We start from the raw sequence: 230686 nt of genomic DNA, 5'->3' as shown, positions 1-230686 counted from the left end.
TTTGGAATAACTCGGACCGGTAATTCTCCCGCATTAAGTCGATAATACTATAATAGAATATGACACATGTAACTTGATTCATCTCGGAGCAATTACCCCGACCTGAACACCACAGACTGACACTGAAAACCAGTTTTCAGATGCCATAAACAGCCACCCCACGGAGAAGAGGTTTCCCGTGGATTCCCCACGGGGACGCATCCTTTTCTCGTGTTTTTTCCACACACGGAAGGAGTTTATTATGGCTACTTGTGTTTCAGAGACCGTCCGCGATATTGTTCTATGCGGTCACGGTTCGACCGGGAAGACGAGCCTGATTGACCGCCTCCTCGAGACCACGCACGCGGTGGATGGATTCCACAGTGTGGACGACGGAACAAGTGTTTGTGATTTCGAGCCCGAGGAAAAGGCTCATCACCTTTCTATTGAGGCGACGCTCGCCCATTTTCAACATGAGGGGCTGCGATTCAATGTAATCGACGCCCCTGGCTATCCCGACTTCATCGGCCAAACGATCTCGGCCATGCGGGGTGCTGATACGGCCATGATTGTGATTGATGCCCATGCCGGTATCGCCGTGAACACGAGACGTGTGTTTGCGGAAGCCGAGAAAGCAGGGATTGGTCGCATGATCGTGCTCAACAAGATCGATGCCGATCATCTCGACTTCGCGGCGTTGATGCAATCGATCCGTGATACGTTTGGCCAGGCCTGTGTGCCGATCAATTTTCCGGAACTGCTGCACGGCAGTATCGAAGGTGTGCTGAGCATCTTTGATGAACGTGCCGACACTCGAAACGCCCCGATCGACCCAGCCATTTACAAAGAGTCGCTCGTCGAAGCTTCGATCGAAGCGGACGAAGCGTGGATGGAACGCTACTTCGAAGGCGAAGTGCCATCCAACGAAGATTTGAAACGGCTCATCCCCCAAGCGGTCGCGAAAGGAACGTTGATTCCGATCGTCTGCTGCAGCATCAAGAAGGGTGTGGGCATTGCCGAACTGCTCGATGCGATGGCACTCTGTTCGTTGCCGCCATCGATGGTGCATCGCACCGCGCGGAGGATGGACGGCAGCGAGATCGAACTATCGGGCGATCCTGACGGCCCTCTCGCCGCCCAGGTCATCCAGACCCGGATCGATCCGTTCGTGCAGAAGCTTAGTTACATTCGCGTGTTCAACGGCACGCTGCGAAAGGATATGACCTTGCCCGGCAGCAACGGCCGCAAGGGTCTGCGAATTGGTCAACTGCTGGACGTGCAAGCGAATCACCTGGTTCCGGTCGACCATGCCGGCCCTGGCGATATCGTGGCGGTGGCCAAGATGGATCAACTGCATACCGGGACGAATGAAGGGGAGTGGGAGCTTCCCGAAATCGAGTTTCCACAACCGATGGTCGGTGTGGCGATCCGTCCCAAGAGCCGGAACGATGAAGCGAAGCTCAGCGCCGCCCTTCATAAGCTGGTTGAAGAGGATCCGACGATCCGCGTCGAGCATGATGAAGAGACGCACGAACTGGTGCTGCGAGGCATGAGCGAGCTGCATCTGTCGCTGATCCAGGAGCGCCTGGCTCGACGCGACCATCTTGAGATCGAAACGTATGAACCTCGGATTCCGTTCCGCGAATCGATCACCTATCCGGCGCATGGCTCGTATCGCCACAAAAAGCAGTCGGGTGGGCGAGGTCAGTTTGGCGAAGTGCACATCCGCGTGCAGCCACTGCCTCAGGGAACTGATATCGCCGCGTTCGCGACGAAGGCAAACTTCCCCAGCATGAAGCATGTCCACTACTTCGATTCGATGAACTTCCTGTGGATCGATTCGATCGTGGGGGCTTCGATCCCCGGCAACTTCATGCCGGCGGTCGAAAAAGGTTTGCTCGATCGCGTTCGCAAAGGCGTTCTGGCTGGCTATCCGATGCAGGACGTCTGCGTGGAAGTCCATTACGGAAAGCATCATCCGGTCGACAGTTCGGAAACAGCGTTCCGAATTGCGGCATCGGCAGCGATGCGAGAGGTGTGCAAGCTGGCTGGGCCGCAATTGATGGAACCGATGGTCGAGATGCATGTGACCGTTCCAGTGGAATGTGTGGGGGATGTTTACAGCGACATGGCGACTCGGCGTGGCCAGATTTCGGGAACCGAAGATGCAGGCCCGAACATGCAAACGGTCGTTTGTGTCGCTCCTTTGGCAGAGACCGGCTCGTACGCACGTAGCCTGTCGAGTCTGACCGGCGGCCAGGGAAGTTATAGCATGAACTTCTCGCACTACGCCCCGATGCCGACACATCTGCAAGAGAAGCATCGCTACCATATGCAAGAAGAAGAGGAGATGGCAACCTAAGGCGATCCCCGATTCTGCTTCCTCTCCCCGCAGAGGGAGAGGGAGTCGGTGGTTCATCGCACCAAGGAAATATGCCCCGTACCTTCTGTGTGCTTGCCCTTGCTTTCAAGTTTGCGAAAATACGAAAGCGAGGGCTTTTTTATTGATTGCCCCGTTAGGGTTCATTTTTAACGTCTCTGACGACGAAAACATTGGTGACCATTTGTCAGGCCGGGCATCCAACCCCTGAATGAACCCTGTGGAAAAGTCCATGCAACCGGCAAACTTGAACCGAACCATGCAACGGCTGGCTACCTGCTACTGTCGAACCTGCCTCTGTTGTTGCTCCTAGAAGCAACTCAGGCCTGCTGCTAGCTCGGGCCTGCGATCGACCCTGGTACCCACGGCCCACCTCTCTCAACGGTTCAAAATCAAAGGACACACGCGATGGCTTCCGATGCACGCTTGAAAGAAGATCTTCCTACGCTGACCGACCGCATCGTCAGCACCTACCAGCAGATCGGTAAGATCAACCATCTGGGGCACTGCCCACTGCCCAACTACGAAGTGGTGATTTCGATCCTGGAAGACGTCAAGGAAATCCTCTATCCCGGTTACCAGCGCCGTGAAGGCCTGCACATGGGGAACATCACCTATCACGTCGGCGACATCATCGATGGTCTGCACGACAAGCTGACCGTCCAGATCGCTCGGGCTTTGCGCCACGACGAACGCGTCAACGGCAAGCCAGACACCTGCGATCCGCAGCAAGAGACCGACTTCGAGGCCAAAGGTCAGGCCATGGCGATCGAGTTTCTCAATCGCATCCCGAACCTTCGCGAGATCCTCGCCACCGACGTGCAAGCCGCCTACGATGGCGACCCTGCGTGCACCAACCTTGATGAAGTCATCTTCTGCTATCCCGGCCTGGAAGCGATCACCGTTTACCGCGTAGCGAATACGCTGTACCGGCTCGGCGTGCCGTTCATCCCGCGGATGATGACCGAATGGGCCCACAAGCAAACCGGGATCGATATTCATCCTGGGGCAACGATCGGCAGTTACTTCTTTATCGACCACGGCACCGGTGTGGTGATTGGTCAGACCTGCGAGATCGGCAAGCACGTGAAGCTGTATCAGGGCGTGACGCTGGGTGCCTTGTCGTTCGATACCGACAATGAGGGTAACCTCGTTCGCGGAATCAAACGTCATCCCACGATTGAAGACAGCGTGGTGATCTATGCGAATGCCACGGTCCTGGGTGGGCGAACGGTGGTGGGCAATCACAGCGTGATTGGTTCCAGTGTCTGGCTGACCCGTAGCGTCGATCCGAACACGACGGTACTGCTGGAAAAGCCTCGTCTTCGACTTCGGTCGGAAGCGGTGGGGCAGCTCGAAGAAGAACTCAACTTCCAGATCTAAGAAGTGCGAAACGTTGGTCCGTTGGTCCTCCGTGGAGGAAGGGCCTGCCATATCGCGAAGCCGGTCAGCACGAGCAGTAACAGCACACTGCCGGCCGTGATCCAGGCACCGACAACGAACGACGTCGGCCAATAGGTCAACCGCACGAGCTTATCCCCTTGCTGCACCGGGACCGCCATCATGACGCGGTTTGCCCGGTAAATCGGGACATCTGCGCGCGTGTCGCCGTTGGCATCGATAATCTCGCACTGCCAACCGTCGTCGTAATAGTCTTGCAACATGACCCAGCCTGGCTGGCAGTTCACCAGTTCGACCTCGAACTGTCCGCCACGAATACGATTCGGTTTCGAGAAGACATAAACGCTGGCAGGAAGCGTCGGAAAGCTCAGTCGATTGGTCGCATCTGCTTCAAGCACGGTGGGCTGCCAGATGGTCGCGCTATTCGCCCCATGGAAGCGGGAAGGGCGGATGTTTGATCGCGGATAGATCGGATCAGGCAACGTCGTATTCTTCACCACGTCCAGGATCTCATGCGTTCCCTGGGTGACGGCCGATGGCGAACTCTCATCGATCGGATCGTGCCACTGCACGTTCGCTTGCCACCACGCCACCGGCCAACGCTTCGCGCGTTCGTGATAGGCTCCTAGCATCGTGACGACCAGCGGCTTGTCTGGGTAGCTCCAGACGGTTTCCATATCGCGAGGGCGAATGCTGACGACAGAAGGTATGCCCCGCATTAATTTCAACAGTGGGTAGCGTGGGAAGTTGGTCTTCTGGTCGATCTTCAAACCTTCGACCATCCGCTCGTCCGAGCCGGTTGTCGCGAATGAATCTGGGTAATGGTTCTTCGAGCGATCGAAGTAAACCGTTTTGAAGAACCGCTTGTTTTCGAACTGTACGCTCGTTTGATCGGAGGCAATCGGATTCCATAGCTGCTGCGGCGCGGAGGGGGCGACCCAGTGGTTGGCCAACATCAGTTCTACCGTCCCGATGCTCACGATCACCGCGACGGCGATCGGCCGAGGTGCGAACCGCAGCGCCGCGATTGACGCGGCAATCGCCAGCGATCCGCAGAGTAAGCCGGTTGCCAGTTGGATTAATCCGGCGGTGCCGTCGAGCGGGCCGAACAACGTATCGTCAGGCGAGATGGGCATCATCGCTCCGAGCGTGGCGGAAGCGAGCCATACGATTACAGCAGCCAAAGCAAACGTGCCTGACAAGCCAACGGCAACCAGTCCGAAACGCCGGGAAAGCTTGACCTGGTCAAGGCCTCGGCCGGCGAGAACAGCAACGGCGAACACGACGAAGATCCACCACTTCGCCGGATAGCGGAAGCCGGCGTACTTCGGCAGGGTCATATTCAGCAGCCAATAGAGACCACCAAACGGCGAACCGATCGGCAGCGATTCGTCGTCCCAGCCCAAACCATAACCGACTTCGTGCAACAGCCAGCCGAGGCCATACCAGCCAAGACTGGCGATCACGCCAAATAGACCGATGGCGACCAGCCAGCGATCGACGCGCCGGTTCGGGCAATGCCACACCGCGATTCCGGCCAGCAAACAGGCCAACGTTCCCATGAACAAGGTTTGAAGCCAGATGCGACCTTCGGCAGGGATGGCTCGCGTCCAGCGTTGATTGCGAGGATACATCTGGCCGCTAAAGTTGGCGACGAATGCCTCGGGCCAGTGCCACGGAGGGATGCTGAAGTCGTAACTATGCCGGGCATGCGAGTCGGGGTGAGGCTTTCCCTGCAGCGTGTCGAGGTCGACCTCTTTTCCGGCGGCGACCAGTTGGGCCGCTTCGTAGAGGCTGCGAGGCTCTTCGCTGGTGGCTCGTAAACTTCGGCTTACCCATTGGCTCGTGGGCAAGATTTGAATCGCGGATAGCCCGACCGCCAGGCCAGCGGCCGCGACCAGTGTGCCAACACGCAAGGTGCGTCCACCTAGCCAGATCTTCCAGTTGGGAAGTCTTCGCCACGGCAGGACGAAAAAGATCGCGGCCAGCGTCAGCATCATCATCGTGTGATACGCAAGTTGGGCGTCTCCGCCGAGGACCATCATGGTCAGGGCGAACGCGAGGCCTAACGCCGAGGGAAGGGCAGGGCGGCGAGCCAAGCTCCAGCCACATGTCAATGCGATCGGAAGCCACGCGGCACCGACCAGGAAGATGATGTTTGCATGATAGCCCAGCACCGGTCCGCTGAAGGCATAAGTGACGGCAGCCATCACGGCAGCGGGAAGCGAACAATGCCAGGTTCTCGCGGCCCAGAACATACCGAAGTAAGCCAACGCGAAATGGACGAGGGCATAAAGCCGCATGCCAAAGCCAAAGCCGAGCGGCGTGATCAGCAGTAGTTTACCGGGATAGAACACGCTGGAAGTCGCGTCAGCGGCCAGTGGCACGCCGATGCCATCCATCGGAGACCACAGCGGAACTTCGCCACTCTTCCATTGTCGAGCGACTTCATGGAACAACGGGTAATAGAAGTGGGCCGCGTCGCGGAACAGGAATTGTTCCTGGTAGACGAAACACTTGCCAAAGAAAAACACGGCAAGCACAAGAAACGGCAACGCAACTGCACAACACGTCAGAATACGTCGCAGAGGATAGAGATGACTGACAATGGGCAGAGCGTTATCGTTCACGCTCTCGATCGTAGTTGAACCCTATTGCGCAGGCAACTTGCCGGCCACGTTTAGTTAGTGGCCAGCAGTTGTTCGTAAAGTTCGCGCAGTTCATCCTTCAGCAGATCGCAACGGGCCGAGATGACGACCGTTGGCTGCTCGTCCAGTTGGATGGCCGTGCGAGCCTGGCGTAGCGACTCGAGGACATCGTCATCGTACGGTAATAGCGACAATGGCTCGTTACCGAGGATTGGGGCAATCGGTTGCATCAAACCTACTCTTCCGAAATTCGGGGTTATGCCGAGTCATGCCGACCGGCGGTGCGATTGAGTGGATTGGCCGATACCATCGATTCGCAAACGAATGTCGCGGATCAGCCGGTGCGAGGCCGCGATGCCGTCCTGGGTCTGGCCATCCGTCGCGATCCAAGGCATCGCCGCGGATGAAAGTTTGGTCGAGCTGCCGTCCGCCGGACGCGATGGCGAGGCGGCAAGCTGGTGAAATCGAAATTCATACGGACCGCAACGGATTCGATCGCCTTCTTCCAATCGGGTAGCGATCGCGTCTTCGGCATTGACCGTCAGAACCGGTTCCGGAGCAAGGCAACGGATTCGGTAGCCGTCTTGGGTACGCAGCACGTAGGCGAACAGTTCGGGAAACTGGTCGTCTCCCAGCACCAGGTCGCAGTCGGATCCCGATCCAATGGTGAACATGGCCGAATCGATTCGGCGTTCACGTTGGTTGGCTTGTCCGCGCGAAATGAACAACGCCGCCTGTTTGCCAGAGCGGTCATGGGATTGCTGGACATTGGCCGGGGCGTTTGGGAGATCTCGTTCCATTCCGACTTTACCTTCACCTACGATGCCATGGCGGGGAACTGCCTGCCTGTACTCCTTCCCCACTTGTTTTGATTGATCGACAGAGTGGGGGAAGGTTTTCGCGAGGAAATGCCAGCAAGCGTTCGGAATTCGGACGCAGATTACCAGCCGTGGCGTTTCGGTAAGATAGACAACTTCGATTGTCAGCCGGACGCATCAAGAAAGATAGCACCGACCTAGGGGGCCGGTGCTATCAATGGAATCATTCAGTGCGAAGCGATGCTTACTTGCCGGCTCGCTTGGCGGCCCGGATCTGGTTGCGGGCTTGTTCGATGTTGCGCGTTTTGATCGCTGCCAGCTCATCGGTTGGGGCAGCCGCTTTCGAGGCTTCCGCCAACTGGACTTCGGCCTGGGCAACATCGATCTGAGCGGAAGGGATGGCCTTGCCGGTCAGGATATTGACTTCATTGTTCGCGATCTGAACGAATCCGCCGTCGACATACAGACGCTGGGTCTGGCTGCCAGAGACGATTCGCATTTCGCCGTAACCGAGTCGACCGATCACTGGGGCGTGGTTTTCACCGACACCCATCTCGCCGTCCGCAAGGGGGAGGGCGATGAAGTCAGCAGTCGTTTCGAGTGCGGTCTTTTCCGGCGTGACCACAATGCATTGGATGGAAGGCACAGATTAACCCTTCTCTTTGGCCATCTTCTTGGCTTGTTCTTCCGCCTGTTCGATCGAACCAACATACATGAAGGCCGATTCTGGCAGGTGGTCCCACTTGCCATCGCAGATTTCTTCGAAGCTGCGGATGGTGTCGGCCAACGGCGTGATTTCACCCGGCTTGCCGATGAACTTTTCAGCCACGAGGAAAGGCTGCGACAGGAAACGTTCGATACGACGAGCACGATGCACGATCGTCTTGTCCGTTTCGCTCAATTCGTCGATACCGAGAATCGCGATAATATCCTGCAGTTCGCGGTAACGCTGCAAAGTGGTCTGCACCCGGCGAGCGATCGCGTAGTGGCGTTCACCCACGTACTGTGGATCGAGAATACGGCTGGACGATGCCAGCGGATCCACGGCAGGGTAAATACCCTTTTCCGAAATCGATCGTTCGAGGTAGATGAACGCGTCGAGCTGACCGAACGCCGTTGCAGGAGCCGGGTCAGTCGGATCGTCCGCAGGAACGTAAACGGCCTGCACCGAAGTAATAGCACCCTTCTTAGTCGAAGCGATACGTTCCTGCAGGGCACCCATTTCGGTTGCCAGAGTTGGCTGGTAACCCACGGCCGATGGCATACGACCCAGCAGAGCGGACACTTCCGAACCCGCTTGCGAGAAGCGGAAGATGTTGTCGACGAACAACAGGGTGTCGGTACCGGTCGCATCGCGGAAATGTTCGGCCATCGTCAGGGCGCTCATGGCGACACGCAGACGAGCACCTGGTGGTTCGTTCATCTGACCGAACACCATGCAGGTTTGTTCGATAACGTAACGGCCGGTCGTACCGATTTCCGTTTCCTGCATTTCGAGCCAGAGGTCGGTACCTTCACGGGTACGTTCACCCACACCGGCGAACACCGAGAAACCACCGTGAGCCGAAGCGATACGAGCAATGAGCTCGGTGAGAATAACGGTCTTACCCAGACCGGCACCACCGAACAGACCCGCTTTACCACCACGCACAAACGGCGTCAGAAGGTCGATCACCTTAATACCGGTCTCGAACACTTCGGTGCTGGTCGACAGTTCGTCAACCGCCGGAGCCGAGCGGTGAATTGGCATGTAGGTTTCGGCGTCAACCGGACCGCGGCCGTCGATCGGATCGCCGGTCACGTTGAACACGCGGCCCAGGGTCGCCTTACCGACAGGAACCGAAATCGGCACACCTTGATCGACGCAGTCCAGGCCGCGGATCAGACCGTCGGTGCTACCCAGGGCAATACAGCGAACGCGGTTACCGCCCAGGTGCTGTTGAACTTCGCCGGTCAGTTTGATCGAGACGCCCTTGTAGTCGCCTTGAACCTTCACAGCGTTATAGATCGCCGGCAATTCGCCTTCGCCGAACTCGGCATCGAAGGTCGAACCGATGACCTGGGTGATCTTTCCGATTTTCTGGTCGGTCGCAGTCGCCATATTTCTTTTCTCGATGGAAATTCAGACCAAAAGGTTTTGGGATCGGGGCTACGCGGATGCTCGTTAGGAACTTGCCAGAGCTTCGACGCCGCCGATGATCTCCATAATTTCGTTGGTAATACGTCCCTGACGAGCGCGGTTGTATTCGCGCGACAGGAACTTGATCAAATCGTTGGCGTTCTCGGTCGCAGCCTTCATTGCCACCATACGGGCAATCTGTTCGCACACGGCGGCGTCGAGGAAGCACTTGAACAGTTTCACCTTGAAGCTGGTCGGGACGACCTCTTCCAGGATGCTTTCGGCCGAAGGGATGAACTCGTACATCGAGCCCTTCGACTCGCTAGGAGCCGAACCTTCCGCGTCGGCCCCTTCGAGGGAACCGAGTGGAAGCAGCGTTTCCAGGCATGGCTCTTGCCGCGAGCTGGAAACAAACTTCATGTAGGCAACGTCGAGGCGGTCGATCTCGTGGGACTGAAACGCGTCGAGCAATTCGACAGCGATCGGTTCCACTTCTTCGTACTTCGGCTTGTCTTCAAACTGGAGGTACGAGACGTCGGCGGTACGCTTCCGCTGGATGCGGAAGATGGCGATCCCCTTCTTACCGGAGATTCGCAGCTCGACTTCGTCGTACTCGGCTTGCAGTTCTGCCAGGCGAGGGAAGGCCGCTCGGCAGATGTTACCGTTGAAACCACCGCACAGACCGCGATTCGAGGTCAGCACCAGCAACACAGCCTTCTTCTTCGTATCCCGCTTTTCCAGCAATGGATGCTCGAACTGCAGGTCGGCCGCGGTCAGGTCTTTCACCAACTGCGTGATCCGCGAGGTGAACGCCGTGGCAGCCGAAGCTCGATCCATGGCCTGCTTGAAGCGGGCCGTGGCGATAAGCTCCATCGTTCGCGTAATCTTCTTGATGTTGCGAACCGACTTGCGGCGTTTGTCGAGGGTTCTGGGATTGGCCATGGTACTTACTGGCTAATAGGATCGCGGCGGAGCGATAGGACTTAGGCGGACTGCGACTCAACGAAGGTCTTTTGGAATTCGGCAATTGCCTTTTCCATCAGATCGCGGACTTCGTCGGTCAGGTCCTTGGTCGCTTCCAGTTGTTCTCGAATCTGCGGGTACTTGGCCTTCGCGAACTCGAGGTATTCAGCTTCCCAACGCAGCACGTCAACCACTGGAACTTCGTCCAAGTGACCACGGGTACCAGCGTAGATGCTGAGAATTTGATCGTAGACGTCCAGCGGCTTGTACTGGCCCTGCTTCAGCAGTTCGACCATGCGGTAACCGCGATCGAGACGACGCTGGGTCGCTTCGTCGAGTTCGGTACCGAGCTGAGCAAACGCTTCCAATTCGCGGAAGGCTGCCAGGTCGAGACGCAGACCACCGGCGACCTTCTTCATCGCCTTGATCTGGGCGTTACCACCCACGCGGGAGACCGAGATACCGACGTTCATAGCTGGACGAATACCAGCGAAGAACAAGTCGGGCTGGAGATAAATCTGACCGTCGGTAATCGAAATCACGTTGGTCGGAATGTATGCGGAAACTTCGCCTTCGAGCGTTTCGATGATCGGCAGCGAGGTCAGCGAGCCAGCACCCAGTTCGTCGCTCAGCTTGGCCGAACGTTCCAACAGGCGGCTATGGCAATAGAACACGTCACCAGGGTAGGCTTCACGACCTGGCGGACGTCGCATCAACAGCGAAAGTTCGCGGTAGGCGGAGGCTTGCTTCGACAAGTCGTCGTAGACGATCAAAGCGGCCTGGCCGTTGAACATGAAGTACTCGGCCATTGCGGTACCGGCGTAAGGAGCCACGTACTGCAGAGGAGCAGGAGTACTTGCACCAGCGACGATCACCGTGGTGTAATCCATGGCACCGTTGCGGCGAAGCACTTCGACCACACCAGCGACCGACGAGTCCTTCTGACCGACAGCGACGTAGAAGCACTTCACGCCGGTGTTCTTCTGGTTCAGGATGGCATCGAGGGCGATAGCCGTTTTGCCCGTCTTACGGTCACCAATGATCAACTGACGCTGACCACGACCAACCGGGGTCATGGCGTCGACAGCCTTGATACCGGTCTGCATTGGTTCGTGAACCGGCTTACGTTCCGACACGCCAGGAGCGAGGAATTCGACCGGGCGAGTTTCGGTGGCCTGGATCGGACCCATGCCGTCGAGCGGGTTGCCGAGCGGATCGACCACGCGACCCAGCACTGCGTCACCGACGGGAACCGAGAGCAGGGTACCGAGGGCTTTGACTTCGTCACCTTCTTTGATGGTGAGGTAGTCGCCCAGAATGATCACACCGACGCTGTTTTCTTCGAGATTGAAGGCCAGGCCGATCGTGCCGTTAGGGAACTCGACCATTTCACCGGCCATGATGCCGGAAAGGCCGTAGACCCGAGCGATACCGTCACCCACTTCCAGGACACGTCCAACTTCTCGCACATCGACTTGCGTGTCGAACTGCTGGATTTCCTGTTTGATGACAGAAGCGATTTCGTCCGCGTTGAATTTCATGGAACTTACCGTCTACTGCTTTAACTCTGCGTTGAATTGGTGAATCGCTCGAGCGACGCTTTCGCCTCTTGAGCCGTGGTTTCGAGGGCCTTCTGTCGCAGCTGCTTCAGTCGGTTGGCGACGCTGCCATCGAAGACGGTGTCTCCGACATGCAGGATCAAACCGCCGATAACGTCTGGATCGACTTCCGATTTAAGAACAACCTCGCGTCCCAGCTTCGACTGCAAGGTAGCCGTCAGGTTGGCGGCCATCTCTTGAGGAAGCTCGGTGGCGGTTGTCGCGGTGATTTCAACAATGCCGCGTCGCTCGTTGTTCAGCTTCACGGTGGCGTTGTAAATCTCGCGAAGACAATCTTGTCGCTCGTGCTGGGTGACCACCTTCAAGAAGGTGAGCAGCACAGGGCTCATCTTGTCGCCGAACGCCTTGTCCAGCACCTCGATACGCTGCTCTTCCGACAGGATACCACCACAGATCGCGTGACGAAGATCTTCACGCTGGTTGATCACGTCGTGGATCAGCGAGCCGAACTCTTCCAGCACAGCATCCGTTTGGCCTGCCTCATCAGCGGCCGCCAGCAGCGCCTTGGCATACACGGTGCCGATACGCTGCCGGCCAAGATCGAATGTCTGTTTGTCGGAAGATGTTCCAGCCATGGTGCTGAAGGATATCCTGACGAAGGGGAAGTCGTGCGTGGTTACCGATTTCGGGAAGCGTGCTTAGTTGTTGCTAGGCAGCTTGGAAATCGAGTCCTGGATCAGGTTGGCGTGGTCTTCGGCCTTGAGTTCCTTGCGGGTGATTTGTCCCGCGAGGTCGACAGCCAGGTTGACCGATGCCTGGGCCAGTTCGTTGATGGCGGCACCCTTGGCAGCATCGATTTCGCGAGTCGCTCGATCGAGAGTCGCGGAGGCGGACTTTTCGGCCGCTTCCACGATCTGCTTTGCCTTTTCGTCGGCCGCCTTGACCATATCGTCCCGCATCTGCTTGATCTCTTGCTGAGATTCGGAGAGCTTTCGGGTGTACTCAGCCAACTTGGCGTTGGCCTGTTCGTACATCTCTTCGGCCTTCTTCATCTTGCCTTCCATCGAACTCTCGCGGGCTTTGAGGCCTGCGAGGATCGGTGTCCAGGCGAAGAGTCCCAGCACCACCACCAACACAATGAACACGATCAGCGTGAAGGCAGCCAGATCGAGGTTGGCTTCATGAGGAGCCGCGATCATAGCCGAGCCGTCGTTGTGCGAAAGATCGTGCGGGTTGTGCTCCATATCTTCTGGAGCATGAGCTCCGTCGGATGGAAGCTCAGGATCCGCTTTCGCGTGCTGACGCTCCATTTCCTCTTCGGTAATTTCCGGGGCCTTTTCGTCGGCAGCAGCCATGGGAGCCGCCTCGTCGTGCGCGGCATCTCCTTCCTTCTTATCTTCCTGTGCCCAACTTGGGGCAGCCAGCAAGGCAAACAGAAGGAGAGCAGCCAAAGGGCTCCACATGTTACGGGTTAGCAGTGCGCTGCGCATCGTCAATCAATCCCAGGAAACGAACCGAATGCGGATTGGGGGTGGGAACCAGCAGTTACGTGCCAGAACGATTTAGCCGAACCAGCAAATAACCAGGGCGAAGAAGGTAAAACCTTCGATCAGAGCCGCAGCGATAATCATCGCGGTCTGGATGTTACCAGCGACTTCTGGCTGGCGAGCCATGCTTTCCAGAGCACTGCTGGCCAACTTACCGATACCGTAAGCAGCACCGATAACGACCAGGCCGATACCGAAGTAGTTGGTCATGACGAACGAATCGGTGTCAGCAGCCATCGCAGGCATGGCACAAGCCAACAGGGCAACAACACTCAAGATGCTCAATTTGGCGAACTTGATCACGGAACAGGTCTCCTCAACCGTAGCGAAAGGCGTTTACGCGTATCTCGATGAAACAAAAGTTAACGTCGAAAGGAAGCAAACCGAAGTCTGGCTTGATCGCTCCCGCAGCAGCTTAGTGGCTGTGCGTTTCGGAGTTGATGAACAAGGCGGACAACAGTGCAAAGATGTATGCCTGCAGGAATGCCACGAACAATTCGAGGCAGCTAAGCATCACACATCCAATCAGAATCACAAGTCCTACCGGCCATGCAATGACACCCGACAGGGACTGAATTTCAATAGCCAGGCCCATGATCGCCAGCAACACCACGTGACCGGCAACCATGTTCGCCAGAAGACGAACGCCGAGCACCGCGTGTTTGATCAAAAGCCCCAACAACTCGATGACGAACATCATCGGCTTAATCACGATCGAAATGGCCGTCGGCAGTTCCATGCCAGGGACCAGATTCATCCACACACCAAGCGCACCAAATTCCTTGGCACCTGCCCCCATGCCTATAAATAACACGGCGACAGCTAAGGTAACGGTGACACTGATCGAACCGGTTGGCGATCCCATCCAGGGAATGAGACCAAACAGGTTGCAACCGAGGATGAAAAAGAACAGGGTCCACAAGATCGGAACGAACTTGTCGGCACCGTGATGGATATTGGCTTTGGCGACGTCCTGGCGGAGATAGACGATGAATACGTCGATCAGGTTCCAGAACCAGCCCTTAGGAATCTGACCCTTCGAGACGCGGCGAGCGTAGGCGATGAAGATAATTGCCATGATGATGGCGACGAATACTTCAATCACCATGAACTTCGAGATCGCGAAGCCTGATTCCTTTTGGTAAAGGTTTCGGAGCTTGGTGCCTGGAAGTTGTGGGATCAGGATCTTACCACTCAAGGCGTTGTTATAGCCTTGGATCTTGGCCGGCGTCCATTCAATGTCTTTGGCGGCGCGGTATTCGGCGACACTATGCAGCGTCGTCATTTCTTCGCCAGCCTTGGCCCAGGCGAGGTTGCCTTCAGGGGCAGCTTCAACCAGGTGAGCGAAGTAGCGTTTGACAGGCTTGCCATGATTGCCTGGCAGGTGGGTCCAATGTTCGTAGTCGTGCAGAAAGTCATGCTCGCTCGGCATGCCGGTTTCGCCACTGGTTTCCAGTTCGTGATAAACCTGTTTGGCTTGCCACATCTGGAAGTCAGGGTCGAGTCGGACCCAGACATCAGGGAAGTCGGCATGTGTCTTATGATCATGTCTCCACAACCACCCCGGAACCTCGAAGTAGTAACTGTCTTTGATGTGGAGCAGGATCTCGTCGGCGGCCATCGGCTAAACGGCTTTCTTATAAGTGGACGTCTGAGATACGAGCTGAACTGCCAATATAGTTTCGACCGCGAGGGTCAAAAGATAGTAGACCAATATCATGCCAAACAATCCTGCCTCAGCAAGCGGGCCACCAGCTTTGTGCATCAACATTCCGAAAACTAGCGGAATTCCGGCTCGGAAAAACATGCCCAAAAGGACCGACTGGATCTTCATTTCTGAAGAGCGAAACAGGATCGTCAGCAACAGTGCGGCTTCCATCGCCAGCAGTACAACCGATGCGGCCGTGACCGCGGCGAAGACGCCGTCGAGTTGGTATTTGGTGTAGCCGTAAGCAGCGAAGAGTGGAAAGACTCCGACGACTCCGAGCAGCATCCATAAACATGGCAGAAAGTCTTGCCATGCCAGCTTCGGCGCGGGCTGCGGAACAGAAGTGTTGGCTTCGGGGGTCTTCATCGCTTCGTCGTGCGGGGCGTTGGGGTTTGCGGAAGAATCAATCGAGATCGTCTCGTTGGTGCTCTGGATGAGCTTCTTCCACACGTCCGCTGTTTTGCAGCGAGGTTGCCATGAGCACCAGGTGCGTCATGCCAAACACAAGTCCAAACAGGAAACCCAAGAGGGCGAACAGAGAGAACTGGAAGCCGAGGTATTGGTCGAGCCAATAACCTAATACGCCTGGCAGGATCATTTCACCGCAGATCGTGAAGATCCGGCTCACCCAGAGGTAAGCTCTCGCAATCGGATTCATCTCCGGTTGGAGCGGCGGTGCCAAGGCATTTGCCTTTGCGAAAAAGGTGACTTCCGGCTTGCTCTATATTACTGGTCTTGGAAAAGACCTGCCGGGAACTCATGGCGGTCAATCTATGTCATCCCCAAAGCATGGTCAATCAGGTGAAACCGCCGTACGGAGGGAATTCGTGGAATTTTTCACAAAGTCCCCACTCAGAGCCCTCTGATATCGAAAATTACCGATCCAATGGCTAGGGCTAGCTTGCCCCGAAAGAGCAGGGAAGGAAAACCGAAGGGGTTGTGCTCGCGGCATGGGCAGGAAACTGGGGTGAAATTCCTCCCAAACGGCATAACTTCTGGAAAACAGCAAAACTGGTTTCACTTTCTAGCCGTAACACTGGGGGGCGGTGCGTTGCATTTCCACCTCGGATTAGCTACAATCAGGACCAGTCAGCGTCCTAAGAATGCCACCCTGCAGGACTGTTTCGGGTTTCCTCGAAGGTAGTGTAAGGGTTCCTGCCATTAAAGTCGTTATCAGCGAGTTAGTGGTTGAGATTTGGCGACTGACGGACCTTCCGCTTACCGCCTGACGGTTGGCAGAAAGCACCCACCCACGAATCAATCCCAATGGCCGTCCGACGATTGGGCTTTTCGGTTACGCAATTCACTTCCCTTATCACTTGCGTTCCAGGTGAAGCTTCTGCTCAAGGATCGAGCGGGGCAGTCGAGTGACACTGGTCATGGACGACGACCCCTTACCAGTTTGCCTCGGGGTGAATTCCAGCGTTCCCCCAAGTCGACGTAGACGCCCACATCCTTTGAGCCAGGAGGACTTGTCTTGATCACCGCCGCTTCTCTCAAAGAGTACACAGCAAAGGATTTAGCTCAGATGGCGAAGCGTCGCGGCGTGACCGGATGGCATGCGATGCGCAAGGACGAGCTCGTGAAAGCCCTCATTAAAGCCGCGAAAGCCAGCACGCCAGCCGCCAAGAGCAAATCGACTGTGGCCAAATCAACTGCGGCCAAGCCGAAAAAAGCCAAGCCAGCTCCGGCTGTTGCCAAGGCCAGGAAGGCTCCGGTCGAAAAACCAAAACCAGCCGCCCCGGTCGCTAAGAAGCGAGCCACCAAGGCGAAGCCGGTTAAGAAGTCCGATCCCAAGGTTGTGGAATCAATCCGCAACTTGCACGAACAGCGTCAGGCTGCCAAAAATCTGGCGACCAGCTCGCCTGAGCAGACCGGGCCAGATCGATTGGTTCTGATGGTCCGCGACTCGTACTGGCTGCATGTCAGCTGGGACGTTTCGAGAAAAGCGATCGAACGTGCCAAAGCCGCTTTGGCTCAAGACTGGCATACTTCGATCCCGGTCATTCGTCTGACGGAAGTCGACGGTGAAGTGATGACCAGCGGATCGGAACGTCTGGTCAAGCAAATCGAAATCCACGGTGGCGTTAAGAACTGGTATATCGACGTCGTCGATCCACCCAAGAGCTATCGTTGCCACCTCGGTTATCTCGCCACGAATGGTCGCTTCCACACGATCTCGCGAAGCAACGTGGTCACCACGCCTCGCCCGGGTTCGTGCGAAGAAATCGACGGAAACTGGGATGACGTCGCCGAGAACGTCGAAAAGATCTACGCCTTGAGTGGCGGTGCCGACGAAGAACGTGCCGATGGTGAACTGCGTGAAATGCTTGAACAGCGTTTCCGTCGTCCTGTGGGCGTCCCAATGGCCGCTCGCTTGGGCCTGGTGGGCGATCAGTTCTGTAATGGCAAGCCAAACCAAGACTTCGATCTCAACATTGAAGTCGAAATGATTGTCTATGGTTCCACCAAGGCAGGTTCGTTTGTGACTCTTTCGGGCGAGCCTGTGAAAGTGCGGGAAGACGGCACTTTCCTGGTAAAGATGGATTTCCCAGACAAGCGTCAGATCTTCCCGATCGTTTCACGATCGAAGGATGGTTTGGAGCAGCGCACGATTGCCTTGGCAGTCGAACGGAATACCAAAGCGATGGATCCGATCTCGCACGATCCACGCGAGTCGAGCAACGGCTAGTTGGCCTGGGGAGAGCAGGGGAGACGTTGGTAGGAATTTGCTAAGATTTCCTTCTTAATTCTCCTGGTCTTCATTGCTTATTGAATCAGAAGGGTTGGTACGATAGTTTCGTATCAACCCTTTTTCCATTCTTGTCCCGCCATCCGAGGCTCCCGCCATGAACTCCTCCCGCCGCCTGTTTCTCGCTAATTGCTCCGCCGCTGCTGCGTGCGGTCTCTCGATGGCCTCGCCGGCTTCGCTGTTGGCCGCAGACAACACCACCGCCAGCGGTGAAAAACGAATCAAAAAAGCAGTGAAAGTCGGCATGGTCGGCGTGCCCGGTTCGCTGGCCGACAAGATGACCGTCCTTAAAGAGTTGGGCTTCGATGGCATCGAGCTCAACTCCCCAGGCGGCCCCGACGCCGAAGAAGTGAAGAAGGCAATCGAAGTCTCTGGTTTACCAGTGCATGGCGTTGTCGACTCAATTCACTGGAACATTCGTTTGTCCGATCCCGACGAAGAAGTGCGTCAAAAGGGGCTCGAAGGTTTGATCACCGCCATTCACGCCAGCAAGTCGTACGGCGGAACGAGCGTGCTGTTGGTTCCTGGCGTCGTCAACAACGAAGTGACCTATGAGCAGTGCTGGGAGCGTTCGATCGAGCAGATCAAGAAGGCGATTCCAATCGCCAAGGAAGCGAACATTCAGATCTTGATGGAAAACGTTTGGAACGGGTTCCTCACCGATCCCAAGGAAACGGCTCGCTTCATCGACGAGCTCGATAGCGACATGGTGGGTGCCTATTTCGACGTCGGCAACACGGTGAAGTTCTCGCCACCGCACGAATGGGTTCCGATTCTCGGCAAGCGAATCAAGAAGCTCGACATCAAAGACTACGGCAAAGGCAAGGGCTTCGGAGCAAAGCTACTGGAAGGAGATGTCGATTGGCCAAAGGTGATGGCCGAACTTCGCGAGATTGATTACCAAGGCTGGGCGACTGCGGAAATCTCCGGTGGCCCGCGCGATCGCCTGACGGAAATCGCCGATCGGATGGATCGCATCTTCGCCAGCTAACGCCTGCGAATCACGAGCACTGAAAAACCAACAGCCACGTTCGATATCGAGCGTGGCTGTTTTATTAGAGGCATTGGACGAAGGCGTGGACGCGTCTTAACCACCACTCAGGGTCAACTGAATCAGTTGATTCAAACTGCCGGACTTGATGCCACCCAGATCGAGCGCGACGAACTTGAAGCCGATCTCGCGAAATGCTTCTTCGAGTGGCTCGCGGACGTTCGGTTCCGCCAGTTGTGAAATCGATTCGACAGGCACTTCCAAGCGGGCCAAATCTCCTTCGTGATAACGCACACGCATATCGTTCAAGCCGAGTCCGCGCAGATAAGCCTCTCCTTCTTCCACCATCTTCAGGCGTTCCGGCGTGACTTCGACGCCATAGGCGATGCGGCTTGCCAGGCAGGGGGAAGCAGGGCGATCCCACACCGGGATGTCCCACAGCCGAGCAATGCCACGCAGCGTAGCCTTGTCGATCTCGCATTCCAGAAGGGGTGAGCGAACGCCGGCGTTCGACGCCGCGACCATGCCAGGGCGGTGGTCGCCGCGATCGTCGAGGTTCGCACCATTGACGATTGCTTCGGTCGCGAACTGGGCTCGAATAGCGGTAAGGTGATCGTACAGTTCCGACTTACAGTGGAAGCAGCGGTCCGGGGCGTTGGCCACGTAGCCAGGACGGCTTAATTCCGAAGTCTCGATCACTTCATGCCGGATACCAATCGCCGTCGCAACTTCTTTCGCGATCTGTAAGTCTCGCGCGGCAACGCTCGGGCTCTTGGCGGTCACGGCGAAGGCGTTTTCACCCAATGCCAACACGGCTGCTTTCGCCACGACGCTGCTGTCAACGCCGCCTGAGAAGGCCACCAGGCAGGTATCCAGATCGCGAAACCAAGCCACAAGGCGTTCGCTGGCCGCAAGATGATCGTTGGCAGTCATGAATCGGGAAGTTGCCGCTATGTATATGGAGGGTGAAGTTTGGGAGGGATTCCTCTAATTTTAAAGCGGAAGCCCTTCAACGACAACGATCCCAAACGCATACCGGTTGGCTGAGCAACACCGTCAAGGTGGCGTCAGTTGATGCTCCGGCGACGCGCCATCGTTCCACAGGTACTCGAAGTTCGTGATGTATTTCTTCCCATGCGGTCCTGTTTCCGCCAATCGGTGCCAGTACCATTCGAGCCGGCTCCAACTGTTGGGGGCATCTTGGCGATCTTGCATGTCTTGAAGCAGGCGATCCATTTCGGCCTGGGTTACGAGATTGTTCGAGAAGCAGACATTGGCCGTGGCCGTGCTCGTAGCGTCCCAACAATTCTCCCATTCCTCTGGATCGGCTCCGGGAGGTGGCGTTTCCCAAGAATCGAGAATCGCAATGATCTCGTCGTAACGTTGTTTGAACTGAATTTGACCGAAGAGCTTCATCGCGGAGGGCGTCAAGCCGGCGACCAAGACCACTAAGATCAATAGGCCAAGAATTGTTCCGAGGCTTTGTTTGGTTTTCCGTGGTTGATCCGTCGCTTCAGTCATCAGAAGACTCTTCAGGAAAGGATCGAGCTAAGGGCTGCTTCCAGCATTTCCGGCCTGGCCAGCCTGGTTCGCCAGGAATCCGGAATCCCACTTTCCCCCCAGAACGCGCCGGCGAACTGACCGCAGATCGCTCCGGTTGTATCGGAGTCGTTGCCAAGGTTCACCGCCTTGAGCACTGCCTCGCGGAAATCACCTGCATCGTGGAAGGCCCACAGTGCTGCTTCGAGACTCTTCACCACGTAACCGCTGCCGACAATCAGGGGAGGGCTAAGCTGGCGAAAGCTTCCCTCGGCGATCTCGGCAATTTCTGGAGCCAACTCTTGCTGAGAGCGAAGCTCGGCCAGTGGCTTCCAGTCTGGCGACAAGACAACGCCGCGATCAATTCCTTGCATCAGTCCAGCAAGAACCAAAGCCATATAGCGACATGCGTCGAGGCACAAAGGACTGCCATGCGTTGGCAAGCTCGATTCGGCAGCACGATCGGCGAGCTTGGCGATATTGTCTGGGTAGAGGTTTAAGAAATGAATCGGCACCGGGGCCAACCGCATGATCGAACCGTTGCCGCTGGAACGAATCTCGCGGCTACCACTCGATTGGGCATCGTGGCTGCGTTCGAAGCGTGAGAGTGCTTCACGTGTTGCGATGCCGATGTCGAAGCAACTTCCAGTGACCGAATACTTCCCCTTTCGGAACCATTGCAGGTAACGCGAAGCCTGATCGTTCAGATCCCAGCCGGCCTTGCCGATGCTATCCGCCAAAGCCAACGCCATGCTGGTATCATCGGTCCATTCGCCTGGGGCCAGCCGATGCGGGCCACCATCGCGATAGTCTTCGACCAACTTAAACGACCCGGGCGGCTGGAACTCGACAGCCGCACCCAGGGCATCCCCAACCGCCAAGCCTATGAGGCAGCCTCGTTGACGATCGAGTGTCGTGAGAGACATCTTCCATTAACTTTCTAGCAGACAAGAGCAAGCTGACAGACGATTCCCTGAGAGGGATTCGCTTCGCCCCATTTGTATCGACTGCGAAAGAGGGGATCTAGCAGAAAGGCAAAAAACAAAGCCGCACCAAGCGGCTGATCTCTGGCGACTTTCGCGATGCGTTGAATAAAGCGACCATAAGAGGCGGCTTCATTCGTATTCGCTTGCGATCCAATGTTCGCGTCGACGATTAGAACGCGAGATTGAAGACGCCTACTTCCCCTTGATACGACCAGTACTGATGACGCAGGGCATGACGCAAACCACGAAGTTGCCACAAAAGGACCACGTCAACGCAGCGGACTTAGGTAAACGCCACTGAGATGGACACATGTGATTGGCGGAGGCGACCACACTCATGAACGAGCGTTTCAAGAAGGTGCTGGCAACAAGCAACCGCGAATGTCCGCCAGAAAATAAGATTGTCGAATCGACCAACTTTCCAAGTGTTGATGGATGCGGTACTTACGACATCGGTTGGCCGGTTGTGACCATGAGTGGCCAAGCACGCCCAGGAGGACTCGAACCTCCGACCTGCGGTTTAGAAGACCGCTGCTCTATCCAGCTGAGCTATGGGCGCAAGGGCTTGTGGGGGCACAAGTTTTATTGATTCTAGCCGATGGTGGCCGATCGCCAAGGCAGTTGGGCCAGGGAAACGAGGGAATTTGCCAATCGTTCGGGGGCCGTGTGCTCGTACGACACGGCCTAGGCCGGGAAGGATCGCGGCGGGATGCGGAATTGTTCGGTTTGCTGGAATCAGGCAACAGCATTCGACGATCGGTCGTATTCACCCAGAAAGGAACGACCGATCGCCGTGTTGTGCCGATGACGGCGGTTTAGAGGTCGTTTTTCAGGACGATGCGGTAGCGAGCTTTGCCTGATTTCAGGTGCTCGAGGGCATCGTTGACTTTCGACATCGGCATCTCTTCGATGATCGGGGCGATGGCATGTCGTCCGCTGAAGTCGAGCATCTGGCCGGCGAGGGCAGGGCTACCGATCGGAGAGCCGCCGATCGTTCGTTCGCCCGCGATGACTGGGAACCAGGTTGCTTCGATCTTAGGAATTGCTCCGACGATGTGGAGGCGTCCGCCTGGTTTCAGCAGATTGACGTAGGCGTCCCAGTCGAGCATGACGTTGACGGTGACCAGCACCATGTCAAACTTGCCGGCTGCGGCGGACAAGGCATCATCGTCCTTCGAGTTCAGAAAATGATGGGCGCCCATTTCCTTCGCTTCCGCTTCCTTGTCTGGCGAAGTCGAGAACGCGGTCACCTCGCAGCCCCAAGCTTTGGCAAACTGCAGGGCCATGTGGCCGAGCCCGCCGATGCCGACGACCGCGACATGATCCATTGGGCTGGTGTTGCTGACGATCAAGGGATTGAAGACCGTCACGCCGCCGCAGAACATTGGTCCGACTTTGGCGGCATCGAGCGTCTCTGGAATCGGAATCGCCCAGGCTCCCTGGCAGCGGACCTTATTGGCGAAACCGCCGTTACGACCAACGATCGTATCGGTGCTGTTGGGGCACCGATGGTGGTTGCCGGTCATGCACTGCGGGCAGACCATGCACGAACGAGCCTTCCAACCGAGGCCGACCTTCTGACCAACTTTCAAATGCTTGACCTGATCGCCGCAGGCCGCAACGCGCCCGACAACTTCGTGACCGGGCACGAAAGGGTAGCTGCTGATGCCCCATTCGTTGTCGGCCATACTCAAGTCGCTATGGCAGAGGCCGCAATAGTCGACATCGATTTCGACTTCGTCCGGCAAGAGGTCGCCAGGATCGTATTCAAAAGATTCCAGGGGTTTGCCAGGGGCGGTTGCAGCGAAGCCTCGAAAGCTCATGGAATCTTCCTTCCTGCGATAGCGTAAGGCTGCCTCGCTGTAGAAACAAGGCAGCAGGGTTGAATCTCTTACGGCTTATTATCGCGTGGAATCGGGGCAGGGCAAACGTGCCTGGCCGGCGTTATTCGGAATCCGCTTTTTCTTCGGTTCCTTCCGCTTCTGTCGATTCCTTCTCCGTCGCAGCTTCCGGATCGGCCGGTTTGTCTTCGCTCTCTTTCGCCATTGGTTCAGACTTCGTCGGAGCCTCTTCCTTCGGTTCTTCCGCTGGCTTTTCGTCAGCCGGCTTCTCGGTCGAAGGTTCTTCCTTGGCTGGCTCTTCAGTTGCCGGGTTCGTTTCCATCGGCTTCGCGGTGGAAGCTGGCGGAGTCGCTGGCTGGGCCGATGGCCGCATCATCCCGTTGCCGGACATGATGCCAGGAAACTCTCGACCAGGCGTGCCACTTGGCTGCGTGGTTGCTTGAACCAGTGGAACACTCAGTTGATCGCGTTTGAGAAGGATCTTATCGACATCTTCGGCCTTCACCACGTAGTACCAATCGGCGAAGCGGGCATTAAGCTCGAAGATCTTTCGCATCGCTTCGTTCTTTTGTTCGCGATATGCGGTCATCAACGCTTCATTTTCTTGCAGGATCTTTTCGCGAGCCACGGCCTGGGCTTCGACGTCTTGGTCTTCCCCTTCTTTGATTTCGGGAACTTCCTGCAGGTTGGGTGGGGGCAGCATCTCGTCGATGAACTCGGTCTGAACGAACAAGTATTGCTGTTTCTGGTCTTTGTTATCACCTCCCAGTTTGTCGATACCAAATAGCAATCGATAACGAATCGCATCGACCGTTTCGATCACCAATTCACCATTGACGCCGACCATGGCTGCCTTGGTTTCGCCAGGCAGGGTGAACGGGAAGAAGCCGTTGGCGATCAGCGTACGCAGGTCGTCTTGCGGAACTTGTTCCAGTGGCAAGTTATTCTTCAAAGCATCGGCCAGGGCATCTGGCTTTCGGAAAACGTCGACGATCGTGATGTCGTTCAACGCGTTACGAATTTCGTCGAGTTTCTCGCGATTCAACTTCTGATCGGCCGGCAATTGCACGCCAACGAGTTTGGAGGGATCGTCGGGCGAGGCGTCTTGCAGACGGAATAACTGCCAGGCGTTGGCATCCTGGTTGAAGCCAACTGTTGCATCCATCTGGGGCAGCACGCTAATGCCAGTGGGGTTGGCCTGCATGGTGTAGTTGCGGAAGCGAAGCGAACCGACGTCGAACGGGTTGAGCTTCAGCAGATCTTTGTCGATCCAGTCCGAGAACTCGGTCGAGAAGACCGATGGATCGAGGCGGACGAGGTAAATGCGATCGCGGCCAGGAATGCGAACGTAACGCAGCTTCGGATCTTCTTTGTCGGCGGCACCCACGATCAGGTTGGCCAGCGTCTTGTCGGACTTGCCTTTGATGGTGATCAATTCCCCCACCCCTTCCGAGTCGGCAGACAAGGAATTGGCATTCGGTTCAATCACACCAAATTCCGCATGCTGGCCGGGCAGGTCGCCGACGACTCGCAGCACGTTCAAGTCGACCAGGCTGTTCGCTGCCAACGACATGTGCTCGGTCGCGTTGGCAGGGTAGCCGCTCTTGGTCGCGATCTGCCAACCGTCTCGGGTATCGGTGACTTCGAATTGACGAAGCTGCCCGCGGTCGGAGTCGAAGCGTGTGATCTTCATCGACTCGGCCTGCAACGGATCGGTGAACTCAGGGAAGAGGGCCTGATTGACTTCTTCTTCCGGAGTACTGGTTACAGGAGCCGGACGCGAAACGTAGGCGACGCCCCCAATGATTGCGGCGATGGCCACAAAGATAATGGTCTTCAGCGATTCACTCATGACGATATTGCTTTGCAACAAGTGCGTTAGGTTTCGGATGAAACGATTTCAGGACCTTGCCTACTTGATAATGCGGTCCTTCGAGAGACCTTCGCGTTCTTTCAAACGGCGGAGGACGAACACCACGATCCCGATCACAATCGGAGGAATCGGCGGCAATGCCACCGCCAGCGTCTTGACCTGGTTTTGATAGGCCAACACTTCGCGGTTTAGCTCACGCGTGATGCGTTGCTGTTCGCGTTCCTGGTTGGCTTGAATCTTCTGATCTGCCGCCCGCTGCTTGTTCTGGACGTCCTGGGTACGCTGCGACAGTTCCAACTGGAGGGCCTGCACTTCGCGAAGATCTTCAGCACGAATCTCGCCACCCTGGTTGGCCCGGGCATTGAGCGTGTTGATCTTCATGTTCAACTCTTCCAGCGGTTGCTGCAGTTCTTTCTGGAGCGCCTCGCGTTGGGCTTCCGCACTCAAAGCGGCTTCACGCAGTGCGTTGTCGCTTTGTTCGCGAGCCGTCTTCGTCAAACCTTCCATCAGGCTAAGACGAGCAATCGGAGGCTTACGGCTGCGGATCGGAATGTAGACATCTTCACCGGCCAGCTTGTCGATCAAGTTCAACAGGAAGTTGGTGTTGTCGACTTGCAGCTCGGACGTGTCAGCACTTTGAGCACGCAGTTGCACGAAGACCGTGCTCAGCAAGTCGATATCGCTGACCATCGCTACGTGGATGTTGCCATCCGACTTGGGCTCTTCAGGCTTGGCTTCTTCTTCGGTCTGCTCTTCGGCTGGCTTCTCTGCAGCCGCGGCATTTTGGCCAACGGTCGGAGGCTTCCCTTCGATCATCGCAGCCAACACAAACGGATCGGGCGCACCACCGGTCGGTCCGATGGCTGGCTGACGCTTAGCTTCCACGCGACGTGGATCTTGTCGCGATGCCATCAGGTCCTGGAAGGTGACGGTACCGATCTTGGTTCCGGTGCTCACCAGCGGAGTGAAGGTCATCGACTTCGGGAAGCCAGGCTGCTTTTTGATGGCCCCTGGGTAGAGGAACAGAAGCTGACGCAAGTCACTCGTGACGTCGATGGTATTGTTGAGCGCGCCGTACTCTGGGGCACCTGGCGTGGCCTGGTCGGCGAAGACGAATTCCTTCGTAATCGCGCCGAGCTTGCTCAAACGAACTTCCGGGTTGTAATCTTGCCAGATCACAAAAGGCTGATAGTAACGGTCGGTCTGAAGCTGCTTGCCAGGCATGACAATGTGCAGCATGTCCCACAGCTTGCGAATGTCTCCCTTGGCAGCCGGTGGACGACGACCAGGGAACGGATTGCGTTTTTCCTGACCGATCGCTGTGGCCTGACCAATCAGGACTGGCGTCGGATCGTCGAAGATCGCCGTTGGTACGCCCGCTTGGATGGCGTCCATCAGGTTCTGAAGTTCGGTGGGGGCCAAGGCGGATGGTTGAACGGCCATCAGCACGTCGATCGAACTTGGATCGATGGTGACGCTCGGGTCGATCTCGACCACTTCGTACTGCTTTTCCAATTCGCCGATGATTGCCTGAGGTGGAATATTCTGGAAGCCGCCCAGCGGGTTCTGCTGAATGCCACCGAACAGTTGGGCATCGGTCGACAGAATCCCTAATCGCTTACGCTGCTTTTCGGAAACCGTTCCCATCGAGCGAACCAGTTCGTATTCAACCGGAACACCGTTGTCGAAAAAGGGGATCACCACCTTTTCGAGACCACGCTGAACGGCCGCACCGAGAATGACTTCTTCTTGAGCCAATGCGCCACGTTCTTCCGAGACGAGTGCTCGCGGTTCAATGCCGTACGTTTCACGAGCGATATCGGCCGTTTCGCTGAAGGGTTCCAGCCCATCGTGGATAACGACGTTCACGTTCGAGCCGCCGAGTGCCCGAAACTCGCTCAGGTAGTTCAACAAATCGAGCTTGGTTTGGGCGTAGGTCTTCGGAACGCTCGCACTGATGAAGGCCTCGATTCGCACCGGCTGGTCGGTCGATAAGTTGCGGACCAGTTCCTTGGTCTGCGGCAGCAGGCTGCTGGTGCCGTTTTCGGTATAGTCCCAACGAGCGTCATTCATCACGAAGACCAGCGTTCCGGCGAAGGCGATCACCAGCAAACAGGTCGCGCGAACGATGTAATGCACCAGCAGCGACTCGCCATCTTTACCACCCAGCCAGTGACGTCGGCCAATCAAAACCATCGCCAGGTAGATACCAACGATCGTCATCAGCAGGAAGTAAGAGAGCGAACTGACCGAGATCACCCCGCGACCGAAGTCGGCGAACTGTTTGCCGATACTCGCTTCGCTGAGGAAGCCAACCCATTCATTTTGCGTGACGAAGGCATCGGAGTACTGCAGCAGGACGAATGGTGCGTTCACCATGATCCCCAGCACGAAGCCAAGGGTCAGGTTATTGGTCATGAACGAAGCCACCATGCCAAGGGCAATCATCGTTAACCCGATGAACCAATAGCCAAGGTAAGTGGTGATGAACAAACCAGAGTCGAGCGAGCCGAGCGAAAGGGCGTCGAGCACCAGGAAGTTGCAGATTTGCGAGAACATCAACGAAACACTGAACACGCTCACCGCGGCCAGGTACTTACCGATCACGATATCGAAGTCGGTCGCCGGTAGGGTCAGCAGCAGTTCGTCGGTCCCCAAACGCTTTTCGTCCGCCCACAAGCTCATGGTGATCGTCGGAATGAAGACCAACATGATCAACGTGATCTGTGAGTTGAGCTGGTTTAGGTTCGCCAGGTTCGCATTGAAGAATTCATGCGGCCAGAATGCGGCCATCGAGGTCAACAACACAAAGATTGCGAGGAAGACGTACCCGGTCGGATTGCTGAAGTACGACTTGAAGTTTCGCTTCATCACCGCGTACGAGGCCTTCTTCACCACCGATAGCGGAATCAGCAAAATGAAGAACGCCAAGGCGAACATCAAGTCGAACAAAGTCAGCGACAGGAGTTTGAAATAGAACTCGGCGGACATGTCGTGTTACCGTGTTATCTGCGAAGGTAGTTGTATTGGTTGGAAAGGAAAGAACCGGCAGCCAGGACTAGCTTGCCTCGGCAGGCTCTTCGCCTTCCGATTGGGTCAACGCATTCACGCCCTTCGTCATGCGATAGAACGCATCGTCGAGCGATTCGCCAGGCTGCTTCATGCCATCGATACTGCCGTCGTATATCAGACGGCCTTCGTTGATCACGATGGCACGGGTCGCCAGGGCGTCGACCTCTTGGAAGATATGGGTGGAAAGAAGGATCGTCTTTTCCTGACCGAGGCGGCGGATCATGTCGCGCACACCACGGATCTGGTTGGGATCGAGCCCCGAAGTTGGTTCGTCGAGGATCAACACTTCAGGTTCGTGCAGAATGGCCTGGGCCATGCCGACGCGCTGCTTGTAACCCTTCGAGAGTTTCGAGATCGGCTTGTGCAGCACGGTATGCAGATTGCAAAGATCGACGACCGCCTTGATTCGTTCGGTACGTTCGGCCGGACTCATTCCGCGGGCTTCCCCCATGAACCACAGCAAACTGTGCGGGGTCGAGTCGGGGTAAAGCGGTCCATTTTCAGGCAAGTAGCCCAGCAGCGATGATCCCTGAATTCGCTGCGTCGCCATATTATACCCGGCGATCCGAGCGACCCCTTCGCTGGGGGAAAGATAGCCAGTCAGTAGCTTCATCGTGGTGCTTTTGCCGGCGCCATTGGGGCCAAGGAAGGCAACCACCTCGCCACGATAGATTTTGAAACTAATCTCGCGCGATGCCGCAAAGATTCCATAAAACTTGGAAAGCCGGTCGGCCTCGATCATCGGCAGATCGGAATTCTGATCAACCATAGCAGTTCGTTTTCTTGGGCGATCTGATTAGAGCAGGGCAGGGGGCGCATAGCGGATGAGCCGCCCCACTAACCAAGGGTAAAACACGTAGTGTAACCAAATGCCCCGGCGACACAAACACTGGACTGATTAAGACTTGCCGAAATCAAGCGATGGTTTGACGGCTTGTTAAGGCAAGTCTGAAAGCCGCATCGGAAGATGATGATTCCAATGGGCATCGTCGGTTTGTGGGAAATCCATTCGCAGGTGAACGCCACGCGATTCTTTTCGCAGGTAAGCGGCACGAGCCATTACCTGAGCGACAAGCAGCATGTTTTGCAGTTCCCAGCCGCGGGGATGGTCGAATTGATGAGGGAGGACGTAGCGGCACCACGCTTCGATCGTGTCGACTGCGTCTTCGAGCCCATGCGAATCACGCCGAACCCCGACGTTTCGCCACATCAGGCTTTTCAAAGAATTGCGGATGTCATCCAGGTCGAGCGGTTCGGAAGGCTCGGCCATTGGATGCTGCAGATTGATCGCTTCGAAGCGGTCCGGCATCGCCAGCGCCTTCTCCGACGCATTTCGACCGGTCCTCTTACCGTATACGAGTCCTTCCAGCAAACTGTTCGATGCTAATCGGTTGGCACCATGCAGCCCCGTACTGGTAACCTCGCCAGCGGCCCAAAGGTGCGGGATCGAGGTCTGCCCGTCGGTATCGACCGAGATGCCACCAATCATGTAGTGAGCCCCCGGCCGGACCGGAATGCGGTCGATGGTGATGTCGATGCCAAACTTCATGCAACTAGCGTAGATGCCCGGGAAGCGGCGTTTGACGAAGTCGGCGTCGAGATGCTTGAGCGTCAGATAAACGTTTGGATGACGCGTCTTTTCCATCTGCGAGACGATCGCCTGCGAGACGATGTCACGCGGTGCCAATTCACCCCGAGGGTCGTAGTCGGTCATGAACCGGTAGCCGTTGCGGTCGACGAGGTGACCTCCTTCGCCACGGACCGCTTCAGAAATCAGGCTTCGGCTACTACCCGCGATATACAGCACGGTGGGGTGGAACTGCATGAATTCCATGTCGCGCGTCTCGGCACCGGCTCGAAGCGCCATGGCGATCCCGTCACCGGTGGCAACACCTGGGTTGGTCGACTCGCGGTAGATTTGCCCGACGCCACCCGAAGCGAGGATCGTTTGCTTGGCCCAGATCAGCGTGCGGCCATGCTTCTCGTCGGAAGCGAGCGCTCCGCGGCAGACGCCATCGTGCGTGATCAAGTCTTGGGTGAATTCGTTCTGCCAGATCTGAATGTTCGGCAGCGAGCGGACCATCTCGACGACCGAGCGAATCACTTCTTTGCCGGTCGAGTCGCCGAGGGCATGCACGATTCGATCGCGGCCATGACCACCTTCCCGCGTGAGTGCGAGTCGACCGTCGATGCGATCGAAATTGGTACCCCACTCAATCAGTTCACGAATGCACTGCGGACCTTCATGTACCACCAGGTCGACCACTTCACGGTCGCATAGGCTTCCGCCCGCGATGATGGTGTCGGAGACATGATCTTCGTAGCGATCGTCCTCGTCCAGCACACCGGCGATACCCCCTTGGGCATAGTTGCTGTTCGATTCCTGGATCTGCTCTTTCGAGAGGATCAATGCCGAAAGTTTCGGATCCACTTCCAAAGCGGCACGCAGACCTGCGATACCACCACCGATAATCAGCACATCGGTGAAGTAGTGAGAGACGCTTTTAGGATGGAAGGGAACAAGGTATCGGGGAACGTGGGGTGCCATGCGTCCAACGATCGTTGCATCGTGCATGTCAGGAATGGCGTTGTGCAACCAAGAGAGTCGCAGGCGGCGTTTTCCTGGGGATTATGCCCGGCTAGGTGAATTTTCAGGGAATTCCCTATTTTGCCTTAACCAAGGCTTTATTGAGAAGCCCCCTTGAGATAGGCCCGGTATTGCTCCATGAACGCAGCCGGCGGAGCACTTCGCTGCGTGTCGCCGGAACCACCGGAGGTTGCCTGACGGGCTTCGACCCGACGGGTAGCGTCTTGGCCACGCGAAAGTCCGAGGCTGCGAAGCGCGTCGTTCAATTCACGTTTGGCCTGAACGTCTTCGCTGTTGGCAGCTTGTTTCATTTGTTGCCAACGCTGCACGAACCGCTGGAATTCGTCTTTATTCCAGCCCAGCTTCTTCAGCAGTTCTGGGTCTGGATTGTCTTGATGCTGCAGTTCATCCAGCACCATGTTGGTGGCTTTCTCGGCGTATTCTACGTTTGCGGCATCTTCACCGGGCTCGACCAGCGGACCATCGTAGGGCTCTGGTTCGTTGTTGCCGGTGCGGCTGCCACCCTGAGGCACCGACGTGTTGCCGGGGCCCTGGCCATTGTTTTGTGGATCGTTCTTCTGCGAAGGAGATTGCTGAGGACTACCATCTTCCGAAGGAGAACCTTGAGCACCTGACTGCTGACCTTCCGGAGAGTTGGTCATGTTCGAGCCTTCTCCCTTTTCGTTGCTTTGCGAACCGGTCTGCTTGTTGGCTTTGGGGCCTTCGCCACCTTCGTTGCCCACTTCCCCTTCGCCTTGCTGATTGGAAGTGCCGGCCCCTTCGTCGGCCGAACTAGTGCTGCCGGGGCTGTCGTTGCCGGCCTGCTTGGCTGCCTGACCGCCGCCAGCGCCGCCACCGCCACTTTGATCGCCCGCGTTGTCCCCTTTGCTGTTGGACTGCTTGTCGCTGTTTGATGGGCTCTTGGGCTGATCGCCTTGCTGGTCGGACGCTTGATCGTCCGGCTTCATCTTGTTTTCGCTTTGCTTGTTGGCTTTCTCGCCAGACTGAGGGCTACCGGTGTTCTCTTCGCCAGCTTCTTTGCCGGCGCCTGAGTTGGTGGTGTCGCCCTGGCCGTTGTCGTTGGCCCGTTCCGAGTCTTCCGAAGGATTACCTTCCGCGTCTTTCTGTTTGGCGCCACCCTTGTTCTCGGAGCCACCTTGCTCGTTGTTCTGGGTATCACGCTCCATTCCTTCGCCCTGGTTATTGTCTTGCGAACCAGGTTGCCTCTTCTGCTCTTGGCCGGCAGCATCTTCGCCAGCGGCCGAGTTCTCGGGCTGGGTGCCGTTGTCGACACCGTTTTCACCGGGCTGCTGCTCAGGCTTTTCACCTTCGCCGGGCTTCTCGCTATTCTTCGATCCTTGGCCCTGATTCTGAGCGTTGTTCGGATCGCCTGCTTCAGGCTTCTGCGAATTGCCGCCGACGCCGTTCTGGTTTTCGCCCGGAGCGGTTTGCGGTTCGCCGGACGACTCACCTTGGCCTTGTTGTTGAGGGTTCTTTTGGTTCTGGCCATCCGGCTGAGGCTGATCGCCCTTGGCTTGTTGCTCTTGCTTCTTCTTCAGGTAGTCTTGAATCGCATCGAAGGCGTCGCCGTCCTGAGTTCCATCAGAAGCGATCGGCTCGTCACGCTTTTCAACGGTCGAACTTTCGTTCGGCTGCGTCGAAGCATCCCCATTTTGAAGCTCGCCACCTTTGTTCGGATCGCCAGCCTTGCCGGTTCCTTTACCGTTAGGCGATCCTTGTTGATCGGCCTTGTTTTGTTGACGCTGCTGCTGATCAGATCCAGTCGAAGCTTCGCCGCCGGTTCCGCCTGATTGCTTCGATTCGGATTGCTCGTCGCCACCCTTTTCGTTGCGTTGGCCTTGGCCACCTTGCTCTGGCTGGGCGTCTCCCTTTTGCGGATCGCCTTGCTCGTTGCCATCTTCCGATTGGTTGCCTTTGCCTTGCTGCTGCTGATCTTGTTGTTCTTGATCGCCTGAAGGATCGCCGGAGCCGCCTCCTTGGCCTTGCTGTTTGTCGTCCGATTCGCCGGAGTTTTCACCTTCTTGCGGACTGTCGGAAGGGCCACGCATGCCGTTCTCGCCGGACCCGTCTTCCGAGCCCTTCTTCCCTTCGTCGCCGCTTTCGCCCTTGTTTTCTTCGGACTGCTCGCCGTTCTCACCTTCCTTCGAGCCACCTGCCGACTTTTCGCCGTTCTCGCCTTCTTCGCCTGATTCACCCTTCTGGTTTTCTTCGGGCGAGTCGCCGGCCTGGTTCTCGTCGCCGGGCTTCTCTTGCTTCGGTTGATTCTCGTCCTTATTGCCAGGCTGCTGGTTTTCGCCAGGCGGACGGGTAACCGGATCGGTAATCAAGATGATTCGCGACTGCGTTTGCGAGATGTTCGGTTTCAAGTTGCCGGAGTAGTCGGTCCGGTTATCTTCGGCGATGCCGGTCAAGCGAACGATGTCGCCTGACTTCAGGCCATGCTCTTTCGGCGTGAGCTGCCAGTTGGCGAGCACTTGCCCTGACTTCGGTTGCTGCAGCAGCGAAGCGTTGATCAGAGGTTGAGCTGGCTGACCAGGCCCCTTGGTCACCGCACCGGTCACGCGCAGCTGACGAATACCATAGTCCGGGTCGAGTGCTCTCAAGCGAACGTCCAGCGGCATGTTCACCGGAAGTTCTAACTCGTTGGCGGTCGGTTCCAGGAACTCGACTTCCGGTGGCAAATCGCGAGTCACTTCGATGTCGTAAAGAACCGGGTGAGGGTTCAGCACGCCATCTTCGGTTCGGAAACGAATCTGGTACGAACGAAACTTGCCTGCCGAACCGGCGTCGTTCATCTCGAGCGGGAAGCGAACTGAGGCACGCGTTGGTTCTTCCGAAGCGACCTGCATCGGAAGCGTGTTGAGCGAAACGATCGGCGAGTTCGCGACTGGATCGAATTCGACATACGCCTTTTGAATCGGTCGGTTGCTCACCGCGCGGATGGTGACCATAGTACCTTCCAGTGCGCGGATGTGGCCATCTCCTTCTTGATCCCAGCCAGACTCGCCCGTGTAGCCAGGCAGGTCGTAGCGAACCGATGCGACGTCGATCGATGGTGCTTCGAGCGTGCTGACCTCGAAGTCGCGCGAGACAGCGTCGCCAGCTTCAATGCGATAGGTCAGATCGTCCTGGATCCCCATATCGGTCGGGTTGATGATTGCCTGAAAGCTGAAGCCATCTTCGCTCACTTCCAGCGGAATTAATTTGTCGACGAGCTGACCATCTTTCGTGGAGTAAATCAGTTCGAGGCGGTCACCGGTGCCGACGTCGTGCAGTTTCACCGAGACCGGCAACTGTTCGCCTTGATAGACGGTCGTGTCGCCGGGTTGAACATCGATGATCTTCACCCGCGATGGACGAGCAATGTCGTTCCAGGGCATCGCCACGCGCGCGGCGGTTTGCAGGGGATCTTTGGGCGAAAGAACTTTGTACAAACCAAACAGCACCGCCAGGGCCGCCAGAACGTAGCCGACCCGGATCGCTTTCGAGTAATCGACCAGGTGTTCCAGAGACAGCGACGAAATATCTGTCGCGGCCTGCGATTCGACGGCGTCGAGAACTGCCTTCCGCGTGCCTTGTTGGTTTTGCGTCAGGAACAGAAAGTTCAGCAAACTGTTCTTCAGCGTCGGCTGACCTTGCTCGATCATCTTTGCCGCGTAGAGCGGATTGATGGAGTGAAAGAGCAGGGGAGAGACATAAACCCACAGGAACCCAGCGGCGGCAAGGATGTAAACCAGGAACGCGACCAGTCGCGCCGTGAAGTTCAGGCCAACAATCCAGTGGTCGATGATGGCCAGCGTCAGCATGAACAGCAGCGAGCCGGCAACGAACAAAAGCAGACCGGCAGCCAACTCCGCCAACTTCACACTGCGTCGCGTGCTGTTGATCTTGCGACGGATGAAATCGTGCGACGTGGTTTTCGACCCGATTGATTCCGCGTTGTTCAAACTCGTTTGAGCGTCGGTCGACATTGGCTTCTCTCGGCGATTGCCGGTCGCGCTGGCGCGCAGGGGGGATAAGTAGAGACTTCCTATTATAAGAGACGATTCATTGCCCGTCGGGGTTTTGGTGCGAAAACCAAACCGCGTCTTTCCCCATATTGGGGGTGCTGGGCGACAGGATCACTGGAAAAAGCCTGTCACCCGTTGGAATCGGTTATGCCGGCAACGGTTCGACTAGCGAGGCGTGAATCGCGACGACTTGGCCGTTGCGTAGAACTCGCGCAGTTGTTGCTGTTCGGCCAGCGTCAGTTGGCTTCCATCGACGTAGACCTCGTCGACGTGCGAAAGCTTTCGCAGGTAAGGCAGATCGGCCGAGCTGATTGGGGTGTTGAACAAAGCCACCCCCCGCAGATTTGGGAGGGTTGCCAGTTGCGACAGTTTCTCGCCGCTGACATTGGTATTGCTCAGATCGATCCACTCCAGCGATTTGACCTGGGCCAGATGCTCGATCGCGTCGCCAGTCAGCTTGGTGCCATGCAGATGGATCTCTCGCAGACCAGGAAGTTCGGAGATCGAGGCGAGCCCTTCGCTGGTGACCTTGGTGTTGTTCAACCGCAAGGTATGCAGCGACGAAAGGCTCTTTAGTTGGGCAATCCCTGAATCGGTGACTGGCGAGTCCGACAGGTCGAGCTCTTCCAGGCCAGGGAACAAGTTGACGGTCGAAAGAAACTGATCGCCGGCGCCGGTGTTACTCAGGTCGAGCAGCAACAGCTTCGTGGCTGGCCGAGTCAGCGAGCACGGGGCGTCTTTCAGGGAAGACTTCGCACACGACAGTTGCTCGACATTCGGCAGACCGGCCAAAGTGGTCAGGCCCGTCATCGTTAGTTTGGTTCGCTCGAAGCGGACTTCAACGAGGCTTTTCAATTGACAAACCTGGGTGGCGACCGCGTCATCGACCTTCTCGCCTTGCAGCGAAAGTTTGCCGAGAGCTGGGAAATCGCCTTTCTGCAGATACCATGGCCCAGTCAGGTCGGCATCGGCAACGGTCAGCGTGTTGAGCCGCGGCAGTCGCTTCAAGTAGTGGAAGCTTTGATTGCTGACCGGCAGTTCTTCCAATTCGATGTGCTTCAGGTTCTGAAGTTCTTCCAGGTACCAGATGCCATGATCCGAGACCTTGGTTTCGGCGATGCGAATCGCCTGGAGGCCGGGCAGTTCGGCGACGGTCGACATACCGCTGTCGTCCAAGCTATTGTCGAGCTGCAGTTCGGCCAGTTGCGACATCTGACGGAGACAGTTGCGGACTTTGCCTTCTGACGGCGTGTTGTGCAGCGAAAGAAGCTTGATCGAAGGAAGCTGCAGCAGCAGATCCCAGTGCGAGTCCTTCATTTTGGCGCCGTCGATGCGGATGCATCCATATTCGGGCCAGTTGACGATTTCGTCAGAGAGCGAGGCGCCATAGCCAAACAGGCAGCCGCTTTGTTCCAGCGTGGCAACAATGCGTTCGAGTTCCGGATCCATCGGACCACCGACGTCGATCGGAACCGGAGGAAACCCGACCGGAGCTTGAGCCGGAGCGAAATTCAACGCCGTCAGTAATATCGCTAGCGCGATAATAAATGTTGCCCCATGTCGCATTGAATACCCTCCTGACAGCCGGGAAATACCGCGAAGGCGTCTCCCGATTAATCCGTCCGTGTCCTTGCCCCCGACATTCTGCTCATTGAACGCCACTTGCCTGCAAGTTTCAATATCGGAAGCCGTTTAATCGGCAGAATTCGCAGAAGCCGCACGCACCACTACGTCTTGATACGCTGGTTACGGTTCTCGAACTCGGCTGTCGACAGAATAATCGCTCAGTTGTTGAGCGGGGCAATCACGCGCAGGCTTGGCAGCTCTTTGGCCAACCAGTCGACCCCGTCTTGGGTCACGTCCGTGCTGCGGAGATGAAGTGTTTCGAGTCCCTGGGCACCGCGGAGGTTTTTTAAGCCAGCATCGGTGATTGGTGTCAGGTTCAGATACAGATAATTGAGCGATGGCAATTTACCGAGCGTCGTCATTGCATCGTCGATCAGGTTCGAGTGCGAAATGGTCATGTGCTGCACCTTTTCGAGACCTTCCAGCGTGTCGAAGTTGTCGGAAGGAAATTCGCAGTTGTGCAGGTTCAAGTGCTCTAGCCCGTTGAGCTTACGAAAAACTTCCATGTCGCCCGAAGTGAACGAGACATTCGTGATGGTGAGGGCTTTCAGGTTCGGCAAACCAGAAAGTGTTTGCAGCGACGACCCGGAAACGTGGCCGAAGTTGATCGACAGCGTTCGCAGGCTCTGGAAGTTCTCGATCCCTTTCAGCGAGACCTGTTTGGCACTTGGATCGTAGACCGAAAGCTGATTCAGCTTCGGCAGACGTGACAGGTATGTGAAATAGGGCTCGCAGTTGCCGTCGATCTTCAGCGAGAGTTGTTCGAGTTGCGTCAGCTCTTCCAGGTACCAAAGGCCACCTGGGGTGAAGTTATTTCCGTTGAGGTGCAGGGAAATCAGGTTCGAGAACTGAGCGATCTGCATCAGGTCGGCATCCGTGGGATTGCCGAAAAGGTGCAAGTGCTGAAGCTCGCCCATTTGGGTCAACGTCGCCCAGGTCGCGGGCGAAAGATCAAAGTTCGCTCCCAGCCAAAGGCGTTCGACCTTCGGCAGTACCAGCAGGGCCTGCAGGTTGTCGGCGTTGGCTTTGGTGGCGTAAAGGTTGACGTAGTAAGAGGTTTGCTCGTCGTAGTTCTGATAGAAATCGACGTGAGCACCATTCTTCTGCAACGTTTGAATCGCTTTGCGGATCTCCACCGATTCGTATTCGCGATCGTCTGCACGGGAGGTCGACGTGACCAAACCGAGAACCATCAGCGACATACCCAGGACGAAGCATCGGGCAGCAATCGACGGTGAACGCATCGAGGGTTCCTTAACGACGTAAGCGGAATGGCATGCGGCGGATTCTCGTCACGTGCCGAATCCGGTACGATTCGTGTGTTAGTGAGAAACTTAGGAAACACAGCGAAATCTGGTCGCGAGTACGAAATCTCGCAACTCGGATCTCAATTATAGGGCACTTGGAATGCTTGACGAGAATTTTTCCTCGCAACTCGTCAGACTGGACAATTTCGACAACGTTGCCGTCGCCAGGACCGTTATTCCTGCCAAATCAGTGCTCCATGGCCTGGAGGGGGAGGTCGTAGCCCTCAATGCGATTCCTGCCGGGCATAAGGTGGCCATTCAGGCGATTGCCCAGGGAGAGACCGTCGTGAAGTACGGCCAGATCATTGGTCAGGCGACCTGCGACATTGCCGCCGGCGAACATGTCCACTCGCATAATCTGGCAATGATCGATGTCCACGCCGAATATGCGCCAAGCTCGGCCGTGCCTCCGGCACCTCAGCCAATCGAAGGTCGGACGTTCGAGGGCTATGTCCGAACCAACGGAAAAGTTGGCACGCGAAACTATCTGGCGGTGATCAGCACGGTGAACTGCTCGGCCAGCGTGGCTCGGTTCATTGCCGAACGCTTTCCGCAAGAAGAACTGGCCAAATATCCCAACGTCGACGGGATCATCGCCATGAAACATGGTGCCGGCTGCGGTATGCAATTTGGTGGCGAAGCGCACCAGACACTGAATCGCCTGATGGCCGGCATGGCTCAGCATCCCAACGTCGGCGGCTTCCTGTTGGTGGGCCTCGGCTGCGAAACCGGAGCGATGGGCTATTTGCTGCAGCAGCATAATCTGGTGCAAATCGATGGCGTGGGTGGTGCCGATCGCCCTGGTCCGTTGGTGCTTTCGATGCAAGACATGGGGGGGACCATGCAGACGGTCGAAGCTGGAATCGCCCAGATCCGTACGATGCTGCCCCAGGTCAACGACATCCAGCGACAGACCGTTTCGGCAAGCCATCTGTGCGTCGGTCTTGAATGTGGCGGCAGCGACGGAAACTCTGGCGTCACAGCGAACCCTGCCTTAGGAATCGCCAGCGATCGAATTGTGGCTTGTGGCGGAACGGCCATCCTCAGCGAGACCTCCGAAGTTTATGGAGCAGAGCATCTGCTCACGCGTCGCGCGGTCACGCCTGAAATCGCTGACAAGCTGATCGAACGGATCGAATGGTGGAAAAAGTACGTCGCGATGTTCGGTGTCGAATTGGACAACAATCCTTCGCCGGGCAACAAAGCGGGTGGGCTCACGACAATCGCCGAGAAATCGCTGGGAGCCGTCGCCAAGGCAGGCAGTACGGCTCTGGTCGATGTTTATCACTACGCTGAACCAGTCGAGGCCAAGGGCCTGGTATTGATGGACACCCCAGGCTACGACCCGGCCAGTGTCACCGGCATGGTGGCCGGCGGAGCGAATGTCATTTGCTTCACGACCGGACGGGGAAGCTGCTTCGGCTGCAAGCCGACCCCTTCGATCAAGATCGCGACGAACACGCCGATGTACGACCGGATGATTTCCGACATGGACATCAACGCCGGGACCGTCCTGGAAGGGGAGTCGATCACCGAAGCAGGCGAGCGGATCTTCGAAGAGATCTTGGCGGTTGCCAGTGGAAAGAAAACGAAAAGCGAGCAACAAGGTATTGGAGACGAAGAGTTCGTTCCCTGGCTGGTTGGTCCGACTTTGTAATCGTTTGCCTGCAAAGCGATCGGTCGAACTTTTTTGCAATCGACCGATGCGTCATCTACGATGCGTTGAGACTGCTCTCGATTATCTCACCTTGGAATCCCCTTCATTGCTTCTGGGAGTGTCGATCTGTGCGTACCCACCTCTTGTCCTGCCTGGTCGTTTTCGCGTTACTTGCCTTCGTTTCCCCTGCTTCGGCGGCAGAGTTTCTGCATGGCGAAACCGTTACCATCGCAGCGGATGATACCTGGGAAGGTGACCTCTATGTTCTGGCACAATCGGTCGTGGTCGAAGGAACTATCACCGGCGACCTGGTCGTGTACGCTCAGCGGGTGAAAGCGGATGGCGACATTCAAGGTGGGCTGATCGTCGCCGGGCAAGAGATCCTGGTGAAAGGGAAGGTCGGACGAACGAGCCGCCTTGCTGGCCAGGCCATCCTGATCGACGAAGGAGCAACCTTGAAGGGAGACCTGGTGGCGGCTGGCTATTCGCTGGAGGTGGCCGAAGGTGCCACGGTCGACGGCGATGTGGTCTTCGCAGGGTTTCAAGCGGCACTAGGGGGTGAGATTGAAGACGATGTCTGGGCAGCGGTCAGCCGAGCCGAAGTGAGTGGCTCGATCGGTCGCGAACTGAGCATCACGACGGGGCTTCGTAACGGGAAGAAGATGCCACCGCCAGCGACAATGTGGCAGCAACTGCGGACGATCGATCTGCCGCTGGTCGATCCTGGTTTAACGATCCGCGATGGGGCTTCGATCGGTGGAAAGCTGACGTATCGGTCGCCGAACGAAGCCGATATCGAAGGGGGAGCGAAAGTCACCGGGCCGATCGAATGGATGAAGCCACAGAGTCCGACGGCGCCGGCGGCCAGCGACAATACGAACTATTTCTGGGATCAAATCAAACGCTACATCACGATGCTGCTGATGGGCATCTTGATGATTGTCTGTTGTCCGAAAACGACCGGCCAGACGGTCGATCAAATCGTGCAGCGACCGATCATCAGCTTTCTGGCGGGCTTCCTGGCGGTGCCGTTGTCGGTGATTGGCTTGGGCCTGGTAGCGGCGTTGATTGTGGCGGTGCCGATGCTATTCGGTTGGCTGACGCTCGATGGTCTGGCTGGGGCAGGGGCCGCGATCGCTGCGTTCGGCATGGTGCTGTATGTGGGAAGCCTGCTGTACTTCTTCGTCTTTGGTGCCGCGACGCTGACCTGCATCACCATCGGGCGGATTGTCTTCTCCGATCATCCGATCGCCTCGCGAAGCCGCCTGACGCTGGCCTTGGCGTTCGGCATGGTCTTCTACGTGGTGCTGACCTGCGTGCCGTACCTCAGCGTGGGCGTTTTTGTTGCCGCCTTGCTGTTTGGTTTCGGCGGCATGCTGATGTGGCTGCTTCGCGGGATGTTCTCGGGCGGATCGTCGAAAAACGAACCGATCTTGAAGACCGACTCGTAGTCGCGAACTACTTCGCTTCGAGAAACGTCCAGTGATCGAACGTCGCCGCTTGCCCGACATGGTTGCCGGCCGCGTCGGTTAGATTCCAGACGATGGCCTGTTCGATTTGAAAGCGACGGCCCGTCGTAGAGATGCGAATCCCTTGGTAGTCATCGACGTACCCATCCCGCGTAGTTCGCTCGAGAAGGCGAGCTCGTTCGTCGCGATGCATCGGCTCGGCCGTGTGGCGAGAAGGCGTTTTCAGCAGCGTCTCAACATCGATTTCCCACAGTTCCAGCACCTTGCGGTTACCGAAGTTCAAGATCGGATCTTCCGCCGCTGTATGCGAAACGATCACGCGAGGAGCGTCGTAAACACGCCGCGCATCTTCGTTGGGATCGCCACTTCGCGGAACGAGATCTTCGCCGAGTAGCTTGCGGTACGAATCGAGCAAAATCTGCAGGTGGGCCGGCCAGCCATGTTCCAGCCATGGTGTATCGAGAGAGGGATTCACGCGAAAGAGAACTCACTGCTTGATCGGAGCGATCACGTGCGTGGTGGGGCGTTCCTTCTGCAAGGCAGCGACTCCTTCCGCCGTGATCTCGGTGGTGCTTAATTGAACGGTTCGCAGGGAAGGGGCCTTGTACAGATACTTGAGCCCTTCGTCCGTGATGGGACTGTTGCGAATGTAAAGATAGTGCAGACGCGGCAGTTGCCCCAGGGCCTTCAGGATCTCGTCGCTGAATTCATTGTTGGAGAATTGGACCCGTTCCAGGGCTTCCATCTCGCCGAAGACATCCACCGGCATCCCTTTCAGATTACAGCTATGAAGTTGCAGGTAGCTGACCTGATCGAGCTCGCGAAACAGTTCGAGTTCTTCTGCTTTGAACTTTGCACGTAAGATACTCAGCGACTTCAGCTCCTTGAGTTTGCCGATCGCCTGCATGTTCGATTCTTCCGACTCTTGGGTATCGACCGTCAGCGTTTGAAGTTGCGACAGCTTCTCGATGCCATCGAGCGACACCGGCTGCTTTCCTTGCAGGTATAAGCTGAGGTTATCGAGGTTTGGCAAGCGCGCAAGGTAGTCGAAGTAGGGCTCGCAGTCGCCGGGAACGAGCAGCCACAGATGCTTCAGCTCGGTCAGCTCTTCCAGGTACCAGAGGTCGGCGACTTTGATGTTGCTCGAACGGATCGTCAGATTGCGAAGGTTGGTGAAGTGGGCGAGGTTTTCGAGGTCGTATTGCTGCAGGTCGCCAGTGATCGTCAGCGATTCGAGCTCGCTCATTTGAATCAGCGTTTCCCAGACGGACTGGTCTCGCTCGAAACCGGTGCTGAGCGTCAGGCGATCGACGCGCGGAATGACCAGCAGTGCCGAAAGGTTCTCAGGGGTTGGCTTCATTGAGTGGATGCTGATGTTGTAGGTGACCGGCCGAGGCTTGGTTGCCTGATTCATCAGCATGAAGATCTGGCCGGAATAGAAATTGACGTGAGCTCCATTCTTGCGAAGGTGCTCGATCGCCTCGCCGATTTCGCGAGACTCGTACTTCGGACCGTCCGCGCGAACCAGATCGGCGGAATAGATGGCGATAACCAGCAAGCTAAGAAAAGCGGTGCGAAGACCAATCATCTCCGAATCCTCGAAGGTTCCAAGTTCAAACCGGGGCGAGGTAAAGATGATCTATCGTACGAAATTCCGCGACGCCGTGCGAGAAATCCTGCCGGCAATTACATCTTTTTCGGGATTGGGGCCGAGACGCGCATGTCGGGGCGGTTCTCCGATAGCCATTTGACCCCTTCTTCGGTGATGTCGGTGCTGTAGAGGTAAACTCGCTCTAACTTGGGGATTTTCGCGAGATGTTTCAGGCCTTCGTCCGTGATCGCGGCACCACGAATGTAGAGATAGTTGAGCTTGGGAAGACCGCTCAGCCCTGCCAGCGACTGGTCTGTAACGGGTGAGTTATAGATCTGCAGTCGTTCCAGGTTATTCAGATCTTCCAGCGACGAAAGGTCGTCCGAGGCGAGTTTGCAGTTCGTCAGGTTCAGCGACTGAAGGTCTTTCAGTTCGCGGAACATTTCCAGTTCGCCTTCCTGAAAGTTGGCGTTGGAAATGGTCATCACTTGAAGATGCGGAATCTTGGCGATCCCTTGCAGTTCGGAGCCTTTCACTTCGCGAGCACTAACCGTCAGCGTCCGAAGCTGCGTGAGAGTTTCGATGCCGGCCAGTTTGACCTCCTTCTTGCCACGCAGGTTCAGAATCAGCTGCGAGAGCTTCGGCATGTTCGGAAATGACTCGAACGAGATTTCGTCCTCGCCATCGACATGCACTGCCAGGCGTTCCAGGTTGACCAGCGTTTCCAGGTACCAAAGGTACTCGGCATCGACCGAGCCCAGCCGCACTTCCAGTGACTGAAGGTTGGAAAACTCAGCGATGTATTCCATGTCCTCATTCTTGAGGTTATCCATGATGTACAGATGCTGAAGCTCGCCAAACTGCGACAGTGTTTTCCAAGACTTCTCGTTTCGCTCGAACTGGTTGGCCAGGTAAAGGCGTTCGACCTGAGGCAAAACCATCAGTGCCGAAAGGTTCTCGTCGGTCGCCTTCATGGCGAAAAGATTCACCGTATAGGGAATCGGTTTTGGGGTATCGTCCTCCTGGCCGCGAATAGGCTGACGGGCGATGTTGAAATGAACCCGGGCGCCGTTCTGCTGCAAATGAAGAATCGCTGCCCGAATCTCTGGAGACTCGTAGCGACGATCGTCCGCAGTGGCATTCATCGTAGGGATGAGAAGGCAAAGCAGCCCAATACCAACAATGCTGCGGCGAAGTGCGGGCAGACAGAATTTCATGGCGAAGCCTTGGGATCGACCGGAATGGGATAAGAGCCTGGCTCAGATCATCCTATAGAATCCGGTCCAACGATGCGACAAGATCCGCCAGCTTTTCGAATCCAGGGCCGATTTGCCGGCCCTTTTCGCCGTGCTATCGCGTCTCACCATAGCTGAAACTAAGATCGGGTCGGGCTTCTTGGAGCCACTGTGCCCCTTCTGGGGAAACGCTTGTGGCGTGCAGCCGGACCGACTGCAAATGCGGAGAAGCGGCGATTGCCCGCAGGCAACCATCGGTGATCGGAGCGTTCCGAATCGACAGATGGGTCAGCTTCGGGAGCATCGCCAGCCGGCGAATGGCGTCGTCGGTCAAGCGAGTACGGGTCGCGTCGAATCGCTGCAACTCATGCAGACGGGCCAGGTCGGCCCCATCGATGTCGGGGAGATCGCACGAATACAGCACCATGTGTTCAAGGTGGTTCAGTTCGTGCAGCAGCGAAAGATCTTCCGGCTCGAAACGAACGTGCGCCAACTGAAGCCTCTGGAGATTCGGCAACTGGCCGATCGAACGCAGCTCGCTGGCGGGCTGATTCTTGGCGTTGATTTCCAGCGACTTCAAACTGCGGAGATGCTCGACGCCTTGAAACGAAATCGGCGAATCGTTCAGGATGGTGACTTCCAGGTGGTTCAGATTCGGGATCTCTGGCAGGCCACTCAGGTAATTGCGAAAGAGCTTGCGATCGACCGTCAGCGACAAGGTTTCCAATTGCGAAAGGGTTTCGAGGTACCACATCTGATCCGGGGCAAAGCCACCCAGACGCAACGAGAGGACGTCGAGGTTTTCAAACTGAGCCAGCCGAGGAAAGTCGGCATCGCACAGATCGTCGATCAGATAAAGATGCTTCAGCTCTCCCAGTTGCGTCAACGCATCCCACGCCTCGGCGGTCCGTTCAAATTCGGAACCGACATACAGACTTTCGACCTGAGGAAGCACCAGGATGGCATCGAGCGTTTCTGGAGTCGAAGGGGTCTCCATCAGGTTCAGCGAATAGCTGGCCGGGATCTCGTCTTGGACTTCTTCGTTGCCGGCGACCATGATCGTCACGCGGTACGATCCGTTGCGATGAACGCGGGCACCTGACTGCTGCAGGTGGTCGATCGCAGCATCTAGCTCGTGCGAATCTTCCGAAACAACTTCCGCGTGCAGTGGCGCAATGAGAGTGGTCGACACCACAAGGAAAAAGACCCAGCGAATCAGCATTCAATCTCTCTCTGTCAGCAAGCTCGAAGGCGACACTTAACAACCGCGGAGGGCAAAGATCAACGCGATGAATAAGAGCAAACCTCCGATGTAGAGCCACATCGGAGGTGGGTCGCCCGAGTTGTATCCCGCGTCTGGCATCTCTCTAGTGTGCTTCGAGCGGAAGCGATGCTCAAGGCACAAATTGAGGGGTATGCCCGCGGAATCCCGTTAGTCACGCCGGTTCGAGGCCAGCATGATGTAATACAGCAGCGTCAAAACCGACTGCAGCGTGGCGGCCACATAGGTCAACGCGGCGGCATTCAAAACGCTGCGAACTGCCGGCATTTCTTCGCGTGGAACGATATTCATCTCGATCAAAATCCCACGAGCCCGGCTACTGGCATCGAACTCGACTGGCAAGTTGATCAACTGAAAGAACACCACGCAAGCGAACAGACCAATCCCAGCCCAAAGCAGGTATTGGTTCGTCATTACAAACCCTGCAATCAGCAGAATCCAACTAAAGCTGGAACCGAAGTTGGCGGCCGGCACGGCCAGGTTGCGAATGATCAGCGGCGCGTAGTTCCGGGCGTCCTGAATGGCGTGACCTGCTTCGTGAGCCGCGATACCAACAGCGGCCGCGGTTCGCGACGAATAAACATCGGTACTTAAACGCAGCACCTTGTCACGTGGGTCGTAGTGGTCGGACAGTTGCCCGCCAATTTGTTGGACTTCCACGTTGTACAAACCCGCCGAATCGAGGATATGTCGAGCGGCGGCAGCCCCCGAAAGGGGAGCGGCCTGTTTCATCGCCTTGGCATAAGCACTTCGCAGCCAAGCCTGGGCGATCATCGCCAGGATTAAGGCAGGCGCGATGAACAGGAAGTAGCGAAAATCAAACATTAACACGGTTTATGTCTCCAAAAGCTTGGATCAAATTCTGTAGGTTGAATCTGGCAGTTTCCTGCAGAAATGGCAGGAATCGCAAATGCATCCTGTAAGGATGCAAACTGCGGGCCATCTCGTAATTATAGCGCCCTTCCGGTGCGCGGCTATTTCTGCGGTTGCCGGGGCGAGTTTCTTGCTCAAACGGGGCAAAACCAAGTTCATCCCAGCACGTTCTGAGTTAAAGTAGTGGGAGTTGATCGATTTTGACTGTTATTCGGTATCCCACTCTCTGTCTTGCCAGACTTGCTTCCATGACGTCCGTTGCTTCCCGTTTGTTCGTTCTGCTTTGCTTGATTTCATTGGCCAGTTGCCGGCCGATGCCTCCTGAGTTGTCGCAAAATGCGCTTCCCATCTCAGCCGGAGACAAAATCGAGCCGGAACAACTTCGCGACCGTATCGATCAAGTGCTCGACTTCACGTTGCAGCATCGGCACCTCAACACGCAGGACCATGCTGCCTGGCAGATATTGCACGGTAGCCTGGCTTACGGTCGGGTCTTTCCGGTCACGCACGACGGGGAATCGATCTCGGTGGTCGACTACCTTTGCAAGGGCGGGGTGATGAATGGCTGGACGATCGAACGTGGCAACAAGCTTCTGACCCAAGACGAATCGGAAGAGGTCTATGGCATGCGTGCCGTGACCGAGCCTGGAACACGCTCCGGTCAGGGGCACTACGACCAGTGGCTGGCCATTCTTTCCCAGTGCGACTTGCCGGCCGACACCAAGTTTGTGGTCGGCCCCGACACGTTTACGATGACCAACTTTGTTCAGCAGGTTCAGTTAGATTCTTCACGCAATCACTTGCGAGAGTTCAGTTGGACGTTGATCGGGCTGACCAAGTATTTTCCGACCGACCACTCGTGGACTGACTCGTCCGGCAAAGAGTGGAGCATCACCGATCTGGTTCAAACCGAAGTCGAGCAAGGGCTCGAGAATGGTGCTTGTGGCGGGACGCATCGTTTGATTGGCTTGTCGATGGCCCTCAAACGCCGGAAGCAGGCCGGCTTGCCGATTGAAGGCCCTTGGGCTGATGCCGAGCAGCTGATTCAGCAGAGTATTGTGAATGCCCGGCAGTATCAGAACCCCAATGGTGCGTTGAGCGTGAATTACTTCCAGCGTCCTGGTAGCTCACCCGATCTGGCCGAGAACCTGGGGACGACCGGGCACACGCTTGAGTTTCTGTCGATCGCGCTGACCGACGAAGAACTGCAAGAAGAATGGGTTCGTCGAGCCGCATCGTATCAGTGCGAAGTGTTCGAGCGTACCGAAGGGGTTTCGCTCGAATGTGGTGCCCTGTATCACGCGGCCCACGGGCTGGTTCTCTATCGCGAACGTGTCTACGGTTCGCGTGAGTATTCGGTCGAGTAATTTCTACGACTACGACTTGGCAGGCCGGTCACGCTTCAGTTTGACCGGCTGAAGACGCGGGTCGGCATCGATCTGGTGCAACGTAATCGTATCGGGACCGGTGCGACGTAGTTGCAATTCGTACCAGCTATCTTTGCGCTGCAGCCGAATCACGGTAAGGTCGGAAATCACTTCAACGATCTCGTACTCAACCGTTTCTTGCGTGGGGACGCGGATGCTTTCCAAACCGCTCGGTTCGATGGCGAACTGCAGTTGGTGGTTGCCCTGAAACTCGATTGTTAGCGTCCCAATTTTGCTGGGCTGAGCATCTTTGGCATTTTGAATGACTGGCTGGCCCGAGTCTGATTCGGATTGCAAAACAGGCCCCGAAATCAGAAGAGGACCGCTCCATTTCCCCTCGAGATCGCCGTCTGCGGAAAAACAGCCCGTTATGGTGACGATACCGGCAATCAAGATGCCTATTGAAAAATAACTAGCCATGGGTGTTGCCTATTGTTTGAGGATGAGGATAATAAGGTCCAAGTTACCCGATGTTGCTGCGAAGGGATGGAGCGTAGTCAGCGTCGATCTCCCACACAGACTACGGATTTGATCGGTCGTCAACGGCCCCTTGCGACGCTGTGGCGAACGTGTCACCATGAACCACGGTCCCGATCAAATCCGGTTCTCCAGCTACCAACAATTTAGCAGTACCCAACACCAGGGAGAGTTTGATGAGCGTTTTAGTTACCCAGCCAGCTCCGGATTTTGCCGCGGAAGCGGTAATGGAAGATGGTTCGTTCAAGAAGGTTAACCTGACGGACTACCGCGGTCAGTATGTCCTGCTGTTTTTCTACCCGCTGGACTTCACTTTCGTCTGCCCAACCGAGATCATTGCCTTCTCGGAAGCGATCGAAAGCTTCAAGCAATTGAACGTCCAGGTCCTGGGCTGCTCGATCGACAGCCACTTCTCGCATCTGGCATGGCGTCAAACGCCTCGTAGCCAAGGTGGTATCGGCGAAATCAAGTATCCTCTGCTCGCCGACCTCGACAAGAGCATTGCCAAGAATTACGACGTGCTGCTGCCAGGCGGTATCGCTTTGCGTGGCTTGTTCCTGATCGACAAGGACGGCGTCGTTCGTCACCAGGTCGTCAACGATCTGCCACTGGGCCGTAGCGTTGAGGAAGCCCTCCGCATGGTTCAGGCTCTGCAGTTCTTTGAAGCCAATGGCGAAGTTTGCCCAGCCAACTGGAAGGAAGGCGCCCGCAGCATCAAGGCCTCGCCAGATGCCTCGAAGGAATTCTTCGAAGCGGAATACTCCAGCTAAGCGAACGATTGCGATTCACTCGCCGAAAGCCCTGGGCATCGTCTCGGGGCTTTTTTCATGCGCGAAGGGTAGGGGGGAGAGGCCTCGGAAATTGAGACCCAGACTCAATCAATCAAACGGTCGCGGCCCCTCGTAGGTGCTGCCTGGAATAGCAGGTTTCCCCGAAAATCAGGCGAAAATCACGGATCCGATTTCGCTTCGCAAATCGTTTCTGCCATAATAACCGTATGCGTTGATTCGCCTCCCACACATCGGCCAAAGTCAGCGACGCACCCACCTAACCACATCTCCTGGAATCGATTCCGGGGATCTTCAGGTTCGCCAAGCAATTCCCACGCAAAGTCACCATGGCCTTGGCGGTCTGCCTGTAAGAGTCGAGGAGAAACACACACTATGAAATCCATGTGCCTGGCAATGGCGATTGCCGCCGCTTCGCTTACCCTGGCTAGTGGCATCCATGCCGCCGAAAGCTCGGACACGGTTGTTCTGGGCGATCCTGCCCTGACCGCCGGCATCCCGGGCGAAGGTCCTTTGAAGTTGGAAGAACTCAACAAGTGGCTGGCCGATCCGGCGAATCACAAAGCGTTGAAGGTCGAACTTCCTTATGGCCTCAATGCGGCCGCTGGCCAGATCACCGGGCTCGACGCGAATCCGATGACGCGTGCCAAGATCGAACTGGGACGCCAGCTCTACTTCGATCCACGTCTTTCGTCCGACGGTACCATCAGTTGTGCCAGCTGCCATGCGCCTGAATTCGGTTGGGCGTTTCAGTCGCAGTTCGGTATTGGTGTCGATGGCCAACAGGGCAATCGCAACTCGCCTGTTTCGTTCAATCGAATTTTAAGTGGTGCTCAGTTCTGGGATGGTCGCGCGGCAACGCTGGAAGAGCAAGCGGTCGGTCCGATCGCCAACCCGATCGAAATGGCCAATTCGCACGAGTTCTGCGTCGAGACCTTGAAGAAGATTCCCGGCTACAAGGTTCAGTTTGAAAAGATCTTTGGCGACGGTGTGAACATCGACAACGTTGGTAAAGCGATCGCGACCTTCGAACGCGCCATCGTCACCGGTCCGGCACCTTACGACTATTACGAAGTGGTTCGTAGCTTCGAGCAGCAGTTCCCTGCTGACGAGCTCGAATTCCTGGAGGAAGACGATCCCGAGCTCTACAAGAAGTATGCCGACGCTCAGGAGAAGGCGAAGGGGATGTCGGAAAGTGCCCGTCGTGGTCGCGAGATATTCTTCAGCGAGAAGGGGAACTGCACCGCTTGCCATGCCGGCGCCAACTTCAGTGACGAACTCTATCACAACCTGGGCATCGGGATGGATGTCGAGAAGCCAGATTTCGGTCGCTTCGAGGTGACCAAAGAAGAGAAGGATCGCGGCGCGTTCAAGACCCCAACCGTCCGTAACGTGACCCAGACGGCACCTTACATGCATGACGGTAGCCTGAAGACCCTGGAAGAAGTGGTCGAATGGTACGACAAAGGTGGTCACCCGAATCCGTACCTGAGCGACAAGATGAAGAAGCTGAATCTGACCGAGCAAGAAAAGACCGATCTGGTCAACTTCATGAAGGCCTGTACCGGTGAATTCCCGGTCATCGAATCAGGTCGTCTGCCTCAGTAAGCTTTCTGCATCCAGCTAGAAACAACGAAGCCTCAAGCACCCAGCATGTTCGAGGCTTTTTTCATGCGCCAACGGTAGCAGGGTAGGGGGCCGCTAGCTGCCGGCATGCCAGCAGATGCTTCGTGAAAGGCTCTCAGACCGGCCGATCGTGGCGGAAATCCGAGGAAAGTTCTCATCGATTCAAGAACATAATCGTCAAACTTTCACCAGCTTGCCGATAAGGAAGATACGTGCAAGTTTCGCATGCGCCGACCGCGCCGCGAGCAGGGATGAAGAAGAGGAGCCCTGGAAACAATCCAAGGATGGACCGACGTATGACTACCGGTGGTGAGTTAACGCGATCGCAGGCTGAATCGAAAACGCCTTCTGGCAATTGGCAGCAGATTGGCGAGTTTTTCAATGTCTCGAGTACCTGTCGGTTCTCGATCTTTGGTTTGTTGCTGCTGGTTACCATCGTCCCAGTCTCCCGCTTTGCGCTTCCACTTTTGATGGAAAACGCATTGCTGCTCGATAACTTCTCGCAGGCGATTCTGGCCTCGTTCTCGTGGTACGTGACCGCCGCACTGTTGCTGCTGCAAATCCGTGCCGCTTGGGTGCATGGTGCCGAACGCTTCGCGCATTGGAACGAACTGACCGGCAAGGTTTCGCATCGCGAGGCGCGTGATCTGGCCGCGATGATGGAAGATTCGCATCGACGCGGGATGGGCTGGCCGGCGTGGCTTTATATGGCCTGGGTCTTGTTGCCGATGCCTGGTTTAACACTGGTCGCAGACTTGAACCTGCGCGTCAATCGCGAGTTCATCACCGTCGAAACCTTGTATGGCGGATTTCTGCTGGGCGGTTTGCTGGCGACATTGTCGCTGGTGATGCTGAGCTTCCTCCGAAAATACTTCCTGCCCGGCGTGATTCCCCTGCGCGGGATCTTTCCGTTTGAATCGCTGCATCATCAGCACGACCATCTTCTCGATCGCCCGGAAGAAGTCGCCAAACTGCCGCGCGGCGTCGCGGTGATGTTGGCTCGAATCGGTTTGGTCCGTGGGCCTGGCTATTCGATGAAGGACACCGACGGCATCGAACGTCCATTGGCAGGGCACTTGGAATTGGCCTTGTTATTGGGGCTGTTACTATCGACCACATTTGTGCTGGGCATCGCCGAGCATATTCTTTTTCCTGGTAGCAACCTGACCAAGGTCATTCCGACGATTGGCCACTTCGCGTTGGTGGTCGCCATCCTGACGACCATTGCTTCCGGCATGGCATTCTGGCTCGATCGATTCCGTGTCTCAACATTGCTGACCGCCTCGATCCTGGGGCTCGCCTTGTTCTTCGTACGCGACTACGACTTCAAGGTCGAACGAAGCGAGATTGCTTCCACCAGCCTGGTCGAAGCGATCGAGGCCCGCGACATTCCTCGCAGCGGCTCGCGCGATCCTCGCCAGAGCAACCAGCGAACGTTGATCGTGGTAACTGCCCCAGGGGGCGGGATCCATGCGGCAGCCTGGTCGGCGGAAGTGCTGACGCGGCTCGACGAACGCTGGCCTGGCACTTTCCGCAACTCGCTCGGCATGATCAGTGCTGTCTCAGGTGGCAGTGTCGGCTCGATGTACTATGTCGATGCGATCAGCGACGCCAATGACCCGGTTCCGCTGGAAGAAGTTCGCAAGCGTGCCCAGCAATCGAATCTCGAACCGATCTTCTTTGCCGCGACCTTCCACGATGTGTTACCGCTCACGCCTTTCGATCGTGGTACGGCTGCCGAACACTTTTGGGACTTCACCATGCGAAGTTCCGGCCGGCCTTCACCCAAGCTCGGTGCCTGGGGCGACTTGTCGAAGCAAGGCCAACTGCCAGTGGTGGTCTTCAACGCGACCGATGTGAAATCGGGCCGACGTGTGATCCTTGGTTCGGCGGCACTGCATGAACATCAGCACAACTCGGAAGAAGCAGGACACGACATCGATCCGCACTGTTCTGCTTTCGATCTGCGGAGCAACGATCTCGATATGAAGGTCGCCACGGCGGTCCGTTTGTCCGCTTCGTTCCCGTACGTCACGCCGATCAGCAAGCCAGCCGCCGACGAAAACGGCGAGGCGGTCATGCCTGCGGTTCGTATGGGGGACGGTGCCTACGCCGACAACGACGGCATCATGACGGCGCTGGAAAGTGTGAGCCAGTTGATCGACAAGTTCTGCAAGAAGACTCCGGAAGAACGTCCGTTCGACCGAATCTTGCTGATCAATATCAACAACTATGGCGACAGTTCGCCGCACGCCAGCTTCGACGAATCAGGCGGACAGTTCGAGGCGTTGAGCTACGCGACGATTGGTCCGCTGTTAGGTCTGAGTAACGTTCGCGGCGCATCGCAGGCCGAACGCGGTCAGTTGGAAGTTGGTTTCCTGGAAGATCGTACTGTCACCGAACAAGAGGTGATGTGGGTGCTGCATCATTTGTCGCGCCGCCCAGATCGCAGCTCGCCCGAAGATGGCCCGTCTGATGCCCAGTACGCAGGCGATTCGCAGTTCAGCCTGCAGGCTCAGCGGAAGGCAAGAAACCGTTTGGAACGTTTTGGAATCTCTTCCTCGGAAGTCTCTTCCGACAAAGCGACGCCATCCCGAGGCATTCCCGCTCGGCAGGTTTCACAAGGTCGCCCTTCGTTCGGACAGAACCGCACGGCCGGCCCAGGGCTCTACCCGATCCAGTTCAAAGTCGTTTCGATTCCTTACTTCGGCAGCAGCGATCCTCCGTTGTCGTGGAAGTTAAGCAGCGAGCAGATGAAGACCTACGAACGGGCCTGGAATCAGCTTGACCAGGAAGCGGAAGAATGGGTCACCAGCTCGCAGCAAGATATCGAGGAACAGCACGGCGTTCCGCCACTGCGTGTGATCGAAGACTGGCTCGGTCCGCCGGCCGGCAAGCAGCGACAATGGTCGATGGCCAATCGTAGCCGTCGTAGCGATTCGACCCGTAGCGAGTAAGCCGTGATGGCTTGCCTAGGCTAAATGCCGTCGTTCTGGGGATAATGATTCGGCGAGTGGGAACTAAAATGAAAAGGATTCCACTCTCCCCGTTTCTCCCCTGGACAAGCTATGGCCTGCCCCCGAATGTTCGGTCCGTTTCTATTGTTGATGGTCTTGTGGTTCACCGCGCTGACAGCCGCCCCGACATTTGGAGCGGAAGCGACAGCGACGACCGAGGCCAAGCCAATTCGCGTTGGTGTCTTGAGTTCGGCCACCGAGCCCGGCAGCAACACCAGCCAAGGTCTCTACATTCGTATTCTTCGCGAAGCCGGGATGGAAGCCAAAGCGGTTTCTGGCGAACAGGTCCGCAGCGGTGCGCTCGACGACCTCGACATCTTCATCATCGGCGGCGGCAGCGGGACGAAGTTCAACAAGTCGCTTGGCGAAGAAGGTGGCAAGCTGGTCGAAGCATTCGTCCGTCGTGGCGGCGGCGTGATGGCCAGCTGTGCAGGTGGCTACTCGTTTGTGCGTGGTCACAACGATGCCTTGAAATACGTGGAAGTCGCCAACGCTCGCTGCATCGACTACCAAGATGGTCGCTGGGCACGCGGCAAAGGTGTGGTCGAGCTGGAAACAGGCGACAGTGCGAAGCCGAAGCTCGAGATGTATTACGCTAATGGTCCGCTGTGGGAGATCACCGACGAACCTGGTTTCGGCGTGACCAAGGCCCTGGCCACCTATCGTACCGACATCAAAAAAGGGGACGATAAGGGAGGCGTGATGCCAGGGACGCCCGCGATCCTGGGCGGATCGTACGGGGAAGGGCGGTTCGTCTTGTTTAGTGCCCATCCTGAGTTCAAATGGAAACTTGGCAATCCACCGCTGATTGTCGATGCGGCCAAGTGGGTCGTCCGAGGACCACTCAAGCCGGGTGAAGAGGTCGATTGGAAGTCAGTCTTTCCGAACGCGGCGAAGTAACCAATCGACATTGGTTGACGCAAGAAAAGAAAAAGGCCTGGACGGTAAGATAACGTCCAGGCCTTTTCGCACTCAGGGGGTAAGCGGTTACGGATCGACCGTGATTCGTGGAAGGTCGAGCGTGAAGCCCTCGAAACCATTCAGCATGCCCATCACCAGTACGACGACCAGGGCAAGCAGCAGCAAGCTGGCCAGACCACCTAGTGGCGCCATGTAGACTGGATAAGGTCCATCGACAGGACGGGAAGCGTAGCCGTAGCTTGCTCCGCTCAGGGCCAAAAACATCACCACGACCAGAATGATTACCATCAGGGTCATCTCGAATCTCCTGTTTACGAATGAAGCGGCGCCTGGCAGCACCAGCGAGTTTGTTTGAATCCGAGGAGAGCAAACAGTGTGCCAGATGGTTCTTTCGTGGTATCTGACTAAGTGAGCCAGGGCGATTGATGGCCATTGTGACTTTTCCGTGATTCTTTTCCCCCTTTCTTGAGAATTCGGAAGCCAATCCGCCTGATCATTGGTAACACGAAGCGAAGACGGTACCATTGGTGCGTTGTTGTCTTGGATGGACCAGGCACGCACCGACGCTTTTCTCATCTCTGAATCGGGCTCATGGCGGAAGCAATTATCGACGTGCAAGACCTGCACAAGTCGTATCGTGAGGGGCTTTTCACGTCGAAGCAGGTCAATGCGCTACGTGGAGTCTCGTTGACGGTTCCGCGCGGAACGATCTTCGGTTTGCTTGGTCCCAATGGAGCCGGCAAGACGACCCTCATCAAGATTCTGTTGGGGCTCGTTAAGCGATCTTCCGGCAATGGAGCCTTGCTGGGACGACCGCTGGGCGATCGACTGGGTCGCAAGATGGTTGGGTATCTGCCAGAGCACCATCGCTTTCCGCGGCATCTGACCGGCAACGCCGCGATGATTTATTACGGCGGGCTAAGTGGATTGAGTCGCTCGGAAGTGTTGGCGAAACGGCCCGCGTTGCTGGAGCGGGTCGGACTTTCCAAGTGGGGCAACACACCGGTTCATAAATACTCGAAGGGGATGCAACAGCGTTTGGGGATCGCCCAGTCGCTTCTGCACAATCCCGAGCTGGTGATCCTCGACGAACCGACCGACGGCGTCGATCCCGTTGGCCGAGCCGATATTCGTCGCTTGCTGAAAGAACTGCAGCAGGAAGGAACGACCATCTTTTTGAATAGTCACCAGCTGCAAGAGATCGAAATGGTCTGCGACCAGGCTGCCATCTTGCTGGGGGGACGTGTCCAAAAGGTGGGCACGATTGAAGAGATCACCACGCACCCCAATGCTCGGGTCGAATTCGTCATGCGAGGTTCGATCGACCAGATGCAGTACGCCCTGTCAGCAGTCGAAACGGAACCTTGGCAAACCGACGGCGACCATCTGGCTCGCGTTGTCGTCTCGGCCGAAGACCAGGCCATGCTCAATCAATGCATCGATCAACTGCGGCAGCATCAGATCGACATCGTTGAAATCCGTCGGCTCCGAACGAGCCTGGAAGAAGCCTTCCTCAATATCGTGACCAGCGAAACGCCGCAGTAGCCACCCGCGCAACTCCTAGAACAAGCACCGATTGATGCGACCCTATTTGACCGTCATCTACGACTCGTTCCACGAAGCGATCGTCTCGCGCGTCCTCTACATTTTGCTGTTGGCGTTGACCCTGGTGCTGATCGCGTTGGCACCACTGAGTTACGACGTGAAGCGGATGGTGAACTTCAACCGGATGAGCATTCGCGACGTGCCGGCATTTGTGCAAGACCTGCGCGAAGCGGCCAACGCCGACGAAGCCAGTCCGGGTAAACGCCTGGTTGCGATGGGCAACGATCCGCTCAAGCAGTTAGTGCAAAGCGACCCGGGCAAGTTCACCGCGGCCCAGGTCAACGATGTGATCGATAGCTTGAATGCCGTCTTACCCAAGAATGATTTTTACGACGAAGCAACCTGGAAAGACGTCACGCTCGGTCAGGAAACGAAAGTTCTGCTCGACAAAGGAACCGAGGGACTTTCCGGAGATGACCTGGCGTATGTGAATCGCCTTCTTCTTCGCGATGCATTTCCGGTTCACCTCGGCAATGTACCGGCAGAAGAACTCTACTTAACCTATCCGCTGATGTGGGCACCGGTCCCGCTACCGATCACGCGCGAGCTTCTGCCGATCACGGTGAAGTATGTGCTGACAGGATTCATCGACGTGTTTGTCGGGATGTTTGCGATCTTTGTCGCAATCCTGGTGACGGCGCCGATCATGCCGCGTACGTTCGAGCCGGGGGCAATCGATCTTCTGCTGAGTAAACCAATCTCGCGATCGCTATTGGTGATCGCCAAGTACATTGGCGGGTGCGCGTTTGTCTTTCTTAGTGTGACGTACTTCCTGGTTGGCTTATGGCTGATTATGGGGATCCAGTTCGATGTCTGGAGCCCGGCCCTTCTGTACTGTATTCCCGTTTTTCTGTTCCAGTTCGCGATCTATTACTCGGTCTCGTCACTCGCAGGGGTGCTGTGGCGAAATTCGATTGTCTCGATCGTGATCACCGTCTTGTTCTTTTACGCCTGCTTTGGAATCGGCCTGGTGAAGACCTCGATCTTCGAGCCGTTCATCATCAATCCGACCAAGCTGGTCCGTCTGGTCGATACCGATGAAGGCCTGGTCGGGGTGACGCAGATTGGACAGTTCGTGCAGTGGAATCCGAATCTCCGTTCGTGGGAAGTGGTTCTGCAGTCGGATCGTCGCGGTCCGGAGAACATCGCCATGCAGTCGATCATGGTCGGACCGATTTACCATGCACCAACGAAAACGATGATGTACCTGCAGCAGGGCGGGGGAATGGGGCCACGCCGCATGGGATTGAGCGGTGGTAAGTTCATGACGGCGAAGTGGTCTGGAAACTGGGTTGCCGAGACAGGGGCTAGTCCGCCGACTGGTGGTTCGTGGATCTTGCAAGACTCGGAAGACAACGTCCTGGTGGTCGGCTCGGCCGGCGTCTTCCTGTATCAAGGCAAAGGGGAAGAAAAGAAGACCAAGATCCTCGGCTTCGATATCCAATTGGGTGGAGCCAAATCATTTGAACGGATTGGTCCGGACGGAGGCGTTCCGTACTTTCCACCTTTTGCCGCCGCGATCGATCCCGCCTCGAATCGCCTGCTGATCGATAACCAGGGGAGCCTGGTTATCCTGAATCGGGACGGCGGCAAGGGCTACAAAGTCACGAAGCAGATCAGCCGCGAGGAAGAGGTGGATGTCGTGGTCGGGCTGACAAGCAAAGTGGCGATTGTTGCCGACGAGAATGGACGCATCGAGTTCCGCGAAGCCGATACCTTGGAACTGCAGCAAACCTTACGGCCCGCCGGCGATACGCCACCTTCCGCGATTGAAACGAGTTCCGACGGAAAGCATGTGGCAGTGTTGTTCCACAACGGCACGCTTTGGCTGTACGACATCGAGGCAGGGGAGGGGACCACCATCGACAATGACGCCTCGGCGATTACCTTCCATGAAGATCAAATGCTCGTGGCAGACAATAAGAACCGGGTACGAGCCTATGACCTGGCCAGCGGCGAGATTGTTGAAACATGCTGGCCAGATTCCGACTGGTATCGATTCACGTACGACTGGATCGTGCAGCCGATCTACTATGTCTTTCCGAAGCCAGGCGAGCTGAACAATTTGCTGAAGTACCTGGTGACGGAGGAATCGACCACCTCATTCCAGGGCCCGCAATCGACGGGCGACCTTCGCGAAGTCCGCCAGGCCGACAATATCGTGATGCCGGTCGTGCACAATTTTATCTTCATCTGCGTGATGTTGGGCCTGACCTGCATCTATGTCAGTCGGCTCGATTTATAGTTCGTTTCGAGGAGACCCTACGCCCCTTGATTGCTTTGGAAGAGGGGCTTTGTCACTCCGGTACGTTTTCAAAGAGCCACCGGCATAAAGGCCACGCTTTCCAAAAAGATGTTTGCGCTCTCGCGGTAGATGGTCTATAACGAGAGTCATTGGACCGATTTCGCCCGATGATTCTCGTTGCCGCCACAACTCTGGAGAGCGTGCATGATTCTTATTCACGGGGTTTGTGATTGTGGGGCTCGCACTCGGCGGGTCCGTTCCGGATACCATCAGCAGCAATGGTGGTTTCCTCTCTTGTCGTCAGAGCAAGCGATTTTGAGCGACGTCGTTGTGAAGTTCTCGGCAGACGATCGAGAGCTTTACAATCAGCTTTCATCGGAAGTAGCACAGCAAAGCGACGAGAAACCGCTCGATCGAACTGCCGCACGAGAGGCCCTGGAGGAACAGCAGGAGGCGTTCGAGGAGGCATTCATCCGCGTAGAACGAGCCATTTTGCAGGAACGTTGGGAGACATCCGGCGAGTATTTGTTTGATCTGCGGGTGAGTGAGGTGTTGGATTGCTCACGCTGCCTGAACCATTCGTTGGCCATTCACCAGGTGAGAGTGCGAGCTATCTGTGGTCCGGACTGTGGCAACAAATACGACTGGAACGACTCCGAGCATTCCAGTTGTCCTCACTGCCAGCAACGACCTCGTCAATTCGTGCTGGGGGATCTGCGAAGTGCTTCCAGCCCAGGGGCCGTTGTCGGGCAATGCCAATGCGGTAGCGAGATCGTCACCGATGCGATCGAAGATGGTTATTGTCCGTTGTGCGGCGCCTTGCCTACCGCGTACCTGACGCGTGGTCGAGAGTTCTGCGGCCGCCATCACGAACGGATGCTGCCATATCGCTCGCCGCAAGATATCTTCTTTATCGATGCCCCGGCACGGTGGTCATCGGAATTGTTTCCCAACGCCAAGCTATGGGGCGATGTCGCCAAGACAGAGCAGGGGGTTGCCGCGCTGTTCTGTCCCTCGTGCGAAGCCGATCACCAGCGATGGCTTCGCGAAAACGTTCCTGCCGAGGATTAGATTCGCCAGGAAGCCGCGGCCGAGCTTATCGCACGCGGCACTGGAAGCGGATGATACCACCTTGGCCAGCTTCCAGTGGGTTGGTGATTTCCCAACGGAGAAGCTGCGAGCCTGCTTCGTTTGGCTGCGTCAGGAAGGTTGCTTCCAGATCGCACTGAGCCGAACCTTCGACATACTCGAGACGTGGCGTCAGATTGTCGAGCAGCGTCACGTTGCCCATGACCTGGGTACCGACGTTGTCGAAGCGAAGCGTGAACTCAACGATGTCACCTGGTTCGGCAGCACCCTTGTCGGCCAGCTTCACGACACGCAGACGAGGTTCGCCGGCCAATTCCGACCAGACGAATTCCTGCGGAGTTTTGCCGGAAGCGACTTCGGAAGCCTTGCGACCTTCGACCGTGACTTGAACCTGCTGGTTCTGCGTCCAGGTAACCGCATTGAGCAGACTGGAAGCGAGGCGAGCCTTCTCGCCCTGATCGAAGACGCCGTAGCGGATGATGCTTAGGTTTTCGTAAGCCTTGAACTCTTCGACAAACTGGGCCAGTCGAACACCGTTCTGGATCTGAACGCCAGGCAGGTCTTCGGTAAGAGCGTTGGCCATCTTGCCGCCGATTTGACCTCGCAGAGCCAGCGGCTGAACGACACCGGCTGGGGTGCCATTGTGCTGTTGGTTGTTGAGTTGGAGGTTGGCGTCCAAGCCTGAGATCTGCGTGCCGAGGATTTCCTGGTTCAAGCCAGTCACCTTACGGACGGCAGCGAAGCGAGGAGCATAGACGCAAACGCGATTACTCGGCGTGACAATGCGCTGACCTTCCAGCGTGTCGTAATGGCCGACGGTGTCTTCAATATCAAGACCATGCACACCGAACTCGCCGTCGATTTCGGTGCGGACCAAACGGTCTCCACCGTCGTACAAGTATTCGTCTTCAGGCCAGCACGGACCAGCTTGGTAAGGAATGCCGGCGGCCTGACAAGCCTGGCAGGAACCAGCCGTCGAACCATGATGGCAGATCGAGCTAGGGTGACTGCAGCCAGGGCCACAAGGTGGCATGACCTGGCCGCGAGGGAAGGCATAGCTCACGGGGCGGACCGGAACTTGAGCCGACACTGGTTGCCCTTGGATTGGCATTTCCGCCGAAGTCCGCTGGATGGCACCGGCCGGTTGCGAATACTGCGGTGCGGTGGCGGTGTTGGTCGGAGCCTGGAATGTCTGTCCTTGGAAGCGTGGCTGATAGGCTGGTACACCATTCAAGCCGGTGTCATTGGCCGACTGAACTTGGGCAGGGGAGGGGGCCGCCGCGTAGTCGTAGGCTGGGTAGCGTTCGTTGAACGTCATGCCTGCTTCCGGCTTAAGCGGAGCCGCTTCTTCCTTCTTTGCCTGCCGATTGAGCGAGCAGGCCGTGAACGTGGAACCGCATCCCACCACCAGGGCGAGCGTGACGAACTTTCGCAGTGCAATCATCGTTTTCATCGGTTGTGGTTTCCGTCGGTCTATCGCTGCGAAGGGTACCATGGCTGTTGCGGTGCGCCCTGATAAGGCTGAGCCATTTGAGGTGGCACGCCGTAAGGCGGCATCATCGGACGCTGGGCCTGCATGGGGACTGCCGTCGCGGGCACCGGTTGCTCCATCGGAACTTCAACACCGTTGGCCGGGGCAGGGGGGGGATTGCCGAACAACTGAATCGGAGGCGACTGGTAAGTGAACTCGCCAGGCATGTCTTCTTGAGTCGGGCGACGTGAACCAAGTCGTAGGATAGCGACAGGTCGGCCCAACAAGTCGGCGGTCACCACAGGATCCTGACCCGCTTCGACCTCGAACCAAGGCTGGAAGCTTGGTTCGTAAGTGTTGGGGACGGCCGTCCGTGGGTTCTCGAGATAGATCACCCGAGTGACAAACTTGCCTTCCAAGGCGTATTGCAGTTCGTCTTGGGTGATTTGAATTGGAATCGGGAACTGAAGTTCCATGCCGGCTGGTGGGTAAGTGCGGTCGATCACTTCGACGGTCGGAAACAACTCGGCACCTGGGTGCAAAGGAATCTCGGACAACCGGAAGCGATAAACGGCTCCGATCACGCAGCCAAACGTTTGCGGCGAAGGAAGATCGTCGGCGAAGCTGCCTTCAATAACCGGGGCGATCTTGGTGCCAGCGGGTGGAATCAGTTTGACGGGCTGAATGTGGCCCGGGATACCGCGTCCCTTCATCAGTTGCATCTGACCGATGGCACCTGGCATGAGTCGTTCGGTATATAGAGGGACCGAACCTGATTGAGCCTTCGCCATGTTCGAGGCGACCAGGACCAGGATGACAGTCAGCAGCCAGAGGCTGGGCAGTGTTTCTCGTTTCACGGCGATCTTCTTCCCTGAAGCTCTGCGTGATGCGGGGGACGGAAAACTTTTGGGGACCAGGAAGGAAGGCCTTCAGGCTACTTCCAGATCAGGTTGAAAGGGACTGAGCCAAGTCTCTTCCGGCATGGAAGTAGGGTCGCGGAAGTTTCTCCGCGACCCTGTTCCATTGCCATGGAGTTTGGGCAGTTGTCAGCCTACGGAGTGGGGCACCACTGACCGGCGGCGTCGTAGTATCCACCGGCTGGTGGAACCTGCTGATGCATGTCGCCATAAGGCTGAGCCAGGTTCGGCGAAGGATGAATATTCTCTTCGGTGATCCAGGCACGGTTTGGCGGCTGTGGGTAGCTGATACCCGGACGCTGCTTGACATGCAGGGCGACCTTGTCGGTCGGACCTGGAATGTGCGTGTGCGTGTGATTCTTGATCACATGCTTCTGCAGGCCGGCTGGTCCACCCAGCGGAATGTGTGGCGGGCCAGGCAGTCCGATTGGCGTACCGGTGATCGGCATACCATAGTTCGGGACCGTCACGCCAGCGACGTAAGGAACGGCGTAAGGATTCGGCATGGCAGCCGACATTCCTGGAGGTGGAGGCGAGCCTGCACCTGGGCCACAGTAAGCGGCACCAGCAGCCGGCATACCCATAGGCATACCACCAGCCATCATGCCTTCCAGCTCTTCGCCAGGAACTTCGAGGTCCTTGTTACCAAGGCGAACGATGGCCATGATCGTACCGCGACGATCAGCTTCGACGATCGGATCGACACCTGGGTCGAGGCGAGTCGAGACCAACGTTTCGACGTTGGCCAGGGCCAGCTCTTGGTAGTTCGGATCTGGCAGGTAAATGACCTTGGTCACGTAAGTGCCGCTACGAACTTGAGCGAAGTCGTCTTCGGTGAACTGAACTGGAACAGCATTGTGTGCCAGGAAGGCTTCGGTTCGCGGTGTGGCGAAACCAACTTCCAGGGTCGGATAAAGCTCGACGCCTGGTTGGCCTTCGATGTTCGTGATCTTCAGGCGATAGATACCGCCCTGTGGGAAGTTCTTCGAGAACGGCACGATTCGTGGTTCCGAATCGTAAGCGCCGATTCCGCCGATGTCCCAGCTAACTTGCATGCCGTCTGGCGAGACGAACAGCACCTGGCTGGTGAAGCTTGGAGCCGGCATTGGTGGAATACCACCAGGACCGATCGGCATCATGGCCGACACAGGTTGAATTGGCGGAGGTGCAAGTACACCCGGGCCAGGACCGCCGACGCCAGGGCCGGGGTGAGCCAGCTGCTGTGCCGGAGGCAAGTTGTAGCCACCTGTCGCTTGCTGCCCTACGTGCTGACAACCAGCACCGGCCGCAGCCGTCAGGAGCATCAAGGTCCACATCCACAAAGTTTGTTTCATGATTTCCCCCTCACTAAACCCTTGCTGCCACTCCATAGCGGCATTCTCCATGGCAAGAGCGGAGATCCTCTCAGGTATTCATACGAATGGTTGCGAGCGGTTTAGGACTACGTCTGCATGAGGTTCCAAAGAACTGCACGACTGACGTGGACCCGGCCTCAGGGAAATCCGTACAATCGCCGAGTTGAAATTGACATCCGTGCCAATAACGCCAGCAGCGCAAGACTATCCCTGTTGCCATTAATGTTCGGCGTGGCAGGACAGGATTCTTTGGGAAAACCGGCAAATCCCAGCCATGAAAGATAATCGTTTCAAATTAACAGCCTTCCTGGCGGTAGCACTGCTAGCCGCCGGAGTCGCTGTCGGAGCCGCTTCACAAAGCTTGAAGCAAAGCAATCGAGATGTCTCGAGGGCAGGGCGGACGCTGCGCACCAGCCGCCTGGAAGGCGATATTGAATCGCTACTGCAGAACGTGGTCGACCGGTGGTATCGAACCGACGGGATCACCGCGGATGTCAATTGGCAGGTGAAGCTGTTTGGGCAGTCTTGGGGAGGAAACGGTCAATACACACAAACCGGTGTTGGCGCTATGCAGCGTCACGGAATCATTTTGCAGGGGACCGATCCCGTCGCACCGATTTACTTTCAGCAAGCAATCCTCGCCAGCGAACCGTTGTTGTGGACGCAGTGGCGAACCAAGATCGACGAGTCCGCCTCGATGGTCCGGCTCAACCAGGTCGTTTCATCGGGACAGACCATGCCTCGAGCCGGGATCGCCCACCTGATGTGGCGGATGACCCAGTGCTATCACTTCGACACCGTTGACCGAGTCGTTCAAGGCGATCGCCAGTTTCTCTTAATCCGCGGAACGAAGCAGGGGGGCGAAACGCACGAAGCCTGTGCGTTGCCGTTCCTCGATCGCGGTGCCAATGGTGCCACTTTGTTGTTGGATGCTGCATCTGGTTTTCCACATCGCATTCAATGGGAAGCAGTCACCAGCAAAGGCCGAGAGATTTTGGTGAATGTCGAACTGGTGAATGTCCGTGCTGGCGTTTCCAGCAACGAAGAACTTCTCGCTCCGAAGACAATTGTTCCGGACGCGGTTGACCAGACCGAATCGTATCGTATGGCTGTGCTGTCCGGGGCAGGGGGGCACTACTGATGCGCGGGGTCGTTCAACGAGTTTCCGAAGCCCATGTCAAAGTCGATGGCAACATCGTCGGTCAGATTGAACGTGGTTTGATGGTGCTGCTGGGAGTCGCCGAAGGTGACACCGAAGCCGACCTGAAGTATCTGGTCGAAAAGACGATTCATCTTCGTATCTTTGAAGATGACGAAGGCAAAATGAATCGGAGTGTGGTCGACATCGGCGGAAGCATTCTGGCCATCAGCCAGTTCACGCTGCTGGGGGATGCTCGCAAAGGACGTCGCCCAAGCTTTATCACCGCGGCCCGGCCGGAAGAGGCCAATCAAATGTACCAAGAGTACGTCCGGCGGATCCGCGATGAGGGCGTACTGGTTGAAACCGGAATCTTTCAGGCCGACATGAAAGTGAGCCTGGTGAATGATGGCCCGGTCACGCTGCTGTTGGATAGCAGCAAGATTCTTTAGTCGCTCATGTCGATTGGTAATCTCAAGCCAACGTTGACTTGCGATCGACTCTACTCGAATCGCGATACTAGATCTCTAAGAGAGATATCTCTGAGTCTTAACGTTCGACGTTCTGATAAGGTTGCGTAGCGATGTGGGGTGGCTGTTCGCCAGGAATGCGAATCGGCTGATTGTCGTAAGGTGAAGGCTGACCTGGCTGCGTCACATATTGAGCTGGCACCTGAAGCGGATCGGTAGCCAATTGCTGTGCTTCATGATTGTGCGAGGGATGGAATCGGTAGTGCTGCATCATCAGTGGATCGCCAACAGCGGCGACGACCAGCACGATCAATTTGCCGTAAGTCGAAATGTTCGACCACAGACTTTTTCCATACCAGAATTTGATCGCGGTTCCGAAGGAGCTTTTGAAGTGAAGCCGAGCCCCCTTCCATTGCACGCTCCAGATTTCATCCAGAATCAAGTGCACCATGAATCCTATGAAGACGCACGCACTTTTGAAAATGCGGACTTCGATGTTCTCGCCCGAGACCACCAGGAACGCTAGCAGCGCACACGAGACCGCCGCAGGGATACTGTGCCACATGCCGCGATGGACCGTGTAGCGTTTGAAGACTTCAGCCACGCCGAAACGGATGACGATGTAAACCAGAGCGCCCGCAAGCGCGATGGATTCGGCATCCATCTTCATGTGTTGGAAACGATCGACCATCAACATCGGGACGACGGCGGCCAGCAAGCTGCTCGTCTCACGAAGAGGGCGGCCAGAACCGGAGTCGAGATCGGGCAAGATGCCGGCCATGCTGCACAGGCCCGCACCCAGCATGCAACTGGTCATGGGCAAATCGAGAAATACAGATCCAGCAACACCAACACCTACGCCAACGACGGTGCTTGTCGAAATATGGGTATTGAAGTCGGCCATGGATCCCCTGCCTCAAAAATGTTCCGGTGCGCCCCCCTGCCAGTGTGCATTCGAAATGGCATCAGGGTCTTGGTACGCATGATTGCGTTTGGTGAGTTCAGGACCTTGTACTCAATTGTGGCGTTTCGTATCCAGATCAGGTTTCTGGCTGCCCGCTAGCAGACGAAAAACTGACCTTCGGGTTTCCGTCTTCGGTCCGTATACTCGTGCGACTTCTGGGGCGAAGTTTTATTCAGGGACGGACGAAGAAAAATGGTTGCTTACGATTTCCTCATGCTCGCGGTCCTGGCAGGTGCGATCCTGTGGGGTTTGTACAAAGGCATGGCATGGCAAGTCGCTTCATTTGCTTCGTTGGTCGCCAGCTATTTCGTCTCGGTTCAGCTTCGTGAACCAGTCGCCAATGCCTTGGGGCTTCAGTCGCCTTGGGGAAACACCGCGGCGATGCTGGGCCTGTACATGACCAGCTCGCTGATCATCTGGGTTGTCTTCTCGATGATCAACAAGACGCTCCATAGCTTCGCGCTGAAGGACTGGGATCGCCAGGTCGGCGCCGGTCTTGGTTTCGTCAAAGGTGTGCTTCTGTGTGTGATTGTGACCATGTTCGCTGTCGCATTGACCAAGGATGAAAGCCGCCAGCAAATCGTTCAGTCAAAGTCTGGTTTCTACATCACCAAGCTGATCCATAATCTGGACGGCGTGATGCCAGCGGAAGTGAATGAAGTCGTTGGGCCGTTCATCGATCGATACAACCAGCGAATCAATGGTGAGAACCCGGATTGGTTTGCCGAGACCGGAAATGGTGTCTCGGGAGGCAATTCGACGACGCCATTTGATCCTGCCAATTTCAATCTCCAGCAAGGCCTGAAGGACTTCCAAAATAACGTTCAGCAGCAGGTTCAGAATCGCGTTCAAAACGAAGTTCAGAATCAGGCAGGTCAGTTCCAGAATTTCGTGAATCAGACGATCGAGAATCCGCAAAACATGCAGCAGAACTGGCAGCAATATTCGGGTCAGTATCAGCAGCAGCCGCAGCCAGCTTATTATCCGCCACAGATGAACATTCCATCGCCACAGCAGCAGGGCGGAAGTTACATCCCGCAGTTCAATCAGCAGCAGCCGGCGACGCCGTATCCGATGCAGAACGGCCAGCCGTACTACCCACAGCAGCCGCGGTATTGAGTGCGTCCTGGCAACGTCAGGGTAGAAGTGCCCGGAAATCGGGAAATGGCTATTTCCCGGTAAAAACAGGCCTCGAACCGCACATAACAAACATTATCGGACGTTGCGGCGTCTAGATAAAACAGGTAACATTCGAGAAACAACGATGTCGTACACGTCTCCGCTGGCGGGTTTGCGGCCCTTTCATTAGGTGTTCAGCGGAGACGCGGCCAACCCCAATTGCTACTTGGGGTTGGCCACCAAAACAGTCGTGGGTATAACTACCCCACGAACGCGAAACGGTCGGAACTCAAAAGCTACGAGCCTTTAAGTTATTCGGTCGGATCGTTTCTAAAATCGAGCCGGGTTTCCCTCAGGAAGCCCGGCTCGTGTGCGTTACGGCCCATTCTTACCGAAAGTCGGTTCGATGGTCTAGATTGATCGTCCGGCCCAATGCAAAACGAACAAGCACCTTTCGGGGCTTGTCAATCTTTACGTGGCCGTCGGCTACTTGCTCGATAAGCTCATTCAAAACGGCTTGGATCGGCACGCGTGCTTTATGGCAACGCTTCTTGAACTTCTCCCAGATAGCATCGGGAACATGCAGCGCACGTTGCCGACGCTTTGACGGATCGTATGGCATTCTTCAACCTCATGAACTTCGAAACCAACGGACAACAACCCTAGGCCGCGTTTCGGATGGCGTCTAAGTGAAATCTTTGTGAAGCCTCTTCTGTCTCGTCGAGCTGTCGAAACTGCGCCTCTTCCAAGCGGGCGACGCGTTCGTCTAAATCTTCGACAAGGCACCGCGTGCAAAGTATGGACTCGGAGCCCATCTCTTCTTGCTTCGCCCGCTACCGCATAACGAACCGACTCGTAAATAGTCGCACCGACGAACGCCGCAAAGATCGCAGTGAGAGGATGCACCCGCGTGACAAGAAGCAACGCCGCCGCGATCACGATCCCGGAAACCGCAAACACGCAATTACACAACCGACGAACCGGGCCATCTTCCCAAAGCAGCTCGGCAACACGATTGCAACGTTTGACGATCGCTTGCCATTCTTCACCCTTGAACCGTTTCATCTTCCTTGACCTTTCTTAAAACGAGCTTCCAAAAGTCGGCGGAGGCAACACGCCCAACGACGTAGTAAACTGCCACAGCCGACGCGAACGCAAAGTAACCTTGAGCCGTTGGCCCCTGGTTGATTCCGACCAAACAGCACGACCCCGCGAGGAGCCACGCGAACCCGAGGGCCGCGAAATGGAACACGACAAACGCACGCCGAATCATCACTTGTCCTTTCGTTGGTTTTCCTGCCTGACTCGCTGCCAATGCCGTTCTTCTTCCTCGTGAAGGCCAGCAATGACACACCCGAAGCACTTACAAGTGGTCCCGTCCTTGTAGACAAACCACCCGTGACGCTCGACGATCGCCACCGATTCAACTTGTATTTCGGTGTTGCAGAAGTGACATTTAAGGTTGACCATTGGGCAGAATCTCTTGAGTTTGGTTGCTGATCTCGTTAGGAATCGCGAATAAATCGTTGTGTAATTCCTCAGTAAAAAACCCCGTATTTTCTAGGCTGAACGCTTCCAGCTCGGCAATGCCTGGTTGTGCCGCGGCTTCCACCTGGTCACAAATCGGCATTGAGTTTTCTTGCGATCTATCAACCCGAACGACACGCGCCCAAAGTTGAAGAATCTCGCCTTGCTCATTGTCACGCCAACCAGAGTGGAGCCATGAACGACGGCCCTTGAGTTGTCGTTGTTGTTCCACCTGGGCAATCAGGTACACGCCGCCAGATCGGCAAATAGCTTCCCCCTCGTATCGTCGCCGGTCAGCTGTTGGCGTTCCATCGGAGCTAATGCTTCGAAGCTCGGAGAGTTCCACCGAAACCGTCATACGAGCGGAGCCATTAGAATTCTCGCGTAAAGTCACGTCGTATATCACGCCCGTATCATATGGGCGAAAACCCGTCGTGGTAACAGTTCCTTGATCGGAAACCGTGCGTTCTGGTAACAGTATCTCCGTTGTTTGACGGTATGTGCTCCGTCTTCCATCTAATAAGTAAAACATGGGAGACGCTGTAACATCCATCGAGGAGCGTTCCTGAACCGCTTCTAACAGAGCATTAAGACCGACCTGCACAGCCCCGGACGTGTCCGTGAGACTTCCAACACCGTAAGCCAAGCTCACATCAAGAGCCGGTGTAACATCTAACCCGAAATCGTGTAGATCGGAACGCGACATCGACACCAGATAGAGTTGAGCAACCCACGACGCAGGCAACGACGCTTCGACACCGTCGAGCACTTGCACGACGCGTTCAAGGACTGCCGGTGTATCAGCCACGACGATAAGACCATCCGCAAACACCGTAACACCAGCGGAGCCCACGACGGTTTTAATGGCGTCTTGGATTTCACCAGCGGAGAGCCCGCCAACACGACGCACCAACACGCTTTTATCCTCCGGCCTGAGGTCGCCGAGATAGTACAGAGTTGCCGTTGCTCGGTGCACCCGCACGTCTAACTGGCGTGACAAGGCGTCCAGGACTTGTTCTAGCGGCTGCTCCTTCATCACCATAGTTACCGACCGTTGCTGGAGTTGGCTGGCCATTACGATACTGATGTCCGCTTGTCGGGCTATCTCCGACACGAACTGGACCATCGGCATTTCCAGAGCGGAGAACGACAACGTCGCCTGATGGACTTGAAGTTGTGGCGGACTTCCATCCTTGGTCGTTTGAAGCAGTTCCCGATAGTGATCTTGAAACGTCGGCCTGTTGGGTTCCATCGTCGGCAACGGGCTCCGGCAGCTGCTGCAAACGGAGACGAGTGCCATCACTAAGAACGGCTTGACTGTCCCGAAATTGGACCGTTTGAAGAACTCGACCGCTAAAAGCCCCGCTTGGGATAGTTTCGCCAACATTTACCCGTTCCCCACTACGCAAAATGATTCCACTGTCATCAATCATGACCATCTGAGACGCACGCTCAACGATCCCGGCCAGGTGCTTTCTGTCCTCTGCCAACACGTCGAGCAGCTTTGAAAGTTCAATCACTCGATTCGCCAATTCGAGGTTTGATTCCCGCAGCTGGTTAAGTCCTGCTTCAGGATCGGCCGCGACTTCCCGAGGCGTCAGGGCCTCTCCCTTTTCCTTCTTCTTCTCAATGGTCGATTTCTTCAACGCTTCGTCATACGCGGCCGAAAACTCATGACGCAGCCCATGGAACGCGTCCATCGCTAATGTGCCGGGATAAAAGCAGACGAGCACCGCGACAACGCCCGCCGTCACCGAGGTCATGCCCCACCAGTTACGACGCCAAAACCATGCGGCAAACTGCTTCCAGTTCAAACGCTTGAACGCCGGAAGATCGGGAGCCCCCTTCCCCTTCCCTTCGATGTTGTGAGATTCATAGAACGGAAAAAACCGTTTGTGAATAAAGAAGCGTTCGCCGCTTCCCATCTTCTGAAACGCTTCCTGGTAACGGATGAGAGTTTCACGCGTCGTCCATTGCAAATAGACGCCGGTGAACTTGGCGAACAACTGGGCGAAGTCATCCACCGCAATATTGAAGTACGGCACCGGCTGCGTTCCCAACTTCGTCAGCACAACGCGAAATTCCGCGAGGTCTCGAAACGCGGGCTCGATGTCCTCAAGCCGTTGGAAGACATAAAGAACGCGTGCCCCAAAATGGCGGACTTTGCGAACACGTTTTTTTACATAGTCAATTTGCGTTCCGATGGGCTTGGTCAACTCTGGAGCTGGCTTCTTTGGGAAAAAATCCGCCGCTTCATCGACAACGACCATGGAACGGGACAAAGGGTGGACAAGACCGGGCGGAAATTTGTCCTCATCCAACAAATCGGGATCATGGCCGTACTGTTCGCAACGTCTTTCAAACACGCCATCCATGAACGCGAACACGTTGCTCTTTCCTTCGACCCACAACAAAACCTCCTCGTCTGGAATACGACGAAGGCGGGCTTTCACATGGTCGCGGTCCATCTTGTAACGCTGGGCGCAGTAGTCCGCGATTGCGTCGTCATTGAGTGGGATATTTGTCCAGAATTCGCCCGTGTAATACGGGATGAATTCTTCAACCAGCATTTTCGCAATGCTGAAGCTTTTCCCGCTGCCCATGGTGCCAATGAGCAACCCTAGCGTGGAGTTCTCGTTGATATGCAAGGTCATTTCCTTTCCAAATGGAGACCGTAAGAGAAGGAGCGGGGACACCCCGCACCCCTAGACCCTACCGACGTGCGTAAAACTAAAACGTCGGCCTCGTTGCGGGCTCTCGCTTTCACCGCGAAGACGCTGAGAAAGCAAGAGCCCTCCACTACTAACGCGGCCCTAGCCACCTTGTTGTGATGGTTGAGGCTCTGAATCAGAACCGGGGGAAGACTCAGGGGGCAAAGCCCCTTCGGACGCAAGCGAGGGACACACCGAACGCCGCGAAGGCCTCCCTCCGTGTCATCAACGAGCACGCGCAAAGCAAGCTTTGTCATGCTCGTTGAGTCCACTACGGGAGGCCTGCCTAATTGCAAGGCGGCTTCGCCCTCTGGTGGTTGTGTTGGTCGCTGGGCCGGTGGAATGGAGAAATCGTTTGCTGCTTTTGCGACAAATCGATTCCTCCACTCCCCCGGCCCGTTGGCCCTTTGAATGTGTGGCCTGCCGGGTGGGCGGCGTGCGGTCGTGCTGTTGCGGAGGCCTGGAACGGGCCGCGTGATGGCAAAACGCATCGGCCACCGCTGGCCGTGCGGTCTATGGGAGCGAGGGAGGTATGTTGCGGAGGGCTGGCTACCGCCAGCAGGTGGAAACCGGGTTGCCCACCGCTTGGAATGCGTAAGCAATTGGGGAACGAGATGAAAGAGAAGCCGTACAGAATTTTCGTTGGGGGACAGTGGATAGCGTCTTGCCGCTATGCCATCGACGCGGCGGCATTGTTGAGAAAGGGTGCCGAGATCAGAAGAGGGAACGCCGCTGTGTGGGTAGAAGGCAATGAAGAGTTTGTGGGAGCGAAGCACCAGAAAGAAGCCGCCGAGGTAATGCGAAATCGGTGGATAGCCCGAGGGATTGTTTGAGAACTTAAGGAACTGCGAACTATGGAAGATGACTTGCAGGTAATCAACGTGACCTTCTTCGTGCTGGACCGAGAAACGACCGAGACGTTTTTTGTGTCGGCCCATCCAGACCGAGACGGGGACGCCTGGCAATACTCCGTAAAGCCGGGGCACGATGAAGGCACCGAACGCATGCACACCTTCGAACCGACCCAGCAGGCACCACGCCTGATGATCGCTCTCGAATATGTTGCACGATACGTTGGGGGGGACTTTTGACATGGACGAATTCTTGCTAATTGGGTTAGCCATTGGCCTATGCTTGTCAGCCGTTTGCATCGTCGGATGCATCAGCCAAAACCGTCTGTTATCCGAACGACTCAAGCGAGCCGAAAAGGAGCGGGACACACTCCGATACCTTCTGGAAAACCCACTAGGAAAATGAACGACACGACATAAGAGCCGGGGACAACCTCGGCTCTTTTCATTTCATCAAAACGGCCTGAACTTGGCGGCAAAGTGGAACGCAGTGACCACCGTTTGCCAAAGGGTGTAAGCCCTCAAGAGAGTGAAAATCTCATGCATCGGCAGGAACGTATCCAGCCAGTTGAAGACGTCATTAAACGCCGAGAAATCTAGATCGACCTGGATACCAAGTTGATCCATGAGGTAAATCAACGTCAGCTGACCGATGGACAAGAGCGTATTCCAAATCAGTTCGATGATCGCTTCGAACGCTATCCACAAGCCTTTCAGCAACCACGAAAACAAACCAGCCGCCTCTTCAATCATCGCATTGGTACATGCGAAAATGGCATCGAGAATCCAGCCGAAAAAATCACTCATAGCTACCGCCCTTGCACGTCACGCCAAACCCACATCACGACGAAGATCGTAACCACGATCAAGACGCCATTACGGACCATCGGCAACCACTCTTCGTACTTCTCAAACCACTCAAAGCCGTTGTCAGATGACCATTCAATTTGGTCAGGAGACCAAAGCTCGGTTTCCGTATCTGGAAAGACGATCGTCAACGGTTCCGCTTCGATCTCGTTAGGCAACTGGCGCATGGTCAAATTGTCAAACTTCGGATGGCTGGGCATCCCTTCCCAAGGAAGCTCGATCAATCGCGGTTCCGCTGTTGGCTGCCCCGGGGTTATCTCATGCTCGGGCAGTTCCGCTTCCTGGGCGTCATTCTTGAACCAGCTGAGTGTGTTCAAGATCGCTTCCAAATGCTCATTGGCCGTTGTGCCTTGATCAACAACCGCGTCGCGAACGCCTTGGATAGAGACATTCGCCCGGTCGATTGCGTCAACGACTTTGTCGAGGCAATCACAAATATCCTTAGGGCCGGTGCATTCGCACTCGCCATCGCGATCAGGGACCGGCACCAAGTAGCGTTGTGCCGACTCGTCGGACGGATCGCCATAAATGTCGTACCATTGCCCATTACAGCAGACCGAGGAAACAACGTCGTAATTTGACGGGTTCAACCCGTCAGGAAGCCAAGGGGCATCAGGCAAGCCGCAATCAGGAGACACACAATCTTGATCCTTTTCACGGTTGCGGACACGCTTCAAAGTGCCGTTCGTGTTGTGCTCGTAAATGTCGTAGGCACCACCACCGCAGCACGCGAGCCGCACAAAGGTATATTCAGCCAAAAACGCAGAATCGGCTTCTGGTTGAATGTCCAAATCGCAATCCTCAACCGGTGGTTCGGTGTCGATCGGCGTTAACGACTCGTCGCCCTGCTGATAGATAATGAGATCATCGAAGTAATGAGGCCTGCCAGTCACCCGAATTTCAACCTGGGAGCCACCACTAACGATGTAATCAGCCCCAGCCGAGTACGTGTAACCAACCGATTCGCCGTTGACCAAAAAAAAGACGTTCGCGGTGTCATCGTAGTCAGCACCAACCACCACCGAACGAATCAAACGCTGAACACCACCAACGAAAAGTTGAAATGTAATCGCGTCAGTTGTCCCGTATCGCTTGGCACGAACCGCGAACCGGTACTCGCCATCCGGGAGACCGACAAACCGTTGAACGACTCCGTCGTCGTCCCCTTCCGTTGTCAGCTTCCAGCGGTCGCCGTCGACCTCGTTTCCACCGGTGTTGGTTTCCTTAACGACGGTGCCGCCATAGCGGATATAGTCGGCGGTTGGGGTACGGTAGACATCGGCTAACCCGATCGACGGTACAACACCAACACAGAATGCCAGAGCAGCAAGAAACCGAGAAAGCCGAGGACAGCCCATGTCCCGGCTGCGTTCAACTCGCTGAACGCGTGCACCTCCCCTGCCCTGGCCGATAGTTCCGCAAGCCGTTGCAGAATTTCTTCCTTCTCCGCTTCCGTCCACATCTCGCATCCTTCGACAGGGCAAAAAAAAGAGGGTGCTGAGGAGGCCCCAGCCCCAGCACCCCCGGTTGGCGTGCGCAAACAACGAGTTTGCACACTTGCTAAGCGGTTGGGATTACTTCCCGCGTTTCATGAACGCGACGATCGCCAGCACGACGCCGAAGCCGATCACAAAGAAGATCCACTTGTTCAGGAATTCGCCGATTCGGTACGCGATGGCATCGACGACAACCGTGAAATCAACGCCGACGCTGTAAAGTTCGCTCGTCGGTGCTTCCGTCGGCTGAGGATCAGCGGCGAGAACTTCCCCCGCGCCGCCCAGAACGGCGACTGCCACGGCTGCGACCATAAGAAGGCCGAACAGGTTGACCTTCGGAATCTTGGCGGCGGCGGAACGGCAATTCCCCATGAAGGTGGACCCGTAAGCCCGTAGACGCCCACTGAAGGAGACCGGCACCGATCGGGACGATTGCTCGTAAGATTGGAGCGAGCATTGAGCGAATCCTTTCGCATTGCGAACCATAAAACTAACCTCTGTTAAGGCCCTTCTTGACAACATGAAGAAGCACGGCAACCGGAAAAAAAATACAAAGCTCAAGGATCAGGCCCAACTCAAAGCCCGCTAGGACATAGTCCATCATCAGCACAGCCGGAGTTCGCAAACCTGATCCCATGAGCTAAATTCCCCCCCCGAGGAAAAGCAGAGCGGCCCACGTGAAAGCAGACCGCCCCGAGTCGTCTAAATAACGCCGGACGAAGTCGGCTTCGCCTTGCTAACGGGTCCATCCGAAAGCAAAGTGATCTCGTCCACTTCCAGCAACTTGTAAGCGTTGCCGTATTGGCCTGGGCGGGCCTGCGTCTTGAAAACGACACGGCAATCCTTGCCGTTGTAAGGTGCGAACTCATCGTAAAAGTTTTGCAGTTCGTCCTTCGTGTGCTTGTCGTTGGCCAAACGCAGTTTGTCGGCACCACCTCGCCACGCAAACTGTACCTCGACAAAATCGACAACAGGGGCAGTACCCCACGAACCGCGTGACACTACGACGGTCACGTCTTCAAACAACATGCGACATGGAGCAAGAACCATGTCAACTTTGTCAGTACTCTGACTCACAGCGAAACTCCTCAATAACGCCAACTAAGTTTAGGACAAAGACCTATCGACTTGTGATGAAATAGTTCTGAACTACTTCCTGAGGTTTTTGAAAAAAGATTCCGATACCATTGGGAACCGGATCGCATCATCGACAAGCACACGCAACACGTCGACCGGCGATACCTCAAACTGTCCGGCTGTTTTGGTGAGGAAGTTCATCTGCTCCTTAGTGAACGCAATGTTCAAGCTGCGAGCCGTTGACGGGGCACGATGAAGCCCGCCAGGGTTCGCAGTTTTCGGAGCCTTGTTTTGACTAGTTCTCGCTACCATCTGGGCCATCCTTTTCAAATCGGAGCCATTCACGATCCAGAACCCGCAGTTGAGCGGGAGACAACGAAAGCTTCCTCAAATCGACATCTCGAAACCCGAGGATTTCAAGACAACGGGCGAAGCTAAACCCGATGTTCATTACATGACGCGTCCCGTCGAAAACGCGACCGTCGGGGTAATTCGTGCGTACCTTCAAAATGACGGTTGCACCTTGTTTGCATTCGGCCAAGCGTTGCCGGATCGTCGTGCGTTCCGCCTCTTGCTGGGCTTCTTCTTCCTCAGGACTTTGCGTGTCCCCTGCCCTTTGACCTGGTTGCAACACGTCGTCCGCGTCGGTGCCGTTCGGCTCATCCTTAGCGGGCCAGAAGTAACGCGACGTTTGGTAACGCCGCATATACGTTTGAGAGTCGAGCACCCAAGACGGAAACCCGTGTTCGGGCGTTTTTGTTAGATACTTGGTCGCATAGTTTGCGGCGTGTTCCATGCTCACGAAAGGTTTCGTTTTCGTAAATCGCACCGTACCGAACGCGGGGCGATTCGGTTCCTGAGGCCCTGCCCAGTCTGGCCGGAACTTCGACCACTCATAACGCACACGCTCAATCGGAATGTGGCGAGCTTCAACAAGAACGTGGAAATGCACCATCTCGGTTTCCTTCTGCCACTCGACAACGTAGAAATACCGATCGGAGAGCAGATAACCGCCATTACGGAGAGATCGCATCAAGCGGGAGATACACCGCTTTTCCTTGAGATAGTCCCACGCCTGACGAGGGCTTGAGAACAAAAGCGGATCAACCGTGAACGTCCACATCTGGACCGCTTCAAAGGTCTGCAAGACCGCCTTCAAACGGCGCCGCAAATCCATCCCGTTGACCCAGCAACAGTCGGGGCAATACCACGACTTACAACGGCAAGGCCGCAACTCGTAAGAGTAGTCAGTCTGGACTTCGTCCCGACTTTGGACAGGTCCACACGTGGTGTCACACTGTTTCTGAGAGGATTCAAGCAAAGGGGAGGCCCCTCCCCCGCTTCCTCCTCCGTCGCTCGACTCCTCCCCCGTACGCTCCTCCGGGGCCTCTTGATCCCTGGTGGCGGCCCACAGCTCACGCATCGAGACGCCATCATGGCGGGTGCGTTCGGCTTCCGCTTCCCTGCCCTCTGCCTGGGCACGCGTCAAATAAGCGTCCAGGCCCCGTTGATAGCGTTGCTCTTGAAAGAACGCGTCCCACTGCGAGGACGTGAAATTGTCGAAGTCTGGCCGACCCTTAGAACGTGGGCTAGAATACGCGGGCAGATCGTTTAGCGCGTGGCACATTGTTCAAAATGCGCAAACCCGCTGCATAACGACATCGCCATACCCTGACAGGGGTATGATAACTCGCGTCAGACTTGACGTAAGTTGTTGCGTCTCAACAAGTTACAAACATTATCGGACGTTGCAGTGGGGGTTCTTTCTGGTCGAGGGTTTTCGGCCTGAATCTCGTTTCTCGGTCCCCTGGCCCATGGTTGGCTGTCGGTTGTCGGGCTTCTTGAGGCGACGTTCGTTGCTCGCTGTTCGTGATGGAGTTGCGTGAACTTCGAAGCCAATGCAGCGCGAGATCTGTGGCCGCTCGTAAGCTGATTTCGTGTTCGCTGCGAGCTCGTTTGTTGGCTGGCTTCCGTTGATGAAGTTCATGAATTCCGAGGGTTCGCTGATGTCCTCGATTGGGTTCAAAATGAACTTCATTGCCAGTCGCATTTCGGCATCGATTTGGGTCCGTTCGGCGCACAAAAAAACAGAACGGAATTTGGTCGATTCCGCTCTGCTTTTTTCGGTTGGCTTGTCCTTTGGCGGGACTGGTTAGGCGCTCAGGGTTGGCTCTTGGCCTGGACCTCCGGAAAGCTGGAATCGACTCAGGGTCGATTGCAGTCCGTCTGCTCGCACATGAAGCGAGTTGCCTGCCGCCTTGGTTTTCTCGGCGTGGGTCTTTGACTCGTTGGCGGAGTTGTTGACCTGCGAGATGTTCTTCGAGATCTCGTGGCTCGCCGTGGCTGATTCGTGGATGCCGGTGCTAACGGTCCGGGCTGCCGTGGCGGCCTGGGCGACGTTGCCGGCGATTTCCTTGGCGGTGATACCTTGTTCTTCCACTGATGAAGCAATTGTGTGAGCGATCTCGTTCACGTCTTTGATTTCCGTCGTAATCCGCGCGATCGATTCGACGGCATCGTAAGACGACGTTTGGATCGCATCGACACGCTTGCGGATGTCTTCCGTGGCGGTTGCTGTCTGGCGTGCGAGTTCCTTCACTTCGGTTGCCACGACCGAGAAACCCTTGCCGGCCTCGCCAGCTCGCGCCGCTTCGATGGTGGCGTTCAGGGCAAGAAGGTTAGTCTGCTCGGCGATCTCTTGGATTGTCTGGATGACCGCTCCGATCTCGGCGGCGGCTGTGCCCAGTGAAGCAATTCGTTCATTGCTGGTCTCCGAGAGGTTCGAGACCGACGAAACGGAGGCAGCGGCGCGTTCCGCGTTGCGGGCGATTTCGTTGATCGTGGTCGACATCTCTTCCATGGCGGTGGCGACGCTTCCGATGTTGGTTGACATCTGCTCGGTGGCCGCGGCCATGCCGTTCATGTTGGTCGACATCTGATCCGCTGCAGCGGCAACAGTTGCGGCACGTTCGGTTGTCTCGTAAGCACCTTGCGAGAGATGTTCTGCGGTGCCGGTCAGTTCGGTTGACGATCCTTGCAGGATATCGGAGGTCGAAATCACTTCGCCCAGCAGTCCGGATAAATTATCCCGCATTGTGTTCATGGCCTGGATTAAATATCCGACCTCGGCGGTCGCCTCGGTTTCACAGCGAGTTCGCAGGTCACCCGCCGCAATTCGTTGAGCGAACTGGGCAGCATCCTGGATGGGTGAAGCGATCTTTCGCGAAAGGACAAAGGCAAAGATCGCCAGAGCGGCAGCCGATGCGAGGCCGATTCCCATCGACCAGGTCAGCAGCGAGCCTTTCACGTTTTCGACGGTCCCGGCCATCTTGTCGCTGGCGGCGAACGCTTCGGAAGCGTCCATCTTGGCGACCAGGCAATAGGTCAAGCCGTTTAATTCAATCGGGCAATAAGCGTTCAGCGAGTCGTTTTCGCGGTAGTCGGCGGCACGCAGCGTTCCTGTTTCTCCCTTTTCAAAAACGGCTCGCGTTACGTCGATATCAACCTTGCCTTTCTCCGGATACTTCCACGAAGCGAGCAGGCTATGGCCTTCGGGGTCGAGGTGCGAGTTCGACCGCATCAGGTAATCAGGGCCAACCAGAATCGTCTCGCCTGTTTCTCCCATGCCATCACGGACTGCTAATATATTGAGAATGCGATCTACTGGCATCTGAAACATAGCGATGCCTATGCGCTTATCGCCATCATAAATAGGAGATGCAATAAAGCTTGCAGGGGCCTCGTAGGATGGGGTATAGCGAGCAAAATCGACCAGCACGGTCGAATCCTTTTCGGTGACCTGAGCTGCCTGGCGAAATGCATCAGCGAAGTTGCTGTTGGCATACGGTCCATTTTTCAGCGAGGTGCCGAAGTCAAGTTCCTTGAAGACCGAGTAGATGATCTTTCCTGAATCCGGGTCGACCAGAAAGATGTCGTAGTACCCGAACTCCTCCAGATAGTTGCGGACGACTGGATGCAGCTTTTTGTGAAGCTGCGTGTATTTCGAGTTGTCGGCCGCCGCTTCGAGGCGATGCTTTTCCCCAAGAGGGTTTTCATTTTCTAAAATGTACGCGTGCTGCAAAGCGACGGTCGTGTCGTCGAGTTGCTTCAAGTAGTTCATCGCATCGGGCGTACGATTGTCGTTCCGGCGAGCATACTCTGGCGCGAACGTTTCGGCGTAATAGCCGCTCAGGTCAGTCCGCATTTCGGCGACCTGCTCATCGGTCAGTTGGTTGGCGGTATTGAATTCCTGGAAGGCCTGCCCCATGTCGCGCATGGCATCGACCACCATCTGATTTTCCGAGAACGTTTTAATCTGGCTATCGATCGTTCCGAAATAGTCCTTCAACTGCTTCTTCTTCAGCTCGCGCTGGGCGATTAGCGAGTTGGTGGCATTCTGCTCGAAGACTTCGTTGGCGTGCTGGTTCACCGTGGCGAAGCCACTCTCTGCCCGGAAGTAACTGATTGTCGACATCACGACCAGCGGCAGCAGGCCGCAAGCAAGAAAGGCGATCGTCAGTTGCGATCGCAGATTCAGGGAAGACTTCATTCAGGACTCCAGTCTCGTCAACGATGGGTTTTGATTTATCAGCCGTTCTCACCGCATAGGCGGCTGCCATCGTGAGGGTGGCAATTCAAAAGTTATTTCCAGTAGCAATCACGGAAGAATAGATTGCGGTTGCCTGACGCTTCTGAGAGGGGCGGATCATTCCTGGAAAGTTAATGTCCACTTCTGCGCCATCTGTAAAGTTTGTGCAGCTTGCGTGTGGCTATTTTGTGATCCCCCCCCCACCAGCTTACGGTGAAAGGTGCATTTCAGCCTTATTTTGCCGAGAAAAATCAATCCCATAGAGGGGATTTGGCTTAGTTCTAGAAACGAAAAAAGGGCACTGCGAAATCACTCGCAGTGCCCTTTTTGGGCAATTGTCATTCGTTTGGAGGGTTGGGGTTAGCTCGCTGGCTGCCCTTCCGAGGCTTCCATTTCGCGTTCCAGGAAGACGCCCATCTGACGGAACTTGTCGTATCGCCCCTCCACCAGTTGGTCGGTGCTCTGTGCCGAGAGTTCGTTGACCGTCTTGGTCAGGTACATCTTCAAGCGAGCGGCCATTTGGTGATGATCGCGATGGGCACCACCCAGCGGCTCTTCGATCACGTCGTCGACGATGCCGAACTTTGGCAGGTACTTCGAGGTGAACTTCAGGGCTTCGGCCGCCTTGGCTTTGAACTCGTGGCTCTTCCACAGAATACCGGCACAGCCTTCAGGGCTGATCACCGAGTAATAGGCGTGCTGCAGCATGGCGGTGCGGTTCGCGACACCAATGCCCAAAGCCCCGCCGGACCCCCCTTCCCCGATCACAACCGAAATAATTGGCGTCTTGAGACGGGCCATTACGAACATGGCGTCTGCGATTGCCATCGCCTGGCCACGTTCTTCGGCGCCCACACCTGGGTAAGCACCGGGCGTGTCGATGAAGGTGATCACCGGCAAGTTGTACTTTTCAGCCAACTGCATCTTTTCGATCGCCTTGCGGTAGCCTTCTGGATGAGCACAGCCGAAGAAGCACTCGCTACGTTCTTTGAGGTCGCGGCCTTTGAAGTGACCGATGAACATGACCTTGTGCTTGTCGAGCTTGGCGAAGCCAGTTCGCAGAGCGCGGTCGTCGCCGAACTTGCGATCGCCGTGCAGTTCCACGAACTCGTCGAAGACCAGGTTCAAATAGTCCGCCGACTGGGGACGCTTCTGGTGACGAGCGACTTCCACGGTTTGCCATGGCGAAAGATCGCTGTAGATCTCGCGGATCGTGTCGGTCAGCTGTTTGCGGACGTTTCGGATCTCGTCGTGATGTTCAGGCGAGTCGTTTTTGACCGACTCCAGTTCCTTCAGTTTGTTCTCGAGCGTTTCAATCGGTTGTTCGAAGTCGAGATAAATCGAAGTGCTCATGAAAGCTTTCAGTGCTCCAGGCAATGGGTGGGGAGTTCGACGCCGGGCGAAAATCAATTTCCGCCAGAGGTCGAGCTGGAATCGTCTCCGCTTGCCGCCGCGGCTTCTTCGCGATCGACCAACGAGGCCGGCCTGCGCGGTGGAATGCGATAGATCTTGGTGTTCTTCAGTAAACGAATCACATCGTCCATCGTGTCTGGACGCTGCTTGGGGTCTTTGGCCATCATTCGTTCGACAAGGCCAGAGAACTCTGGGGTAACATTGTTGTTGGCAGCCTGCAGCGACGGAACCGCCGCACGCAAATGCTTGTCCAACAGGTGATCGGGACTGGTGGCTGTGTAGGGTAGCTTACCGCTGATCAATTCGAAGATGGTGCAGCCATAGCAATAAACGTCGGCTCGGTCGTCGAGTGCCACGCCGCGGATCTGTTCCGGCGACATGTAGCTGCGCGTTCCTTGGACACTGCCATTCACCTTCGATCCGCCACCAAACAGTTTCGACAGACCTGACTTCTTTTTCTGGGCGATCGAGAAGTCGATCAGCTTGACGTTGCCTTCGTTGTCCAGCAGGAAGTTGTCTGGCTTCACGTCGCAATGAATCCAGCCATGGCCGTGCATATAGCCGAGACCCTTGGCCCCTGCTTCGACAATCTTGGGAGCCCAGTAGGCGAGTTCTTCGACGCCATCGCGGATGGCCATCTTCATATTTCGCGAGTAGCAGAACTCGAGAACCAGGTAAGCGAGACCGCGGAAGCTGTCGAATTCGTAAACGTGAATTACGAACGGATTGTCGAACTTCGCCGCGACGGTATGCTCGTGCCGGAGCGCGGCAATTTCGCTTTTGTCTTTGATGTAGTTTTCGCGAAGCGTCTTGATCACCACCTTGCGATTATCAAGGTCGTGAATCGCTTCCCATACCTGGCAAGTCTGGCTCGTGCGTAGCATGCGAACCAGGCGGTATGGACCGATATAGTTTCTTCCTGCGGTAGACACCGATGAGATTATCCGTGACGAGGATTTGCCCCTACTGTTCCGGCGCCGGTCGAATCGACAGGCTTCTTAATCTTACCCTAATCGATCGATCTTCAAAAGAGTGAACCAGGCCCCCAGGCGTCGTAACCGTCGCCAGCTCCCAGGTTTAGGCGATTTCGTGCCCATTTCTGAGAAGCACTTCAGTGTAGATTTCACGCAATCGACGGGTCATTACCTGGTGCGGAAAGACCTGACTACAACGCCGCTGCCCTTCTTTTCCCAGCTTCTCGCGCAGCTCGGGATCGCTGCAAAGCTGCACCAGGGCCGACTTCAACTGAGGAACATTGTCCGGCGGAATCAAGAAACCGGTTTCCATAGTGGACACCACCTCGCGGGCTCCGTCGATATCGAAACTGACCGCTGGCTTGCCCGAAAGCAATGCCTGAGGGAGTGCCCGGGCCAGGCCTTCGCGAAGGCTGGAATGCACGAGCACATCCATCGCCGAGATGTACTTTGGTATCTCTTTCGGTGGAACGAGGCCTACCAGGATGAAGTGATCAGTCAGCCCTGCCTCGCGAATGCTCTCTTCGTACTTATCGCGCAGGATGCCATCTCCCACGAAGAGGAACTTCGCCTGAGGGCATTGGGCGACCACATCGCGGGCCGCTTCGATGACGTACTCGTGCCCTTTCAAATGAAACAGCCGCGCGATTTTGCCGATCACGACGTCATCGGGCCGAATGCCAAGTTCAGCCCGAGCGGCCTCGCGGAGCATTCCACTTTCCAGGAAGGGTTCAACCTCCATGCCGCTGTAAACGGTCAGGAACTTTTCGCGAGGGGCGACCTTGGCTTCGACCAGCAAGTCGGTCATCGCGTCGGCCACGCTGACCAGTTGATGGCACTGGCTCGAGGCGTACCGTTCACACGCGATGAAGAAGCGACGAGCCACGCTGGACTGATAAGGATGAAACGGTGCCCCGTGCACGGTATGGATCACAGCGGGAACCTTGAGGGCCATCGCCCCCCTTCTCCCCAGCATGCCCGCTTTGGCGCTATGTGTATGAACGACGTCAGGTTGAAAGTCGCGGATCGCCTGCTTCACCTCGTGGTACCCTTTCCAGTCGGTCCACGGATGGATGTTGCGGCGAAGATTGGGCAAGGTCTGCACCGGCAAGCCTTGCGCATGCGCTTGCTCTAAGAGGTTGCCTTCGGGGCCTTCGCTCGGGCCGGTGATCAGCAAGACGTCGTCGCCAAAGTCGCGAATCAGATCGAGGCAGTTATAGAGCGTGTTCTCTTGCGCGCCGCCGATAATCATTCGGGTAATCACATGAGCAACACGCATGTTGGTTTCTGGCCTTGCGAAAAGTTCGTGAATCTTAGGAAGCGATCGGATCGCGCTCCCCTGCTCTGCCCTGCCCGATCTCAGCCGATGTGCGGTGGGTAATGCACTTTCAGCAAGTATAGTCCATGCGCCGGCGCGGTCATGCCAGCCTTCAATCGATCGCACGAAGCGACGATCTCAGCCATACTTTCGGCGGGGCGTTTCCCCTGCCCGATCTCGACCAACGTGCCGGCGATGATCCGGACCATGTTGTACAGAAAGCCGGTCGCCTCGACTTCGATGAAGATCTTCATTCGTTCGTCGGCGTCGTGCATGGTGACGGTCGCATCCAGCATGTTGCGAATGGTCGACTGGCGCGGCGAACCGGTTGCCTGGAACGCGGCGAAATCATGTTCGCCAATGAGAGCCTTCGCGGCTGACTGCATCGAGGCAACGTCCAGCACTCGCTTGACGAACCAGGCATGCTTCAGCGCGAAAGGATCGTTGATACGACCTGGCTGCAGCACATAGCGGTAACGCTTCGAGACGGCATCGTTGATCGGCCGAAAGCTGGTCGGAACATCGCACGCGTGACGAACGACAATGTCTTCCGGCAGTTTCGCATTCAATGCTTTACGAAAGACATCGGCCGGCAGATTCGAGTGCGTATGAAAGCTGGCGACTTGTCCCCAGGCATGCACGCCGGCATCGGTGCGACCACTTCCGACGATATGAACTTGTTCGCCGGAGATGCTGTTGATGGCGGCTTCAAGTGCCGCTTGGATCGTGGGACCGGTCGGTTGACGTTGCCATCCGTGATAGTGGGTCCCGTCGTAAGCGACCGTCAGCTTGATGCAGCGGCCAGTCGCGTGGGCCGCTGCATGATCCGACTGTTCCATGGCTCGCCCTGACTAGACGGCGGCCGAACTGCGAACCAGAAGTTCCGCAATTTGAACAGCGTTGGTGGCGGCACCCTTTCGCAGGTTGTCGCTCACGCACCAGAAGGTCAAACCGTTCTCGCACGAGATGTCTTTACGGATACGACCGATGAAGACTTCGTTCTTGCCGGTGCAGGTCTTAGGCATTGGGTACTCCCCTGCCCCGAGGTCGTCGACCACGGTGATGCCATCGGCCTTCTCGAACAGCTCACGAGCTTCTTCTGCAGAGATCGGACGTTCGGTTTCGACCAGGATGCTTTCGCTGTGGCAATTGGTCACGGGAACGCGAACGCACGTTGGGCAGACCTGGATCGATTCGTCGCCGAAGATCTTGCGGGTCTCGTACACCATCTTCATTTCTTCCGAGGTGTAACCTTCGTACTTTGGTCCGCCGATCTGAGGAATCAGATTGAAGGCGATCTGGTGCTTGAAGGCTTTGTATTGGTAGTCGCTGCCGTTCAGAACCGCCTTGGCACCTTCGACCAGGTCTTCTTCACCGACGACACCGGCGCCGCTGGTGGCCTGATAGGTCGAAACAACGACGCGCTTGATCTTGGCGGCGTCGTGCAGCGGCTTCATGGCGACGACCATCTGCGTGGTCGAGCAGTTCGGGCTGCTAATGATGCCTTTGTGGTTCTGGATCGCTTCCGGATTCACTTCCGGCACGACCAGCGGCACGTCTTCCTTCATGCGCCAGTAACCACTTTCGTCGACGACGATACAGCCAGCGGCGACCGCCCATGGGGCGAACTCGGCGGCGGCTTCGTCGGGGGTGCTACCGATCGCGATATCGATACCCTTGAACGACTCGGGAGTCATTTCTTCGACGATGTGCGTTTCACCGTTGAACGTGATTTCTGTGCCGGCAGAGCGTTTCGTGGCCAGGAATTTGATCGTTTTGTAGGGGAACTTGCGTTCTTCCAACAGTTGACGGATCAGTCGTCCTACGGCTCCGGTGGCTCCAACAATGGCCAGATTCTCGTACACGGGAAAGTACCTATGGGGTTAGACAAACTACATGTGGGGATGCGGGCATCCACGGTAAACCCGCATTATAGATTCTCGCCCCAGGACACATCAACGCGTAATGGGGTTCGTTCGGGCGGTAGGCTGGCAATGGTGCCCTACCCGCTGCGGGGCAAATCGGTGTAAAGGCCGACGCCTGATAGTATTAGCTTCGAGGCTGGTCGAGAAGAATTCTTTCAGAATTTCAAGTGATTTCACCTGGAAACCGGACCGTTACCATCCATCGGGTGATCTTAAGCCGCAGCCGCTTGTTCCTCGGTTGGCTTGGCCAGACGTTTCCGGATGCCGGCCTCAACTTCCCGAATCACCCACGGGCTGACAAACGCCAGGTTGCCAATCAGCATGGCGAGACCAAACGTAATCATCCCCATGCAGACAGCGATTCCCAAGTGCAACGGGATTGCCATCGCAACGACCAGGGGGCGAGTTAATCGTGGCCACACCAATGCGCAATAGCTCAGTTCCCAAGCCAACGAGACCTGCGTCAGAACGGCGATGAAAAGTGGGTAATGCGCCAGCCAGGTCATGTCGAGCGATTGGTACTCGCTGTTGGCGACCGCTCCCCAGATGGCCGTTCCTTCCCACCACGTTTCCCCCAGCAGCTTTCCGGTGCCGGCGAATAAGTAGATCACGCACATGTGCAGTTGGATCAAGCGAATCGAAACGTTCGCGGCCGTGCTGGTCGTGGGAAGTTTGCGATTCGGAAAGCGTCTCTTCAATAGCAGCCGGTCGAGACTGAAGGCCTCCCCTGCCCCGCCCAGCATCAGGTACATCGCCAGCATGACGTTTACCTGATCGAGGCCAAACAACGCCCCCGGGGCGCGATGGGCATAACTGACCGTAATGATGAAGGCCAGCACCGACGTGACGCGGGTATACCAACCGAGCGTGAACATCAGCAGTACAATCAACGCCACGATGTGGACCAGCCACAGCATGCCGGGGTTGCCATCGAACAGCGGCAGGTAGCTCCACGCGAACGAACTTCCCTGATGCATGCGGCTGACCAGTTCGTTCGAGAAACGACCGCTCTCGCCCATGAACCCGTTCAAGTCGATCGACCAGACGAGGTGGGTATACAGAATCATGCTGCCGCCAAAGATCCGCACCAGGCCTAACGTGGCCGGATCGGTCGGCGTGAACCAGAAGCGATTCCAGCCATCTCGGACGCCGGCATACAGTTCGCGGAGGTAAGCAGTAATCATTCGTGATCCTCCGGCTGCACGGTGTAGACACCTAGCACCACTTCTTCGTACAGACCTGGATCGTTCAGCGGACGACCATTAGCAACGTCGATCGGCAGCGGGATGGCATGTTGCACCATCACGATCCGAATCTTGGCGGCCTCGGGATGCTGCCGGGCAATGTATTTGGCGATCGAATCGAGGTACGCGTTTCGCAGCCCGATCGCGGTTTGGAATTCAGCGTGGACGAACGGCGGCGCGTCTTCAGGTGGGGCCTGGTCCGGAACGTTCGACGTGTTGTACATCGATTCGCTGATCATGAAGTGGCGATGGTACAGCAGACGTGGCCAATGCTCCTCGAGGTTTGGGAAGGTTCCCTCGCTGATCTCCTGGTCGTTCTCGTCCAGCAGTTCGTAACGAACCAGGTGACTTGGTCCTGGGTTGGGGGCAAAGAAGCGATAGCCATGTCCACGCAAGAAGGTCGCGTGCAGGTACGGAGCCATGAAGCCTTCGGCTTGTTGAGCCCAGACACTGCTTGGGGGGGGCGAAGAACATGGCCCCACGAACAGGGCCACCAGGTGCAGCAGCAACAGCAGGCTGACAAACTGGCGAAAGCCAACGCTCCAGGTGATTTTCGGAGGCGCGGCTTGGGTGGAAGGATCTGGTGTTGTAGGGCGATCGTTCATGATACTCATCGTATCGGCCAAATCGCCCGACAGGTTCGTGGAAAAAGAAGCTGTGCGGATCAGCGGAAATGCAAAGAAAAAACCCTCGCCTGGAGTTTATCCAATGCGAGGGCTTTTCGGTTTAGTCAATTTATCCGGAGACCGGAAACCTTACAGCGAGGCAACCGATTCGGCGTTGAAATCGAAGCTGATTTCGCGGACGTCGCCGCCGGTCAGGTCGATCGTCTTACGCTGGGTAACTGGCTTGCCGTTACGCAGGATGGTCACGACGATGTCGTAATCCTTCCAGGTTTCGCCTTCAGCCAGAGCAACGGTGCTGAACACTCGCTGAGGGCCGAGGGTACGCATTTCGTTGCCGGCCAGGGTAACCGAAGCGTTGGTTGGAACGTTCAGGGTGACCTTGGTTTCAACCGGAGCACCGACGACCTGCGTTTCTGGCATGGCCGATGGATCGAGGTTGAATTCGACTTCCTGGCTGTCGCCAGCGGTCATTTCGATGGTCTTCACTTCGCGAACCAAGCGACCGTCGACACGCATTTCAGCGCGGACTTCGTACTCGAACTTGAAACCTGGTTCCAGGTCACGCGAGACGAAACGACGGACAGTACCGGTGCTGGAAGTGACCTTGTCGTTGACGTAGATCTTGGCACCAGCTGGAACGGTGACGTTGATGACAGCGTCATTACCGCGGTAACCGGTTGGCTGAGCTGGAATCATCGGAGCCGATGGCTGAGCTTCGGATGGAATCGAAGGAGCATCCATCGATGGAGCGACTTCGACTGGAGCCGAGTAGTAAGTGCCGCTGCTACCACCACTCGAACCGCCGCTGCTGCCGTAGCTATAGCTGGAGCTGCTGCTACCGCCGCTCGAACTCCAACTGCTGCTGCTCGAGCCGCCGCTGGAACCCCACGAACGCTTCACCTTGTGGTGACCAAACAGACCGCCACCGCTCGAGCCGCCGCTGGAACCCCAGCTGCTGCTGCTCGAACCGCCCGAGCTGCCGTAAACTTTGTCAGCACGGTGGCTAACCCACCAACGCTGAATTGGTCCAACGGACCAGTAACCACTGCTGGAGCCGCTCGAACCACTGGAACCGCTGCTGCCGCTCCAATACGAGCTGCTGGAGCCACCGCTGGATCCACCGCTCGAGCCCCCGCTGGAACCGCCACTCGATCCCCACGAACCCCAACCGGCCTGAGCCTGGCTCGTTCCCGCTACCATCACGGCACATGCCAATGCTCCGGCCAATGCGAATTTTCGGCCAATGCTGCTTTTCATATCCGGATTCACTCCAACTACCGTTTTCCAAACACGTGATTTGCAATCGTTGCGAGGCTAGCACCATCGCTACCCAACTAGAACTTAGCAAGTGTAGGTTTCAATTCAAGGAGAATGGGCAAAATTTGCCGAATAGATAGAATTGCGTACCCAGCGTCCCGGGGGTAGACAAGTCAAGTCCCTGACTCGACTTGCGTAAAGCCACCCGGCGAAAGAAGTTCGGGGATGTTGCGTTCCCCCTGATTTAGCGGACGGCCTCGACGCTGAGATTATCGACGTACATCGTTCCGACCGCGCCAAACGTACTCACGCGGAAGAGTGCTTCCCGGGTCGCGGCCGGCACATTCACCACTTTTTCCACTTCGTGCCAGTCGATAGACCCCACAAATGGGCCGATGGCCGCTTTGCCCAGGTCACGTCGCTGCTCGTCGTAAAACGAGATTAAAATCATCGGTGCCAAGGTGCGGTCGGGGCCAAGGCCCATCCCCTCCGTCTTCACCCAGGCCTTCATCCGCAGGCGATGCACTTCGCGACCGTCCAAGCCCATGCCTTGCAGGGCCAGTGCAACGCGACCTGGATCTTCATTGAAAAGTTTCAGCGATTTCGATCCGCCAGGGGCACTACTGTCTTCCACCAGTTCCAACTGACGCTGGTAATACCAACCAGGGACCGAGCCATCTTCAGCCAAGGGCTTCTCGAAGTCGCCATTTTCGAGGCGAGGATTCGCCGGATCGGGCTTCACCTGGCGGCGATCTTCCGCTTCGCCCGTCATTGGAACGAACAGGGTCGGACGCAGCGGCTGGGCTTCGAGCTGGCCATCTTTCTTGGTGAACAGCACGAGCGTTTGCTGATAACGTTCACCAACCGGAATCACCATCAGGCCCCCTTCTTTCAATTGGTCGACCAGTGGCTTGGGGACGTTTTCAGGCGAGCAGGTCACGATGATCTTGTCGAACGGTGCATACTGCGGCCAACCCAGGTAGCCATCGCCGACCTTGGTGTGAACGTTGTCGTAGCCCAGCTTTTGCAGCACTCGGGCCGCTTTTCGGCCGAGCGGTTCTTTGATTTCGATACTGTAGACATCTTGGACCAGCGGAGCGAGCACGGCGGCCTGGTAACCACTGCCGGTGCCAATTTCCAGCACCTTGTCGGTAGGCTGTGGATTGAGCGACTCGGTCATGTACGCCACGATGAACGGCGACGAAATGGTCTGGTCTTCGCCGATCGGCAAGGCCATGTCGTAATAGGCCTGGTTGCGCTGATTGTTGGAAACGAACTCGTGCCGCATCGTGTTTCGCATTGCGGCGATCACGCGTGGATTCTTCACACCGTTCGCCACGATCGCCGTGTCCACCAGGTGATTGCGAGCCGCTTCATAAGGATCGCGCGCCATCGCCATCGAGGTGAGGCTGGTCGAAAGGAAGAAAGCAGTCAGCAATACGGCAAGTGGGGACGACAGTCGTTTCATCGCGCTTTGAGGGGGTTCGATGCAGGAGGCTGTGGTGGTTCCAACGTTTCCTCATTATAGATCCTCTCCCCTTCGGAACCGATGTTTTCCGCAGTTTTTTACCAATCGGACTGCGCAGGGCCTCGCAGGCAAATTCTGCCTAACTAGTACATCCCTTCCGATCGCGCCAGTCCGCCTGGCTTAAAACGGCGGGCAAGAACGAACAAAGGCACGGCCTCACCATTGGGAAAGCCGTGCCTCTGTTCATTTGCGTTGGAGGCGTCCTGCTTAGCCTACGTCTTTTTTCGGTTCGGTCGCGATCTGCTGTCCCATCCCCTTGGTCAGTGCCATGAAGGCCGACTCGAGGTTGATTTCTTCTTCACGGAACATCGTGATCTTGTATCCCTGCTGGACCAGCATCGTCGGAAGATCGCTGTAGTCTTCCTCGTCCTTCTTGAGTGTGACCAACAGATGGTCGACGCGTGATTCGATCGACTCGACGATCTCGGCTTGTTCTAGCACTTTGCCGGCGGCGTCGTTATCGCCACGGACCGAAACCAGCAAGGTCGTCTTCTGCTTCACCCGCGTCATCACCTCGGCGACCGAAGCATTCACTTCCAGCACGCCACGATCGATGATACCGATCTTGTTACACACGTCAGCCAGTTCCGGCAGAATGTGGCTGGAAACGATGATCGTCTTGCCCATGTCGCGAAGCCGCTTCAGCAGGTTTCGCATCTGAATACGAGCTCGCGGATCGAGACCACTCGCAGGTTCGTCCAGCAGTAGAACTTGTGGGTTGTGAAGCATCACACGGGCCAGGCCCAGACGTTGCGTTTGCCCGCGCGAGAGCGTGTTGGCGAAAGCGTTGCGTTTGAATTCGAGATCGACCAGTTCGAGCATCTCGTTGCAGACCTTCGTCCGTTCGGCCCCGTTAATACGATAGGCGGCGGCGAAGAACTCGAGGTACTCGATCACCTTCATGTCGTCGTACACACCGAAGAAGTCAGGCATGTAACCGACTAGCCGGCGAATTTCTTTCGGCTTGGTATAGATCGAATTGCCACAAACGTAGGCTTCACCCCAGGTCGGATTGAGCAGCGTGGCGATAATTCGCATGGTGGTTGTCTTACCGGCACCGTTAGGACCGATGAAGCCAAACACGTCTCCCTGGGCGAGATCGAGCTCGATTCCCTTGATCGCGAAGAAATCGCCGTACTTCTTAGTCAGATCGACGGTCTTGATCATTGCTGCGCTATCTTTTCACTCGAACTACGTTTTTGAACGGGGACGACGATCCGGACGTACGACCACGATTGCGACTCGCTCGGGTCGATAGTCTGGCCATCGATCTGAACGTCGATTGGCGGATGCTCGACTTTGCCCACCAGCACGGCCCGGTCTCCTTCTATGTGCGACGACAGGTCGACATAGCCTTGGACCCGGTTGCTGAGGTTGGTGTAGCTGCGACCGCCGGCAGCACTGTGGAACATGATCAGCTCCACGATGCGAGGCACATCGGTGCTTTGCCGGTCCCAGTTCTCGCCGCCATCGGTCGATTCCTGAACGCGACGACGCTTCAGGACCTTCTCGGTATTTTGCGCGGCCTGACCAGGGACAATCCGAGCCGTTCCGCCGGCCGGCAGACGAGCAATAAAGAATGCCCAGCGACCATGAAACAAGTAGCAGTCGGTCAGGTCCATATCGGTCGGATTGGTGATTACCCCTTCGACCAACTGGCTCTCGCGTTCCTGCAATGGTTCGTATTCAACCGGATTCAATTTGCCCCAGCCGCGTGCGGCCAACGTCTTGGAGGACCAGACCTGAATCGGAAGACCTTCCAGCGAGACCTGCGTGCTGCCGGCGTCGGTTTGGAAGTCGATGTCGTACGGAGTTGGTACCGTGGAAATCGACTGACGGGCACTCATGCCGCCGAGACCCGAGCCGGCCAGGCCTTGCCAACTCACCAGTTGATTCCAGTCGTCGGAAGGAACTGAAGTTGGCGTCAGGCTCAGTTCATAACGCTTCGATACCGGGCTGAACAAATGGAACCAGGTCGTCGAGCGGACGAGCTTGCTTTCCAGGTCGATGTCCAGAATATTGACCTGGTTCAGCTTCAAGCTGGTCCCTTTCGACCAGGTCGCCATGCTCCAGATGCCAACGCAGGCCAGCAGAATCAATGCCGGGAACGTGACCCAGGTCCACTCCATCCGCAGGCCGAAACGACGCAGGAAGAAGTAGTCGCCAGGACCGATCAAGGCGAGGTAGACCACGATGATCGCCCCGACCAGGAAGAACGAAACGTTGCGGACGCCAGGGAACTGATCGAGTGCCAGCCGGAGTTGCCCGGCGATATCGGTGTAGCCATAGTGGGCCACGCTGGTGCCGCCCTGCATGTTGACCTTCGACTCTTCCAGGCGATCGCTGACGCTATCGAGCAGTAGCTTCAGCAGCGGATCGCGGCCTGGCCACTTGGCCATCGGCTCGGCAGACAGATCAAACGCAAAGAAGTTAACCATGCCAAAGCCATTGGCGTTCTGGATCCACAGCGGATAGCTCAACTGACGCGAGCCTTCCTGAATGCGAACCTTGCCGCGTGGGTTTTCGATGATTGAAATCGGCAGCGGTTTTTCAACCGGACGATCGACACGCGAAACGCCGTTGACCATCGCTTCCATTTCGGTCGAGCTGCGAAGGTCGTACCGGCTGCGGAACGTACCAGGGACAAATGCTGCCAGGGGCTTATCGGCGGCGATCAGCTCTTCGGCACCGGTGCCAACGGACAGGGTCATGTTTCCCCCCTGCTTCAGCCACATATCGATCGCCGCAAACTGACTTGGGCTGATGGCGGTCGTAATGTTCGGATCGTTGGCGATCCAGAAAATCTGGTCGATCCCTTCCAGCATGTACCACTGATCTGGCAGCTCTTCAAACCGAGTCACCGGGACGATGGTGGTCGCTCCCGAAAGTTGCGAGGCGTAACGCTGGACCGCATCGCGCAGTCCAAAGTCGGGGCCGAACTGCAGAAAGATACTGTCGGACGCCAGGATCGGGGTCGCCAACTGCGAAATGGGAACTTCGCGGATCGTTGTCTTTTGACTGCTTCCTTCGCCGGAGACAAACTCGATTTGCAAGTTCGAGCTGCGTCGACCGATCTTCACGGGAATCCGGTAATTCAACTGATCGCCGGTTCGCTGGGGAGCCGGGGCGATCACTTCGGTCGGAACGCCATCGCTATCGAGGGCGATAATCGCCAGCGTTGGATCTTCGGCGAATGGCTCTGCGGCAACCGAAAGTCGGACTTCGGTCCAGCTACCAAGCTTGAAGTAGCCGGCGATGCCGAGCTCGACGTTCAGGTCGGCCAGTTCATGTTCGTTGGCGACCCAGTAGCCCGTTTCAACCGGAGCTGCGGATGCAGGCTTTTCTGCGTCGTCGGCTTGGGCTGGCGAATAGGCCACCAACAGACAACACAGCGCCAAAGCGGCGACTTGCCAGATAGGAGAATAGTTTGGAGAGGAACTCCGCATCTTGATTCCCAAACAAGCCTGAGGCTGTTTTCTACGCGGTGCGAAAATAAGGGTCAGGCTTGTCAGGCCCCAGTGTGTCTGCCGGCGGTGGATCGAGCTAATCGATCGAAAAGTTGCCAGAGACTCGGCTTCCTGTTGGCGTATCCGTCCCGCAGGAAACCTTTTAGGATAATCGGCACCCGAGCCCAGGGGGAGTCAAACGGGGCGACGGATGGCCGAATTTTGCCGGAAGTTAATACCTGAAGTTACGGTTTTTCCGCGTCATCGCAGGTACATACGAATTTTCCGCAGCCAGGACAACCGCTGCCATATTTTTCGTTCAAAGCTTCGGCCAGGTCGATTCCGGCGACATTGGCGATGGTTGCCAGCCAGGCAATCACGTCGGCGAACTCTTCTTTTCGCTCCTGCTGGGTTCCCCCACGAAGTGCGGACGAGAGTTCCCCCACCTCTTCCATCAGCCACATGAAGGTCCCTTCAATGCCACGAGCTTCGTCCTTCTCGTAGTACATGTCGTGGATCAGCTTCTGAAGCTGGCGGAAGCCGACGTCCCCTTCTATCTTCTGGGACGATGCTTCCTGCGAGTTCTCTTCCGACGAGGTCATAGCGTTTCTCGATTAGTCGTTGAGGATGGCCTGGGCGGCCTGGTTTTCGGGGTGAAGTTCCAGGATCTTTTTGGCCACCGCTTGGGCTTTCTCCTGGTCTCCGGCCTTGGCATAAAGCTCGGCCGCTTCGACCGACCACGATACCGTTTTTGGTCGGAGCTGACCAGCAACCTCGAACTCGCGAGCCGCCAGGTCCCACTTCTTCTGACCGCGATAGGCCTGGGCCAATAACGCATGGGCATCGGCATCGGTGACACGAATCCCGATCGCTTCGTACGCCCAGCGGATCGCTTCTTCCCACGACTCGCGTTGGATCATGATCTCGGCCATCTTCTTCCGCAGCAGCGGGTCGTGATGCTTTTGGAGAGCGATCTTCGGAATCAACTCGATCAAGGCGTCGTTGTCTTTCTGGATCAAGCGAATCCGCAAGATCGATTCCTGCCAATCGAGATCGCCAGGCTCTTCCGCCACGCCGCGCTCGTACAGCTTCAAGGCATCGTCAAAACGTTTCTGCTTTAAGCGAAGGCCGGCCAGAAGTGCCACCGAGTTGCGTTCGAACTGGGGACTGCCGGCAGCGAGTTCAAACTTCTCGATCGCTTTCTCCGTATCGCCGATCGTCAGAAACAATCGTCCTTCGACGTAGTGGGCTAGAGGATTGTCGGGATCGGCTTCCAGCGCGGTACGGGCAAACTTGCGGGCATCGGGGAGTGCCTTCCGCTTCAGATAGATGTGGGCCAGTTCGGCTTGGGTTTGAGCATCTTCCGGATGATCCTGCGCCGCCTGATAGAGTTCGGCGAAGGTTTTCTCGGCACTGACATTCAGTTTGACCCCTTCGACTTCCTGTTTCAAAAAATCGAGATACTGCTGCTCGAACTCCGCTTTATCGACCTTGAACAGATCGCTGAGGATCACATCGGTGGTCTGGTAGTTACGGTAAGCGGCCAGCATCCGGGCTAAGGCGTCGTCGCCGAATTGCTGCTGGATAAATCGCGAGTAGTAATAGGCCTGGCAGTACGCCATGGTCCAGTCATCCTGATCGCTGGGACGGATGAAGCCATAGTTGATCGTATCGAGGTTGAAGGTGCGGTCCTCGGCCAGTCGCCGCGCGAGCAAGGTCTTCCATTCCGGCGGTCGCTGTTCGCTCTCGTAGCTGACGGCGAGGGCCTCGGTGAACCAGTGCGGAATGTTAAAGTCGGTTTGCTGAAGATTCACCACGTGGACGAACTCGTGGCGAATGACATGGGCCCAGTTGTAAGGTTCCGGCACCGAGTCAGGCGAAGCCATCGCGATCATCTTGCCGGCACATGCCCCCACCGTCCCAATATACGGCAGGCCAACCATGCGAGCGCTGAACCAGCCATGCCCACTGGTGTTCTTGGCCTGGTTGAATAGTTCAATCAAAGACTTGCCTTTCGGTGTGTAGCCCAGTCCCTGGCAAACCTTCGGGAAGACGTTCTCTTCCAGGAACCGCGACATGTAGACCGCCAGCAATCGATCTTTGGAAGGATCGAAGCGGATGATGAAGTGATCGGTCTCGATCGTTTCGTAACTGGCCAGCACATCGAGCACTTCCAAGGTATTCTTCACGCGAACATTGAAGGGATCGGCAGCGAACGCTTCGTCCAGCACTTGCTTCGCGGTCGCTTCTTCTCCCATCCGCATCAGCACCATGCCGAGGTCGCCGTGAACGCCAATCAACTGCGGCATCGCTTCCCGGGCCTTCTGCATGTAACGAGCCGCGTCGGGATATTTGCGGACGATATCGCAGCCTTCCCCGAGGGCGGCATAAAACTCGCCCAGGTTCTTGTGCTGTGCTTCGACCTCGTTCAGCAGCTTGCCGAACCGTGTTGGATCGCCGGAGTCGGCATCGATCAGCTCACTTCCATCGGCGGCCAACATGGCCGCGGCGAGGTAGCCTTGCGACTTCTGATTGGTCGGATTCCGCTTGACGACTTCATCGAGCAAGAGGATCGCTTCCTCCGGGCGAAAGTCGGTCAGCTTTGCTTTGCCTTCAATCTGCATCGCCCGGGTATGCTGCGGCTGAAGTTCTAGCGCCAAATTGGCAGTCCGCAGTGCGGCGTCGACCTGGTAGCCTTCCAGTTCGATGGCACCTTTGTGGGCTAGTATGTCGGCGCTGGTCGCGTTGATGGCGATTGCTTTGTTCAAGTGCTTGGCCGCTTCACCTCGGTTGTACTTCTCGGCGAAGAGCTGCGACATGGCCAACTCGGCTTGCCAGTAGTTCGGATCTTTGGCCAGCACCTCGGGATAAAGATCGTTTACCAGAAACTGGAACTGCCCGCTGTTCCGTGTCCAGCGGGCATACTGAGCCGCGGCCTGACCGATGTAGAAGAGGTCTTCGGCGGAATCGAACTTGTTGGTGTCGTTGTAATAGTCGATGAACCACTCGTACCCGCTTTGGGCCGTATCGAGGTCGCCACGCGTTCTGGCTAACTCGGCCAGCAGCCAGCGGGCGAGTGTTTGCTGCTCGTCGAGGGCGATGGCTTTCTTGGTGGCGGCTTCCGCCATGTCAAGTTCGCCTCGCTCGAAATGCAAACGCGCTTCTTCTGCCAGAAGGTGAGCATCTTCAGGGGAGAAGGCTTGGATGGTGGCAAGGGCTTCGTCTCGTTTGCCTAACGCATCGAGGCCGCGGGCAAGCAGGATAGCTTCTTGGGCCGACGCCGGCTTCTCGCCGATTTGTTCGACCAGTTCGGCATAGCGGCCGCGCTGAAGGTTGGTTTTCAGTTCGCTGATGTCAGCGGCGAACGACGCCCATGCAGGCAGAACCAGGCAGAACGTCAGCAGCGGGATGGTGATTTGGCGAATCGTCAAGCGAAGGGCTCCTCCCCTGCTCTGCCCTGTCCGGCCGAGAGGGAAAAATCTAGAATGCAGTGCAGTCCCTATTCTAGCTATACGGAGCCATCAGAGCGAAGGTTTTCGCCCGGCTCAAGAGGTCGATCGCATGTCCGAGTTCCATACCGTCGCCAAAGTTGGAGATATCCCCGAGGGAGAAGGTCAGGCCTTTAACGTCGGAGGACGCACGGTTGCCGTCTTTAACACAGGCGAGGGGTACCAGGCCATCGACGATTTTTGCCCGCATATGGGGGCTTCGCTCGCTTCTGGCCCGCTGGAAGATGGCGTGGTGGTATGCCCCTGGCATGCTTGGGGCTTCCAACTGTGCGATGGTGCCTGGCTCGATAACCCGAAGATCAAAGTCGATTGCTTCGAGGTTCGCGTCGTCGAAGACGAGATCCAGGTCCGCGTCAACGAGAAGACCAACTAGCCATCGATCTCGGCCATCTCGGCATCAGGAATACTGAAATTTGCCGAGACATCTTGGACGTCGTCATGGTCGTCGAGGGTACTGAGCAGATGCATCAGTTTGCGGGCATCGTCGCCGGTGACTTCGATCACATCTTTCGGCACCCGGGAAACGCTCGAATTTTCGCCTTCGATTCCGGCCGCTTCTAATGCTTCTTGCACGTCGGAATAGACTTCCGGTTCACACGTCACACGGAAGCTTTCTTCTTCGCGCTGGATATCTTCAGCGCCAGCTTCGAGGGCGACTTCCAGCAGCTGCTCTTCGGTGGTCTTGTCGGCCGGAAGATGAAAGACCCCTTTGCGATCGAAGTTCCAGGCTACGCAGCCGGCGGCACCGAGGTTACCGCCATGGGTATCGAAAAGCTTGCGTAGCTCGGGAGCGGTTCGATTGCGGTTGTCGGTCAGTACATCCACCATCACCGCAACGCCGGCCGGACCATAGCCTTCGTAGACGATCTCTTCGAAGGCATCCCCCTTCCCTTCTCCGGTACCCTTCTTGATCGCGCGATCGATGGTGTCGTTCGGCATCCGGGCACTCTTTGCGTCGGTAATCGCCAACCGCAAGCGAGGATTTGCCGCAGGATCGCCGCCGCCTAGCTGAGCTGCCACGGTGATCGCTTTCGAGCACTTGGTCCAGATCTTGCCTCGCTTGGCGTCGACCGCTTCTTTTTTGCGTTTGATATTCGCCCAGTGGGAATGTCCGGCCATCGTCTCGATCTCTCGTCAATCGCTGAGGTGCCCTGGGTTGGGCAACGGGGTGAATCCAAAGTGGGAAAGCTCGCTGGCAAGGCGAACGGCGAATCGCTGGTGTGTTACTGATGTTCTTTCAGCTTGGCTTCCACCGCTGTCAGCGTGGCGGTGTCTTCTTCTTCCGCTTCCTTCAAGGAAGTGACCGCCTTTTGCCACTGCTCGATTGCCTTGCCCTTCTGGCCGGCAGCCAGGTAGACATCGCCGAGATGATCGAGCACGGTGCCATCTTCCCCTTCGGAGAGTTCGGCGGCCTTTTGGAGTTGAGCGATCGCAGGCTCGAAGCGGCCCAAACGATAGTAAGCCCAGCCAAGGCTGTCGAGGTAGGCGTAGTTGTCTGGCTCCTCGGCGACTGCCTTCTGAATCATATCGAAGCCCCGGCCCAGGTTTATATCGTTGTCGATCCAGAGATAACCGAGATCGTTCATCGCTCCGGTATCGCCGGGGAACTCGTCGAGCACTTCTTCCAGCCAGGTCGTTGCTTCGGGGATCTCTTTCTTCTGGCTGGCAATGCTGGAAAGCAATCGCTTGGCGTCTCGAATCACTTGACGAGTCTGGCGGTTCTCGTAGTCGTCGGAGAACTTGCTGAGCAGCGTGCGATACTCTTCGACCGCTTCCTCGGTACGGCCGGCGTGATTCAGCGTCCAAGGAATGCGGCTGCGTAGCAAGGCCGACTGTTCGTCAAGCAGCGCGGCACGCTTCGCCGTCCGCAAGGCATCGCTCGTCTTGCCTTGCAGTTCCAGCGTCGTTGCCAGGTAGAAGTAGAAGAGCGACGTCTGCGACTTCGGCAGGCCGAGTTTGATCGCCGCGCGGAACGCCTTCTCGGCGACCGGTTCCTGATCGTCGCGGAAGGCCTGTAAGCCGAACTGCATCAGCAGGCGAGCCTTCTCTTGCGAGTCGAGTTCGGGCAGCGCCGCTTCAATCCAGGGCCATGCCGTTTCCCCTTGGCCATCCAGTTGATACAGCCGAGCCACGCCAATTCGCTCGTTCAGCGAGAGCTTGGCTGGATCGAGTTTTTCGATTGCTTCCTGCAACTGCGACCATTGGGCTTCGCTTTTTAGAAGCTTATCAAGTGGCTCTTGAACGACGTCGAGTTCGTAGGTCTGATCGAGCGAAGTGGCCAGCAGCGTTACGAACGCCGACCAGTCGGTCTTCTCGATGTAGGCCTGGCAGAGAGCCGGCAGTATGCTGGCATCGGGTTCGTCTTCAACGAGCGGGCTCGCAGTTTCGATGACTTGATCCCAGGCCTGCTTTTCGGCATAGAGGCTGGCCAGGTTATAGGCCAGCGGCGCGAAGTCTGGCGAAGCTTCGTGAAGCTTCTGAAGACGCTCGATCACCTGATCGCGGGCCGCTTCGGGCGACTCGGCCTGATTCTCTGCGATCTTTCGCAGAAGTTCATAGGGCTGAGAGTCGGTTTGATCGTCATCTTCCAGGAACTTGTCGATCGCCTTCTGGGCACCCTTCCAGTCTTTGCGAGCTACGTCGACCGCTGCGGTGTGAATCAGGTGGCGTGCTGGATTCGATTCCATCTTTTCCGCTGCAGCGAACATCTTGGCTGCTTTGTCGGGCTGCTCCGCTTCCAGGTAAACGGTTCCGAGTTGTTCGTAGGTGGAACGCAGGCCGCCAGGCGTGAACTGCTCGATCACTTCGTCCAGGTCGAACTTCTTGGGATCTTCGATCATGCGGGCGATGTCGTTGGCATGCCGCGCGGCCATCTTCGGCTCGCCATGCGCTTCGTAGATGGTCATCAGGCGGAAATGAATTCCCATCGCTTGCGGATGGGCGTTTTCTTTGATCAGCAACACCAGGGCTCGTTCATAGAGCTCGATCGCTTGTTCGACCTGACCATCTTCAATGCAGTACTGAGCCACACGCTGGAGCGCGTCGGCCGACATGGCGGTTTGATTTTGGGCAAGAAGCACGGCATAGCGCGAAGCGACTTCATTACGCTGGAGCAGAAAGCCAAGCCGGACGATCTCTTGCAGGATGTTCGCCGAGCCAGGACTGAGGCGATAGGCACGCTGGTAGGTTTGCAGGGCGCCGGCCACGTCGCCGCGATGATCTTGCAGACGGGCTTTGGTCAGCAGCGTGGTAAGTTGCAGACGGTTCTCGGCTGATTCGTTGCGGGGGCGTTCTTCAACGAAGGTTTCGGGCAACTGCCAGAACGGAAGTTCGTCTTTCTGACGAGGCTTTTCCTTGGTCTCGGTCGAGGCACTGTCGGCCGCGAACAACAGGCCGGGCAGAAACGACCCGAGCAAAGTGATGGCCGAAGCCAAGACGATTCCAAGGTGCGTTCGAACGATCATAGGACCCTCAACTGGGCGACGAGTGATGGGTGAATCAAAGCGTTCCGATCAGGCGGAAGTCGCCCACTGGAACGCGTTGAATTTTATCCTGGACCGGAAAGAAGGTCCAAGATGAATCGTACCACATCTGGCCGCGAGGGCTGGAGAAAGAAACTACTTTGGCTTCTTCTTGGTGATCTTGGTCGACGACTTCTTCGGGGCGGTGGTGGTCTTTTTGGGCGTCGCCTTGGTGGTGGTCTTCTTCTTGACCGGCTCTGGCTTGGCGGCTTTCTTCGGAGCAGCGCTCTTGGCTGGCTTCGTCGCTGGAGCTTCCTTTTTGGTTGCCCCCTTTTTCGGAGCACTCTTCTTCGAGGCTGAATCATCCGCCGCGGCTTCGACCGCTGGTTCTTCGCTGACACGCTTTGGGAAACGTGACTTCGCATCCGGCGAAATTTCCAGCAGCAGGTCGCGAATCTTCTTCGAGAACGGAGCCATCTGGAAGTCGACGGCCAGTTCGTGAATCATGTCCGAGAATTCGACCCCCTTGGTCTTCGGGATGGCCCGTTCCATACCAGGGATCGTTTGCTTTTCCAGGTCTTTATCGGTGATGCCGCCCAGCACAAACATCAGGTTGAGCAGGCTGCGGTCGATCGGGATGGAATGCCCACCGAGAGCATGCTGGGTGACGTAGCCGAGCATGAATGGTGTGGCGCCATACTTTTCAATTGTGGTGACAGCCTTGCCCTGATTGCCTTTCTTGAGGCTTTCCAGGTCATAGCCGTAGATCGACTCGAAGATATTTTGCAGCACCAGTCGCACGCGAGCCGCCGCAGCATCGCCGGAAGGATGCTTGGGGAACAACTCCATCAGTTCCGCGGCGCTGGTCACGCGTACTTCGTTCCAATCGAAGTACTCTTTCTGCAGCGTTTCAAAGGCCTCGTCGGCAACCTTTCGTGGAGCGTTTTCCAGAATGGCGGAAAACACTAATTGTTCCAGGATCGAGCGTTTGTCGGGACCTGCCGATTCGTAATGCTTTTTGACGATCTTCTGGCAAGCAGTGAAGACATTTGCTCGGTTTGCGGCGGCCATGGCGGTGTATGAGGTCTCTTTGGTTGTAGTTGGCGGGGTATTAAGCGGCGTTTCGATCGTTGGGATTATTCCGCGGACGGTTGTTCGTCCTCGTCTTCCGGTTCCCAATCTTCGTCGGCCAGCACCTCTTCCGATTCGTCCTCATCGTCCGTGGGAGGCAGAACTTCCTTCAGGATGCGACTCACTTCCAGTGCTTGCTTCACACCCTTGTCGATTTCAAACTCGAGCTTGGGAATGTAGCGGGTATCGATACGGTCCTTGATGCAGGACTGCAGGAAGCCTGCCGAACGGCGAAGGCCGTTCAGGCATTGCTGCTGCTTCTTTTCATCGCCCATGATCGAGACGTAGACCTTGCCCGCACGCATATCGCCGGACACTTCGACCTTGGTCACGGTTACGTCTTTAACACGGGGATCGCGCAGCTGCGTCAGGATTGCCATGCTGACAACTTCCCGAATCGCAGATGCGGCTTTTAGAGTTCGACGAGACGCCATAGGGTCCTTTCCCCGTTGCTGGGGCAGTTCAAGGTTACGGGGTGATTAGCTATCCAGGGTTCGAGCGAATTCCTCGACCTTGAATGCCTCGAGGATGTCCCCATCCTTGATATCGTTGAAGCCGACGAGCTTGATACCGCACTCGTACCCTTCGCGGACTTCCTTGACATCGTCCTTTTCACGCTTGAGCGAGTCCAAGCCATATTCGCCGATGCCACGACCATCTCGGTTGACCCGAATACGGCAGTTGCGTTCGATGATCCCACCCAGCACACGGCAACCAGCGATGGTACCGATGCGGCTGATCGAGAACGTACGCTGCACCAGGGCGCGACCCAGTTCGGTGATGCGAGACTCTGGTCGTAGTTGGCCTTCCAACAGCAACTTGATGTCTTCGGTCACCTTGTAGATGATGTTGTAGCGGCGAATTTCGACGCCACGATCATCGGCCAGGCTACGTGCAGCTTCGTCTGGGATGACGTTGAACGCGACGATCACGGCATCCGAAGCGGAAGCCAGCGTCACGTCGGCAACAGTCACACCGCCGACGGTGGCCTGCATCACGCGGACCTTGACTTCGGGGTGATCGAGCTTGTCCAGTTCTTTCTGGATGGCTTCGATCGAACCACGCGTGTCGGCTCGCAGAATGATGTTGAGATAAACGATACCGGCGTCGTCGCCAGCTAGGTTGCCCGACTGCAGACGAGCCTGGAAGTCCTCGAACGAAACCTTGACGGTATGACCTCCGAGGTGCTGTTCGCGGCTGCGGCTGGCTCGCATTTCTGCGATCTCGCGAGCATCGGCGATATCTTCCAGCACGTAGAACTTCTCGCCGGCGGCAGGTGCTTCATCGAAGCCCGTGACGTTGACTGGCGTGGAAGGTGGAGCCACTTCCAAACGCTTACGTGGGTTGAGCGTGTCGTACATCGCTTTGACGCGGCCATAGGTCGAACCGCAGACGATGACGTCGCCCACTTTGAGCGAGCCATTGTTGACGATCAACTTGGCCAACACACCACGGTCCGATTCCTGTTCGGCTTCCAGGCAGACACCCACAGCGTTGCGGTTTGGGTTGGCCTGGTACTCGTGGATTTCCGAGGTCAGCAGGATCGTTTCCAGCAGGGTATCGACCCCTTCGCCGGTCATGGCACTGGTTTTGACCACTTCAACGTCACCACCCCATTCGGCCGGCAACAGGCCATGCTGCGAAAGCTGCTGCAGGGCTTTTTCTGGGTTGGCACCCGGAACGTCCATCTTGTTGAGAGCAACAATGATGGGCACATTCGCGGCTTTAGCGTGGCTGATGGCTTCTTCCGTCTGCGGCATGACACCGTCGTCGGCGGCCACGATCAGCACAGCGATATCGGTCACGTTGGCACCACGAGCACGCATTTCCGTAAATGCTTCGTGGCCCGGAGTATCGACGAAGGCGATTTTCTTTTCGCCCTTGTCGACAATGTAGGCTCGAATGTGCTGGGTGATACCGCCCGCTTCGCCACTGACAACGTCCAGGCCGATGATCTTATCCAGCAACGAGGTCTTACCATGGTCGACGTGGCCAAGGAAGGTAACCACCGGCGGACGTTCGCTGAGTTGATCCGGATCGTCGACCAAGTCTTCGATTTCGGCGATCAGCGTGTCTTCGATCGACTCTGGTGTCTTGATAATGAGATCGATGCCATGTTCTGCGGCCAAAAGTTCGGCCGTTTCGGCGTCGAGCATGGCGTTGATGGTGACCATCTGGCCATAGCTCATCAGAGTACGCTGCACCGCTTGAACTGGCAGACCGGAGGCTTCCGAGAATTCTCGCAACGAACAAGGCAACTCGAGGGCGACGTCGGTCTTGCGTGGAGCGGCGGTCGAAACCTTGCTGCTCGACTTGTCGCGACGTGGACGCGGACGGCGACCGCGTCGCAAGTCATCGCTATCGACATCTGTCGAAATCGACTTGGTGCGCTTGCGACCCTGGGTACGGGCATCACGGCTACCAGCCATTCCGGCCATACCGGTCGACTTGCCCTTCTTGCGGGCAACCTTGGTGGCCGAATCGTCGTCTTCTCGCAATTCGGTCGGCTCGTCGATTTCAGCAACCGACTTGCGATCCTTCGATTTGCGTTTCTTCTCGTGAAGCTTGGTGAATTCTTCGAGCGGAGCCTTCTGCCCCTTCTTGGCACCTTTGATCGCTTCCTTGGGAAGCTGCATGATCGGCTTCTGAGCGGCAGGCTCTTTGGTTTCGGCCTGAGGCTTCGGCGCAGGTGCGGTCGGAAGCTTGGCGATCTTTACGCTCGGGCCAACCTTCTTCGGCTTCGGTTTGGGCTTTTCGCGATCTTCGTCCTGCTTCTTGGCACCGCCACCACCTAAGGTGCGAACCTTACGCTGCGATCCGATGGCGATATAGTCGCCACGGCGGATGCCGCGGATCGGCGCGTCCTTGTGAACCGGCTGGACTGCGGGCGAATCGGATTCGGCCGACTGTTCGGAAGGCTGCTCGACGTCGTCGGCAGTATCCTGGCTGTCGCCCGGCGCCGAAGGTGCTTCGGCCGAGATGATTTCAGGTGCGGCCTCGTCGGGAGAATCGATCGAGGGAGCTTCGGTTTCAGTGGCAACCGGCATATCGGTAGCTTCGACTTCGTCGGCAGGTTGTTCCTCGTCTTCGCGTGAACGAGGCTTGGCGGGGCCGCCCAGAGTACGAATTCTGCTAGGCTTGGCCGGCTGGCTGGGACGCTCCGGTCGAAGAGGTTCGTCTGTAGTCGACGAACGGCTTTGCGAGCCACGGCTTCCGCCGTCGCCCCCGGAGTCTTTGTTGAGAAAGGCCTTTACTTTGACCAGTTCGTCATCGTCCAGGCTGGCAAGTGCAGACCCCTTCCCAGTAACGCCTGCGCGGTTGCAGATGTCGACGAGTTGCTTGCTATCTACCTGGAGTTCTTTAGCTAACGCGTAAATTCGTATGGGCACTTTGGCCTTCCTGCTGAGTTTTCTTGGGGCGTCGGCGGCGTGTTTACCGCTGAAGACACCTGTTACCGGGACCTATCATCCTACGTCCCGCCAATTATCTTGCCAACCACGAGCCATTTCGCTAATCGTTAAGATCGCGACCTGGCGAATCCGGCAGCACGCACTTCAGTGCGGCCTTTTTGCCCGATTCGATTCGCTAGTTGGAACTCATCGGGAAAGGCCTCGCTGCCGAGGGGATACGATATTAGGGCTCCGCTCGATCATTGGGCGGAGCCGCCATCTTTAGGTTTTTCATCGCGGATTCGCCGGCGTTCAGCCTCCATGGCCTTTTCGGCCTGTTCAGCTTTTTGCTCAGCCAGATCGCGGATCTGTTCGCATTGTTCTTCCGTGTAAGTCCCCATTTCCATGAGGGCATCGGTTTCGATGACCGACAAGTCGTCGTAAGAAAGGAACCCTTCCCCGACCAATTGTTCGGCCACTTCGTCCGTAATGCCTTCAATCGAGCTGAAGCCAGTCACGGCGCGGTCGATCTGCTCTTCGAGTTCTTCGCGGAGCATGATCTCGATATCCCATCCGCACAGCTTGCTTGCCAGGCGAACGTTTTGCCCACGACGACCGATGGCCAACGAGAGTTGATCTTCACGCACCAGGACGATGGCACGACCCATCATCTGGCACAGAATCACTTCCTCGACTTCCGCCGGTTGCAGGGCGTTAGTGATCAGTTCTTGCGGATTTTCACTCCAGCGGACGATATCAATGCGTTCGCCGGCCAGTTCATCCACGATGTTTTTGATGCGATTACCGCGGACACCCACGCACGCCCCGACACAGTCGACGCGCTGGTCGGAGCTGTCGACAGCTACCTTGCTGCGGTAGCCGGGCTCGCGACTGATGTTGCGGATTTCGATCACGTTTTCAGCGATTTCCGGGATTTCCTGTTCGAACAAACGTTCCACGAATCGCTTGTTGGTACGGCTCAGGACCACTTTCACGCGGCTGCCCTGTTTGCGCACTTCGAACACCACGGCACGGACACGATCGTTCGCATGGAACGATTCGCCCGGGATTTGCTCGCTGCGTGGGAGGATTGCTTCCACATTGTCGAGGGTGACGATCGTCGCGCCCCCTTCGGCTCGGTGCACGACGCCATTGACCATCTGGCCGATCAGGTCGTCGTACTCTTCGTGCAGCGCATCACGTTCCGCTTCACGGATTTTCTGAATAATAACTTGCTTGGCGGTCTGCGCACCGATTCGACCCACGGTTTCTTCCGGGTCCATCGGTACACCGTCGATGTGTCCGCTGATGGTGCCGTCTTTTCGATCGATATTGATCACGACCTCGGCGTCCTCGGAATGGTACTTCCGCGAAGCAGAAACCAATGCCGATTCGATCGCCTGGAAGACGATTTCCTTGTCGATCTTTTTGTCCCGATGAATCGCGTCAACGATTCGCAAGACTTCAGACGGGTTCATGAGTCCTTCACTTTCAACGATAGGTGCTGCCTGGGCGTCATGGTCGGCGTGAGCCGAATCTTGCTGACACCTGGGCAGGCTTACTTGCGGTCCCGGGCACCGCGGTTTTCCAAATTGTAAGTCGATCTTAGTTGCGTCCAACCGACGCTAAACGCAGACCTGTTTGTCCATCGAACCAATGCAGCCCTTCCTCGCGGAAGGCAAGCGGAGTTGGTCGATCGGTCAGGCCATCTGCCGAAATCGTGGCTTTCGCCGTGATTCGCGGTGCCTGGTCCCCTGCGTCTGGCAGGCCTGGGAGCCGAATATGGACATAAGCCACATCTCCCAGCGATTCGACCAGTTCGACCTGGCCACGTCCCGCAGGGAGGCAACCGGGGGAAGGTTCCTCGGCTAAAAGGATCGCTTCCGGTCGAACGCCAAGGACAATTGTCCTCGAACTGCTTGGTTCCCACTCGGGACGCTGGTTGGCTGACATTTCCAATGCGATTCCGCCGGAGCGAAATTGGAGTCGGCCATTCTCCTCAACCAGCTTGCCCTCGAGCAAGTTCATGCCAGGCGTTCCCAAAAAGCCGGCCACAAACCGATTCGCGGGTTTGTGATAAACCTCGCTCGGTGGCCCAACTTGTTGCAGAACTCCCTGATCCATCACCGCGATCCGGTCTCCGAGCGTCATCGCTTCGACCTGATCGTGAGTGACATATATCATCGTCGCACCAAGGCGACGGTGTAGTTCTTTAAGTTCTCTTCGCATCTCGACCCGCAGTTTGGCGTCGAGATTTGAAAGGGGTTCGTCAAACAAAAAGGCAGCTGGCTCTCGTACAATTGCACGACCCAGGGCTACCCGTTGGCGTTCCCCACCCGAAAGCTCCCGTGGATAACGGTCCAGCAGTTTGCTAATCCCCAGCGTGCCAGCGACCTGGTCCACACGTTGCGGGATCTGTCGAAACTGCTCGTCACGCCGGGCGGCGCTTTCGGCATCGTTCCAATGTCGCCACATGCGGGAAATAAAATTCCCTCCGTAGCGAAGCCGCAGTCCGAACGACATATTCCGTCTGACCGTCATATGGGGATACAACGCGTAGTTTTGAAAAACCATCGCGATATCCCGATCTTTCGGCGAGACGTGGGTTACGTCGCGGTCTCCGATCGTGATTTCACCACTCGAAACTTCCTCTAGCCCGGCAATCATCCGTAAGGTGGTCGTTTTTCCACAACCACTAGGACCCACCAGGACGAGAAACTCTCGGTCGGCGACCTCTAAATTCAGCTCGGAAACAGCAGCGACCGCGTCGGAAAATCGTTTGCTAACTTGATTTAGAACGACTCTCGCCATGGTTGCCTGCTGCCGCTTTCGCTACGCTCGTTTACCAAACGGAAAACGGCTCTCGCAATGAAAGCCGTCCTACACGCTGAACTTAGTGGCAGTCACAATCCCGCTAAGATATCGGCTGAACCGGTCAGTGTCAACCAACACTAGTGCTAGCCAGGCCCCTGAAAACTGGGGTGGCACTCGACTTAGACGCCGCGAATCGCGATTGCCGAGGCCTGACCTTGCGGGCTAAAGTTCAAACTGACGAACACCCCGTCCGCAGCGATTTCTTGCGAATCGGCCTGAATGTTCAGCTCGCATTTCGGGTCTGGAGTGCTGTAGCCAAGGGTTCCTGGCAATTGCTTCTTTTGCATTGCCAGCAGGCTGCCAATTACTTCTATGACGCCACTACCTGCCCCGAGGTTACCAAAATAGCTCTTCATCGCGACCACGGGCACGGTTTTTACAGAATCGCCAAGAAATTCTCGCAGTCCTTCCGCTTCATCCCAGTCAGACTGCTGACTTCCCAGGCCATGGGCGTTGATGTGGCCAATATCGCTGGCACCGATCCCTGCGTCGCGGCAGACCATGTTCATTGCATTGACGATGGCGGCTGGGCGATTCGGGCTGCGATCGGCGTTCCAGCCGGTGCAGATCGATTGGCCGATGACTTCCCCCAGGATCTTAGCGCCGCGGGCTTCGGCATGCTCCAGCGATTCCAGCAGCAACGCCCCTGCCCCTTCGCCGATGATCATTCCCTTGCGATTCAGGTCAAATGGCAGGCATTTGCCGCACGATTCGTCCGTTCCCTTGGCGATTGGATCCTGCAAATACGAGTGGCAGGTGCGTGTTTCGTGCACCCGGGTGCCGGTCGAGCCAGCGACGATCACGTCGGCATGGCCGCGGGCGATGGTCATCATCGCTTCGCCCAGGGCAGCGCCGGCCGAGGCCTCGCGAAGCGTAATCGAGTTGTTGGGGCCGCGCATATCGTTGAAAATCGCGATATGGCTGGCAGGCATGTTCGGCAGGTATTTAAGCAACCACAGCGGATTGACTTCGGGCAGGCCCTTTTCAGCCCAGACCTCAAAGTCGAATTCGCCAGCATCGTTGATGCACGCGGCGGTCGCTTTGTCGAACTCTTCGGGCAGGGTCATCATGTAGTCCGAGCCGTAAATCACACCACAACGTTCCGGATCGAAGCTGCCGCTGGCCAGGCCGCCATGCTGGAGGGCGCGCTGAGCGGCGGCCACACCCATCTGGATTTCGCGACACATGACCTTCAGGTTCTTGCGGATCGAACGCATGGCGTTCTTGTCCACATCGCCGAAGTCGGCAATGTTGCCGGTGAATTCACGTGCTTCTCCGGCATACGGAGACGGCAATGCTTCGCCGGGCAGGCTCTCAATCTTGCGGATGCCAGAAGTGCCTGAGTCGAAAGCGTTGGTAAAGGATTCCAGGTCCATCCCAAGAGGACTGATCTGGCCCATGCCGGTAATGACTACTCGTCGCGATTGCATTCGTACGCCTATCGACACCTGGCAGCATTAGGCTGCCCTTGGTGCTGGGAATTCTTAATGGTGACCCAAAATTTTAGGACACCAGGGCGGGACTGTCGATGGGAGCCACCCGCAGTTACCCGAACGGTAGAGGTGCCCGCAACGGCCCTAATTTAGGCTCGATCGGTCGATTTTGAGCCCCAAATTGTGGTCAACCAAGGTGGGTGACGTTGGATTTCAAGAGAATCGCACGAGAAGCCCAAGGATCGGCCTCTCGCACAGGCAATAAGCAAGGTAGCAGCTGGTATTTGTTCGGGAGCGTCGATTAATAGCGGCCGCGGCTGTCGATGGCGGCTGGCTGAGCTGTTGGTACTGGGGTGCCGGCCCCGGTTTTGGCGTCCCCTTTGAATTCAACAAACATCAAGCCGTCGGCTCGTGGTGGCGATTGTGGAAGGAGCGGAATCGACGGAAGTTGGGGCGACGTCGCAATGCCGGACTGAGGCCGAGCCACCACTCCGCAGCTGATCAGCAGGACTTGTTCCGATGGCCAGCGGAAGCGTTCGTGCAAACGCCAGCTCACCATTTGCGGAATCTGGATATCGACTGCCTGGCGACCGGTGCCCGCCGTCGGGACATCGACATCAACGTTTACGAATTTCTCGACCTGGTCGACACTGCACTTCAGCACTGCATCGATCATCCGGTCGTCTGGCGTCAGCAGTGGGCTGACTTCCATCGAGAAGCCTTCTTCGATCTGGTCCGATTGCAGTTCATACCCAGGGAAAGTCTGCGTAGCGCGAACGCCTCGGACGAAGACACGTGGCTGAAGCATCGCAATCGTGCTCGATTGACCGTTGTGGATCAGCAGGTCCGCGGCGTGATGCTCGCGGAAGTCGCTTCTCTGGCGAAGTTCGCTCAGCAGAATCGCGGCGTTTTCTTTGCTCATCAACCAGGCTTCGATGCCGGGAGTCTTCACTGAAACTGGCTGCATCATGCGATACGCAAGGCGACGCCAGTTAGGGCTTTTCACCGTAACCAGGCGAACGCCCAGCTTTTTGACTTCGGCCTGGCTGTCGACAAACTTGGTAACGACGTCGGTCACGACTTCCTGCATCTGAGGCGTGTGATAGACCCGCAACGTGTTCTTGTTGGCGTGCAGCATGCCGAGTGGTTCGCCGAACCAGACGTCGGTGCCGGTCTCGCGCAAGATCCAGTCGATGATCGCTTGTTCCGGCTTGGCGGTGGTGGTCACGCGACTGGTGTAAGGGGTCAGGTCGTAATCGCGCCAGACCTGGCCGGCGTCGTTAGGAAGTTCTTTCAGGCCCGATGTGACCTTCAGCAAAGTGCCGCTTTTCGAGACGTTTTCAGCCGGCGGAGTCGTTGCCGCAGGGGCGGAAGGTGCTGAGGCGAAGTTGGCTGGCTGGACGGAAGTGTCGACTCGGCTCGGTACCGAAGCGCCCGGATTTCGCCATTGCAAAGAGGAATCGGAGGCACCACTGGGCGACCCGCCGATAGGCATCGGTTGCGGTTCGGCTTGAGCAAACGCAATGGTCGTGGTCAAAGCGACCAACAAAATGCTGAAAAGGCAACGCCGTGCCATGGTTCAATCCTCCTTGATTCGACGTGAAATAAGTCTCGCCGATTCCCTTCGTTGGCTGAGACAATTCGTCGAAAGTCGCCGGAGTATAGGAAGGCGCACAAACGACAGCAAGACGAATCGAAGATTGCTACGGCATCGTTCGTAGCAAGCCGGCAATTTAGAGCAGTTCGTTTAGCCAATCGTCCTCTTTTTTCGGTGAAGACGCGGCCGTGCCGGGGGAAGAAGTGCTAGCAGGTTTTCGGCTTGCAGGTTTAGTCTCAGCGAACAAATCGATATCCGCTTCGTCTTCGAGGCTTAAACGCTGTGGTTCGGCGACCGGCGACTTGGGTTGCGGGCGAGATTCCGCCACCGGCTTGGCGATCTTTTCGCTGACGCCCTGCGCTTTGCCAGGGTCGCGCGTGACCTTGGCCGATTTGGTAAGTTGCTCTTTCTGAAGTCGTTCTTCCCGTTTGGGATCTTTGAAAGCACCGATGCGTTGCATCAGCACATACCAGCCAAAGACCATCAGGCCGGCAACGATCAAGCCAATCACTGTGCCAGCAATCACGCCGAAGAAGAACCGGGCCGCGATCACATCGATCAGTCCCATCATCGCCAGGCAAGCGGCCGAGGCGTAGACGACTTCCCGAGGAGTGGCGAGTTCGTGCAGCTGACTCTCGAAGAGCCGCTCCAGGCGAGTCTTCGGTTCCTTGCCGGCTTCCAGGGCCTCGGTTGTCAGGTCCTTGAAGTATGCCTCGAGCTTCACGTGATAGCCGCACTGCTTGCACAAGTACTCGCCGGCCGGCAGATGGCCACCGCATTTCGGGCAGTCTTGATCGCGCGGCTTATCGTCGTCCTGAGCTTGCGGGGCATAGGTCGGCTCGACGGGCTTCGCCAGATCGTCGAACTTGGGACGTTGCACTTTGGTTTGGCTTAAACACTTCGGGCAGCGGATCGTTTGACCGATCAGCCGTTCTTCGGCCCGGATGCCTGCACCACAACAAGGACACGTAACGCGAATCATGCTCGCCAGAAACCCTGCAAAGAGAAAGAAGATGCCCACATATGATCTTTTCCCAATCTGCTCGAAAACGCAAGGATTTCCCCTAGGTCTCCCTCTTTTGGCCTATTTGCTGCCGAGACCGACGAGCCTGCGAACGACGCGTCCCGCGGCTGGCTGGATTTCGATCGACCGGTGACCGGGCAGCCATTCCCCTGCGCTGCGGTTAAAACTCCAGGGCAATGTTCGCCGTCAGGCCTTGTAGCAGCAAGTCGTTATTTTGCGGGCCGGTGGCATCGGTGAAGATCTGGCATTGGTCGAGCCAGTCGTTCAGTTCGTACCCGATGCTGCCGCTCCAGGCAGAATACTTCCAGTGAACGCCGACGATCGCTTGAAACGCCAGCGAACTGAAGTCGCGCTCGTCGACCTGGATTCGCTGGGAGGTGGTCATCGTCGATCCGCCTTGGGTTTTATTCGTCGAGGCCAGGTCGGGGACGTCCCAATGCCCTAGCAGGTACGAAGCATAGAACTTCGCCATCAGGTCAACCTGGCACCGATCGGTTTGCAGCAAGGCGTAGTGGTTCTCGATCCCAACCTTCGGGCCAATTCCCCAGAAGTTGCTTTCCGCCGTTTCGATCACGTGCACGTCGGTGGGGGTGCCCGCATCGCTATAACTGGCTTGGAACTGCGTGTGGAACGATTGCCGAATGATGCCAGCTCGTACACCGATCACCGGACGAATGGTCAGCCACGAAGCGATTTCCATCGGAACGCCGCCATCGAGGTCGATCACGTCGTAGTTGATCTGGGCGTCGATCTGCCCGGAATCGAAATAGGTTTTGGGGGCCGGCGGCTGCGAATCTTTCCCGCCAAGAAAGGCGGAGGTCAGATCGCCGGTCGCGGAATCTTCCGTATCGGTCTGGAAGTGCGTCCAGGCCAGCGTCGGCGACCAGTCACCACCAAGCGAACCTCCCACGCGAAAGCCGGGCGAGAAGTCGTACGTGGTCGATTTGTAATTGATGTACTGGTAGACCGGCAGATTGTTGGTGTCGAGCACCCAATCGACCGGCTCGGTCACTTTCCAGTACAGCAACTCACCGAAGGTTTCGGCGGCGTGTACTGGGGAGACCATCCCCAGCAAGCAGATCAGTACGAAACTGCAATACCGCATACACCACCTTGGAAAGTCAAATCGCCATGCATCGACAGCTGCTGGAAAGTCAGCATCCGCTGTTGATTGGCCCACCACTGCGTTTCATATCCCACCTCGGCCACGACATCGAGCTGACACGGAAGCTTCCACTGCATCCCGAAGAACGACTGTAGCATGACGGTGCCAAGCTGCGAATCTTTCATGCTGGTCGTGAAGGCCTCGTAACCGCTGCCAGGCGTGCCGCCATCGGTTCGTTGGAAATCGTCGGTCACGTTCCAGGTTCCATACAGCATAGCGCCGTTGACTTCGCCCACCAGGCCCAACGAGCCACCGCCAGGATTCCAGCGCACGGCCACGCCAGCGGTGGGACCGATACCGAAGAACTCGTGGCGAACACGTTCGGTGGCGGTGATCAACGAAAAGAGCCCGGTCCAATGGGAGGTGACATCTTGATTGATCACGGCCGCCTTCAGACCGAACTGGGGACGAACGAGCCAGTTGCATCCCATTTCAATATCGTGGCCAGCCTCGAAATCGAAGCTCGTGTATTTGATCGACCAGTCGACATCCGCGCCAAAGAAGTCGGTTGAATAGCCACTGACGAAACCACTGAAGAACTCGGGAATCACCAGGTTGAAGCCAGATGGAATCGAAGACTCTTGCGAGGTGGAAAAGTGCGTGGCGGAAACCTCGACGTCCCATTGCCACTCTGGCGGAGCCAGATCGATGCCGGCTCGGATGCCTGGCGACCAGCCGAACTCGACGTTCGTCGCGCCAAAGGTATCGGCCAGGTTCAAATCGCTCGCCCAGATCGACGATGTTTCCGCCGAGGCATGCCAGATCAACGCCTCGGCAAAAGGCGTAACTCCCTCGGCAGCAGCCGGCAGGCAACTGGCAAGCAGGAGGATCAGGGATGCAATACAACGGTTCATCAGCGATTAAAAGCTCAAGCCAATTTCCAGGAGGCCACCTTGAACCGACATCAGGTTGTTGAGTCGGCCCATGTTGTACGAATAGAACTGCATTTGATTCAGCCAGACCTGAGCTTCGTAACCCAGTCGCAGGCGAGTCGTCACGCGACGCCCTGGCTGTTCCCACTGCAGACCACAAGAGAGCCGCAGCATTGTGGCAGCGCCGTGGATGTCTTCCGAGTTGATTGCAATCGTTGATGGCGTGAGGATCGTCGTCGACGTCAGCCCATCGGTTTGAAAGACATCGCTGAAGGTCCAGTTGCCATACATCAACGTCGCCGACGGATTGAAGTAGGCGGTCACGCTGTGTGATGGCGTGATCGATATCGGAGCGATGGCGTGAATCCCCAGCGTGGGACCGAGACCCCAGAAGTCTTGCTTCAGTTTTTCGGTCGCGCTGCTGTAGAGGTAGGTATGCGAAGATGAGTCGATCGGATCGTGCCAGGTCGAGTCGATATTCTGCCTAATCACGGCCCCTTTGATGCCGACGTATGGACGCAGTGCCAAGGCGGAACTGATGGCGAGCGTCTTCCCGAATTCCAGATCGAGCGTATGAAACTGCACGTCCCAGTCGAGGTCGGCGCTGCGGTAGTTCGGACCAAAGGCGGCGCCGTCGGGATTGTCGGCGTAGAAGTTCCCCAGGAACGCGGAGTAAACCACGCCGGCGGCTTGCGCGGTGGCGGTCGTGCCGAAATAGGTGTAGCTGAGGGTGGCCTGAACCTCTTCCGCCGGATGCTCGATCTCGAGCCCAACCCTTAGGCCGGCATTCCAACTGAAAGGAGCTTCGACGAGCGACGCTGTGCCATAGAGGCTGCCGGAACCAAGCGGCGTGATCTCTTGGGCCCAGTTCTCGGCGCTCCCTTCGGTAAGCTTCCATGCCAACAGTTCGGCGAAGGGTGTCCATGTGCGAACGGGCGCTGTGTCGGCGATCGAGGCGACTTCCTGCCAGGCCAGCGACTCATGCGTGTCCCAGGGAATTTCTTCAACTGTTTGGGCCCACAAGGGATTGCCGGCAAGCATCGCGATCGTCATCGCAAGCAGCAGCGACCAGCGACCGCAGCCAATTGGCTGGGCACGATCGTTCGCGATCTCAGGATGCCGCGGCATCTTGCAGGAAGTGTGCTGCATGACGTACCAGCCAGTGGCCGGCGAGATTCGACCTAGCGGCGAGTGGTTTCTCAGAACCGGTCTCGCGGGAGACTTCCATGCGGCAATGCCGCCGGCAAAGTCCCTTTAATCGTTAAAGTCGACTGGTCATGTGCTGCGACTGCAGTGAAAGATCGAGGGCAGTCTATTTTGCGTGGCGTCCCCTGCCCTGCTAGCGGTGATGGCTTAATCGAGTTCCAGCGAAACGTCGTCGTCTCGCCAGTCACCTGCATTCGGAATTCCGTTCGCGCCCCAAGAGATGAGTCGCACCTTGCCGTTGGGCAACTGCTTGTAGCCCCACTGTTCGTTGGAGTGAGGATCGGCCGGCAGTTCCTTCAGCAGGTTGGGTGTCAGTTCGCTGAGTTGCTTTGGGTAGGCACCATGCTCTTGGCGATAGGCCACTAAGGCGAAACCTACCAGTGTGAAGTCGCGACGGACCGAGCCGCGATTGTCGGTATGCACACGTTGCCACAAATTGGGTCGGCAGCCCATGGCAACCGCTTCGCCGATCCAGCGACTGGCTGCTTCTCGGTTTGCCATCAGGCTGTCATATAGCGAAGTCTTGTCGGTGTCGGTTGCCTTCTGCCACTGGGCCGCTGCGGCATCGAGTCGACGGATCTCGGCGAGTTGAGCTTTCGGATCGGTCATGCCCAATGCGGCAACGATCTTGTCTTGTATCTCGTTGGTTCGCTCGAAGGCAAGCTTCCAATCGATATCCGCGCCGCGTAGTTTGGCGAGATCGGCCTGGCGTTCCATCGGATCCCAATCGAAGAAGGCGAACAACGCTTCGTCGCTGTCGCGCAGCATTTCAATCTCGCGATGCATCGTTAAGCGTTCGCCGATGTCGGCGGCCCGGACATCGCTGGGGAGACGTGGCATCTCTTGCAGCTTGGCAAGGTACTGCTTGGCTTGGTCGGCCGAAAGCAGTCCACTCCGCAGCATCGATTGTTCGCTTCGGAAGGCAAACGAATCGGCCCAGTGAGCCTTCGCCAGCGACACATCCAGCGGCGAACCATTCGCCAGAAGATTGGCCAACTTGTGGGCGGCCATCAAGTCGTTCGTCGCAGAGTCGAAGTCACCGGTCGCCAGCGATCGCATGGCACGCTTCGCCAGACAGTGGGCCATGTAGGGCAAGCGATATTCGAGGGTGTAGGAAGCACCCATCAAGCTCGGAGGGGTTTCTGCCGAAAGGATTGGTGCGTAATAGTGCGGCAGATCGGCGATCGCGACCAGGCGATCGAGTTGCTGTTGATTGGCATCGAAGTAGGCAGACAACGCCGGAAAGTCTTCTGGCTTCCAGGGATCGCCGGCGGTCATATGAAAGTCGGTTTCGAGTTGCTCGAGAAAGGCCTGACGCTTCTCTGGGTTATCGCGATGCTTTATTCGCGCGAACGGCTCGAGGTAGATCATTCGCGGCGTATCTTTGTCGAACGATTCGATTCCCAGCATCTGCAGCGTGGTGTCTCGCAGTTCGTCTTTCAGGACTTCCGCTCCGAACAACTGCACCAGGTGAACGGCGGCGTTCAGGGCTGGTTCGACATTGCGTCCCATTTGCTCGTTCAGCTTCCGCGTTGCCCCTTCCACTGCCGCTGGAATTTGAGGTTGGGTCAGCTTCAGCCCAGGCAGTGCGAGTTCGTCCGCGTGCGTGGTATGCAATGTCAGAAAACCAAAGACCAGCACCCAGGCAGCGAGATACGTCGTACGTGAGATCATAGGATGGGGCCCCGAAGGACAGATGAGATAGCGAGGATTAAAGCGGACGGGAGAACAGGACCAGTGTGGGTCACGCTTGGGGATCTATCTTACACGGAATGAATTGACCCTGGCGAATAGAATCTGAAAGGGTGGTGGTTGCCCGCCCCCTCTGAAGGATGAGGTTTGCGCCAGATTTCGTCCGTATTAGCCCCAGGATTTCCATCAGGATTTCGGCTCGGGAGGAATAACGTGACGGATCTTCATCACGCGGTCGTGGATCTCTTGCATCGCACTGCGAACAAATTCTCCACGCTGCCTAAGCATGACTTCGTTGACCGAAAAGAAAGGACCAACGGTGCGGCCTTCTACCTCCAGGTAGGTGCCCGGTTCGTTTTCGTGCGGATTGCGTTTCTCCCAAGCGACAACCGCTTGTTCTGCTTCTTCGTTGCATGTTTCGAGCAACGCGGCTCGGGCATCGGCGGTGAGGGCCTGATCGTTGGAGTACTCTAGCGAGGCGAGCAGTTCTCGCCGGCTCCACGGTTTATTGATCACTGCCAATAACGCCGCGACATCGATACGATTGCACGGAATCGAAGAACGAAGCCCTTTGCGAATCAGCGACAACGCGTGCTCTGGGGCGTACTCGAGCGCGAGCAGCGCCCCTTCTCCGATCTGGGTTCCGCCGCAGTCAGGCAGCGACTGAACGACCTGGTCGATCTTATGTTGATGCCGAAGCAAAAACGTCTGAGCTCGCGTCCAGATATAAGGCTGCGGGACCTGTCCGTCGGGGCGAATACGACGTGTCAGGGCAAAGACGGCCGGGCACCACTGCGGATCGTCTTGCTGCGCGATGATATCGATCGCGGCGGACGTGAGTCCCGATGGTTCTCCTTCGAGTGCCGCTGAGATGTCTTGTTGCGCATCGCCAAGATCGGCCAGGCCTCGCAGGACATCAGGAGACCGAAAGTTAGTCATCGCGCGAAGTTCGCTTCTGCGTAGCTCCACACACGCTTTAGCCCTCGGACCGGTGATCGCTTGTAAGGCTGGTTCACCTTCCGCCATCGCATCGGCCGAGAGCCAGTCGCCGATGATCGCGGCCAGCATCAAACGATCTTCGCGAGCCCACTTCTGACAGAACTGGTCGATCGAGTCTTCGTACTCGACTACGTCGTCGGCCAAACGCAGCGGATGGGTGCTTTCATCCCGCAGTGGCACCAAGACGCCCAGCCGACGCAGATTCTCGAAGAACAACGAAACGGCTTCCTGTGAAGGGTGTAACTGCTGGAGCCGTTGTTCAGGTGGCTCGGCGTGGCGGAGTGAATTCAGGTAGTGCTCAAAGAAGTAGGTGTCGAAGTAGTTCGCCGAGCCATCGTGGAAATCGACGTCGATGGCGTCCCCATTCACCTTATGACTTAAGCAGCAGCCGCAGCCATGGAAGAAGTATTCCCATTCTGACATCCCTGGCAGGCTACCTCGTCGTGGATGATCTTCCGGGTGCCCGAGCGAACCCATTTGGCCGATTGCCGCGATGTTGCCATCCAAGCGGGTCTCGACCATCGTTTGCACCCACTGCTGCCGGCGACGATGACGCATTAAGACAATCAGTCCCCAAGCCTCCCACGGCGAAGGCAAGGTCCCAGGAGCAGGCAGACGCGTCAGGAGTTCCGGTAGATCGACCCCGTCCGATTCAGATTGAATGGCCTGATCGATAGCGGCAAGCAGACGTTGGATCTTCTCGTGCATGGTGTAAGGTAAGGGCAAACGGGAACTGCATCATTGCCATGGGTATCTTGTAGCATACTGCTGGCCAGATGATGAATGCTACCGGAATTGCCGCGAAGCACGTCGGCGGCTGACCACTAAAGGTGGACGATTGCCGGGGAAAGGTTCGGCAAGAAGCACCAAGAGCCTCGCACCTGGGTGCGAAGCTCTCGGCGACTTGGGTGGACGAGGCGCGACGGATCGAGTTACTTCGACTTCTTCAAGACGAATTCGATTTTGTTGTCGCCAGCTTGAACGTCGATTTCACTTGGTTCGATTTGCAAACCGGTGAATGGGCTCGGAGCTTTGTTGGCGTTCTCGCGGGTATCTTCTGGCAGCGGAGCGCTGTAGCGAACTCGCTTCTTGCCCGGAACGACGCCGTCGGAATCGCCGTAGGTGCCGGCGCTGAACGTGCCGTCTTCGTTGATCCGAGCCGCGGCAGGCTTGCCAGTCATCTGGCTGTCGCCGCCGGCGATCGGAGTGAAGTCGATGGTCCCTTCTGTGACCGGTTGGCCGTCAAAGGTAACGGTGCCATGCACAGGCGCGGTATCGAAAGCGCCGCTAGGGCCGCAGCCGACGAGCGAGACAGAACTAAACAGGATCAGATGGAATAAAAGTATGCGATTCATCTTGCAAACATTCTCAACGGGATGAACAGGAATAACCACGAATTGACCCGGACGAATGCAGAGGCGGCATCGGCCCAGGGCAACAAGACCTGCTCGAGCGGCGTACGACCGCTCGATGAAGGGAACGTTCGCTGACGGTCTTCGGCGAAGATGGTCGGCGATAGGCCGTGACAAAGTCTTACGAAACTTGCCACGGCCAAATGGACTTAGAAGAAGTTGCGGTCAGGCGACTGATTCCGCAGCGACAATTAATAGCCGCCGATAATCTGACCGTCGTTACGACCAGCCATGTAGCTGTAGATGTCGGTGTTGATGTTTTCGCTAACGAACTTCACCGAGCCATCGCAGAACACGAACTGAGCACCGCCTGGGTGTTGGCTACCGAAGCTTTGGTCGGAAGCGTCGCCCAATCGACGGTTGATGTAGAACTGGCTGTTGGCCATACGAAGCACACCGCCCAGACGACGCATCGCACAGCAGAAGCCGTTAGCGCCGGCCCAAATCGGAAAGCGAGTGTCGGTGACGTTGCTGGAGGTGACGTGTTCCGAAACGGAGACTTCGCCGATCGCGATCGTGTTGCTGGTACCGTCGGTGATGTCCGAGAAGCGACGCATCCAGGTTTCGGTGTTATTGCCATCGGCACCGAACACACCATTCTGCGAAACGCCCCAGTAGTTGCGACCGAGCGAGCCTGGCGACTGGCCGCCTTCCACACCGGTGTTCCAGGGATAGGCATTTGGCATGTTCGCAGCGGTGCCACCATAGTTGGAGCCCATGCAGCCGAGGTAGTTGCTCTTGGCGTAACCGTTATCTTCCTTCTCGGGCAAGATATCGCTTGGGCAGACAAACGCCTGGATCAACTGCGTCGCGCCACCTTGGCCGGCGACGGTGCCGCCCGTGTTGGCGTTGACCACGGCGGTTGGATTGGTGGTGCTGGTCGTGCTGTCGTAGGTATCGACATTGATGTGCGTGCCCGACTTATAGACCAGGTAAGCCGGTGGCGAATTCGCGGCCACGCGGGTCGTCATCATCTGGTAAAGATTGTCCTGCTCGATGTAAGGGAGCAGATAAACGGCCCAGCCCCAGTTATTCATGTCGTCGTCGGTGGTGCCGACGGGGAAGGCGTTATAAGTGTCGTGGAAGTTGTGCATGGCCAGACCAAGCTGCTTCAGGTTGTTCGAGCAGCTCATTCGTCGAGCCGCCTCGCGAGCCTGTTGCACGGCTGGCAGCAGCAATGCGATCAGAACGCCAATGATCGCAATGACCACTAGAAGTTCAACTAATGTAAAACCGGAACGATGCGCACGTGAATTCATGGGGAATCCTAGTCTTCAGAGTCGTAAGACGAACAAATTAAAACGACAATCTCCTTATTTTGTGATGGCTGTGGCTAACGGCTCAACGGTTAACCAAGCCCTGCTAATGATTTGCAAGAAAGCAGAAATTTGGCTGGTGCAAAATGCAAATCACTGCCTGGACCCGTGATAAAAATGAACGGGGAAATTTAGTTTGCTTGCGAAGACTCGCGTGCAAACCGCTCTATTAAGAATGGTGGTAGTTTCCGTAACCCATTGGCGGGAAACGTCACCAAATATCCGCCGTTGGCGAGCGGTAGATCGCCTTTGAGAGTGGCGGGTGAGCGATCGATAAGAAGTAGTTCCGCCAGGTGTCGACGAAAAAAGGCAGACCAACTGGCCTGCCTATCTGTATGTTCGATGTAAGGACGTCGAATGCTTTTGTAATAAAATTTGTGGTGGTCGCCGTGGTGAGATTACGGGAACCAACTTTGGCCCAGCAATTTTTGTGGTATGGATTGGCCTAGCGAGAGGAATGGAACCGATCGATGACTTTCCGCCGAGGACGCGCGTGATGATTTCTCTACGAACGGCCGGCCTGGTCGACTTGCCACGGATCGAGGAGTTGCGGGCTTTGGCATTCGAGTCGAATCGTTCTATCTACAGGCCGATCGCTTCGGCAACGCAAGCTTTGCCCGTGGCGCGTGGCACCCGGGTGGAAGTGATTGCCACTCTCGTCGGAGTCGATGTTGGTGTCGTCGGGCTTTATTGCGATCCGTCCGAACCAGAGGTTCTCTGCATCACTGGTTTGGGAGTCGTGCCATCGATGCGGAAGCGTGGCGTTGCCCGGAAGTTGATTGCATTCGCCCTGCAAATGGCGAGAGAGAATTGCCATACCGCAGTCAGCTTGTTCACGATTCGTGAGACGGGCAATGTGGGGCTGTTTGAGAAAATGGGGTTCGCTGTCGTTACTGAGAGCGAGGCGAACTGGTGCCGAAGCGAAACGTTTGACCGCCTGCATGAAGTGACCATGAGGCGGTCCGTTTAGTTCGTGACACGATCCGCTGAGAGAGCTTACTCAGCGTATTCCTTGGCGATCACGCATGCGTTGTGGCCGCCGAAGCCAAAGCTGTTGCTCATCGTGTAGCAGACCTTGCGGTTCTTCGCTTCGTTCGGCGTGTAGTCGAGATCGCAAGCAGGGTCTGGGTTCTTCAGGTTGATGGTCGGCGGAATAATGCCTTCGTTGATCGCCTTAACGCAGGCAATCAGTTCGATACCACCACTGGCACCCAGCGAGTGACCGAGCGAGCTCTTGGTGCTCGAGACGGCCAGCTTGTAAGCGTGATCGCCGAAAACGGTCTTCACGGCGATGGTCTCGGCCTTGTCGCCTGGAGGCGTGCTGGTGCCGTGAGCATTGATGTAGTCGATCATTTCCGGGGCCAGCTTGGCGTCGTTCAACGCGTTTTGCATCGCACGAGCAGCACCGCGGCCTTCAGGATCTGGCGAAGTGATGTGACCACCGTCGCCGCTGCAACCGAAGCCGACCATTTCGGCCAGGATGTTCGCACCGCGAGCCTTGGCATGTTCGAGTTCTTCGAGCACGACAACACCAGCACCTTCGGCCATGACGAAACCATCGCGATCGATATCGAATGGCCGGCTGGCACGAGTTGGGTCGTCGTTACGCATCGAAAGGGCCTTCATATTCGAGAAGGCGCTGATGCCCATCGGCGTGATACCAGCTTCGGTACCGCCCGAGATGACGACGTCCGCTTCGTCGTATTGGATTGCTTTGATGGCGTCGCCCAGGGCGTTGGTGGCACTGGCACAAGCAGTGGCGACCGTGAAGTTCGGGCCACGCAGTCCATAGCGGATCGAGAGGTTCCCACCGGCGGCATTAAGCATGAGGCGCGGAATCGTCATCGGCGAGACGCGATCGGCACCCTTGGTCAGCAGCTTCTCGGTCTGCTCTTCGATGGTGGCGATGCCGCCCACGCCCGAGCCAAGAATCACGCCGCAGCGGTAAGAGTCTTCCTGCGAGAAATCGAGGCCGGAGTTTTTCACGGCGTCGATTCCAGCGACCATTGCAAATTGCGAGAAGCGATCGAGACGCTTCTGCTCCTTCGAGTCGATGTACTCGTCTGGCGCCCAGTCACCAATATCGGCGGCGAATTTTACCTTGAATCGGGAAGAATCCAGGATAGTAATTTCATGGATACCGCTCTCTCCCGCAATCAACTTGGACCAGAACTGATCCAGTTGGCAGCTTAGCGAGGAGACAACTCCCATTCCGGTAACGACAACACGACGCTTCATGATTCTATGAACGCTAGAGTACTGGCGGGAAGGATTTGATGAGCCAATTAGGAATTCTTGGCTTCTTCCAGGTAGTCAATCGCCTGGCCGACGGTTTCAATCTTATCCGCGGAATCTTCCGGGATGTCGATATCAAATTCTTCTTCCAATTCCATGACCAGTTCGACCATGTCCAAGGAGTCGGCACCCAGGTCGTTCACGAAGGAACTATCACGGGAAACCTTTTCCTTATCGACACCAAGCTGGCTCGCAACAATTTCGATTACACGCTCTTCAACCGACACGACGTGTCCTCCGTTTTGGGGCAAAGAGACCGATAAGCTCGGTCCTCTATGGTGACCTAAGTTGATTTTTTATGAAGTTTCAAGCTCAACAAGATAGATGACCCAAGTAAAACGGGTCAAGGTGGACACCACCCGATCCATCTTAAATTTCCGGAAAGACGCTCTTAGTGAAAATACATTGTCTAAGTCAATGTCACTAAAGGCGTTTCCACGGTTTGCTAGCCCGTCATACCGCCGTCGACAGTCAGAACCTGACCGGTGACGTAGGCGGCATGGTCGCTGGCCAGGAACAGGACCGCATCAGCGATCTCGGTTGGTTGGCCCATGCGTTTGGCTGGAATGCGTTTCTTGACTTCGTCTTCGACTGCCGGGCCCAGGGCCTTGGTCATGTCCGATTCGATGAAGCCAGGGCAGATGGCGTTGATGGTTACCTTGCGGCCAGCCAGTTCACGGCTCAGGCTGCGTGTGAAGCCGATCATACCAGCTTTGGATGCGGAGTAGTTCGTCTGGCCCGGGTTGCCCATGATGCCCGAGACGCTGCTGATGTTGATGATTCGGCCAAAGCGAGCTCGCATCATGTATTTCGAGGCGGCTCGCGAGAACAGGAACATGCCACGCAGGTTCGTGTTGATGACCGTATCCCATTCTTCGTCGGTCATGCGAGGAAGCAAGTTGTCGCGGGTCACGCCGGCGTTATTCACCAGGATGTCGACCTTGCCCCAGTCGTCTGCGATCTTGTCGATCAGCTGTTCAACGCTTTCACGCGAGGTGACGTCGCAAGGGAAAGCTTCGGCTTCACCACCTGCTTCTTTGATGGTAGCGACGGTCTGAGCCAGCTTGTCGACGCTACGGGCGACACAGGCGACCTTGGCACCACGCAGGCCTAGGCCAATGGCGATCTGCTGACCAATGCCCTGCGAAGCGCCGGTGACGACGGCCACTTTGCCGCTCAGATCAACAGGGAGTGCGTTCCAGACAGTGTCGCTCATGGGAATCTAGCCTAACTAAGTTGGTTCAGTGAGGGGTGGTTAGTTGGTGAGAGAGCTTTAGGCTTCCACGCCGGTGAAAGCCACTTTGCGATTGATTCGCTTCATCAGGCCACGCAGCACCTTGCCGGCACCGATTTCGTAAAATTCGTCGAAGCCTTGATCGAGCAGGTATCGCATCGAGTGTTCCCAGCGTACTTGCGAGCAGACCTGTTGCTGGAGCAGCGATCGGATCTCTTCTGGATCGTCGTGCGGCTGGGCGTCGACATTGGAGATGACCGGGATCTTTGGGGCGCTCAGCGTGACGTTCGCCAGAGCGGCGGTCAGCTTCTCGACGGCGGGGCGCATGATCTCGGTGTGGAACGCCCCGGCGACAGCCAAAGGAATGACCTTCATTGCCCCGCTCTTTTCAGCGATCTCGGCTGCGCGTTCGCACGCAGCGTTGGTGCCGGAGACGACAATGTTGCCTGGGCAAAGCAAGTTGGCGATTTGCAGAATGCCATCTTCGCGAGCTTCGTCACAGATCTTTTCGACAGCATCTTGTTCCAGGCCAAGAATGCTCACCATGCCGCTAGGGACGGCATCAGAGGCGGCCTGCATCGCTTCGCCACGTACCTGAACAACCTTCAGGGCGTCCTCAAATTCCATCACGCCAGCGAACACCATGGCGGTGTATTCACCCAGGCTGAGCCCTGCGGTCGCTTCGGCCGATAGCAGAACGTCTGGCGTCTGGTCACGCAGTTGTGCCAACGCAGCAATGCTGGTGACAAACAGCGCGGGCTGGCTATGAACGGTCGAATCGAGCTTTTCAGCCGGACCTTCAAAGCAAATCGCAGCCAGGTCGTAGCCAAGGATTTCGTTCGCTCGATCGAAGTATTCCTTCGCGGCCGGCAACGTGTCGTAGAGGGACTTCCCCATTCCGACGGTCTGTGCGCCTTGTCCAGGAAATAGGAATGCGATCTTGCTCATCGCGTGCGTGTCCTTCTATCGATCCGGCTTCGAAGACGACAGACCGCTGGTCGAGGTCTGCCCGTACGGAGCGACTGCACTCCGTTCGCGCATTGTCCCAGCGGTCTACAGCGTTTGGAAGGCCGGGTTGTGTTACTCGGCGGCTTCGTTCGAAGGAATCACATTGCGGCCCATGTAGTGACCACATTCTGGGCACACAACGTGGGTCGGAAGGGCCACGCGAACACGGCGTTCGTGCAAGCAGTTCGGGCACAGCGTAAGCTGCTTGCCCTTCAGGCCATCGTGTGCACGACGCATGCCGGTGCGGGAATTCGACTGTTTTCTCTTAGGTACTGCCATGACCGTGGTTCCAAGAGGTGATAGCAACGACGTAAGCCGATTGCTGGCCTCATTTTAGTGCCCCCGCAGGCCATAGAGGATAACGTTGATCCTGGGGCCCAAGGAGCAGAAGTCCGAGGAAAGCCTCACTAGTGGAGGCACAATATGCCGGGGGAAACGCGAAATGATACTGGCATTCGCTAGAACCGTCAATAAGCCCCGCCCTTTGAGCGATTTACAATTTTTCTTATTGACGACGGACGCCTAACTCCGCAAAATGGTGACGAACTGAGACTTGATATCAATTTGAACTTTGTCGATAGCACTCTCACCATCTATGGCCTACCCCACCGAGCAAGTGGTCGAAACGATTTCGACCGGAGACCGCGACCGGACCCTCGTCGTGAACTGTTTCGACCGAGAGGGTCAGGCATTCGTGGAAATTCGTCAGCAAAGCTATGGCGGTGCACGCGTTGGCTGGTTTACCCAGTCCAGCGTTCAAGTTGCCCCTGAATCGCTCGCTGCCCTGCGTACCGCTTTAGGTATCGCAAGTGCTTTGCCTGAAATCGTTTCCGCAAAACGCGAACGGGTCACCCTGAAGGTAACCCGTACGGAAGAAAGCTCGTATGTTTCGGGCCGCATCACCAATTCAACTCCGCCAGCTCTGCGTGTATGGCATGCGGAATCGGCGTAAGAGACGGGTATTGTTCCGGTAAGTGCCTGGGGATTACCTGGGTATCACCGGAACAATACCTGCGCGTTTCTCTTATGCGGTCGGCGGCTTCTAGCCGGCCTTCGTGGCGCTGCCACCCTTGGCCTGGGCTGCGACAGCCGGATCCTTCAGGATCATCGTGAACTGGTCGACGCCGTCTTGCTCTTCCAGCAAGATTTCTTCCAGCAGAACCACGAGCGGGCGATTCTTGCCGTCAGCCATCGACAGCACTTCTTGGTACAGCTGAACTGCCTTCGATTCGAATTCCAGGGCGTTCTGCAGCATTTCGTAGAGGTCGTCCGTTTGCTTGACCTGGTTACGTTCGATCGTTGGAACGCCGCCCAGGGCAGCGATCTTCTGGCCAATGGTGCGGGCATGACCGAACGATTCTTTGGCGCTTTCCAGGAAGATCTCGTTATAGACTTCTCGCCAAAGTCCGGTCACCACGAAGGCGGCCTGCGAGTACTGAGCCACGCCGGTCCACTCGTGCTTCAGAATTTCGTTCAACTTATCAATCACTGCCTGATCCATTGTCTTGTCCTTTCATTCTGGCAAAAGAGCGTCTTGATTGCTCTTTGGATGGGTGCGTTATCACCGATAGGCAACGGTTTGTTGCAGGGAGATTAGCGGTGCAAATCGCGAGCCTGAACGACTGGTTGGCGGTAGCTACATCATCGTGTGCAGTCTCAACTTCTCTCCGAATGGTACCACCGGTATCGGGAAAATCCACCGGGTACTAACCCTATACGTGGCTGTTACTTGCATTTTGTGCCAAAAGATAGTCACTCTCAAGAAGCGATCTTGTTGAGACTGCAGTTATGGCAATTGGGTCTCAATAGTGTCCACTGGCAGACCGCCGGCAAACCGAAGCAACCTTGGGCAACGCTCTGGCCTTCCCAAGGATTTATGGCCAATCGGTGCCCTGATCTCATTTCGTCCGAAACACTTGCCCGGAAATAGGGTTGGGTTTCCAGGCCCTTCGATTCGGATTGGCCGAATTTGGAGGAATAGGGTAGGAATCCGGAGGATCGTTCTATCGCCGCCTTGGGCGGGTGGCCTAAAATTCATCCGATTTTGAGGAAGCGAGCAGCGCGGCAGATGTCGTTTCCTGGATGAAGGGGTTCTTTCCTCCACGAACCGTTACGAAATAAAGCGAGATATTTAGATGCGTTGTTTTGCGTTGCTGGTTGGTGCCACGCTGGTTGCCGGACTCTCTTGGAAGACTGTAGAAGCAAACGACTGGCCTCAGTGGCAAGGTAACCACCGAGATGCCATCTCTCAGGAAAAAGGTCTATTGAAGGCTTGGCCGGCCGATGGCCCGAAACTCGCCTGGCGAGTGACCAAGCTTGGCGGCGGCGACAGTACCCCATCGATCGCCGATGGACGAATCTTCGGCATGAGTAACCGCGGCTCGGATGAAGTCGTCTGGGCCCTGTCGGAAGAGACGGGCAAAGAGCTGTGGGTCTCGAAACTGGGCGCAGCCTATCAGCAAGGGATGCCGCAATCGAAAGAAGGTCCTGGCTGCACGCCGACTGTCGACGGCGACTTGATGTATGTCATGGGTATGGCTGGCAACGTCGCCTGCTTGAAGGTTGTCGATGGCGAGATCGTCTGGCAGCGTGATCTGAAGACCGAATACGACGGCGCGATTCCACCATGGAGCTATCGCGAGTCCCCACTGGTCGATGGCAATAAGGTGATCTTTACCCCAGGCGGTAAGGGGGCCACGATGGTCGCCTTGAATAAGATGACCGGTGAAACGATCTGGGAATCGAAGACAAGCGAAGAAGAGCCTCAGCCAACCGCGGAAGAACGCCCTCGGGAAGAAAATGGCCCAGGCGAAGGTCGTCGCCGTGGTCCTGGAGGCCGTGGTGGCCCGCGTCCCGATGCGGCATACTCGTCGGCAATTGCTCTCGATGTCGATGGCAAGCGTCAGTACGTGCAGTTTACCTCCAAGGCTTTAGTGGGTGTCGATGCCGAGGACGGTGACGTTCTGTGGACTTACGATCGTCCTGCCAACCGCATGGGGATTAACTGCTCGACGCCGATCTATCACGACGGCCTTGTCTTCGCTGCTTCCGCTTATGGCAATGGTGGTGGCGCCGTGAAGTTGAACAAGAAGTCGGACGGCACGTTCGACGCCGAAGAAGTCTACTTCACCTCGAACATGCAGAACCATCACGGCGGCATGATCGTCGTCGACGACTGCTTGTACGGTGCCAACGGTGGTAACGGCGGCGGTTTTCTGTCGTGCCTCGATTTCAAGACTGGCGACGTCCTGTGGCGTGAACGTCGCGCTCCGAAGGGAGCCCTCGCGATGGCGGACGGTTTGCTTTACCTGCGAAGTGAAGAAGGCACCGTGGTGCTGATTCAGCCGAACAAAGAAGAGTACGTCGAACTGGGACGTTTCGAGCAGCCCGATCGCACCGACAAACCTGCTTGGGCTCATCCCGTGATCGCCAACGGCAAGCTCTACATTCGCGATCATGACCTGCTGCTGTGCTACGACATCTCCGCCAACTAAGGCTTAGAGGTCGAAGCTGACATCCGGCAAACGCTTGAAATTGCCCACGAAGATCGACGACGAGAGATTCCCGTCGTCGATCTTTTTTTGCGCCCTCCCCTGCCCCATGTTCGCGATTGCATTACGGCGACTATTTCTTTTGGCATCGGCGTTCATTACGATGAATCGAAAGAAATATGAGAAAGCATGAAAGAGGAATGCAATGAGTTACGTCATGGTAGACGTCGAATCGGATGGGCCGATTCCAGGAGATTATTCCATGGTTTGCTTCGGGGCCGTGCTGGTCGAACCAGGTCTGAAGCGAACATTCTACGGACAATTAAAGCCGATCTCTGATCGGTGGATCCCCGACGCGTTAGCCGTATCTGGCTTCACTCGCGAGCAGACAATGTCCTTCGACGAGCCGGCCTTGGTGATGCAGCAATTTGCCGATTGGCTGAAGCAAGAGAGCGACGGCCGCGTGATGTTCATCTCCGACAACAATGGCTTCGACTGGCAATTTATCAATTGGTATTTTCACCACTTCCTTCAGAAGAACCCGTTTGGATTTAGCTCCAGCAATCTCGGTTCGCTCTACAAGGGGTTGGTCAATGATACCTTTAAGAACTTCAAACATCTCCGCCGCACGCGGCACACGCACCATCCTGTCGACGACGCCAAAGGGAATGCCGAAGCGCTGTTGGCGATGAAGACCGACATGGGATTGAAGATTCGTCTGTAAACCCGCAGTGGATGGTCATCAGACGGCCAGACTCGACGGTTGTGGCCACGAACGCGAACAGATCGTGACCACTTGAAAACGACACGATCAACCTAACCCGAACGACCTGAAGTCGGGCATGCGGCAAGGCGTAAATGCCCTTGAAGGAGGGGTTGGGCGGTTCCGGTTGAACTACCTTTGGGCAGGTTTTCTCTTGCTAGAGCATCGAAGGGCAGTTCAATGAAATGGAACATGACGATTCGACGGCAGTTGCAATTGTTGCTGGTGGTAACGATTTTGCCGCTGTTTCTCTTCGCCTGGTGGCAGGTCAAAGGGAACTGGGATACCTATGTCAGCGCGAGTCGCACGCCTGAGATTGTCGACGTCACCAATTACTTGGGCGACCTGACGCACGAATTGCAAAAGGAACGTGGAATGAGCGCTGGCTTCCTGGCCAGCAAGGGCTCGGCGTTCTCAAGCGAACTGAAAGATCAGCGACTGCTAACCGACAAGGTAATCGCGGAGTTGCCCAACGTCTTGGCGTTAGGTGAGCGGCATAGACTAATTACCGCAGAAGATGCGGAGAGGATCAATCAGGCAGTCGACGACGTGAAGAAGGCTCGGCTTGACGTGAATGCCATGTCCCCTGCACCGCCGATCCTGGCGACGTACACCGGCTGCATCAATCAGAACCTGAACCAGGCGATTCGGTGTTCTGAATCGGTCACCGATGGCGAACTGGTCCGGATCCTGATCGCTGCCCAGTCACTGGCATTTGCCAAAGAATTCGCCGGCCTTGAACGTGCCCGTGTCTCTCAGGCACTGGGAGGTAAGAAGGCCGACAAGAAGTTGCGACATACCATCGCTGAACTCAAGCGTGCCCAGGAAGAGCACTTGCGTCACTTCGATTCGCTGGTCTCTTCCGATCTACGCGAGATGTTGGCCAACGCCGCCCAAGCGGAACATGCTCAGCGAGCCGCTGAGATCTCTGGCATCGTTGTCGCATCGAACGACAGTGATCAATTCCACATTAATCCGTCCGAATGGTGGAGAGTTCAAACGGCCCGACTCGGTGACTATCGTGCGATTCAGATGGCGCAAGCAAACCAAATCAAAACGCGTGCTTCCGAAATCGCTAATTCAGCATTCTTCAAGTTTCTCTCGATGCTCCTGATTTCTGGTTCTGTGCTGCTGGCAGGTATCGGTCTGGGGCTCCACTCGACACATTCGATCGCATCGGGCACGAAGAAACTCGTTCACGCCATTCGTGATATTGCGACCGGAAAGGCATCGTTCGATACGCGATTGCCGGAGGGTGACCATGAACTGGGGCAGATCGCGATGAGCTTCAATCAGGTGCTCGAACGTTTGACCGAAGCAGGCAAGATCTGCGCTGGCAGTGCGACAACGCTGGCTGCTTCGGGAGAACAATTGACCGCCGAAGCAGAGTCGATCAAACGAGATCTGACCAAGTCGCGTGATCGCAGCGAAGTGATCACGAAGGACGTCGCTCGGATGTTCGAGAAGATTCAAGAGGCCTCGTCGTCGATTCGTTCGGTGACCGATTCGCTGACCGACGCTTCCTCATCGATTCAAAACTTGGTCAACGTGATGGAGAACGCGACACAGCATGCCAACGAGGTATCGTCGGCGACCCAATCCGCATCGAAGATCGTCTCGGACAATTCGAATAATTTCGATCGGTTGGTGACCGCCGCTTCCGAAATTGGTGATGTGGTGGGACTCATCAAGCAGATCGCGGAACAAACCAATCTGCTTAGCTTGAATGCCACGATCGAAGCGAGCCGGGCCGGTGAAGCGGGAAAAGGCTTTGCGGTGGTGGCGACCGAAGTGAAAGACCTGGCCAATCAGACGGCGTCGGCCATTCAAACCGTTGAGCAGCGAATTGCCGCGATTCAACAGACGACGCGAATTTCGACCGAGTCGACCAAGCAAGTCGTCTCGCTGTTCGAAAACCTGCTGGGCACGACCAACGAACTGGCCGAGTTGACCGCACAGCAAGGAAGAAGTGCCGCCTCGCTTTGCAGTGAGGTGGAAGGTGTCGTGCGTCGCTCGACAGAAGCCCGGGCGAGCATGGATAGCTCGGTGGAAGAAACCGACGCCATCAATCGCGAATTGGCCTCGATCGACAGTCTGTTGGAAGACTCGGTCCATGGCATCATGAACACTTACGATGCAAGTTTGTCACTCAGCGAACTGGCATGCAACATGAAAGAGAAGATGGACGGCATGTTGTTCACCCATCGGGTTCCGATAGCTGCCAGGCCTGACTTCGAGCATCTCCGTGAAGAGATGAATCCTAGCGAAGAGCACTCAAACGACGAGCCGCCACAAGCGAACGATTCGGCCGAGGAAGAGCATCCATCGCAAGAGCCGGTGCTGGTCTAAGCGACCAGTATCGCGTCTCTAATTTATTCGACGGCAACAGACGGTTCCTTTCTCGCTTTGCGCAGCGGGCAGAGAGGAACCGCTCTTTCTTTTCAGCCATGGGAGCAGTGGCGTATGTTGGCGGCCGGCCATCTTTGCGCAAAAGGCTCAGCGTCGCCAATTCTTAACCCGGAATGCTCCTTCGTGGTTAGGTTCCCCCCGGTGTCACGCTTTAGGTGCTAAGCTTCCGTGGATACCCGAAAAAACTCGCCTGACGTGGTCGCTCGCCCGCATTCAAATGGGGGCGGTGACAAAGCAGGCAGGTCGTCGCGGGGATGAATCTGTCGAAACTTTCGTTGTGTTCGCAATGTTGCGATCGATACAATCGACACAATAAACAGTCACAAATTGGGGGAAGAACATCATGGCTGAAAAGAAGCATCCAAACGTAACCTGGCTCTACATCATGGGCATTTTGACGGTCCTGATGGGAATGATCTCGGTCAGTTCGCCATTGATCGCCGGCACGGCTGTCGTTTACATCGTGGGCGCCGTGATGCTGATCGCCGGGATCGCTCAGATTGCCAGCGGTTTGCAGGCCGAAGGTCTCTCGCACAAGCTGATGCCGCTGATCCTGGGCATTGTGACGGTGCTGGGTGGTATCTCAGCCCTGCTGCATCCAATTCTCGGCCTGACCATCCTGACGTTCTTTCTGGCAGCTTACTTCCTGGCCGAAGGCGTCTGGAAGATTATCGCCGCCTTCAGCTACCGTCCGGCAACCGGTTGGTTGGCGATGCTGCTCAGCGGTGTGATTACCTGGGTTCTGGGGGCAATGATTCTGACCCAGTGGCCTTACTCGGGCTTGTGGGCCATCGGCGTGCTGGTGGGCGTGAACCTGATCTTCACCGGGTTTGCCTTGATCAGCGTTGCGGCAACCGTCGGTCAGATTCTGGACAAAGTCGAAGACAAGATCAGCGAAGCCGCTTCGTCCGACAAGGCTGCCCACGCCTAAGACGCTTCATTGCTTCATGACTAAAAAAAACAGCCGCTACCCGAACTCGGGGCAGCGGCTGTTTTTTTGTGGACACCTAGGAGAATCGAGCGATCAGGCTGCACGATTGCTCAATTTCGTTGGTGCCGCCTCTTGGGCGAAGTGGGCTATTGCCCGGTAACCAAACCCCAGGAATGCCACCAGGGTAATCAATTGTGTCGCCATAAAAGCCGGTTCGCTCTGAGTTGGAGCGAAGGCATGTAAAACCGGGATCTTCTGAAACGACTGGACAATCAAGACGACCACGTTCAAGTACAGCGAAAAAATCGCCGTCACGATGTACGTCGCTCGCCAGCCGCCCCGCAAGTGTTTCGCATACAACGCCACCGTCGCCAGCGACAAGGCGATCAGACTGAGCACACCAAACACGATGCCTGGTGTGACTTTGGTGATGGGAAACAGGAAACCGGACAGGCTGGTCAAAATCGTCGTGACCAGGAAAACGGCCGTCCAGCGAGGATATCGCTGGTTCACCGTCATTCCATAAAAAGCGACCAGTCCGGCCGCGATGGCTACCAAGCTGATGATCACATGAGACAGTGTGAGCGTTGTCATTTTCCGATTTCCTTAAGTAAGGGACGTTGCTTAATGGTTATCGGGTTGGATGACAGACAGATCGGTATAGTTTCGCGAATTCCGGGCTGGTCAAAGTTTGTACGCGTGGCCATGGTTCGGCCACCACATTCGGTGATCAAGCTGCCTGGAGCCACAGCCCTAACGACGCTTCAGGCGAAGTGTCGAGTCGCGACGGAGGCAGTTTGTTTGATCGAGGATTAATTGAGCGAATTGTATGGGGAGCCTGGAAATATGACGTCGATTCCAGGGCGAGCTGAGAAATGGGAGGTATTCAGGCCAACGGCATGTCGAAGGGAAAAGCCTGCGTAAAAGCGAGCTTCTACGCAGGCTTTGGGGGAGGTCGCATGACAGGGCGTTCGTAGCCCCTTAAATTGTCTGCGTGATCGCTTGATCACGTTCATCGACTTCCACGTTGTCAGCAAAAGCGAACAACGCGTATTGATTCAACTGGGCAAACTGAGCCGCATGAATCCAGTCCAGAATCTTGGCACCGATGGCCTGCGTGGTCACGATCTCGACGCGGAGCAGTCTTCCGCCGTTGTACGGATCGCCTGTCACGGCATGTCGGCCTTTGCCTTCGACTTCCAGGTAGTGGTAGCACGCAGCGCCTAACACTTCGATCTGATCGAAGATCAATTCTTTCAGCGCGGCGTCGTGCACAATCGTAATGCGCCGCGCAACTTTGGTCGTAATCATCGATATGGTTCCTTGTTATGTCTGCAGTTAATTCGTTGCGAATCTTCCGTGGGCCGAACTAGGCGATCGGGAACCACTGGATGATGTGCTGGGCGATTTCGATGTAGATCGGAATGCCAAGGGTCACGTTCCAGGTGAAGGTCAGACCGAGCGAAGCCGCAAGTGGCAACGTAGGGCTGGCTTCTGGAATCGCAATTCGTTGAACCGCGGGAACCGCAATATAAGAAGCAGCACCGCACAGCACTGCAAACAAAGCATACGTACCAGGCTCAAACGCGTGACCCAGAACCATGCTGTAACCGTGCAAGGCAACCATCCCGAACGTGGCGAACAGCACTGGGGCCAGCACGCCGAACAGGATGAAACCGAAGCCGGCCGTCTTGAGATCGCTCAGACGCTGGCAAGCGGTGATACCCATTTCCAACAGGAACAAGCACAAGGCACCTTTGAACAGCACCAGGAACAAGTTGTTCGGGCCTTCGACCACATGCGGGTCAACGATCGCCTGGCGACCGCTGATGAAGCCGACGATGATACCGCCAAACAACATGTACAAGCCTGGGTTGAGGAAGACTTCGTGCAGAAGCTTCAAGTTCAAGGCGCTCTTATGAGCTGGAGCAACGGCAGCACCGACGCTCTTGGCGACCGGTTCACCGTGATGCTCGTGCGTTTCGGCGTTTTCCGAAACGTCTTCAGCAGCCGGCGAAGTCACGGTCATGGCATGAGCGTCGCCCATGTAGCCCGGCTCGTCCGGCATGTTACCAAGTTTGTCCATACCGCTTCGACGCAGACGCGAAACGAGGAACAAACCAACCAGACAGCCTGGAATTTCCATGACGGCCAACATGACCGGCATATAGCTGTCGTGCAACAAATTCAATGTTGCCAGGATGCCCAGGCAGGTCACAAAGGTACCTGCCGAGTCTGATCCATAATAGGAACCGACGGTCACCGCATCGATCCGGCGCATCGGGGTGAAAGTCCGCAACATCCACGTCGCGCACAACCCGATGATACCATTCACGATGAACCCCACTGCGGCCAACCCGCCGGCGACCGCCAGTTCCGATGATGGCAATTCAGCCATCAGTTCGCCACCATGCCAGCCGATTGCGACCAGCAGGTATATCGTTAAGCTCTGGTACAGAGCCTTAGGAAACTCGAAGGGAACGCGAAGCAGTGGAATCGCGAAACCCATGAAGAAGAACAGCAACAAAGGCTGGAACAAGTTGGTAACAAAGTTGTTCATCACCGAGGCCAGCATGCCAGCGTGCGCTGCTTCGTGATGAATCGAAAGCCGCAGAATGCCGTGCGCTTCTGCCAGGCGAATCTTTTCTAACTGCCCGCCGTTGACGAGCAGTCCGACGACGCGCGTCGGAAAAACTTCTGGTTGTTCGTGTCCATGCTCGACCACCACCGGAGCGTCTTCGGCTTCTTCAGGTGGGGGCGTCTGGTTCTCGCTGCCCGGGACACGCTCGACCGAATGAACGAAGACGTGTTTCAGGATCGTTTCCGAATGGGCACCGCCGCCATGGAGGGTCGCCAGCGAAACGTCAACCGCTTCACCGGGCTTCAGTTCGTCGGGATGGGCCACTTCGACGATCGCCTTGAATACACGGCTGCCAATGGGACGCGTCTTCAGGTCGTCGGACTTTCCCTTCTTGTCTGCCTTCGGAGCCGCGACTTCCACTTTGGAGTCTTTAGGCTGCAACGACTGGCCGACAATAATCGGGCTCGGCCCATTGTTTTCGTGTTGACCAAACGCATAATCCGTCGCGGCCGTGGTCATCATGACCACCGCACCAATCAGCGCCGCGCCGACCATGTTTCGCATCGAAAACAGTCGGGGCGCACCGGATGCGTCTGCTTGAAAAAGCTTGCGCATGCTACACCTGTTAAGTTGATAAATGGGTTGGACTTTGGCGCTTCATGCAGAGCACTCCCGTAGGAACACTCTTGAAGTCTTGTACAGCAGTGGGAGGGTGTAAGCGGTGACCCACAACGCAGGAATGCATACAGTAGATGGAGGCTACGCTATGCGTTCGAGCGAGCTAGGCGTGTAAACCGCGATGCTTAAGACAATTGATGGGCAAGATGGGTGTAGAGAACCGGTGTAATTAGACAGCCGGCGGCCCACGCAGGAAAGAAACGGTGTGGAGCTGAATCGAATTAACAGGCTGACGGTCATCGATGACCGGAATTGCCGTTAGTTCGTAGCTTGGCATGCCCCACGTTGGGGACAATGCAAACACCTGGAGTTCGATTTTGCCTTCGGCTTCAAACTCAGATACCTCGGCCTGTCCACAGTCTTGAGCATGTGGACTGGTCGGTTTGCCCGTGCGGCCAAAGTCGGTTTGCAACAAACCGCCCACAACCCACAGAGCATAAAAGACAACGAGAAACGCCCGGAACGGCGTGATGTTGTTCGAGAGATTTGCTTCAAATGCTCGCCAGCGACGCGACGCACCCGCCAAAACCCGTGCCGGGCTTGGCTGAGCCGAATCGTCCTGAGTGTGCTGGGAGGACATCAAAGACCGTTTCTTGCGAACGAAAACAGAGTCAAGTTGAAGCAAATATTACCTTGCCAGATTGCGAAATGCAACCTCTCTTGGTTTTGATAATCGGTAAATCCAGACGGAAGCTTTGGTAAGAAAATACATGTTTTTCAGAGAGTTCGCGGCTTTAATCCTTAGCGGAATTCGCTTCGCCCGATAGCCCGAAGCGATGGTATCGAGTTTGCCCTAACACGCTTCCAGCCGGCGACAATCGTTGTGGCAGTGCGGGTTCTCGCGGATCGAACGACGTTTTCATAAAATGCGGGGCTTCCAGACACCTTCGTTCGCTAATCGAGAGTTTCCCATGCGGTACATCATTCTGGTCGAGCAGAAAAAGAAGGCTCCGGCCATGTTCACCGCCCCGGTTGCAGACGACGACGCCGACTATCTGCGCCGTGCGATTGACACCATGCAGCCTCTGTCGGCCGAAGACTACATGCAAGGGCCGGCCGCCATCCTGCACATGCTGGCTCGATACAGCTACGTCCTGCTCGACAACGACGTCTATTGGTGCGTCGAGTGGACGCCTGGGATGATTGTCATTCGCTTCTCGCCCAACGGAGAGATGGCGTGGACTGCCATTCGAAGTCCGGTGCCAGACTTTGGTGGCCGCACAGCGACGAAGGAAGAAAAAGAAGCGTACGATCCCGACGCACCGAACCATCAGGTCAACCTCGTGTTCGAGCCTTGGACCGCTCAGTTCGACGAAGAAGATCGTCAGGCCAAGTGTTTCCAGCCCGCTGACGCCCAGACGGAAGAAGCCTTCGAGGCCGCGCTTGCCTCGGTGAACGAGATTGGCGACCAGATCGAGTCGAAGTATGGCAACGATCTGGAAGCGTGGGTTTATCGAGGCGAAGAGCAAGTCGTCAAAATGGTCGGCGAAGGCGTTCGCCTCGATGACGGCGAATAAGCGTTAGAACGGCACCGCGACTTGAGCGATCAGGTCCGTGATCGTTTCGCGGTTCTGGTTCATGTTGCTGGTCGAGCGGGCCGAGAGGACGGGCACGGCGACATGCTGCACGTCGTCGGCCGTCACAAACGATCTTCCTTGCAAGAATGCCCAGGCCTGCGAGCAACGCAGCCACTGCAGAACACCTCGCGGGCTGACATGCCCGGTGAAGGTGGCATCGCTCGACAACGCTTCGGCCAGGTCGGCCATATAGCTTAACAGCATCTCGCCCGTTTCGACTGCCGCGGCACACTGTTGCAGTTGCAACAGCTGAGCCCGATCGAGTACGGCGTCGCTCGATTCCTGGAAACCTTCCAGCACCCCGCCGCGTGATTTCATCAATCCGATCAGGCTTTCGCGGTCGGGATTGCCAATGCTGATCTTCATCGAAAACCGATCCATCTGCGCTTCCGGCAGTGGAAAGGTGCCATGCAGTTCGTCGGGGTTTTGCGTGGCGATCACGAAAAAGGTGTCGGACAAGCGATAGGTATGGTTATCGATCGTGACCTGGTGCTCGGCCATCGCTTCCAGGAGGGCACTTTGGGTCCGCGGCGTCGCGCGATTGATTTCGTCGGCCAGGACCACATCGGCGAAGACCGGACCCTGATGGAACTCGAACTGCGAGATCTGCTGGTTGTAGATGTTGAAGCCGGTTACGTCTCCTGGCAGAAGATCTGGCGTGCACTGCACCCGTGAGAAGCTCCCTCCGATCGCTTCGGCCAATGCTTTGGCGAGCGTCGTTTTACCGAGTCCTGGCAGGTCTTCAATCAAGATGTTGCCGCGAGCCAGCAAACAGGCCAGCACCAGTTCGACCGTTTCAGGTTTGCCTCGCAAGTGATCGTTCAGCCGACTGCGCAGTCGATCGAGAACGCCGGCGGCATCGAAGTCGAGTTCCATGGAGGTGGTTGCCTGATCGCTGGATGAAGCCACGCTTCGGTCCTTCTAAGTAGGTTTCGTCAAAGTGGATTGTGCCTGGCGAGCATCTTTCAGGCGTCGCGGCGAGAGCCACGCGACCACGGCCAACGAAGCCGCGCGAAGATCTGCTTTCAACGCATCGTCCGAATCACGACCGTCGTGATAAATGGCTTGCTGGCCGAGATCGTAATACTGACGCAAACAGGCCTCGTTCGGCCCTAGCGGCAAGATCGCCCTGGCGAATGAATGTCCCTTGGAAGTTGCCAGTCCGGCCGATTGCAGACGGGCGTCCAGGAGTCGTTGCGTTAGGTAAACGATCTGTCGCGGCGATCGATTCAGCCCCAGTCGCCACGACCAATAGATCCATCCGCGACGGATCGGCTTCTGCAAGACACGAACCAAAGCCCACACGCAGATCAGCCCAATCACGATCCGGATCCCATGGTCGGCCAGGAAATCCCAGAACGCTAAGAACGACATGGGGCGTCCGCCGCCATTGGGGCTGGGGATCTCGAAACCAGGCGTCGGTTCGATGTCGACCCAAACGCGATTGTCGAGTTTGACCTGAGCCCAGTAGTGAACGTCGTCTTCTTCGATCGGCAGTTGGCCGTTGAGCCACGAACGTTTTTCTTCCTTCGCGTAGTAACCTCCGACGAGTCGCGACGGGTAGCCCAGCGAACGGAGTAAGATCACGGCGGACGATGCGAACAAATAGTCCGGCCCACGCTTCGACTTGACTAGGAAGTAGAAAACGGAGTCGGTTTCTTCGGGAGGAACCGTCGCTTGCGGGTCATACTCGGCATGTTTTCGCAAACCATCGACAACCCCCATCACTTCGTCCCAGCCTTCTCGTCTGCCGGCCGTCCAGGTTTCGAGGAGCTTCGCCATCTCTTGGGGAAGGAGCGGCTTGTCTTGCCGATCACGCCATCGCTGCAGCGTACGAAGGACACTGGTGTGGCTGTATTCGTTGCCGCGAGAACTTGCCAGAAACTTCCAAAGCAGTTCCGGATCGCTTCGCATTCGCTCGGCCAAGGCTTGCAATTCGTAGTGGGTAACCACCAACGATGCTTCGCCTGACCAATCCGGAGAGCTCTCGAGCAGTTGTCGCAAGCGATCAGGCGAGATCTCATTCAGTTCCGGAGCGAGTGTGCCGGCCCCTTCTTCGCTCATCGAACGCATCAGCATCGTTCGGGTCTGCTCGAGGAAGTCTTTGTCGTTGATGTCAGGCAGGTTGGTAATCTTCGAGTAATCGAGATCTTCCGCCTTAAGCAGCTTCGTCAGACCTTGGTTATCCGCGATCTGAGCCGTCATCGCTGGAAGCTGCGACTTCTTATCGGCCAGCCACTGCTTGCCATTGAACTGATCGTAGTTGGTCGAAGGGATATGGCGAATCTGATTGGTCGCCAGGCTGAACAAGCGTTTGAATTCCTGATCGCCATCCGCACCGCTGCGGATCGTCGAGAACTGGCGATAGAGGTCCTTCTGGGCTTCTTTCTTCTGGGCCCCCTCCCCTGCTCCGGCCTCTTTGGATTTCGAGGCATCGGCGCCGAGGGCCTTCTCGGTGGCTTGTTCCACGACCGCTTCTTCGTCCTCATCCTTCTGAAACGAGTAGTCCCGTTTCAGTTGGTCCGATCGCTGCTGCCGGGCAATCGGATCGAATCGCTCGTCCACTTTTCGCTGCTCGTCCGAGTACAAAAGCGTCGTGCCGATGAACCCGACCGCGACGAGCACGACGCAGCCAGAAACGAAGTCCCACTTCCAGGGAATGGCCTGGGCGACGTGCTTCTCCGATTGCCAGTTGTGCTGATCGTTCGCCGTTAGCCACATGGTGACGACGATCAACTCGAACAGCAGGCAAAGCGTCACCACCAGCGAGCTTTCTAACGTGAATGCAAACAAGACGAGCAACATGCCCACGAAGAGCGTGGCCCGTCGCCGAACGGAATCGAAGGTGAAGATCGCCGACGTCGCACACAGGTTCCGCATCGATTCCATCAGCAGCGAGTCAATGCGTTCGTATTCGTCAAAGGCCAGCGATCTTAAGACTGGGATCGACAATGCCGTACACATGACGGCGGCCTGAAGCAGCGGCGGAAAGTTGCGTCGCTGACGAGTCGCCGCGTTACGTTCCAGTTCGCCAATCAGCAGGAAGATGATTGCCACCGCGGCCCCCCAGGCCAGGCTGATACCGAGACCAATCGCTGCAGAACGATCCGAGTAAATCGAAGCATTCGCCGCGGTGATCCCACCCAGCGCTGCCAGAATCGTCAACACTTCGATTCGCGAAACAGGAATTCGGTTAGCCATGAATCCGTTCTCCTGTCTGGGCGATTTGCTCACGCCAAGGGCTGCCAGGCGGGAACCAGTCGCAGCGGATTGCGGTTGGTGGCTGATTCACGCTGGTGGTGATCACTTCGTCGAACAGTGCCAGCGAAGTCGAAGCATCGAAGTCACGCTGCGTGATTAAAACCGAGCGAATTGAATCGCGACGTTTTGTTTCCGAAGCCGAGCCTTCTTCGCGCAGTCCTTGGGCATCGAAGGTCGCCAGGAAGTCGAGCACCGCGTTGAGGCCGACCCCATCGATGCCATCCCAGGCCGGATAGCCAGGCAGTTCTAAATCGACATGCCAGCCCGAGGCGACTGCGTCCGATACCAGGCTCGCGGCGATCGTAATCGCCGCTTCGTACGCTTCCCGTTCCGCGGACGTATCTTTTGCCGCCTGAAGTTCGAGCCGGACACGCAGTCGGCGGGATGAACGAGACTCGCGTTCACAGACAATCAACTCACCTCGGCGGGCCGTGTGTCGCCAATGTACACGACGCAGTGACTCGCCTGGTCGATATGGCCTTGGTCCGGCGATGTCCCCTTCGTCACCGAATCGCTGCTGACTGGCAGTCGAACGATCGTACCCTGCGAATCGAGAGTCGCTGGAGCGTTTCCAGATCGAGACGAGTTCTGGCCAAACGATCATGCGTCGTGGAATCGAGAATGTTGATTGGGAAGTCTTCAATCCAAAGGGAAAGCGTGTCAGCAGTGTGCCGGTTTCTTCAGGGAAGAGCCCGCGCGCGGTAGGTTCTAGCTCGACGACCGTCGAACTCGTCCCATGTCGCGGTATGCGACTGATCATCACGGGATGCAGTTTGCCTTCGGGATGAGCGACCGAAGAACGTTCGCTGAGCTGCGTGACGGTGGTTCCCCACGGCCATGGATTGGTGTTCGTAAGTTCGACCCGAAGCGGACTTGGTTTGCCGACCTGGCCGCGAGGTTGAAGGGGAATTAGACGGGCCGAGATCTTCCGCAAGGAAAGATGCGGCAAGATCAGACCGACCACCACCACCAAAAGCAATGTGCCCGTCATCACGAAGGCTCGACCATGCCAGACGACGCCGCACATCACCGAAGCCGCCATCACGCAAAACAGAACCCATCCCATCGGATAGGCGTTGTGCGTTGGACGTTTCGTAGGAGATCGTTTGCGGCGCGGGAGTGAGATCATCCTCTCCCTTCCTCAAGGCAAGCGTGCAGGTGGAAGTAGCAGTGGGTCGCGTGCCATTGTTCCGTGAAATGGACGCGAGGGAAGATGCTCCGAGGAAACTTCATCGAGAATTCGCCATTTGCTACATCGCCACGGAAAGCGGCGCAAATTGCGAAGTCGTATGAAGCCTCGGTGGTTTCGATTGTACGCTGGATTCACACCGTTCGCCTGCCCTTCTTCGGAGCGGTCTCGAGTGGACGATCGATTGCCTAATTCTCTCGCATACGAAATTTGACGGTGACGTTCCCAGAGAGCAGAATACGAGCGGAATGGCACGCAGCCTTTGCCTAGCCGTGTTTCCCCGAAACGATGGTTTCGGCCCCACCAAAATCCCTGGTTGATGGCATCGTCGGCGAATGCATCCGGCGATGTTGTCTTCGTCACAAGGTCTGCCATGTTCTCCTCCCCTGCTCTGGCTCGTTGCCTTGCTTTCCGAATGCCGTCGTGTCTTTCGCTTCTGATGCTGCTGGGCCTCTTCACGCCGATCGTGATCGCCGAGGCTGCTCCGCGGGAGAAACCCAATATTGTGGTCATCATGGCGGATGACATTGGGTACGAGTGCCTCGGATGCTACGGCAGCCAGGCGTACCCGACGCCCAACATCGATCGGCTGGCGAAGGAAGGGATGCGATTCGAGAACGCCCATTCGCAGCCACTCTGTACGCCATCTCGGGTGCAGATCATGACCGGTATTTACAACAACCGAAACTACATTCGCTTCGGCCTGCTCGATCCTTCCGTGACCACGTTCGCGAATGTGCTGCGCGATGCTGGCTACGAAACCTGTATCGCTGGCAAGTGGCAACTGGGTGGCGGCTTTGAAGGCCCCGGCAAATTTGGATTCGATCACTACTGCCTTTGGCAACTAACGCGTCGGCCAAGTCGCTATCCGAATCCTGGTCTGGAAATCGATGGCAAAGAAGTCGATTTCAAGAATGGCGAGTTTGGCCCAGACGTGGTCAGCGACTACATCTGTGACTTCATGGAAGCGAACAAGGAGAAGCCGTTTCTGGTTTACTATCCGATGATCGCTCCGCATTGGCCATTTCTGCCGACGCCCGATCATCCCGATTGGGACCCGGCGATGTGGCGTGACGAAAAGAGCGAGCCAGGCGGATTCAAAGGTCCCAAGTATTGGGATGCCATGGTTCAATACACCGACAAGATGGTCGGCAAAGTGATCAACAAGCTCGACGAATTGAAGCTTCGCGGGGATACCCTCGTGCTGTGGACCGGAGACAACGGCACCTACACCAGCATCGTGACACCTTTCCATGGTCGTGACTACCGTGGGGGCAAAGCAAGTACGAAGGACAACGGCACGCATGTCGGTTTCATCGCGAGTTGGCCAGGCCAGATCGAGGCGGGCTCGGTCGTGTCGGACCTGGTCGATTTCAGCGATGTCTTTCCGACGGTTCAAGAAGTTGCCGGTGTCGAAACGGAGCCGAAGGATGCTCTCGATGGCATCAGCTTGAAACCGGTCTTCGAGGGAAAACCACGCGAGAAAGATTTCATTTACTGCTGGTATCAACGCGATGGCCAGCGTGGCAAGGCGTCGCAGCATGTACGGGACGCTCGCTACAAAGTCTATGCCGACGGCAAAGCATACGATGTTCTTAAGGATCCGCTGGAAGAGAACGACCTGACGCCATCGCTTGCCGGTAGCGAGTCGGCCGATCGGATCGCCGAGCTGCGAAAAGCATTGGCCCGGCACGAAGCGATCACGCAGCAGGCCGATGCGAAGCAGAAACAGTTGCGGCAAAAGTTTGGTAACTAGGCGCATGCCAAGAGCCTGGCGAAATACTCGCCAGGCTCTTTTTGATTCTTGCGGAACTACCGACTAGGCGAAAGCAACTTCGATCGGCGTGGCATCTTCGGTGATGGCCAGCGAAGCGAGTGTCGTTTCGTTGATCTGGGTCTGACCGAGTTGAACGGTATGCGTTCCTTCTGCGTAGACCGGCGGGCGGAACGAGGTACCGTGAATCCGCTGCGTGTAAAGGACATCGCCGGTGTTGTCGTGAACGACCTGAACGACCGGGTTGGTGCCTTCCGGGAAACGCAACTCTGGCAGGAAGCCCACCGGCTTGCGGCCATCGTAATCGGCAACCGCCACGGTAATGGGCCAGCCTGGGAACTGCTCGCTGTTTCCCTTCTTCGCGTCGGAGAAACGTGGCCAGCATTCGAGGGTGACTTGCTGGCTCTGCTTGTTGAAGCGAACCAGGCCATAACCATCGGCACGTTGCTTCTCGTCCTTGATGTTCGGCGGGTTGGCGTACGCCATCATCGAGATCTTGTTGCCCAGGCCATCTTTGAAATCGCCGGTCCACGGCAGCGGGCTATCGGGAACTGGGTTCGGGCCTGGCTTTTCATCTTCTGGGTGCCACCAACGTCCGTAGATCGTGTTGACGAGCGCCGGACTGGTGAACCCGAACGGGCCGTCGCCGAAATGGTCGATGCCATGCTTCACGACGACCGACAGATGCTGGTCACCGCAAAGGTGGATCGCCTTGGCACGACGAATTTCTTCGAGTGCTTTTCGGCGACCCGTTTGCGGCCAGCCATTGCAGTCGAGATCGGCCAGCAAGCGACCTGTTTCGCTGCCATGCATGTGCACGGCACCGCAGAAAGCGGTTTGCGACAGAACACACTTCATGTCGACGTCGCTCCAGTCTTGTCCCCAATCTTTCAGGAACTTGAGCTGGCGTTCGCCCAGCAGGACGAGGCCTGGCAGGTCGATCGAGGCGGGATCGTACTTCGGATCGTTGATATGATCCGGGCGAGGTCCCATCTGCGGAATCTTACCGGCAGGGCCGCTCTTGAATTTGCGATCTTCCAGAATACAAAAGTCGACGCCACCCACTTTCATACTGGTGAAGTAGACCGTGATGCCGCGTTCGATGGTCGCCGGATCGGGCGAGTCTGGCAGATGCCACGACTGCTGTCGCTGCACCATGTTGACGTACTCGGCCGGGTACATAAAACCGCCATCGGCGTTGCCCGCCAAGGTCGACAGCCGACCGTTCTCGCCCCAAAGATTGGGCTGGCCCACGTCGTGATCGTCGGGCGTGCAAATCGTTGGTCGATCTTTCAAGACATCCCGGAACTGCAAACCAAATTCGATCCAGCCAGCGGTGTGTTCGGTATGACGATAGGTCTGGTCGCCGGCGAAGAACAGCAGGTCCGGATCTTGATGCAGCAGGTTCTCGACGATCTCGTGACGTTCGCCGGTCGTGCGGGAAGAGTTGCACGACATATTGGCGACGACGATCTCGTTCTTGTCGACGGGATCTCTACGGATCGTTCCCTCGAACATCGCGTCGTTGCCGTGACGCACGCGGTAAGGAACCGTTTTCGTGCCATCCCAATCTTCCACGCGGAAGTGCGCACTCCAGCCTGGGAACAGCACCTCTTCACGAGCGATCTCGGTCCACTCGCCATCCTTCTGCACTTCTAGACGCGCGACGCGGGCTTCGTCTGGCTTTAAAGGAAAGAGTTGGGCGGTCATCTTCAAGACGCCGTTGGCCTGCGTGTAAACCACGAAGGCGACCACTTCGTTGCGAGGAACGATAAGCGAAGGAGGAATGTTCTTTCCCTTCGGCTTCTTCTCCCACCAGTTGCCGACGGCCAGGGAGTCGAGTTGCTTGAATTCATCGCCGAAAGGTTTGGCAGGATCGATGGGGGCTGCGGTCGTGGCGGTGGCATCTTCGGCTTGGGCCAAAGCTGCCGGACCGGTCCAGGCAAAAGCGGATGATAGCTTCAGCCAGATACGTCGAGAAAGCTTCATGTTCGTTTCTGGGGGAGAAGGAATATGGCGGGGATTGTGAACGATTCTATTTTGGTCCAACAAAGCAGCGTCACAACCATATTATGCCCCATCCAGCCCGATTCGTGGGGGGAAACGGCATGACGAACCGAAAAAAACGCCTGAGTCCGCTGGGAACCGAGGCGTTTCTGAAATTTCGAGTTTTCAAGACGACAGGTTTGTCGCTTCGATCTGAGCAACAAACTGCCCGGCGTCTCCCTCGAGGAATGATGCCACGACCTGGAAGACCGCATCGCTGAAGCCTCCCACGTTCAAGATATCCTTCCGGTCAGGTGCCTGAGTCGTCTTGTTCGGCTGCAAGTCGATACAGATCAGCTTCGGAGACGCGATCTCGTGTCCACGCAGCTTCATCTGATTTCCGACGAACTTCTGCCACTGCTGCATCACTTCCGTCTGACTCGTTCCGTAAGAAGGACCCGACGTCACCCAGCTCTCGTTGTCGCTGAGCAGAACCGCACCCACGAACGGACGATCGGCGTAACGTGTGTTGGCGGCTTCCAATGCCTTCGAGCAATTGGTTCCACCACCACCGTAACGAGCCAACCGCTCGGACAAGCTTAAGATCGAATCGTTCGGATCGATGCGAGCTTCGTAAGCGGCCGTATCGAACGGCACGACGACGCTGTCTGGGTTGCGACGCAAAATGGCTGCCGCGAACAAAGCCGCAACGTCGACACACTTCATTGCGGAAGTTGCGCCGAAGCCTTGGTAACCGGTCACTGGCCAATGCATCGAACCAGAGACGTCGAGCCCGATCAGCACGGGACCTGGCAACTGCGGAACGTTCTGACAAGCGATCTCCGCGGCGCGATGCAGCGCCCCCTTGATCGCTTGCGGCATCTTTTCGTCAGCAAACTTGTACGCCGCCAGGTATTGGTAAGGCAACTGCTTGGAACGCTTGATTTCGTTCTCGTCTGCGAATCGCTTCGCAATCATCGAAACCATTTCGGCGTCCGGCTTACCTCGGAAACCACGCAGCACACCATGACGCAGTAGCGTGTTCAGATTCATCCGCAGTGCCTGCGGTCCCATCTGCTTGGCGATTTCCTTCCAGACCTTGTCGTCCAATGCCTTATCGGCCAGCATGTCCCAACGAACCTTCAGGCCTTCCAGCAGGCGAACCTGATAGTCGGCGTACTTCGCCTGACGGTATTCTTCCAGACGCCGCACTTCTTCCGGCAAGTCGGCCAGCGTAGCCGGAGCCCACTGGGCGACCGGCTTGTTGGTCAACCAACCAAACAGCGCACGACGCTGGTTATCCTTCGGCTTCGGACGAGCCATTCGCAACACGTCGCGCAGTGAAGGATCGTTGCCGATCGAAGCGGACAATAGCTTTTGCGTCGAAGCCTCGTTCAACCAACGCTGAAACGCCCGCTTCAAGCTGGAAGACAAACCCGTGCGACCAAACTGCCCACTACGAACCATCTGGAAAACGCTCCGCAGCATGCGGCCGTTATCGACGATGCGATCGAAGACCTGATGCGTAAGTTCGTTGTCGCGGGTCGACAAGATTACCAGTAGCGCCGCCGGCATATCCTTCATCATTCCACGTTGACGAGCATAGATCGCCAGCTTCGCCAGGAAGACGTTGTCGTCGATCCGTTCGGCCAGCTTCACCATGTCGTCTAGCTGCTGCTGCGCCGACACGTAGAACGTGCTCGACAAACAGCCGGTCGTTGCCAACTGCGCCAAGGCTTGCTTGGGCGGCAGATGGTAGGCGATCCCGCCGGCGTTGTTCTGGGCGTTGGCTCGCGGTCGCTTCGACTTCTTGTTTCCGAATAGCTGCTTGTTCGCCATGGAATCAGTTCCTGTTGGCAACGTGAAATGGGATGGGAAAGAATGGATCACCGAGCGCAGCCCGCTGCGGGGCCTCTCGATCTTGGCCGGCATCAGAAGTGATACCGGGAGTGGGTTAAAAAACGAGAAACGACGAAGTGTTGACCAGAGTCCTTACGTCGCTCTGCCAATTGAGCTACGCCCCGTTTACTGACAAGTCGGGACGGTGGGACTCGAACCCACAACCTACGGATCCTAAATCGTGTACTCCGAATCGGCAGTCGTTCCTCGCGTTTGAACCAGGAATGCTCCTGGCTCAAAGGCTGCGGGAGTTGGAATTGAACCAACGGCACTTCGATTCAAAATCGAAGATCGCATACCAACAGCGACTATCCCGCAAGGCATGAAAAAAGGCTCTTCGCCGCTTTCGACGAAGAGCCTTTCTCGTTGGATTAGTTGAGAAATCGGCGCGTCAAAAGCCCATGGGCCTCGTCCTCGGTTGCGGTTCCACCGGTTGTGGTTTGGTCCCGAGGGAGCTGAAGGTTGGCCGAGTTGTCACCGAGAAAAACACCAGATCACTCCTGGTTAATGCCTGGCCTAAGGTTGCTCAGGCAATGCGTAAATAAGATTCTGCCAGGATAGACCAGCACCAAGGACCAGGGTTCACGATGGCGATCGAGAATTTTCCAAACTAAGGGAGCAACTCGTGTCCCAGCACACCCAGCGCAAAGCCGAGCACGGCGCCCAGTGCCGGAGCCCAGGTATTCTCGAGCCGGGCTTGGGGAGCGATGTCTTGAAAGACGAGAAACAAAATGCCACCCCCTGCGACAAGTTTGATCGCCGCGACGACTGCCGGAAACTGAGCGAGAAAGAAATAGCCACCCAGGCCAGCGACCGGGCCGAGCAACGCCAGCAAGCCAAACACCAGCACAATGTGCAAACTCGGAACGTTCGGCCGCTGAGTCATCTCGCGGTACGCGTTAAAACCTTCCGGAAGATTTTGCAGACCGATCAACATCGCGAGCAGAACGCCTGTGTTGCCACCGGTGCTGAACGCCGCGCCCAAAGCCATTGCTTCTGGAATGAAGTCGGACAACATCGCCACAAGCTGCGTCGTTGGACTGTTATGGCGTGCTAACAAAATGTCGAGCCCGCAAAAGACAAAGCCTCCCAGCACAAACCAGAAAACCGAGTAGTGGGCGGGCAATTCTTCAATGCCCTCGGGCACCAATACCAAGGCCACCGCCGAGAACAACGCTCCACCACCAAACGCCATCACGGAGTGGCGAAATTCTTTTTCCAGCCAGTCTGGGTGGATGTGTTCAAGACTCGCAACAATAGCGCCCAGCGGCATAGCCATGCCGGCCATCAACGTCAGTAAGGTAACCGTCAACCAGGTGGGCATATTCATGGTGTCCGACAGAATTCGGGCGGCTTGCAGGCGAATTGTCGCCAGCGGCCCGCTGTTTGCGTTTTGTAAGGAAACGACCTTAAATTACCCCGTACACGGATTTTAGGTGAACTTCAGCGGTCAGCGAGGATTGCTTCGCGACCAGCCTGGGGGCCATCCAACCAACATACAACTTTTCACAATCCGTGTCAGAGACAGGAGACTTGACGCTATGGAACCCCATGTTATTCAGTCGTTGCTAGAAGAATCGAGCGAAATCTGCGTTTCTATCTACATGCCTATGTTCCGTTGGGGACGCGAAAAACAGCAGAACGAAATCCGTTACAAGAACCTTCTGCGAGATGCATCGGAACTGCTCGGCAATGATGAAGTCTGTACTGCCTCGACGCGTGATGTCATTATGCAGCGATTGGAAGAGTTCCGTGCAGAAGGTACGCACGACGCCTGGCGTCATCCTTCCGCAGGTCTCGCTTTGTTCGCCACGCCGGACTCGCTTGAAGTCTTGCCCATGGGAAAACGTGTCACCGAGCAAGTCCACGTTGGTGAACGCTTTTATTTGAAACCGCTCCTGCCGGCGATGCATGGCGATGGACGCTTTGTCCTGCTGGCGGTCAGTCAAAACCATGTACGATTGTTCGAGGGAAGTCAGGAAGGTTTGGAGGAACGCTCGCCCGACGATCTTCCAGAGAACCTGAAGGATGCATTGAACATCGACGAGTTCACTACGGCACTGCAGCACTTTAGTTACACCGAAGGTGGCCATGTCGACACGATGTATCACGGACATGGTGGCGGCGAGGACGATCACAAACAAACAATTCTGCAGTTCTTCCACCGTCTCGACGATCCAATATCGGAGTATCTGCAGGATCGCAACGATCCGTTGGTCTTCGCCGGGGTTGAGTATTTGTTCCCGATCTTTAAGGAAGCGATCTCGTATTCGCATCTGCTACCCGATGCAGTGACGGGCAATTTCGACAACGCCAAGCCAGAGACCTTACATGAGAAGGCCCTGGAAGTGGTTCAGCCGTTCTTCCAGAAGAACACGACCGAAGCGATCGATCGATATCACAATGCTCATGGACAAAACCGAGCCACTGACGATCTCGAGACGATTTTGAAGGCGGCCGAAATGGGGGCGGTCGATACGCTGTTGATCCGCGAAGATGCGGCCTTCTGGGGGCACATCGACGATCAGGGGCATATCCAGGAAGATGGCACACCGAACGAGGTCAGCCAGGATCTGCTGGATGATGCCGCCGTGGCCACGTTGAACCACGGAGGCGACGTATTCGTGGTCCGGGGAGAAGACTTCCCGGTGAAAGATGGTTCGGCCGCGGCTCAGTTGCGGTTTGAAGTCGGGGCGATGACCTCGTAATCCGAACGCTCTGTTACAAAAACGAGAAAGAGGCCTGGGAAGTTTACCCAGGCCTCTTCGCGTTTCGAATTGAACGGTCAGCGAAAGTTAGAGTTTGGCTTTCGCTTCCGAGGCCAAGGTCTTCAATTCCGCTGGCTTGGTGGCTGCTTCCATCTTTTCCAAGTCGGCCTTCAAGGTGTCGGCCAGCGAGGCATCGAACTCGCGGAGGCGTTCGATTTCGCCACTCAGCGCTTCGTAGGCACTTCCCTTCTGGCCGGTCTTCTCGACGTCGACCAGAATGCTTTGGATCGACGAAACCACGTCGTCCTTCGAACTGTCATAGACTTCTTCGCTCTGGCAGCCCATAACCATCGGTACGGCGGTCAGGCAGCAAACGAGCGACAAGCGTGCGAGCAAATTCACGGTACTCTTCCTTATCGAAAGGCAATCTGGCGACTTGGCCAGTTCGTGGTTAGTTCTTGTTGACGGGAACGCCATCTTGAATGTTCATCATGTATTCGAGCACGCTGTTCGGCGTGGCCGAAACGGTCTCGAAGTTCTCGGGCGAGTGGTCGATCGTTTCGCTGAGGAACTCGACCGAACCGTCGAACTTCACCGACATGACGCCGCCTGGGTGATAACTGTTCGGAGCCATCATCACCATATAGCCCTTGGCCCAGCCAGGGATGTTGTAGGTGTTGTCGGCGAACGAAACCTGGTTGATCTTCACCGGACCAGCGACCAGGTTGTCCATCATCGAGTCGCGTGGGTTGTTCGAGTCTGAGTCGATGCTCGCGGCCCACACGCCACCAATACGGCCGTAGATCGGACGATACGAAGACTCGGTAATCGCCAGCGTGTTGCTGGTTCCGTCAGTGATGTCACGGAACTTGGTGCCCGAGTTGGCATAGAATCCGCCGGTTGCCTTGTTGTAGGTCACCGTGCCGGAGTTGTGCGTTTGAGGATAGCCATGTGAATTCACTGCTTTGTAGCTGGCATAGGCGATCTGGTGGCTGTCGTCTGACTTGGCATCCCACCACGAACGATCGTTCAGAATCGGACCGATGTCCGATGGACAGCGATACGCATCGAGCGAAACCTGGGCGGCCTGGTACTGCGTGAACGCACTTCCGCCGCTGGTCACGCCGAGTTGATCGTGTAGCGCTGGCTGTTCAATAAAAGGCAGTAGCAGCGAAGACCAAACCCAGCCCGCCGGACCTGCGGAAGCCCAACCTGGCTGCGATGGCGGATTGGTTGGGCGAAGGACGCCAGAGGGAAACGAACCGTAGGTATCGTGATAGTTGTGCAGCGACAAACCAAGTTGCTTCAGGTTGTTCGAGCACTGGATACGACGAGCGGCTTCGCGTGCCTGTTGAACAGCAGGCAAAAGCAACGCAATCAGAACGCCGATGATGGCGATCACGACCAGAAGTTCCACGAGCGTAAACCCGTGAATCCTCCGCGCAGGATTCAACGACATGGGAGGTGCCTTTACATAACGAACAGAATAAAAGCCACTGCGCGGAGTCGCGCATGGCAGAAAATGCATGGGAAGATTTGGGGGCGGTGGGTAGGGGCGTGGCGAGCGAAAAACTCGCAAGGTAGGACCGTTAGTAACCGGTCATTGGAGTGTGCTTAGTGAATTATTATCTTGCGATGAATAAAAGTCTGTTGCACTTATAGGGTAGGTTGCCCGGCTAGAAATGGGGGCGAAACGCAAGAGTATCGTCAGAACTCTAGCAAAGATCACTCAGCGTACTGTGCGAATAGCCCAATCGCAGGGTTCGCCTGGCCGTGGCGCGCTCAATCGAGCAGCGATTTGCCTGCTTCGCCCAAGATTTTCGTGATGTGTTCGGTCGCTTTATTGGTGACCATGCGTCCGCGGGGCGTACGAACCAACAGTCCGGTCCGCAGAAGGAACGGTTCGACTTCGTCGGCCAGCGTTTCGGTAGCGGCGTTCATGGTGTGAGCGATCGCTTCGATCCCGGCTGGCCCGCCGGCGAAGACGCGGAGAATTGTCAGCAGGTATTTACGGTCCTGGTTATCCAATCCAAGACCGTCGATCTGTTGCATCTTCATGGCGTCCTGGGCCAGGGCCATGTTGATGTGCCCATCTGCTTTGCTGGTGACATAGTCACGAATCCAACGCAGTCGATTGTTGGCCACGCGCGGGGTGCCTCGGCTTCGGCACGAGATTTCCAGGGCCGCATCGTCTTCGATCGTCACGTCCAACTTCCGGGCGTTACGGCTGATGATTTCTGCCAGTTCTTCTTTGGTGTAGAAGTCGAGATGCTCTCGAAGCGGAAAACGATCGCGTAATGGTGCGGTCAGCATCCCGCTGCGCGTGGTCGCCCCGATCAAGGTGAATGGCTTGATCTGCAGATTGATCGTTCGGGCGTTGGTCCCCTCCCCTAGCACGATATCGATCCGGAAGTCTTCCATCGCCGTGTAGAGGTATTCTTCCACCGCTTTGGGCAAGCGATGGATTTCGTCGATGAAGAGAATCGACTTCTCGTCGGCATTGGTTAGGTAGGGAACGAGATCTTTGGGGGCCTGTAGTGCCGGCCCCGAGGTTAGCTGATAATTGACTCCCAGGTCTTTGGGAATGCAGGTCGCGAAGGTCGTTTTGCCGAGTCCCGGCGGGCCATCGAACAGGATATGCCCTAGCGGCTCGTCCCGTTTCACGGCGGCATCGACGACCACCTTCAGACGCTCGCGGACTTCGAGTTGGCCGACCATTTCGGAAAGGGATTGCGGACGAAGACTCTTGTCTTCTTCGCTGGGGCCGTTATCCCCTTGTAATATCGCTTCCCTGCCCATGAATGAAACCTTTTACCGCGTTACCTCGAAAGCCAGCAACCCACTGCTAACTGAACAAGTGTTGACTATCTGCCATCACTATAACAAATAAACGACTGGCTCGAAAAGTTCGGATCGTAATACCCCTCGGAGCAAGCCCCATGGATGCGAATAACCCGCGTACGACCCCCGTTTGGCAGCAAGTTGTGGCTTTGGCCGGCTGGCTGGTTCTTTGTTTCGCCGCGGCTGGCGTGGGGTCTTCGTTTACCCTGCCCCAGATCGGGACGTGGTATGCCGAACTGAACAAGCCGTCGTTCAATCCACCGAATTGGATCTTTGGCCCGGTCTGGTCGACGCTTTACCTGATGATGGCCATCGCCGCCTGGCTGACGTGGCGAAAAAGTGGCTGGTCGTCGGCTCCGTTCGCCTTGATCCTCTTCTGTATCCAATTGCTGCTGAATACGGCGTGGAGCGTGTTGTTTTTTGGCCTGCAAAACCCGGTGGCGGCCGCCTTCGATATTGTTCTGCTGTGGGGTGCGATCCTTGCCACCATCATCGCTTTCTGGCCGCACAGTCGCGTTGCCGCTTTGCTGCTCGTTCCTTACCTGGCCTGGGTCAGCTTCGCATCGATCTTGAATTTCACGATCGTTGCCCTGAATTGATGCCAGCATTGGTCTTCGAAGAGGCGACTTGCCTTCCGGAAGATCAGCCGAGTGAATCAAACCAGTCGCGAACCACAAAATTTCGTCATTGGCACCCCCTTTGCAATTGGGAAGAGCACTTAAACTTCTCCCCATTCCTGCACAAAGGAACCCTGGCGATGACTGAAATCGTGATTCATGATCTGGTTAATGACGTCTCGGATGAACTGCACATGGATAAGCTGGAAGCTGAAGTCGTGCTTGAGGGTATCCTCTACGACGAAGTGATGGACGAGTACGAATAAGTCGACTCGCATCACCGCGAAAGCAGCGATCCCAGTCCACCACACAGGGCTGCGAGCGCGACCAGGCCCAGACCTACCGCGGCGACCGTTCCGAGAATCACATACAAGCGATGATAGGAAACGGGGCCATGACCAGTCGATCGGCCGTTCTGTCCATTGACGAGGAATCGATATACCACGTCTTTGTACTGATAGGCCATGATCCAAATCGGCAACAGCATTGGCTCGCTGGCCATATTTTGAATCCGCAAGTTCACTTGAACGTTGCGGCTTCGCGGAGGAACGTAGGCAGCATCTACGGAACTGCGTTCTAACGATTCCAGCACCGAGCGAGCCATCGGTCGAGCATACTTCCGTGCGACGTTGAACTGCTCGACCGTATATCGGTCGAGATCAACCTGATCAGGCGTCACCGTCTGGCTCATGTCAAACGGACAGAGCTGCGACGTTTCATTGGGCGTCAGCACGCCACTGGCCCCTACCAACACGCCGGAGTACTGATTCGAGTGCTCGCCGGCTAAGGGATACCAATCGCCGCTTGCTCCAAACGGCGTCTGACTTGTATCGGCCGTCCAATTGGTTGCCACGTCTGCCGAGAACACCCAGTACGGTACATAGACCGGCACCATATTCTTGATGACCGCTTTCTCCGATAGATCTGGCGGTCGCCAAAAACCCTTACCGATTGCCTCGCGCAAAATCTGTTGCGCCTCAGCTTCGGTGATCTTGAATGGCAGCACCTGGCTCGGCGCGATCACTTTGTGATCAGATCCCTTTTCAAGCTGAGTCGATCCACAGAAGGGGCAACGAAGTGCTTCCGCTTCGGCCGAATAGCTCATCGCCGCACCACAACCGCTGCAACTGAAGCTGTGGGTCGAAAGTGTGGAGGTTGGCGTGTTGCCTTGCTCGCGATGAGGGGCTTCGGTACCGCAGTTCCCGCAGAAGAGATCTTCTTCGTCGATCAGTCCGCCGCAGACATGGCACTTTTCGATTAGGTCGCTCATGGTGTTTTGCTTCGTTTGCTGGCCTGAACTTTGTTACCGCATCACAGCCGAAAGCAGCATGACGAGAATAATGATGGCCACTACCGCAAAGACCCCTGCCGCGATCGCCGCTCCAATGCGAGTCCACGAGACCGGCTTGTCGCCGTTGATCAATCCAGTCTGACCGTTGACCAGAAATCGATAGACCTGATCTTTGTAGCGGTAGGTCAGCAGATAGATCGGCAGCAGGTAAAGGTCAGAGTGCTCGAAAGAGAACTCGGTATGAACGTTCATCTCGCGGCTCGTATCGCCAGGCAGGAAACGCGTGATGTTGCTACGCTCGCGACGATAGAATTCCTCGTAGCAAATCTTCTTCGCGTCTTCGATTTCCATCTGGTACTCTTCCGCCGCCCAGCCAGCCAGGAAGTAAGGCTGGTAACGCTTGGCCGCCAAGGGCGAGAACGGCTTGATGCGGTCGGCGTCGGCCTGGCTAAGGCCTTTGCTGGCCGAGATCATGTAGCCGCTGTAGTACTGATGATGCTTGCCGCTGAGCGGCCACCACTCGGTTCGCTGGACGCGGCGGGTCTTGGTGACCATCTTGCCGTTTTCCATCGTGGTGTAAGTTTCGGTCTCGTACCAATACTCACCAATCGAAGCGTTCCAGACACTTTGAGCGAGCATCGAGAAGCTCCAGAACGGCAGGTAAACGCCGCGCAGCTTGTCTTCGATTTCCGCCATGTGCAAGTCGCCTGGCCGATACCAGGCGTTGCCCTTGATCCAGTTGCGAAACTTCTCCATCGCCATCTCTTGCGTGATCCGAAATGGGATGACGAACTCTGGCAACTGCCGACCGCTGACGTCGGGCGAGTATTCCACCACGTAGGTCGAATCGCAAAATGGACAGACGTAGCTTAGTTCCTGCGGATCGATCGAGACGTTCGCACCGCAGGTCTGGCAGTGGAAGTACTTCTTCAGCGTGGCGTCGTCCGGCGTCTTCTTCTCTTCGGCGACGGTGACCTGGTGCGGAGCACCACAGGCAGGGCAAAACTTGTCGCCCGGTTCGATCGGGCAACCACAGCTGGAACAAGGTTCGCCATGCGGCTGGGCGATTTCCGCCGCAACCAATTCATCGTGCGAAACAACCTCGGAGGCGATCAACGAGTCTTCGTGGTCAGCGACTTCCGGCATAGCAGCGTGATTGGGGGTAAATGGAGATGATTTACAGGTTTATCCCTCTTGATGAGCAATTTTGTACACTGCCTGAACGAGGGAATCCACGTCCTTGTAGCTCTTTTTCTCGGCCATGGCCTTGTCCAGCAGCTTGCGGGCCTGGGTCTCGCTGTGCCCCAGTTGCAGCAGCACCTCGAACGTTTCGGTAACGACATCGCGCGAGGCTTCGGCCGATTCTCCATCGGCCCCGGTAATCAACAGGGCGAACTTCGGAACCTTGCGGCGCAGCTTCGCCACAATCCGGTCGGCGGTGGCCGGACCGATGCCTGGGAGGGCCGACAGACCCTTGGCGTCCTGTTGTTCGATCTGATTGGCGACTTCTTGGACCGGACGGACCATTGCTCGCAAAGCTTTTTTCACGCCGACCCCGTCCACCGAGCAAAACAGCTCGAAAAACTCTCGTTCGATATGGTTCGAAAAACCGACCAGTCGCGGGGTCATGCGGCCTCGGGAAGGATCGCCGTCGAGGTAATTGATCGTGAAGAACGAAACCTTCTGGCCAATCTGGCCTTGGACCTGGCGGCGGACAAACTCTGGCACCAGCACTTCATATTCGAAGGCGTCGATGCCCAGCGTGACACTTGTGAGTTCAACCGAAACAAGCTTGCCGGTGATTTTGGTGATCAAGAGTGAAGTCCGTTTCTGGAAAGAATACCGCTAGATCGCGGTCGCAACTTTGCTGAGGTAGTGATGGCACAACGCCACGGCCAACGCGTCGGCCACGTCCGGCGGTTCCGGTACGGCGGAAAGCTTCAGTTCGCGGCGGATCGAGTCTTGCATCTGGCTTTTCGGGGCTCGCCCACTGCCAGTAAGGATGCGTTTAATTTGCGTTGCCGCGTAGCTATGAAAGGTCATGTCATGCTGCGCCGCGGCCAGGCACAACACGCCGCGTGCATGCCCCATGATGATGGCAGTCTTGGGGCGTTCGTAATGAGAGTACAGTTCTTCCATCGCCATCACGGTCGGCTTGAGCGCGGTGATGACTTCGGTGATGCCTTCGTGAATCTCGCGAACGCGGGCCGGGATCTCGCCGCGAGTCTTTCCGCGGACGACCCCGGCTTCCACGATCGAAATTCCACTAGGGCCGACGTCGATCACCCCGTAGCCGGTGATGTTCAAGCCTGGATCGATACCGAGAATTCGTTTCTGCATGAGACTTTCACAGGATGAAACCGCTGAAACAGCATGGCACGGAAGTACGAACCAAGCGACGTGGCTGCCTCGCGTGAAATCAGTGGCGAGGCAGCCGACGAGGATGGCCTAGCCTTTTCGCCAGAGCGTGCCATCTTTGCGGTCTTCGAGCGTGATCCCGCATTCGGTCAAACGGTCGCGAATGAGGTCGCTCGTTTCGAAGTCTTTCTTCTTTCGCGAGTTCGCCCGGATCTCGATGACCAGGCTCATCAGTTGGTCGACCAGACCGGCGTCTTCGCTCGAATCGGTTTCGGGCTTTTCCGAAAACAGACCGAGGATGGAAGTCAGTTCCCGCAGCGTAGCCATCGCCTGATCGAGGGCACTGGTATCGGCGTCCTTGTTCTCTTCGAGCTTTTCCTGATCGATCGACTTGTTGACCGCACGGACGATCTCGAACAGTTCGCTCACGCCGCCACCGGTGTTGAAGTCGTCGTCCATCTTTTCGAGATAGGCGTCACGATGCTTCTTCAGGAGGCCGAGCAAGGCGTCGTCGCCGGCGGTGATTTCGCCTTCTTTGCGAGTCTTGGCTGGCGTGATGTCGTAGTACGACTTGCCGGTGATCCGTTCGTATCGCTCGAACAAGCGATAGAATGTTTCCAGGCCGGTGCCGGCTTCTTCGATCGCTGGCTCGCTGAACAGAATGGTGCTGCGGTAATGGGTTCGCAGCAGGAAGAAGCGGATTCGCTCGCCGCTTTGTCGCTCGATCAGCGAGTGCAAACCGCCAGCACCACCACTACGGCTCATCTTGCCGCCAGGGTTGTTGTCGGCAGGTGTCGCTTCCTTTTCGCGTTCCGCCTTGCCGCCGATCTTGCCGGCACTTGGATCGCTGCGGAGCAGACCGTTGTGCATCCAATAGTTGACCATGGGCTTGCCGTGGCAGCATTCGCTTTGAGCGATTTCGTTTTCATGGTGTGGGAAGGTAAGGTCCAAACCACCACCGTGGATGTCGAATGTTTCGCCCAAAATCCCTTTGCTCATGGCCGAGCATTCGATGTGCCAGCCAGGGCGACCCTTGCCCCAGGGGCTGTCCCACGAAGGTTCGCCCGGCTTGGCTTTCTTCCACAGTGCGAAGTCGCCTGGCGAACGCTTGCTGGCGGCGGCACCGCCCCCTTCCCCCTGCATGGCGTCGACACTGCGGTTGGTCAGCTTGCCGTACTGCGGATCTTTGCTGACTTCAAAGAAGACGTCGCCATCGACATCGTAAGCAAAGCCCTTGGCGATCAGGTCTTCGACGAACTTGATGATGTCGTCCATGCAGGCGGTGGCCCGTGGCATGTCGTCGATGGTCGTCACGTTCAGCGCGGCGAGGTTGCTCAGGTAATCCTTGATGTTCTCTTCGGCGACTTCGAGCATGGTCATCTTGCGCTCGTTCGCCTTGTGGATCAGCTTGTCGTCGACGTCGGTGATGTTGACCACCAGGCGGACGTCGTAACCGCTGTGTGCGAGGTAACGCTTGACGGTATCGAAGATGACGGGACCCACCATGTGCCCGATGTGGGCTTCGGCGTAGACCGTTGGTCCGCAAAGGTAGATGCCGACTTTGCCGGGTTCGACCGTTTTGAACTCTTCCTTGGTACGGCTCAGTGTGTTGTAGACCCGGAGGTTACTCATGTTCTTGCCTTTAAGGACCGCTAAGGGGCTGGGTATTAGGTGGAAAGGAACGAAACTAGACTCTTCGCAACAGGCAAACGCACTGGACTTCGATCGACTCTTCGCGGCCAATGCTGCCGACGCTTTCGCCGGTCTTGGCTTTGATGCCGATATCTTCCGGCGAGACATGCAGAAGTTCCGCAATTCGGATCTGCATCAACGACTTCAAATCGGCCAGTTTCGGCCGCTGGGCATGGATGACTGCGTCGAGGTTGATGAGCGTCCACCCCTCGTCGAGCACCTTTTGATAGGCCAGTTTTAGAAATTCGCTGGACGAACGTCCGCGGTTTTCCTCGTCCGTATTGGGAAAAAGCTGCCCAATGTCAGGAAGATTGGCCGCACCCAGTAACGCATCGGTGATGGCGTGCATCAAAGCGTCGGCATCACTGTGTCCAACCAGATGTTTGTCGTGCGGAATCTCGAGGCCACCTAAAATTAGTGGACCACCGTCGGCAAGCCGATGGGTGTCGTGTCCGAGACCAATTCGTATCATCCGTAATAATTCCCGAAGCGATCGATCCTCGCAGAAGGGCTGATCCGATCTCCCTGACCGGAAAACACGCCCGAAAGCGCGGCGATTATAGCGAATACCCCATATTGCCACAACGCGAGGGGGGCCCGGCAACTGTCCGCTTTTGCCCCCTGGTTTATAATCTGCACATGCCACCAATCATCCAGATCGAAAAATTGACCAAGACCTACCAGGTCTATCAGAAGCAGGAAGGCCTGCTCTCCTCGATTCGCGGCCTGTTTCACCGTCAATACAAGACGGTGGAAGCGGTCAAAGGTATCGATTTGACCGTCGATCAGGGAGAATTCGTCGCCTTTCTCGGCCCCAATGGAGCGGGGAAGACAACCACCCTCAAGCTGCTCTCGGGGGTGATCAATCCAACTTCCGGCTCGGCCACGGTCATGGGGCACGTCCCTTGGCACCGCGATAACGCCTATCGCCGCCGGTTTGCCCTGGTGATGGGGCAGAAAAACCAGCTGTGGTGGGATTTGCCGGCCCAGGACAGCTTCCGGCTCCACCAGAAGATCTATCGGATCGACGCCGACCAGTTCCAGCGTTCGCAAGACGAACTAGTCGATCTGCTGGGGGTGAAAGAGCTCCTTTCGCAACCGGTTCGTGCTTTGTCGCTCGGCGAGCGGATGAAAATGGAACTGATCGCCGCCCTGCTCCACTCGCCCGACGTGCTGTTCCTCGACGAACCGACGATCGGGCTCGACGTGGTCGCCCAGCATAACATTCAGCAGTTTCTGAAGCATTATCAGCAGGAACGCAAAATCACGGTCCTGCTGACCAGCCACTACATGAAAGATATCGCCGCGTTGTGCCAACGCGTGGTGGTGATCGCCCATGGCGTCATTATCTACGACGGCTCGTTGAGCGGGATCATTGATCGGTTTGGTGGCTACAAGATCGTCACGCTGACCTTCGCCGACGATAACGCCCAGGGAAGCCTGGCTCGGTTCGGCGATGTCATCTCCGAGGACTACCCGAAGGTGAAACTGCGGGTCGACCGTTCTCGAGTTGGCGAAGTCCTGGCGTCGGTGCTCGATCAATACGAACTGGCCGACGTCGGGGTGGAAGATCCTCCGCTGGAAGAAGTGATCGCCGATGTCTTCTCGCTGGCACATCCTGGCGACAAGTCGGCCAACGAAAAACTGGCGGAAGCTTCGTCCTAAGCCCCTGGAGAATCGATCATGGCAGACCTTGCCGCTCGGGCCTCCACCTGGTGGGCCATCTTTCAAATCAACTTCCACGAGAAGCTCGTCTATCGCGGCGACTTCATGCTGGGAACCTTAATGCGGTTCCTGCCGATCCTGACGCAAATCTTCCTTTGGTCGGCCATCTTTTCGGCCAAAGGAGAAAGCAGCGGAAACGCAGAGATCGTCGGCTATACGTATTACAACATTGTCGCGTATTACTTGCTGTCGACCATCTCGCGAGCATTCTCCAGCATGCCAGGTTTGGCCTCTGGCATTGCCTTGCAGATCCGCGAAGGGGAAATCAAGAAGTACCTGATTCAGCCGCTCGATCTGATTTCGTTCTTCCTGCTGAATCGAATCGCCCACAAGCTGACTTACTACATCGTGGCGGCGGTGCCGTTTGCGATCGTGTTCTTTCTGTGCCGCGGCTACTTTTCCGGCTGGCCGCCAGGACATGTGTTGGCGGCTTACTTCACCTCGCTGGTGTTGTCGTTCATGCTGGGGTTCTTCATGGAAGCCACGATCGGCATGATCGGTTTCTGGTTCCTGGAAGTGCGCTCGCTGCTGTTCGTGTACATGCTGTTCACGTTCTTCCTGTCGGGACACATGTTTCCGCTGGACATGCTGAATGAGTTGGGTGGTCCTTGGGCACTGATTGTGAAGTCGTTGCCGCTGATGTACCTGGCGTACTTCCCGGCAGCCGTGTTTCTGGAAAAGATCACCGGACCAGAGTTGTTCTGGGGACTGGTCGTTCAGGTCGGCTGGGTTGTCTTCTTTATCATCGCCTCGCGTCTGTCGTTTCATTACGGCGTGAAGCAGTACAGCGCTTACGGAGGTTAAACGTATGGAAGATCGACCTTCGTATGCAGCCGTGTTTTACATGTTTTTGCGAAACAGCCTGGTTCGCGATCTGAGCTTTCGCTCGAACTTCTGGATCGAATGTGTTTCGAGCTTGTCGTGGGTGATTATGAACCTTGGGTTCTATCTGCTTATCTTCAGCTACACCAATTCGATCGGACCTAACACAGGTTGGGGAAAGTGGGAGTTCTTCGTCTTTCTGGCGACGACTCTGCTGGTGAACAGCCTAGTGCAGATGTTCTTCATGCCGAACATTCAAGAGTTCTCGGAATTGATCCGTACCGGCAAGCTCGACTTCGCCCTGCTGAAGCCGATCGATACGCAGTTCCTCGTCAGCTTCGAGAAAGTGAACTGGCCTTCCACCGCCAACTTTCTGTTCGGTTTGCTGCTGATGGGAATCAGCCTTTATCAGCTGACGCATCGCCCTGAGCAGCCGATCGTGTTAACCGCGACCATGGTGGTGACGTTCGTCATCTTCCTACTTTGCGGCGTGGCGATCCTTTACAGCTTGATGATCGTGCTGGCCGCTTCCAGCATCTGGCTCGGCCGCAATACATCGCTGTACGACTTCTGGTTCTATATCACCAGTTTCTCGCGTTACCCGATGGAGATCTACAACGCCGGTACGCTGGGGATGTCGCTGCAGTTGATCTTCACCTTTGCGATCCCGATCTTGATCGTGGTGAACGTGCCGGCCCGGATCATGGCTCAGCCATTCGGCGTCAGCGAAACGCAGATGTGGGCCCTGCCAATCTACATGCTCGTAGCGACCGGCATGAGCCTGTGGTTCTCGCGCTGGGTCTTCAAGGCGTCGCTGCGAAGTTACCGCAGCGCGAGTAGCTAAGTCACCTCACAATGTGCGATAGAACAAACTGTTTTAATCCAGTTTTTCTGAGTGATTTCACTCTGCAAAAATCGCTGTCTCTTTCCAGCCACGCAACGACATAAAGATCTCTAAGGAGCATCTCGACCGTGTTAGCCAAATTTAACGGTGGTGATTGCTTAGTTGTCGTTTCTAACGCGGGTTGGTAACCATAAAAAGAAAGTTTTTGTCGTAAGTTCCAGCGGGATGATTCGAAGCGACGTCGCAAAAAAGGTGTTCGTTTATTTGAGTCTTTGCTAATATTTAACACGAATTCACTCTGTGAAGATCATTCGCACTCTGTCGCACTAATTCGGGATTGTTTATGAGAAACTCACGTGGCTTTACGCTCGTTGAACTCTTGGTCGTCATCGCCATTATCGGAGTACTGATCGCACTTCTTTTACCTGCCGTTCAACAGGCTCGTGAAGCAGCACGCCGGATGAATTGCACCAACAACCTGAAGCAGTTGGGCCTCGCTCTGCATAACTATCATGATACCTATGGCAAACTGCCAGCTATGTCGGGCGGTAGTACGCCCCTCGGGAACCATGGTCGATTGAGCGGTTTTATTGGTCTGCTTCCGTTCCTGGAGCAGCGGGCACTGTGGGAGCAGTACGCACAAGACAACTTCACGCAAGATCCGTGGGAGGACTGGGCTCCGAACAACACACAGGTCGCCGGCTTGCTGTGCCCATCCGATAGTACTCCAGCGACTGGGCACCTCGGTAAGACAAACTATTGCTTCTCGGCAGGCGACCAGCCACTGAATCGCTTCGAAGATGCCTCGGCATCGAACGATCGAACCAATGAGTTTGAGGGGCGAGGAATGTTCTCGCGCTATCACTACAAGGGGTTTCGCGACATCACCGATGGCCTAAGTAACACGGTCGCCATGGGCGAACGTTGCATCGGTGTCGATGGAATGAAGATTCGAGGCGGTATCGTGCGTGTCGACAACGCATTTGTTGACGGTGGAAAGGCCAATCGTTGCATGGATATGCGTGGGTTGGGCGGCATGTACGTTGAGGGGGCGACCTCTTACCACACCTACTCCGGAACCCGTTGGTCAGACGGTGCTCCTGCTTTTGTTGGTTTGAACACCGTTCTTCCTCCGAATGCCCCAAGCTGTAGCCGCTGGGGAAATGAAAAAGACAAGATCTACGCGACAGCCAATAGCTACCATCCAGGTGGAGCGAACACGCTTTTTGGCGACGGTTCGGTCACGTTCATTTCAGAAACGATCGACACGGGTAATCTGGCTGCGAATTGGGAATATAGTGGTGCCTCGCCTTACGGCGTTTGGGGAGCGATGGGAACGCGTAGTGGCGGTGACGTGGCGAGTCGCTAATGAGCGTCACGATGAAAGCTTCCGCCGCTTTTTCTCAACGCTCGGAAGCTTGCCGGAACGCTTTTCTTCTATTGCCGCCTAAACCACTCGTTACAGATGCTGGAGTTTGACTTCATGAGTCGATCGTCGACCACATTCTTTTTGTTCCTGGCATTGCTTTCCACTTCGGGATGCTTTGGTCCAGGCTCAGTGCAACCGGGGGCCAGCTATTCAACTGTCATGGTGACGATGGATGGACAGCCCGTTGAAAATGCTAATATCACATTTGCTCCCGTTGGGAACGGTCGGTCGGCTTACGGACGAACCGATGCCCAGGGGATGGCGATCATGGGAACCTCGAATCCTGGTGATGGCGTCTTTCCTGGTGAATACCAGGTCGGTGTCTCTAAGTCTGAGCCCGATCCTGAGCACATCGTCCATGACGTGGATGCCTATCACCGAAAGCACGGGAAGTTTCCGGAACTCGTGATGATTTATCACACGCCGAAGCGATACGAAGATCCAGGTTCCTCGGGTTTTAGTACCACGATCCTCGCCGATCAATCCAATGAACTGCAGTTGGAGCTTACCAGCAAATAGCCAAGCTGGAATTCCGGACGAGATTTACTAACAAGGCAGGTTGCCTCGATGGCCTGCCTTGTTTTTTGCGCGAGTTACACTTCGTCTTCCGGATCGACGTCCATCTCGCCATACATGACGTGATGGCCTACTTCGTGGCGTGGTTCGTCCAGGAACCAGGTCATCGTCCAGCCGCCAAACAAGATCAAGGCGATCCCGCTGAAGACGAGCTCGAAACTGGTGATATCGATCAACAGGCCCACGAACGGCGAGATCACCATCGGGACGGCTATGCACAAAGACTGCGTCGCCAGGTAACGTGGGTGCATCGGTTCTGGTACCAACTCCAGGGTGTAGTTGGTGAACGCGCGGAAGGTGATGGGGGTCACGCCAACAAACAGAAACAGCCAGTCGAACAAATAGATGCCGACGCTGCCAGAGTGAACCAGGGCAATCGAGCCGAGTGGCAAGATCATCACGCCGAACATCATCGTGCGTAGGACCAGCCGGTTTCCTTTCCAGTCGGCCAGCGGTCCGCCGAGCAAGCTGAAAATCGCCGTGCCGGCATTCTGAACGATCACCCAAAAGATCATCCGCGAAAGATCAACGTCCAGCCGTTCGCGAGCCAGGGCCTGGTAGTGCGGGAATAGCATCAGCGAAAAGCCGAACGTCGCTGCGATCAGGCAGACATAACGAAACCGATGGTCATCTTTGACGACGTTAATCGATTCCTGGATCAACTGTTTCGGCGAAAACGCTTTCCGCTCGACCTGGTCGCGTCGCTCTTTCAGCCCCATCACCGAGATGGCACTGCCTATGAACGAAAACGCCGCGAACCCAAAGATCCAGTTGACCTGAATGCTGTTTCCCTGGAGCCATTTCGGCAATAGCCAGGCCGCCAGTGAAATGGCGATGACCGCGCCGATCACGTTCGAGGCCAGCATCAGCCGGCCCCGCAGATGAGGCGGAATCAGCTTTCCCTGCGTTGTACCGAAGCCGAGTTGGTTGAGCCCCGTTGCACAGAAGAACAGGAAGTAAAATCCGAGGAAGCCGACCACCATCGCCGACTGTCCGATGGAGGACTCGACTCCGGGGATAAACATCGCGGCAAGCCCGGCGAAGGCAACCGACATGGCGAGCGAAGTTCCGGCAAGCGACCATTTCTTCAGTGGCAACTGGCGCAGCCGGTCGGCATAAAGAAGCGGCGGGCAACTCTGACCAATTCTCCCCAGAATGGGGAGGAATCCTCGAATCCAGCCCGAGCCGGCGATCAAATCGAGCACGGCCGGAATGATGATGCTCTCGGTCTTGAAGATCCAGCCGCAACGCAGCACGACTTGATAGAGCGTCAGCAGAACGAAATTTCGCGAGACCCCTTCGTTGCGTTGGATACCATCCAGGGTAGCGACAGGTGTCGCGGGCGATTGAGGCCGCTCGGCTTTGGGCTCCGCCGTGGTAGAAGAATGGGGGTGCACGCTCATTACCCCGATTATAAGGCCAAGCGCGAAAACGTACGACCGGTACGTATTGGGGGCCGGAAGTGAGCAGACCGAAAGCGATGAGCCAAGAAAAAGAGGAAGCCCCAGGCCGAGTGCGCGGTTACTTAACGACCCAGGGCTGCCTCAAACAATCGCTGTACGAAATAGAGGCATCGCACAGTAAATTGTCGCGGTGAGTGTAAAAACCCCGAGGTTCGCCTAAGGTTTTGGCGGAATCAGAAAATTTCCCAGAAAGTCTTAGTGGGGAAATGATCCGCGTTATTCAGAGCCCAGAATCAGTTCCAGGTAGCTGCGGCGTTCGCTGCCAGAAAGACCGAGTTGATCGGCCAATTTGGCGATAGCGGCTTTGGCCGATTCGACGTCTTCTTCGTCGGCAGTGATCTCGAGTTCAACGAAGGTGCCCAGGTTCAGTACTTCGTCCATCGCGACCAGGACTTCGTAGCCATCGTACTGGATGTGCGATTTACGGCGGTCCTTGGTCACTTCGGCCACCGGCGTGAAGCCCAGCGACTCGAACATATGGACGATGTTGGCCGCTCCGGTGGCACCTGAGATCAGGGGAACTTCGATTTCACGACGGGTCTTGGTCGAATCGTCGACCTTGGGACCTTTGTAGGTGATGAAGTTCTGATCCCCCACACGGCGGATACGAAGGGCTTCGTCCGTTTCGGCGAAGTTACGCGACGGGTGACTGTAGTATCGGTCGGCCTGGCGTTTAGGGACTTCGATAATCCCGCCCAGGTCTTCCAATTGCGATTCGACGGTGGAAAGATCGTCGACCGGAAACTTCAGTTCAACCTCGAATTTCATCGCGCAAGTGAATCCTTCAAGCAGCGTAAGGCTTCCAAGTTAGGGAAGCTGTCAGCCGATGTTTTACCTGAGGCTGACGGGAACACAATGACCTATTATTTCCTTACGGGGCAATTGTTGCCAGAGCGATCGTTCTGCCAAATTTCGGAAACTGGCCCGCTCTCCCTGCGATTTCGCATCGGAATGCTTCTCCGCCCGGGATCCGTTAGAGATAGAATAGGGCAAGTTGCCCCCGTGGCTTCATTTTTCACACGACCTTTATACGAACCCGCCATGCTCTGCCATTCCCTGCCGAATTCCCGGAAACCGATGCTCCCTCGTCGGGGGAAAACGATGCTTTACCTCCTGCTGGCCATCATGGCTGGCCTGATGGTGATGCTGGTTATCACCATCCTGGGACCTGGCGCGGCCCAGATGGCGGAATCGCATCCGTGGGTCGGCCAGCCTCTGCCGGCAACCACCCTTAAACCGATGCTGAACGTCGAGCAGCCGCTGGAAACGGCCGATCTGGCCGGAAAGGTGACGCTGGTCAATTTCTGGGGTCCCTGGTGCCCGCCCTGCCTGCTGGAATTCCCAGAGCTGCTACAGATTCGCGAGGAATTCAGCGACCAGCCTGACTTCGCGTTCGTTTCTGTCGCGGCAGATGGAGGCTGGATGCCGGGACAGCCGGCCAGCTTCAACGAAGACCTGGAAACTCTGGTACCGCAGTCGCAACTGGTTTTGGCGAAGTTCAATACAACGCTGCCAGTCTATGTCGACCAGCACGCGGATTTGCGGATCGGCTTGAGCCAGGTAAAGCAATACCAGGGCTATCCGACAACCCTGCTGGTCGATCAGCAGGGAAAGATTCAGGCCGTTTGGATCGGCTATGGCGGCGACTTGTCGGATATCTCGAAGAAGATTCGAGAGCTGCTTGAAGCAGGTTAGTCTTCCCTCTGGGGTCTTTTTCCAGGGGCTAGATCGCCTCGGGACCCCGTTCTCCGGTACGGATACGGATACAGTCGTCCATTGGCACGACGAAGATCTTGCCGTCGCCGATCTCGCCCTTATCGCCGGTTCGGGCCCCCTTCACGATCGCATCGATCGTGGGCTCGACGAAGTCTTCATTGACGGCGATCTGCAACTGCACCTTGCGGAGCAGGTTGACGGTGAACTCGTGCCCGCGATAGACCTCGGTCTGCCCCTTCTGGCGGCCGAAACCTTGGCAGTCCATCACCGTCAGGCGGAACACTTCCACCTCGGTCAGGGCTTCCTTAACGGCTTCCAGTCGGCTGGGCTGAATGATCGCGATCACAAGTTTCATGGGTGGCGTCCAAGATGGAACGTTCGAGAGGCTTCCAAACCGTCGAATTTAAACCGATGCCCCACCGGGGGCAAGTGGCAGCCGCCCAAGGACTTCTTGTGATCATCGGGGTGCACGGCACCAAATTCAGGGGGATGACCAGCAAGATCGGATGCGAGAAGAACCAGGAATCTGGTAATCGCAGAGCGCATAAAAAAACCCCGACTTGGAAGAGCGAGGCGGAACACCCTTCCAAGTCATTGGGGTAGAACTTCTGGCCCAGGCAAAGGCCGAAGTATCTTCGTGAACTTCGCGGGCTTTACACGAGGTAGAGCCCGCGAGGTTGGCTTTCAAGTAAGGCCTAGGAGGCGATATGGCCAGCCTGGCTGGTGCCTTCCGTGACCAGGTGTGCTGGGTAGGCGTACATGCCGTGCTCGTGGATATCGAGACCCTGCATTTCTTCTTCCGCGGTGACTCGCAGACCCATGGTGAACTTGATCAGGTTAAAGATCACAAAGCTCACACCGAAGGCCCAGACGAAGCCGACTGCGATACCGATGACCTGGGTGATGGTTTGTTCGAGACCACCGCCGTTGACCAGACCCGTTTCCTTCATGAAGAGACCGACAGCCAGCGTACCCCAAGCACCACAAACACCGTGGACCGAGACAGCACCGACAGGATCGTCGATCTTCAGCTTGTCGAAGAAGACGCAGGAGAGGACAACCAGGACGCCACCGATCAGACCGGCAACAGCAGCCCACAGTGGGCTCAGGCAGTCACAGCCAGCGGTGATCGAAACCAGACCGGCCAGAGCACCGTTCAAGGTGAACGAGGTGTCAGGCTTACCGAACATGGCCCACGAAGTGATCATGGCACCGACAACACCAGCGGCAGCAGCCAGGTTGGTGGTCACGGCGATGTAAGCGAACGAGCCGCCACCAACAGCGGTGGTCGAACCTGGGTTAAAACCGAACCAACCCAACCACAGGATGAACACACCCAGAGCACCCAGCGGGATGCTGTGACCAGCGATTGGCTTAACCTTGCCGTCTGCAGTGTACTTACCGATACGTGGACCGATCGTGATGGCACCCGCCAAGGCACACCAACCACCGATCGAGTGAACGACCGTCGAACCAGCGAAGTCGAGGAAGCCCCGGCCTTCCAGCCAGCCGGCATCCATACCTTCGGCCTTGTAGAGACCGCCCCAGCACCAGCTACCGAAAATCGGGTAAACAATCACGGTGATCAGGACAGAGTAAACCAGGTAGGCCGAGAACTTGGTACGTTCCGCCATGGCACCGGAAACGATGGTTGCGGCGGTGGCACAGAACACGGTCTGGAAGATCAAAAACGCCCAGTTGAAACCGGCATTCGAGTTGATTGCTAAAGCAGCGTCGCTGTCGCCATCGAAGAAGAACAGGTCTGTTCCACAGAAGCCGTTGGTCGCACCAAACATCAGGCCGAAACCAACCAGCCAGAATGAAATCGAGCCGATGGAGAAGTCCATCAGGTTCTTCATGATGATGTTACAAGCGTTCTTCGCACGGGTGAAACCAGCTTCGACCAACGCGAAACCTGCCTGCATGAAGAACACGAGGAATGCTGCAAGACAGGTCCACAGCGTATCGACGTCGCCGAGGACAGATTCGGCGGTAACAGGAGCTTCTTCTTCTTCAGCACCTTCAGCTTCGGCGGCTTCTTCAGCTCGTTCTTCGCCAGCTTCGGCTTCGACTACCGGAGCATCTTCCGAGGCCGGGGTTCCAGAGTCTTGCGCTGAAAGCGGGTAAGAGATCATGAGGCCGAGAGCGATTGCGATCATCGCAAACCACGCTCGGTTGGGGAGGGAGAGGGAACTTACCATGTGATTCGTACCTTTTACAGAAGATGAAACAAACATCAGCCAGCTATATGCCAGGGCCAGGAATCGATCCAACGTGGGATATGTTTGAGTGCGCCTTCCCACGCAGGGTCGTGTGCACGAAAACCCCCTGTTTGCAAGCGTTGTGCCATTAGTTCCGACTGTGCGGATGAAAAGCCCGGCTGAAGAATCAACGACGTCCTATGTCTTTCCCACCGCAGGACTTAAGAGAACGCTCGAATTTCGGGTTTTCGCTGGACGTTTTCGGCCGGTCGCGTGTATGCAAAGAATGCGCGCATGAAGCTTGCTACGATTCTCAGCAGTTTTGCTTGGCGCGGGGCAGCCCGTTTGCGACGCCCTTGAGATGCTCTAGAGCACATCTAAAGGCTTACGAAACGGCGCAAGACGAAAGAGAGGGGCGTTTGCTAGCTTTATTGCCCCATAAAAAAATGCGCATAAAAAAGGGACCTCATCGAGGTCCCCGGTAGAAATTAGGCTTTTTCAGCGAGTTTGTCGCTTCAAACGAGCGACTTACTGCGGCAATTTACCCTTCAGGATCTCTTCTTCCCATTCGTCCATCAGTGGCCAGTCGATGGCACACGTGCCGAAGTCGGCCATATGCAGATACGACTTCAGGCGGTCGAGCGTCTGCTCGATCTGGGCGTTGTCTTTACGGAAGATCGGGCCATGGCTTGGCAAAAGCCATTTCACATCGCTGTCGCGAATCCGTTCCAGCGACTTGATGAATGCCACGATGTCGCTGCCATGATGGGCATCGATCGCTCCAACGCAGCCGTCGCGGTAGATATTGTCGCCCGAGAACAGCAGGTCCCCCATGCGGAAGCTGAGCTGGCTGTTGGTGTGCCCAGGCGTATGCCAGACTTCAAGTTCCAGCTTACCAACCGTCAGGATGTCTCCCTCTTTGACCTGGTGTTCGATCTTCACCGGGGGCATATCGAGGTGGATATCTTGCAGTTCGATTTCGGCGAATGTCTGTAGCTTGTCCCCCGCTTCCAGGGCTTTGACCGCCAGCGGGTGGGAAGTAACCGTGGTGCTGAGCAGTTGCTTCGCCTTCGCCAGACCTTGGATGTGGTCGACGTCGGCATGGGTGGCAACCAGCGTCTTGCAATTGGCCAGAGGGAAGTCCATGTTGCGGATCACTTCGATGTAGTCTTCGACTGTCTCGTCGAAGCCGATATCGATAAGGATCCACTCGTTACCTTCGTAGACCAGGTAGACATTGCAGCCGAGCAATTCGCCGGCTTGAAAATTGAGTTCGATAACGTTGGGGAAGATTTCTTTGCGGGCCAGCATGACAGGCAGATTACCTTCGGCAGAAATGGGATTTCAGGACCGTCCCATCTTAACCGCCCCCCCACGCAAGTCACAACCAGTGACCTAGGGGGATCCCAGCAAGAAGAAGCACCCAGGTCGAAGGAACCGATGCCTGGGTGCTGATGGGTATTGAGATGACTTAGCGACTGGTGCGAGGCGAGAAGTAAGTTCCCATCTCGCGAATGTCGACACGATCTGGAGCGTCGCCCATGCGTTGCCAGATTACGTTCGCGTCATCCCAATCTAAGTTGAGTTCACTGTTATTCGCGGCTTGGCAAATCGCATCGAGGGCGCGTTGTTCGTCACCTTCGCGAAAAGCCCAGACATAAGTCTGACCGTTCTTTTCATAAACCACTGCGTTCATCGTTACCATAGGTCGCCCTCCTTCGCGTCCTGCCTCTGTTGGCCTCTGTTCCTGCAGAACCGCGATGTTGAAGTGATTGTTGAACGAAACCTCGGTGTTGAACTCCGACGAAAAAGATCCGATCAGAGTTCCGTTAAACCTTGTCAAAGAATACTCGTTGCATGGCCGTGAACCAATTGCAAAATTCGTGTGGGTTGCCGTACGCAAGTTCTGCTTGCCTTTTGACTTATCGTTCGTAACGCTCAATTGCTGTGCGACCGCAAAAAGAAAAATACCTTCATGCGAGGAGGTTGCAGCCGCTTCCTCGAGTTATCGACGCGACGAGTAGTCGCACCATGCGTCTTCCAGAAAGTCGAGTAGATCGGTCGCGGTAAGACCGGGCTGTGATGTTTGCTTCACGGCAATATCAGCCGCCAAACCATGGAGAAAAACGCCTAGAACCGCCGCGTCATAGGCGGAAAGTGACTGAGCGAGCAGCGCTGTGATCAATCCTGTCAGCACATCCCCCGAGCCGCCCGTTGCCAGTCCTGGATTGCCGGTTGGATTGTGCCATTGACGCTCGCCGTCGGTGACCAGCGTCTGCGGTCCTTTCAAAACGACCACCACTTTCTGCTCTGCCGCAAGTTGAATTGCCGCCTCTTTTGCTGCTGAAATTTCTAAATGCGGCTTGCCGACAAGTCTTCGGAACTCGCCTAAATGCGGTGTGACGATGCGCTCTCCCGCAGCATTTGCGAGTGGACACGTAGACTGAGCGAGCAAGTTCAATCCATCCGCGTCGATCAGCATCGCGCGCGGAAAGGTCTCGAACAATTCGCTGAGCAAAAGTGTCAAGCCACGCGATTGTCCCAGCCCAGGTCCGATACCTAGACACGTGGCCGGATCGAGCTTCTCTTGCAGGCGTGCTTTGGCATGAAAAGGAATGCGTCCGTCGCGATCGGTCGGCAGGCTCCACGTCATGTAGGCTGCCTCGAAGTTGGCAACCGTGTTGATGATCGCGTCAGGAACGGCCAGCGTTACCAGACCTGCTCCACCTTTCAGACATGCTCGACCAGAAAGACTGATCGAGCCAGGCATACCGAGCGACCCGCCCACCAGCAACGCTCGACCGAAGGTTCCCTTATGCGAGTCGGAATCACGCGGCGGGATAATGGGGAGGCCTTCCGGCAGCGGTGCTGGAGTCATGGAGTGAACTCGGGGGTTAGGTTTCCGTCTGAGGTTTGGCCTGATGAACTCGCAGCGAAATCAGGCCTGCGAGGTAGGCCCCTTTAAAGCCGGCGTCGATGTTAACGACGGTGACGTTCGACGCACAACTGTTCAACATACCCAGCAGCGCGGCAACCCCCTGGAAGCTGGCACCGTAGCCAACGCTGGTCGGAACCGCGATGACAGGACAAGCGAGATGGCCACCCACCACGCTCGGCAAAGCGCCTTCCATGCCAGCCACCACGATCACGGCGTCGCACTCGCTAAGCTTGTGAGCCTGCTCGGTAAAGCGATGCGGTCCAGCGACACCGACATCTTGAATGAAGACCGGTTCGATGCCCATCCAGCGTAGCGTCTCGCGGGCTTCTTCCGCGACCGGCAGATCGCTGGTGCCGGCGGTCACCAATCCGACATTGGCCCAAGACGATTCGTCCGACAACGTACGGAACGTTCGGGCGACCTCGTTGTACAAGCCATCCGGAATTGCCGCTTTGAGGGCAGCACCTTTCTCGGCATCGATACGCGTGGCCAGCGACTTGTCGCCCCGTTGCTTTTGAGCCTCGAAGATACGGGCAATCGTTTCCGGGGACTTGCCTTCACCGTAAACCACTTCAGGAAACCCGCAGCGTCGCGCACGATCGACATCGAGTGTGGTGTCGGTGAGTTGTTCCGATTTGGGCTGTAACACTTGCAAACAAAAGTCGGCCAGGGTGACCTTACCTGCGCGATATTGCTTGGCGATACGTTCCAGTTCGTGGCGTTTCATGGACATGCGAGACAGTATTGGTTGGCTTGAATCGAAGGGACAAACGCTGCATTATACGAAACGGCCCGCCTTTGGGGCGGGGGCCGATTTCTTTTTGGACAGACCGTATTCCGGCATGGTTTAATAACCGCAAGGATTCGGCCTCACCGTCTCCCTCCCCCCTTCCCTACCTGCCTTGTTTGAGGACTGCCCCATGAATCGTCCCGAGACTTCCTCTCGTCGTAACTTTCTGAAGGCCGCCGGAACGGCCGCGGTCGTGGCAGGCGTTGCCACGTATGTGCCTCGTCATGTGCTGGGTGCCGACGGCTCGCCGGCCGCAAATGACAAGGTAAACCTCGGCGTGATTGGTTTCGGCAATCGTTGCAAATACGTGATGGGGGGAACGCTGCCACATGAAGACGTTCGCTGCGTCGCTATCGCCGACGTTTGGTCGAAGCATCGTGCCGATGGCAAAGCGATGGTCGACAAGCACTATGGCAACTCCGATTGCGAAACGCTCCGCGACTTCCGCGAACTGCTCGATCGAAAAGATATCGACGCCGTGCTCATCGCGACGGGCGATCGATGGCATGCGGCGGCTTCGATTCTGGCGGCCAAGGCAGGCAAAGATGTCTACAGCGAAAAGCCGTGTGGCATTACCATTGAAGATTGTCAGCAGCTCGCCGACACGATCACTGCGGAGAAGAAAGTCTTTCAGGCTGGGACCCAGCGCCGCAGCGTTCCGAATTTTCAGAAAGCGGTCGAACTGCTTCACTCCGGTAAACTTGGCGAACTGCAAACAATGCACGCTTCGGTTTATCGACCGGTGCTCGACAACAGTTGGTTGCCAGCCCAGCCGCAGCCATCGCAGGAAGACGTCGATTGGAACCTGTGGCTCGGCCCTGCGGCCTGGCGTCCGTTCAACCTCGCTTACGTGCAAGGGAAGTGGCGTGGTCAGTGGGACTTCGATTCCGGGGCGCGACTGCTGGACTGGGGCGCCCATACGGTCGACCTTTGCCAATGGGCGAACAAAGCGGACGGGACGATGCCGATCGAGTTCGATCCTTACGAGAACGGTATCCACTGCCGTTACGAAAATGGCGTGAAGTTGGAGATCGACTTCCTTGATAACCCGTTCGGTGATCGTTCGCCGCAGTACATCACGCGACTCGGCACCTGCCCGGTTCGATTTATCGGAACGGAAGGCTGGGTCGAAACCGGCGACAGCGGCGAGATCGTTTGCTCGTCCCCTGCCCTGCAGAAAGAGATCACCGAAGATACTTCGCGCGTGCGTGGGCTCGATGTCGCCTCGCATTCGCGTAATTTCCTCGATTGCATTCGTTCGCGAGAGCTGACCGCGGCGAATCAAAACGTGATGCGGAAGTCGCACATTGCCTGTCACGCGGCGGCCGCGGCTTGGATCTTCGATCGCAAGCTGGCGATTGATCCGCAGAAAGAAACGTTCATCAACGATGCCGATGCCAACGGATTGATCTCCCGGGCGGATCGAAATTGGAACGTCTAACGCTCTGTATTTAACAGTATGAAATTAAAAAAGCCTCGGCCGAGAATCTTCGGTCGAGGCTTTTTTGTTGGATTCAATTCAAGTGAACGTGACCTACTTGGCGGCTTCGTTTGCTTCTCGCTCGGCTTCGCGTTCTTCGCCATGCAGTGCCGAGATCTCCCAACTCATGCGTCCCAGCCAGATCGAATAGATCATCAGGCCACCCACGACCAGCACACCGCATGGTAGCGCAATGTACGCGAGTCGTTCGATGCCGGCAAAGAAGTAAAGCATGTAACCAAACCCACCGACTGCGATCGCCAGGAAGAAGGTGGCCACGTAGAACATCAACCATTTGCCGGTCAGCTTGAAGAGCGAAAACACAATCATGTTGCTCCACGGCGTGATGATCGAGTTTTGATCGAGTAGCGATAGAAACGCGACCGGGAACGCCAGGAAGCCCAACGCCAACAAAGGTAACGCCAGCGTCAGATCGATGGTGGCAACAATTGCAAACGGAATCAGCGCGAAGAAGAGCCCCGCCACGAAGAACAGGGCTTCCATCACGCGATCAAAAATTCCCAGCTCCGGCCAATCGAAGTCATCCATGCCGCTGGAAATCGACATGGTCAGGAACAAGAAGTAGCTCCCCAGAAACACGACCGCGACGGCACCCAGACAGACCGAAAGAAACGTACAAGCCAGACTCGCCATGTAGGACATGAAGGTTGGCGGTGTCACGTTGTAGTAAATGAAGGCGTTGACCACCAGATAAAGCACCATCGCCGTGAACAGCGACAGAAACACCCATCGCATCAACAGGCCGACGTCGGTGAACAGGCCGACATCGCGTGATAGCTCTTGCGGAGAAAAGCGAATCGGAAACTCGACCAGCCTCGCTCTCGGATCGTAATCGATCGGTGTGAGTGGTTCGCGCGGCTTGGAAGGTACATCGTCGTCGATTGCTTCGACTCGGCGGCGTTCCTCGAAAGCACCTTGGGTTCGTTTATGCAGCTCAGGCCGCTCGGCTTGTTCGCGGATTTCTTTCTCGGCCTGCGACATAAGATTCTGCCCCAACTTCTTCCGGGCTTCATCATGGCTGTCGTCGACATCTTTCAGGCCGTAAATGTCCTCGATGTCCTCTTCCTCGCTCGGCAACTCCAATTTCTTTTCCGGCTTGGTGATGGTGAGGATATGACCGCAGTCGGGGCATTCCATCTTCCGGCCGGTGTCTGCGGTCAGTACGGTCAACCGCGTCGAACATACGGGACAGGTCACATCATGCGTTTTCGAGGAGGACGAGGAGCGCTCAGTCACAGATCGGACCTTCTAGCAAATTAAACAGGGATGGGCAGTCGATAAGGAAATTCTACCGTGTGGCGGCCGAAAAGTATTTTTTTAAAGTCGTTCGCGATTTCCTGGCTTAAATTGGAGGCAATTTGCGATTTGTTCTCCCAGCGGGGGATCGCTGGTGCCAGGCATATCTGTACCGATTGTCTCGATTGGAAACCACTTCGTGAAGCGACTTGGCCACAAAACGGATGAAGGTTTGGTTGTCATTCCTGGCATGACGAATCAAAATACGTCTTTTTCACCCGCGCGGTTGGGCAAAATATGCCATCCGCATTGCCCTTGGGCAAAGGCGAGCTGTGCAACTTTATCGTGACCTGGATTCGCTTTCCGCAGACTTTCGAGGCGGCGCGCTAACGATCGGCAACTTCGATGGCGTCCACCTGGGGCACGCTCGGATTGCGCAGTTGATTCGCCAACGTGCCGACGAAGTGGGGGGACCCGCGGTCGTCTTCACCTTCGATCCGCATCCTGTTCGATTGCTTCGGCCGGAACTCGAACCACCTCCGCTGACCTGGACACGCCGTAAGGTCGAACTACTGGGCAAGCTCGGTATCGATGCCGTCATCGCTTATCCGACGACGCGTGATCTGTTGAATCTTTCGCCGGAAGCGTTCTTCGAGCAGATCGTCGTGCAGAAGATGGCTGCCAAGGCGATGGTCGAAGGCCCGAACTTCAATTTCGGCAAAGACCGCGCCGGCGATACCAACACCTTGGCCGAGCTGTGCCACAAGCACGGCATGCAGCTCGATATCTTACAGCCCTTTACCCGGCCTGGCGAAACCGAGTTCGTTTCTAGCAGCCGCATTCGTAAGCTGGTCGCTGCCGGCGATGTGAAGCTGGCCGGCGAGATGCTGACCGAACCTTACCGAATTCGTGGCATGGTCACGCATGGTGCCGCCCGCGGTTCGCAGCTTGGGTTCCCGACCGCAAATCTGGAAGCGGTCGATACGTTGGTTCCGGCGATTGGTGTCTACGCAGGCATCGGCTATCGCGGCGACGAGATGTTCGCCGCGGCGATCAACATCGGACCGAATCCAACCTTCGGCGAGAAGGCCCGTAAGATCGAAGTCCACATGATCGGTTTTCAAGGCTCGATTTATGGCGAACCACTCGAAGTCTCGTTCCTGAATCGGCTTCGCGATGTGATCAGCTTCTCGGATGTGGAAGCACTAAAGAAGCAGTTGGACATCGACGTCCAGACCGCGATCAAAACCTTTGACGAATACCAGGCAACCCGCGACCTGTGAGGCAGGTCCTCAGCAATTTGGATAACCGGATGAGCATTGACTGGAAAGCCCTGCGAGGGGCGTTGGAAGAACCACAGCGATTTGTGATCACCAGCCACGTGCGTCCCGACTGCGATGCCCTGGGTAGTGAATTGGCGATGGCGGCGATCCTGCGGCAGCTTGGTAAAGAGGTCGCCATCGTCAACGATTCTGAAACGCCGAATCATCTGCAGTTCATCGACCCGGACAACCAGATCAAGCAGTTGGGGAAAGACATCACATCCGAAGAGGTGCTTTCCGGTTTCGACGCGTTTCTGGTCGTCGATACCAGCGCCTGGGTTCAGCTCGGGTCGATGGCCGAACTGATGCAACAGTTCGAAGGCGTGAAGCTGGTGCTCGATCATCACGTCAGCCAGGACGACCTGGGGGGCGAGATGTTCAAGGATCCCAAGTGTGAAGCGACCGGCCGACTCGTGTATGAAGCGGCCAAGGATTGGGGGATTCCGATCACCCAGGAAATGGCTTTCGCAATGTTCACCGCCATTGCAACCGACACAGGGTGGTTTCGATTTCCATCGGTCAGCGGCGACACCTATCGGGCGATCGGCGATCTGATCGACGCCGGCGCCGTGCCGAGCGACGTTTACGGGCACTTGTTCGAGAAAGAACGTCTGCAGCGGGTCAACTTGCGGGGCCGTATTCTGGCCAGCGCCAAGGTAATTCTTGAAGGACGTCTTGCTTATAGTTTGGCAACTCAGCAAGACTTCGAAGAAACAGGGGCTACCCCCAGTGACACGGAAGACGCGATCAATAAGACTATGGCCGTCTCCGGAGTTGAGGCTGCGATTCTCTTCATCGAATTGCCTGGCGGCGAGGGTGTGAAGGCCAGTTTCCGTAGCCGTTCTTCGCTCGATGTCGCGAAGCTCGCTCACCAATTTGGTGGTGGCGGGCACGTGGCGGCAGCGGGGGCGTTGATCAAGAAACCTCTGGACGAAGTCGTCTCGATGTTGCTGAAAGCGACCGAGAAGGCCATGGGCTAAATCGAAGGTTGAACGATCGCGGGTTGATCCCTTCTTCCCGAGGCGGAGCCAGGTGCGTGATCGCTTGGGACCTCCTTCTAGCCTCTTCATAATATTGGGCAACGACCGGACCTCATTATGCATAGGTCCGGCTTGCTGATTGTCTTACGGAACGAAACGTTCTGTCGATTCACCACGCGGGCGAAGATCGCTCACGGAGTTTCACAATCTATGGCGAAGAATATGGAATCGATTCCACCTCAAGAGGATCGACGCGGCTTCTTCTCGAAAGCGGCCGCGGTGGTTATTGGTGGTCTGGTTGGCGTCATCCCCTTTGGTGCCGGTCTGGCGACGCTGCTCGACCCGATCTTTCGGAAAGGCGACAAGGGAGAGTTCCGCAAGATCGCGGCTCTCGATGCCATTCCCGATGATGGTTTTCCAAGAAGATATCCCGTGATAGCTACGCAGCGGGATGCCTGGAATGTCTATCCCAACCAGCCGATCGGCGCGATCTATCTGCGACGTCTGCCCGGCGAGTCAACCGTCGAGGCGATCAACGCCGTTTGTCCCCATGCCGGTTGCTTTGTCGACTTCAACCGGGAAGCAGGCGACGGAGGCTTGTTCCAGTGCCCTTGCCACCGCAGCGACTTCAAGCCGGATGGCGAACGGTTGGAACCAGAGACCTGCCCGAGTCCCCGGAACCTCGACACGCTCGAGGTCGACCAGAAGAAACTGGCCAAGGGAGAAGTGTGGGTTGATTTCAAGAACTTCAAAGCAGGACATCCAGAGAAAGAGCCGATTCAATGAAAACGCTGATCGATTGGATCGACAACCGAACTGGCATTCGTCACGCCGTCAACGAAGCACTCTACGAGAACATCCCTGGCGGTTCGCGCTGGCGCTATGTTTGGGGCAGCACGCTGGTGTTCGCCTTCATGGTGCAGCTGATTACCGGCATCTTCCTGTGGGCGTCGTACAGTCCGAATGCGAAGGGAGCGTGGGAGAGCGTCTACTTCATTCAGTACGAAATGCAGGGAGGCTGGATGGTGCGTGGGATCCACCACTTCATGGCCCAGATGATGATCGTGCTGCTGGCCGTGCACTTTCTGCAAGTGGTGATCGACGGAGCGTATCGCGCGCCGCGTGAATTCAACTTCTGGACCGGGCTGATCTTGATGCAGATCGTGCTTGGTCTCTCGCTGACCGGCTACTTGTTGCCGTGGGACCAGAAAGGTTTCTGGGCGACGCGTGTCGCAACAAACCTCGCCGGCTTGCTGCCTTGGATTGGGGACGATGTGCAGAAGATCGTGGTCGGCGGAACCGATTATGGTCACGCCACCCTAACCAGGTTCTTCGCCTTGCATGCTGGCGTTTTACCAGCGGCCCTGATCGGCGTTTTGTTCCTGCATATGGTGCTGTTTCGTCGGCATGGTGTGACCGCCATTGGTGCCGATAAACGTCCCGCTGCTTACTTTTGGCCCGACCAGGTCTTGAAGGACGCGGTTGCGTGTCTGGCGGTGATGGCCGTGGTGATGTTCTTTGTTTTGCGTGGCTTTTTTTTCGCCGGCGAAGATCATTCTGGCTTGCCGATCGAAGCCCACCTCGGCGCAGAGCTTGGTGCCCCTGCCGACCCGTCGACACCTTTCTCGGCGGCTCGACCTGAGTGGTACTTCTTGTTCCTGTTTCAGTTTCTGAAGTACTTCCCCGGCGAAGCAGAAATCTATGGTGCGATAGTGATTCCGATCGTCATCATGACCTCGTTGTTTCTGATGCCGCTCGTTGGCAACTGGAAGATCGGGCATGGTTTCAACATCGCCTTGATCGTGGCCCTATTGGGCGGCGCTGGCTTCTTGACCTTCGTCGCGATCCAGGAAGACCGAGCCAACGAGTCGTATCACCTCGCGACCGAAGAAGCAGAACGGAACGCGATCCGCGCGATCCAGTTGGTGCAAGCTCCGACTGGCATTCCAGAGACCGGCGCGGTGTCGTTGATGCGTAACGATCCGAAGACGCAAGGCCCTGTTTTGTTTGCCGCCAACTGCAATAGCTGCCACGCCTACAATCCAGTGGCCGAGTTGTTGCCGTTCGATTCACTGCGTGGCGAAGGGCTAGTACCGCCGGCGCCGGTCTCGGGACCCAACCTGTATGGCTTCGGCACGTCGAAGTGGGTGAAGGCCTTCCTCACGCCGAACCCCGTTCGCATGGAAGCCGAGATCGTTCGCAAAGATGAAGAGCGAGCTGGCAAGCTTGGCCCGCAGCAGTCGAACGATCCGAAGGAAATCGAAGTGGTGCCGATCAACAGCTTCCACTTCTTCGGCGGCACGTCGCACCTGGAAGGCGAGATGGCAGGCTACGTGACTGAAACCATGTCGGACACGGACGAATGGTCGGACGAAGATCTGGCCGCGATCGTGGCGGCGTTGGCGGCTCAAAGCGGGATCGAATCGGAAGCGGAGCTTGGCCCCGGCAAGATTGCCCGAGGCAACGAACTGCTGGTCAGCGAAGACCACTGTGCGATGTGCCACAACTACGACGCCGAGAGTGATTATGGCGACGCGGTCGATCTGAATGGATTTGGTTCGCGGCAGTGGTTGATGGACTTCATCAGTAATCCCTCGGCGACTCGGTTCTACGGCGACAACAACGACCGGATGCCGGCGTTCAACGAAGATCCGCACAACGAAGTCTCGAATCGCATCTCAAGACGAGACCTCGAGATCATCGTCGACTGGCTGCGTACCGACTGGTACGAACCGCATCCGGCCGTCACAGGTACCCAAAACGAAGAGCCATCGCCAGAAGTTGATGCCGAGGTGCCAACTTCTTAGGATTCGTTCTAAGTGGCTGATATATCAAAGCTTACGAGGCGATCCCCTTCCGTGGGGCTCGCCTTTTTTGCTGCGCGGAAAGAGCGAGGCACCCCCTGAGATTTTTCCTATTTCGCCAGAACGGTTCAATCCGCAGGCCTCCCGCAGCCGATAAGGAAAGAAACCTAACTCGATCTTGTTCGAAAGTAGCTAGCAGATGTGGTGCCCTCGTTGTCAGATTCAAGTCGCTGGAATTGCCTCGCCTCGCGAGCATTCGGTGCTTGTCTGTGCGAAGTGCCAGACGCGGCTCGATTCTTCGGCAGAGACGTCTCACGTCAAGCGTCCTGCTGCAGCGTCGGCAGAGCCGTTGCCGGGGCTTCGCCTCGATACGCATCGCATGCAAACCACGCTGGGACGGATTGACCGTCTGGTGCAGCGGTTTGAAGAGCCAGCCCATTTCGATGATTTGCCAGAGCTGCGTTCGGCGTCACGTCCACGACCCGAACCAGCCCTGCGAGACGAGTTGCCGGAAGTGAAGCCGGACAATGGCTTCCCCTGGTTAGCATCGATCAGCCTGGCAGGCGGCGTCATGCTGCTGGTCTGTGGCTGTTTTCTGATTGTCTGGAGCGTCGTCACGCGTCGCCCGGAACTCTTTAATATTGGCTTCCCGATCGCTGTGGTTTCGCTGGGCTGTATGGCCTTAGCCGCATGTTTGTTTTTCCAGGAAGCTTCCGGTCGCCAGGCCGAAACGCAGAAGTGGCTGGCAGACGTGCAGAATCAGTTAGGCGGCATTCGCGAGATCGCCAACAACAGTCGGCACTCGCTCGGTTCGATTCCCGAACTGCCGAGCTCCCCTGCCCCGGCCACCAATGATCGACTGGTTCAGTCGGAAGAACGTTTGAACCAACTGCGTCGCCGTCTGAACGAAACGCGACGACTCTCTTAGAACGAAGCTTCGTTCTTCTCGTTCGCAAAATTGCGGACCACTAGAGAAACGTGTCGAGCTTCAGAAGTCTCTGCCCGTACCCTTGGAATACGATTCCGACCTGGCAGATCGCATACGCGGCGAGGGTTGCCTGGGCGATGGTAAAGGTCGCCAGCGTGGCCTGACCGATCGTTACGATGCCGACGCCAAACTGGGCGATGGTAATCACTCCGAAACCAAACTGCCCGATCGCGATCACACCGTTCGCGACCACCGGCGTACGGTTCGCGCGGTACTTGAACGAGATGTGTACCAGCGGCAGACCGAACAGTGTGGCCTTCGATTTGTATTCGTAGCCATAAGTCATTTTGGTGCGGCGACGATAGGGCATCGTCACTCCGCACTCTTGGCAGAAGTGATCCGAGCGGCTGACGAGCGCTCCGCAGTTGCGGCATGGAGAGGTTGCCATCACGTTCCCTTGCGAACGGAAAAGAAGCAAGCTGGTTGCCCCAGCGTAGCGTCACCGCTGGTGGCTCGCAATGAAAATCAGATGGCGGAATGCGATCACGGATCGCGTTGGCCTATCAAGAAAAGGCAAGAAACAGATGGGGTACGGTACGAATCGAGTCGCAACGCTCACGATCGCTGCGATGTTCCCATCTGTCTCTTGCGATTGTCGCAAAAGTTCCCCTCAACTCGCGACAAATGCCATCTGGCGGCTCTTGGGTGCATCGCACGCTGAAATGCAGTGGAGCTTTGTCGCCAGGGAGGCGTTCAAGGTTTCTTGCGGTGGCAACTGCACGAAGACTTGTCCGTTGTCGAGTTTCACCGGGAAGACCTGCAGCTTGAATTCTTCGCCCGTCAGACACTCGCCCGTTTCCAGCGAGAACGACTTCTTATGCAGCGGACAGGCCACCTTCGGCACACCCGCGGCATCGCCGATGATGCCGCGCGATAGAACGAACGCGTTCTTATGCGGGCACATATTCTGGCAGGCGTACCAGTCGCTGTGCGTGGTCGCTCGGAAGATGGCAATCTGGACGTCGCCATATTTCACCGCCGCACCACCATTGACCGGGAAGTCGGTTTCCATCCCCATCGGAATCCAACTGAGCGTCTCTTCGGGGGCTGGTTCGTGCGAGATGACCTGACCATCGAGCCCCTTCAATTCGACCAACGAGATATTCCCTTCCGGCCAATCGGCAGGTCGCTGCTGGTCACGTTCGGTGATGATCTCGATACTTGGTTCCGATTCGTCGGTGTTGACGAACTGTTTGAAGAAGGCCCGCTTTTCCGGATCTTCAACGACCGACTTCCATTCACATTGGTAGGTATCGACCAGCGTCTGCATCCGCGATTCCAGTTCGTCGCAGATCCCGAGCGAGTCGTTGATCACCACGTCGCGAATGTGATCGAGGCCCCCTTCCATCTTCTCGAGCCAGACGCTCGTTCGCGTCAGTTTGTCGGCGGTCATGATGTAGTACATCAAAAAACGGTCCATGTATTTGACGGCCGTTTCTTCGTCGATGTCGGCGACCAGCAAGTCGGCATGCCGTGGATTGGCACCGCCATTGCCGCAGACATACAAGTTGTAGCCGTTCTCGGTCGCGATCAGCCCGACGTCTTTGCCCTGAGCTTCGGCACATTCCCGCACGCAGCCACTGACGGCGAACTTCAGTTTGTGCGGAGCACGAATTCCGCGGTAACGGTTTTCGATTCGAATGGCGAACCCAACCGAATCGCCCACGCCGTAGCGGCACCAGGTACTGCCGACGCAGCTCTTCACAGTACGGACCGCTTTGCCATAGGCATGCCCGCTTTCAAACCCGGCGTCGATCAGTTCGGACCAGATGTCGGGCAGATCTTGCACTTTCGCTCCGAACAAGTCCACACGCTGGCCGCCGGTGATCTTCGTGTACAGATTGTACTTCTTGGCGACTTCGCCCAGGACAATCAGCTTGTCCGGAGTGATCTCGCCACCGGCAACACGCGGAACGACGCTGTAGGTGGCGTCGCGCTGGATGTTCGCCAGGAAGCGATCGTTCGTGTCTTGCAGCGTTTTGTGGGAGGTCTCCAGGATGTGGTCGTTCCACAGCGAAGCCAGGATCGAAGCGACCGCTGGTTTGCAGGTTTCGCAGCCATCCCCTTTACCATGAGAGGCGAGCAATTCGTCGAACGATTTAATCTCTTTGATTTTGACGATCTCGAACAGTTCCTGCCGTGAATAGGCGAAGTGTTCGCACAGGTCTTTGCTGAGCGATTTGCCTGCGGCTGCCAGTTCGGCTGAAAGGATGTCGGTCACCAGCGGCATGCAGCCACCACAGCCGCCGCCCGCCGAAGTACACTTCTTGACTTCCGCTGGGGTGATCAAGTCGTTGTCGCGAATGGCTGCGCAGATCTGTCCCTTGGTGACATTATTGCACGAGCAAATCTGGGCGCTATCCGGCATCGAAGCTGCCCCACCCAGGGCTGCCGCTCCGCCGCCATCGCCGCTGGTGCCCATCAATTCACTCGGCGAGCACGGTAGCGGATCGCCACTCTTGGCGAAGATCGAAAGCGTGCCATACTCGGAGGCATCGCCCACCAGAATGCCGCCGAGCAAGGTCTTGCCATCCTTGCTGAAGAGCAGCTTTTTGTACGATCCCTGGAATGGGTCTTCGATCACCATCGAGGTGCTGATGTCGTCGCTCGCTTCGTAGTTGCCGAAGCTGGCGACATCGACCCCCATCAGCTTCAGCTTGGTCGAAAGATCGGTTCCGGCGAACTGGCGATCTTGTCCGCAGAGATTGGCGGCAACGATCTCGGCCATCTCGTAGCCAGGAGCCACCAACCCGTAGATCATGCCCGAGTGCAGCGCGACCTCGCCAATCGCGAACACTTTGGAATCGGACGTGCGAAGATGATCGTCGACCGAGATCCCGCCACGCGGACCGACATCGATCCCAGCATCCCGGGCCACTTCGTCTCGCGGTCGAATGCCAGCCGAGACGATGATCATGTCGACGTCGAGGGTCGTGTCATCGGTGAAGACCATCCGCTCGACTTTGCCATCGCCTTGGATTTCTTTGGTTCCCTTGTTCAAGTGCACGTCGACGCCGAGGTCCTCGATCTTTTGAACCAGTAGCTTCGAGCCACGATCGTCGACTTGGCGAGGCATCAGACGGGGTGCGAACTCGATTACGTGGGTCTTCATGCCCAAGTCGAAGGCAGCCTTGGCCGCTTCCAGGCCGAGCAGACCACCACCGATTACCGCGCAGTTCTGGGCGGTCTTGCCGTGGTGGATGATCTTCTCAAGGTCTTCGATGGTGCGATAGACATAAACACCATGCTTGTTGATCCCTTCGACCGGCGGAACGAACGGGTACGAACCGGTCGCGAACACGACGTAGTCGTAATGGATTTGCACCCCTTTGTCGGACTTGACGATTTGGTTCTCGCGGTCGATCTTGCCAGCGCGATCGCCGAGGTGGATCTCGACGCCATGCTCTTGATACCACTCCAGCCGCGCGATCATCAGCTTCTCGGCGTCGCGGTGGGCAAAGAACGAGGTCAGTCCGACGCGATCGTACGCAGCGCGAGGCTCTTCGCAAAACGTGACAATCTTGTACTGCCGGGCCTGATCGAACTCGACCAGCTTCTCGACAAAGCGATGCCCAACCATGCCGTTGCCAATTACCACGATGGTTTGTGGGTCGTCTGTCACCATGAGCTTCCGATTCCTCTGTTGATTGGACTTGCGCAGTTCGCCAACAAGCTCTTCGCAAGCACCGTGCCCAGAGAAGAAGGGGAATCTTTTGTCGATTTTGGGGTATGCGCAACTTCCCAGTGAACAACGAGTTGCGCGGACCTATTAGAAATGTGAGCCGAATTAGACCGCGACTGGCGACGAAATGATCGGTAGAAGATTCGGAGTATGCTGCGCAGGCAGGCACAGAAATGCGAGGCCTGTTCGCAGCATCCAGGTGATTCGAGGGCGATCTGAGCCCATGCCGATGTCGAGTTTTCGCCCAGGGCCAATCTTTGGCGATTGGTATGCCCTGCCCTAGTCAGATCGGGCTAAGACAATTCCCTGATCGATCGGCTGTAATAAATAGAATTACGATTCCGTATAGACTGAGATCTGGCAGCTTAATGCTTGATCTCTTCCCAGTACTTATCAAACGCGCCGTTGACGTGGAAGTCGGGGCTGTTGTCGAGGTCGTGGCACTTCAAGCAAGTATCGCGAGCCTTGTCCAGCGGAAGCTTCATTTGTTCGACCAGTTCCGCCGTTTGCTGGGCGGTGAAACCACCTTCCCCATTTTGCGAGGCAACGTGGGCCGAACCAGGACCGTGGCAGTTCTCGCAACCAACGTTCTGCATCAAAGGAGTTTCCGGGATGCTGAGGTAGCCAGACTGGTAAGGCTGATACAGTTCCTGGTTCCAACCAACCACGTGACATGCCAGGCACTCGGGGTCGAAGTGACGCGAGACCTGGAAACGTTCGGGCGGATGAACGAGCGAGTCGGTCGCGTGGCTATGACGCGAATTCTTCCAGACTTCGTAGGCTTCGCTATGGCAGTCGGCACACGTGTCTGATCCGACATAGGTATGACCAGATGGATGGGGCTGAGCCCGAATTCCCAGGCCATCGAAGCCAAGGGTTTCCAACTGTTTTTGATAAGCGGCTAACAAACGAAGCATTTCGTCTGAGTCGGCAAAACGCGAATCGAGGGGGACACGTTCGTAGCGGATCGGGTTCTGGGGATCGTTGAAGAAGCCGACCACACCGACATACATGCCTTTGGTGCCGACTTGAATCATCTGGGTATTGGTTCCGGCGACGACTTCCGGACGCAGAGTAGGCTCCCCTGCTCCGCCGGCGGTAACGACGATCTGAAAGCCTGGGAACGCCTGGGCAAACTTGCGGCTTTCATCAAGCGAAGCTTCAGCCAACAGCACGTAAAGCTGGCAGTTCTCCGCCTTCAACGCTTCCCAACTCGCCTTCAGTTCTTCCATGGGATCTCCCATTTCGACTTCGGCGTTCGAGACGCGTTGCTGTTCTTTAGCGCCCAAGACCCCGGTGATGCCGATCTTCACGCCGCCTGCTTCGACGATGCGATACTTCGGCGTGAAGCCGAGCAGGCTGGCGTTGCTCGAAACGTACTTGATGTTGTCTGGGTCGTCGGAGGCGACGGCGGCGAAGACTTCGTCGACCGACAAACGCAGGTCATCAGGCCCGAAGCTGATGGCATCATATTCCATCTTGTTCAAACCGTTGGCGGTGGTTTGGAATTTGATTTCTGCCTGGCGACCGAAGCGGCGGACCTGGTTACCGACATCCAAGGCGACGACGTCCCAGCCTTTGTCTTTCCGCAACTGATTGAGGAACGTCTGCCGACGCATCAGTCCCCCTTTTTGATTGGTCAGGCCAGTGCATCCACAAGGTTCGATGTAACCGTGCTGCTGACCGGTCAGAAAGAGTGCCAGTTCAGGCTTGGGCCAGCCCTCGAACAGTTCTCGGCGAGGAACGTTGGCTTCCCCCTCCTCCTGCTCTTCCAACTCGGCATGCATGGCGACTTGTTGGATTTCGCCGGCAGGTTTGTCGGTCGAAGCGGAAGGAATCGGCTTTGCGTCCGCGAAGTCGACGGTGACGGGGCCATTGTCGGCAACTTCGACCGCTGGCGACTCCGCAGATGGTGAAGTCGCTGGCGGGGCCTGCGTGGTTTTCGCCGGTTCCATTCCACATCCCACCCAGGCTGCTAGCGAGAGGGTGGCAATCATCGGGCAGAAAGCGAAGCGGCGAGAATGGATACGCATACGACCGTTGGGGGTGAGGGGGAATGTCAAACGATAGCTAACCCCCCAGTCTGCAGGAGGTCAGCGATTGCGTGCTCTCAAGGCAACGGTGAATCTACTCGACAGAGAAGTAAACACCAATATTGACCTCTTCAATCTCAGGATGACCTTCCACGGATAGCTCGATTTTTCCCAGATTCTCACGATCAGGGCCGAGGTAATTGCCGGGAGGTGCGTCGGCGGGAACTTCGATCGAGACCGGAAATTTCTGGACGCTTCCGTCGTTGATCGATTCCGGCTCACCCACTTCGACCTTCAGGTAGGAAGGAACGGTCTCTTTAAGAGCGATCTTTACATCGTTGCGATGGGTCCCTTTCACGATCAGAAACAGCTTCGTCTTCAGGCCATCGTGCTGCTTCAGTTTGTTGAGGTACAGCACCGCTTTTTCGCGGTCGTACTTCTTGACGGCGATCACTGAAATGTCACCAACGATGTACGTGTTGACGCTCAGCTCGAGCACGGGGGCGAACTCGCTGGTGGTGTCGGCGATGATCGTGTGATGGTTGTTGCCCAGCGGCAGGCCTGGCTTCACTTCGACAACGATCATGTAGCCAGCCATCGCGCCGTCGGTTTCTTGCAGCTCTTCTTTCGAGAGTGGGCGGCTGGTCACGGTGAGCAGGTCCGACTTGTCGCCGGTCACTCGCAGGTTGGTCATCTCGAACTCAGGTTCTTTGAAGCTCAGTACCTTGGTCGAAGCGGTTCGCGATTCGCCGGCCGACAGATTGGTGAAGCGAATTTCCTGAGGATCGAGGACGATGGCCTGAACCACATCGCCGGTGATTCGCAGTTCTAACAGCGACTGGCGAGGATCGTTCGTGCGGATACGGGCGGTCTGGGCGAAGTCTTCCTGGTACGCCTTCGGACGCCATTCCAGTTTGATCTCGGTGGAATCGCCTGGCTTCACGACCAGCGTGTCTCCTTCTTTCATGTCGGCCATGGTGCACTTGCAGGTCGTGCCTTCCATGGTCAATTCCAAAGGAGCATTCCCTTCGTTCTTCACCACGAAGGTGTGCTTGCCGACCGAGTTCAATTCCATGCGACCAAAAGTGTGGATCGTGCCACCTTCGACCGAGACCTTCGGAGCATCTTGCGTGATCGGGATCGATTTCCAACCCAGTTCCGGATCGGTCACCGGGCCGAAATGATTGGGCATATTGGCATCGCGATAGGCGACGGCAAAGCCTGCCATCGAGCCCACCAGAAGACAAACCAGAAGGACGGCAATTGGTTTCATGGCGTGTTCGTCGATAAGAATTGAAGCGAGGGGGGAAATGAGAGGCGAAACGCTACCTTCCCATTGTACGCAGATTTTCCATGACTTGTTTGGCGTAAATTTCGGCAGCGGGTGCCGCCGGCTGGTTTTCGATGCCGGAAAACGGTCCAGGGTCGTGAATTTTCAGGCGATCTTCCAATCTTCGCTCGGCATGCGGATTCAAATCGTCCAAACGGAGGGCTTCCTCCGCCTCGGCGACGCTTTCCTCCCTCAAACCAGCTAGATGCAACGCCCAAGCGAGTTGGGCATGATGGATCGCCCGGTTGGGGTACAGCCGGACCGCTTCGCGATAATGATCGATCCCTTGGAGCAGGTGATTCGGATCGTTCGACTGACGATAGATATCGAGATACCAGTTGCCGGCCGAGAAATGGAGCGGGAAGTAGTGCCCTGCTCTTCGGAACGTTTCATCGAGCGACGACTCGAACGCATCGAGCAGCGGTTGGCGAACCGGCAGCGGAGCATCAACGTTGTTCGCCCAACCCTCGAAGTAAATGTTGGCCTCCATCGCCGGGCCTTCTTTGCTCCACAGGTCGGCGGCCGAAGCTAACTTGGCCCGTTGTTCCATCTCGCGCCAGTCACCCCGACGCGACGCCATGTTCGCCAACGAAATCTGTGTCTTGCGACCGGTCGATGGTTGAATGCCCCACAGGATGACGATCATCAAGCCGACCAGACCGCAGCCCATCGGCAGCAGTTTGAATCGCCAGTCTTCGACTTCCACCGTTTGCTGCGAAGGAGAAGCGACCGCGGCCAATAGAAACAGCGACCCTGCCACGCTGGGGAAGCCGATTCCACCGGCGGCTAACAAATCGATCAGCAGTGCGGCCAACGCGATCGCCAGCCAGAGTCGCTGGTCGCGAACGATCGGTGCACCTTGCATTGCCAGGCCGACGATCACTGCCGGAACTATGCCAACCAACACCATTGTGAAGTCAGGCGTCATCTCTTGCATGATCATCTGCAACAGCGGCGCGATGAATGGTGCGATCGCGGCACCGATCCAGATGGGTTTCGCGGAAGGTGTGTCTTCGGCGGGCTTGGCAGGTTCTGTTTCAGTGGGTTCGACGTTCTTCGCCAATCGCATCGACCAGCAAACCATCGCAGCCAACAGCAACGCAATCGCAGGCGTCCCGGCCATCGCCCAGATTTCAAATACGAAGTTGTGCGGATCGGCGACCGTCTCGCTGGCCATCGGCAGCATGAACTGCGGATAGTAGCCTTGGAAGTTACCCAGACCACAACCAAAGATCGGATTGTGAGCGATGATTGCCGCGGCACCTTGCCAATATTGCAGTCGATACAGAACCGACTTTGGGGCTTCGCTGAGAACTTCGACATCCAGCACTCCGGTGACGAAGCCAATCATGAACAGTCCGAGAAAGGCTGTCAGGCCAATGGTAGGCACCAGCCAGGAAACGCGTTTGCCGATTCCTGACCCGTAAAACCCGATGAGCATCAGACCGAAAATCGTCGCCAACCAGGCGGTTCGACTCTTCGTGAGGAGTAAGCAGATCCCTGCCAACACGACGACCAGCGTCAGCCCGCCAATCCGTTTCCAGTCGGGGCCGTCGCCGAAGGCGTTCTTCAGCCAACCGATCGAAAGCAACAGCCATGGCACGAGAAAACCGGCCAACGAGTTGGTCAGCGTGAAGGTGGCCGTCGGTTCGGAGCTGTTGAGCACGCGATTCTCAAACAACTGTCGAACCGGATTACCTGGCGTCGGATCGATGCCGTTGTCGAGCAAGATTTGTTCGGGGTTGGCACGATAGGCGGCCTGCTGTGCCGGCAGCAAGACTTGATATTGATAGAGGGCATACGCCGAAACAAACGCAGCGAGGCAGATCATGACGGTCAATAACGCGTGACGCTGGGCATCGGTAACGACCCATTGGCGGATCAAGAAATAGGCGATCAGCAGATGGGCGTAATCCCAGAAGTTGTTGAACGCTGCCCGCAGGTTCCCTTCCCCGGCCACGAACCAAGTCGAAAACGCGAGCCAGGTGAGAAACCCGGCCAGGCACCATTCCGGCAGACCCCAACGGATTTCCAACTTCGGTTTCGCCAGCGCGGTCACACCCCATAGCAGCAGCAACAAGCACCAGGCAACCGCCAACCAAAGTTCGGCGCCTCGTTCCGGAGAGCCTTCGCTGGAAACCAACGGCGTCACGACCGCCAGCAACGCGATCCCGCCGCCGACCAGGTCACGCAACAGCGTCGAACTTGATTCTTCCGGCTGGGGACGTCGGTCTTGTTTGCTCTTGCTGGCCATTTACTCGGCTCGATTCCGTTCTTTGCGGCGGGCGGCTCGCTCGATCAGCGCGATCAAACAGAGCACGCAAAACACTAACATCAGCACCAGCACGGCACCTACACGATCGACCTGATGCAGCAGCATCGCACCGAGGCCGCAGGTCATCGTCAACAAATAGATCACCAGAACAGCGCTGGTTTTGGAAAAGCCCATCTCGACCAGACGATGCGAGAAATGGCATTTGTCGGCCTGAAACGGACTGCGACCTTCTCGCAGGCGAATGTAAAGGACCGTGATCAAGTCGTAGAGCGGAACCGCCAGAATGCACAGCGGTGCGAGGATCGCATGCTGGCGGTTGTCCTTATAACTGCCAAAGGTCGCCAGGATTGTCATGACGGCCATGCAAAATCCGATCAAATAACTGCCCGCGTCCCCCATAAAAATCTTGGCTGGTGGACGGTTGTGATAGAGAAAGCCAAGAATCGACCCGGTCAGTACCAACAAAAATCCCCCAACAAAAAGTTGAGGACCGGCGGTAGCTGGATCTGGAGCGAGCAGCAAAACCGACGCAAGCATGAACGAACCGATGCCGGCGATACCGGCCGAGAGGCCATCCATGTTGTCGAGCATGTTGAACGAATTGATCAACGCGACAATCCAAAACAGCGTGACAATATCGGGCAGCAGTGGGATATCGAGGAAAAAGCTGAGTTTCCAATCGAGAAACCAGACCACGATCGACGCGACAGCAAACTGCACCGCGAGGCGAATTTTCCAGCCGAGTCCGGTCAAATCGTCCAAAAGTCCGACGACCGCCAACACCGTCGCCAATGTGATTAGCGTCCAGAGCGACATCGCTTTGGCTTGATAGCCGGCCAAATGAGGCTGAGCAAAGTCCCAAGCCTTCTGCAGAATCGGTGTGCTGAAGGTGAGATCAGGGTGCTGAGTGGCATACCAGACGATCAGTTGGGCGATGGCGAACGGAACGACGAGGCCTGTCCAGATACCAATGCCGCCACCCAAAGGTGTGGGCGTGACGTGAACTTTCCGTTCATTCGGAAGATCGACCAGGCCAAGCCGCGGGGCCCAGCGGCGAACAAGCGAGGTGGTGATCAGCGAAATAATGAGTCCCGGTAAGATAGCCGCGACCACAAATGCCAACGCAACGCTGGGGCTCCACACCACGAATGTTTCCTACGAAATCGAGAAGCTGACGGAATAGGGAAACGTCCATTCTATTCCAAAGGAAGGCAAATCGTAGTCCCGCAATTCGGTTCTATCGAGCCAGTTGCTCTCGGAGGTAGAGACGACAACGGTCAAAAAAGGCGTGATACTCGGCTCGCTGGTAGTCGGGATAGGTCCATGGCCAAGACGTCCAGGCCTTTCGCCGGTAGTGCAAAGTGACCTCGGCGTAGATCCCATCTCGAAGATAAATGCGGTGATCACGATCTTTGGTCGTGGCCAGCACCAGCTTTGCTTCGGAAATGTAGCCAGGATCGAGATTCAGTGGTCGCGGTTCTGGCCATTGTTTCAGATCGGCATAGCGAACTTCGCACGCGTTGGATTGGTGTTTCCAGGCCGGCAATTCTTCCGGAGAGCGAATCGGGGCGAAGGCCCAGAACTGTTTCCGTTGGCCTGGTCCCATCTCTTCGTCGTAGTAAGTGGTCTCGGTCAGCAGAAATGGATCGCTTTGCAGGGCGATCGGGCCCCACATCGCTTCGGCTTCCGTGCGACCCCAGGCGAGTGCTTCGGGATAGCGGCTGAAGGCGGCGACGATCGGCAAGACCAGGCGAGGCTCCGAGATGTCTCCCAAAATAGTTTCCTTCCGAGGGGGCGGCGCGATCTGAGGGGCGAGATTCGGATCAGTGTACAAGAAAAAGAGAAGCCGCGGATGTTGCCACCCGCGGCTTCTCTTATGCGTCTTTCGACTGGTCTACACCTTAGAAGGTGAAGATGGCGTCGAAACCGTAGAACACACAGTCGTCGTGAGTGCCTTCGGCGTATGGCGTCTGAGTGTTGCCATAGATGCCGTCGAACTTCTCGAAGCGAACTTCAGGACGAACGGTGATGTTTGCTGTTGGCTTCCAGTTCAAGCCGACGGTCGTGGCGTAGTAGCTACCTGGGCCGTAACCGACTCGGGCTCCATCTTCGTCACAGAACCATTCAGCACGGATACCAGCCGACCAGCAGTCGTTGATTTCCTTGAACAGGTACTGATTGACACCGTACCAGTAAGCGTTTTCAGCAGCACCCAAGTTGGACTGAATGCCCAAGTCGTGCTGGAAGACGTAGCTGTAGCCACAACCAATGTCATGAGTCAGCACGAAGCTGTTCATGTAGATGTTGCCACCATTGGTCTTGCCCCAGTCACCGGCGTTGACCGCCCAAGTGATGGTGGTGCTGTCCGAAAGGTCACGGCTGATACCACCCAGGAACGTCGCTTGACCTTCCCAGTTGTCGAATGCCGTGTCCCAGCCTTGGACGTAACCGCCCCAAAGCGTGGTGTTTTCGATACCACTGTAGGTAGCGAGCACACCGCCGTGGGTGAACGGTTCGCCGTAGTTCATCGTGTAGGCGTACGAGGTGAAGAAGTTGTCGGGAGCTTGAACCACTTCGTAACCAATGATGGTGTAGAAGTGACCGACCTTAACTTCCCAGTCGCCCCAAGCGGCGGTCAGGTAAGCCTGTGGAATAGCCGAACCGTAGAGGGCTTCGCCCGCAGCGGTTTCAGCAGTGTTCCAACGGTTGTCCCAGCGGTAACGATCGCCGTAACCGAAAGCCTGGGTGTCAGGACCGTCAGCACCCCAAACAGCGTCAACTCGGTAACCGAGGTCGAAGCAGTAGGTTTCGGCGTCAGCGGCCTTTTCAGCGTACAACCAAACTTGATTGACGGTTGGAGCGTTCGAGATCTGACGGAAAGCAACAGGAGCGTTACCGTTGTTGGTGTTGACGCCGCGGAAGTTACCGTAGTAACCACCCGAAATCCAACCACCAATCGTCACGCCACAGTCGTTTTCACCGAACAGAGTCCAGGGATCGCCGTGTTCACAGCAACCGAACCAGTCCATGCCACCACAGCAGCAATCGCTGTAGCAACCACCAACATCCGAACCACACGTCAGAGCGTCGCCGCAGACGGTGGAATCGGCTGCACATCCGCAATCCGATGCGATTGCGTTATAGCTCACTTGGCTGGCACCGTAGTAACCAGCTTCCTGAGCCGAAGCGACGGTCGAACCGCCGACCATCATTGCGGCTGCCAACATGGCGGCCTTCCAATCCATTTTCATCGTAAAACTCCCTCCAATTCCCAGGAATTCGTGAGCGTCCAAAACGCGAATTACCCAACCCGCCGCTCGGTTGCCTAAACGCCCGTGTCCATTCGGGGCGGGTAAAAAACTTACGCTTCCCCCTTCGTTCCTCTTTTTTGATCCCAGCGGTCGCTTGCCGGTCAGGGCAAAACCGAAGGATCTATCGCCGCCAAGAGGCACGAAACGGCTTGCGTAGCGTCTCGCAGCTAGTCCAGGTTTAGTTGGTTTATCGATACAGCCGGCGCGGAAATTGAGTTCGCTATATTTGCCCCGACATCTTTGCGATATCCAAAAAGTCATCCTAGATTCACTAGGTTGCCATTTGGCGAGGTACCGGCTCGTTTTTGGGCGTAAATGCCACGTCAATGGTGGGGTAAGGAGGCTCGATTTCGCCGAAAAGTCAACGGAGGGGATCGTAAGTCGACAAATCACTTGAGTTTTGAGAGTGATTGGGTAACAATCCAAGAACAAAAGGAATGCAGCCAGCTTTCTAGCCTCTCCTTGTCTTGTGCCGGCTCACGACTCGCCCGGAAGGTCTATTCGAATGAACAGTTATGTTTCTCGCGCTCGTGTTGCGCGTCGCGGTTTTACGCTTGTTGAATTGTTAGTGGTGATCGCCATCATTGGCATCTTGGTCGGATTGACCCTGCCAGCAGTCCAGGCCGCTCGTGAAGCTGCCCGTCGCGCCCAGTGCCAGAACAATCTGAAAAACATCGGTCTCGCCCTGGCCAACTTCTCGACGCAGAAGCAAAACTTGCCAGTCGCTGTCGATCCCAACTATTTCACCTGGGTCTCGAAGATTCTCCCTGAGCTGGAACAGGGCAACCTGTACGAGAATCTCGACTTCACGACTTCCGCCGCTGGCCAGACGTTTTTGAGCCAGCAGCTCGATATCCTGGTTTGCCCATCCGATCCAGAAATGGGCAATACTGCCGCTACCGGCAACATCGGGATCTCGAACTATGCCGGTTCGGAAGGTTACCTGTCGGGTCTGGCTCAGCAGCAGTGGAACAGTAGTAGCTCGACGTCGGTTGCTGGTAGCACTGCCCGCCCAGCGTTCTTTGACTCCACTTCCAATCCGAACTATCACGATCAAAAGATCGATCTGGGTGGCATCTTCCGTCCCGACTTCGCCACGAACCTAGCCAAGGTGAAGGACGGTTTGTCCAACACGGTCATGGTGGGTGAAGTCACGGCTGCTGGTTTCACCGGTGGTAATACAACGAACACCAACTCGGGTGAGCCTGCGTTCATCACCTCGGGCAACGCTCGTTCGGCTCTGATTGGCGTTTATCCAACCAGCAGCTACACCACGACCACGACCAAAGACGACGACGGCTATAAGCCTGGCGGCACCATTCCTCCTTCCAAATTATTTGCTCCGACCTACATTTCGAGGCAGCCAATCAACAGCCTCGAGCGAAGTGCCTGCACGCCACACAACGTCGAGCAGGTTGTTATGGGTGACGGCTCGGTGAAGTCGCTGACCCTGACCATCGACAACAACGTCTGGATGCAGCTTTCCGCCATGTCGGACGGCACCGTTCTGGACGAAACGGCCTTCTAGTCGCCGAATACCAACACAGAGCCAACAAAAAAACGGGTGCGATGATTCGCACCCGTTTTTGTTTCTTGTCGGTCGAGAACCAAAGCCCTTAATAGGCTTTGGCGATCACCATTCGACGCGTAACGTCCTGGCCGGTGAAGAGGCACTTGCCTGGCTCTTCCGGGGCGTCGACCGGAATGCAGCGAGCCGTCAGCTTCAGCTTCTTCAGCTCTTCTTCCACCTCCGGCACGTCGGCACAATGCACCATGGCAAAGCCGCCGTGGATCTCTGGCTTCTCCGCGTTCTTGCTCTTTGGCGTGAACCACTTCTTGAGCTCGTCGACGCTGTCGATCGTCCGCGTGTTGTCTTCCCGCAGCTTCTTCGCTTTCTCGAACAAGTTGTTCTGCATCTCGGTCAGTGTCGAAGCAATCTCGGCCACGAACTTGTCGACCGGGATGCCCTGCTTTTCCTTCGGAGTCTGATCGCGACGACCGACGAACACGCTGCCTGAAGCAACGTCGCGCGGGCCAACTTCAACTCGGACCGGAACGCCACGCTTGATGTGATACCAGGTCTTCTCACCACCCCGCAGATCGCGGTCGTCGATCATGACGCGAATCGGCGATTGGTCGTACGACTGAGCCTTCAGGTTGGCTTCCAGAGTCTTGCAGTATTCGAGGACCGCGGCCTTCTCTTCGTCGTTGCGATAGATCGGCAGGATCACGATATGCTTCGGTGCCAGACGCGGTGGAATGACCAGCCCGTCGTCGTCGCTGTGGGTCATGATCAAGCCGCCCACCAGACGCGTCGAGACGCCCCACGAGGTCGTCCAGGCGAACTCTTCGGTGCCTTCAGCCGATTGAAATTTGATTTCCTGAGCCTTCGAGAAGTTCTGTCCCAGGAAATGCGAGGTGCCGGCCTGCAGTGCTTTGCGGTCCTGCATCATGGCTTCGATGCTGACGGTCAAGTCCGCCCCTGGGAAGCGTTCCCAGGTTGGCTTTTCGCCCTTGATCACCGGCATTGCCATGTAGTTTTCCGCGAAGTCGGCGTAGACCTCGAGCATCTTGCGGGTCTCTTCCAAAGCTTCTTCCTTCGTGGCATGGGCGGTGTGCCCTTCCTGCCAGAGAAACTCGGCCGTTCGCAGAAACATCCGCGTACGAAGTTCCCAGCGGACCACGTTTGCCCACTGATTGATCAGGATCGGTAGATCCCGATACGACTGAACCCACTTCGCATACATGGCACCAATAATCGTTTCGCTGGTGGGCCGCACGATCAGCGGTTCGTCCAGCTTGCCAGCCGGGACCAGACCACCGTCCGGACCTGGTTCCAGGCGGTGATGCGTGACGACGGCACATTCTTTGGCGAAGCCTTCGACATGCTCGGCTTCCTTTTCCAGGAAGCTCATCGGAATAAATAGCGGGAAATAGGCGTTCTCGTGGCCGGTGTCCTTGAACATGCCATCGAGGACTTTCTGCATATTTTCCCAGATACCCCAGCCCCAGGGCTTAATGACCATGCAGCCACGAACCGGCGAGACTTCCGCCAGGTCAGCGGCCTTGATGACCTGTTGATACCATTCGGGATAATCGACCTCTCGGGACGGGCTAATTGCGTTCTGGGGCGCTTTGGCCATGAGTCTGCCTATATTCGGAAACGTTAAAAGGGCGCGCATCCTCCGGTTGGGAGGAGACGCATTCTAAAAAATTCTCGAAGGTGGGGACAGCCGAGGTCCCTATGTGGCTGCGTGCAACCTGTTTGGCGGGACCTTGTTGGGAATGCAGGGTGAACCTAGAATCGCCTCCATCATCCCTCTCCGGGGGAGTGATCGAAACAGAAAACAGAGCGAAGACTAGAGAAGGCAGGAACGAGGATGGCACGACGAAGCGTCACGCAACTCGGCGAAAACGAAAGCATCAACGAAGTTTACATCGCCTCCAGCAAGCAGTTGCGGCCTAACCGCCAAGGCAATCTCTATCTTCAGGTGCAACTCTCCGACAAGACCGGCATCGTCAACGCGATGATGTGGAACGCCAACGATTCGGTCTATAAGCGGTTCGAGGATGGCGACTACGTCCGCATCCAGGGAACCTCACAGTATTACAACGGCTCGATGCAGGTCATCGTTTCGCATATCGAAAAGGTCGAAGCGAAAGACGTCGACGAGTCCGACTTCATGCAGATCAGCCCGCAGCGACGCGACGACCTGTTGCAAGAGCTGTCGGAGCAGTTGCGATCGATTCGGAACATTCACCTGCGAAATCTGGCCGAATGCTTCCTGATCGACGAAGCGTTGATCGCCCGATTCCGCACTTCGCCAGCCGCGGTCAAAAATCATCACGCCTACGAAGGTGGTCTGCTCGAACACGTCGTCAGCTTGACCAAGGTGGCCAAGGCAATCGTGCCGTTTTATCCGCAGGTCGATGAAGACCTGCTGGTGATCGGCGTGCTGCTGCACGACATTGGCAAGGTCGACGAATTGAGCAGCGACAAGGGGCTGGCCTACAGCGACGAAGGGCAACTGATCGGGCACCTGGTCAGTGGTGTGAGCATTGTCGATCAGCTCGTTCGCGCTTCGGAAAAGCTGAGCGGCGAACCGTTCCCGAACGAACTGGCCCTGCGCATCAAGCACATGGTGGTCAGCCATCATGGCAAGCTGGAATACGGCAGCCCCAAGGTGCCGATGACAGCCGAAGCGTTGGCCCTGCACTACATCGACAGCCTCGACGCCCACATGCATGGGTTCGATCGCCTGCTGGCCGACGACGTGAACAGCGACAGCCGTTGGACTTCGTACAGCCCGCTGTTCGGGCGTAAGTTGTTCAAGGGTGGCGAAGCCTAATCGAGGCCAATCCGGCCTACGATCGCATCGGACGACATGTTTTCCACCTGGGATGTTCTGCAGATCCCAGGCGGCTCGTTGAGTCCATTTTCTTAGGCTGTCAGGCCCCTGTTTCCGCTCCTGACGGCCTCAAACGGAATACATCGTTGAAATATGGCGAGTTCTAAGTGCTTGCTGTCAGGGCCTTTGTGTGAAGCGACGCGAAACTTCTGCGCTGCGTCGTGAAGCGGGAACTACACTCCATTACCAGAGCCAGATTTATCAGACCTTTATGGCTCATTCACTCCATCTCAACGTGTGCGTGTCATAACAGCTAACGTTCCAGAAGGTTGCCTTAAGCTTCCGTGCAGACTTCGGCAGGATCGCCTCAGGTCTCGCGGCCCCACAGCTGGCCCTTCTGAGTCATCAGACCTTCGATCAGGATGGAGCCTGTTACACCATGGGTGCCATGTCGCGCAATCGAGATCGGGTTAGAACACTATTTTTCAGCGATCTGCATCTGGGCTGTCCTTACGCTCGGGTCGAACCCTTTTTGGATCTGCTGAATCAGCACGAACCACAATACATCTACATTGTGGGAGACTTCATCGATGGCTGGCGTTTGCGAAAGCGTTGGCACTGGGAACCGGTTTACAACGCGGTTCTGAGCCGACTGTTCGAGATGTCGCAGTCCGGCACGAAGATCTTCTACACGCCTGGCAATCACGACGACTTCCTGAGGAGCTTTCGCTTCAAGTTTGATTTCGTCGAGATCGCCGATCAGTTCATCCATCACTGCCCCAGCGGTCGCCGCATCCTGGTGACCCATGGTGATAAGTTCGACCAGGTCGAAAAGAAAGCCAAGTGGGTCTCGGTGCTCGGATCGTTTCTTTACGACTCGATCTGCTGGGCGGACGAGAAAGTCAATCGCTGGCGACGGCACTACAACCTGAGCCGTTGGCCACTGGCCGCTTCGATCAAACGCAAAGTGAAATCGGCAGTGCAGTTTGTCAGCGACTTTGAAGACACGTTGATGCTGCACGCCAAGTCGCTCGGTTGCCAAGGAGTGATTTGCGGGCATATTCACACGCCGGTCGTCGTCGAGAAGCATGGTGTGACGTACTACAACACCGGCGACTGGATCGAGAATTCGACCGCTCTGCTCGAGTACGAAGATGGACGATACGAGATTATCGAAGCTCCGCCTGAAACCAATCGGGACGTAGCCCAGGTAATCCCGTTAGATCCCGCCGAAGTTGAACGACGACGGCAAGAATTGATGGCGGCTGCCTTGGGAGTCGACCTGCGGGGTATCGACGATGCCCCAGTATTGGCGGTCCCTCTGGCAAGCCAAGAGAACAACTAACGGTCTGCTTTCGTCACGGGATGACTGAAGCAGACCCCGCAAGGCAAAGTCTCTGAAAACCAGGGACAGCCTTCCAATCGTTAGCAAGGTCCGCCGCATTTGGGCCCGAATTTTGATGGGCCACGTGGTGTGAGGAGCACGCCGAAAAACCTTTTCGCACGGGGATTCGTCCCGCAACAATCATGGCGAAAATCTTTTATAGCATGTCGGGTGAAGGGCGAGGGCACGCAGCCCGTGTTCGTACGATGACCGAGCATCTTCGTCACGAGCACGAATTGGTCTTGTTCGCGCCGAACGACGCGTATGACTTCCTGGCCCCGATCTATAACAGACCTGAGATAACGGGGGTCGAGGTGCGTCGTTTGCCGGGGCTGAAGTTTTATTACACGCAGCGTCGACTCGATCTGGCGAAATCGATTTTCCGTGGTTTGAACTTTTTGGGCGGGATGGGGCGTAACGTTCGTGAGACTGCGGCCATCTTAAAGAGTGAGCAGCCTGACCTGGTGGTTTCGGACTTCGAGCCGATTCTGCCGAAGGCGGCCCGCAAGTGCGGGATTCCGGTGGTCAGCCTGAACCATCAAGATTTTTTGGTGTCTTACGATTTATCCTCCCTTCCACCAAGCTTGCAGTGGTATGCTTGGGCAATGGGATTGGTCGTTCGGGCCCACCATGTCGATAAACAGCAAACGGTCGTCTCGTCGTTCTTCACGCCGAATCTTCGACCAGGCTTCCACGATGTGGTACAAGTTGGCCCCCTGCTCCGCCCCGACGTCTGTCGGGCCCAGCCGTCGGAAGCTGGTTTCATCCTGTCTTACGTTCGCAAGGCGACTACCGACGACACGCTGGAACTACTGAAGCTGTGCGATCGACCGGTGAAGGTGTATGGTTTGGGCAAGCGCCCAGCGGATGGTCCTTTGACTTTCCATGAAATTGACGAACAACGATTTACTGAGGACTTTACGCACTGCGACGCGTTGATCGGCGCCGCAGGCAACCAATCGCTCGGCGAAGCGATCTATCTGGGCAAGCCGGTGTTGGCCCTGCCCGAATCTTCGCATCACGAGCAAATGATCAACTCTCACTTCCTGAAGCAAATGGGAGTGGGATCGTGGACGGCGATCGAATCGTTCGCCAAATCCCACCTGATTTCGTTTCTCGACGGACTCTCGAAATTCCGCGAGAACCTGGCCCAGTATCGAGGCCGAACTAACGGGAACCCGCCTGCTTTGGCGGCCATTCGGCAGCATCTGCCGACGAACTCGTTGGTCTAACAGACACCCCCATCGGACGTCGACCGCCCTGGGCCCAAGCATGGCCTGGGATGTCGGGGCGAAACCCGAAAAGCCCCTAAATGGGCTTAAAGAGGGGACATTTACTTTTATCGAAATCGCCTCGAAGGCGTTTCGGCTAATTGCTCGCCACAGATGCGGGCTGTAAATTTGGAATATGGAAATAGAAGAAATCGAAGCAAAGTTACTGGGGCACGTTAATCAACCGAATTACCAGCCGGTAAAACCAAAAGTTATCGCCAAGAAGCTGGGGATCACGGAAGACGATCGAAAGCCATTCAAGCGAGCCCTGAAACGGCTCATTCGCAAAGGGTTGGTTCGCTACGGATCCAATCATCTGGTCAAAAAGCCATCGGCTGAAGATGGCGAGAAACGAATCCTGGGACGCTATCAGCGAAACGCCAAGGGATTCGGATTCGTACGCCCGCAATTCACGGCCGCCTCGAAGGGGCGAGATAACGACATCTTCATCCCACCGCGTCGTGGAAAAGATGCCGCCACCGGTGACCTGGTGGCCATCCGGACCTACATGGGACGCGGACTTGGGGGCGATCAACGCCTGTGCGGTGAAGTTGTCGAAGTTGTCGAACGCGAAACACATCGTTTCGTTGGCACCTATTACGAAACACATGGCCTCGCCCTGGTTCAGGTCGACGGTCGCGTCTTCGCCGAGCCAATCTCGGTGGGCGATCCCGGGGCCAAGAATGCCCAGCCGGAAGACAAAGTCGTGATCGAAATGGTCCGCTTCCCGTCGCACGCCCATGATGGCGAAGCGGTCATCGTGGAAGTACTGGGCAAACGCGGCGAACCAGGCGTCGACCTCTTGTCGATCATCGTCGAGTATGACTTGCCTCGCGAGTTCCCCGAAGATGCCTTGGAGGTCGCGCGGCAGCAAGGCGATCTGTTCGACGAATCGATTCCGGAAGGACGCCGTGACTTTACGGCCGATACCGTGATCACCATCGACCCGATCGATGCCCGCGACTTCGACGACGCGATCAGCCTTGAACGTCTCGAAAATGGTCACTGGATTCTCGGCGTGCACATTGCCGACGTCTCGCACTTTGTGCCCGAAGGAAGTGCTTTGGATGCGGAAGCTCGTAACCGGGCAACCAGCGTCTACCTGCCGGACAAAGTGATCCCGATGTTGCCGGAAACGATCAGCAACAATCTGGCAAGTTTGCAGCCGGATAAGGTTCGCTATACCCGCACGGCGATCATCGAGTTCACGCCTGACGGAGCGCGTGTCGCGACGGACGTTTGTAAAGGAGCAATCCGCAGCAAACGTCGCTTCGCGTATGAAGAAGTCGACGAGTATCTCGCCAATCGCGAGCCTTGGAAAGAAAAGCTCACGCCGGAAGTCTTCTCGCTGGTCGGCCGGATGCATGAACTGGCCATGATGCTCCGCAAGCGTCGATTCACGCGGGGATCGATGGAATTGAGCATGCCGGAAGTAAAGCTCGACATCAATAGCGATGGTCAAGTCACTGGTGCCCATACGGTCGAAAACACCGAGAGCCATCAGATCATCGAAGAGTTCATGCTCGCCGCGAATGAAGCAGTCGCCGAGGCTTTGGCCGATCGCGAACTGTTCTTCCTGCGACGTGTGCATGCTTCGCCAGACCCGAAGAAACTGGCCGACCTGACCGAGTTCGTTCGCGATCTCGGAATCGAGTGCGAGAGCCTCGAAAGCCGGTTCGAGATCATTCGCGTGCTGGAACAAGTGAAAGGCAAGCCTGAACAGGCCGCCGTCAACTACGCTGTGTTGCGCAGCATGCAGAAGGCGATTTACAGCCCCGAAGAGATCGGGCACTACGCGTTGGCAAGTGAAAACTATTGCCACTTCACCTCTCCGATTCGCCGGTATCCTGACCTGACGATTCACCGGATGTTCGACCTGATTGAAGAAGGGGTTCGTCCTCCACAAGACTTCGGTCAGATGCAGATCGAGGGCGAGCACTGCAGCGAGCGGGAACAGCGAGCCGCCGAGGCCGAACGGGAATTGGTGAAGATCAAGCTGCTGACCTACATGAGCACGCGTATCGGCGAAGAAGTCGACGCCGTGATCACTGGGGTCGAGTCGTTCGGGCTGTTTGTCCAGTCCCTGGAAGTGCCGGCCGATGGCCTGGTGCGGATCGACTCGTTGAGCGACGACTTCTATCGCTACGACCAAACGACCCATAGCCTGGTGGGGCATCACGAAGGTAACTCGTTCCGCTTGGGGGATGTTATCACGGTGCGGATTGCCCGGGTCGACCTCGATCGACGTGAGCTCGACTACCAGTTCATCGAGAAAACTGGTCAGCAAAGTACCAAGCAGCCAGCCAAGTCACTGGGTGGGAAATCGGGCGGCAAGTTCCGTCCGAAGGTTCAAGGCTCTGGCATGAAGCTCTCGACTCAATCGAGCCGCCCGAAAAAGGGGGGCAGTCGAGGGCAAACCAAGTCGCAGAAAGGGACGCCCCCTTCGCGACCGAAGAAAGAGAAACGCTCGAAGCGTCGCGGCCGTTAATCCGGCCCGGCGTAGCGGTTCTTGTGGCTCTTCAGCTTCTCGGTAATACTTGCCAGTCGGTATTTCGTTTAAATCCCCCAGACAATCGCCCTATCCATGACGCACCCTTGGATCGCCGAACGCACGGCTTCTTTCGACTCGAGTGGTATCCGCAAGGTTTTCGACCTGGCGGCCAACATGACCGACCCGATCAACCTTTCGATCGGTCAGCCTGATTTCGATGTACCTGAAGAGGTCAAACAGGCCGCGATCGATGCGATTGAAGGTGGTCGTAATGGATATGCGTTAACCCAGGGGATGCCGATCCTGCGGGATAAGCTGCAGAGCCAGGTCGATGCTGAATATTGTCATTCAGACCGTAAGGTTTTTGTTTCGTCAGGTACCAGCGGCGGTCTTGTGCTGACGATGCTGGCGATGGTCAACCCAGGCGACGAAGTGATCATTTTCGATCCTTACTTCGTCATGTACACCTCGCTGGTGAAACTGGTTGGTGGGGTTCCGGTCGTGCTGAGCACCTACCCGGACTTCAAGATCGACGTCCAGAAAGTGGCCGATGCGATCACCGACAAGACGAAGCTGATCTTACTGAACAGTCCGGCCAATCCGACCGGCATTGTCGCCAAGAAGGAAGAAGTCGAAGCCCTGGCCAAGCTGGCGGCGGAAAAGAATGTCGCGGTGATTTCCGACGAGATCTACCGCGTCTTCACCTACGACGACAGCTTCTGCTCGCCTGCTACGTACAACGAGAACACGATCGTCATCGATGGTTTCTCGAAGAGCTACGGTATGACCGGTTGGCGTTTGGGCTTCGTTCACGGGCCAGCAGCGATCATCGACACAATGATCAAGTTGCAGCAGTACACCTTCGTGTGTGCTCCGCAGCCGGTGCAGTGGGCTGGTGCCGCGGCGATGGAAGTCGACATGTCGGCTCACGTCGATGCGTATCGAGTGAAGCGTGACAAGCTGATCGACGGATTGTCCGATTTGTACGAGATTGCCCGGCCTGAAGGCGCCTTCTATGTCTTCCCGAAGGCTCCGTGGGGAACCGGTTCCGAGTTCGTTGCCAAGGCGATCGAGAACAACTTGCTGATCATTCCTGGCAATATCTTTAGCGGACAGAACACCCACTTCCGGATTTCGTATGCCGCATCGGACGAAACGATTGATCGCGGGATCGAAGTTTTGCGCAAACTTGCCAAGCAAGGTTAGTTAATCGCGGCATTCAACGGAAAGAAGTCGGCCTCAATTCTCGGGCCGGCTTAGGGATGCGACAGGAATGGCATCGAAGGTTGTTCGGATTCGATGCCGTTGAGTCGGGCGAGAATGTCTTGCAGGATGCGCTGTTCCAGCAAAACGTCGCGGCAAAGAGGAATCCAGCCGTCGGTCTGCGGCCCTTCTTCCTCGGTGCTGTTGCCGCTACGGAGCGTGCCGTCGAAGCGAATATCGTTCAGCGTTGACTGCGTATTGGATGGTCCGTTGACATCTTCGAGCTCTTTGTGGACTTCCACTCCGATGAAATAGCCGCCACCTTCCGGCATCACACGAACAATGCAGCGTCGGCGAATCACCTGCAGGGTGCTTTCGAGTTTCTCGTAGCCACGCGTCGAATCGGTGTGCCATGGCTCGAAGATGGTGCTGCCGATCCGCGGATAAGTTTCCAATCGCCCTTCGGTCAATTGGCCGGCCACCATCCGAACGCGTTGCTCGCGGCGGATCTTAAAGTGGTTGTCGACGGCGTCGACGACCTGATCCCACATCAGATCGTGGTCACGGATCTGAACGAAGTGAGGATTCTCGACCGGAGCCGCAGGCGCACTTCCAGCGTGATGCATCAGCGGCACAAAGCTGCTGCACCCGAAACTGCTAATCAGCAGCGAACAGATTAGTGGCATCCACCGCGCCAAGTCGGAACTCCATTTCCTTAAAACATTGGGGTGGCGGAGTTTGACGAATCATAGGCGTGGCAGCAAGGTCAAAAACCGGGCGTGCTAGCAAAGCCTTCGCGCATAGAAAAAGGCCGCAACCAACGTCACGGCCTGATTCGCGTTTTCTGGTGGTTTTTCAGCGGGAAACGCTTACCCGTAGTTTTCGTCCATACCCAGTCGCATGCGCAGTTCTTCAAACTGCTGCTGGTATCGCTGGCACGACGAATGGACGTGTTCCGCTTCCGTGATGAACTTCATCTCGGCATTCGGGTAGACGTCGCGACCGATGAACGCGGCTTCAAACGGTTTCAGGTCGTTGCCATAGACGATCAACAGCTTGTGTTCGTCGAACTGAACTTCCAGCGGACTGTGTGGATTCAGGACCGCGATGCCCGTGCAGCCGTCGTTCAGCAGCAGTTCTTCGTAGTCCCACAAAATACTCTTCAGCACCGGCAGGTCGATATGTTCTCGATACATATCGCCACCATCGGACGATTCGCGGAAGTGGCTCGATTCGAGGACCACGTCCACTTCGTTGCCTAGTGGATCCAGCAAATCCATGAACGTTTCGAACAAGTTCGATCGGGTGGCGCTCCCCATCAGCACAGGAACCGTGCTGCCGGTTTGATCGTCGCGATAGACCTCGCGGCGAAAACCTTGCGTGGGAACAACCTTCAGGTCGAACGAAGGGCGGACAGCTTCGGTCAGTTCGAAGCCGTTATAGCTGCCTACGTCCAGGTGTGCTTCCAATTGTTCTTCCGACAGATGCTCGAAACTGTTGCCCATTCGGCCCAGTTCGTTCTCGTGGAAGACGCTTTTGAAAAATCTTTTTAAGAAGCCCATGAGTGACCTCTGCTCCGGTTGTCCAGGCTCGGTTGGGACGCCTCAGTTTCCCTTCCAAGTTGTTCACTTTTGTCTCATGAAATCCTAGGTTGGATTTCGTCGCGTGGTGCCGATATTTGTGCATCTGTTTGCGGCAAAGCGCTGCACTCGGTAGGAAGCTCACTAAGGAGGGCGGTGATGAGTTTCCTCACGCGGTTCTTACGAGAACATAGCACCGTAAAATGGGTCATCTTTTGACCTTACGGTACAAATTTGGAATTCTGTCGCCACTAATTTCTGGCGCTCAAAACCGCAGCAATTCGGCGGAACACGCAGCCTTCTCCCCTGCTCGATCGCTACGACCGGCAGAGACTTCACCCAGCACGTTGCATTTGACCTTCCGGCCCTCTCTGGTGAATCATTGGGGCAACGCATGTTGCGTTTGGTATACTTTTCCGTGAGGACACATGTCGCTTTTCGGAATCTTTTTCACCCCACCTGCCACATGAACTCCCCCCGTCGATGCCTTCCATGGATGTTATTGATCGGGTTCGTCTGGAGCGGTCTTACCGGTTGTGACGATCCCTCGGCTCCCGGTCCCGTTTCACCGCCGGTCGAAAAGGTTGAATCTCGACAGGAAACCTGGGGGGCTGTTGTTCTGAAGGGAGAAAAAATTGGCCACATGCGGCAACAGATCGAGCATCTCACCTTCGGCGAAACTTCTCTGGTTCGCACCACGACCGTCGAACAAATGACCCTGATGCGGTCGGGGCAGCCGCTGAAAATCGTTCTCGAGAACGTCTATCTCGAATCTCCCCAAGGGGAACTGCAGAAATTCACGACCAAGATGAGCCAGGCCGGATCATCGGTTCGATACAGCGGCGATGTCTCGGCAGATGGCAAATCGCTGACGATTGTTACCTACAAACCGAATGGCGAAGTCGCCAATCGCGACAAGATCGCCTGGCAATCCTCGGCTGGCGGGCGGTTTCGCTTCCATCAACTGTTTACCGACCCTCCACTGAAGCCAGGCGACACCGTCGAGGCGAGTGTGCTGATGCCTGCCCTCAATCGAGCCGGCAAGACAACCGTCACGGCAATCGACAAAGAAGAAGTCACGCTTTTGGATGGCTCGAAGCAGTCGCTGCTGAAAGCCAAAGTGGTGGAACAGCCCTCCAAAGACGTGCAGATGGAGTCGTTCTATTGGCTTGACGAAACTGGCCAAATGGTGAAAAGCTTCGCTCCGGCTCAGCAGTTCGAACTCTTTCGCTGCTCGAAGGAGTTCGCCTTAAGCCCTAATAAAGAAGTCTCGTTCGACTGGGCACTCGATACGATTGTGCCTGCCCCAGGGATGCCGAAGGAAAATCGCGATCAACTCGAAAAGCTTGAGTATCGCGTCACGTTGAACTCAGGCGAGCCAGCGAAAGTGTTCGCCAGTGAAGCGAATCAGGCCGTGAAAGCAATCGACGAGCACACGGCCGAATTGGCTGTGTACCGGGTGCCGGCCGAAGGAAAACTGCCTGCCGGATTGCCGGCCATGGAAGCGCCTGTGGCTGCTGATCGCGAGGCGAGCCCGCTCGTTCAAGTGAACGATCCGGCGGTAAAGACGCTTAGCGGTCAGGTTGCTTCCCTGAAAGGGACGCCGTCAGAGCGAGCGATCGCCCTGGAAAAGTTCGTCCATCAAACGATTCAAGAGAAGAACTTCTCGCAAGGCTTTTTGTCGGCGGCAGAAGTCGCCCAGGCCAAGGTTGGCGACTGTACGGAACATTCGGTGCTATTGATCTCATTGCTCCGAGCCCAGGGGATTCCTGCGCGAGGAGCAATGGGCCTCGTCTACGTCGATTACGGCGAGAAACATGGTTTCGCCTATCACATGTGGACGGAGGCCTGGGTCGGCGATCGCTGGCTGCCACTCGATGCGACACGCGGCAAGGGAGGAATTGGCGTCGACTATATCAAGGTCACGCAAACGAACCTTAGCGGTTCGGACGCCTTCGCCGCGTTCCTGCCGGTCTCGCAGGTCGTGGGGCAACTGAAAGTAGAAGTCGCCCCTTAGGGGCCTACTTCGACGCGATATACTCCGCGACGGACGCGAGAAGCGGATTGATTGTCTTCTCTTGGATGTCGTGCGGAGGATTCCATGGCAGCCACTTGGCATCGCCATGTTCGGTCAGTTTCAGTTCGACGTCACGATCAAGTCGAGCCAGAAAGTAAACGACCGTCTTCAACGCATCCGCGCCGCCAAACTTCTTTTTGTAGCTGACGACGTACTGCAGTTCGTAACGGAAGCTGGGGTCGACGGTGATATCGTCGGCGGTAATTCCCGTTTCTTCTTCCAGCTCGCGCAGGGCGCATTGCATGTCCGTTTCCCCTTCGTCGACGTGCCCCTTGGGCAGGTCCCAACGCGACGGGTGCTTCATCAGCAGAAACGATTCGATCGGGTCGCCTTTGACAATCAGAAAGCCGCAAGCCCTGGTTTGCGGCATCGAGGATTCAGACATGTGATTAGACTTACTTCTCTTCCTTGGGTTGGTCTTCCGGAAACGTAAAGTCGGCGATGAACAACTGGCTGCTGTGATCGTCGGTCCGGGTACTGGTCCACATCAACTTGGTGCCATCGGGTGAAAACACGGGCAGAACATCGGCAGCCGCACTGTCGGTGATTCGCGTGATCGGCCCCGGTTTGATGGCGTCTTCGGTCTCTTCGTACTTCATCAGCCAAAGGTCGTAGTTCGGACGACCTGGCTGCGAGTGATCGGCACCAGCCCAGATAATATATGGCTTGGTTGGGTGCCAATAGGGGGCCCAGTTCACGCCGACGTTATCGGTCAGTGGAAACTCTTTTTCGCCATCGACCGAGATCACGTAGATCTGCAGGAATCCCTCTTCTTTGCGATCGCTGCGGAACACAATCCATTTGCCGTTGGGCGAAATGAATGGGCCGCCGTCGTAGCCTTTGGCGTTGGTCAGTTGCTTCAGATTCTTGCCATCGGCATCCATGATGTACAGGTCCGGATCGCCATCGCGGTCGCTGCAGAAGGCAATCTTCTTGCCATCGTACGAGAACGCTCCTTCGGCGTCATAGCCTTGAGCGTCGGTCAATTGCGTCAGCTCTCCGCTGGCCAGGTCTTTCACATAGATTTCAGTGTAAGGATCGAAGTCCCACGAGTATCGACGGCGCTGGCCTGACTTACGTTCTTCTTCCTGGCGGGCGATTTCTTCCTGCTCGGTCTTGGTCATGTTCGGATCGGCATGACTGCTGGCGAACAGGATCTTCTTGCCGTCGATGCTGAAGTAGGCACACGTCGTACGGCCACGACCGGTGCTGATCAGCTTCGGTTCTCCCCCGTCAAGTGGCTGAGTGTAGATCTGGTAGAAGGGATATTGAGGAGGAACCGCCTGGTAGACGATCTGCTTGCCATCGGGAGAGAAGTAGCCTTCGCCTGCTTTGACCATGCCCGAGGTTACCTGGCGGACATTGGAAAGGTACTTCGATTCGATCGAAGGAGGCGACTGGGCCTCTTGGGCGAAGCTGGTGCCGACCAGCATCAACAGGGCGGCGACTGCCAGGGAAATAGGGACCAGTGGCGAAAATGCTCGAGGAATTAAGGTCATCGAAGCGGCTCCTGGGTGAGATCGTTGGCAGGCTGGTTGGGAGTTCATTAACTTCATTATAGGCAGGAGGCAACCGCCCGTCGGGGCACGAGGGCAGCATACCTACCGAAAAAAGTGGAAGGAACTGGAGTTATCTACTTTACGCGAACGCTGGCTCCCCCTATTTTTTGTAGTGACTAATTGCAAATTCCGCATCAGGCAAAACGCTGGGGCTTCTCTAAGGCCTTAGCGGCGGAAGCAAGTCACCACGAGCGCGATGATCCAGGCAAATCATCAGGCGGCGCGCGTCCCTACTCACACAATTTGTTTTTTCTTTGTTCGAGGTGGAGATTCATGCGCACGTATTTCCTTCGCGGGCTGCTGGCCTGCGCGCTGGTTGGCCTGTTTGCTACCCAGTTTCTTGCTACTTCCGTAGTCGCTCAAACTACGACGGAAGCTTCGCCCGAGGTCTTGGAACCTCGCGAAGTGGTTCCTGTCGAGGCTGGTAACGCGAACGAAGTGGAAGTTCCAGAAGAGGAGGCGCCTGGCCTCGATTCCGGCGACAATGCCTGGATGCTGACATCCAGCGCGTTGGTCTTGTTCATGACTGCCCCAGGTCTGGCAATGTTCTACAGTGGTCTGGTCCGCAAGAAGAACGTCTTGGGCGTGATGATGCAGTGCTTGTTCCTGATGGGGCTGATGACCGTGGTCTGGAGCCTGTGGGGCTACACCCTTGCGTTTGGTGGCGACGACCCCTACATCGGCAACCTGGAATTCCTGTTTATGGAAAACGTGCAGCCGGCCTACGATGCCGAACTGGGCGAACCGGTCACGCCAATGCACGGGACGATTCCTGAATACACGTTCATGCTGTTCCAAGGCATGTTCTTCATTATCACCCCTGCCCTGATCTGTGGTGCCTTTGCAGAACGAATGAAGTTCTCGGCGATGGCCGTCTTCTCGATCTTGTGGGGAACGCTCGTTTATTGCCCGCTGTGCCACTGGGTTTGGGACGGCGGCATTCTGGCTTATGGCGAACCTGCTTCGCTGGCTGGTGGTGCCCTCGACTTCGCTGGCGGCACGGTCGTGCATATCAGCTCGGGCATCTCGGCCCTGGTTTGTGCGATCTTCGTGGGCAAGCGTTTAGGCTATGGTCACGACGATATGCGTCCTCATAACCTGACCTACACCACCCTGGGCGCTGCGATGCTGTGGGTTGGTTGGTTCGGTTTCAATGCCGGTAGTGCCTGTGCTGCCGACGCGTTGGCCTCGAACGCCTTCGCCGTGACGCACTTCTCGGCTGCCGCTGGCGCGGTGGCTTGGGCCATGATGGAATGGATCCAACGCGGCAAGCCTAGTGTCCTGGGATGTGCCTCGGGTGCAGTTGCGGGCCTGGTTTGTATTACCCCTGCGGCTGGCTTCGTGTTGCCGATGCCTGCCCTGGCGATGGGAGCGGCAGCGGGTATCGTCTGTTATTACACCTGTACGGTGCTGAAGCAGCAGATGGGTTACGACGATTCGCTGGACGCATTTGGCGTGCATGGCGTAGGCGGAACTCTCGGCGCGGTACTGACCGGCGTGTTCGCCACGCGTAACGTGATGGGTGGTGAACCAATCGGCCTTTACGAGGGTGGCGGAGTCTCCCTGCTGATTGGACAAGTTGTGGCCGTTTTGGTTACGGTTGCATTTTCGGTCGCTGCGACGGCGATACTGTTGAAGCTGATCGATGTGCTGATTGGCTTGCGAGTGACTCAAGAAAGCGAAATTCGTGGCCTGGATATCTCCGAACATGGAGAAGAAGGCTACATTTTCAGCTAGAGATACTTGCTCTGAACTTTGCATAACCCCACTCCAGACCGAGCCGGACGGACACGGCTCGGTCCTCAGGACAGATCCAAGACGCACCAGGAGATATACGGATGAAAAAAGTTGAAGCGATTATTCGCCATTTCAAATTGGATGACGTCAAAAACGCGTTGAGCGAGCAAGGTGTCTTCGGTATGACCGTCATCGAGGTGGCTGGGTATGGTCGCCAGAAGGGGCATACCGAGACCTATCGCGGTACGGAATACGCAGTCGATTTCGTTCCTAAGAAGAAAATCGAGATCGTGTGCAGCGATGAAAACCTGCAAAAGGTGATCGACACCATTCTGCGGACCGCTCAGACAGGCCAGATTGGGGATGGCAAGATTTTTGTCACCAATCTAGAAGACAGCATCCGGATTCGTACCGGAGAGACGGGCCAAGACGCCATTTGAATGAGCTCTGGCAACTAAAATAAAAACTATGACAACGGCGCTCCTAATTTGATCGGCGCCGTTTTTTTTCAGTTCGAGGCGAGAAGAAAGTTTCATGGCAGCACTGCGACTTCGCGAATCGGTTATCGCGGCCAAACAAAAGCTGGCGACGGATCGCGAGAAACTGAAGCGGCAACATGAAGCGGGGACGCCCGGTGTGCAGCTTTGCGCTCAGATCACCGACTGCTTCGATTCGATCATTCTCGACCTGGTGAATGCCGCGGCGAACGATGTCGAAGGGTTCACACCCGAGAAGGTGCTGGCCAATCTGGCGATCGTGCCGCATGGTGGCTATGGTCGTCGTGATACGGCCCCCTACTCCGATATCGACTTGATGATTCTGCACGAGCCAACCTTTCGCGAACCGGCGATCCAGTTCACCAAGCGGCTGCAGCAAGATGTCTTCGACGTGGGGCTGATCCTGGGGCATAGCTTGCGGACACCCTCCCAAGCCACTTCCTTCGCGCTATCAGATGCCACCATCTTCACGTCGCTGGCCGAGAATCGTTACCTCGCCGGTAGCGTCAGTTTGTTTCGTCGTTTTGCCGAGCCGTTCCGTCGCAAGGCCCGCTTGAACTTCCGTCGCTTGTACAAAGCGATCATGAAGTCGCGTGATGAAGAACGGGCCCAGTATGGCGAAGTAGTCCACATGCTCGAACCAAACATCAAGCGTTCGAGCGGCAGTTTGCGTGGAATTCAGATGGTTCGCTGGCTTGGCTTTGCCCGGTATGGTGAAAACGAACTCGACGCATTGAACCGCGTTGGTGCCATCTCAGACAAGGACCGCAAGAGCCTGCGAGATGCTCGCGAATACCTGCTGCGGCTGCGAAATGAATTGCATTTCCACGCTGGCAAGTCCTCGGATCTTCTCGATCGTGCCGAGCAGATTCGCATTGCTGAACTGTATGGCTACGAAGGGACCGAAGGGTTGCTGCCGGTCGAACAGTTCATGCAAACCTACTTCGAGCATACCAGCGGTGTCCGCGACGCGGCTCGGCATTTCATCGCGTCGATTCGACCGCAGTCGATTTTCCTGTCGATGCTAGGCCCGGTGATGACACGGCGTGTCGACCGTGATTTTCACGTGGGGCCTTACCGCATCAGTACTTCGCGTCGCTGGAAGCAGCGCCGTGCCGGGCAATTGGATGAAGTACTCGAACTGATGATCGCGGCCAATCGCTTTGGCCGGCATATCGATCATCCGACCTGGGAAGTCATACGCCGCAAGTTTCACGGTAACGTCGATGTCGAGCTGACCGAAACGACACGTAAGTTGTTTCTGTCGTTACTGGCCGAACCAGGCCGACTTGGCGAACTCCTTCGTCGGCTTCACGAGTTGCGGTTGCTCGAGAAGATTGTTCCCGATATGGCCCATGCGCGCTGCTTGCTGCAGTTCAATCAGTACCACAAGTACACCGTCGATGCCCACTGTATCAAGACAGTGGAATGTGCGTGCGACTTCTTGAACCGGGACGATATGCTCGGGGACGTTTATCGTTCGATCAAGAAGAAGTGGCTGTTGCACCTTGCCCTGCTGATTCACGATCTGGGAAAGGGCTTTCCGGAAGATCACAGCATTGTTGGCGCCAGGATTGCGGAAGAAGTGGCCGACCGTTTCTGGCTTTCGCCGCAAGATAAAGAAACCCTCGTGCACCTGGTGCTGTATCACTTGCAGATGTCGCACCTGGCGTTTCGCCGCGACACTTCGGACGAGCAACTGGTGTTGCGATTCGCGATGGACAATGGCCCCGCCGAACGTTTGAAGATGTTATACGTCCTGACTTGTGCCGACTTTGCCGGCGTCGGTCCCGGCACATTGAACGACTGGAAGGTTCGCGTTCTTACCGATCTTTATCGTCGCTCCATGTTGCACCTGGGTGGTGACGATACGCTCGATACCGTTCAGCAGCGGCGCAAGAAATTGGACGCCTTAGCGTCGCTGGTTCGTGGTCATCAAAACGAGGACTGGTTTAAGCGGGTGATCGATTCGCTGCCTGATGGTTTCCTCCGCGAGACCCCTGCCTCGCAGATCATTAACGACCTGGAACAACTTCAGGCGATGCGCGACGATTCGCCGATGGTGACTTGTTTGTATCGTGAAGATCGTGGTGTCCTTGAAATAACGATCGGCACGCGCGAAGCATTGATGCAGGGAGTGTTCCATCGCTTGACGGGCGCGGTAACCAGCCAACGCATGACGATTCTGGCAGCGGAAATTAACACGCTGGCAGACGGCCTGGTGCTGGATCGCTACTTCGTGCAAGACAAAGATCACGAAGGAGAGCCGCCGGCCGAACGTTTGGAAGATATCTGTCAGCGGATTCGGAAGTATCTGACCGATCCTGCTGATCAGGCCCCGACATTCACTTCGACGTGGACTTCCCGGAATCAACGGATGGCGGAAGAAGCGATCTCGATTCCAACCGACATCAAGATCGACAACGAGACCGCCGAGAACTATACGATCGTCGAAGTCTTCACCCAGGACCGTCAAGGACTGCTCTACCAGATCAGTCGCCTCTTGTACGAGATGGGGCTAAGTGTCCACGTGGCACGCATCACAACCCATCTCGATCAGGTCGTCGACGTCTTCTATGTCACCGATGCGAACGACAAGAAGATTTTTGATGACAAGCGGCTCGAGGGGATCAAGTTGGCACTGCGAGAATCGCTGGCCGAACAGAACTCGTAAACGATGACGCGGCTATTGCTGAAGCTGCGAAATGAATTCGACCCATTCGCTTTGAACGCGTGATACCGACTCGCCGAACGTTTCTTCGATGGTCGGCTGGGGCTTGTCGCGGGCATGGACATAACGCTGCAGACCATTCGGCGCGAAGAGCTGTTTCTGAAACACCAGGTACCACGCCAGGCCCCACGCTACATCGTAGTCGAGTCGTGTGCCGTGTAGGTTCTCGAACAGTAGGAAGCTGCCTCCTTCGGTCTGCAGCATTCGCTGAAGGCTCATCCCGTGGTCGCGCTCGATGCGATCTTGCAGTTGCCCCAGCAGTTTGGCAGGAGGTAAGTCGATACGAAACGATCCGTTGTCGAACTGGGCGTGCTCGAATAACTGGGCCAGGCCTTCGTTCAGCCAAACCGGAACGTCGTAACGATCCTGAGGATAGACGCAGTTTTCGATGTAAGCATGAAACGATTCGTGGCACAGAAAACCGGTCGTGCTATCGAGTAGTTCCTGCTTGATGGTTGCGTTGCGGCGATTGGTGACCTGGATCTGACTGTGTCGCTTCTTGTAATCGCGTTCCCACGCCTCCCGCATCGACTGCACTTCGGGAGCGATCTCATTCGGCGACCAACCAGCATCCTTCAAGCGTTTGGCAAGTAGCTTCAGTTCGCCTGAAATCTTCTTGTTGTCGGCATCGAGCTGCTGCAGGACTGCGTCGTGATTCCGCTGCACGACATCGAGTCGCTGCTGAAAGAGTCCCAGGTCTGACCCGATGAGGACCTGGTTCGTATGCGGAACGTAGACCGCAGGGTTCTCGATCTGCAGACCGATCGTTTTCAAATAGGCGGAGTAACTGCCGATCGAGCGGAAGACGATGATCTGTATTGGATTCTGTGGCTGCTGTTTCGGCGGAATCCAGTGCTCGAAGGCTTGGAAGATTTGGTCCGCACGAACGGCCAGGCTGCGGGTCAATTCTTCGTCGAGCGGGCTAAGCAGAGTGAAACGATCCCCTTCGTACCGCCAGGCCTGATCGGTCTCGAGGACGTCGGACTGCACTCGCGTGAGTTTCAGCGACTCTTTCGCGGCGGCCCGGATCTGCGTGTGATTTCGCAGACGATTGACGGCGTCGTCCAGGATACGACGCTCGTCCCCGCCTACTTTTTCCAGACGCTGAACCTGGCTGGCACCAATCGTGTGAATCACCGCGAAGCTTGGCTTGCCAGGTGGACGATTGATCTCGATGAACTCGTACCCGCGTGGCGATTCGTCCAGCAGCATCCCGCGCAGAACGCTTCCGTCGCGCATCGTCATTTGATCGGTCGGAATATCTTGCAGCAGACCAGGCCCGTCGGCCAGCAGCGGCCATGCCATGCTCAGCAAAGCCGCCGCGATCATTCCTTGTCGAACCCAAAATGGCACGGCAACGCTTCCTTGGTCTAGGCCGAATTCAATTTGACTTCAGGCGAATCAGCCACGTTGACCCAGCAATGGACGTGAGGCTTGCCGCGGAAGTACCAGACAAACGAAGGCCCTTCCAGTCGCCAGTTGTCCCAGACTTTGTCGTTGCCGACGTCCGAGTCTTCGTAGAAGGCCAGGTGACATGCATCGAGCCCGCCATGCTTGTTCAAGCAGCCCACGACTTCGTCGCGATCGCTTTGACGGTATGGTTCGATCAAGACTTTCAACACGTCTTGAACCGCCGACTTCTGATCGTCCGCCAGACTACCGACATGGATCCCGCTGAACTTGCCGCCGGTTCCCTGGAAGTCGACCCGTTGTTCGATCGGGCTTTCTTTAACCAAGGCAACTTGCTGCTGCTTTCCATCGAGCACCTCGAACACTTTGTTCGCGGCTTGGGCCTGGGACCAAAAGACATTGCCTGGATGCCCTGACTTCTCGTTGAAGCCCTTCGCGGCGTGGCCGTAGAAAATCGGACCGCCGAACGCAACGTGTTCAGCCGAGTTGCCATCGCAGCGCATCGTCATGTGACGACCGGTGATGACCAGCTCGAACTTGCCTTCGCCCGGCTTGCCGAAGATGGCGATGTTTTGCTGCTTGCCAAAACCGCCGGCGTCGTCTTTCAACTGGCGATCGAATCGCTCGACCCAGTCAGGGTTGATCATGCCGACGAAAATCTGCCGGATCAGATGCTTCTGATCGCTGGTGTAGAAGTTGCCATCGATGGTTTGATCGACGATATGCCAATTATTTTCGACGTGGTTACGTAGCGTCCCCAGCAGTGGGTCTTCGTGATCCCAATCGAAGGCAACGGATTTTTTCTGTGATTCGGAAAGGGAGTCGTAGAGGACTTTCACCAGCGACTCGGGCGAATCGCTCTTTGCCGTATCGTCGGCAGCGATTAATGATCGGCCACCAACCGCCAGGCCAGCCGTGGTAGCGGCAGCCGTTTGCAGAAATTGGCGGCGATTGGGGGAAGCGAAAGGAATGCGACCAGCCATGGCAGGACCTCCGTGATGGAGCGAGGAATGAGGAGTGGAATGAATTTATTTAACCGGACCCAAGACCGGAAAACAATCGAAATGTCCGTTCCTCGAATTACTTCTGCTTTTGGCATTTCGGACAGAAGAAGGTCGCTCGCTGTGCCTGCACGCTCCGTACGATTATTCCTTTGCCGCACGACGAGCAGACTTCCCCTTCCTTGGCATAAACGCGGTGATGATTCTGGTAGCCGCCTGACTGGTTGAGCGCGTTACGATAGGTGCCATCGTTGAGGGTCGAACCTTCGTATTGAATCGCCAACTGCAGCACTTCCACCATGCAGCCATGAATTCGTTTCCAGGCCTGCGTCGACAACTGGTGGCATGGCTGGGCCGGATGGACCTTGGCCAGGTGCAAGATCTCCGACGCGTACAAGTTGCCGATGCCAGCGACCTTTTTCTGGTCGAGCAACGCCACTTTGACCGGTTGCCGAGTGCTGGCAAAAGTGGCTTGAAACGCGGCGGGATCAATGTCGAGGGCATCGGGACCCAAGCGACCAGCGTGAAATTCTGCCTCGAATTGTTTCTCGGAAAACCACCGAACCGAACCGAGACCACGTCGGTCCCAATAAAGAAGCTCGGGATGGGCGGTCCCGGAAATGGCGAGCCGTACCCGCAGATGCTCGATGGTCGGCGGATCTGAGATCAGTACCAGCCCGGTCATACGGGGCTCGAACATCAGCCGCGATTGATCGTCGAGAACCAGCAGAACCCGCTTCCCGAGGCGATCGATCCGCTCGATCGTGCGGCCAACGATTCGCTTGCCAAGTGGCCCGGCAGCGGGAGTTATGCCGATCGGACGTCGCTCGCAGGGAAGTTTTTCGAACGTTTCGATCCGCCCGCCCATCAGTCCCAAGACCCCGCGACGCATCGTTTCAACTTCAGGAAGTTCCGGCAATGAATCAATCTCCGTGGTAGAACTGACGCAAACGCTTCGCACGCGTCCACTTGACCCCCTTTAGAGTTGCCCGGATACTCAATGGTTTATCTTCCAGGCACCTGCCTCCCATAATGGGAACCACCCCAGGGCGACTCAATTCCCCAAAATCGTGACACATGGACCCGCCGATGGAAAGTCTAGGTACCGCCAGTCGCAATGTTCCTGATCTCGCTGGCCGCTTTGGTCCGTTCGGGGGGCGTTATGTTCCCGAGACGTTGACCCAGGCTCTCGACCAGTTGACCGCCGAGTATGAAAAGGCGGTTCAGGATCCCACTTTCTTTGAAGAACTGAAGGGCCTGCTGCGAGATTTCGTCGGCCGTCCTTCGCCGTTCTATTTCGCCCGTCGCTTGAGCGAACAGTGTGGTGGTGCTCAGATCTGGCTGAAGCGTGAAGATACCAATCACACCGGCGCCCACAAAATCAACAACACGCTGGGCCAGGCCTTGCTGACCATGCGCATGGGCAAGAAGCGAGTCATCGCCGAAACGGGTGCCGGTCAGCATGGTGTCGCCACCGCCACCGCGTGTGCTCACTTCGGCATTCCTTGCGTGGTGTACATGGGCGAAGAGGACATTCGTCGCCAGGCACCCAACGTTTTCAGCATGAAGCTTCTCGGTGCGGAAGTTCGCCCAGTGACGACCGGCTCGCGAACCCTTCGCGATGCGATCAACGAAGCAATGCGCGATTGGATGTCGTCAGTCGACGACACCCATTACATTCTGGGCAGTGTCGTTGGACCGCATCCATTCCCTCGCATCGTCCGCGACTTCCAGGCCGTGATCGGTGATGAAGCTCGCCAGCAAAGCCTCGACCGCCTAGGCCGCTTGCCGAACAAGGTGGTGGCGTGCGTCGGTGGCGGAAGCAACGCCGCCGGGATGTTCTATCCGTTTGTCGAAGACAAAGAAGTCGAACTGATCGGCGTGGAAGCCGGCGGACGAGGTCCCAATGCTGGCGATCATGCTTCGCCACTGACCTACGGCCAACCGGGCGTGCTGCACGGTAGCTACAGCTTCGTGATGCAGGACGAAGATGGCCAGACCTGCGATGTTCACTCGATGTCGGCCGGTCTCGACTATCCTGGCGTCGGTCCCGAGCACAGCTACTGGAAGGCAACCGGACGCGTGGAATACACCTGCTGTGAAGATAACGCCGCGATGAAGGGCTTCGACGCTCTGGCCGCAACGGAAGGTATCTTGCCGGCACTCGAATCGTCGCATGCCATTGCCAAGGCGATGGATCTGGCCGCCAAGATGCCGAAAGATCAGGTCGTTCTCGTCTGCCTGTCAGGGCGCGGCGATAAAGACGCCGCTGAGATCGCACGACTCAAAGGCGTTCAGTACTAAACCGGTTTTCAATTCTTCGGCAGACCACCAGCAACCAACTACCAAGGCGATTTCTCGATGTCAGCAGTTGATCGAGCATTTGAAACCCTGCGTCAGCAAAACAAGAAGGCCCTCGTTCCATTTGTGACCGCCGGGGATCCTTCGCTGGAGATTACCGCAGCCGCCTTGAAAGAACTGGGCAAGCGTGGAGCCGCGGTTTGCGAAGTTGGGATTCCGTACAGCGATCCGATCGCCGATGGCCCGGTCATTCAAGCTTCGTACACGCGGGCCTTGGATAAGAAGATCAAGCTGTCGTCGATTCTCGATACGATCGGCTCGGTCACCCCTGCCCTTCCCTGCCCGGTCGTGACGATGATCAGCTATGCGATCATCCATCGTCATGGACCGGAAAAGTACTTGGACATGGCCCAGGCAGCCGGCGTTTCAGGCGCGATCGTTCCGGACCTTTTGGTGGAAGAATCGGAAGCGTTCGCCGCCATCTGCCGCGAACGAGACTTCAGCTTGATCCAACTGGTCACGCCGACCACGTCGAAGGAACGAGCCAAGAAGATTCTCGAGACCTCGACCGGCTTTCTGTACTACGTCTCGGTCGCGGGGATCACCGGCGAGCGAACCGAGTTGCCGTCGAACATCGTCGAGAACGTGCAGTGGCTCAAGTCGCAGTCGGATCTGCCGATCTGCATTGGCTTCGGCATCAACAAACCAGAGCATGTCCACATGCTGAAGGATGCCTGTGACGGGGTGATCGTTGGTTCGGCCATCGTACGCCGTTTGAGCGAAGCGGAAACCAAGCCAGCCGAAGAAGTGATCCAGGGCGTGGGCGAATACGCCGACTCGCTTTTGGACGCTTTAAACGGCTAAACCGGTCTTCTCGAAAAGCTGATCACGCGGAATTCTGTAGCCTCGAACTACCCTTTTGTGGTCCGTGGTCTACAATTCTATTAGTCAAATTTCTGAACTTGACTCCGACTATTAGCCGAAATTAAGGTAGCTTTAGAGCGTTTGCGATAGGCTGGCCAACCACTGGCCGTTCGCAAATTTGCCCCATCATGCGTGTGGACTCAACTTGACCAGCGGGCAAGAACGATACCCCGATCGCGGCATCGATTGATCGCTTTACGCCAATTGCCTGCTGGGTTTTGCTGACCGAACTTTGAAGTACGGGAGGAGAACCATTTATGCATGCCGAGAATGATAGCACACCGATGCATCGCTTCTTTGCGGGGATCACTGAGCAGACTTTCCAGGGTCAGCTAGGCGTTCCCGATACCGATCTGATCGACTATCTGACCGGTCTTCTAACTCGTTTCATTCGTAGCGACATGGTCTTCAAGGTACGCAGCCTGACCGGCCGGCCTTTGACCGAAGTGGTCGACATGATGATCGAGGCCGAGGCCCGCATTGGCCAGGCGAAACGGGCTGTCCACCAACACGTGGGCGACTTTTTGCTCTTCTGGAGCGGCGTTTATCCGGAGAGCCTCGAGCGTATGCAAAAGGCGGACAAGAAAGATCATCTGCTCAACTATTGGTCGGTGGGCAAGCAGGCCTATTCCAAGGCGAGCGAACTTTCCGCCGAAGAACACTCGGATGATGAAGCGGAACTGCTGAGCAAACTGAGCCACGAGTTCGAGCTGTGCGCGTACGGTTTGGGCGAAGTCCGCCGCGAATGGGAACGTCGTGACGAACGTGGTCAGATTATCCTGATGTAAGCAGAGAGATGATCAGTCCGAGCTGCGACGCATCGCTTCTCGTTTGCGAGTCTTCACGCGGTCGATGATCAGGCAGGCACAAAGAACCAAGATATCGTCTGCTTCGTCGACCGTTTCGATGCCGTAGCCGTTTTCCCAAACCCAGAATGGGGAAGCGATCTCCGCAATCGGTTCGTCATCGCGTTCGACTTGATACTGGTAATCCCAGAAGTTCCCCTCCACAACATAGTTCGCGTTGGGAGCCTCGATCGTGTATCGCTTCTTGGTCCAGGTGAAATTCTGGACCATCTCGGCAAACAGTTCTCCGTCGCGATAGATCCCGAAGCGAGGCTTCCATTGGAACGATCGCTTGTGGATCTCGGCAAGAACGTTCCCTTCCAGGTCGAGCAGCGAGAATTGATCCGACCAGGAAAGAAACTTCCCGCGTATCTCGTAGACGGGTTCGCCTTCGTCGTCGTAGACGAAAAACTTCGTGCCCAGCGACCAGAACTTCTTCTTCAGCAGATAACGCACGGTGGGGTCCTCCCGATTGCCGTCGTCGCGATTAAGTAACCAGGCCTTTGGTCACCATCATGAAGACGTCTTCGAGGGTCGGATCTTTTTCGGCAAACGTGCGGACATTCACCTTGTTGTCGACCAGCTTCTTCAGCAGCGAAGCGACCCCTTGGTCGTCGGTTTGCAGTTCGCACGTTACCTGACCACGGTCGACATCAACGTCAACGCACTCGGGCATGCTGCGAATGATCGACAGCCCGGCGTCCATTCCATCGACGAACTTGATGTTGATGATGCGGTTCTTGCGAATCCGTCGATAGACCTCCTCGATGCTTCCGCTCATCAGCAGTTCGCCACGTTCGATGATGCCAATCGAGGTGCAGCAGTCGGCCAGTTCGGTCAGAATGTGGCTGGAGATCAAAATCGTCTTTCCCATTTTGCGAAGCTCTTTCAGCAGAGCTTTCACTTCCAGACGGGCACGTGGATCGAGGCCACTGGCAGGTTCGTCCAGAATTAAAACGGGAGGATCGTGAACCAATGTCTTCGCCAGGCAGAGACGCTGCTTCATCCCGCGCGAAAGACCGTTGACGAAGTCGTTGCGTTTGTGGGTCAGGTCGAGCAGTTCCAGCACGTCGGTGATCACCGCCTTGCGACGCGTGCGCGGAATCTTGTAGGCAACCGCGAAGAAGTCGAGGAACTCCCACACCTTCATGCCGTCGTACACGCCGAAGTTGTCCGGCATGTAACCGACGCTGTGACGCACATCCATCGGCTGCTGGGCGACGTTGAACCCGTTGACGAAGCCTTCGCCCCGCGATGCTTTGAGCAAGGTAGCTAGAAAGCGAATGCTCGTACTTTTGCCGGCACCATTGGGACCGATGAAGCCGAACATTTCGCCTGCTTCGATCTTCAGGTTCAAGCACTTCACCGCGGTGAAGTCGCCGTAGTCTTTGCCAAAGTCGACCAGTTCAATCATGGGTGCGTATTCCGAGGTGCCCGCTGATGGGCCGATTTACTTGGGACTAATTGAGTTGTTCGATGGTATCGAGTTCCATCGCTTGAAGCTGAGCCGGTTCCTGACCAAGGAAACGCCGCGTGTTGGCATCCCGCTCGGGGACACCCAGCGGAGCTTGCTTCAAGTGGCCGACCACCACCGTTCGAATCGTTCGCTGTGTCGATGCCGGGTTGATCGTCAGGCCGGGCATGTCTTCCGAGGTCCAGCCAATCAAACGGGTATCACCTGGCTTGAGCTGCTGCACGTCCTTTACCGCGTTCAGCAAATGACGCAGACTGACTTCACCTGGAGTTGGGTTCATCCCCAAAACTTCCGAAGCTTCCCACTGCGGGAAGAGTTCCCAGTTGGACTTGGCGACTTGGAACTGAATTGGTTGCTCCGAATCGGTCGTCAGGTCACCGACCCAAGCGACTTCGATCAACTTGGTCTTTTCGTTTCGCCGGATGATACCGACATCGGTAAGCGTTTCGGGTGCCGAGTAAACCAGGCTTCCGCCGCCGGCCGTGTCTTCCTTCCACTGGAACATCGGCTTACTGGACGACGAAGTGAAGTACTCGCTGTGGATCATCGTCGACGAGTTCGAGGCGACTTGCAGACCGCTCAGGTGAACGTCGCCACCATCCTGGTGATAGTGCACTTCGCTGTAAGCTTCGCCGAATCGACGCGACTGGTTGCTGCGTGCATCGCGGCTGCGGCCAAACGGCAAGGCGACCGCCGATGATTCGGTGAACGATAGATCGTAGGTCGTGCTCAATGATGTGTAGAGCGACGTATACCGGGTGAGGTGAGCTCGGTGATAGCCGGCATGGGCTTCCATGAAGGCGATCTCGGTTCGGCTGCGGGCAAAGCCGATGTCGAGTTCGGCCAGCTTGATCACACAGATCGCTCCGGCAACCGCAATGATCGGCGCCGCGATCCAAGCCCATTCGACTCGGCCCATCAGCCAGAAAACGAACCAGTTCAGCGGAACGAGTACCAGCAGGTAGCCAGCCGTGACTCGCAGAACGAAGTTGCCGCTAGGGATCGTGATGCCGGCTGCTTCTCGCAAGCAATCTCGGGCCGCGACCGCGATACCGCTCTTGTCGCTCCAGCCACCGATCCCGGCCTGCGCATCGACCGTGAAGCCGGCGAACTCGTCGATCTTCAGATTGAGTTGCTTCGGCCGCTCTCGCATTATCTGGTTGGCATCGACAAAGGTTTCCCACTCTTCGTTGGGTTGTTGCTCGGCTCTGGCGGCTTCCTTCGAGCCGACTTCGATTTCGCCGGCATCGATCTTGCGATGCGTACTGGTCATATCGGCCAGGTCGCGCGACATGAAGCGTAACGACGTAACCCAGCGTGGGTCGTTGAAATTGATGCTGTCGTCCTTCCAGCCACTGGATGGAAGGTTGTCTTCTGTGGTGCGAAATTCGCGAGGTGCCCGCCGTAGCAGGACCGAGTTGAAGAAGTTGTCGAAGTTCTTCCAGTTCCGCGAGATGTCAGGAGAACGGATCTGAAATGCCGTCACCGCGATTCGACCACGGCCAACGCGGCGCTCGGCCACCAGGTCGCCGGTATGCGGGACGTAAGAGGCTTCCGGGCGAAGCTGCAAGTCCGAGCCACGCACGTTGCCTGCTTGCAGTTTGACCTCGTAGCGAACGTCTTGCCAGGCTTCGTTTTCGTAGATGTGTTCTTCAGTGACGAACCGCTTGTTCCATTCGGCAAAACGTTCTTCGGGCAGTTCGATGCTGCCGCCATCTTCTGCCGGCAAGTAATCGGCCAGGAAGCTGAGTTTCAAGCGATCCAGTGAGTCTGGCCCACTGATGATCAACTGCCCGCCAAAGTGCAGCCAGTCAATCATTGCCTGCTGTTGGTCGAGCGAAAGAAGTTCCGGATCGATGCCGTCCCAGATCACGTAGGCGATGGTGGTCCATGCCATGGGGTTCTCGGGGATTGAAACGCGATCGACCGTTTTCGGCAGGACCAGCCGATAATGCGGAGCACTCTGGTCGGCCGATACCAGGCCATGCAGCGGACGAATCACGTCGGTTGCTTCCAGGAACTGATACTGATCCGAAGCACTCGCGAGGACCACCATGTAGTATTCCTGGGCGTGCATGCGTGTCACTGCCAGGCGGTCCATCAAAACGGGACGGCCACCAGCAACAGGGCGAAGGTCGCACGCGAACAGCCGCGACTGCGAGATGTTCTTATCCAACAGCGGTGGATAGAACAGCATGTCCGACCAGCGGTCTTGCCCTTTCGGAAGAGCAATCGGCCGGGTCGCCGTGAAGTAATAGTCGGTGTCGGTGATCGGAATCGGGTTGCTGTCGGAATCGACCGTCGAGGCGAAGAGCTCGCCGCGGAAGTCGTAGTTGTTGGCCTTCATCAGCGTGCTGACGTTGGTCCAATGCCCTGGCTTCACGCGATTAAGCTGTGTGCGGCGATCGTCGGATGGCAGAACGTTCAGCTTGGGAGGCTCGAAATCGTCTTTGGTTTCTTCCTTGGCCAGACGCTTTTCGCGTTCTTCCAAAGTCTCTGCCGGCTTGAAGCAGCCCGAGCAACCGGTGGTCGCCAGCAGGCTAAGCAGCATCAAAGCGGTCAACCAGTTGCGCTGCATCGGAGATGCCAACAGCGGAGTGAATTCGTTTCGCGCTGATTCGAGTGTGGATGCCATTCTGGAGAGGTCTTCATCCGCCGAGTGAGGAGTAGCTGACAGCGGCCTAAATTAGGCCCGCGTCAGGCTTTCGAGTTACTTCGTAGCGTAGGCGAGTTACGGCAGAGAAGCAAGCAGAAGGACAACTTCGCCTGACGTCAGGCGTTATGAGATTTTCGGAGTTTTATTAATTCGTCTGGGGTGTTGGCATCTTGGCCTAGCTCTTCGACCGAAATTTCCTGGGGTTTATGATGCTGCCACAGGAAATTCAGCCCCTGATCTTCCGGAATTCCGGCGACCTCTGCCGCAAGTTTCCAGGGAATCGCTACTGGGTGGCCATGCTTGCCCTGGCGGACCGGCAAAACAATGCTTTGGGGATACTCGGCCGCTGCACGCAAAACCTGGTTGATGGTGGTTGCCGACAAGGTGGGCATGTCGGCTGGGGCGACCAGCCAGCGATCGGAGCGCGTCGGTCGGTAGTTCGCATGCAGGAAGTCGAGCCCGACCTGGATGGTCCCCTTCATGTCAGCGGGAGCAATCGGGACCAGGGCCTTATCGATATTCACGTCGGCCAGCATCTCTTGCAGGTCGTATCGAGCACGCGTAAAGACGATACAGACGTGATCGATTTCCGAGGCCAGCCAGGTCCGGACGACTGTTTGCAGAATGGTAGAGTCGCGCCATTTTAGTGTCAGCTTATCGGTTCCCATCCGGCGACTTTGACCGCAAGCCGGAATGATTGCAAAGCTACGAGGACGACGCATCAAGAGCTGGCTCCATTGCGGTGTGCAATCAACTGAGCCACGATGCTGACCGCGATTTCCTCGACCGTCCGCGATCCGATGTCGAGCCCGACCGGGGCATGCACCTTCGCCAACTGCTCTGGCGTGATCCCCTTCTCTAGCAAGTCGTCATAAATCAGACGAATCTTTCGCTTGCTACCGATCATCCCGAGGTAGGCCAGTGATCGCTTGAGCAGGTGATAAAGTCCGATCTCGTCGTGGTTATGACCTCGAGTCACCACCAGGCCGAAGCTGCCGTCTCGCAAAGGAAGCGTCGGCAAGACCTCGCGGAAGTCGCCAGCGATTCGTCGCATGGCGGTCGGAAATCGCTGATCGGTGACGACCTCGGGGCGATCGTCGACGACAGTCACATCGAAATCGACTTGCTGTGCCAGTGAAGCGACCGCCTGACCGACATGGCCACCACCGACAATCAACAGTTCGCATCGCGGAAGAATCGGCACGAACGCGATTCCTTCGGCTCGATACGAAAGGGGCCGAGTCGCCAATGGCCGGAGGGCATCTTCCGCAACCGCTTTCGCCTGACGGCAGAGCGAAGCGGAACCGAGCGTCGCGACAATCGCCCCTGTCGGAGAAAGCAAAGTGAGACCGAATTGCCGGGGTTGGCTGTCGTCGCGATCGCGTGCCACCGCCAACGTTCCGCCGTGGTTCGATTCAATCACTTCCATGATCGATCGAAAGAAGCGAACTTCACTGCCAGCCGGAAGGGGCTCGATCAGCACTTCCATGCGTCCGCCGCAGATCAATCCGTCGTCCCAGCCGTAATCGTGGTCGAGCAAGAATTCGACCACGTTGCGTGTACCGGTCTGAAGAAGTTCGATCGCGTGACGTTTGACTTCCGCTTCGACGCAGCCGCCGCCAAGCGTCCCGACCTGTCGGCCGTCTGGGAATACCAGCATGGCCGCTCCTGCTTTTTGCGGAGTCGAACCTCGGGTGTCCATCAGCTGGCAAAATGCCGCCGACTTCCCATGAGGCACACTGGCAATCAAGGCCGACAGGACGTCTCGCATCGGTAGGGCCTAAGCAGGGCTCAGGACTTGGATTTGCATTCCGACCACGATGTCTTTGACCTTTTCGCGGTAGGCATCCATGTGCGGGGCAGCGAGATGGGCGTGCAGGGCTTCGACTGATTCCCAGGCTTCGACCACGGTCACGACATTGTCGCGAGGACCGATTTGAACGTCGAGTTTAGCGTCGACATCAATGGTGGGGCCGTAGCTGATGCAGCCCTTCTCTTCCAGCACTTCTGGCACCAGGTTATGGAAATGTTCGAGGAACTTGGTGCGGGTACCTGGGGCAAGTTCGATCGTGGCGATAACGTGAATCATGGTTCTCAACGGCGGGGCCTTTATTCTCGGCAAGGAATCGAGGACGAACACGCGTTCATCCAGCGTTCCATTTTGGCACGCCGACCGGGTTGAGAAAAGCAGTGTGAAGCGGACTAGCTCCCCTTCGCGGCTGCTGAACGACGTTCGGTGATTTCAATTGCCTTGAGAATACCGCGAGCCTTATTCAGCGTTTCCTGGTATTCCATCTTCGGATCGCTGTCGGCCACGATGCCAGCGCCAGCTTGGACATAAGCCGTGCCATCCTGGATGACGATCGTTCGCAGGGCGATACAGGTATCCATGTTGCCGCCGTAATCGATGTAGCCGACCGCTCCGGCGTACGGGCCGCGGCGGTGAGGTTCGACTTCGTCGATGATTTCCATCGCACGAACTTTCGGAGCGCCTGAGACCGTTCCGGCTGGCAGGCAGGCCGCCAACGCATCGAACGCATCCTTCCCTTCGGGAAGTTCGCCGGTGACGTTCGACGTGATATGCATCACATGGCTGTACCGCTCGATCGCCATCACATCGCTGAGCTGGACACTGCGATACTTGGCGACACGGCCGACGTCGTTGCGGCCCAAGTCGACCAGCATGATGTGCTCCGCACGTTCTTTCGGGTCGGCCAGCAGTTCCTCGGCCAGCCGTTGATCTTCGGCTTCGGTCAGGCCGCGCGGCCGAGTTCCGGCCAAGGGACGGACGGTGACGACACCATCCATGACCCGGACCATGATCTCGGGCGAACTGCCGACGAGGGTCGTTTCAGGCGTGCGAAGAAAGAACATGAACGGACTTGGATTCACAATCCGCAGCGTTCGATAGATCTCGAACGGATCGCTCTGGATGTCGACTTCCAGTCGCTGACTGAAGACGACCTGAAAAATATCGCCCGCCTCGATGTATTCGACACACTTATGGACGGCGGCTTCGAAGTCTTCCGGCGTGAAGTTGGAACGATAAGGAATCGTGGGGATGCCGGTCAAATCGATGTCGGTCGGGGTCAGCGTCGGATCGTGCTTGGTCAACTTGGCAACGATCTCGTCGGCTCGCTGGCAGGCTTTTTGATAGATGGCTGGCAGGTCGCTCTGCTGATCGCTCGGGCATTTCACCATCACGATCACATAAGCAGTCTTGCTAACGTTGTCGAAGACTACCAGGTTGTTGTAGAAGCCAAACGAAAGATCGGGCAGGTTGCGATCGTCTTGCGGGGCGTTGGGCAGGTTCTCGACGTAACGGACGACGTCGTACCCAGCGTAGCCAATCGCGCCACCGTTGAACGGGGGGAGCCCTTCGATGTGGGCGACCTTGCCCGTTTCGAGTCGCTTGCGCAATTCTTCCAGCGGGTTGTCCGCCGTGAAGGTCTCGGTTCCGGCGTCACTTTGGATGGTGACCTGATCGCGTGTCGCGCTCAGGTGATATTCGGGATGAATCCCAATAAAACTGTATCGCCCGACCTTCTCTCCCCCGACGACGCTTTCAAACAAGCAAGCGGGCTCGCCACTGTCCAGTTTGTGGAATGCCGAGACCGGAGTCATCGAATCACTGATCAATCGCCGATAAACGGGAATGATTTCGAACTTATTCGCCAGCTTCTCAAACTCGGGCAATTCAGGGAGGTACGGCATGAGTCGATTCATCTGCCAAGGAGTAATACGTGACCAATCCGTTGGAGGAGACCCGTGCCGCGTCGTAAAAGTTCACGCGGCAGTCGTTTCGGGCTCCGGTAACATTGAACGGCATGACGTCTAATCTTGACACCCCCCTTGGCGTCGATAGAATCCAGAATAATCCCGTCGCAGTATCTCTAATTGCGAATTGGATTTACGTTGATCGCCTTGGGCCAACTTGGACAAGCCGGTCAACCCGCAGGCAATCCAGCAGTTTCATTTGGGGTGGAAGGAGGCGATTTTTCGTCATGAAGTGTCAACAATGCGAAAAGCCCGCCACGTTTCACATCACCGAGTTAACCGGTGAGAAGCCGCACGAGCTTCACTTGTGCGAGCAGTGCGCGCAGTCGTACCTGACGAATAATCCTTCGGGTGGTACGCCCATTCAGCCGTCGCTGGCTGGTATGCTGCATCATCAACTGAAGGTGGCCGACACGGCGAAAGAGCTCGCCAAGCTGGACGAACAGGTCTGCCCGATCTGTGGGATCAGCTTTTACGAG

At 56.5% G+C, this 230686-nt stretch carries 188 protein-coding genes and 2 tRNA genes (2 of these 190 running past the window's edge); 57 read left to right on the top strand and 133 right to left on the bottom strand.

What is annotated here, in order from left to right; all coding sequences use genetic code 11:
• From AB1L30_RS16275 to AB1L30_RS16265, 3 genes are all read left to right on the top strand, one after another.
• Positions 1-45 carry the 3' portion of a hypothetical protein gene (locus AB1L30_RS16275; protein ID WP_367014478.1) on the top strand. It extends 588 nt beyond the left edge of the window, so only the last 45 of its 633 coding nucleotides appear in the window; its start codon lies beyond the left edge, outside the window; its stop codon occupies positions 43-45.
• A 196-nt stretch (positions 46-241) separates the two neighbouring features.
• A complete protein-coding gene (locus AB1L30_RS16270) occupies positions 242-2341 on the top strand; it encodes an elongation factor G (protein WP_367014477.1) in 2100 nt (699 codons plus the stop codon).
• 426 nt (positions 2342-2767) lie between these two features.
• Positions 2768-3742, top strand: a complete 975-nt coding sequence (locus AB1L30_RS16265; protein WP_345086531.1) for a serine acetyltransferase — start codon at positions 2768-2770, stop codon at positions 3740-3742.
• Here the strand turns inward: AB1L30_RS16265 and AB1L30_RS16260 are convergent.
• The 13 genes from AB1L30_RS16260 to AB1L30_RS16200 form a co-directional block, all read right to left on the bottom strand.
• Complete coding sequence (locus AB1L30_RS16260) at positions 3739-6390, bottom strand: hypothetical protein (protein ID WP_367014476.1); 2652 nt, start codon at positions 6388-6390, stop codon at positions 3739-3741. The two genes, AB1L30_RS16265 and AB1L30_RS16260, sit on opposite strands and share 4 nt — an antisense overlap.
• A 50-nt stretch (positions 6391-6440) precedes the next feature.
• Positions 6441-6638 carry a hypothetical protein gene (locus tag AB1L30_RS16255; RefSeq protein ID WP_367014475.1) on the bottom strand — a complete coding sequence of 66 codons (198 nt, stop codon included), beginning with the start codon at positions 6636-6638 and terminating at the stop codon, positions 6441-6443.
• Positions 6639-6674: 36 nt separating this feature from the next.
• On the bottom strand, positions 6675-7208 hold the full coding sequence (locus AB1L30_RS16250; RefSeq protein WP_367014474.1) for an FHA domain-containing protein: 534 nt from the start codon (positions 7206-7208) through the stop codon (positions 6675-6677).
• A 262-nt stretch (positions 7209-7470) separates the two neighbouring features.
• Complete coding sequence (atpC, locus tag AB1L30_RS16245; protein WP_367014473.1) at positions 7471-7872, bottom strand: ATP synthase F1 subunit epsilon; 402 nt, start codon at positions 7870-7872, stop codon at positions 7471-7473.
• A 3-nt stretch (positions 7873-7875) separates the two neighbouring features.
• Positions 7876-9327 carry a F0F1 ATP synthase subunit beta gene (atpD, locus tag AB1L30_RS16240; protein WP_367014472.1) on the bottom strand — a complete coding sequence of 484 codons (1452 nt, stop codon included), beginning with the start codon at positions 9325-9327 and terminating at the stop codon, positions 7876-7878.
• Between the two features lie 63 nt (positions 9328-9390).
• On the bottom strand, positions 9391-10287 hold the full coding sequence (gene atpG / locus AB1L30_RS16235; RefSeq protein WP_367014471.1) for an ATP synthase F1 subunit gamma: 897 nt from the start codon (positions 10285-10287) through the stop codon (positions 9391-9393).
• 41 nt (positions 10288-10328) lie between these two features.
• The gene (atpA, locus tag AB1L30_RS16230; protein ID WP_367014470.1) at positions 10329-11849 is read right to left on the bottom strand and encodes a F0F1 ATP synthase subunit alpha; all 1521 of its coding nucleotides are present in this window, start codon (positions 11847-11849) and stop codon (positions 10329-10331) included.
• A 20-nt stretch (positions 11850-11869) separates the two neighbouring features.
• Entirely contained in the window at positions 11870-12502 is a 633-nt protein-coding gene (atpH, locus tag AB1L30_RS16225) for an ATP synthase F1 subunit delta (protein ID WP_367014469.1), read from the bottom strand.
• Positions 12503-12565: 63 nt separating this feature from the next.
• A complete protein-coding gene (locus AB1L30_RS16220) occupies positions 12566-13357 on the bottom strand; it encodes a hypothetical protein (protein ID WP_367014468.1) in 792 nt (263 codons plus the stop codon).
• Positions 13358-13429: 72 nt separating this feature from the next.
• Positions 13430-13660 carry an ATP synthase F0 subunit C gene (gene atpE / locus AB1L30_RS16215; protein WP_345090834.1) on the bottom strand — a complete coding sequence of 77 codons (231 nt, stop codon included), beginning with the start codon at positions 13658-13660 and terminating at the stop codon, positions 13430-13432.
• A gap of 169 nt (positions 13661-13829) precedes the next feature.
• A complete protein-coding gene (gene atpB, locus AB1L30_RS16210; protein WP_367014467.1) occupies positions 13830-15035 on the bottom strand; it encodes a F0F1 ATP synthase subunit A in 1206 nt (401 codons plus the stop codon).
• 3 nt (positions 15036-15038) lie between these two features.
• Positions 15039-15572: a hypothetical protein gene (locus AB1L30_RS16205; RefSeq protein ID WP_367014466.1), complete on the bottom strand. Its 534-nt coding sequence runs from the start codon at positions 15570-15572 to the stop codon at positions 15039-15041.
• Positions 15526-15804 carry an AtpZ/AtpI family protein gene (locus AB1L30_RS16200; RefSeq protein WP_367014465.1) on the bottom strand — a complete coding sequence of 93 codons (279 nt, stop codon included), beginning with the start codon at positions 15802-15804 and terminating at the stop codon, positions 15526-15528. The genes AB1L30_RS16205 and AB1L30_RS16200 overlap by 47 nt, the downstream gene beginning before the upstream one ends.
• Positions 15805-16599: 795 nt before the next feature.
• Here AB1L30_RS16200 and AB1L30_RS16195 point away from each other — a divergent pair.
• A complete protein-coding gene (locus AB1L30_RS16195; RefSeq protein WP_367014464.1) occupies positions 16600-17814 on the top strand; it encodes a DUF4912 domain-containing protein in 1215 nt (404 codons plus the stop codon).
• Between the two features lie 157 nt (positions 17815-17971).
• On the top strand, positions 17972-18865 hold the full coding sequence (locus AB1L30_RS16190) for a sugar phosphate isomerase/epimerase family protein (protein ID WP_367014463.1): 894 nt from the start codon (positions 17972-17974) through the stop codon (positions 18863-18865).
• Between the two features lie 96 nt (positions 18866-18961).
• Here AB1L30_RS16190 and larE read toward each other — a convergent pair whose 3' ends face one another.
• The 12 genes from larE to AB1L30_RS16130 all read right to left on the bottom strand — a co-directional run bounded on the left by larE (position 18962) and on the right by AB1L30_RS16130 (position 37664).
• Positions 18962-19759 carry an ATP-dependent sacrificial sulfur transferase LarE gene (gene larE / locus AB1L30_RS16185; protein WP_367014462.1) on the bottom strand — a complete coding sequence of 266 codons (798 nt, stop codon included), beginning with the start codon at positions 19757-19759 and terminating at the stop codon, positions 18962-18964.
• A gap of 162 nt (positions 19760-19921) precedes the next feature.
• Positions 19922-20386: a hypothetical protein gene (locus AB1L30_RS16180; RefSeq protein WP_367014461.1), complete on the bottom strand. Its 465-nt coding sequence runs from the start codon at positions 20384-20386 to the stop codon at positions 19922-19924.
• A gap of 11 nt (positions 20387-20397) precedes the next feature.
• On the bottom strand, positions 20398-21330 hold the full coding sequence (locus AB1L30_RS16175) for an ADP-ribosylglycohydrolase family protein (RefSeq protein ID WP_367014460.1): 933 nt from the start codon (positions 21328-21330) through the stop codon (positions 20398-20400).
• Positions 21331-21875: 545 nt separating this feature from the next.
• Positions 21876-21949, bottom strand: a tRNA-Arg gene (locus tag AB1L30_RS16170).
• A 256-nt stretch (positions 21950-22205) separates the two neighbouring features.
• Positions 22206-23213, bottom strand: a complete 1008-nt coding sequence (locus AB1L30_RS16165) for an NAD(P)-dependent alcohol dehydrogenase (RefSeq protein ID WP_367014459.1) — start codon at positions 23211-23213, stop codon at positions 22206-22208.
• 121 nt (positions 23214-23334) lie between these two features.
• On the bottom strand, positions 23335-25083 hold the full coding sequence (locus AB1L30_RS16160) for a DUF4340 domain-containing protein (RefSeq protein ID WP_367014458.1): 1749 nt from the start codon (positions 25081-25083) through the stop codon (positions 23335-23337).
• A gap of 60 nt (positions 25084-25143) precedes the next feature.
• On the bottom strand, positions 25144-28095 hold the full coding sequence (locus AB1L30_RS16155) for a Gldg family protein (RefSeq protein ID WP_367014457.1): 2952 nt from the start codon (positions 28093-28095) through the stop codon (positions 25144-25146).
• Positions 28096-28162: 67 nt separating this feature from the next.
• A complete protein-coding gene (locus tag AB1L30_RS16150; protein WP_367014456.1) occupies positions 28163-28945 on the bottom strand; it encodes an ATP-binding cassette domain-containing protein in 783 nt (260 codons plus the stop codon).
• A gap of 168 nt (positions 28946-29113) precedes the next feature.
• A complete protein-coding gene (gene nadB / locus AB1L30_RS16145) occupies positions 29114-30724 on the bottom strand; it encodes an L-aspartate oxidase (protein ID WP_367014455.1) in 1611 nt (536 codons plus the stop codon).
• Between the two features lie 137 nt (positions 30725-30861).
• Positions 30862-34755: a hypothetical protein gene (locus tag AB1L30_RS16140; protein WP_367014454.1), complete on the bottom strand. Its 3894-nt coding sequence runs from the start codon at positions 34753-34755 to the stop codon at positions 30862-30864.
• 204 nt (positions 34756-34959) lie between these two features.
• On the bottom strand, positions 34960-36360 hold the full coding sequence (locus tag AB1L30_RS16135) for a hypothetical protein (protein ID WP_367014453.1): 1401 nt from the start codon (positions 36358-36360) through the stop codon (positions 34960-34962).
• Positions 36361-36578: 218 nt separating this feature from the next.
• Entirely contained in the window at positions 36579-37664 is a 1086-nt protein-coding gene (locus tag AB1L30_RS16130) for a hypothetical protein (protein ID WP_367014452.1), read from the bottom strand.
• 163 nt (positions 37665-37827) lie between these two features.
• On the opposite strand from AB1L30_RS16130, the gene AB1L30_RS16125 reads away from it, so the two are divergent.
• Positions 37828-39384, top strand: coding sequence for an altronate dehydratase family protein (locus tag AB1L30_RS16125; protein WP_367014451.1), 1557 nt, complete (start codon positions 37828-37830; stop codon positions 39382-39384).
• A gap of 128 nt (positions 39385-39512) precedes the next feature.
• On the top strand, positions 39513-40835 hold the full coding sequence (locus AB1L30_RS16120; RefSeq protein ID WP_367014450.1) for a polymer-forming cytoskeletal protein: 1323 nt from the start codon (positions 39513-39515) through the stop codon (positions 40833-40835).
• Positions 40836-40842: 7 nt separating this feature from the next.
• Here AB1L30_RS16120 and AB1L30_RS16115 read toward each other — a convergent pair whose 3' ends face one another.
• The 5 genes from AB1L30_RS16115 to AB1L30_RS16095 all read right to left on the bottom strand — a co-directional run bounded on the left by AB1L30_RS16115 (position 40843) and on the right by AB1L30_RS16095 (position 45786).
• The gene (locus AB1L30_RS16115; RefSeq protein ID WP_367014449.1) at positions 40843-41328 is read right to left on the bottom strand and encodes an MEKHLA domain-containing protein; all 486 of its coding nucleotides are present in this window, start codon (positions 41326-41328) and stop codon (positions 40843-40845) included.
• A gap of 12 nt (positions 41329-41340) precedes the next feature.
• Complete coding sequence (locus AB1L30_RS16110; protein WP_367014448.1) at positions 41341-42441, bottom strand: hypothetical protein; 1101 nt, start codon at positions 42439-42441, stop codon at positions 41341-41343.
• Positions 42442-42539: 98 nt separating this feature from the next.
• The gene (locus tag AB1L30_RS16105) at positions 42540-43661 is read right to left on the bottom strand and encodes a hypothetical protein (RefSeq protein ID WP_367014447.1); all 1122 of its coding nucleotides are present in this window, start codon (positions 43659-43661) and stop codon (positions 42540-42542) included.
• Between the two features lie 133 nt (positions 43662-43794).
• The gene (locus AB1L30_RS16100; protein ID WP_367014446.1) at positions 43795-44901 is read right to left on the bottom strand and encodes a hypothetical protein; all 1107 of its coding nucleotides are present in this window, start codon (positions 44899-44901) and stop codon (positions 43795-43797) included.
• A gap of 210 nt (positions 44902-45111) precedes the next feature.
• A complete protein-coding gene (locus tag AB1L30_RS16095; protein WP_367014812.1) occupies positions 45112-45786 on the bottom strand; it encodes a zinc metallopeptidase in 675 nt (224 codons plus the stop codon).
• Positions 45787-46082: 296 nt separating this feature from the next.
• Here AB1L30_RS16095 and AB1L30_RS16090 point away from each other — a divergent pair, with 296 nt between their 5' ends.
• On the top strand, positions 46083-47201 hold the full coding sequence (locus AB1L30_RS16090) for an ADP-ribosylation factor-directed GTPase activating protein isoform b (RefSeq protein WP_367014445.1): 1119 nt from the start codon (positions 46083-46085) through the stop codon (positions 47199-47201).
• Between the two features lie 9 nt (positions 47202-47210).
• Here AB1L30_RS16090 and AB1L30_RS16085 read toward each other — a convergent pair whose 3' ends face one another.
• Positions 47211-47558 carry a hypothetical protein gene (locus AB1L30_RS16085; RefSeq protein WP_367014444.1) on the bottom strand — a complete coding sequence of 116 codons (348 nt, stop codon included), beginning with the start codon at positions 47556-47558 and terminating at the stop codon, positions 47211-47213.
• A 356-nt stretch (positions 47559-47914) separates the two neighbouring features.
• Here AB1L30_RS16085 and AB1L30_RS16080 point away from each other — a divergent pair, with 356 nt between their 5' ends.
• The 4 genes from AB1L30_RS16080 to AB1L30_RS16065 all read left to right on the top strand — a co-directional run bounded on the left by AB1L30_RS16080 (position 47915) and on the right by AB1L30_RS16065 (position 54069).
• Entirely contained in the window at positions 47915-48508 is a 594-nt protein-coding gene (locus tag AB1L30_RS16080; RefSeq protein ID WP_367014443.1) for a peroxiredoxin, read from the top strand.
• Between the two features lie 402 nt (positions 48509-48910).
• Positions 48911-50134, top strand: coding sequence for a cytochrome c peroxidase (locus tag AB1L30_RS16075; RefSeq protein ID WP_367014811.1), 1224 nt, complete (start codon positions 48911-48913; stop codon positions 50132-50134).
• Between the two features lie 302 nt (positions 50135-50436).
• Positions 50437-53109, top strand: coding sequence for a patatin-like phospholipase family protein (locus tag AB1L30_RS16070; protein ID WP_367014442.1), 2673 nt, complete (start codon positions 50437-50439; stop codon positions 53107-53109).
• Between the two features lie 111 nt (positions 53110-53220).
• The gene (locus AB1L30_RS16065) at positions 53221-54069 is read left to right on the top strand and encodes a hypothetical protein (RefSeq protein ID WP_367014441.1); all 849 of its coding nucleotides are present in this window, start codon (positions 53221-53223) and stop codon (positions 54067-54069) included.
• A gap of 87 nt (positions 54070-54156) precedes the next feature.
• On the opposite strand, the gene AB1L30_RS16060 is transcribed toward AB1L30_RS16065, so the two are convergent.
• The gene (locus AB1L30_RS16060; protein ID WP_367014440.1) at positions 54157-54387 is read right to left on the bottom strand and encodes a hypothetical protein; all 231 of its coding nucleotides are present in this window, start codon (positions 54385-54387) and stop codon (positions 54157-54159) included.
• 294 nt (positions 54388-54681) lie between these two features.
• Here AB1L30_RS16060 and AB1L30_RS16055 point away from each other — a divergent pair, with 294 nt between their 5' ends.
• The 3 genes from AB1L30_RS16055 (at position 54682) to AB1L30_RS16045 (ending at position 59011) form a co-directional block, all read left to right on the top strand.
• A complete protein-coding gene (locus tag AB1L30_RS16055; protein ID WP_367014438.1) occupies positions 54682-55635 on the top strand; it encodes an ABC transporter ATP-binding protein in 954 nt (317 codons plus the stop codon).
• A 34-nt stretch (positions 55636-55669) separates the two neighbouring features.
• A complete protein-coding gene (locus AB1L30_RS16050; protein WP_367014436.1) occupies positions 55670-57940 on the top strand; it encodes an ABC transporter permease subunit in 2271 nt (756 codons plus the stop codon).
• Positions 57941-58234: 294 nt separating this feature from the next.
• Positions 58235-59011 (top strand): hypothetical protein, encoded by a 777-nt coding sequence (locus tag AB1L30_RS16045; RefSeq protein WP_367014435.1) that lies wholly within the window; start codon positions 58235-58237, stop codon positions 59009-59011.
• Between the two features lie 25 nt (positions 59012-59036).
• Here AB1L30_RS16045 and AB1L30_RS16040 read toward each other — a convergent pair whose 3' ends face one another.
• The 3 genes from AB1L30_RS16040 to AB1L30_RS16030 form a co-directional block, all read right to left on the bottom strand.
• Positions 59037-60482: a hypothetical protein gene (locus AB1L30_RS16040; RefSeq protein WP_367014433.1), complete on the bottom strand. Its 1446-nt coding sequence runs from the start codon at positions 60480-60482 to the stop codon at positions 59037-59039.
• 20 nt (positions 60483-60502) lie between these two features.
• On the bottom strand, positions 60503-61357 hold the full coding sequence (locus AB1L30_RS16035) for a hypothetical protein (RefSeq protein WP_367014431.1): 855 nt from the start codon (positions 61355-61357) through the stop codon (positions 60503-60505).
• A gap of 194 nt (positions 61358-61551) precedes the next feature.
• Positions 61552-62751: a hypothetical protein gene (locus tag AB1L30_RS16030; protein ID WP_367014430.1), complete on the bottom strand. Its 1200-nt coding sequence runs from the start codon at positions 62749-62751 to the stop codon at positions 61552-61554.
• 295 nt (positions 62752-63046) lie between these two features.
• Here AB1L30_RS16030 and AB1L30_RS16025 point away from each other — a divergent pair, with 295 nt between their 5' ends.
• Positions 63047-63913 (top strand): hypothetical protein, encoded by an 867-nt coding sequence (locus AB1L30_RS16025; RefSeq protein WP_367014429.1) that lies wholly within the window; start codon positions 63047-63049, stop codon positions 63911-63913.
• On the top strand, positions 63913-64362 hold the full coding sequence (gene dtd, locus AB1L30_RS16020; protein ID WP_367014427.1) for a D-aminoacyl-tRNA deacylase: 450 nt from the start codon (positions 63913-63915) through the stop codon (positions 64360-64362). The genes AB1L30_RS16025 and dtd overlap by 1 nt, the downstream gene beginning before the upstream one ends.
• A 97-nt stretch (positions 64363-64459) precedes the next feature.
• On the opposite strand, the gene AB1L30_RS16015 is transcribed toward dtd, so the two are convergent.
• On the bottom strand, positions 64460-65284 hold the full coding sequence (locus AB1L30_RS16015; RefSeq protein WP_367014426.1) for a metal-dependent hydrolase: 825 nt from the start codon (positions 65282-65284) through the stop codon (positions 64460-64462).
• Between the two features lie 252 nt (positions 65285-65536).
• Here AB1L30_RS16015 and AB1L30_RS16010 point away from each other — a divergent pair, with 252 nt between their 5' ends.
• Positions 65537-66463, top strand: a complete 927-nt coding sequence (locus AB1L30_RS16010) for a CvpA family protein (protein ID WP_367014425.1) — start codon at positions 65537-65539, stop codon at positions 66461-66463.
• A gap of 1456 nt (positions 66464-67919) precedes the next feature.
• Here the strand turns inward: AB1L30_RS16010 and AB1L30_RS16005 are convergent.
• Entirely contained in the window at positions 67920-68906 is a 987-nt protein-coding gene (locus AB1L30_RS16005; RefSeq protein WP_367014424.1) for a hypothetical protein, read from the bottom strand.
• 4 nt (positions 68907-68910) lie between these two features.
• Complete coding sequence (locus AB1L30_RS16000; protein ID WP_367014423.1) at positions 68911-70644, bottom strand: hypothetical protein; 1734 nt, start codon at positions 70642-70644, stop codon at positions 68911-68913.
• Positions 70645-71555: 911 nt separating this feature from the next.
• On the opposite strand from AB1L30_RS16000, the gene AB1L30_RS15995 reads away from it, so the two are divergent.
• A complete protein-coding gene (locus AB1L30_RS15995) occupies positions 71556-71792 on the top strand; it encodes a hypothetical protein (RefSeq protein ID WP_367014422.1) in 237 nt (78 codons plus the stop codon).
• A gap of 213 nt (positions 71793-72005) precedes the next feature.
• Here the strand turns inward: AB1L30_RS15995 and AB1L30_RS15990 are convergent, their stop codons facing one another.
• The 19 genes from AB1L30_RS15990 to AB1L30_RS15900 all read right to left on the bottom strand — a co-directional run bounded on the left by AB1L30_RS15990 (position 72006) and on the right by AB1L30_RS15900 (position 96742).
• Positions 72006-72359 carry a hypothetical protein gene (locus tag AB1L30_RS15990; protein WP_367014421.1) on the bottom strand — a complete coding sequence of 118 codons (354 nt, stop codon included), beginning with the start codon at positions 72357-72359 and terminating at the stop codon, positions 72006-72008.
• 2 nt (positions 72360-72361) lie between these two features.
• Positions 72362-73777, bottom strand: coding sequence for a hypothetical protein (locus AB1L30_RS15985; RefSeq protein WP_367014420.1), 1416 nt, complete (start codon positions 73775-73777; stop codon positions 72362-72364).
• Between the two features lie 216 nt (positions 73778-73993).
• The gene (locus AB1L30_RS15980; protein ID WP_367014419.1) at positions 73994-74287 is read right to left on the bottom strand and encodes a hypothetical protein; all 294 of its coding nucleotides are present in this window, start codon (positions 74285-74287) and stop codon (positions 73994-73996) included.
• 330 nt (positions 74288-74617) lie between these two features.
• Positions 74618-74992, bottom strand: coding sequence for a hypothetical protein (locus AB1L30_RS15975; protein WP_367014418.1), 375 nt, complete (start codon positions 74990-74992; stop codon positions 74618-74620).
• A 295-nt stretch (positions 74993-75287) separates the two neighbouring features.
• Positions 75288-76169 carry a hypothetical protein gene (locus tag AB1L30_RS15970; RefSeq protein ID WP_367014417.1) on the bottom strand — a complete coding sequence of 294 codons (882 nt, stop codon included), beginning with the start codon at positions 76167-76169 and terminating at the stop codon, positions 75288-75290.
• A 975-nt stretch (positions 76170-77144) separates the two neighbouring features.
• Positions 77145-79541 carry a methyl-accepting chemotaxis protein gene (locus tag AB1L30_RS15965; protein ID WP_367014416.1) on the bottom strand — a complete coding sequence of 799 codons (2397 nt, stop codon included), beginning with the start codon at positions 79539-79541 and terminating at the stop codon, positions 77145-77147.
• A gap of 399 nt (positions 79542-79940) precedes the next feature.
• Positions 79941-80933, bottom strand: coding sequence for an acetyl-CoA carboxylase carboxyltransferase subunit alpha (locus tag AB1L30_RS15960; RefSeq protein WP_367014415.1), 993 nt, complete (start codon positions 80931-80933; stop codon positions 79941-79943).
• 53 nt (positions 80934-80986) lie between these two features.
• Positions 80987-81925, bottom strand: coding sequence for a serine/threonine-protein kinase (locus AB1L30_RS15955; protein ID WP_367014414.1), 939 nt, complete (start codon positions 81923-81925; stop codon positions 80987-80989).
• 145 nt (positions 81926-82070) lie between these two features.
• Complete coding sequence (locus tag AB1L30_RS15950) at positions 82071-83246, bottom strand: glycosyltransferase family 4 protein (protein WP_367014413.1); 1176 nt, start codon at positions 83244-83246, stop codon at positions 82071-82073.
• 80 nt (positions 83247-83326) lie between these two features.
• A complete protein-coding gene (gene truA / locus AB1L30_RS15945) occupies positions 83327-84124 on the bottom strand; it encodes a tRNA pseudouridine(38-40) synthase TruA (RefSeq protein ID WP_345086424.1) in 798 nt (265 codons plus the stop codon).
• Positions 84125-84136: 12 nt separating this feature from the next.
• Positions 84137-85150, bottom strand: coding sequence for an aspartate-semialdehyde dehydrogenase (locus tag AB1L30_RS15940; protein WP_367014412.1), 1014 nt, complete (start codon positions 85148-85150; stop codon positions 84137-84139).
• Positions 85151-85422: 272 nt separating this feature from the next.
• On the bottom strand, positions 85423-86394 hold the full coding sequence (locus AB1L30_RS15935; RefSeq protein WP_367014411.1) for an HTTM domain-containing protein: 972 nt from the start codon (positions 86392-86394) through the stop codon (positions 85423-85425).
• Positions 86391-87059, bottom strand: coding sequence for a hypothetical protein (locus AB1L30_RS15930; RefSeq protein WP_367014410.1), 669 nt, complete (start codon positions 87057-87059; stop codon positions 86391-86393). The genes AB1L30_RS15935 and AB1L30_RS15930 overlap by 4 nt, the downstream gene beginning before the upstream one ends.
• Before the next feature lie 150 nt (positions 87060-87209).
• Positions 87210-88337 carry a TIGR03000 domain-containing protein gene (locus tag AB1L30_RS15925; RefSeq protein WP_367014409.1) on the bottom strand — a complete coding sequence of 376 codons (1128 nt, stop codon included), beginning with the start codon at positions 88335-88337 and terminating at the stop codon, positions 87210-87212.
• 244 nt (positions 88338-88581) lie between these two features.
• Complete coding sequence (locus AB1L30_RS15920) at positions 88582-89805, bottom strand: protein-L-isoaspartate(D-aspartate) O-methyltransferase (RefSeq protein WP_367014408.1); 1224 nt, start codon at positions 89803-89805, stop codon at positions 88582-88584.
• Positions 89806-90072: 267 nt separating this feature from the next.
• Positions 90073-91032: an ABC transporter ATP-binding protein gene (locus tag AB1L30_RS15915; protein ID WP_367014407.1), complete on the bottom strand. Its 960-nt coding sequence runs from the start codon at positions 91030-91032 to the stop codon at positions 90073-90075.
• Positions 91029-93311, bottom strand: a complete 2283-nt coding sequence (locus AB1L30_RS15910) for a hypothetical protein (protein WP_367014406.1) — start codon at positions 93309-93311, stop codon at positions 91029-91031. The genes AB1L30_RS15915 and AB1L30_RS15910 overlap by 4 nt, the downstream gene beginning before the upstream one ends.
• Before the next feature lie 245 nt (positions 93312-93556).
• Positions 93557-93820 carry a MazG nucleotide pyrophosphohydrolase domain-containing protein gene (locus AB1L30_RS15905; protein ID WP_367014810.1) on the bottom strand — a complete coding sequence of 88 codons (264 nt, stop codon included), beginning with the start codon at positions 93818-93820 and terminating at the stop codon, positions 93557-93559.
• Between the two features lie 105 nt (positions 93821-93925).
• Positions 93926-96742 carry a tetratricopeptide repeat protein gene (locus AB1L30_RS15900; RefSeq protein ID WP_367014405.1) on the bottom strand — a complete coding sequence of 939 codons (2817 nt, stop codon included), beginning with the start codon at positions 96740-96742 and terminating at the stop codon, positions 93926-93928.
• 130 nt (positions 96743-96872) lie between these two features.
• On the opposite strand from AB1L30_RS15900, the gene AB1L30_RS15895 reads away from it, so the two are divergent.
• On the top strand, positions 96873-97193 hold the full coding sequence (locus AB1L30_RS15895; protein ID WP_345086407.1) for a Rieske (2Fe-2S) protein: 321 nt from the start codon (positions 96873-96875) through the stop codon (positions 97191-97193).
• Here the strand turns inward: AB1L30_RS15895 and AB1L30_RS15890 are convergent.
• From AB1L30_RS15890 to AB1L30_RS15810, 17 genes are all read right to left on the bottom strand, one after another.
• Positions 97190-97939, bottom strand: coding sequence for a YebC/PmpR family DNA-binding transcriptional regulator (locus AB1L30_RS15890; RefSeq protein ID WP_367014404.1), 750 nt, complete (start codon positions 97937-97939; stop codon positions 97190-97192). The genes AB1L30_RS15895 and AB1L30_RS15890 overlap by 4 nt on opposite strands.
• Positions 97940-98043: 104 nt before the next feature.
• Entirely contained in the window at positions 98044-100284 is a 2241-nt protein-coding gene (locus AB1L30_RS15885; RefSeq protein WP_367014403.1) for a tetratricopeptide repeat protein, read from the bottom strand.
• 153 nt (positions 100285-100437) lie between these two features.
• Positions 100438-101352, bottom strand: a complete 915-nt coding sequence (locus AB1L30_RS15880; RefSeq protein WP_367014402.1) for a hypothetical protein — start codon at positions 101350-101352, stop codon at positions 100438-100440.
• Positions 101353-101417: 65 nt separating this feature from the next.
• A complete protein-coding gene (gene rbfA, locus AB1L30_RS15875; RefSeq protein WP_367014401.1) occupies positions 101418-101846 on the bottom strand; it encodes a 30S ribosome-binding factor RbfA in 429 nt (142 codons plus the stop codon).
• Positions 101847-101891: 45 nt separating this feature from the next.
• Positions 101892-104801 (bottom strand): translation initiation factor IF-2, encoded by a 2910-nt coding sequence (infB, locus tag AB1L30_RS15870; protein ID WP_367014400.1) that lies wholly within the window; start codon positions 104799-104801, stop codon positions 101892-101894.
• A gap of 260 nt (positions 104802-105061) precedes the next feature.
• Positions 105062-106279 carry a transcription termination factor NusA gene (nusA, locus tag AB1L30_RS15865; protein ID WP_345086395.1) on the bottom strand — a complete coding sequence of 406 codons (1218 nt, stop codon included), beginning with the start codon at positions 106277-106279 and terminating at the stop codon, positions 105062-105064.
• A gap of 127 nt (positions 106280-106406) precedes the next feature.
• Entirely contained in the window at positions 106407-107612 is a 1206-nt protein-coding gene (locus AB1L30_RS15860) for an ATP-binding cassette domain-containing protein (RefSeq protein ID WP_367014399.1), read from the bottom strand.
• A gap of 182 nt (positions 107613-107794) precedes the next feature.
• Positions 107795-109105 (bottom strand): beta-ketoacyl-[acyl-carrier-protein] synthase family protein, encoded by a 1311-nt coding sequence (locus AB1L30_RS15855; RefSeq protein ID WP_367014398.1) that lies wholly within the window; start codon positions 109103-109105, stop codon positions 107795-107797.
• Positions 109106-109409: 304 nt separating this feature from the next.
• Entirely contained in the window at positions 109410-110684 is a 1275-nt protein-coding gene (locus tag AB1L30_RS15850; RefSeq protein WP_367014397.1) for a hypothetical protein, read from the bottom strand.
• A 157-nt stretch (positions 110685-110841) separates the two neighbouring features.
• The gene (locus AB1L30_RS15845; protein WP_367014396.1) at positions 110842-111687 is read right to left on the bottom strand and encodes a hypothetical protein; all 846 of its coding nucleotides are present in this window, start codon (positions 111685-111687) and stop codon (positions 110842-110844) included.
• Between the two features lie 202 nt (positions 111688-111889).
• On the bottom strand, positions 111890-112834 hold the full coding sequence (locus tag AB1L30_RS15840; protein WP_367014395.1) for an Lpg1974 family pore-forming outer membrane protein: 945 nt from the start codon (positions 112832-112834) through the stop codon (positions 111890-111892).
• Entirely contained in the window at positions 112810-113748 is a 939-nt protein-coding gene (locus AB1L30_RS15835; RefSeq protein WP_367014394.1) for an Lpg1974 family pore-forming outer membrane protein, read from the bottom strand. The genes AB1L30_RS15840 and AB1L30_RS15835 overlap by 25 nt, the downstream gene beginning before the upstream one ends.
• Before the next feature lie 6 nt (positions 113749-113754).
• Complete coding sequence (locus AB1L30_RS15830; RefSeq protein WP_367014393.1) at positions 113755-114915, bottom strand: Lpg1974 family pore-forming outer membrane protein; 1161 nt, start codon at positions 114913-114915, stop codon at positions 113755-113757.
• A gap of 204 nt (positions 114916-115119) precedes the next feature.
• A complete protein-coding gene (locus AB1L30_RS15825) occupies positions 115120-116646 on the bottom strand; it encodes a hypothetical protein (protein ID WP_367014392.1) in 1527 nt (508 codons plus the stop codon).
• Positions 116647-116850: 204 nt separating this feature from the next.
• On the bottom strand, positions 116851-118371 hold the full coding sequence (locus AB1L30_RS15820; RefSeq protein ID WP_367014391.1) for a hypothetical protein: 1521 nt from the start codon (positions 118369-118371) through the stop codon (positions 116851-116853).
• 224 nt (positions 118372-118595) lie between these two features.
• The gene (locus AB1L30_RS15815) at positions 118596-119018 is read right to left on the bottom strand and encodes a hypothetical protein (protein WP_367014390.1); all 423 of its coding nucleotides are present in this window, start codon (positions 119016-119018) and stop codon (positions 118596-118598) included.
• A gap of 248 nt (positions 119019-119266) precedes the next feature.
• Positions 119267-120334 (bottom strand): DUF1559 domain-containing protein, encoded by a 1068-nt coding sequence (locus tag AB1L30_RS15810; protein ID WP_367014389.1) that lies wholly within the window; start codon positions 120332-120334, stop codon positions 119267-119269.
• A 553-nt stretch (positions 120335-120887) separates the two neighbouring features.
• Between AB1L30_RS15810 and AB1L30_RS15805 the strand changes: the two genes are divergently transcribed.
• A complete protein-coding gene (locus tag AB1L30_RS15805; RefSeq protein WP_367014388.1) occupies positions 120888-121361 on the top strand; it encodes a GNAT family N-acetyltransferase in 474 nt (157 codons plus the stop codon).
• A gap of 26 nt (positions 121362-121387) precedes the next feature.
• On the opposite strand, the gene fabF is transcribed toward AB1L30_RS15805, so the two are convergent.
• The 5 genes from fabF to rpmF form a co-directional block, all read right to left on the bottom strand.
• The gene (gene fabF / locus AB1L30_RS15800) at positions 121388-122629 is read right to left on the bottom strand and encodes a beta-ketoacyl-ACP synthase II (RefSeq protein ID WP_345086369.1); all 1242 of its coding nucleotides are present in this window, start codon (positions 122627-122629) and stop codon (positions 121388-121390) included.
• Between the two features lie 47 nt (positions 122630-122676).
• Positions 122677-122937: an acyl carrier protein gene (gene acpP / locus AB1L30_RS15795; RefSeq protein WP_199188718.1), complete on the bottom strand. Its 261-nt coding sequence runs from the start codon at positions 122935-122937 to the stop codon at positions 122677-122679.
• Positions 122938-123131: 194 nt separating this feature from the next.
• Positions 123132-123902, bottom strand: coding sequence for a 3-oxoacyl-[acyl-carrier-protein] reductase (fabG, locus tag AB1L30_RS15790; protein ID WP_345086365.1), 771 nt, complete (start codon positions 123900-123902; stop codon positions 123132-123134).
• Between the two features lie 57 nt (positions 123903-123959).
• Positions 123960-124868: an ACP S-malonyltransferase gene (gene fabD, locus AB1L30_RS15785; RefSeq protein WP_367014387.1), complete on the bottom strand. Its 909-nt coding sequence runs from the start codon at positions 124866-124868 to the stop codon at positions 123960-123962.
• A 132-nt stretch (positions 124869-125000) separates the two neighbouring features.
• Positions 125001-125207 (bottom strand): 50S ribosomal protein L32, encoded by a 207-nt coding sequence (rpmF, locus tag AB1L30_RS15780; RefSeq protein ID WP_345086361.1) that lies wholly within the window; start codon positions 125205-125207, stop codon positions 125001-125003.
• A gap of 316 nt (positions 125208-125523) precedes the next feature.
• Between rpmF and AB1L30_RS15775 the strand changes: the two genes are divergently transcribed.
• A complete protein-coding gene (locus AB1L30_RS15775) occupies positions 125524-125880 on the top strand; it encodes a hypothetical protein (RefSeq protein ID WP_367014386.1) in 357 nt (118 codons plus the stop codon).
• A gap of 90 nt (positions 125881-125970) precedes the next feature.
• On the opposite strand, the gene AB1L30_RS15770 is transcribed toward AB1L30_RS15775, so the two are convergent.
• A complete protein-coding gene (locus tag AB1L30_RS15770; RefSeq protein WP_345086357.1) occupies positions 125971-126417 on the bottom strand; it encodes a ferritin-like domain-containing protein in 447 nt (148 codons plus the stop codon).
• 646 nt (positions 126418-127063) lie between these two features.
• Here AB1L30_RS15770 and AB1L30_RS15765 point away from each other — a divergent pair.
• Positions 127064-128422, top strand: a complete 1359-nt coding sequence (locus AB1L30_RS15765) for a PQQ-binding-like beta-propeller repeat protein (RefSeq protein WP_367014385.1) — start codon at positions 127064-127066, stop codon at positions 128420-128422.
• A gap of 3 nt (positions 128423-128425) precedes the next feature.
• On the opposite strand, the gene AB1L30_RS15760 is transcribed toward AB1L30_RS15765, so the two are convergent.
• Entirely contained in the window at positions 128426-128578 is a 153-nt protein-coding gene (locus AB1L30_RS15760; protein WP_367014384.1) for a hypothetical protein, read from the bottom strand.
• Between the two features lie 46 nt (positions 128579-128624).
• Between AB1L30_RS15760 and AB1L30_RS15755 the strand changes: the two genes are divergently transcribed.
• The 3 genes from AB1L30_RS15755 to AB1L30_RS15745 all read left to right on the top strand — a co-directional run bounded on the left by AB1L30_RS15755 (position 128625) and on the right by AB1L30_RS15745 (position 132522).
• A complete protein-coding gene (locus tag AB1L30_RS15755) occupies positions 128625-129143 on the top strand; it encodes a hypothetical protein (protein WP_367014383.1) in 519 nt (172 codons plus the stop codon).
• Between the two features lie 231 nt (positions 129144-129374).
• A complete protein-coding gene (locus AB1L30_RS15750) occupies positions 129375-131531 on the top strand; it encodes a methyl-accepting chemotaxis protein (RefSeq protein WP_367014382.1) in 2157 nt (718 codons plus the stop codon).
• Positions 131532-131934: 403 nt separating this feature from the next.
• A complete protein-coding gene (locus AB1L30_RS15745; RefSeq protein WP_367014381.1) occupies positions 131935-132522 on the top strand; it encodes an HdeD family acid-resistance protein in 588 nt (195 codons plus the stop codon).
• 93 nt (positions 132523-132615) lie between these two features.
• Here AB1L30_RS15745 and AB1L30_RS15740 read toward each other — a convergent pair whose 3' ends face one another.
• The 4 genes from AB1L30_RS15740 to AB1L30_RS15725 form a co-directional block, all read right to left on the bottom strand.
• On the bottom strand, positions 132616-133116 hold the full coding sequence (locus AB1L30_RS15740; protein WP_367014380.1) for a hypothetical protein: 501 nt from the start codon (positions 133114-133116) through the stop codon (positions 132616-132618).
• 387 nt (positions 133117-133503) lie between these two features.
• A complete protein-coding gene (locus tag AB1L30_RS15735) occupies positions 133504-133833 on the bottom strand; it encodes a hypothetical protein (RefSeq protein ID WP_367014379.1) in 330 nt (109 codons plus the stop codon).
• A gap of 58 nt (positions 133834-133891) precedes the next feature.
• Positions 133892-135718 carry a sodium-dependent bicarbonate transport family permease gene (locus AB1L30_RS15730; protein WP_367014378.1) on the bottom strand — a complete coding sequence of 609 codons (1827 nt, stop codon included), beginning with the start codon at positions 135716-135718 and terminating at the stop codon, positions 133892-133894.
• A gap of 232 nt (positions 135719-135950) precedes the next feature.
• Positions 135951-136361: a hypothetical protein gene (locus tag AB1L30_RS15725; RefSeq protein WP_367014377.1), complete on the bottom strand. Its 411-nt coding sequence runs from the start codon at positions 136359-136361 to the stop codon at positions 135951-135953.
• Positions 136362-136692: 331 nt separating this feature from the next.
• Between AB1L30_RS15725 and AB1L30_RS15720 the strand changes: the two genes are divergently transcribed.
• Complete coding sequence (locus tag AB1L30_RS15720) at positions 136693-137298, top strand: hypothetical protein (RefSeq protein ID WP_367014376.1); 606 nt, start codon at positions 136693-136695, stop codon at positions 137296-137298.
• 3 nt (positions 137299-137301) lie between these two features.
• Here the strand turns inward: AB1L30_RS15720 and AB1L30_RS15715 are convergent, their stop codons facing one another.
• From AB1L30_RS15715 to AB1L30_RS15705, 3 genes are read right to left on the bottom strand one after another with little or no spacing between them, the layout of a single operon-like run.
• Positions 137302-138267, bottom strand: a complete 966-nt coding sequence (locus tag AB1L30_RS15715; RefSeq protein ID WP_367014375.1) for a MoxR family ATPase — start codon at positions 138265-138267, stop codon at positions 137302-137304.
• A gap of 12 nt (positions 138268-138279) precedes the next feature.
• Entirely contained in the window at positions 138280-140559 is a 2280-nt protein-coding gene (locus AB1L30_RS15710) for a transglutaminase-like domain-containing protein (RefSeq protein ID WP_367014374.1), read from the bottom strand.
• On the bottom strand, positions 140552-141748 hold the full coding sequence (locus tag AB1L30_RS15705) for a DUF58 domain-containing protein (protein ID WP_367014373.1): 1197 nt from the start codon (positions 141746-141748) through the stop codon (positions 140552-140554). The genes AB1L30_RS15710 and AB1L30_RS15705 overlap by 8 nt, the downstream gene beginning before the upstream one ends.
• A 433-nt stretch (positions 141749-142181) precedes the next feature.
• Between AB1L30_RS15705 and AB1L30_RS15700 the strand changes: the two genes are divergently transcribed.
• Positions 142182-143564: a sulfatase-like hydrolase/transferase gene (locus AB1L30_RS15700; protein ID WP_367014372.1), complete on the top strand. Its 1383-nt coding sequence runs from the start codon at positions 142182-142184 to the stop codon at positions 143562-143564.
• A 63-nt stretch (positions 143565-143627) separates the two neighbouring features.
• Here the strand turns inward: AB1L30_RS15700 and AB1L30_RS15695 are convergent, their stop codons facing one another.
• The 4 genes from AB1L30_RS15695 to AB1L30_RS15680 form a co-directional block, all read right to left on the bottom strand.
• The gene (locus AB1L30_RS15695; protein WP_367014371.1) at positions 143628-145571 is read right to left on the bottom strand and encodes a metallophosphoesterase family protein; all 1944 of its coding nucleotides are present in this window, start codon (positions 145569-145571) and stop codon (positions 143628-143630) included.
• Between the two features lie 183 nt (positions 145572-145754).
• Positions 145755-147407, bottom strand: a complete 1653-nt coding sequence (locus tag AB1L30_RS15690; RefSeq protein WP_367014370.1) for a TROVE domain-containing protein — start codon at positions 147405-147407, stop codon at positions 145755-145757.
• 302 nt (positions 147408-147709) lie between these two features.
• Positions 147710-147785, bottom strand: a tRNA-Gln gene (locus tag AB1L30_RS15685).
• 292 nt (positions 147786-148077) lie between these two features.
• Positions 148078-148791: a divalent cation transporter gene (locus AB1L30_RS15680; RefSeq protein WP_367014369.1), complete on the bottom strand. Its 714-nt coding sequence runs from the start codon at positions 148789-148791 to the stop codon at positions 148078-148080.
• Between the two features lie 217 nt (positions 148792-149008).
• On the opposite strand from AB1L30_RS15680, the gene AB1L30_RS15675 reads away from it, so the two are divergent.
• Positions 149009-150175 (top strand): hypothetical protein, encoded by a 1167-nt coding sequence (locus tag AB1L30_RS15675; protein ID WP_367014368.1) that lies wholly within the window; start codon positions 149009-149011, stop codon positions 150173-150175.
• Positions 150176-150262: 87 nt separating this feature from the next.
• On the opposite strand, the gene AB1L30_RS15670 is transcribed toward AB1L30_RS15675, so the two are convergent.
• From AB1L30_RS15670 to ruvB, 3 genes are all read right to left on the bottom strand, one after another.
• The gene (locus AB1L30_RS15670; RefSeq protein ID WP_367014367.1) at positions 150263-150577 is read right to left on the bottom strand and encodes a hypothetical protein; all 315 of its coding nucleotides are present in this window, start codon (positions 150575-150577) and stop codon (positions 150263-150265) included.
• A gap of 49 nt (positions 150578-150626) precedes the next feature.
• Entirely contained in the window at positions 150627-151634 is a 1008-nt protein-coding gene (locus tag AB1L30_RS15665; protein WP_367014366.1) for a DUF1559 domain-containing protein, read from the bottom strand.
• A 323-nt stretch (positions 151635-151957) separates the two neighbouring features.
• Positions 151958-152974: a Holliday junction branch migration DNA helicase RuvB gene (ruvB, locus tag AB1L30_RS15660; RefSeq protein WP_367014365.1), complete on the bottom strand. Its 1017-nt coding sequence runs from the start codon at positions 152972-152974 to the stop codon at positions 151958-151960.
• 140 nt (positions 152975-153114) lie between these two features.
• Between ruvB and AB1L30_RS15655 the strand changes: the two genes are divergently transcribed.
• The gene (locus AB1L30_RS15655) at positions 153115-153615 is read left to right on the top strand and encodes a TspO/MBR family protein (protein WP_367014364.1); all 501 of its coding nucleotides are present in this window, start codon (positions 153115-153117) and stop codon (positions 153613-153615) included.
• A 158-nt stretch (positions 153616-153773) separates the two neighbouring features.
• Entirely contained in the window at positions 153774-153899 is a 126-nt protein-coding gene (locus AB1L30_RS15650; protein ID WP_367014363.1) for a hypothetical protein, read from the top strand.
• Positions 153900-153910: 11 nt separating this feature from the next.
• Here AB1L30_RS15650 and AB1L30_RS15645 read toward each other — a convergent pair whose 3' ends face one another.
• The 6 genes from AB1L30_RS15645 to ispF form a co-directional block, all read right to left on the bottom strand.
• Positions 153911-154903: a zinc ribbon domain-containing protein gene (locus tag AB1L30_RS15645; protein ID WP_367014362.1), complete on the bottom strand. Its 993-nt coding sequence runs from the start codon at positions 154901-154903 to the stop codon at positions 153911-153913.
• Positions 154904-154936: 33 nt separating this feature from the next.
• Positions 154937-156070 (bottom strand): zinc ribbon domain-containing protein, encoded by a 1134-nt coding sequence (locus tag AB1L30_RS15640; protein WP_367014361.1) that lies wholly within the window; start codon positions 156068-156070, stop codon positions 154937-154939.
• Between the two features lie 39 nt (positions 156071-156109).
• Positions 156110-156739 carry a Holliday junction branch migration protein RuvA gene (gene ruvA, locus AB1L30_RS15635; RefSeq protein WP_367014360.1) on the bottom strand — a complete coding sequence of 210 codons (630 nt, stop codon included), beginning with the start codon at positions 156737-156739 and terminating at the stop codon, positions 156110-156112.
• A 30-nt stretch (positions 156740-156769) separates the two neighbouring features.
• Positions 156770-157264: a crossover junction endodeoxyribonuclease RuvC gene (ruvC, locus tag AB1L30_RS15630; protein WP_367014359.1), complete on the bottom strand. Its 495-nt coding sequence runs from the start codon at positions 157262-157264 to the stop codon at positions 156770-156772.
• Positions 157265-157372: 108 nt separating this feature from the next.
• Complete coding sequence (gene cysS / locus AB1L30_RS15625; RefSeq protein ID WP_367014358.1) at positions 157373-158914, bottom strand: cysteine--tRNA ligase; 1542 nt, start codon at positions 158912-158914, stop codon at positions 157373-157375.
• Between the two features lie 55 nt (positions 158915-158969).
• Entirely contained in the window at positions 158970-159446 is a 477-nt protein-coding gene (ispF, locus tag AB1L30_RS15620) for a 2-C-methyl-D-erythritol 2,4-cyclodiphosphate synthase (RefSeq protein WP_345086304.1), read from the bottom strand.
• A 167-nt stretch (positions 159447-159613) separates the two neighbouring features.
• On the opposite strand from ispF, the gene AB1L30_RS15615 reads away from it, so the two are divergent.
• The 5 genes from AB1L30_RS15615 (at position 159614) to AB1L30_RS15595 (ending at position 164313) form a co-directional block, all read left to right on the top strand.
• Positions 159614-160639, top strand: coding sequence for an ABC transporter ATP-binding protein (locus AB1L30_RS15615; RefSeq protein ID WP_367014357.1), 1026 nt, complete (start codon positions 159614-159616; stop codon positions 160637-160639).
• A gap of 18 nt (positions 160640-160657) precedes the next feature.
• Complete coding sequence (locus tag AB1L30_RS15610) at positions 160658-161503, top strand: ABC-2 family transporter protein (protein WP_367014356.1); 846 nt, start codon at positions 160658-160660, stop codon at positions 161501-161503.
• 4 nt (positions 161504-161507) lie between these two features.
• Positions 161508-162365, top strand: coding sequence for an ABC-2 family transporter protein (locus AB1L30_RS15605; protein ID WP_367014355.1), 858 nt, complete (start codon positions 161508-161510; stop codon positions 162363-162365).
• A 343-nt stretch (positions 162366-162708) separates the two neighbouring features.
• Positions 162709-163734 carry a DUF1559 domain-containing protein gene (locus AB1L30_RS15600; protein ID WP_367014354.1) on the top strand — a complete coding sequence of 342 codons (1026 nt, stop codon included), beginning with the start codon at positions 162709-162711 and terminating at the stop codon, positions 163732-163734.
• A gap of 114 nt (positions 163735-163848) precedes the next feature.
• Positions 163849-164313: a hypothetical protein gene (locus AB1L30_RS15595; RefSeq protein WP_367014353.1), complete on the top strand. Its 465-nt coding sequence runs from the start codon at positions 163849-163851 to the stop codon at positions 164311-164313.
• A 74-nt stretch (positions 164314-164387) separates the two neighbouring features.
• Here AB1L30_RS15595 and AB1L30_RS15590 read toward each other — a convergent pair whose 3' ends face one another.
• On the bottom strand, positions 164388-165767 hold the full coding sequence (locus AB1L30_RS15590; protein WP_367014352.1) for an MFS transporter: 1380 nt from the start codon (positions 165765-165767) through the stop codon (positions 164388-164390).
• 282 nt (positions 165768-166049) lie between these two features.
• Complete coding sequence (gene cyaB, locus AB1L30_RS15585) at positions 166050-166601, bottom strand: class IV adenylate cyclase (protein ID WP_367014351.1); 552 nt, start codon at positions 166599-166601, stop codon at positions 166050-166052.
• Positions 166602-166934: 333 nt separating this feature from the next.
• On the opposite strand from cyaB, the gene AB1L30_RS15580 reads away from it, so the two are divergent.
• The gene (locus AB1L30_RS15580; RefSeq protein ID WP_367014350.1) at positions 166935-167528 is read left to right on the top strand and encodes a TlpA family protein disulfide reductase; all 594 of its coding nucleotides are present in this window, start codon (positions 166935-166937) and stop codon (positions 167526-167528) included.
• Between the two features lie 28 nt (positions 167529-167556).
• Here AB1L30_RS15580 and AB1L30_RS15575 read toward each other — a convergent pair whose 3' ends face one another.
• The 6 genes from AB1L30_RS15575 to larB all read right to left on the bottom strand — a co-directional run bounded on the left by AB1L30_RS15575 (position 167557) and on the right by larB (position 173421).
• A complete protein-coding gene (locus tag AB1L30_RS15575) occupies positions 167557-167904 on the bottom strand; it encodes a P-II family nitrogen regulator (protein ID WP_345086286.1) in 348 nt (115 codons plus the stop codon).
• Between the two features lie 340 nt (positions 167905-168244).
• A complete protein-coding gene (locus AB1L30_RS15570; protein WP_367014349.1) occupies positions 168245-169750 on the bottom strand; it encodes an ammonium transporter in 1506 nt (501 codons plus the stop codon).
• 528 nt (positions 169751-170278) lie between these two features.
• Positions 170279-171061: an MBL fold metallo-hydrolase gene (locus AB1L30_RS15565; protein ID WP_367014348.1), complete on the bottom strand. Its 783-nt coding sequence runs from the start codon at positions 171059-171061 to the stop codon at positions 170279-170281.
• Positions 171062-171221: 160 nt separating this feature from the next.
• Positions 171222-171455: a hypothetical protein gene (locus tag AB1L30_RS15560; RefSeq protein ID WP_367014347.1), complete on the bottom strand. Its 234-nt coding sequence runs from the start codon at positions 171453-171455 to the stop codon at positions 171222-171224.
• A 300-nt stretch (positions 171456-171755) separates the two neighbouring features.
• Complete coding sequence (locus AB1L30_RS15555) at positions 171756-172628, bottom strand: NAD(P)H-hydrate dehydratase (RefSeq protein ID WP_367014346.1); 873 nt, start codon at positions 172626-172628, stop codon at positions 171756-171758.
• Positions 172629-172644: 16 nt separating this feature from the next.
• The gene (gene larB, locus AB1L30_RS15550) at positions 172645-173421 is read right to left on the bottom strand and encodes a nickel pincer cofactor biosynthesis protein LarB (protein ID WP_367014345.1); all 777 of its coding nucleotides are present in this window, start codon (positions 173419-173421) and stop codon (positions 172645-172647) included.
• A 187-nt stretch (positions 173422-173608) separates the two neighbouring features.
• Between larB and AB1L30_RS15545 the strand changes: the two genes are divergently transcribed.
• Positions 173609-174919 (top strand): Gfo/Idh/MocA family oxidoreductase, encoded by a 1311-nt coding sequence (locus tag AB1L30_RS15545; RefSeq protein WP_367014344.1) that lies wholly within the window; start codon positions 173609-173611, stop codon positions 174917-174919.
• A 93-nt stretch (positions 174920-175012) separates the two neighbouring features.
• Here the strand turns inward: AB1L30_RS15545 and AB1L30_RS15540 are convergent, their stop codons facing one another.
• Positions 175013-176215, bottom strand: a complete 1203-nt coding sequence (locus AB1L30_RS15540) for a hypothetical protein (protein WP_367014343.1) — start codon at positions 176213-176215, stop codon at positions 175013-175015.
• Positions 176216-176547: 332 nt separating this feature from the next.
• Between AB1L30_RS15540 and AB1L30_RS15535 the strand changes: the two genes are divergently transcribed.
• The 5 genes from AB1L30_RS15535 to AB1L30_RS15515 all read left to right on the top strand — a co-directional run bounded on the left by AB1L30_RS15535 (position 176548) and on the right by AB1L30_RS15515 (position 182249).
• Positions 176548-177498 (top strand): bifunctional riboflavin kinase/FAD synthetase, encoded by a 951-nt coding sequence (locus tag AB1L30_RS15535; RefSeq protein WP_367014342.1) that lies wholly within the window; start codon positions 176548-176550, stop codon positions 177496-177498.
• Between the two features lie 29 nt (positions 177499-177527).
• Positions 177528-178517, top strand: coding sequence for a DHH family phosphoesterase (locus AB1L30_RS15530; RefSeq protein WP_367014341.1), 990 nt, complete (start codon positions 177528-177530; stop codon positions 178515-178517).
• A 210-nt stretch (positions 178518-178727) separates the two neighbouring features.
• Complete coding sequence (locus AB1L30_RS15525) at positions 178728-179303, top strand: Rieske 2Fe-2S domain-containing protein (protein WP_367014340.1); 576 nt, start codon at positions 178728-178730, stop codon at positions 179301-179303.
• Positions 179300-181324, top strand: a complete 2025-nt coding sequence (locus AB1L30_RS15520) for a cytochrome bc complex cytochrome b subunit (protein ID WP_367014339.1) — start codon at positions 179300-179302, stop codon at positions 181322-181324. Before AB1L30_RS15525 ends, AB1L30_RS15520 begins: the two co-directional genes overlap by 4 nt.
• 196 nt (positions 181325-181520) lie before the next feature.
• Positions 181521-182249: a hypothetical protein gene (locus AB1L30_RS15515; RefSeq protein ID WP_367014338.1), complete on the top strand. Its 729-nt coding sequence runs from the start codon at positions 181521-181523 to the stop codon at positions 182247-182249.
• 40 nt (positions 182250-182289) lie between these two features.
• Here the strand turns inward: AB1L30_RS15515 and AB1L30_RS15510 are convergent, their stop codons facing one another.
• The 8 genes from AB1L30_RS15510 to AB1L30_RS15475 all read right to left on the bottom strand — a co-directional run bounded on the left by AB1L30_RS15510 (position 182290) and on the right by AB1L30_RS15475 (position 194880).
• Positions 182290-182697, bottom strand: coding sequence for a hypothetical protein (locus AB1L30_RS15510; protein WP_367014337.1), 408 nt, complete (start codon positions 182695-182697; stop codon positions 182290-182292).
• A gap of 222 nt (positions 182698-182919) precedes the next feature.
• The gene (gene nirB, locus AB1L30_RS15505; protein WP_367014336.1) at positions 182920-185934 is read right to left on the bottom strand and encodes a nitrite reductase large subunit NirB; all 3015 of its coding nucleotides are present in this window, start codon (positions 185932-185934) and stop codon (positions 182920-182922) included.
• Between the two features lie 422 nt (positions 185935-186356).
• Positions 186357-187946: a multiheme c-type cytochrome gene (locus tag AB1L30_RS15500; protein WP_367014335.1), complete on the bottom strand. Its 1590-nt coding sequence runs from the start codon at positions 187944-187946 to the stop codon at positions 186357-186359.
• A 172-nt stretch (positions 187947-188118) separates the two neighbouring features.
• Entirely contained in the window at positions 188119-189297 is a 1179-nt protein-coding gene (locus tag AB1L30_RS15495; protein WP_367014334.1) for a DUF1573 domain-containing protein, read from the bottom strand.
• A 52-nt stretch (positions 189298-189349) separates the two neighbouring features.
• The gene (locus AB1L30_RS15490; RefSeq protein ID WP_367014333.1) at positions 189350-191608 is read right to left on the bottom strand and encodes an O-antigen ligase family protein; all 2259 of its coding nucleotides are present in this window, start codon (positions 191606-191608) and stop codon (positions 189350-189352) included.
• The gene (locus tag AB1L30_RS15485) at positions 191609-192775 is read right to left on the bottom strand and encodes an MraY family glycosyltransferase (RefSeq protein ID WP_367014332.1); all 1167 of its coding nucleotides are present in this window, start codon (positions 192773-192775) and stop codon (positions 191609-191611) included.
• Positions 192776-192866: 91 nt separating this feature from the next.
• Positions 192867-193403 carry a DUF4416 family protein gene (locus tag AB1L30_RS15480; protein ID WP_367014331.1) on the bottom strand — a complete coding sequence of 179 codons (537 nt, stop codon included), beginning with the start codon at positions 193401-193403 and terminating at the stop codon, positions 192867-192869.
• 127 nt (positions 193404-193530) lie between these two features.
• Entirely contained in the window at positions 193531-194880 is a 1350-nt protein-coding gene (locus AB1L30_RS15475) for an outer membrane beta-barrel protein (protein ID WP_367014330.1), read from the bottom strand.
• 565 nt (positions 194881-195445) lie between these two features.
• Here AB1L30_RS15475 and AB1L30_RS15470 point away from each other — a divergent pair.
• Positions 195446-196468, top strand: a complete 1023-nt coding sequence (locus tag AB1L30_RS15470; RefSeq protein WP_367014329.1) for a DUF1559 domain-containing protein — start codon at positions 195446-195448, stop codon at positions 196466-196468.
• Between the two features lie 88 nt (positions 196469-196556).
• Here the strand turns inward: AB1L30_RS15470 and proS are convergent, their stop codons facing one another.
• Complete coding sequence (gene proS / locus AB1L30_RS15465) at positions 196557-198083, bottom strand: proline--tRNA ligase (protein ID WP_367014328.1); 1527 nt, start codon at positions 198081-198083, stop codon at positions 196557-196559.
• A gap of 237 nt (positions 198084-198320) precedes the next feature.
• Between proS and AB1L30_RS15460 the strand changes: the two genes are divergently transcribed.
• From AB1L30_RS15460 to AB1L30_RS15440, 5 genes are all read left to right on the top strand, one after another.
• A complete protein-coding gene (locus AB1L30_RS15460; RefSeq protein ID WP_367014327.1) occupies positions 198321-199289 on the top strand; it encodes an HD domain-containing protein in 969 nt (322 codons plus the stop codon).
• Positions 199290-199737: 448 nt separating this feature from the next.
• Positions 199738-200634, top strand: a complete 897-nt coding sequence (locus AB1L30_RS15455) for a UDP-2,3-diacylglucosamine diphosphatase (RefSeq protein WP_367014325.1) — start codon at positions 199738-199740, stop codon at positions 200632-200634.
• A gap of 182 nt (positions 200635-200816) precedes the next feature.
• A complete protein-coding gene (locus tag AB1L30_RS15450) occupies positions 200817-201905 on the top strand; it encodes a glycosyltransferase family protein (RefSeq protein WP_367014324.1) in 1089 nt (362 codons plus the stop codon).
• Positions 201906-202080: 175 nt separating this feature from the next.
• Positions 202081-204432 carry a ribonuclease R gene (gene rnr, locus AB1L30_RS15445; protein ID WP_367014323.1) on the top strand — a complete coding sequence of 784 codons (2352 nt, stop codon included), beginning with the start codon at positions 202081-202083 and terminating at the stop codon, positions 204430-204432.
• Between the two features lie 96 nt (positions 204433-204528).
• Positions 204529-205641: an aminotransferase class I/II-fold pyridoxal phosphate-dependent enzyme gene (locus AB1L30_RS15440; protein WP_367014322.1), complete on the top strand. Its 1113-nt coding sequence runs from the start codon at positions 204529-204531 to the stop codon at positions 205639-205641.
• A gap of 50 nt (positions 205642-205691) precedes the next feature.
• Here the strand turns inward: AB1L30_RS15440 and AB1L30_RS15435 are convergent, their stop codons facing one another.
• Both AB1L30_RS15435 and AB1L30_RS15430 read right to left on the bottom strand, forming a co-directional pair.
• On the bottom strand, positions 205692-206324 hold the full coding sequence (locus AB1L30_RS15435; protein ID WP_345086232.1) for a hypothetical protein: 633 nt from the start codon (positions 206322-206324) through the stop codon (positions 205692-205694).
• Between the two features lie 183 nt (positions 206325-206507).
• Positions 206508-207143: a hypothetical protein gene (locus AB1L30_RS15430; protein WP_367014320.1), complete on the bottom strand. Its 636-nt coding sequence runs from the start codon at positions 207141-207143 to the stop codon at positions 206508-206510.
• A gap of 718 nt (positions 207144-207861) precedes the next feature.
• Between AB1L30_RS15430 and AB1L30_RS15425 the strand changes: the two genes are divergently transcribed.
• Positions 207862-209235, top strand: coding sequence for a transglutaminase-like domain-containing protein (locus AB1L30_RS15425; RefSeq protein WP_367014319.1), 1374 nt, complete (start codon positions 207862-207864; stop codon positions 209233-209235).
• 4 nt (positions 209236-209239) lie between these two features.
• Here AB1L30_RS15425 and AB1L30_RS15420 read toward each other — a convergent pair whose 3' ends face one another.
• Together AB1L30_RS15420 and AB1L30_RS15415 are read right to left on the bottom strand one after the other, a co-directional pair.
• The gene (locus tag AB1L30_RS15420) at positions 209240-209680 is read right to left on the bottom strand and encodes a bis(5'-nucleosyl)-tetraphosphatase (RefSeq protein ID WP_345086226.1); all 441 of its coding nucleotides are present in this window, start codon (positions 209678-209680) and stop codon (positions 209240-209242) included.
• 10 nt (positions 209681-209690) lie between these two features.
• Entirely contained in the window at positions 209691-210794 is a 1104-nt protein-coding gene (locus tag AB1L30_RS15415; protein WP_367014318.1) for a biopolymer transporter Tol, read from the bottom strand.
• Positions 210795-211127: 333 nt separating this feature from the next.
• Here AB1L30_RS15415 and AB1L30_RS15410 point away from each other — a divergent pair, with 333 nt between their 5' ends.
• The 3 genes from AB1L30_RS15410 (at position 211128) to glnD (ending at position 215762) form a co-directional block, all read left to right on the top strand.
• Complete coding sequence (locus tag AB1L30_RS15410; protein WP_367014317.1) at positions 211128-212591, top strand: ammonium transporter; 1464 nt, start codon at positions 211128-211130, stop codon at positions 212589-212591.
• 101 nt (positions 212592-212692) lie between these two features.
• On the top strand, positions 212693-213031 hold the full coding sequence (locus tag AB1L30_RS15405) for a P-II family nitrogen regulator (protein WP_345086220.1): 339 nt from the start codon (positions 212693-212695) through the stop codon (positions 213029-213031).
• Positions 213032-213125: 94 nt separating this feature from the next.
• On the top strand, positions 213126-215762 hold the full coding sequence (gene glnD, locus AB1L30_RS15400; RefSeq protein ID WP_367014316.1) for a [protein-PII] uridylyltransferase: 2637 nt from the start codon (positions 213126-213128) through the stop codon (positions 215760-215762).
• A gap of 12 nt (positions 215763-215774) precedes the next feature.
• Here glnD and AB1L30_RS15395 read toward each other — a convergent pair whose 3' ends face one another.
• The 3 genes from AB1L30_RS15395 to mutM all read right to left on the bottom strand — a co-directional run bounded on the left by AB1L30_RS15395 (position 215775) and on the right by mutM (position 219149).
• Positions 215775-217172 carry a DUF1570 domain-containing protein gene (locus AB1L30_RS15395; RefSeq protein WP_367014315.1) on the bottom strand — a complete coding sequence of 466 codons (1398 nt, stop codon included), beginning with the start codon at positions 217170-217172 and terminating at the stop codon, positions 215775-215777.
• A 17-nt stretch (positions 217173-217189) separates the two neighbouring features.
• Positions 217190-218212: a DUF3500 domain-containing protein gene (locus AB1L30_RS15390; protein ID WP_367014314.1), complete on the bottom strand. Its 1023-nt coding sequence runs from the start codon at positions 218210-218212 to the stop codon at positions 217190-217192.
• Between the two features lie 97 nt (positions 218213-218309).
• A complete protein-coding gene (gene mutM / locus AB1L30_RS15385) occupies positions 218310-219149 on the bottom strand; it encodes a DNA-formamidopyrimidine glycosylase (protein WP_367014313.1) in 840 nt (279 codons plus the stop codon).
• A gap of 170 nt (positions 219150-219319) precedes the next feature.
• On the opposite strand from mutM, the gene trpB reads away from it, so the two are divergent.
• The 3 genes from trpB (at position 219320) to AB1L30_RS15370 (ending at position 222243) form a co-directional block, all read left to right on the top strand.
• A complete protein-coding gene (gene trpB, locus AB1L30_RS15380) occupies positions 219320-220534 on the top strand; it encodes a tryptophan synthase subunit beta (RefSeq protein ID WP_367014312.1) in 1215 nt (404 codons plus the stop codon).
• A 57-nt stretch (positions 220535-220591) separates the two neighbouring features.
• A complete protein-coding gene (gene trpA, locus AB1L30_RS15375; protein WP_367014311.1) occupies positions 220592-221395 on the top strand; it encodes a tryptophan synthase subunit alpha in 804 nt (267 codons plus the stop codon).
• Positions 221396-221712: 317 nt separating this feature from the next.
• Positions 221713-222243 carry a hypothetical protein gene (locus AB1L30_RS15370; protein WP_345086206.1) on the top strand — a complete coding sequence of 177 codons (531 nt, stop codon included), beginning with the start codon at positions 221713-221715 and terminating at the stop codon, positions 222241-222243.
• Positions 222244-222255: 12 nt separating this feature from the next.
• Here the strand turns inward: AB1L30_RS15370 and AB1L30_RS15365 are convergent, their stop codons facing one another.
• The 7 genes from AB1L30_RS15365 to trpE form a co-directional block, all read right to left on the bottom strand.
• Positions 222256-222756, bottom strand: coding sequence for an LURP-one-related family protein (locus AB1L30_RS15365; RefSeq protein WP_367014310.1), 501 nt, complete (start codon positions 222754-222756; stop codon positions 222256-222258).
• 31 nt (positions 222757-222787) lie between these two features.
• On the bottom strand, positions 222788-223714 hold the full coding sequence (locus AB1L30_RS15360; RefSeq protein WP_345086202.1) for an ABC transporter ATP-binding protein: 927 nt from the start codon (positions 223712-223714) through the stop codon (positions 222788-222790).
• Between the two features lie 46 nt (positions 223715-223760).
• Positions 223761-226409: a hypothetical protein gene (locus AB1L30_RS15355; RefSeq protein ID WP_367014309.1), complete on the bottom strand. Its 2649-nt coding sequence runs from the start codon at positions 226407-226409 to the stop codon at positions 223761-223763.
• 137 nt (positions 226410-226546) lie between these two features.
• On the bottom strand, positions 226547-227152 hold the full coding sequence (locus tag AB1L30_RS15350; RefSeq protein WP_367014308.1) for a nucleotidyltransferase family protein: 606 nt from the start codon (positions 227150-227152) through the stop codon (positions 226547-226549).
• Positions 227152-228201, bottom strand: a complete 1050-nt coding sequence (locus AB1L30_RS15345) for an XdhC family protein (protein WP_367014306.1) — start codon at positions 228199-228201, stop codon at positions 227152-227154. Before AB1L30_RS15345 ends, AB1L30_RS15350 begins: the two co-directional genes overlap by 1 nt.
• A 9-nt stretch (positions 228202-228210) precedes the next feature.
• Positions 228211-228519, bottom strand: a complete 309-nt coding sequence (locus AB1L30_RS15340) for a putative quinol monooxygenase (protein ID WP_367014305.1) — start codon at positions 228517-228519, stop codon at positions 228211-228213.
• A 113-nt stretch (positions 228520-228632) separates the two neighbouring features.
• Positions 228633-230144: an anthranilate synthase component I gene (gene trpE / locus AB1L30_RS15335; protein WP_367014304.1), complete on the bottom strand. Its 1512-nt coding sequence runs from the start codon at positions 230142-230144 to the stop codon at positions 228633-228635.
• A gap of 290 nt (positions 230145-230434) precedes the next feature.
• Here trpE and AB1L30_RS15330 point away from each other — a divergent pair, with 290 nt between their 5' ends.
• Positions 230435-230686: the beginning of a UvrB/UvrC motif-containing protein gene (locus AB1L30_RS15330; protein ID WP_345086191.1), read on the top strand. The gene runs 258 nt beyond the window's last position; the window shows 252 of its 510 coding nt (coding positions 1-252); it begins with the start codon at positions 230435-230437; its stop codon lies off the right edge, out of view.

Origin of the sequence: Bremerella sp. JC817 (assembly GCF_040718835.1) — a bacterium.
GTDB lineage: Bacteria > Planctomycetota > Planctomycetia > Pirellulales > Pirellulaceae > Bremerella.
This window is presented reverse-complemented; position numbering and strand designations above follow the sequence as displayed.

Bases quoted from the DNA above. Each gene is read 5' to 3' on its own strand.
- AB1L30_RS16270 (WP_367014477.1), top strand. From the start codon at position 242: ATGGCTACTTGTGTTTCAGAGACCGTCCGCGATATTGTTCTATGCGGT.
- AB1L30_RS16265 (WP_345086531.1), top strand. From the start codon at position 2,768: ATGGCTTCCGATGCACGCTTGAAAGAAGATCTTCCTACGCTGACCGAC.
- AB1L30_RS16255 (WP_367014475.1), bottom strand. From the start codon at position 6,638: ATGCAACCGATTGCCCCAATCCTCGGTAACGAGCCATTGTCGCTATTA.
- AB1L30_RS16250 (WP_367014474.1), bottom strand. From the start codon at position 7,208: ATGGAACGAGATCTCCCAAACGCCCCGGCCAATGTCCAGCAATCCCAT.
- atpD (WP_367014472.1), bottom strand. From the start codon at position 9,327: ATGGCGACTGCGACCGACCAGAAAATCGGAAAGATCACCCAGGTCATC.
- atpG (WP_367014471.1), bottom strand. From the start codon at position 10,287: ATGGCCAATCCCAGAACCCTCGACAAACGCCGCAAGTCGGTTCGCAAC.
- atpA (WP_367014470.1), bottom strand. From the start codon at position 11,849: ATGAAATTCAACGCGGACGAAATCGCTTCTGTCATCAAACAGGAAATC.
- atpH (WP_367014469.1), bottom strand. From the start codon at position 12,502: ATGGCTGGAACATCTTCCGACAAACAGACATTCGATCTTGGCCGGCAG.
- AB1L30_RS16220 (WP_367014468.1), bottom strand. From the start codon at position 13,357: ATGCGCAGCGCACTGCTAACCCGTAACATGTGGAGCCCTTTGGCTGCT.
- atpE (WP_345090834.1), bottom strand. From the start codon at position 13,660: ATGCCTGCGATGGCTGCTGACACCGATTCGTTCGTCATGACCAACTAC.
- atpB (WP_367014467.1), bottom strand. From the start codon at position 15,035: ATGGCCGCCGACGAGATCCTGCTCCACATCAAAGACAGTTACTACTTC.
- AB1L30_RS16190 (WP_367014463.1), top strand. From the start codon at position 17,972: ATGAACTCCTCCCGCCGCCTGTTTCTCGCTAATTGCTCCGCCGCTGCT.
- AB1L30_RS16180 (WP_367014461.1), bottom strand. From the start codon at position 20,386: ATGACTGAAGCGACGGATCAACCACGGAAAACCAAACAAAGCCTCGGA.
- AB1L30_RS16175 (WP_367014460.1), bottom strand. From the start codon at position 21,330: ATGTCTCTCACGACACTCGATCGTCAACGAGGCTGCCTCATAGGCTTG.
- AB1L30_RS16165 (WP_367014459.1), bottom strand. From the start codon at position 23,213: ATGAGCTTTCGAGGCTTCGCTGCAACCGCCCCTGGCAAACCCCTGGAA.
- AB1L30_RS16160 (WP_367014458.1), bottom strand. From the start codon at position 25,083: ATGAGTGAATCGCTGAAGACCATTATCTTTGTGGCCATCGCCGCAATC.
- AB1L30_RS16155 (WP_367014457.1), bottom strand. From the start codon at position 28,095: ATGTCCGCCGAGTTCTATTTCAAACTCCTGTCGCTGACTTTGTTCGAC.
- AB1L30_RS16150 (WP_367014456.1), bottom strand. From the start codon at position 28,945: ATGGTTGATCAGAATTCCGATCTGCCGATGATCGAGGCCGACCGGCTT.
- nadB (WP_367014455.1), bottom strand. From the start codon at position 30,724: ATGGCACCCCACGTTCCCCGATACCTTGTTCCCTTCCATCCTAAAAGC.
- AB1L30_RS16140 (WP_367014454.1), bottom strand. From the start codon at position 34,755: ATGTCGACCGACGCTCAAACGAGTTTGAACAACGCGGAATCAATCGGG.
- AB1L30_RS16135 (WP_367014453.1), bottom strand. From the start codon at position 36,360: ATGCGACATGGGGCAACATTTATTATCGCGCTAGCGATATTACTGACG.
- AB1L30_RS16130 (WP_367014452.1), bottom strand. From the start codon at position 37,664: ATGCGTTCACCGTCGATTGCTGCCCGATGCTTCGTCCTGGGTATGTCG.
- AB1L30_RS16125 (WP_367014451.1), top strand. From the start codon at position 37,828: ATGCTTGACGAGAATTTTTCCTCGCAACTCGTCAGACTGGACAATTTC.
- AB1L30_RS16110 (WP_367014448.1), bottom strand. From the start codon at position 42,441: ATGATTGGTCTTCGCACCGCTTTTCTTAGCTTGCTGGTTATCGCCATC.
- AB1L30_RS16105 (WP_367014447.1), bottom strand. From the start codon at position 43,661: ATGAAATTCTGTCTGCCCGCACTTCGCCGCAGCATTGTTGGTATTGGG.
- AB1L30_RS16100 (WP_367014446.1), bottom strand. From the start codon at position 44,901: ATGCTGATTCGCTGGGTCTTTTTCCTTGTGGTGTCGACCACTCTCATT.
- AB1L30_RS16095 (WP_367014812.1), bottom strand. From the start codon at position 45,786: ATGTTTGATTTTCGCTACTTCCTGTTCATCGCGCCTGCCTTAATCCTG.
- AB1L30_RS16090 (WP_367014445.1), top strand. From the start codon at position 46,083: ATGACGTCCGTTGCTTCCCGTTTGTTCGTTCTGCTTTGCTTGATTTCA.
- AB1L30_RS16080 (WP_367014443.1), top strand. From the start codon at position 47,915: ATGAGCGTTTTAGTTACCCAGCCAGCTCCGGATTTTGCCGCGGAAGCG.
- AB1L30_RS16075 (WP_367014811.1), top strand. From the start codon at position 48,911: ATGTGCCTGGCAATGGCGATTGCCGCCGCTTCGCTTACCCTGGCTAGT.
- AB1L30_RS16070 (WP_367014442.1), top strand. From the start codon at position 50,437: ATGGACCGACGTATGACTACCGGTGGTGAGTTAACGCGATCGCAGGCT.
- AB1L30_RS16065 (WP_367014441.1), top strand. From the start codon at position 53,221: ATGGCCTGCCCCCGAATGTTCGGTCCGTTTCTATTGTTGATGGTCTTG.
- AB1L30_RS16060 (WP_367014440.1), bottom strand. From the start codon at position 54,387: ATGACCCTGATGGTAATCATTCTGGTCGTGGTGATGTTTTTGGCCCTG.
- AB1L30_RS16055 (WP_367014438.1), top strand. From the start codon at position 54,682: ATGGCGGAAGCAATTATCGACGTGCAAGACCTGCACAAGTCGTATCGT.
- AB1L30_RS16050 (WP_367014436.1), top strand. From the start codon at position 55,670: ATGCGACCCTATTTGACCGTCATCTACGACTCGTTCCACGAAGCGATC.
- AB1L30_RS16040 (WP_367014433.1), bottom strand. From the start codon at position 60,482: ATGAAAACGATGATTGCACTGCGAAAGTTCGTCACGCTCGCCCTGGTG.
- AB1L30_RS16030 (WP_367014430.1), bottom strand. From the start codon at position 62,751: ATGAAACAAACTTTGTGGATGTGGACCTTGATGCTCCTGACGGCTGCG.
- AB1L30_RS16025 (WP_367014429.1), top strand. From the start codon at position 63,047: ATGAAAGATAATCGTTTCAAATTAACAGCCTTCCTGGCGGTAGCACTG.
- dtd (WP_367014427.1), top strand. From the start codon at position 63,913: ATGCGCGGGGTCGTTCAACGAGTTTCCGAAGCCCATGTCAAAGTCGAT.
- AB1L30_RS16015 (WP_367014426.1), bottom strand. From the start codon at position 65,284: ATGGCCGACTTCAATACCCATATTTCGACAAGCACCGTCGTTGGCGTA.
- AB1L30_RS16010 (WP_367014425.1), top strand. From the start codon at position 65,537: ATGGTTGCTTACGATTTCCTCATGCTCGCGGTCCTGGCAGGTGCGATC.
- AB1L30_RS16000 (WP_367014423.1), bottom strand. From the start codon at position 70,644: ATGACCTTGCATATCAACGAGAACTCCACGCTAGGGTTGCTCATTGGC.
- AB1L30_RS15995 (WP_367014422.1), top strand. From the start codon at position 71,556: ATGGAAGATGACTTGCAGGTAATCAACGTGACCTTCTTCGTGCTGGAC.
- AB1L30_RS15990 (WP_367014421.1), bottom strand. From the start codon at position 72,359: ATGAGTGATTTTTTCGGCTGGATTCTCGATGCCATTTTCGCATGTACC.
- AB1L30_RS15985 (WP_367014420.1), bottom strand. From the start codon at position 73,777: ATGGGCTGTCCTCGGCTTTCTCGGTTTCTTGCTGCTCTGGCATTCTGT.
- AB1L30_RS15980 (WP_367014419.1), bottom strand. From the start codon at position 74,287: ATGGGGAATTGCCGTTCCGCCGCCGCCAAGATTCCGAAGGTCAACCTG.
- AB1L30_RS15970 (WP_367014417.1), bottom strand. From the start codon at position 76,169: ATGGATTTGCGGCGCCGTTTGAAGGCGGTCTTGCAGACCTTTGAAGCG.
- AB1L30_RS15965 (WP_367014416.1), bottom strand. From the start codon at position 79,541: ATGAAGTCTTCCCTGAATCTGCGATCGCAACTGACGATCGCCTTTCTT.
- AB1L30_RS15960 (WP_367014415.1), bottom strand. From the start codon at position 80,933: ATGAGCACTTCGATTTATCTCGACTTCGAACAACCGATTGAAACGCTC.
- AB1L30_RS15950 (WP_367014413.1), bottom strand. From the start codon at position 83,246: ATGCGTGTTGCTCATGTGATTACCCGAATGATTATCGGCGGCGCGCAA.
- truA (WP_345086424.1), bottom strand. From the start codon at position 84,124: ATGGAACAGTCGGATCATGCAGCGGCCCACGCGACTGGCCGCTGCATC.
- AB1L30_RS15935 (WP_367014411.1), bottom strand. From the start codon at position 86,394: ATGATTACTGCTTACCTCCGCGAACTGTATGCCGGCGTCCGAGATGGC.
- AB1L30_RS15930 (WP_367014410.1), bottom strand. From the start codon at position 87,059: ATGAACGATCGCCCTACAACACCAGATCCTTCCACCCAAGCCGCGCCT.
- AB1L30_RS15925 (WP_367014409.1), bottom strand. From the start codon at position 88,337: ATGAAAAGCAGCATTGGCCGAAAATTCGCATTGGCCGGAGCATTGGCA.
- AB1L30_RS15920 (WP_367014408.1), bottom strand. From the start codon at position 89,805: ATGAAACGACTGTCGTCCCCACTTGCCGTATTGCTGACTGCTTTCTTC.
- AB1L30_RS15915 (WP_367014407.1), bottom strand. From the start codon at position 91,032: ATGATCAAGACCGTCGATCTGACTAAGAAGTACGGCGATTTCTTCGCG.
- AB1L30_RS15910 (WP_367014406.1), bottom strand. From the start codon at position 93,311: ATGCGGAGTTCCTCTCCAAACTATTCTCCTATCTGGCAAGTCGCCGCT.
- AB1L30_RS15905 (WP_367014810.1), bottom strand. From the start codon at position 93,820: ATGTACTACGAGAAGGACGAAGCTCGTGGCATTGAAGGGACCTTCATG.
- AB1L30_RS15895 (WP_345086407.1), top strand. From the start codon at position 96,873: ATGTCCGAGTTCCATACCGTCGCCAAAGTTGGAGATATCCCCGAGGGA.
- AB1L30_RS15890 (WP_367014404.1), bottom strand. From the start codon at position 97,939: ATGGCCGGACATTCCCACTGGGCGAATATCAAACGCAAAAAAGAAGCG.
- AB1L30_RS15885 (WP_367014403.1), bottom strand. From the start codon at position 100,284: ATGATCGTTCGAACGCACCTTGGAATCGTCTTGGCTTCGGCCATCACT.
- AB1L30_RS15880 (WP_367014402.1), bottom strand. From the start codon at position 101,352: ATGGCCGCCGCAAACCGAGCAAATGTCTTCACTGCTTGCCAGAAGATC.
- rbfA (WP_367014401.1), bottom strand. From the start codon at position 101,846: ATGGCGTCTCGTCGAACTCTAAAAGCCGCATCTGCGATTCGGGAAGTT.
- nusA (WP_345086395.1), bottom strand. From the start codon at position 106,279: ATGAACCCGTCTGAAGTCTTGCGAATCGTTGACGCGATTCATCGGGAC.
- AB1L30_RS15860 (WP_367014399.1), bottom strand. From the start codon at position 107,612: ATGGCGAGAGTCGTTCTAAATCAAGTTAGCAAACGATTTTCCGACGCG.
- AB1L30_RS15855 (WP_367014398.1), bottom strand. From the start codon at position 109,105: ATGCAATCGCGACGAGTAGTCATTACCGGCATGGGCCAGATCAGTCCT.
- AB1L30_RS15850 (WP_367014397.1), bottom strand. From the start codon at position 110,684: ATGGCACGGCGTTGCCTTTTCAGCATTTTGTTGGTCGCTTTGACCACG.
- AB1L30_RS15845 (WP_367014396.1), bottom strand. From the start codon at position 111,687: ATGATTCGCGTTACGTGTCCTTGTTGTGGTGCAGGCATCCGGGCCGAA.
- AB1L30_RS15840 (WP_367014395.1), bottom strand. From the start codon at position 112,834: ATGCGGTATTGCAGTTTCGTACTGATCTGCTTGCTGGGGATGGTCTCC.
- AB1L30_RS15835 (WP_367014394.1), bottom strand. From the start codon at position 113,748: ATGAACCGTTGTATTGCATCCCTGATCCTCCTGCTTGCCAGTTGCCTG.
- AB1L30_RS15830 (WP_367014393.1), bottom strand. From the start codon at position 114,915: ATGCAGCACACTTCCTGCAAGATGCCGCGGCATCCTGAGATCGCGAAC.
- AB1L30_RS15825 (WP_367014392.1), bottom strand. From the start codon at position 116,646: ATGATCTCACGTACGACGTATCTCGCTGCCTGGGTGCTGGTCTTTGGT.
- AB1L30_RS15820 (WP_367014391.1), bottom strand. From the start codon at position 118,371: ATGCACGAGAAGATCCAACGTCTGCTTGCCGCTATCGATCAGGCCATT.
- AB1L30_RS15815 (WP_367014390.1), bottom strand. From the start codon at position 119,018: ATGAATCGCATACTTTTATTCCATCTGATCCTGTTTAGTTCTGTCTCG.
- AB1L30_RS15810 (WP_367014389.1), bottom strand. From the start codon at position 120,334: ATGAATTCACGTGCGCATCGTTCCGGTTTTACATTAGTTGAACTTCTA.
- AB1L30_RS15805 (WP_367014388.1), top strand. From the start codon at position 120,888: ATGATTTCTCTACGAACGGCCGGCCTGGTCGACTTGCCACGGATCGAG.
- fabF (WP_345086369.1), bottom strand. From the start codon at position 122,629: ATGAAGCGTCGTGTTGTCGTTACCGGAATGGGAGTTGTCTCCTCGCTA.
- fabG (WP_345086365.1), bottom strand. From the start codon at position 123,902: ATGAGCGACACTGTCTGGAACGCACTCCCTGTTGATCTGAGCGGCAAA.
- fabD (WP_367014387.1), bottom strand. From the start codon at position 124,868: ATGAGCAAGATCGCATTCCTATTTCCTGGACAAGGCGCACAGACCGTC.
- rpmF (WP_345086361.1), bottom strand. From the start codon at position 125,207: ATGGCAGTACCTAAGAGAAAACAGTCGAATTCCCGCACCGGCATGCGT.
- AB1L30_RS15775 (WP_367014386.1), top strand. From the start codon at position 125,524: ATGGCCTACCCCACCGAGCAAGTGGTCGAAACGATTTCGACCGGAGAC.
- AB1L30_RS15765 (WP_367014385.1), top strand. From the start codon at position 127,064: ATGCGTTGTTTTGCGTTGCTGGTTGGTGCCACGCTGGTTGCCGGACTC.
- AB1L30_RS15760 (WP_367014384.1), bottom strand. From the start codon at position 128,578: ATGAACGCCGATGCCAAAAGAAATAGTCGCCGTAATGCAATCGCGAAC.
- AB1L30_RS15755 (WP_367014383.1), top strand. From the start codon at position 128,625: ATGAGTTACGTCATGGTAGACGTCGAATCGGATGGGCCGATTCCAGGA.
- AB1L30_RS15750 (WP_367014382.1), top strand. From the start codon at position 129,375: ATGACGATTCGACGGCAGTTGCAATTGTTGCTGGTGGTAACGATTTTG.
- AB1L30_RS15745 (WP_367014381.1), top strand. From the start codon at position 131,935: ATGGCTGAAAAGAAGCATCCAAACGTAACCTGGCTCTACATCATGGGC.
- AB1L30_RS15740 (WP_367014380.1), bottom strand. From the start codon at position 133,116: ATGACAACGCTCACACTGTCTCATGTGATCATCAGCTTGGTAGCCATC.
- AB1L30_RS15735 (WP_367014379.1), bottom strand. From the start codon at position 133,833: ATGATTACGACCAAAGTTGCGCGGCGCATTACGATTGTGCACGACGCC.
- AB1L30_RS15730 (WP_367014378.1), bottom strand. From the start codon at position 135,718: ATGCGCAAGCTTTTTCAAGCAGACGCATCCGGTGCGCCCCGACTGTTT.
- AB1L30_RS15725 (WP_367014377.1), bottom strand. From the start codon at position 136,361: ATGTCCTCCCAGCACACTCAGGACGATTCGGCTCAGCCAAGCCCGGCA.
- AB1L30_RS15720 (WP_367014376.1), top strand. From the start codon at position 136,693: ATGCGGTACATCATTCTGGTCGAGCAGAAAAAGAAGGCTCCGGCCATG.
- AB1L30_RS15710 (WP_367014374.1), bottom strand. From the start codon at position 140,559: ATGGCTAACCGAATTCCTGTTTCGCGAATCGAAGTGTTGACGATTCTG.
- AB1L30_RS15705 (WP_367014373.1), bottom strand. From the start codon at position 141,748: ATGATCTCACTCCCGCGCCGCAAACGATCTCCTACGAAACGTCCAACG.
- AB1L30_RS15700 (WP_367014372.1), top strand. From the start codon at position 142,182: ATGTTCTCCTCCCCTGCTCTGGCTCGTTGCCTTGCTTTCCGAATGCCG.
- AB1L30_RS15695 (WP_367014371.1), bottom strand. From the start codon at position 145,571: ATGAAGCTTTCTCGACGTATCTGGCTGAAGCTATCATCCGCTTTTGCC.
- AB1L30_RS15690 (WP_367014370.1), bottom strand. From the start codon at position 147,407: ATGGCGAACAAGCAGCTATTCGGAAACAAGAAGTCGAAGCGACCGCGA.
- AB1L30_RS15680 (WP_367014369.1), bottom strand. From the start codon at position 148,791: ATGCCCACCTGGTTGACGGTTACCTTACTGACGTTGATGGCCGGCATG.
- AB1L30_RS15675 (WP_367014368.1), top strand. From the start codon at position 149,009: ATGGAACCCCATGTTATTCAGTCGTTGCTAGAAGAATCGAGCGAAATC.
- AB1L30_RS15665 (WP_367014366.1), bottom strand. From the start codon at position 151,634: ATGTCGTTGAATCCTGCGCGGAGGATTCACGGGTTTACGCTCGTGGAA.
- ruvB (WP_367014365.1), bottom strand. From the start codon at position 152,974: ATGGGCAGGGAAGCGATATTACAAGGGGATAACGGCCCCAGCGAAGAA.
- AB1L30_RS15655 (WP_367014364.1), top strand. From the start codon at position 153,115: ATGGATGCGAATAACCCGCGTACGACCCCCGTTTGGCAGCAAGTTGTG.
- AB1L30_RS15650 (WP_367014363.1), top strand. From the start codon at position 153,774: ATGACTGAAATCGTGATTCATGATCTGGTTAATGACGTCTCGGATGAA.
- AB1L30_RS15645 (WP_367014362.1), bottom strand. From the start codon at position 154,903: ATGAGCGACCTAATCGAAAAGTGCCATGTCTGCGGCGGACTGATCGAC.
- AB1L30_RS15640 (WP_367014361.1), bottom strand. From the start codon at position 156,070: ATGCCGGAAGTCGCTGACCACGAAGACTCGTTGATCGCCTCCGAGGTT.
- ruvC (WP_367014359.1), bottom strand. From the start codon at position 157,264: ATGCAGAAACGAATTCTCGGTATCGATCCAGGCTTGAACATCACCGGC.
- cysS (WP_367014358.1), bottom strand. From the start codon at position 158,914: ATGAGTAACCTCCGGGTCTACAACACACTGAGCCGTACCAAGGAAGAG.
- ispF (WP_345086304.1), bottom strand. From the start codon at position 159,446: ATGATACGAATTGGTCTCGGACACGACACCCATCGGCTTGCCGACGGT.
- AB1L30_RS15615 (WP_367014357.1), top strand. From the start codon at position 159,614: ATGCCACCAATCATCCAGATCGAAAAATTGACCAAGACCTACCAGGTC.
- AB1L30_RS15610 (WP_367014356.1), top strand. From the start codon at position 160,658: ATGGCAGACCTTGCCGCTCGGGCCTCCACCTGGTGGGCCATCTTTCAA.
- AB1L30_RS15605 (WP_367014355.1), top strand. From the start codon at position 161,508: ATGGAAGATCGACCTTCGTATGCAGCCGTGTTTTACATGTTTTTGCGA.
- AB1L30_RS15600 (WP_367014354.1), top strand. From the start codon at position 162,709: ATGAGAAACTCACGTGGCTTTACGCTCGTTGAACTCTTGGTCGTCATC.
- AB1L30_RS15595 (WP_367014353.1), top strand. From the start codon at position 163,849: ATGAGTCGATCGTCGACCACATTCTTTTTGTTCCTGGCATTGCTTTCC.
- cyaB (WP_367014351.1), bottom strand. From the start codon at position 166,601: ATGAAATTCGAGGTTGAACTGAAGTTTCCGGTCGACGATCTTTCCACC.
- AB1L30_RS15580 (WP_367014350.1), top strand. From the start codon at position 166,935: ATGCTTTACCTCCTGCTGGCCATCATGGCTGGCCTGATGGTGATGCTG.
- AB1L30_RS15575 (WP_345086286.1), bottom strand. From the start codon at position 167,904: ATGAAACTTGTGATCGCGATCATTCAGCCCAGCCGACTGGAAGCCGTT.
- AB1L30_RS15570 (WP_367014349.1), bottom strand. From the start codon at position 169,750: ATGGTAAGTTCCCTCTCCCTCCCCAACCGAGCGTGGTTTGCGATGATC.
- AB1L30_RS15565 (WP_367014348.1), bottom strand. From the start codon at position 171,061: ATGCTGGCCCGCAAAGAAATCTTCCCCAACGTTATCGAACTCAATTTT.
- AB1L30_RS15560 (WP_367014347.1), bottom strand. From the start codon at position 171,455: ATGGTAACGATGAACGCAGTGGTTTATGAAAAGAACGGTCAGACTTAT.
- AB1L30_RS15555 (WP_367014346.1), bottom strand. From the start codon at position 172,628: ATGACTCCAGCACCGCTGCCGGAAGGCCTCCCCATTATCCCGCCGCGT.
- larB (WP_367014345.1), bottom strand. From the start codon at position 173,421: ATGTCCATGAAACGCCACGAACTGGAACGTATCGCCAAGCAATATCGC.
- AB1L30_RS15545 (WP_367014344.1), top strand. From the start codon at position 173,609: ATGAATCGTCCCGAGACTTCCTCTCGTCGTAACTTTCTGAAGGCCGCC.
- AB1L30_RS15530 (WP_367014341.1), top strand. From the start codon at position 177,528: ATGAGCATTGACTGGAAAGCCCTGCGAGGGGCGTTGGAAGAACCACAG.
- AB1L30_RS15525 (WP_367014340.1), top strand. From the start codon at position 178,728: ATGGCGAAGAATATGGAATCGATTCCACCTCAAGAGGATCGACGCGGC.
- AB1L30_RS15520 (WP_367014339.1), top strand. From the start codon at position 179,300: ATGAAAACGCTGATCGATTGGATCGACAACCGAACTGGCATTCGTCAC.
- AB1L30_RS15515 (WP_367014338.1), top strand. From the start codon at position 181,521: ATGTGGTGCCCTCGTTGTCAGATTCAAGTCGCTGGAATTGCCTCGCCT.
- AB1L30_RS15510 (WP_367014337.1), bottom strand. From the start codon at position 182,697: ATGGCAACCTCTCCATGCCGCAACTGCGGAGCGCTCGTCAGCCGCTCG.
- nirB (WP_367014336.1), bottom strand. From the start codon at position 185,934: ATGGTGACAGACGACCCACAAACCATCGTGGTAATTGGCAACGGCATG.
- AB1L30_RS15500 (WP_367014335.1), bottom strand. From the start codon at position 187,946: ATGGAACCGGCGAAAACCACGCAGGCCCCGCCAGCGACTTCACCATCT.
- AB1L30_RS15495 (WP_367014334.1), bottom strand. From the start codon at position 189,297: ATGAAACCAATTGCCGTCCTTCTGGTTTGTCTTCTGGTGGGCTCGATG.
- AB1L30_RS15490 (WP_367014333.1), bottom strand. From the start codon at position 191,608: ATGGCCAGCAAGAGCAAACAAGACCGACGTCCCCAGCCGGAAGAATCA.
- AB1L30_RS15475 (WP_367014330.1), bottom strand. From the start codon at position 194,880: ATGAAAATGGATTGGAAGGCCGCCATGTTGGCAGCCGCAATGATGGTC.
- AB1L30_RS15470 (WP_367014329.1), top strand. From the start codon at position 195,446: ATGAACAGTTATGTTTCTCGCGCTCGTGTTGCGCGTCGCGGTTTTACG.
- proS (WP_367014328.1), bottom strand. From the start codon at position 198,083: ATGGCCAAAGCGCCCCAGAACGCAATTAGCCCGTCCCGAGAGGTCGAT.
- AB1L30_RS15460 (WP_367014327.1), top strand. From the start codon at position 198,321: ATGGCACGACGAAGCGTCACGCAACTCGGCGAAAACGAAAGCATCAAC.
- AB1L30_RS15455 (WP_367014325.1), top strand. From the start codon at position 199,738: ATGTCGCGCAATCGAGATCGGGTTAGAACACTATTTTTCAGCGATCTG.
- AB1L30_RS15450 (WP_367014324.1), top strand. From the start codon at position 200,817: ATGGCGAAAATCTTTTATAGCATGTCGGGTGAAGGGCGAGGGCACGCA.
- rnr (WP_367014323.1), top strand. From the start codon at position 202,081: ATGGAAATAGAAGAAATCGAAGCAAAGTTACTGGGGCACGTTAATCAA.
- AB1L30_RS15440 (WP_367014322.1), top strand. From the start codon at position 204,529: ATGACGCACCCTTGGATCGCCGAACGCACGGCTTCTTTCGACTCGAGT.
- AB1L30_RS15435 (WP_345086232.1), bottom strand. From the start codon at position 206,324: ATGCCACTAATCTGTTCGCTGCTGATTAGCAGTTTCGGGTGCAGCAGC.
- AB1L30_RS15430 (WP_367014320.1), bottom strand. From the start codon at position 207,143: ATGGGCAACAGTTTCGAGCATCTGTCGGAAGAACAATTGGAAGCACAC.
- AB1L30_RS15425 (WP_367014319.1), top strand. From the start codon at position 207,862: ATGCGGCAACAGATCGAGCATCTCACCTTCGGCGAAACTTCTCTGGTT.
- AB1L30_RS15420 (WP_345086226.1), bottom strand. From the start codon at position 209,680: ATGTCTGAATCCTCGATGCCGCAAACCAGGGCTTGCGGCTTTCTGATT.
- AB1L30_RS15415 (WP_367014318.1), bottom strand. From the start codon at position 210,794: ATGACCTTAATTCCTCGAGCATTTTCGCCACTGGTCCCTATTTCCCTG.
- AB1L30_RS15410 (WP_367014317.1), top strand. From the start codon at position 211,128: ATGCGCACGTATTTCCTTCGCGGGCTGCTGGCCTGCGCGCTGGTTGGC.
- AB1L30_RS15405 (WP_345086220.1), top strand. From the start codon at position 212,693: ATGAAAAAAGTTGAAGCGATTATTCGCCATTTCAAATTGGATGACGTC.
- glnD (WP_367014316.1), top strand. From the start codon at position 213,126: ATGGCAGCACTGCGACTTCGCGAATCGGTTATCGCGGCCAAACAAAAG.
- AB1L30_RS15390 (WP_367014314.1), bottom strand. From the start codon at position 218,212: ATGGCTGGTCGCATTCCTTTCGCTTCCCCCAATCGCCGCCAATTTCTG.
- trpB (WP_367014312.1), top strand. From the start codon at position 219,320: ATGGAAAGTCTAGGTACCGCCAGTCGCAATGTTCCTGATCTCGCTGGC.
- trpA (WP_367014311.1), top strand. From the start codon at position 220,592: ATGTCAGCAGTTGATCGAGCATTTGAAACCCTGCGTCAGCAAAACAAG.
- AB1L30_RS15370 (WP_345086206.1), top strand. From the start codon at position 221,713: ATGCATGCCGAGAATGATAGCACACCGATGCATCGCTTCTTTGCGGGG.
- AB1L30_RS15360 (WP_345086202.1), bottom strand. From the start codon at position 223,714: ATGATTGAACTGGTCGACTTTGGCAAAGACTACGGCGACTTCACCGCG.
- AB1L30_RS15355 (WP_367014309.1), bottom strand. From the start codon at position 226,409: ATGGCATCCACACTCGAATCAGCGCGAAACGAATTCACTCCGCTGTTG.
- AB1L30_RS15350 (WP_367014308.1), bottom strand. From the start codon at position 227,152: ATGCGTCGTCCTCGTAGCTTTGCAATCATTCCGGCTTGCGGTCAAAGT.
- AB1L30_RS15345 (WP_367014306.1), bottom strand. From the start codon at position 228,201: ATGCGAGACGTCCTGTCGGCCTTGATTGCCAGTGTGCCTCATGGGAAG.
- AB1L30_RS15340 (WP_367014305.1), bottom strand. From the start codon at position 228,519: ATGATTCACGTTATCGCCACGATCGAACTTGCCCCAGGTACCCGCACC.
- trpE (WP_367014304.1), bottom strand. From the start codon at position 230,144: ATGCCGTACCTCCCTGAATTGCCCGAGTTTGAGAAGCTGGCGAATAAG.